This window comes from Agrobacterium sp. CFBP2214 (genome assembly GCF_030209895.1).
GTDB classification, from domain to species: domain Bacteria; phylum Pseudomonadota; class Alphaproteobacteria; order Rhizobiales; family Rhizobiaceae; genus Agrobacterium; species Agrobacterium radiobacter.
Window position 1 is genome coordinate 57,101 of sequence record NZ_JARVRC010000004.1, and the last position, 230,686, is coordinate 287,786.

At 60.2% G+C, this 230,686-nt stretch carries 206 protein-coding genes and 1 pseudogene (1 of these 207 only partly in view); 128 read left to right on the forward strand and 79 right to left on the reverse strand.

Translation table 11 applies throughout. The features are described from left to right. Positions 1–162: 162 nt before the first annotated feature. The 13 genes from QRN60_RS12840 to QRN60_RS12900 all read left to right on the forward strand — a co-directional run bounded on the left by QRN60_RS12840 (position 163) and on the right by QRN60_RS12900 (position 14,875). Entirely contained in the window at positions 163–1,041 is an 879-nt protein-coding gene (locus QRN60_RS12840; RefSeq protein WP_003504335.1) for a carbohydrate ABC transporter permease, read from the forward strand. Continuing rightward, the gene (locus QRN60_RS12845; protein WP_003504336.1) at positions 1,041–1,925 is read left to right on the forward strand and encodes a carbohydrate ABC transporter permease; all 885 of its coding nucleotides are present in this window, start codon (positions 1,041–1,043) and stop codon (positions 1,923–1,925) included. Before QRN60_RS12840 ends, QRN60_RS12845 begins: the two co-directional genes overlap by 1 nt. Positions 1,926–1,928: 3 nt before the next feature. After that, the gene (locus QRN60_RS12850) at positions 1,929–3,044 is read left to right on the forward strand and encodes an ABC transporter ATP-binding protein (RefSeq protein WP_284765578.1); all 1,116 of its coding nucleotides are present in this window, start codon (positions 1,929–1,931) and stop codon (positions 3,042–3,044) included. 17 nt (positions 3,045–3,061) lie between these two features. After that, the gene (locus tag QRN60_RS12855) at positions 3,062–4,567 is read left to right on the forward strand and encodes a GMC oxidoreductase (RefSeq protein ID WP_020813026.1); all 1,506 of its coding nucleotides are present in this window, start codon (positions 3,062–3,064) and stop codon (positions 4,565–4,567) included. 86 nt (positions 4,568–4,653) lie between these two features. Continuing rightward, positions 4,654–6,309: a GMC family oxidoreductase gene (locus tag QRN60_RS12860; protein ID WP_111834962.1), complete on the forward strand. Its 1,656-nt coding sequence runs from the start codon at positions 4,654–4,656 to the stop codon at positions 6,307–6,309. Between the two features lie 76 nt (positions 6,310–6,385). Beyond that, positions 6,386–8,485 carry an FAD-dependent oxidoreductase gene (locus QRN60_RS12865; RefSeq protein ID WP_020813024.1) on the forward strand — a complete coding sequence of 700 codons (2,100 nt, stop codon included), beginning with the start codon at positions 6,386–6,388 and terminating at the stop codon, positions 8,483–8,485. 384 nt (positions 8,486–8,869) lie between these two features. Continuing rightward, the gene (locus QRN60_RS12870) at positions 8,870–9,685 is read left to right on the forward strand and encodes a DUF2189 domain-containing protein (protein WP_111834961.1); all 816 of its coding nucleotides are present in this window, start codon (positions 8,870–8,872) and stop codon (positions 9,683–9,685) included. 101 nt (positions 9,686–9,786) lie between these two features. Then, positions 9,787–10,173, forward strand: a complete 387-nt coding sequence (locus tag QRN60_RS12875; RefSeq protein ID WP_020813022.1) for a c-type cytochrome — start codon at positions 9,787–9,789, stop codon at positions 10,171–10,173. A gap of 179 nt (positions 10,174–10,352) precedes the next feature. Next, a complete protein-coding gene (locus QRN60_RS12880) occupies positions 10,353–11,168 on the forward strand; it encodes a cytochrome c oxidase subunit II (protein ID WP_020813021.1) in 816 nt (271 codons plus the stop codon). A gap of 56 nt (positions 11,169–11,224) precedes the next feature. Then, entirely contained in the window at positions 11,225–13,003 is a 1,779-nt protein-coding gene (locus QRN60_RS12885; protein ID WP_111791298.1) for a cbb3-type cytochrome c oxidase subunit I, read from the forward strand. Further along, the gene (locus tag QRN60_RS12890) at positions 13,000–13,704 is read left to right on the forward strand and encodes a cytochrome c oxidase subunit 3 (RefSeq protein ID WP_020813019.1); all 705 of its coding nucleotides are present in this window, start codon (positions 13,000–13,002) and stop codon (positions 13,702–13,704) included. Before QRN60_RS12885 ends, QRN60_RS12890 begins: the two co-directional genes overlap by 4 nt. 110 nt (positions 13,705–13,814) lie before the next feature. Continuing rightward, entirely contained in the window at positions 13,815–14,537 is a 723-nt protein-coding gene (locus tag QRN60_RS12895; protein ID WP_020813018.1) for a heme-copper oxidase subunit III family protein, read from the forward strand. Between the two features lie 14 nt (positions 14,538–14,551). Then, entirely contained in the window at positions 14,552–14,875 is a 324-nt protein-coding gene (locus QRN60_RS12900; RefSeq protein WP_020813017.1) for a cytochrome C oxidase subunit IV family protein, read from the forward strand. 16 nt (positions 14,876–14,891) lie between these two features. On the opposite strand, the gene QRN60_RS12905 is transcribed toward QRN60_RS12900, so the two are convergent. Continuing rightward, positions 14,892–15,938, reverse strand: coding sequence for a GlxA family transcriptional regulator (locus tag QRN60_RS12905; protein ID WP_020813016.1), 1,047 nt, complete (start codon positions 15,936–15,938; stop codon positions 14,892–14,894). Between the two features lie 85 nt (positions 15,939–16,023). On the opposite strand from QRN60_RS12905, the gene QRN60_RS12910 reads away from it, so the two are divergent. The 6 genes from QRN60_RS12910 (at position 16,024) to purU (ending at position 23,458) form a co-directional block, all read left to right on the forward strand. Next, positions 16,024–17,277, forward strand: coding sequence for a sarcosine oxidase subunit beta family protein (locus QRN60_RS12910; protein WP_020813015.1), 1,254 nt, complete (start codon positions 16,024–16,026; stop codon positions 17,275–17,277). A 12-nt stretch (positions 17,278–17,289) separates the two neighbouring features. Next, positions 17,290–17,610 (forward strand): sarcosine oxidase subunit delta, encoded by a 321-nt coding sequence (locus QRN60_RS12915; protein WP_003504489.1) that lies wholly within the window; start codon positions 17,290–17,292, stop codon positions 17,608–17,610. Then, the gene (locus QRN60_RS12920; RefSeq protein ID WP_111834960.1) at positions 17,607–20,597 is read left to right on the forward strand and encodes a sarcosine oxidase subunit alpha; all 2,991 of its coding nucleotides are present in this window, start codon (positions 17,607–17,609) and stop codon (positions 20,595–20,597) included. Before QRN60_RS12915 ends, QRN60_RS12920 begins: the two co-directional genes overlap by 4 nt. A 13-nt stretch (positions 20,598–20,610) precedes the next feature. Continuing rightward, entirely contained in the window at positions 20,611–21,165 is a 555-nt protein-coding gene (locus QRN60_RS12925; RefSeq protein ID WP_162695596.1) for a sarcosine oxidase subunit gamma, read from the forward strand. 17 nt (positions 21,166–21,182) lie between these two features. Further along, complete coding sequence (glyA, locus tag QRN60_RS12930) at positions 21,183–22,451, forward strand: serine hydroxymethyltransferase (protein ID WP_111834958.1); 1,269 nt, start codon at positions 21,183–21,185, stop codon at positions 22,449–22,451. Positions 22,452–22,573: 122 nt separating this feature from the next. Further along, positions 22,574–23,458: a formyltetrahydrofolate deformylase gene (gene purU / locus QRN60_RS12935; RefSeq protein ID WP_003504493.1), complete on the forward strand. Its 885-nt coding sequence runs from the start codon at positions 22,574–22,576 to the stop codon at positions 23,456–23,458. Between the two features lie 37 nt (positions 23,459–23,495). Here purU and QRN60_RS12940 read toward each other — a convergent pair whose 3' ends face one another. Together QRN60_RS12940 and QRN60_RS12945 are read right to left on the reverse strand one after the other, a co-directional pair. Continuing rightward, the gene (locus tag QRN60_RS12940; protein ID WP_223565243.1) at positions 23,496–23,648 is read right to left on the reverse strand and encodes a hypothetical protein; all 153 of its coding nucleotides are present in this window, start codon (positions 23,646–23,648) and stop codon (positions 23,496–23,498) included. 427 nt (positions 23,649–24,075) lie between these two features. Continuing rightward, the gene (locus tag QRN60_RS12945; protein ID WP_020813010.1) at positions 24,076–25,302 is read right to left on the reverse strand and encodes an MFS transporter; all 1,227 of its coding nucleotides are present in this window, start codon (positions 25,300–25,302) and stop codon (positions 24,076–24,078) included. A gap of 121 nt (positions 25,303–25,423) precedes the next feature. Between QRN60_RS12945 and QRN60_RS12950 the strand changes: the two genes are divergently transcribed. The 14 genes from QRN60_RS12950 to QRN60_RS13015 all read left to right on the forward strand — a co-directional run bounded on the left by QRN60_RS12950 (position 25,424) and on the right by QRN60_RS13015 (position 40,866). Then, positions 25,424–26,017: a TetR/AcrR family transcriptional regulator gene (locus QRN60_RS12950; RefSeq protein ID WP_020813009.1), complete on the forward strand. Its 594-nt coding sequence runs from the start codon at positions 25,424–25,426 to the stop codon at positions 26,015–26,017. 290 nt (positions 26,018–26,307) lie between these two features. Further along, on the forward strand, positions 26,308–28,062 hold the full coding sequence (locus QRN60_RS12955; protein ID WP_111834957.1) for an alkaline phosphatase: 1,755 nt from the start codon (positions 26,308–26,310) through the stop codon (positions 28,060–28,062). A 115-nt stretch (positions 28,063–28,177) separates the two neighbouring features. After that, on the forward strand, positions 28,178–28,642 hold the full coding sequence (locus QRN60_RS12960) for a hypothetical protein (protein ID WP_003504497.1): 465 nt from the start codon (positions 28,178–28,180) through the stop codon (positions 28,640–28,642). Positions 28,643–28,646: 4 nt separating this feature from the next. Beyond that, complete coding sequence (locus tag QRN60_RS12965) at positions 28,647–29,336, forward strand: ABC transporter ATP-binding protein (RefSeq protein ID WP_020813007.1); 690 nt, start codon at positions 28,647–28,649, stop codon at positions 29,334–29,336. After that, a complete protein-coding gene (locus tag QRN60_RS12970) occupies positions 29,333–30,766 on the forward strand; it encodes an ABC transporter permease (protein ID WP_020813006.1) in 1,434 nt (477 codons plus the stop codon). The genes QRN60_RS12965 and QRN60_RS12970 overlap by 4 nt, the downstream gene beginning before the upstream one ends. Positions 30,767–31,033: 267 nt before the next feature. Then, on the forward strand, positions 31,034–31,492 hold the full coding sequence (locus QRN60_RS12975; RefSeq protein ID WP_020813005.1) for a DUF1801 domain-containing protein: 459 nt from the start codon (positions 31,034–31,036) through the stop codon (positions 31,490–31,492). A 260-nt stretch (positions 31,493–31,752) separates the two neighbouring features. Further along, positions 31,753–32,805, forward strand: a complete 1,053-nt coding sequence (locus QRN60_RS12980) for an NAD(P)-dependent alcohol dehydrogenase (RefSeq protein ID WP_111834956.1) — start codon at positions 31,753–31,755, stop codon at positions 32,803–32,805. 373 nt (positions 32,806–33,178) lie between these two features. After that, the gene (locus QRN60_RS12985) at positions 33,179–34,063 is read left to right on the forward strand and encodes an AraC family transcriptional regulator (RefSeq protein WP_003504503.1); all 885 of its coding nucleotides are present in this window, start codon (positions 33,179–33,181) and stop codon (positions 34,061–34,063) included. A gap of 97 nt (positions 34,064–34,160) precedes the next feature. Next, positions 34,161–35,072 carry an ABC transporter substrate-binding protein gene (locus QRN60_RS12990; RefSeq protein ID WP_020813002.1) on the forward strand — a complete coding sequence of 304 codons (912 nt, stop codon included), beginning with the start codon at positions 34,161–34,163 and terminating at the stop codon, positions 35,070–35,072. A gap of 69 nt (positions 35,073–35,141) precedes the next feature. Continuing rightward, entirely contained in the window at positions 35,142–36,644 is a 1,503-nt protein-coding gene (locus tag QRN60_RS12995; RefSeq protein WP_020813001.1) for a sugar ABC transporter ATP-binding protein, read from the forward strand. Further along, a complete protein-coding gene (locus QRN60_RS13000) occupies positions 36,634–37,611 on the forward strand; it encodes an ABC transporter permease (protein ID WP_020813000.1) in 978 nt (325 codons plus the stop codon). The genes QRN60_RS12995 and QRN60_RS13000 overlap by 11 nt, the downstream gene beginning before the upstream one ends. A 39-nt stretch (positions 37,612–37,650) precedes the next feature. Continuing rightward, positions 37,651–38,382 carry an SDR family oxidoreductase gene (locus QRN60_RS13005; RefSeq protein WP_003504511.1) on the forward strand — a complete coding sequence of 244 codons (732 nt, stop codon included), beginning with the start codon at positions 37,651–37,653 and terminating at the stop codon, positions 38,380–38,382. A 91-nt stretch (positions 38,383–38,473) separates the two neighbouring features. Beyond that, on the forward strand, positions 38,474–40,084 hold the full coding sequence (locus tag QRN60_RS13010; RefSeq protein ID WP_111834955.1) for an FGGY-family carbohydrate kinase: 1,611 nt from the start codon (positions 38,474–38,476) through the stop codon (positions 40,082–40,084). A 56-nt stretch (positions 40,085–40,140) separates the two neighbouring features. Then, a complete protein-coding gene (locus QRN60_RS13015) occupies positions 40,141–40,866 on the forward strand; it encodes an SDR family oxidoreductase (protein WP_003504515.1) in 726 nt (241 codons plus the stop codon). Between the two features lie 104 nt (positions 40,867–40,970). On the opposite strand, the gene proP is transcribed toward QRN60_RS13015, so the two are convergent. Both proP and QRN60_RS13025 read right to left on the reverse strand, forming a co-directional pair. Beyond that, complete coding sequence (proP, locus tag QRN60_RS13020) at positions 40,971–42,491, reverse strand: glycine betaine/L-proline transporter ProP (RefSeq protein WP_162695595.1); 1,521 nt, start codon at positions 42,489–42,491, stop codon at positions 40,971–40,973. 166 nt (positions 42,492–42,657) lie between these two features. Beyond that, positions 42,658–42,954, reverse strand: a complete 297-nt coding sequence (locus tag QRN60_RS13025; RefSeq protein ID WP_003504518.1) for a PRC-barrel domain-containing protein — start codon at positions 42,952–42,954, stop codon at positions 42,658–42,660. A gap of 276 nt (positions 42,955–43,230) precedes the next feature. Between QRN60_RS13025 and QRN60_RS13030 the strand changes: the two genes are divergently transcribed. After that, complete coding sequence (locus tag QRN60_RS13030) at positions 43,231–44,367, forward strand: polysaccharide biosynthesis/export family protein (RefSeq protein ID WP_111792887.1); 1,137 nt, start codon at positions 43,231–43,233, stop codon at positions 44,365–44,367. A 10-nt stretch (positions 44,368–44,377) separates the two neighbouring features. Here the strand turns inward: QRN60_RS13030 and QRN60_RS13035 are convergent, their stop codons facing one another. The 14 genes from QRN60_RS13035 to tssA form a co-directional block, all read right to left on the reverse strand. Beyond that, positions 44,378–45,274, reverse strand: coding sequence for a protein kinase domain-containing protein (locus tag QRN60_RS13035; protein ID WP_111792888.1), 897 nt, complete (start codon positions 45,272–45,274; stop codon positions 44,378–44,380). Further along, positions 45,261–46,661 carry a type VI secretion system-associated protein TagF gene (tagF, locus tag QRN60_RS13040; protein WP_111792889.1) on the reverse strand — a complete coding sequence of 467 codons (1,401 nt, stop codon included), beginning with the start codon at positions 46,659–46,661 and terminating at the stop codon, positions 45,261–45,263. The genes QRN60_RS13035 and tagF overlap by 14 nt, the downstream gene beginning before the upstream one ends. Positions 46,662–46,745: 84 nt before the next feature. Further along, positions 46,746–50,225, reverse strand: a complete 3,480-nt coding sequence (gene tssM, locus QRN60_RS13045; RefSeq protein ID WP_111792890.1) for a type VI secretion system membrane subunit TssM — start codon at positions 50,223–50,225, stop codon at positions 46,746–46,748. Beyond that, a complete protein-coding gene (gene tssL / locus QRN60_RS13050; protein ID WP_111792891.1) occupies positions 50,222–51,724 on the reverse strand; it encodes a type VI secretion system protein TssL, long form in 1,503 nt (500 codons plus the stop codon). Before tssL ends, tssM begins: the two co-directional genes overlap by 4 nt. Further along, positions 51,721–53,061 (reverse strand): type VI secretion system baseplate subunit TssK, encoded by a 1,341-nt coding sequence (gene tssK / locus QRN60_RS13055; RefSeq protein ID WP_020811182.1) that lies wholly within the window; start codon positions 53,059–53,061, stop codon positions 51,721–51,723. The genes tssL and tssK overlap by 4 nt, the downstream gene beginning before the upstream one ends. Further along, positions 53,051–54,256, reverse strand: coding sequence for a type VI secretion system-associated FHA domain protein (locus QRN60_RS13060; RefSeq protein ID WP_162690426.1), 1,206 nt, complete (start codon positions 54,254–54,256; stop codon positions 53,051–53,053). Before QRN60_RS13060 ends, tssK begins: the two co-directional genes overlap by 11 nt. A 4-nt stretch (positions 54,257–54,260) precedes the next feature. Further along, complete coding sequence (tssG, locus tag QRN60_RS13065) at positions 54,261–55,265, reverse strand: type VI secretion system baseplate subunit TssG (RefSeq protein WP_111792892.1); 1,005 nt, start codon at positions 55,263–55,265, stop codon at positions 54,261–54,263. Positions 55,266–55,274: 9 nt separating this feature from the next. Next, positions 55,275–57,056 carry a type VI secretion system baseplate subunit TssF gene (tssF, locus tag QRN60_RS13070; RefSeq protein WP_060724232.1) on the reverse strand — a complete coding sequence of 594 codons (1,782 nt, stop codon included), beginning with the start codon at positions 57,054–57,056 and terminating at the stop codon, positions 55,275–55,277. Next, complete coding sequence (tssE, locus tag QRN60_RS13075; RefSeq protein WP_003504539.1) at positions 57,049–57,558, reverse strand: type VI secretion system baseplate subunit TssE; 510 nt, start codon at positions 57,556–57,558, stop codon at positions 57,049–57,051. Before tssE ends, tssF begins: the two co-directional genes overlap by 8 nt. Further along, positions 57,551–58,375, reverse strand: a complete 825-nt coding sequence (locus QRN60_RS13080; RefSeq protein WP_111792893.1) for a type VI secretion system accessory protein TagJ — start codon at positions 58,373–58,375, stop codon at positions 57,551–57,553. Before QRN60_RS13080 ends, tssE begins: the two co-directional genes overlap by 8 nt. After that, complete coding sequence (gene tssC / locus QRN60_RS13085; RefSeq protein ID WP_112495083.1) at positions 58,372–59,766, reverse strand: type VI secretion system contractile sheath large subunit; 1,395 nt, start codon at positions 59,764–59,766, stop codon at positions 58,372–58,374. The genes QRN60_RS13080 and tssC (QRN60_RS13085) overlap by 4 nt, the downstream gene beginning before the upstream one ends. A gap of 56 nt (positions 59,767–59,822) precedes the next feature. After that, positions 59,823–61,304 carry a type VI secretion system contractile sheath large subunit gene (tssC, locus tag QRN60_RS13090; RefSeq protein WP_060726791.1) on the reverse strand — a complete coding sequence of 494 codons (1,482 nt, stop codon included), beginning with the start codon at positions 61,302–61,304 and terminating at the stop codon, positions 59,823–59,825. A 98-nt stretch (positions 61,305–61,402) separates the two neighbouring features. Next, on the reverse strand, positions 61,403–61,912 hold the full coding sequence (gene tssB, locus QRN60_RS13095; RefSeq protein ID WP_020010212.1) for a type VI secretion system contractile sheath small subunit: 510 nt from the start codon (positions 61,910–61,912) through the stop codon (positions 61,403–61,405). A 67-nt stretch (positions 61,913–61,979) separates the two neighbouring features. Next, entirely contained in the window at positions 61,980–63,032 is a 1,053-nt protein-coding gene (gene tssA / locus QRN60_RS13100) for a type VI secretion system protein TssA (protein ID WP_080864573.1), read from the reverse strand. Between the two features lie 220 nt (positions 63,033–63,252). Between tssA and tssH the strand changes: the two genes are divergently transcribed. The 8 genes from tssH (at position 63,253) to QRN60_RS13140 (ending at position 73,521) form a co-directional block, all read left to right on the forward strand. Then, a complete protein-coding gene (gene tssH, locus QRN60_RS13105; protein ID WP_111792894.1) occupies positions 63,253–65,907 on the forward strand; it encodes a type VI secretion system ATPase TssH in 2,655 nt (884 codons plus the stop codon). A gap of 57 nt (positions 65,908–65,964) precedes the next feature. After that, a complete protein-coding gene (locus QRN60_RS13110) occupies positions 65,965–66,441 on the forward strand; it encodes an Hcp family type VI secretion system effector (protein WP_003504561.1) in 477 nt (158 codons plus the stop codon). 109 nt (positions 66,442–66,550) lie between these two features. After that, the gene (locus tag QRN60_RS13115) at positions 66,551–66,940 is read left to right on the forward strand and encodes a Rap1a/Tai family immunity protein (RefSeq protein WP_003504562.1); all 390 of its coding nucleotides are present in this window, start codon (positions 66,551–66,553) and stop codon (positions 66,938–66,940) included. 11 nt (positions 66,941–66,951) lie between these two features. Further along, the gene (locus QRN60_RS13120) at positions 66,952–67,452 is read left to right on the forward strand and encodes a type VI secretion system amidase effector protein Tae4 (RefSeq protein ID WP_003504563.1); all 501 of its coding nucleotides are present in this window, start codon (positions 66,952–66,954) and stop codon (positions 67,450–67,452) included. Positions 67,453–67,465: 13 nt separating this feature from the next. Then, on the forward strand, positions 67,466–69,730 hold the full coding sequence (tssI, locus tag QRN60_RS13125; RefSeq protein ID WP_129565276.1) for a type VI secretion system tip protein TssI/VgrG: 2,265 nt from the start codon (positions 67,466–67,468) through the stop codon (positions 69,728–69,730). Positions 69,731–69,776: 46 nt separating this feature from the next. Next, positions 69,777–70,859, forward strand: a complete 1,083-nt coding sequence (locus tag QRN60_RS13130; protein ID WP_284765603.1) for a DUF2169 family type VI secretion system accessory protein — start codon at positions 69,777–69,779, stop codon at positions 70,857–70,859. Next, positions 70,856–72,424: a DUF4150 domain-containing protein gene (locus QRN60_RS13135; protein ID WP_077998785.1), complete on the forward strand. Its 1,569-nt coding sequence runs from the start codon at positions 70,856–70,858 to the stop codon at positions 72,422–72,424. Before QRN60_RS13130 ends, QRN60_RS13135 begins: the two co-directional genes overlap by 4 nt. Beyond that, a complete protein-coding gene (locus QRN60_RS13140; protein ID WP_060726676.1) occupies positions 72,421–73,521 on the forward strand; it encodes a hypothetical protein in 1,101 nt (366 codons plus the stop codon). The genes QRN60_RS13135 and QRN60_RS13140 overlap by 4 nt, the downstream gene beginning before the upstream one ends. 298 nt (positions 73,522–73,819) lie before the next feature. Here QRN60_RS13140 and QRN60_RS13145 read toward each other — a convergent pair whose 3' ends face one another. Further along, positions 73,820–75,805 (reverse strand): putative bifunctional diguanylate cyclase/phosphodiesterase, encoded by a 1,986-nt coding sequence (locus QRN60_RS13145; protein ID WP_111791771.1) that lies wholly within the window; start codon positions 75,803–75,805, stop codon positions 73,820–73,822. A gap of 342 nt (positions 75,806–76,147) precedes the next feature. Here QRN60_RS13145 and QRN60_RS13150 point away from each other — a divergent pair, with 342 nt between their 5' ends. From QRN60_RS13150 to QRN60_RS13160, 3 genes are all read left to right on the forward strand, one after another. Beyond that, positions 76,148–76,954, forward strand: a complete 807-nt coding sequence (locus tag QRN60_RS13150) for an inositol monophosphatase family protein (RefSeq protein WP_060726727.1) — start codon at positions 76,148–76,150, stop codon at positions 76,952–76,954. Positions 76,955–77,018: 64 nt separating this feature from the next. Next, positions 77,019–77,627 carry a dual specificity protein phosphatase family protein gene (locus tag QRN60_RS13155; RefSeq protein WP_129565250.1) on the forward strand — a complete coding sequence of 203 codons (609 nt, stop codon included), beginning with the start codon at positions 77,019–77,021 and terminating at the stop codon, positions 77,625–77,627. Then, on the forward strand, positions 77,621–79,306 hold the full coding sequence (locus QRN60_RS13160; RefSeq protein WP_111791769.1) for a metallophosphoesterase family protein: 1,686 nt from the start codon (positions 77,621–77,623) through the stop codon (positions 79,304–79,306). Before QRN60_RS13155 ends, QRN60_RS13160 begins: the two co-directional genes overlap by 7 nt. 32 nt (positions 79,307–79,338) lie before the next feature. Here QRN60_RS13160 and QRN60_RS13165 read toward each other — a convergent pair whose 3' ends face one another. The 3 genes from QRN60_RS13165 to QRN60_RS13175 form a co-directional block, all read right to left on the reverse strand. Beyond that, positions 79,339–80,325: a LacI family DNA-binding transcriptional regulator gene (locus QRN60_RS13165; protein ID WP_060726680.1), complete on the reverse strand. Its 987-nt coding sequence runs from the start codon at positions 80,323–80,325 to the stop codon at positions 79,339–79,341. A gap of 113 nt (positions 80,326–80,438) precedes the next feature. Further along, entirely contained in the window at positions 80,439–81,998 is a 1,560-nt protein-coding gene (locus tag QRN60_RS13170) for a TerC family protein (RefSeq protein WP_060726681.1), read from the reverse strand. Positions 81,999–82,375: 377 nt separating this feature from the next. Beyond that, positions 82,376–83,392 (reverse strand): DUF1402 family protein, encoded by a 1,017-nt coding sequence (locus QRN60_RS13175; RefSeq protein WP_111791314.1) that lies wholly within the window; start codon positions 83,390–83,392, stop codon positions 82,376–82,378. 248 nt (positions 83,393–83,640) lie between these two features. On the opposite strand from QRN60_RS13175, the gene QRN60_RS13180 reads away from it, so the two are divergent. After that, a complete protein-coding gene (locus tag QRN60_RS13180; protein WP_284765604.1) occupies positions 83,641–84,306 on the forward strand; it encodes a transglutaminase-like cysteine peptidase in 666 nt (221 codons plus the stop codon). A gap of 107 nt (positions 84,307–84,413) precedes the next feature. Here the strand turns inward: QRN60_RS13180 and QRN60_RS13185 are convergent, their stop codons facing one another. The 6 genes from QRN60_RS13185 to QRN60_RS13210 form a co-directional block, all read right to left on the reverse strand. Beyond that, positions 84,414–85,499: an ABC transporter ATP-binding protein gene (locus QRN60_RS13185; protein WP_060726684.1), complete on the reverse strand. Its 1,086-nt coding sequence runs from the start codon at positions 85,497–85,499 to the stop codon at positions 84,414–84,416. Further along, on the reverse strand, positions 85,496–86,323 hold the full coding sequence (locus QRN60_RS13190) for a carbohydrate ABC transporter permease (RefSeq protein WP_060726685.1): 828 nt from the start codon (positions 86,321–86,323) through the stop codon (positions 85,496–85,498). The genes QRN60_RS13185 and QRN60_RS13190 overlap by 4 nt, the downstream gene beginning before the upstream one ends. Continuing rightward, positions 86,320–87,222 (reverse strand): carbohydrate ABC transporter permease, encoded by a 903-nt coding sequence (locus tag QRN60_RS13195; RefSeq protein WP_060726686.1) that lies wholly within the window; start codon positions 87,220–87,222, stop codon positions 86,320–86,322. The genes QRN60_RS13190 and QRN60_RS13195 overlap by 4 nt, the downstream gene beginning before the upstream one ends. Positions 87,223–87,336: 114 nt before the next feature. Then, on the reverse strand, positions 87,337–88,569 hold the full coding sequence (locus QRN60_RS13200) for an ABC transporter substrate-binding protein (protein ID WP_060726687.1): 1,233 nt from the start codon (positions 88,567–88,569) through the stop codon (positions 87,337–87,339). 64 nt (positions 88,570–88,633) lie between these two features. Then, the gene (locus QRN60_RS13205) at positions 88,634–89,536 is read right to left on the reverse strand and encodes a sugar phosphate isomerase/epimerase family protein (protein WP_060726688.1); all 903 of its coding nucleotides are present in this window, start codon (positions 89,534–89,536) and stop codon (positions 88,634–88,636) included. A 12-nt stretch (positions 89,537–89,548) separates the two neighbouring features. After that, entirely contained in the window at positions 89,549–90,583 is a 1,035-nt protein-coding gene (locus tag QRN60_RS13210) for a Gfo/Idh/MocA family protein (RefSeq protein WP_060726689.1), read from the reverse strand. A 138-nt stretch (positions 90,584–90,721) separates the two neighbouring features. On the opposite strand from QRN60_RS13210, the gene QRN60_RS13215 reads away from it, so the two are divergent. Continuing rightward, a complete protein-coding gene (locus QRN60_RS13215; RefSeq protein ID WP_077998784.1) occupies positions 90,722–91,756 on the forward strand; it encodes a LacI family DNA-binding transcriptional regulator in 1,035 nt (344 codons plus the stop codon). A 17-nt stretch (positions 91,757–91,773) separates the two neighbouring features. Here QRN60_RS13215 and QRN60_RS13220 read toward each other — a convergent pair whose 3' ends face one another. Genes QRN60_RS13220 through QRN60_RS13235 form a run of 4 tightly spaced genes read right to left on the reverse strand, consistent with a single transcriptional unit; the run spans position 91,774 to position 95,409 of the window. Further along, positions 91,774–91,965, reverse strand: coding sequence for a hypothetical protein (locus QRN60_RS13220; protein ID WP_060726691.1), 192 nt, complete (start codon positions 91,963–91,965; stop codon positions 91,774–91,776). Between the two features lie 2 nt (positions 91,966–91,967). Continuing rightward, a complete protein-coding gene (locus QRN60_RS13225; RefSeq protein WP_060726692.1) occupies positions 91,968–93,632 on the reverse strand; it encodes a Zn-dependent hydrolase in 1,665 nt (554 codons plus the stop codon). Further along, positions 93,632–94,567, reverse strand: a complete 936-nt coding sequence (locus tag QRN60_RS13230) for a dihydroorotate dehydrogenase (RefSeq protein WP_112277340.1) — start codon at positions 94,565–94,567, stop codon at positions 93,632–93,634. Before QRN60_RS13230 ends, QRN60_RS13225 begins: the two co-directional genes overlap by 1 nt. Beyond that, positions 94,567–95,409 carry a dihydroorotate dehydrogenase electron transfer subunit gene (locus QRN60_RS13235; RefSeq protein WP_077998783.1) on the reverse strand — a complete coding sequence of 281 codons (843 nt, stop codon included), beginning with the start codon at positions 95,407–95,409 and terminating at the stop codon, positions 94,567–94,569. Before QRN60_RS13235 ends, QRN60_RS13230 begins: the two co-directional genes overlap by 1 nt. 481 nt (positions 95,410–95,890) lie before the next feature. On the opposite strand from QRN60_RS13235, the gene QRN60_RS13240 reads away from it, so the two are divergent. From QRN60_RS13240 to QRN60_RS13260, 5 genes are read left to right on the forward strand one after another with little or no spacing between them, the layout of a single operon-like run. Further along, a complete protein-coding gene (locus tag QRN60_RS13240; protein ID WP_060726694.1) occupies positions 95,891–96,682 on the forward strand; it encodes an ABC transporter ATP-binding protein in 792 nt (263 codons plus the stop codon). After that, positions 96,682–97,446 carry an ABC transporter permease gene (locus QRN60_RS13245; RefSeq protein ID WP_060726695.1) on the forward strand — a complete coding sequence of 255 codons (765 nt, stop codon included), beginning with the start codon at positions 96,682–96,684 and terminating at the stop codon, positions 97,444–97,446. Before QRN60_RS13240 ends, QRN60_RS13245 begins: the two co-directional genes overlap by 1 nt. After that, complete coding sequence (locus QRN60_RS13250) at positions 97,443–98,210, forward strand: nucleoside phosphorylase (RefSeq protein ID WP_112346895.1); 768 nt, start codon at positions 97,443–97,445, stop codon at positions 98,208–98,210. Before QRN60_RS13245 ends, QRN60_RS13250 begins: the two co-directional genes overlap by 4 nt. Positions 98,211–98,229: 19 nt before the next feature. Next, positions 98,230–99,234, forward strand: a complete 1,005-nt coding sequence (locus QRN60_RS13255) for an ABC transporter substrate-binding protein (protein WP_060726697.1) — start codon at positions 98,230–98,232, stop codon at positions 99,232–99,234. Between the two features lie 2 nt (positions 99,235–99,236). After that, positions 99,237–99,980 carry an ABC transporter permease gene (locus QRN60_RS13260; protein ID WP_060726698.1) on the forward strand — a complete coding sequence of 248 codons (744 nt, stop codon included), beginning with the start codon at positions 99,237–99,239 and terminating at the stop codon, positions 99,978–99,980. A gap of 383 nt (positions 99,981–100,363) precedes the next feature. Here the strand turns inward: QRN60_RS13260 and QRN60_RS13265 are convergent, their stop codons facing one another. Next, entirely contained in the window at positions 100,364–101,374 is a 1,011-nt protein-coding gene (locus QRN60_RS13265; protein WP_060726699.1) for a nucleotidyltransferase domain-containing protein, read from the reverse strand. A 272-nt stretch (positions 101,375–101,646) separates the two neighbouring features. On the opposite strand from QRN60_RS13265, the gene QRN60_RS13270 reads away from it, so the two are divergent. Beyond that, on the forward strand, positions 101,647–102,870 hold the full coding sequence (locus tag QRN60_RS13270) for an MFS transporter (protein WP_111791766.1): 1,224 nt from the start codon (positions 101,647–101,649) through the stop codon (positions 102,868–102,870). Continuing rightward, positions 102,863–103,549: a dTMP kinase gene (gene tmk / locus QRN60_RS13275; RefSeq protein WP_060726701.1), complete on the forward strand. Its 687-nt coding sequence runs from the start codon at positions 102,863–102,865 to the stop codon at positions 103,547–103,549. Before QRN60_RS13270 ends, tmk begins: the two co-directional genes overlap by 8 nt. 299 nt (positions 103,550–103,848) lie before the next feature. Here tmk and QRN60_RS13280 read toward each other — a convergent pair whose 3' ends face one another. Both QRN60_RS13280 and QRN60_RS13285 read right to left on the reverse strand, forming a co-directional pair. Beyond that, on the reverse strand, positions 103,849–105,135 hold the full coding sequence (locus QRN60_RS13280; protein ID WP_060726702.1) for an aminotransferase-like domain-containing protein: 1,287 nt from the start codon (positions 105,133–105,135) through the stop codon (positions 103,849–103,851). A gap of 14 nt (positions 105,136–105,149) precedes the next feature. Next, positions 105,150–106,316, reverse strand: a complete 1,167-nt coding sequence (locus QRN60_RS13285; protein WP_162690432.1) for an ATP-grasp domain-containing protein — start codon at positions 106,314–106,316, stop codon at positions 105,150–105,152. Between the two features lie 393 nt (positions 106,317–106,709). On the opposite strand from QRN60_RS13285, the gene pyrF (QRN60_RS13290) reads away from it, so the two are divergent. Genes pyrF (QRN60_RS13290) through pyrF (QRN60_RS13320) form a run of 7 tightly spaced genes read left to right on the forward strand, consistent with a single transcriptional unit; the run spans position 106,710 to position 112,408 of the window. Beyond that, positions 106,710–107,567, forward strand: a complete 858-nt coding sequence (gene pyrF, locus QRN60_RS13290; RefSeq protein WP_223565233.1) for an orotidine-5'-phosphate decarboxylase — start codon at positions 106,710–106,712, stop codon at positions 107,565–107,567. Further along, complete coding sequence (locus tag QRN60_RS13295) at positions 107,567–108,127, forward strand: NUDIX hydrolase (protein ID WP_060726704.1); 561 nt, start codon at positions 107,567–107,569, stop codon at positions 108,125–108,127. The genes pyrF (QRN60_RS13290) and QRN60_RS13295 overlap by 1 nt, the downstream gene beginning before the upstream one ends. 1 nt (position 108,128) lies before the next feature. Continuing rightward, on the forward strand, positions 108,129–109,355 hold the full coding sequence (locus tag QRN60_RS13300) for an aminotransferase class III-fold pyridoxal phosphate-dependent enzyme (protein WP_060726705.1): 1,227 nt from the start codon (positions 108,129–108,131) through the stop codon (positions 109,353–109,355). Positions 109,356–109,409: 54 nt separating this feature from the next. Continuing rightward, positions 109,410–110,345 (forward strand): radical SAM family protein, encoded by a 936-nt coding sequence (locus QRN60_RS13305; RefSeq protein ID WP_080864563.1) that lies wholly within the window; start codon positions 109,410–109,412, stop codon positions 110,343–110,345. Further along, the gene (locus tag QRN60_RS13310; protein ID WP_060726707.1) at positions 110,329–111,453 is read left to right on the forward strand and encodes an aminotransferase class V-fold PLP-dependent enzyme; all 1,125 of its coding nucleotides are present in this window, start codon (positions 110,329–110,331) and stop codon (positions 111,451–111,453) included. Before QRN60_RS13305 ends, QRN60_RS13310 begins: the two co-directional genes overlap by 17 nt. Next, on the forward strand, positions 111,450–111,758 hold the full coding sequence (locus tag QRN60_RS13315) for a hypothetical protein (RefSeq protein ID WP_129565252.1): 309 nt from the start codon (positions 111,450–111,452) through the stop codon (positions 111,756–111,758). Before QRN60_RS13310 ends, QRN60_RS13315 begins: the two co-directional genes overlap by 4 nt. Then, positions 111,755–112,408 (forward strand): orotidine-5'-phosphate decarboxylase, encoded by a 654-nt coding sequence (gene pyrF / locus QRN60_RS13320; protein ID WP_020010257.1) that lies wholly within the window; start codon positions 111,755–111,757, stop codon positions 112,406–112,408. The genes QRN60_RS13315 and pyrF (QRN60_RS13320) overlap by 4 nt, the downstream gene beginning before the upstream one ends. Before the next feature lie 199 nt (positions 112,409–112,607). Here the strand turns inward: pyrF (QRN60_RS13320) and QRN60_RS13325 are convergent, their stop codons facing one another. The 4 genes from QRN60_RS13325 to QRN60_RS13340 form a co-directional block, all read right to left on the reverse strand. Beyond that, the gene (locus tag QRN60_RS13325; protein ID WP_060726709.1) at positions 112,608–113,516 is read right to left on the reverse strand and encodes a helix-turn-helix domain-containing protein; all 909 of its coding nucleotides are present in this window, start codon (positions 113,514–113,516) and stop codon (positions 112,608–112,610) included. A gap of 352 nt (positions 113,517–113,868) precedes the next feature. Further along, positions 113,869–115,113: an MFS transporter gene (locus tag QRN60_RS13330; RefSeq protein ID WP_020010259.1), complete on the reverse strand. Its 1,245-nt coding sequence runs from the start codon at positions 115,111–115,113 to the stop codon at positions 113,869–113,871. Between the two features lie 344 nt (positions 115,114–115,457). Further along, complete coding sequence (locus QRN60_RS13335) at positions 115,458–116,027, reverse strand: pyridoxamine 5'-phosphate oxidase family protein (RefSeq protein WP_111791764.1); 570 nt, start codon at positions 116,025–116,027, stop codon at positions 115,458–115,460. A 35-nt stretch (positions 116,028–116,062) separates the two neighbouring features. Next, positions 116,063–117,034: an MBL fold metallo-hydrolase gene (locus QRN60_RS13340; RefSeq protein WP_060726711.1), complete on the reverse strand. Its 972-nt coding sequence runs from the start codon at positions 117,032–117,034 to the stop codon at positions 116,063–116,065. 125 nt (positions 117,035–117,159) lie between these two features. On the opposite strand from QRN60_RS13340, the gene QRN60_RS13345 reads away from it, so the two are divergent. Then, positions 117,160–118,056, forward strand: a complete 897-nt coding sequence (locus tag QRN60_RS13345; protein WP_060726712.1) for a LysR family transcriptional regulator — start codon at positions 117,160–117,162, stop codon at positions 118,054–118,056. Between the two features lie 68 nt (positions 118,057–118,124). Here QRN60_RS13345 and QRN60_RS13350 read toward each other — a convergent pair whose 3' ends face one another. The 5 genes and pseudogenes from QRN60_RS13350 to QRN60_RS13370 form a co-directional block, all read right to left on the reverse strand. Beyond that, a complete protein-coding gene (locus tag QRN60_RS13350) occupies positions 118,125–118,499 on the reverse strand; it encodes a VOC family protein (RefSeq protein WP_111791763.1) in 375 nt (124 codons plus the stop codon). A gap of 40 nt (positions 118,500–118,539) precedes the next feature. Next, positions 118,540–118,879, reverse strand: a pseudogene (locus tag QRN60_RS13355) (helix-turn-helix domain-containing protein); the annotation flags it as partial. 56 nt (positions 118,880–118,935) lie between these two features. After that, positions 118,936–119,247 carry a glucoamylase family protein gene (locus QRN60_RS26525; protein ID WP_306957511.1) on the reverse strand — a complete coding sequence of 104 codons (312 nt, stop codon included), beginning with the start codon at positions 119,245–119,247 and terminating at the stop codon, positions 118,936–118,938. After that, positions 119,165–119,647 (reverse strand): hypothetical protein, encoded by a 483-nt coding sequence (locus QRN60_RS13365; protein WP_236760280.1) that lies wholly within the window; start codon positions 119,645–119,647, stop codon positions 119,165–119,167. The genes QRN60_RS26525 and QRN60_RS13365 overlap by 83 nt, the downstream gene beginning before the upstream one ends. 146 nt (positions 119,648–119,793) lie before the next feature. Beyond that, on the reverse strand, positions 119,794–120,189 hold the full coding sequence (locus QRN60_RS13370; RefSeq protein ID WP_060726714.1) for a (R)-mandelonitrile lyase: 396 nt from the start codon (positions 120,187–120,189) through the stop codon (positions 119,794–119,796). A gap of 307 nt (positions 120,190–120,496) precedes the next feature. Here QRN60_RS13370 and QRN60_RS13375 point away from each other — a divergent pair, with 307 nt between their 5' ends. The 11 genes from QRN60_RS13375 to QRN60_RS13425 all read left to right on the forward strand — a co-directional run bounded on the left by QRN60_RS13375 (position 120,497) and on the right by QRN60_RS13425 (position 132,160). Further along, positions 120,497–121,519 carry a substrate-binding domain-containing protein gene (locus QRN60_RS13375; RefSeq protein ID WP_035212759.1) on the forward strand — a complete coding sequence of 341 codons (1,023 nt, stop codon included), beginning with the start codon at positions 120,497–120,499 and terminating at the stop codon, positions 121,517–121,519. A 103-nt stretch (positions 121,520–121,622) separates the two neighbouring features. Then, positions 121,623–123,116: a sugar ABC transporter ATP-binding protein gene (locus QRN60_RS13380; RefSeq protein WP_077998777.1), complete on the forward strand. Its 1,494-nt coding sequence runs from the start codon at positions 121,623–121,625 to the stop codon at positions 123,114–123,116. Continuing rightward, positions 123,113–124,057: an ABC transporter permease gene (locus QRN60_RS13385; RefSeq protein WP_077998776.1), complete on the forward strand. Its 945-nt coding sequence runs from the start codon at positions 123,113–123,115 to the stop codon at positions 124,055–124,057. Before QRN60_RS13380 ends, QRN60_RS13385 begins: the two co-directional genes overlap by 4 nt. A 1-nt stretch (position 124,058) precedes the next feature. Continuing rightward, positions 124,059–125,027, forward strand: a complete 969-nt coding sequence (locus tag QRN60_RS13390; RefSeq protein ID WP_003504616.1) for an ABC transporter permease — start codon at positions 124,059–124,061, stop codon at positions 125,025–125,027. A gap of 3 nt (positions 125,028–125,030) precedes the next feature. Next, the gene (locus tag QRN60_RS13395) at positions 125,031–126,053 is read left to right on the forward strand and encodes a LacI family DNA-binding transcriptional regulator (RefSeq protein ID WP_060726717.1); all 1,023 of its coding nucleotides are present in this window, start codon (positions 125,031–125,033) and stop codon (positions 126,051–126,053) included. Positions 126,054–126,091: 38 nt separating this feature from the next. Next, positions 126,092–127,141 carry a sugar phosphate isomerase/epimerase family protein gene (locus QRN60_RS13400; protein WP_060726718.1) on the forward strand — a complete coding sequence of 350 codons (1,050 nt, stop codon included), beginning with the start codon at positions 126,092–126,094 and terminating at the stop codon, positions 127,139–127,141. A gap of 11 nt (positions 127,142–127,152) precedes the next feature. After that, positions 127,153–128,322 (forward strand): Gfo/Idh/MocA family protein, encoded by a 1,170-nt coding sequence (locus tag QRN60_RS13405; RefSeq protein ID WP_060726719.1) that lies wholly within the window; start codon positions 127,153–127,155, stop codon positions 128,320–128,322. A 124-nt stretch (positions 128,323–128,446) separates the two neighbouring features. Beyond that, complete coding sequence (locus QRN60_RS13410) at positions 128,447–129,301, forward strand: sugar phosphate isomerase/epimerase family protein (RefSeq protein WP_060726720.1); 855 nt, start codon at positions 128,447–128,449, stop codon at positions 129,299–129,301. 148 nt (positions 129,302–129,449) lie between these two features. Next, positions 129,450–131,135, forward strand: a complete 1,686-nt coding sequence (locus QRN60_RS13415) for a GMC oxidoreductase (RefSeq protein WP_060726721.1) — start codon at positions 129,450–129,452, stop codon at positions 131,133–131,135. Beyond that, entirely contained in the window at positions 131,135–131,695 is a 561-nt protein-coding gene (locus tag QRN60_RS13420; RefSeq protein WP_031233468.1) for a gluconate 2-dehydrogenase subunit 3 family protein, read from the forward strand. Before QRN60_RS13415 ends, QRN60_RS13420 begins: the two co-directional genes overlap by 1 nt. 69 nt (positions 131,696–131,764) lie before the next feature. Further along, a complete protein-coding gene (locus QRN60_RS13425; RefSeq protein WP_031233466.1) occupies positions 131,765–132,160 on the forward strand; it encodes a c-type cytochrome in 396 nt (131 codons plus the stop codon). 70 nt (positions 132,161–132,230) lie between these two features. On the opposite strand, the gene QRN60_RS13430 is transcribed toward QRN60_RS13425, so the two are convergent. The 3 genes from QRN60_RS13430 to nirK all read right to left on the reverse strand — a co-directional run bounded on the left by QRN60_RS13430 (position 132,231) and on the right by nirK (position 135,253). Further along, a complete protein-coding gene (locus tag QRN60_RS13430; RefSeq protein WP_020809046.1) occupies positions 132,231–132,932 on the reverse strand; it encodes a Crp/Fnr family transcriptional regulator in 702 nt (233 codons plus the stop codon). A gap of 149 nt (positions 132,933–133,081) precedes the next feature. Further along, positions 133,082–133,999, reverse strand: a complete 918-nt coding sequence (locus tag QRN60_RS13435; protein ID WP_003504636.1) for an SUMF1/EgtB/PvdO family nonheme iron enzyme — start codon at positions 133,997–133,999, stop codon at positions 133,082–133,084. A gap of 111 nt (positions 134,000–134,110) precedes the next feature. Continuing rightward, positions 134,111–135,253 carry a copper-containing nitrite reductase gene (gene nirK, locus QRN60_RS13440; RefSeq protein ID WP_020809044.1) on the reverse strand — a complete coding sequence of 381 codons (1,143 nt, stop codon included), beginning with the start codon at positions 135,251–135,253 and terminating at the stop codon, positions 134,111–134,113. A gap of 236 nt (positions 135,254–135,489) precedes the next feature. Here nirK and QRN60_RS13445 point away from each other — a divergent pair, with 236 nt between their 5' ends. After that, a complete protein-coding gene (locus QRN60_RS13445) occupies positions 135,490–136,722 on the forward strand; it encodes an NnrS family protein (protein ID WP_020809043.1) in 1,233 nt (410 codons plus the stop codon). Positions 136,723–136,804: 82 nt separating this feature from the next. On the opposite strand, the gene QRN60_RS13450 is transcribed toward QRN60_RS13445, so the two are convergent. The 8 genes from QRN60_RS13450 to QRN60_RS13485 form a co-directional block, all read right to left on the reverse strand. Next, positions 136,805–137,338, reverse strand: coding sequence for a DUF2249 domain-containing protein (locus QRN60_RS13450; RefSeq protein ID WP_020809042.1), 534 nt, complete (start codon positions 137,336–137,338; stop codon positions 136,805–136,807). A gap of 78 nt (positions 137,339–137,416) precedes the next feature. After that, positions 137,417–137,722: a DUF2249 domain-containing protein gene (locus QRN60_RS13455; protein WP_020809041.1), complete on the reverse strand. Its 306-nt coding sequence runs from the start codon at positions 137,720–137,722 to the stop codon at positions 137,417–137,419. 146 nt (positions 137,723–137,868) lie between these two features. Continuing rightward, positions 137,869–139,767: a nitric oxide reductase activation protein NorD gene (locus QRN60_RS13460; RefSeq protein ID WP_020809040.1), complete on the reverse strand. Its 1,899-nt coding sequence runs from the start codon at positions 139,765–139,767 to the stop codon at positions 137,869–137,871. Between the two features lie 72 nt (positions 139,768–139,839). Then, positions 139,840–140,652: a CbbQ/NirQ/NorQ/GpvN family protein gene (locus QRN60_RS13465; RefSeq protein ID WP_031233464.1), complete on the reverse strand. Its 813-nt coding sequence runs from the start codon at positions 140,650–140,652 to the stop codon at positions 139,840–139,842. Positions 140,653–140,718: 66 nt separating this feature from the next. Next, entirely contained in the window at positions 140,719–142,065 is a 1,347-nt protein-coding gene (locus tag QRN60_RS13470) for a nitric-oxide reductase large subunit (RefSeq protein WP_003504648.1), read from the reverse strand. Between the two features lie 24 nt (positions 142,066–142,089). Further along, entirely contained in the window at positions 142,090–142,542 is a 453-nt protein-coding gene (locus tag QRN60_RS13475) for a c-type cytochrome (RefSeq protein ID WP_003504650.1), read from the reverse strand. Positions 142,543–142,720: 178 nt separating this feature from the next. Then, on the reverse strand, positions 142,721–143,011 hold the full coding sequence (locus QRN60_RS13480; protein ID WP_020809038.1) for a hypothetical protein: 291 nt from the start codon (positions 143,009–143,011) through the stop codon (positions 142,721–142,723). Positions 143,012–143,015: 4 nt separating this feature from the next. Next, complete coding sequence (locus QRN60_RS13485; protein WP_020809037.1) at positions 143,016–143,549, reverse strand: cytochrome c oxidase subunit 3; 534 nt, start codon at positions 143,547–143,549, stop codon at positions 143,016–143,018. A gap of 137 nt (positions 143,550–143,686) precedes the next feature. Between QRN60_RS13485 and QRN60_RS13490 the strand changes: the two genes are divergently transcribed. Next, a complete protein-coding gene (locus QRN60_RS13490) occupies positions 143,687–143,842 on the forward strand; it encodes a hypothetical protein (RefSeq protein WP_003504656.1) in 156 nt (51 codons plus the stop codon). A gap of 12 nt (positions 143,843–143,854) precedes the next feature. Beyond that, on the forward strand, positions 143,855–144,532 hold the full coding sequence (locus QRN60_RS13495; RefSeq protein WP_020809036.1) for an NnrU family protein: 678 nt from the start codon (positions 143,855–143,857) through the stop codon (positions 144,530–144,532). A 4-nt stretch (positions 144,533–144,536) separates the two neighbouring features. Here the strand turns inward: QRN60_RS13495 and QRN60_RS13500 are convergent, their stop codons facing one another. Genes QRN60_RS13500 through QRN60_RS13510 form a run of 3 tightly spaced genes read right to left on the reverse strand, consistent with a single transcriptional unit; the run spans position 144,537 to position 147,057 of the window. Next, on the reverse strand, positions 144,537–145,127 hold the full coding sequence (locus QRN60_RS13500) for a UbiX family flavin prenyltransferase (protein WP_031233462.1): 591 nt from the start codon (positions 145,125–145,127) through the stop codon (positions 144,537–144,539). Beyond that, positions 145,124–146,650, reverse strand: coding sequence for a UbiD family decarboxylase (locus QRN60_RS13505; protein ID WP_162729855.1), 1,527 nt, complete (start codon positions 146,648–146,650; stop codon positions 145,124–145,126). The genes QRN60_RS13500 and QRN60_RS13505 overlap by 4 nt, the downstream gene beginning before the upstream one ends. Positions 146,651–146,706: 56 nt before the next feature. Next, entirely contained in the window at positions 146,707–147,057 is a 351-nt protein-coding gene (locus QRN60_RS13510) for a DUF488 domain-containing protein (protein WP_111791762.1), read from the reverse strand. Between the two features lie 149 nt (positions 147,058–147,206). Between QRN60_RS13510 and ubiT the strand changes: the two genes are divergently transcribed. The 14 genes from ubiT (at position 147,207) to QRN60_RS13580 (ending at position 158,701) form a co-directional block, all read left to right on the forward strand. Then, positions 147,207–147,722 carry a ubiquinone anaerobic biosynthesis accessory factor UbiT gene (gene ubiT, locus QRN60_RS13515; RefSeq protein ID WP_020809032.1) on the forward strand — a complete coding sequence of 172 codons (516 nt, stop codon included), beginning with the start codon at positions 147,207–147,209 and terminating at the stop codon, positions 147,720–147,722. Beyond that, a complete protein-coding gene (gene ubiU / locus QRN60_RS13520) occupies positions 147,713–148,690 on the forward strand; it encodes a ubiquinone anaerobic biosynthesis protein UbiU (RefSeq protein WP_003504676.1) in 978 nt (325 codons plus the stop codon). The genes ubiT and ubiU overlap by 10 nt, the downstream gene beginning before the upstream one ends. Before the next feature lie 5 nt (positions 148,691–148,695). Further along, positions 148,696–149,634 carry a ubiquinone anaerobic biosynthesis protein UbiV gene (gene ubiV, locus QRN60_RS13525; RefSeq protein WP_080865053.1) on the forward strand — a complete coding sequence of 313 codons (939 nt, stop codon included), beginning with the start codon at positions 148,696–148,698 and terminating at the stop codon, positions 149,632–149,634. Further along, positions 149,631–150,014 (forward strand): hypothetical protein, encoded by a 384-nt coding sequence (locus QRN60_RS13530; RefSeq protein WP_020809030.1) that lies wholly within the window; start codon positions 149,631–149,633, stop codon positions 150,012–150,014. Before ubiV ends, QRN60_RS13530 begins: the two co-directional genes overlap by 4 nt. 139 nt (positions 150,015–150,153) lie before the next feature. Further along, positions 150,154–151,140, forward strand: coding sequence for an ABC transporter substrate-binding protein (locus tag QRN60_RS13535; protein WP_020809029.1), 987 nt, complete (start codon positions 150,154–150,156; stop codon positions 151,138–151,140). Between the two features lie 5 nt (positions 151,141–151,145). After that, positions 151,146–151,955, forward strand: a complete 810-nt coding sequence (locus QRN60_RS13540; protein ID WP_284765639.1) for an ABC transporter permease — start codon at positions 151,146–151,148, stop codon at positions 151,953–151,955. Then, positions 151,952–152,704, forward strand: coding sequence for an ATP-binding cassette domain-containing protein (locus QRN60_RS13545; protein WP_020809027.1), 753 nt, complete (start codon positions 151,952–151,954; stop codon positions 152,702–152,704). The genes QRN60_RS13540 and QRN60_RS13545 overlap by 4 nt, the downstream gene beginning before the upstream one ends. Beyond that, positions 152,701–153,888, forward strand: coding sequence for an NnrS family protein (locus tag QRN60_RS13550; RefSeq protein ID WP_020809026.1), 1,188 nt, complete (start codon positions 152,701–152,703; stop codon positions 153,886–153,888). Before QRN60_RS13545 ends, QRN60_RS13550 begins: the two co-directional genes overlap by 4 nt. A 201-nt stretch (positions 153,889–154,089) precedes the next feature. After that, positions 154,090–154,275, forward strand: a complete 186-nt coding sequence (napE, locus tag QRN60_RS13555; RefSeq protein WP_003504689.1) for a periplasmic nitrate reductase, NapE protein — start codon at positions 154,090–154,092, stop codon at positions 154,273–154,275. 7 nt (positions 154,276–154,282) lie between these two features. Next, complete coding sequence (locus QRN60_RS13560) at positions 154,283–154,783, forward strand: ferredoxin-type protein NapF (RefSeq protein ID WP_031233459.1); 501 nt, start codon at positions 154,283–154,285, stop codon at positions 154,781–154,783. Further along, positions 154,776–155,063, forward strand: coding sequence for a chaperone NapD (locus QRN60_RS13565; RefSeq protein ID WP_111793136.1), 288 nt, complete (start codon positions 154,776–154,778; stop codon positions 155,061–155,063). The genes QRN60_RS13560 and QRN60_RS13565 overlap by 8 nt, the downstream gene beginning before the upstream one ends. After that, positions 155,038–157,542 carry a periplasmic nitrate reductase subunit alpha gene (gene napA / locus QRN60_RS13570; protein ID WP_020809024.1) on the forward strand — a complete coding sequence of 835 codons (2,505 nt, stop codon included), beginning with the start codon at positions 155,038–155,040 and terminating at the stop codon, positions 157,540–157,542. Before QRN60_RS13565 ends, napA begins: the two co-directional genes overlap by 26 nt. After that, positions 157,512–158,003: a nitrate reductase cytochrome c-type subunit gene (locus QRN60_RS13575; RefSeq protein ID WP_077998774.1), complete on the forward strand. Its 492-nt coding sequence runs from the start codon at positions 157,512–157,514 to the stop codon at positions 158,001–158,003. Before napA ends, QRN60_RS13575 begins: the two co-directional genes overlap by 31 nt. 2 nt (positions 158,004–158,005) lie before the next feature. After that, complete coding sequence (locus QRN60_RS13580; RefSeq protein ID WP_284765673.1) at positions 158,006–158,701, forward strand: cytochrome c3 family protein; 696 nt, start codon at positions 158,006–158,008, stop codon at positions 158,699–158,701. A gap of 106 nt (positions 158,702–158,807) precedes the next feature. Here QRN60_RS13580 and QRN60_RS13585 read toward each other — a convergent pair whose 3' ends face one another. The 6 genes from QRN60_RS13585 to QRN60_RS13610 all read right to left on the reverse strand — a co-directional run bounded on the left by QRN60_RS13585 (position 158,808) and on the right by QRN60_RS13610 (position 166,143). Then, complete coding sequence (locus QRN60_RS13585; RefSeq protein ID WP_060726724.1) at positions 158,808–160,721, reverse strand: PhoX family protein; 1,914 nt, start codon at positions 160,719–160,721, stop codon at positions 158,808–158,810. Positions 160,722–160,850: 129 nt separating this feature from the next. Then, positions 160,851–161,564: a 4'-phosphopantetheinyl transferase family protein gene (locus QRN60_RS13590; protein WP_020809022.1), complete on the reverse strand. Its 714-nt coding sequence runs from the start codon at positions 161,562–161,564 to the stop codon at positions 160,851–160,853. A 30-nt stretch (positions 161,565–161,594) separates the two neighbouring features. Continuing rightward, positions 161,595–162,350: a 2,3-dihydro-2,3-dihydroxybenzoate dehydrogenase gene (dhbA, locus tag QRN60_RS13595; protein WP_020809021.1), complete on the reverse strand. Its 756-nt coding sequence runs from the start codon at positions 162,348–162,350 to the stop codon at positions 161,595–161,597. Between the two features lie 13 nt (positions 162,351–162,363). Further along, entirely contained in the window at positions 162,364–163,233 is an 870-nt protein-coding gene (locus QRN60_RS13600) for an isochorismatase (protein WP_020809020.1), read from the reverse strand. 90 nt (positions 163,234–163,323) lie between these two features. Continuing rightward, the gene (locus QRN60_RS13605) at positions 163,324–164,949 is read right to left on the reverse strand and encodes a (2,3-dihydroxybenzoyl)adenylate synthase (protein WP_113100876.1); all 1,626 of its coding nucleotides are present in this window, start codon (positions 164,947–164,949) and stop codon (positions 163,324–163,326) included. 18 nt (positions 164,950–164,967) lie between these two features. Continuing rightward, positions 164,968–166,143 (reverse strand): isochorismate synthase, encoded by a 1,176-nt coding sequence (locus QRN60_RS13610; RefSeq protein WP_020809018.1) that lies wholly within the window; start codon positions 166,141–166,143, stop codon positions 164,968–164,970. An 81-nt stretch (positions 166,144–166,224) separates the two neighbouring features. On the opposite strand from QRN60_RS13610, the gene QRN60_RS13615 reads away from it, so the two are divergent. Further along, positions 166,225–170,682, forward strand: a complete 4,458-nt coding sequence (locus QRN60_RS13615) for an amino acid adenylation domain-containing protein (protein ID WP_112998242.1) — start codon at positions 166,225–166,227, stop codon at positions 170,680–170,682. A gap of 61 nt (positions 170,683–170,743) precedes the next feature. Beyond that, the gene (locus tag QRN60_RS13620; RefSeq protein WP_112495136.1) at positions 170,744–172,090 is read left to right on the forward strand and encodes a condensation domain-containing protein; all 1,347 of its coding nucleotides are present in this window, start codon (positions 170,744–170,746) and stop codon (positions 172,088–172,090) included. Between the two features lie 301 nt (positions 172,091–172,391). Here QRN60_RS13620 and QRN60_RS13625 read toward each other — a convergent pair whose 3' ends face one another. From QRN60_RS13625 to QRN60_RS13655, 7 genes are all read right to left on the reverse strand, one after another. Further along, positions 172,392–175,220, reverse strand: coding sequence for a condensation domain-containing protein (locus QRN60_RS13625; RefSeq protein ID WP_111821091.1), 2,829 nt, complete (start codon positions 175,218–175,220; stop codon positions 172,392–172,394). A gap of 62 nt (positions 175,221–175,282) precedes the next feature. Then, the gene (locus QRN60_RS13630) at positions 175,283–175,561 is read right to left on the reverse strand and encodes a phosphopantetheine-binding protein (RefSeq protein ID WP_020809014.1); all 279 of its coding nucleotides are present in this window, start codon (positions 175,559–175,561) and stop codon (positions 175,283–175,285) included. After that, positions 175,554–176,393: a siderophore-interacting protein gene (locus QRN60_RS13635; RefSeq protein WP_020809013.1), complete on the reverse strand. Its 840-nt coding sequence runs from the start codon at positions 176,391–176,393 to the stop codon at positions 175,554–175,556. Before QRN60_RS13635 ends, QRN60_RS13630 begins: the two co-directional genes overlap by 8 nt. A gap of 222 nt (positions 176,394–176,615) precedes the next feature. Beyond that, on the reverse strand, positions 176,616–177,569 hold the full coding sequence (locus QRN60_RS13640) for an ABC transporter substrate-binding protein (RefSeq protein ID WP_020809012.1): 954 nt from the start codon (positions 177,567–177,569) through the stop codon (positions 176,616–176,618). A gap of 23 nt (positions 177,570–177,592) precedes the next feature. Further along, complete coding sequence (locus tag QRN60_RS13645; protein WP_020809011.1) at positions 177,593–178,657, reverse strand: FecCD family ABC transporter permease; 1,065 nt, start codon at positions 178,655–178,657, stop codon at positions 177,593–177,595. Continuing rightward, positions 178,654–179,667 carry a FecCD family ABC transporter permease gene (locus QRN60_RS13650; protein WP_020809010.1) on the reverse strand — a complete coding sequence of 338 codons (1,014 nt, stop codon included), beginning with the start codon at positions 179,665–179,667 and terminating at the stop codon, positions 178,654–178,656. The genes QRN60_RS13645 and QRN60_RS13650 overlap by 4 nt, the downstream gene beginning before the upstream one ends. Further along, entirely contained in the window at positions 179,664–180,464 is an 801-nt protein-coding gene (locus QRN60_RS13655) for an ABC transporter ATP-binding protein (RefSeq protein WP_020809009.1), read from the reverse strand. Before QRN60_RS13655 ends, QRN60_RS13650 begins: the two co-directional genes overlap by 4 nt. A gap of 214 nt (positions 180,465–180,678) precedes the next feature. On the opposite strand from QRN60_RS13655, the gene QRN60_RS13660 reads away from it, so the two are divergent. Further along, positions 180,679–181,980, forward strand: coding sequence for an NtaA/DmoA family FMN-dependent monooxygenase (locus tag QRN60_RS13660; RefSeq protein ID WP_113100873.1), 1,302 nt, complete (start codon positions 180,679–180,681; stop codon positions 181,978–181,980). 2 nt (positions 181,981–181,982) lie between these two features. On the opposite strand, the gene QRN60_RS13665 is transcribed toward QRN60_RS13660, so the two are convergent. Continuing rightward, positions 181,983–182,759 carry an IclR family transcriptional regulator gene (locus QRN60_RS13665; protein WP_020809007.1) on the reverse strand — a complete coding sequence of 259 codons (777 nt, stop codon included), beginning with the start codon at positions 182,757–182,759 and terminating at the stop codon, positions 181,983–181,985. Positions 182,760–183,054: 295 nt separating this feature from the next. On the opposite strand from QRN60_RS13665, the gene QRN60_RS13670 reads away from it, so the two are divergent. Beyond that, positions 183,055–185,121, forward strand: a complete 2,067-nt coding sequence (locus QRN60_RS13670) for a TonB-dependent receptor (protein WP_077998773.1) — start codon at positions 183,055–183,057, stop codon at positions 185,119–185,121. Between the two features lie 222 nt (positions 185,122–185,343). On the opposite strand, the gene QRN60_RS13675 is transcribed toward QRN60_RS13670, so the two are convergent. Further along, a complete protein-coding gene (locus tag QRN60_RS13675; protein ID WP_020809005.1) occupies positions 185,344–186,531 on the reverse strand; it encodes an acyl-CoA dehydrogenase in 1,188 nt (395 codons plus the stop codon). Positions 186,532–186,627: 96 nt separating this feature from the next. Here QRN60_RS13675 and QRN60_RS13680 point away from each other — a divergent pair, with 96 nt between their 5' ends. From QRN60_RS13680 to QRN60_RS13715, 8 genes are all read left to right on the forward strand, one after another. Then, positions 186,628–187,548 (forward strand): LysR family transcriptional regulator, encoded by a 921-nt coding sequence (locus QRN60_RS13680; protein WP_020809004.1) that lies wholly within the window; start codon positions 186,628–186,630, stop codon positions 187,546–187,548. Positions 187,549–187,683: 135 nt separating this feature from the next. Next, the gene (locus QRN60_RS13685; protein WP_080864557.1) at positions 187,684–188,745 is read left to right on the forward strand and encodes a LacI family DNA-binding transcriptional regulator; all 1,062 of its coding nucleotides are present in this window, start codon (positions 187,684–187,686) and stop codon (positions 188,743–188,745) included. After that, complete coding sequence (locus tag QRN60_RS13690) at positions 188,742–189,764, forward strand: ABC transporter substrate-binding protein (RefSeq protein ID WP_020809003.1); 1,023 nt, start codon at positions 188,742–188,744, stop codon at positions 189,762–189,764. Before QRN60_RS13685 ends, QRN60_RS13690 begins: the two co-directional genes overlap by 4 nt. Before the next feature lie 169 nt (positions 189,765–189,933). After that, positions 189,934–190,761, forward strand: a complete 828-nt coding sequence (locus QRN60_RS13695) for an ABC transporter permease (protein ID WP_003504739.1) — start codon at positions 189,934–189,936, stop codon at positions 190,759–190,761. Continuing rightward, a complete protein-coding gene (locus QRN60_RS13700; protein WP_003504740.1) occupies positions 190,758–191,537 on the forward strand; it encodes an ABC transporter permease in 780 nt (259 codons plus the stop codon). The genes QRN60_RS13695 and QRN60_RS13700 overlap by 4 nt, the downstream gene beginning before the upstream one ends. Continuing rightward, positions 191,530–192,555 carry an ABC transporter ATP-binding protein gene (locus QRN60_RS13705; protein ID WP_112495138.1) on the forward strand — a complete coding sequence of 342 codons (1,026 nt, stop codon included), beginning with the start codon at positions 191,530–191,532 and terminating at the stop codon, positions 192,553–192,555. Before QRN60_RS13700 ends, QRN60_RS13705 begins: the two co-directional genes overlap by 8 nt. 2 nt (positions 192,556–192,557) lie before the next feature. Then, positions 192,558–193,478, forward strand: coding sequence for a nucleoside hydrolase (locus QRN60_RS13710; protein ID WP_020810852.1), 921 nt, complete (start codon positions 192,558–192,560; stop codon positions 193,476–193,478). Continuing rightward, entirely contained in the window at positions 193,475–195,268 is a 1,794-nt protein-coding gene (locus QRN60_RS13715; protein ID WP_020810853.1) for an adenine deaminase, read from the forward strand. The genes QRN60_RS13710 and QRN60_RS13715 overlap by 4 nt, the downstream gene beginning before the upstream one ends. Positions 195,269–195,295: 27 nt before the next feature. Here QRN60_RS13715 and QRN60_RS13720 read toward each other — a convergent pair whose 3' ends face one another. Further along, entirely contained in the window at positions 195,296–196,219 is a 924-nt protein-coding gene (locus tag QRN60_RS13720; protein ID WP_003504744.1) for a LysR family transcriptional regulator, read from the reverse strand. A 92-nt stretch (positions 196,220–196,311) separates the two neighbouring features. Here QRN60_RS13720 and QRN60_RS13725 point away from each other — a divergent pair, with 92 nt between their 5' ends. Continuing rightward, a complete protein-coding gene (locus tag QRN60_RS13725) occupies positions 196,312–197,559 on the forward strand; it encodes an MFS transporter (protein WP_112495139.1) in 1,248 nt (415 codons plus the stop codon). 29 nt (positions 197,560–197,588) lie between these two features. Here the strand turns inward: QRN60_RS13725 and QRN60_RS13730 are convergent, their stop codons facing one another. Then, complete coding sequence (locus QRN60_RS13730; protein WP_031234007.1) at positions 197,589–198,761, reverse strand: M20 aminoacylase family protein; 1,173 nt, start codon at positions 198,759–198,761, stop codon at positions 197,589–197,591. A 210-nt stretch (positions 198,762–198,971) separates the two neighbouring features. On the opposite strand from QRN60_RS13730, the gene QRN60_RS13735 reads away from it, so the two are divergent. The 14 genes from QRN60_RS13735 (at position 198,972) to QRN60_RS13800 (ending at position 213,509) form a co-directional block, all read left to right on the forward strand. Then, positions 198,972–199,679 carry a phosphoribosyltransferase gene (locus QRN60_RS13735; RefSeq protein WP_112495140.1) on the forward strand — a complete coding sequence of 236 codons (708 nt, stop codon included), beginning with the start codon at positions 198,972–198,974 and terminating at the stop codon, positions 199,677–199,679. A 207-nt stretch (positions 199,680–199,886) separates the two neighbouring features. Continuing rightward, a complete protein-coding gene (locus QRN60_RS13740) occupies positions 199,887–200,942 on the forward strand; it encodes a dipeptidase (RefSeq protein WP_060726726.1) in 1,056 nt (351 codons plus the stop codon). A 50-nt stretch (positions 200,943–200,992) separates the two neighbouring features. After that, a complete protein-coding gene (locus QRN60_RS13745) occupies positions 200,993–202,633 on the forward strand; it encodes an ABC transporter substrate-binding protein (RefSeq protein WP_020813230.1) in 1,641 nt (546 codons plus the stop codon). Between the two features lie 18 nt (positions 202,634–202,651). Then, positions 202,652–203,719: an ABC transporter permease gene (locus tag QRN60_RS13750; RefSeq protein ID WP_003518099.1), complete on the forward strand. Its 1,068-nt coding sequence runs from the start codon at positions 202,652–202,654 to the stop codon at positions 203,717–203,719. Continuing rightward, complete coding sequence (locus tag QRN60_RS13755; RefSeq protein ID WP_003504757.1) at positions 203,716–204,648, forward strand: ABC transporter permease; 933 nt, start codon at positions 203,716–203,718, stop codon at positions 204,646–204,648. Before QRN60_RS13750 ends, QRN60_RS13755 begins: the two co-directional genes overlap by 4 nt. Next, the gene (locus QRN60_RS13760) at positions 204,645–205,481 is read left to right on the forward strand and encodes an ABC transporter ATP-binding protein (protein ID WP_003504759.1); all 837 of its coding nucleotides are present in this window, start codon (positions 204,645–204,647) and stop codon (positions 205,479–205,481) included. Before QRN60_RS13755 ends, QRN60_RS13760 begins: the two co-directional genes overlap by 4 nt. Then, positions 205,478–206,227, forward strand: coding sequence for an ABC transporter ATP-binding protein (locus QRN60_RS13765; protein ID WP_003504761.1), 750 nt, complete (start codon positions 205,478–205,480; stop codon positions 206,225–206,227). Before QRN60_RS13760 ends, QRN60_RS13765 begins: the two co-directional genes overlap by 4 nt. A gap of 161 nt (positions 206,228–206,388) precedes the next feature. Beyond that, positions 206,389–207,291, forward strand: a complete 903-nt coding sequence (locus tag QRN60_RS13770; protein ID WP_035212791.1) for a LysR family transcriptional regulator — start codon at positions 206,389–206,391, stop codon at positions 207,289–207,291. A gap of 183 nt (positions 207,292–207,474) precedes the next feature. After that, positions 207,475–209,010 carry an ABC transporter substrate-binding protein gene (locus QRN60_RS13775; protein ID WP_112495142.1) on the forward strand — a complete coding sequence of 512 codons (1,536 nt, stop codon included), beginning with the start codon at positions 207,475–207,477 and terminating at the stop codon, positions 209,008–209,010. Between the two features lie 194 nt (positions 209,011–209,204). Further along, positions 209,205–210,155, forward strand: a complete 951-nt coding sequence (locus QRN60_RS13780) for an ABC transporter permease (RefSeq protein WP_080864553.1) — start codon at positions 209,205–209,207, stop codon at positions 210,153–210,155. Then, the gene (locus QRN60_RS13785; protein WP_020813237.1) at positions 210,152–210,973 is read left to right on the forward strand and encodes an ABC transporter permease; all 822 of its coding nucleotides are present in this window, start codon (positions 210,152–210,154) and stop codon (positions 210,971–210,973) included. The genes QRN60_RS13780 and QRN60_RS13785 overlap by 4 nt, the downstream gene beginning before the upstream one ends. Positions 210,974–211,026: 53 nt before the next feature. After that, positions 211,027–212,424, forward strand: a complete 1,398-nt coding sequence (locus QRN60_RS13790; protein ID WP_080864552.1) for an amidase — start codon at positions 211,027–211,029, stop codon at positions 212,422–212,424. Between the two features lie 97 nt (positions 212,425–212,521). Beyond that, positions 212,522–213,088, forward strand: a complete 567-nt coding sequence (locus QRN60_RS13795) for a DJ-1/PfpI family protein (protein WP_162686199.1) — start codon at positions 212,522–212,524, stop codon at positions 213,086–213,088. A gap of 70 nt (positions 213,089–213,158) precedes the next feature. After that, positions 213,159–213,509 (forward strand): ribbon-helix-helix domain-containing protein, encoded by a 351-nt coding sequence (locus tag QRN60_RS13800; protein ID WP_003504781.1) that lies wholly within the window; start codon positions 213,159–213,161, stop codon positions 213,507–213,509. An 84-nt stretch (positions 213,510–213,593) separates the two neighbouring features. On the opposite strand, the gene QRN60_RS13805 is transcribed toward QRN60_RS13800, so the two are convergent. From QRN60_RS13805 to QRN60_RS13815, 3 genes are all read right to left on the reverse strand, one after another. Then, positions 213,594–214,514 (reverse strand): ABC transporter permease, encoded by a 921-nt coding sequence (locus QRN60_RS13805; RefSeq protein WP_060724435.1) that lies wholly within the window; start codon positions 214,512–214,514, stop codon positions 213,594–213,596. Beyond that, entirely contained in the window at positions 214,507–215,517 is a 1,011-nt protein-coding gene (locus tag QRN60_RS13810) for an ABC transporter permease (protein ID WP_003504786.1), read from the reverse strand. The genes QRN60_RS13805 and QRN60_RS13810 overlap by 8 nt, the downstream gene beginning before the upstream one ends. Before the next feature lie 76 nt (positions 215,518–215,593). Beyond that, the gene (locus tag QRN60_RS13815; protein WP_003504788.1) at positions 215,594–217,303 is read right to left on the reverse strand and encodes a peptide ABC transporter substrate-binding protein; all 1,710 of its coding nucleotides are present in this window, start codon (positions 217,301–217,303) and stop codon (positions 215,594–215,596) included. 305 nt (positions 217,304–217,608) lie between these two features. Here QRN60_RS13815 and QRN60_RS13820 point away from each other — a divergent pair, with 305 nt between their 5' ends. The 11 genes from QRN60_RS13820 to QRN60_RS13870 all read left to right on the forward strand — a co-directional run. Next, positions 217,609–218,772: a M20 aminoacylase family protein gene (locus QRN60_RS13820; RefSeq protein WP_020813243.1), complete on the forward strand. Its 1,164-nt coding sequence runs from the start codon at positions 217,609–217,611 to the stop codon at positions 218,770–218,772. Between the two features lie 48 nt (positions 218,773–218,820). After that, positions 218,821–220,671 carry an ABC transporter ATP-binding protein gene (locus QRN60_RS13825; RefSeq protein WP_020813244.1) on the forward strand — a complete coding sequence of 617 codons (1,851 nt, stop codon included), beginning with the start codon at positions 218,821–218,823 and terminating at the stop codon, positions 220,669–220,671. Positions 220,672–220,932: 261 nt separating this feature from the next. Then, positions 220,933–221,886 (forward strand): sugar-binding transcriptional regulator, encoded by a 954-nt coding sequence (locus QRN60_RS13830; protein WP_020813245.1) that lies wholly within the window; start codon positions 220,933–220,935, stop codon positions 221,884–221,886. A gap of 144 nt (positions 221,887–222,030) precedes the next feature. After that, positions 222,031–223,344, forward strand: coding sequence for an ABC transporter substrate-binding protein (locus QRN60_RS13835; protein ID WP_003518078.1), 1,314 nt, complete (start codon positions 222,031–222,033; stop codon positions 223,342–223,344). 172 nt (positions 223,345–223,516) lie between these two features. Beyond that, positions 223,517–224,389 carry a carbohydrate ABC transporter permease gene (locus QRN60_RS13840; protein WP_111791367.1) on the forward strand — a complete coding sequence of 291 codons (873 nt, stop codon included), beginning with the start codon at positions 223,517–223,519 and terminating at the stop codon, positions 224,387–224,389. A gap of 12 nt (positions 224,390–224,401) precedes the next feature. Then, the gene (locus tag QRN60_RS13845) at positions 224,402–225,226 is read left to right on the forward strand and encodes a carbohydrate ABC transporter permease (protein WP_111782392.1); all 825 of its coding nucleotides are present in this window, start codon (positions 224,402–224,404) and stop codon (positions 225,224–225,226) included. Positions 225,227–225,238: 12 nt separating this feature from the next. Then, positions 225,239–226,237 carry an ABC transporter ATP-binding protein gene (locus QRN60_RS13850; RefSeq protein WP_284765666.1) on the forward strand — a complete coding sequence of 333 codons (999 nt, stop codon included), beginning with the start codon at positions 225,239–225,241 and terminating at the stop codon, positions 226,235–226,237. After that, complete coding sequence (locus QRN60_RS13855; RefSeq protein ID WP_060724570.1) at positions 226,234–227,010, forward strand: L-iditol 2-dehydrogenase; 777 nt, start codon at positions 226,234–226,236, stop codon at positions 227,008–227,010. Before QRN60_RS13850 ends, QRN60_RS13855 begins: the two co-directional genes overlap by 4 nt. A gap of 61 nt (positions 227,011–227,071) precedes the next feature. Next, the gene (locus QRN60_RS13860; protein WP_107676908.1) at positions 227,072–228,556 is read left to right on the forward strand and encodes a mannitol dehydrogenase family protein; all 1,485 of its coding nucleotides are present in this window, start codon (positions 227,072–227,074) and stop codon (positions 228,554–228,556) included. A 7-nt stretch (positions 228,557–228,563) separates the two neighbouring features. Beyond that, positions 228,564–229,283, forward strand: a complete 720-nt coding sequence (locus QRN60_RS13865) for an HAD family hydrolase (RefSeq protein WP_111834942.1) — start codon at positions 228,564–228,566, stop codon at positions 229,281–229,283. 60 nt (positions 229,284–229,343) lie between these two features. Further along, positions 229,344–230,686, forward strand: the 5' portion of a protein-coding gene (locus QRN60_RS13870; RefSeq protein WP_162691907.1) for an FGGY-family carbohydrate kinase. It continues 232 nt past the right edge of the window; only the first 1,343 of its 1,575 coding nucleotides appear in the window; it begins with the start codon at positions 229,344–229,346; its stop codon lies off the right edge, out of view.

Genomic DNA, 230,686 nt, shown 5'->3' on the forward strand with positions numbered 1-230,686 from the left:
GGAAAAATGCGGTGGGGGCATCCCCCCACCGCACCAATGCTCGCATGAAATCGCAGTCGAACCGGTCCGGGCGCCTTGCAGGCAGCCTGTCGTCTTCGGCTACCCAACTGACGGAAACGGCAAGCATCGGGCGCTGTTTCAAGGATCAAGGATATCTGCGCGATGACTGGTCGTAGTCGACTTCAGGAGCTGTTACCGAAGCTTGTTCTGGCTCCAAGCTTCGTCGTCATTATCATTTTCGTATACGGCTTCATCGCCTATACGGGCTTCCTGTCGTTGACGGACAGTAAGATGCTGCCCTCCTACAATTTCGTCGGGCTTCTGAATTACCAGCGGCTCTGGGCGCTTCCACACTGGTGGCGGGCGATCAGCAACCTTGCGATCTTCGCGTCGCTTTACATCATCATCTGCTCGGTTCTCGGCCTGTTTCTGGCGATCCTACTGGACCAGAAAATCCGTGGCGAAGGTTTCCTGCGGCCGATCTATCTTTATCCCATGGCGCTGTCTTTCATCGTCACGGGCACGGCGTGGAAATGGTTTCTCGACCCCGGCATCGGTCTGCAGAACACCATGCATCTGTGGGGATGGGAAAGCTTCCAGTTTGCGTGGATCAAGGATCGCAACTACGCCATCTACTGCGTGGTGATCGCAGCGGTCTGGCAGTCCTCGGGCTTTGTCATGGCGATGTTTCTGGCCGGCCTTCGCGGTGTCGACAATGAAATCATCAAGGCGGCCCAGATCGACGGCGCTTCGACCGTCATGACCTACCGCCGCATCATTATTCCCCTGATGCGCCCGGTCTTCCTGTCCGCATTCGTCGTTCTCGCTCACCTCGCAATCAAAGCCTATGACCTTGTGGTCGCGTTGACCGGCGGCGGGCCGGGGCAGGCGACCGAGCTGCCGGCGACATTCATGTATTCCTACACATTCACGCGCAATTCCATGGGCATTGGCGCCTCCTCGGCGATCATCATGCTCATCATGATCTTCTCGATCATCGTGCCCTATCTCTATTCGGAAATTCGCGGAGGAAAACGCTGATGAGCGGCGCTCCAAACCAACAAAATGCAATCAGCCATGGCCATCTGACGCGCGGACTGATCTATCTGGCGCTGATATTCTTTGCCATCTACTACATGCTGCCGCTCTACGTAATGGTGGTCAATTCGCTGAAACCACTGGACGAAATCCGGCAGGGCGGCATGTTGAACCTGCCGCAGGTGTGGACCGTCGAGCCGTGGCTCTCCGCCTGGTCCACGGCGCAGATCGGCGTTCAGCCGACAGGTCTCAAGCCGTTCTTCATCAATTCGATCCTGATGGTCGTTCCGGCTGTAGCGATCTCCACCATCGTTGGCGCACTGAACGGTTACGTTCTAACCAAGTGGAGCTTTCGCGGTTCGAACGTCTTCTTCGGTCTGCTGCTGCTTTCATGCTTCATCCCGTTCCAGATCGTACTGATCCCCATGGCGCGCATCCTCGGCACGCTGGGTCTGGCCGGTTCGATCTGGGGCCTGATCATGGTGCACGTGATCTATGGCCTCGGCTTCACCACGCTTTATTTCCGCAACTACTATGAAGCCTTCCCGACGGAACTCGTTCGGGCGGCCCAGATCGACGGCGCGAGTTTCTTCCAGATTTTCCGCCGCATCCTGCTGCCGTCATCGGGACCGATCATCGTGGTCTCGGTCATCTGGCAGTTCACCAATATCTGGAACGACTTCCTGTTCGGCGCCTCGTTTTCGGGTGCGTCTTCGACCCCGATGACGGTGGCGCTCAACAATCTCGTGTCCTCGTCCACGGGGGTCAAGGAATACAACGTCCATTTCGCGGGCGCGATCCTCGCCGCCCTCCCAACCCTCATCGTTTACATCGTCTCCGGCCGCTATTTCGTACGGGGTCTCATGTCCGGCGCTGTGAAAGGATAAACCATGTCGTTTCTCGAAATCTCTCATCTGCGCAAGTCCTATGGCGCGCTGGAAATTCTAAAGGACATCAATATCGACATCGAGGAGGGCGGTTTTCTGGTGCTTGTCGGGCCTTCCGGCTGCGGCAAATCCACCCTGCTCAACACGATTGCCGGGCTGGAACCCATCACATCAGGCACGATCTCGATCAACGGGCGCAACGTAGCCGGCCTGCCGCCGTCGCAGCGCGATATCGCCATGGTGTTTCAGTCCTACGCGCTCTATCCCAACATGACCGTTGCCGGGAACATCGCTTTCGGTATGGAGATCCGCAAGGTTCCGAAGGAAGAGCGCGAAAAAGCGATCAGGCAGGTCGCCGATATTCTCCAGATCGGCCATCTCCTCGACCGTAAGCCGAGCCAATTGTCGGGCGGTCAACGGCAGCGCGTCGCCATGGGGCGTGCGCTGGTGCGCGATCCGCAGGTCTTTCTTTTCGATGAGCCGCTATCCAACCTCGACGCCAAGCTGCGCGTCGATATGCGCACCGAGATCAAGCGGCTTCACCAGCGCATGAAGACCACGATCGTCTATGTGACCCACGACCAGATCGAGGCGATGACGCTGGCGACGAAGATCGCGGTACTGAAGGACGGCGTTCTGCAACAATTCGGCTCGCCCGCCGAGATTTACAACAATCCGGCAAACATGTTCGTCGCCGATTTCATGGGCTCGCCCGCCATGAACCTTTTAACCGGCACCATCGAGCAGGATGCGTCCGGACTATCCGTTTCCCTTGCGAGACCCGATGGCGAGCCGATGCGTCTTCCCGTCGCGGCCGGCAAGGAGGCGCTGGCGTCCCATGCGGGCCGGCAGGTCATTTTCGGCATTCGACCCGAGGCTTTGACAGACCCGGAAGGGGCGGACCGGAACGCCAGAACGCTTGCCGAGGGAGAATGCCACATCGAGGTCGTGGAACCGGCCGGATCGGACACATTCGCCGTGACCAAGCTCGGCGGCAAGGAGGTCGTTGCCCGCCTGCGCGCCGATGCCCGCATTCACGCCGGCCAGAACGCCCGTCTTGCCTTCAATCTCGACAAGGCCGTGTTCTTCGATCCGACGAGCCAGGCGCGTATTGCCTGAGTATTTGGTGGATCGGCATGATGAACAGTCCAGACATTGTCATTATCGGCTCCGGTATCGGCGGCGCGACGATTGCCGCCGGGCTTGCGGCGACAGGCGCTGACATCCTGATCCTTGAAGCCGGCGATTATATCGCCGACAGCCCGATCAATCGCGACCAGCGCGCCATCTTTCAGAAGGGCCATTTTCGCCCCAAGGAGAGTTGGTACGAGGCCAATGGCGCTGCGTTTAATCCCGGCAATTATTACAACGTCGGCGGAAATTCGAAATTCTACGGCGCGGTGCTGTCCCGTTATCGCAAGGAGGACTTCAGCGAGATCAGGCACAGGGAAGGCGTGTCTCCCGCATGGCCGTTTCCTTACGAGGAGCTGGAGCCATGGTACAGCAAGGCGGAGGCGATGTATCAGGTTCGCGGCGAGCTGGGCGCGGACCCGACCGAACCTGAACATTCCGCAGCATATTCATTTTCCCCCGTTGCGGACGAGCCGCCGGTGGCGGATGTCCGGGCACGCCTGAAGGCGAAAGGCCTGCATCCCTTCTCCCTGCCGCTTGCCATCGATATCGAAAAATGGCTCTCGAAAGGCCGGACACCGTGGGATGCCCATCCAAATTCTCGCGATGGCAAGATGGATGCGGAGACTGCGGCGCTCCTAAAAGCTCTCGAATATCCGAACGTCAAAATCGAAACCTCCGCTAAGTTAACCAGACTTGAGGCGGGACAGAGCGGCAACATCGAGCGCGTCCATTATGAAAAGCACGGCGAGGCCCGCTCGGTTACGGCAAAACTGGTGATCCTGTCTGCGGGAGCCGTGCAGTCGGCCGTGCTGCTGCTCCGCTCGGCGGATGAACGATATCCGAAGGGTCTTGCGAATTCCTCCGATCAGGTCGGGCGAAACTTCATGAACCACAATTCGTCGGCTGTAATTGCCGTGTCGCCAAGCTTCCGCAACACGGCCGTCTATCAAAAGACATTCGGCTTCAATGACTTCTATCTGTCCGACGGTGAGGGCGGGCCGCCTCTTGGCAACGTCCAACTGCTCGGCAAGATTTCTCCGGCGATCTTGAAGGGGGCAATGCCCCGCGTGCCGGAATGGTTGCTCCGGCAACTGACCGGACACGCGATCGATTTCTACGCCATGAGCGAAGACATTCCTCATCCCGACAGCCGGATAATGGTTGACGGAAACCGCATCGTTCTCCACTGGCGGCGAACCAACTGGGACGCTCATCTGGCGCTGGTTGCGAAACTCAAAGGCATCCTCAAATCGGTCGGTTTCCCGATCGTCTTGTCGAAACCTTTCGATAAACGCACGCCGTCGCATCAGTGCGGCACGATCCGCATGGGCAACGACCCGGCGGCTGCACCGCTCGACCCCTTCTGCCGTTCCCATGACCACCGCAATCTTTTCGTTGTCGATGCCAGCTTTCTGCCGACGTCGGCAGCCGTCAATCCGGCGCTCACCATTGCGAGCCAGGCGCTGAGGGTTGCCCATCATATCTCGACGGAGGACCTCGCCCCATGAGGCTGACGACCCCGCATTTCATGGCCGCGATGCCGCTTTATGCCGATGGCGGCCATCAGATTACTCAAGTGTAACAGGATAGTTCGATGCGTTTCGACTATATTATCACCGGTGCCGGCCCCGCAGGATGTGTGCTTGCAAACCGTTTGAGCGAAGACCCCGATGTCAACGTCCTGCTGCTCGAAGCCGGTGGAGGGGACCGGAATCCGCTTTTCCACATGCCGGCCGGTTTTGCCAAAATGACCAAAGGCGTGGCGAGCTGGGGTTGGGAGACGGTGCCGCAAAAGCACATGAAGGGCAGGGTGTTGCGGTACACCCAGGCCAAGGTGCTGGGCGGCGGCTCATCGATCAATGCCCAGCTTTATACGCGCGGCAATGCGGCCGATTACGACACATGGGTCTCCGAGGATGGCTGTGAAGGCTGGAGCTATCGCGACATCCTGCCCTATTATAAACGCGCCGAAGACAATCAGCGTTTCGCCGACGACTATCATTCCTATGGCGGACCGCTTGGCGTCTCGATGCCGGTTTCGGCCCTGCCCATCTGCGATGCTTACATTCGAGCAGGCCAGGAACTCGGCATGCCCTATAATCACGATTTCAACGGCCGGCAGCAGGCCGGCGTCGGCTTCTATCAGCTCACGCAGCGCAACCGGCGCCGGTCGTCCGCATCACTCGCCTATCTCAACCCGATCCGGCATCGCAAGAACCTGACGATCAAACTCGGCGCACGCGTCTCCCGCATCGTTCTGGAAGGAAAACGCGCCATAGGGGTCGAGGTTGTCGGAAAATCCGGCTCGGAAATCATCCGCGCCGAACGGGAAGTCCTCGTCTCTTCCGGCGCGATCGGCTCCCCCAAGCTCCTGCAGCAATCGGGTATCGGCCCGGCGGACCATCTGAAATCCGTGGGCGTGAAGGTGCTGCATGACCTGCCCGGCGTCGGTTCGAACCTGCAGGATCATCTCGATCTTTTCGTGATTGCCGAATGCACCGGCGACCATACCTATGACGGCGTCGCCAAACTTCACCGGACGATATGGGCGGGGCTTGAATATATTCTGTTCCGCACCGGCCCGGTTGCCTCCTCGCTGTTTGAAACGGGCGGTTTCTGGTATGCGGACCCGGACGCGCGCTCGCCGGATATCCAGTTCCATCTGGGATTGGGGTCGGGTATCGAGGCGGGCGTGGAGCGGCTGAAAAACGCCGGGGTCACGCTGAATTCCGCCTATCTTCATCCCAGATCGCGCGGAACCGTGCGGCTGTCATCCTCCGATCCGGCCGCCGCGCCGTTGATCGATCCCAATTACTGGTCCGATCCCCATGACCGGAAGATGTCACTGGAAGGTCTCAAGATCGCCCGCGAGATATTCCAGCAGGCGGCGTTGAAGCCATACATCATGGCGGAACGTCTGCCCGGCCCCAAGGTCATGACGGATGATGAGCTTTTCGAATACGGCTGCGCGAATGCCAAGACCGATCACCATCCCGTCGGCACCTGCAAGATGGGCAACGGGCCGGAATCAGTCGTCGGCCTTGATCTCAAGGTACACGGTCTTGAAGGACTGCGCGTCTGCGATTCCTCCGTCATGCCGCGCGTTCCCTCGTGCAACACCAATGCGCCGACGATCATGGTCGGAGAGAAGGGCGCGGACCTGATAAGAGGACTTGCCCCCCTTGCACCGGCGATTTTCTCGCACGAACGCAATGAAACGCGTCCAAGGGCGCGCGCGCAGGTTCGATAGTCATTCCGCGATCAGGCGGTCTTGATGCGAACCCGAGACGAAGCCTGCAAGGCAATTTACGAGGAGTACAACGCTCATGGACGCGACCGTCCCGCAGCATATTCTTGACGCGCTCACGGATGTGAACATGCCGCGTTTGCCGAAAGCGCCCGGTCCCAAGGAGATGATCGTGCTCGGTGGCATCGATGTCCCGGTTCATCGCGCCGGCTGCGTCGTGGTCGGCTCCGGTGCCGCCGGGCTGCGGACTGCGGTGGAAATGAAGCGGCGCGGCGATGACGTCGTCATCCTCAGCCAGAGCGCGTGGGGTGGGACATCCGCCTGTTCCGGATCCGACAAACAAACGCTCCACACCGCGAACACGGCCGATCAGGGCGACAACTTCAAGGCAATGGCGCGCGCCATCCGCAGCGGCGGCGCCATGGATGAGGATACCGCCTATGTCGAGGCGGTGGGATCGGCGCGCATGATGGCCTCCCTGCAATTCCTCGGGCTGCCCCTGCCGCAGGACCCGCTGGGCGGGACGCTGCGATATCAGACCGACCACGACGAAGTCGGCCGGGCGACCAGTTGCGGCCCCCGCACATCGCGGCTGATGGTCAAGGTGCTTGCGGATGAAGCGATCCGTCTGGATATCCCGTTTCACAATCATACCACCGTCGTCAAAATACTGACCGAAGGTTTGAATGACGAAAGACGGGTCGTCGGCGTCCTCGCCATGCAGCCCCATGAGCGCAGCGATACCAACCCGTTCGGGATTGCTCTCTTCGTGTGTCCGGTGATTGTGCTTGCAGCCGGCGGACCGGGCGAGCTTTATCGCGACAGCGTTTATCCCAATGGCTGTTTTGGTTCTCTGGGGCTGGCGCTGGAGGCGGGGATAGACCTCGTCAACCTCACGGAAAGCCAGTTCGGTATAGGCACCCGACGGGAGGGATTTCCCTGGAACCTGTCGGGAACCTATGTTCAGGCCATCCCGCATATTTATTCGCTGGATGCCGGGGGCAAAGAGCATCATTTTCTGGCGGACTACTATCGCAATACGCAGGAAATGGCCTCCAACATTTTCCGAAAGGGCTATCAATGGCCCTTCCATTCGACCCGTATGCTCGATTTCGGTTCAAGTCTGGTCGACCTTGCGATCTTCCGCGAGTCGGCGGCCGGGCGGCGGGTCTTTATGGACTTCAATCGCAATCCGCTGGCGGTGCCCGGCGATCTTCCGTTCAGCCTTGACCGTCTCGACGCAGACGTCAGCAGCTACATCGAAAACGCCGGCGCGATGAAGGAACGGCCGATCGACCGGTTGAAGCATATGAACCCGCTCGCGATCGAACTCTACCGGCGCTACAAGATCGACATCGCCAGCGAGCCGCTGGAATTTGCGGTGAACAACCAGCACATGAACGGCGGCATCATGGTCGATACCTGGGGGCGGACCAACCTGACGGGCTGCTATTCTGTCGGCGAGGCCGCAGGTACGCATGGTGTGACACGTCCGGGTGGTGCGGCGCTGAATGCCGGGCAGGTATTCGGCACACGCGCGGCCGAACATATCGGCGCAAGTCGCCGCGCGAAATCCCCGTCATCGGCAAATATTGAGGCGGCGGCATTAGCGGGCATCAATGACCTTCTCGCCATTCTGAAGGAGGATAGTCGCCTGTCCGCCAAGAACATCCGCACCGAAATCCAGTCCCGCATGAGCGATAAGGCGGGGATGATATGCGATGCCGAAAGCGTTTCGCAGGCGCTTGCCGGGGCGCGTTCGCTCAATGCGACGATCCGCTCGAACGGGATTGCTTACGGACGGGCTGCCGAGGCGGTTCGCGCCGTTCAGTGGCAACAGATGGCGATTGCGTCCGAGGCCGTGCTCACGGCGTTGGATTACTTCATTCGCGATGGCGGCGGCAGCCGAGGCGCACGCGCGATCTGCGATGCTGACGGTGAACTGGTTCCGAACGTCAATGCGGGACCCTTGCATCAATTCCGCTTTCGCAGGGAGAAAGACGACCATCGAAGCGAGCAGATCGTCGTCAGGCTCGAAGGTGAGGATATGGCGACATCGACGCGTCCCAACCGCGTCTTCGATGAAAGCAAGAAATCCTTCTTTGAACGGGACTGGCCCGCCTGGCTCACCGGACGCATCTATGATCTCGGTGAAAGAGAAGGATGCGCCGAAGACTGAATTCGTTTTGAATTATGCTCGGACGGGCCCCATTCACGCCTTTGATACGGCCGATCAGCATTCTGTCCTCGCGCTCGCAAGCTAGGCGCCTTTCAAGAAAAAAAATGAAGAAGCGGATCAGCCTCTGCCGGTGGAGGTGTTTTCCTCCATGGCTGGCCAGCTTGCCGGTGCGAGGAGCCCCCCGGCGGGATTGTCTTCGGAGGACCGGCGTTGCCCCCGGTCGCGCTGACGACGAGCATCTAATTTCTCTAATTTAAAGAACAGGCGACAAAGGCGCCCGGATTTGATAAATTACAATTTAGCCGGTTGCGGTTTGACGCGCGGATAAAGTCTCCAGGCGTTTCCACGCCGCCAGCCGGATCATGGCGCAGGAGGAGAAGTGCTATGACGGCATTCCATGTCATGGCCGGTGCGACCGGTGAATTTACTCGCCCCGAAGTCCGCAAGATTGGTTTCGCGGATATTGTCGATGCATTGAAGTTGGGACTTGATGACTTCAAAGAGAAGCCGTCCCATTATGTCTTTCTCTGTCTTATGTATCCGATTGCGGGTGTTTTTCTGGTCATGTGGAGTTCCGGCGCCAATCTGCTGCCGCTGATTTATCCCTTGATGTCAGGTTTTGCGCTGATCGGTCCGATCGCCGCCATCGGTCTTTATGAAATCAGCCGACGACGTGAGCAGGGGTTGGATAGCTCCTGGCGTCATGCGCTGGAGGTTCGACACTCTCCGGCCCTGCCGTCGATTATCGCGGTCGCCGTCATGCTGTTCGTGCTTTTCGCCCTCTGGCTGATTGTGGCGCAGCACCTCTACACCACGACGTTCGATGCGGCCGGTCCGGCTTCACTCTCAACCTTTCTGTCAGACGTGCTGACCACCCCGGAGGGACTTTCCCTGATAATCTGGGGGAATCTTGCCGGTTTCGTTTTCGCGGTCATTGTGCTGGCGACAACGGTGGTGGCGTTCCCGCTGATGCTTGACCGGGATGTCGGCGCAGTCGCGGCGGTGGATGCGAGCATACGCGCCACGCTCGCCAATCCGGTTCCAGTTGCGCTTTGGGGGTTGATCGTCGCGGCGCTGCTCGTCGTCGGCACAATCCCGATTTTCGTCGGCCTTGCAGTCATCATGCCCATCCTCGGACATGCAACCTGGCACCTCTATCGGAAATTGATCGTCCCCGTTTATCCAAACCGTATGCCTTGAACCCATAACGGAAATCTAGCTGTCGATCATCCTTCCCGCTGTTGCGGCTCTCCTAAGGGAGCCGTTGCGGCCGGGATTGCGATGGAGCGCGTGAGGATGCCATGTCGTATCGTTTTCTTGCCATCTGTCTGCTTTTCGCCACGACCCTTCCGCTTGATGCGCACGCACAGGAGGGGGACCCTGCCGCCGGCGCCACCGTTTTCAAAAAATGCGGCATTTGTCATGTCGCCGAAACCGACCAGAACAAGGTCGGACCTTCACTGAACGGCCTGTTCGGCAGAGCCGCCGGCACCCATCCGAATTTCGCCTATTCGCAGGCGATGCAGGATGCGGGCAAGGCCGGGCTGGTATGGGACGAGACATCATTTCGCGATTATCTGCACGACCCCAAGGCGAAGGTGAAGGGCACAAAAATGGCCTTTGTCGGGGTGAAGGACGACACCGACATCACCAATCTCATCGCCTATCTGAAGCAATACTCCAAGTAGCGAAATGATGCGAGCTGAAGAGCTGTTTCTCGCCGGGGTGGATCGGCAGGATAGGGCCGAATGAGGGGCGAACTGCTGCTGTTGCCGCAATTGCTCGCCCGAACTGTTCATGAGATAATGCTAATACGTTTCGCGATAGGATTGTAGAAATAGTCGCGGCCGTGTCAGGGGAGGAGACGATGGCTGTCGTTGTGGTTCTCGTTCTGCTGGTGGTGGGATCGATCGTATTCCACCTGCTGAGCCCTTGGTGGTGGACGCCGATTGCCTCCAACTGGAGCTATATCGACAATACGATCATCATCACCTTCTGGATCACCGGTTTCGTTTTTTCGGCCATCGTGTTGTTCGTCGCCTATTGCGTGTTCCGTTTCAGGCATCGCACGGGAAACCGGGCGGCATACCAGCCTGAAAACAAGCGCCTGGAGGGGTGGCTTGCTGGAGGAACCGGGGTCGGGGTGGCTGCCATGCTCCTGCCGGGCCTCTTCGTGTGGAACCAGTTCGTGACCGTGCCTGATGGCGCCAGCGAGGTGGAAGTCGTCGGTCAGCAATGGCAATGGAGTTTCCGGCTGCCCGGCGCGGACGGCCGGCTCGGACGGGCCGACACGCGCGCCATTGCGCCGGACAATCCGCTCGGTTTGAACAGAAACGACCCCGCCGGAATGGACGATGTCATCGTTGAAGGCGGCGAGTTGCATTTACCCGCCGGCAGGCCGGTGAAGATGCTGCTGCGCGCGGTTGACGTGGTGCATGATTTCTACGTGCCGGAGTTCCGGGCCAAGATGGACATGATCCCCGGTTCGGTCACCTACTACTGGTTCACCCCGACGCGGACAGGAACCTTCGAGGTTCTCTGCGCGGAATTGTGCGGCGTCGGCCATCCGCAGATGCGCGGCACCGTCGTCGTCGATACCGAGGCTGACTATCAGGCCTGGCTACAGCAGCAACCGACTTTCTCGAAATCGCTCGCTTTGGCGGAAAAGTCGGCAGCCAGATGAGCGCCATGCGTCGTTGAACGGAAAAGCCGCGTCGGAGGAAACAGGGAGGACGGAAGATGGTCGAGATTGGATCCGGCGCGGGGCAGGTCATCCAGCCCGCTGAGGTCGAGGATGTCGAGCTTTATCACCCGAAAAGCTGGTGGACGAAATATGTCTTCAGCCAGGATGCCAAGATCATCGCCATTCAATATTTCCTGACCGCGACGGCAATCGGCATGGTGGCGCTGGTGCTATCCTGGTTGATGCGCCTGCAACTCGGCTTTCCCGGTTATTTCTCTTTCATCGACGCGGAACATTATTATCAGTTCATCACCATGCACGGCATGATCATGGTGATTTACCTGCTTACCGCGCTGTTTCTCGGCGGTTTCGGCAATTATCTGATCCCGCTGATGCTCGGCGCGCGCGACATGGTGTTTCCCTATGCGAACATGCTGAGCTACTGGCTCTACCTGCTCGCGGTCCTCGTGCTGGTCGCCGGTTTCTTCGCGCCTGGCGGGCCGACGGGCGCTGGCTGGACGCTCTATCCGCCGCAGGCGCTTTTATCGGGAACGCCGGGCGGGCGCGACTGGGGCATCATCCTGATGTTGTCCTCGCTGATCCTGTTCATCATCGGCTTTACCCTGGGCGGGCTGAATTACGTCGTCACGGTGCTACAAGGGCGCACGCGCGGCATGACGTTGATGCGCATGCCCCTGACGATATGGGGCATATTCACGGCAACCGCCATGGCGCTGCTCGCCTTCCCGGCGCTTCTCGTTGCCGCCGTCATGATGTTGTTCGACCGGCTGCTCGGCACGAGCTTCTTCATGCCCGCCATCGTCGAGATGGGCGAACAGCTGAAACAGGAGGGCGGCAGTCCCATCCTCTTCCAGCATCTGTTCTGGTTCTTCGGCCATCCGGAAGTCTATATCGTGGCACTTCCGGCCTTCGGCATCGTCTCGGATCTCATCAGCACCCATGCACGCAAGAACATCTTCGGTTACCGGATGATGGTCTGGGCGATCGTCATCATCGCGGCGCTGAGCTTCGTCGTCTGGGCGCATCATATGTATGTCAGCGGCATGAACCCGAATTTCGGCTTCTTTTTCGCGACCACGACGCTGATCATCGCCGTGCCGACGGCGATCAAGGTCTATAACTGGGTGCTGACGCTCTGGCGCGGCGATATCCATCTGAACTTGCCGATGCTGTTTGCGCTCGCCTTCATCGTCACATTCATCAATGGCGGATTGACCGGTCTTTTCCTCGGCAATGTCGTCGTAGACGTTCCGCTTTCGGATACGATGTTCGTCGTCGCGCATTTCCATATGGTGATGGGGGTCGCGCCGATCATGGTGATTTTCGGCGCGATCCACCATTGGTATCCCAAAGTCACGGGCCGCATGCTGAACGTGGCGATGGGGCATATCCACTTCTGGATCACCTTTCTCGGCGCTTACGCCATCTTCTTCCCGATGCATTATCTCGGCCTGATGGGCGTGCCGCGCCGTTATTACGAACTGGGCGAGGCCGCTTTCATTCCGCCCTCGGCACACACGCTGAACATGTTCATCTCCGTTGCAGCACTGGTTGTTGGCGCCGCACAACTGCTGTTCCTGTTCAATCTCGCCTGGAGCCTTCGCTGGGGCAAACAGGCGGGCGGCAATCCGTGGCGGGCGACGACACTGGAATGGCAAACGCCGCAGACCCCGCCCGTTCATGGAAACTGGGGCAAGGAGCTGCCGGTCGTCTATCGCTGGCCTTATGACTACAGCGTGCCCGGCGCGGATGAGGACTTCCTGCCGCAAAACCAGCCGGCTGCGGCCGGGCCGTCGGAGAGGGCCCTGTCATGATCGCCATTCTCATCTTCATGGCGGGTATTGCCGGCATCATCGCCTGGTGGATGGCGGGGCAGCGGCTCACTTCAAAGCCATGGCTGGAAGTGGGGGTGGCAGGCGATGCACCGCAGATGCAGGGATCGTCGGCGACAATAGCGAAACTTGGGCTCGGCATTTTTCTGGGTGTCGTGGGCGCGCTGTTCACGCTGCTCATCAGCGCCTATCTCGGCCGCATGGGCGGCGCGGACTGGTGGGGCATCCCCATTCCCGGGCTGTTATGGGCCAATACTGCGACGCTTGCCGCTAGTAGTCTGGCGCTGCAATGGGCGAAAACCGAAGCCGGCGCCGGTCGCCGCGACAGGCTGAATATGGCTCTCGCGGCAGCCTTTGCGACGGCCGTTCTCTTCGTTGCCGGGCAGTTTCTGGCGTGGTGGCAACTCACCTCCGCAGGCTATGTGCTGGCGGATAACCCATCGAACAGCTTCTTTTACATGATCACCGGGCTGCACGGCCTGCATATAGTGGGCGGGCTCTGTGTGCTTGGACGCACCGCAATCCGCGCCCGCAGCGAGCCCTTGTTGGCAAGGATGCTCCTGAGCGTGGAGCTGTGCGCCATCTACTGGCATTTCATGCTGGTGGTGTGGCTGATCCTTTTTGCGCTCTTCGCCGGCTGGGCGAATAGTTTTGTCGATCTATGCCGTCAATTGGTCAGCTAGAGCGGCGGGAGATGAACCGGAGCAGGTCCCGCCGCTCTAAGTTTTATCTAAGCATCAGATTTTCCGGACGCTACGTACTTTTACTGGAAATCCTCTAAGGAGTGTCGATCATGACCGCATCCATGGAAAGGCCAGCAAGCGATCCGCATCTGCGCCCCACGGGAATGCGCGGCGTTGCCGCCGATCTGTCATCGGACCAGCGGGCGTTCAAGAACGTCTCCTGGGGCAAGGCGATGATGTGGATCTTCATCCTCAGCGACATCTTCATTTTCGGCTGTTTCCTCCTGGCCTATATGGCCGCGCGCATGTCGACCACCGTCGCCTGGCCCAATCCGAGCGAGGTTTTTGCGCTGACGATTGGCGGCAAGGATATCCCGCTGATCCTGATTGCCATCATGACCTTCGTCCTCATCAGCAGCAGCGGCACGATGGCCATGGCCGTCAACTTCGGATACCGCCGTGACCGTCGCAAAACCGCGGCGCTGATGGTGGTAACGGCCCTCCTTGGCGCGACATTCGTCGGAATGCAGGCATTCGAATGGACGAAACTGATCGAGGAAGGCGTGCGTCCCTGGGAAAACCCATGGGGTGCGGCGCAATTCGGTTCGACGTTCTTCATGATCACGGGCTTTCACGGCACCCATGTCTCGATAGGCGTGCTGTTCCTCCTCATCATCGCGCGCAAGGTATGGCGGGGAGATTTCGATCAGGAAAGGCGGGGATTTTTCACCAGCCGCAAGGGGCACTACGAGGTCGTCGAGATCATGGGGCTTTATTGGCACTTCGTCGATCTGGTGTGGGTCTTCATCTTTGCATTCTTCTATCTGTGGTGAGTGAGGATGGCATCATGGCACAGGAACAATCACAGCAGCATCCGATAAGACTTTATATGGTGGCCTGGGGACTGCTTTTTGTTCTCAGCACGTTCTCCTATATGGTCGATTATCTCGGCATTCAGGGCTATCCCCGATGGTCTTTGATCATCGTATTCATGCTGCTGAAGGCGGGGCTGATCATCGCGATTTTCATGCATCTGGCCTGGGAACGGCTCGTCTTGATCTACGTCATCCTGCTCCCACCGGTCCTCGTGCTTGTCTTCGCCGCCCTGATGGTGTCGGAATCCAATTATACGGCTTTCACCCGGCTGACCTTTATGACTGCGGGTTCCTAGGCCGCGGCAACATATTTCAGGCTTGCGGAAGCAGCACGCCGACGGCGAATTCCTCGTCAGTCGCTGTGTGGCCGGCCTGCGTCTTGCGATATTCGCTGGGCGTGAAACCGCGCTCGGTTCGCAGCGTGCGAGAAAGATGCGGCGCGTCGCAGAAACCGGTGGCGAGCGCAATCTGGGTGATCGGGTCATGCGTGGTGCGCAGGAGGGAGAGCGCACGGTCCAGCCGAAGCTCGAGATAGACCTTGGACGGCGTCGCGTTCAGGTCGGTGAGGAAACGCCGTTCGAGGCTGCGGCGGCCAAGGCCAAGGTCGTTCGCCAGTTCCAGCACTGTTTTCGGAACCTCGATATTCTGCTGCATCCGCAGGATCGCTTTTTTGACCAGAGGATCATTGGCCTTTCGCGCGCTCTGCTGGCCGGGCTGGGGTTTTTCGCCGCTCAGCGCGCTGTCGATCATCATGATGTTGAGGCTTTTGATGGCGGCGGACTGGCCGACATGGCGCTCGACGAGGAAAGCCGCCAGATGGGCTGCGCCGTGACCACCGGAACAGGTCAGCCGGTCACGGTCGATGACGAAAATCTGGTCGGAGATCATCTGGACGGTATCGAAACGGTCGAGAAAATCCTGATGGTGGAACCAGCTCACGCAGCAGCGATAACCATCAAGCAGGCCCGCTTCATGCAGAATGAAGACACCGGTGCAGAGCCCGACGATGGGAATGCCCGCCGCCGCCCGGTCTTTCAGGAACCGCAGCGCTTCCTGCGGCAGGGCGCTGTGATCGCTGATCAAGCCGCCGACAACGACGATATAGTCGTAATGCCCGGCGTCCATCAGCCGTGTATCCGGCTGCACCTTCACGCCGCAGCTCGATTGCACGCTGCCCAGCGTTGCCGAGAGCACCGACCACTCACACAGGATAGGCCGGGAACGGTCCGCCTCGTCGGCGGCAAGACGCAGCACATCAACGAAATTCGCAAAGGCTGACAGCGTGAAGCGGTCGGCAAGCAGGAAGGCGACGCTGAGGCGTTTTCTGGCGCGGTGTGAGGTCATGACGCAAATATTCATGCAAACAGACGCGATTGTCCAGCCGGGGCGCGGCAAATGCTCATAGCGTTTACGACACGAGATTTTCCAACCATCGGGCCCGCTCATGACGCGTTTTAATGCTTTCAATCTTTTGCGGAATGCCCTGACCGGCCACAAGAACTGGGACGAGCAGTGGCCGGACAGCCAGCCGAAAGCCGAATATGACGTGGTCATCGTCGGCGCCGGCGGCCATGGTTTGGGTGCCGCCTATTATCTGGCCAGCCAGCACGGCATCACCAATGTCGCCGTCATCGACAAGGGTTGGCTCGGCGGCGGTAATACCGGCCGCAACACGACGATCATCCGCTCGAACTATCTCTATGACGAGAGCGCCCGTCTTTACGATCACGCCGTCGATCTGTGGGAGAACTTGAGCCAGGAGCTGAACTACAACGTCATGTATTCAAGGCGCGGCGTGCTGATGCTGGCGCATAATGTGCACGATGTGCAGAGCTTCAAGCGTCATATCCATTCCAACCGTTTGAACGGTGTGGACAATCGCTGGCTCACCCCGGAAGAATGCAAGGAATATTGCCCGCCGCTCAGCATTGTGCCGAATGCGCGTTATCCTGTCATGGGCGGTGCGCTTCAGGAACGTGCCGGCACTGCGCGCCACGACGCCGTCGCCTGGGGGTATGCGCGCGGCGCTGCCGCCCGTGGGGTCGATATCATCCAGAACTGCCCGGTCACCGCCATTCGTCGCAATGCCGATGGCTCCGTCGCTGGTGTCGAGACGGCGAGGGGCTTCATCAAGGCGAAGAAGGTCGCGGTTTCCGCCGCCGGCCACACCTCAGTTGTTATGGACACGGCCGGCGTGCGCCTGCCGCTCGAAAGCTATCCTTTGCAGGCGCTGGTGTCGGAGCCGATCAAGCCGATCTTCCCCTGCGTTGTCATGTCGAATGCGGTCCACGCCTATATCAGCCAGTCCGACAAGGGCGAGCTGGTTATCGGTTCGGGTACGGACCAATATACATCCTATTCGCAGCGCGGCGGCCTGCCGCTGATCGAGCATACGATTGCGGCCATCGTCGAAATCTTCCCGATCTTCAATCGCATGCGGATGCTGCGCAAATGGGGCGGTATCGTCGATGTGACGCCGGATCGCTCGGCCATTCTCGGCAAGACGCCGGTTGACGGGCTTTACGTCAATTGCGGCTGGGGTACGGGCGGTTTCAAGGCCACGCCGGGCGCTGCGCACACCTTCGCCTGGACCATTGCCAAAAACGAACCGCACCCGATCAACGCGCCGTTCACGCTGGAACGCTTCCGCACCGGCCGCCTGATCGACGAGGCCGCCGCCGCCGCGGTGGCGCATTGAGGAGCCGACCCCATGCTTTTGATCCGCTGCCCCTATTGCAATGAAACGCTGCCCGAAGCCGAATTCACCTATGCCGGGCAGGCCCATATTACCCGCGCCGCCGATCCTTCGTCGCAGACCGATGAGCAATGGGAAGAATTCCTGTTCATCCGCGAAAACGTGAAAGGCCCGCATTTCGAGCGCTGGCGGCATCTGCATGGTTGCGGCCGCTTCTTCAACGCCGTGCGTGACACGGTGAGCGACCGCTTCCTCACGACCTATCGTGCGGGTGAACCGCGTCCAGAACTTTCTTCCCTGACCCGTGCACCAGCCAGTTCCGAGGTGTCGAAATGAACTCCTATCGCGTTTCCGGCCGTGGCCGTGTGGATGCCACCCGCTCGGTCAGCTTTACCTTCGATGGCAGGACCTATCGCGGCGTGAAGGGCGATACGGTCGCCTCGGCACTTCTCGCCAATGGCGTGCATCTCATGGGCCGCTCGTTCAAATACCACCGCCCGCGCGGCCCGGTGGCGGCGGGTTCCGAAGAGCCGAATGCGCTGATCGGCACCCGCCGCAGCGCAGGACGTTTTGAGCCGAACACCCGCGCCACGGTGCAGGAAATCTGGAACGGGATGGAAACCACCTCCCAGAACAAATATCCGAGCCTGAAATTTGATATCGGCGCTGTCAACGACATGGCCTATATGCTGTTTTCAGCAGGTTTCTATTACAAGACCTTCATGTGGCCGAAGAGTTTCTGGAACAAGGTCTATGAGCCCTTCATTCGCGCGGCCGCGGGTCTCGGCGTTTCCCCCACCGAGGAAGACCCGGATATCTATGCCTCGCGCAACCTGCATTGCGATGTGCTGATCGTCGGCGCTGGTCCGGCTGGTCTGGCGGCGGCGCGTGCGGCGGCGGTCGATGGTCTCAAGGTCGTGCTGGTCGATGAAAATGCCGAAGCCGGCGGCACGCTGCTGTCGGAGCCGCAGGCGAAGATCGATGGCAAGCCCGTATGGAACTGGCTGGCGGATGAATTGACGGCACTGAAGGAGCGCGGCGTCAAGGTAATGACCCGCACGACGGCCATCGCCTATTACCACCAGAACATGATCGGCCTTTGCGAAAAGTTGACCGACCATTTAGAGGCCGTGCCGAAGGATACGCCGCGCGAACGCCTGTGGCGCGTTCGGGCGCGTCACGTCGTATTGGCGCAGGGTGCACTGGAAAAGCCGCTGGTTTTCCACGGCAACGACCGGCCGGGCGTGATGCTCGCGGGTGCCGCCCAGACCTATCTCAACCGCTATGGCGTCAAGGTCGGCAACCGGCCGGTGGTGGTGACGAGCCATGACAGCGCCTGGTATGCGGCGTTTGATCTTCACGGCGCGGGCGCACGCGTTCAGGCAATTGTCGATACCCGCGCCAAGGTGCGGGAAGAACTGGTGAACGAGGCGCGTGCGCTCGGCATTCCGGTCAAGCTGTCGCATACGGTCACGGCGACGTCGGGGCGGCTGCGCGTCAAGTCAGTCCGGGTCAATCCGGTTAGTGGCGCGTCGGTCGGTGCGGGACAGGAAATCGCCTGCGATGCGGTGCTGATGTCCGGCGGCTGGACGCCGTCGCTGCATCTCTTTTCCCATACGCAGGGCAAGATCGCCTGGGATGATGAGCGGACTACCTTCCTTCCTGCCGCCACCAACGAGGATTGCGTGATTGCCGGGGCCGGACGCGGGCTGTGGGGCATCGAAGCGGCGCTGAAGGACGGTGCTGAACGGGGTCGCGAAGTTGCAGCAGTGCTCGGCAAGGCCGCCAACCCTTCCGCTCTTGTGGTGGAACATGACCGCACCGGCAGCGGCGTCTCGCACACGGAACTGCCGAGCGACCGTGATGCCGGCAAGGCCAAGGCTTTCGTGGATTACCAGAACGATGTGACCGCCAAGGATCTGAGGCTCGCCGTGCGTGAGGGCATGCGTTCCATAGAGCACGTCAAGCGCTACACCACCAACGGCATGGCGACCGATCAGGGCAAGATGTCCAACATCAACGGCCTCAACATCGCGGCGGAAGCACTCGGCAAACGCCAGCCGCAGGTCGGCCTCACCACCTTCCGCCCGCCCTATACGCCGACGACCTTCGGAGCCTTCGCCGGTTATCACCGCGGCGCGCATTTCGAGGTAACGCGCAAGACGCAGATCGACGGGTGGGCTGAGGCGCATGGCGCGGTCTACGAGCCGGTCGGACAATGGCGTCGCGCCTGGTATTTCCCTAAACCGGGCGAAGACATGGATGCGGCTGTCGGCCGTGAATGCCGGGCGGTGCGCCAGAGTGTGGGCATTTTCGACGCCTCGACGCTCGGCAAGATCGAGGTTGTCGGGCCTGATGCGGTCGAGTTCATGAACCGCATGTATACCAATCCCTGGACGAAGCTCGCCGCCGGCCGTTGCCGTTATGGCCTGCTGCTCGGCGATGACGGCTTCATTCGCGACGATGGCGTCATCGGCCGCATGACCGAAGACCGTTTCCACGTCACCACCACGACAGGCGGCGCCGCCCGGGTGCTGAACATGATGGAGGATTACCTCCAGACGGAGTGGCCGGATCTCAATGTCTGGCTGACCTCGACGACCGAACAATGGTCCACCATTGCGCTGAACGGCCCGAACGCGGCAAAGCTGCTCGCGCCGCTGGTGGAAGGCGTCGAACTGACGGAAGAGGCCTTCCCGCATATGTCCTGCGTGGAGTGCACGGTGGCCGGCATGCCGGCGCGGCTGTTCCGCGTCAGCTTCACCGGCGAGATCGGCTTCGAGGTCAATGTCCCTGCACCGCTCGGCCGCAAGCTCTGGGAAATCCTGTGGGAGGCCGGCCAGCAATATGGCATCACGCCTTACGGCACCGAGACCATGCATGTGCTGCGTGCCGAAAAGGGTTACATCATCGTCGGTCAGGATACCGATGGTACCGTCACGCCCTATGACGCCGCGATGGGCTGGGCCGTGGGCAAGAACAAGCCGGATTTCGTCGGCAAGCGTGGCCTTGCCCGCCCCGATCTCGTCGCCAAGGATCGCCGTCATCTCGTCGGCCTTCTGACCGAAGACCGCTCGAAGCTGGAAGAGGGCGCGCAGATCGTCTTTGATCCGAAACAGCCGATCCCGATGAAAATGGTCGGCCACGTCACCTCGTCCTATCACTCGGATGCCGCCGGCCAGCCCATCGCGCTGGCTCTGGTGGAGGGTGGCCATGAGCGGATGGGCGAGACCGTCTACATCCCCATGCTGGACCGCACCATTGCCGCGAAAATCACCGGGATGGTCTTTGTCGATCCCGAAAATACCCGCCTGAAAATCTGACCCGGAGATGACAATGAACATGCGCGTTTCCTCCCTCGTTTCCGGCACTTTGGCCGAGAGCAAAGCGGCCCGGGTCAGCATCCTGCCGGTGCAGACGCAGCTGTCGCTACGCGCCCGGGGTGATCTCACCCCGCTCAGCGCCGCCCTTGGCCTTGCCTTGCCCGACCGGATCGGCACCCGCTCCGCCGCAGGCGAAATCGAGGCCGTGCGCCTCGGTCCCGACGAATGGACGATCCTTGCTCCGACAGGGGAAGCCGACAGGCTGATTGCGGCCTGCGGCGCTGTCTATGCCAGCCACCCACACAGCCTCGTCGATATTTCCGGCCGGGAAGTGACGCTCTCGATCGAGGGGCCACAGGCTGGCGAACTGCTGACGCTGGGCTGCGCCCGCGATATCGACACCATTGCTATTGGTGAGGCGCGCCGAACGATTTTCGACGGCGTGACCGTGGTGCTCTGGCGCGATGCGGAAAACCGTTTCCGCATGGATATCTGGAACAGCTTCGTGTCGCATCTTGGCCATTTGCTTGAAACCGGCTGCAAGGAACTTGCGGCTGATATCGCTTGATCTGGGAGGAAAAAACAATGCTCAACCGCCTGTCACATAATACCGTTTCGGACACGGTGATCGCTGACGCCATCGCCGAGGAACTCGACCGCCAGAAAACGCAGATCGAGCTCATCGCTTCGGAAAACATCGTTTCCGCCGATGTTCTGGCGGCTCAAGGCTCGGTGCTGACCAACAAATATGCCGAGGGCTATCCCGGCAAGCGTTATTACGGCGGCTGCGAATTTGTCGACAAGGTCGAACAGGTCGCCATCGACCGGTTGAAGCAGCTCTTCGGTGCAGAATTCGCCAATGTGCAGCCGCATTCCGGCGCGCAGGCCAATCAGGCGGTGTTTCTGGCGCTGCTGCAGCCGGGCGACCGGATCATGGGCATGTCACTTGCCCATGGCGGCCACCTGACCCACGGTTCGCCGGTGACGATGTCCGGCAAGTGGTTCGATGTCGTCTCCTATGAGGTCGATGCCGATACACATCTGATCGATATGGAGAAGGTGCGGGCGCGGGCGCTGGAGACCAAGCCGAAGCTGATCGTGGCGGGCGCATCGGCCTATCCGCGCCAGATCGATTTTGCCGGCTTCCGCAGAATAGCCGACGAAGTCGGCGCTTATCTGATGGTCGACATGGCCCATTATGCCGGTCTGATCGCCGGCGGCAAATATCCGAACCCGGTGCCGCACGCCCATGTCGTCACCTCCACCACCCACAAGACCCTGCGCGGCCCCCGCGGCGGCGTGATCCTTACCAATGACGCCGATCTGGCGAAGAAGCTGAACTCGGCCGTCTTCCCCGGCAATCAGGGCGGCCCCCTGATGCACGTCATCGCCGCCAAGGCCGTGGCTTTCGGCGAGGCCTTGCGTCCGGAATTTTCCGACTATGCCGGCCAGGTCATCGCCAATGCGCAGGCGCTGGCAAAGGTGCTGACGAAGGGTGGTCTGGGCATCGTCTCGGGTGGCACCGACAGCCACATGGTGCTGGTCGATCTGCGGCCGAAAGGCGTGACCGGCAAGGTTGCCGAAATCGCTCTGGCGCGGGCGGGGCTTACCTGCAACAAGAACGCCATTCCCAACGACCCGGAAAAGCCCTTCGTCACTTCGGGCGTCAGGCTTGGAAGCTCGGCGGGTACCACCCGCGGTTTCGGCGTGGCCGAATTCGAACAGATCGGCGCGCTGATCTTACGTGTCATCGACGCGCTGGCGGCGAATGCCGAAGGGGATGCCGCGGTCGAAGCCGAGGTGCGGGGAGAGGTTGCTGCACTTTGCGAGGCCTTCCCGATCTACGGTTCGTAAGCGGCCCTGCCGGGCTTCGATTAGTCTCAATCGCCGTCCTGACCACGGCCGGCGGTTGATAGGCAATCTGCGCGAAAGCGCGGGCGATCCGTCCGCGCGGCAAAGACCCAGGGGAGCAGGATTTGAGCACCTATATAATGACAGTCGCGTGCCCGGCGCGCAGCGGCATCGTCGCCGCCGTATCCGGTTATCTCGCCCGGTCCGGATGCAATATCAACGACAGTTCGCAATTCACCGACCAGGAGACTGGCCGCTTTTTCATGCGGTTGAGCTTCGTTTCCGAACAGGGATCGGGACGCGATGCGCTGCTCGACGGCTTTGGTCCCGTCGCGGCCGATTTCGATATGGACTATGATATTCATGACCTTTCGCGAAAGACGAAGGTCGTGATCATGGTCTCGCGCTTCGGTCATTGTCTCAACGATCTGCTGTATCGCTCCCGCATCGGCGCGCTGCCGGTCGAGATCGTCGCGGTGATTTCCAATCACCTCGATTACCAGAAGCAGGTGGTGAACGAGGATATTCCCTTTCACCACATTCGCGTCACGCCGGAAACGAAGCCCGAGGCGGAAGCCGCGATCCTGCAGGTGGTGCGGGATACCGGAGCGGAGCTTGTGGTGCTTGCGCGCTACATGCAGGTCCTGTCGGACCGGCTGTGTCAGGAAATGTCTGGCCGCATCATCAACATCCATCATTCTTTCCTGCCATCTTTCAAGGGCGCCAACCCTTATAAACAGGCCTATGAACGCGGGGTGAGGCTGATCGGCGCGACCGCCCATTACGTCACCGCCGATCTCGATGAAGGGCCGATCATCGAGCAGGATACGATCCGCGTAACCCATGCCCAAAGCGCGATGGACTATGTCAGCCTGGGTCGGGATGTGGAAAGCCAGGTTCTTGCGCGGGCCATCCACGCCCATATTCATCACCGGGTCTTCCTAAATGGAAACAGGACGGTTGTCTTTCCCGCGTCTCCCGGAGAACACGTGTCCGAGCGCATGGGTTGAATGCGGGGTCGCGCGGAGCCGTGATTTGTGTCCTTCGTCAGTGGTTCGTCGTCATGTCGTCCCGCCAGTAGCAGGCGTTGAGATAACGTTTTTTGGACAGGACGGATAATTTGTCCCGAAAGCCCTGCCATTGGGAGAATGCATTGGCGAGCCACAGGAAATAATCATTGGTGGAAGCGGCTGTCTCCATTGCCGCATCGCAAACGCATTCAACAAATTTTGCGGAAGACACGGCCGAGCGCGGCAGCCAGTATATTTTTATTCCCGAAGGTGCGGCGATGTCATATCGGCAATTCTCGGCCCGGAGGAAGATATGGCCCACGGCATTTTCGCGCAGGTTCTCGCAGATGCGGGCGGCAAGGCCGCTTCATCTCCGGCCAGCAGATAGTGTCGAACGATGCAGCAGTCGGTGCCGAATTCGAGAATATGCGAAGCGACGGCGTCGATAAGCAGGATCGCCCCGCAGGCATGATATCATCGGCCATCAATGTTGCCGGTATCATGCTTGCGGGGCGACAGCAAAGTAAAACAATCGCTGTACTATAGATTGGTCTGTGACCTTTCCTGCGCAAATATCAATTACCGCGATGAATGAGGCAGACTACGAGTAAAGGTTGTTATTCGGCGGGCTGCGCCACGGCCTCTATGCCGGATCTTTCGCGATCTCCGGAGAGGCTGCGCTGACCGAGCGTGATGATGGCAACGGTCGAAAGGCTTGCGGCGACTGACACCCAGAAACCGTTATCCGGGCCGAAATTATCGATGACCCAGCCGGAGAGAAATGCCCCGAGCGCCATGCCGATACCGATGCCGGTCATCACCCAGGTCACGCCTTCCGTCAGCATCGATTCAGGCACACGGCGCTCGATCAGGCCGAATGAGGTGATGAAGATCGGAGAGATTGCAACGCCGCTGAGGAAAACGGCAAAAGCCAGAAGGGCGACAGAAGTGCTGGCGACAAGCAGCGGCAGAGCGGTGAGTGCAAGCACGCTGACGGCGATCAGCAGTTGGCGTTGCAGCGGCATTTTGGGATTGAGCGCGCCGAGAATGAGGCCGACCACGAAGGACCCGATGGCATAGACGCCGATGACGAGGCTGGCGGCTTCCGGTTGGCCAAGTTCCTTGGTGATTGCGACGGCACTTACCTCGGCAGTGGCGAAAGTGGAGCCGACAAAGATCAGCGCAAGCGTGATGATCTGGACCGGACGCAGGGAGATGGCCGAACGCTGCCGGCGACCGCTTTCAACCGGGCGTACCTTGGGCTCGGTCGAACGTTGCAGAAGGAAAGCGAAGGTGCCGAGCGCCAGGAAGGTGGTGCTGATCATCATGCCCGCTTCCGGAAAGAGCGAGACTGCCAGGCCGACGGAAAGCGAGGCGCCTGAAATGTAGACGAGTTCGTCGGCGGCGGATTCAAAGGCGAATGCGGTGTTCAGTTCCGGCCGGTCGCGGAAGATTTCCGTCCAGCGGGCGCGCATCATGGCCGGAATGCTCGGCATGGCAGCGGCGAGGAAGGCGGAAAGGAACAGCGTCCAGGCCGGCCATTTCTGGTTTGTCGCGATAATCAGCGCCGCAAAGGCGATGACCGAGACGATGGTGGCGGGGATGAGGACCTTGCTCTGCCCCTTGCGATCCACCAGCCGGGAGATTTGTGGGGAGACGGCGGCATTGGTCAGCGCAAAGGTTGCGGAGACGGCGCCGGCCAGCCAATATTCGCCATGGGTTTGCGAAAGCATGGCGACGATGCCGATCGGGGCCATGGCAATGGGAAGGCGGGCGAAGAAACCGGCGGCGGAGAAGCCTTTTGCGCCTGGAGCCCGGAAAATTTCTCTGTATGGATTAGCCATCGGGATGCACCTTGTTCAGAGGGTGTTCACCACATACATACGTGGCGTATGTGAATGAGATAATTGCATACGGCGCGTATGTCAACTAATATACGCGTCGTATGTGGAAAATGGAGAAAAAATGCGCAAACCTCGCAGTGAAATGATTGCCGAGACGCGGACGAAGCTTCTGGCTGCCGGCCGCAAGGCCTTTGGCAGCATCGGTTATGCGGAAGCGTCGATGGATGACTTCACCGCCGAGGCCGGTCTCACCCGCGGCGCGCTCTATCACCATTTTGGCGACAAAAAAGGCCTGCTGTTGGCGGTGGTGGCCGAAATCGATGCGGAAATGACGAAGAGGCTCTGTGACATCTCCTCGAGGGCCGAGTCCCGGTGGGAAGGTTTTGTCGAGGAGAATCTCGGCTATGTGCGCATGGCTCTCGAACCGGAAATCCAGCGGATCATGTTTCGTGACGGGCCGGCGGTGCTCGGCGATCCGTCGCGCTGGCCAAATGCAAACGGCTGCATCTCGGCAGTCGCGCGAAGCCTCGATGCCCTGAAGGAAGAAGGCACCATCGGCGATATCGATGCGGAGGCATGCGCCCGCTTCATCAACGCGGCAAGCAGCGCCGCCGCTCAGTGGATCGCCAATTCCGACGACCCCGAAATGACCTCGAAACGGGCCGTGGGCAGCTTCCGGGCCTTTCTGGAGGGATTGCGGATCAGGAAAGACTGAACCGGGCTTTACACGGTTGCCCATGCGCGCCGGGCAGCCCGATCATTCGGCCCCGCAGCATCTCTGCATACGCCCGACAATTTCGTCGAGGCTCGATATCCGCTGGCCCCCTCGGAGAGAAACGCATCATAGAGGGTTGCCGCGCCGCGCGGCGACCGGAGGAGGACGGCGTGCTGAAACCGTCCCCCGCGAATTTCCCATGAGCCCGGATATGCTGCCTGCAAGTTATGCAACTGTCATATCGCGGGTCTAGGAGAAAGTGTGGTTTTCACACGTTTCGCGAGGGGAATATGCGCAAAATCGTTGCTGCTTTGGTCGCCACGACCTTTCTTGCCGGCGCCGTCCAGGCTGCCGAGGTTTATCCGCTTGATCGTGCTACGATCCTGACCGGTTCGCCGTTCGATTTCAAAGTCGAGTTCGCTTCCGTCGTAAAGCCGGAAGACGTCAAGATCACCGTCAACGGCCAGGATTACAAGGCCGCTCTCGGCAAGGATGCCGAGTTCGTCGCCGAAGAAAAGAACAAGGACAAGGTCCTTGGATCGGCCGTCATCCTGCGTGGGGTCACGCTCGCCAGCGCCGGTGACTACAAGGTCGAAGTTTCTGCCGGTTCCGAAACCAAGGCGATCACCTGGACCGTTTATGGCACGCCGGCCCAGGCAAAAGCCAAGAACGTCATCTTCCTGATCGCCGACGGCCTGTCCGTCGCTCACCGCACTGCTGCCCGCATCATGTCCAAGGGCATGACCGAGGGTAAGGCCAATGGCCGCCTCAACATGGATGATGTGCCGCCGGTCGCCTTCATCGGCACCTCCGCCACCGACGCCGTCGCCACCGACAGCGCCAACACCATGTCAGCCTACATGACCGGTCACAAGACCGCCGTGAACGCCATTGGCGTTTATGCCGACCGCACCCCGGCCGCGCTCGACGATCCGAAGGTCGAAACGATCGCGGAAGCCCTGCGCCGCCAGACCAAGAAGTCGATCGGCATCATCTCAACCGCCGAACTGCAGGACGCCACGCCGGCTGCCGTCGTTGCCCACACCCGCAAGCGCGGCGACAAGGCCGACATCAACGGCATGCTGTTCGACGTGAAGCCGGATGTCCTCCTCGGCGGCGGCTCCGCTTATTTCCTGCCGCAGGCGACGGCGGGTTCCAAGCGCAAGGATGACAAGGACTATATCGCTTTGTTCAAGGAAGCTGGCTACACGCTGGCGACCAGCAAGGCGGAACTCGCCACGGCCGCCGGCACCAACACCGGCAAGATCCTCGGCCTGTTCCACACCGGCAACATGGACACAGCGCTCGACCGCGAGTTCCTCAAGAAGGGCACCACGGCGAAGTTCCCGGATCAGCCGGGCCTCGTTGAAATGACCAAGGTTGCGCTCGGCGAACTGTCGAAGAACCCGGACGGCTTCTTCCTGATGGTCGAAGCTGCCAACGTCGACAAGATGTCCCATCCGCTTGACTGGGATCGCGCTGTCGTCGACACGATCGAATTCGACAAGGCCGTCGGTGTCGCCCGTGAATTCGCCGCGAAGAACCCCGATACGCTGATCGTCGTCACCGGCGACCATACGCATGGCGTTTCCATCATCGGCACCGTCGATGATGACAAGCCGGGTACCGAAATGCGCGAAAAGGTCGGCACCTATGCCGAGGCCGGCTTCCCGAACTATGAAGACAAGGACGGTGACGGTTATCCTGATAAGGTCGACGTTTCCCGTCGTCTGTTCCTGAACGCCAATAACGGTCCTGACCATTACGAGACCTTCCGTCCGAAGCTTGATGGCCCGTTCACACCGGCCGTCCAGAACGAAAAGAAGGAATATGTCGCCAACGAGCAGTACAAGGACGTTCCCGGTGCTGTGTTCGTACCCGGCATCATTCCGAAAAGCTCGGATAGCGGCGTCCACGCGGTGGATGATGTCGTTCTGCAGGCTGAAGGCCCCGGCGCCGAAGGCTTCCGTGGCTACATGGAACAGAGCGACGTCTACAAGGGTCTCGCCGAAGCTTTCGCACTTGGCGCCAAGCAGACCAACTAAGATATGAATGTTGTGAGGGCACGCCGCTATCGCGTGCCCTCACAATAGTTTCAGGTCTTTCATCGTCCATTCTGACGAGGGACGATGGCAGACCTTTTCAAGAAGGAGAATGGTCATGAGCAAGGCTGATCGGGCGCACTTCAACCGTCGTCAGACCCTGGGTCTCATTGCCGGTCTGCCGCTGCTGGCCGCCGGCACGCGCGCGCAGGCGAACAGCGACATCACCTTCGACGAACTCTATGGCAAGGTTAGCGTCCTCGGGCTGGAGTTTTCCGAAAAGGTCAAGCAGTTGAACGGCAAGGAGATCGCCATGCGTGGTTTCATGGCGCCGCCGCTGAAGGCCGAAGCGCAGTTTTTCGTGCTGACCGAAATCCCCATGTCGATCTGCCCCTTCTGCTCCACGGATGCAGATTGGCCGGACAACATCGTCGTCGTTTATCTCGGCGAAAAACAGACTTTTACCCAGCCGAGCCAGACAATCGAAGTGCGCGGCACGCTGGAAACGGGTTCCTGGACCGATCCGGATACCGGCTTTGTCAGCCTGCTGCGCATCCGCCAGGCAGAATACGCGACGGTTTGAGACCATGCTGTCCCTGAAGATAGATGATCTTGCCGTATCCTTTCCCGGTTTGTCAGCGCCGGTTCTCGTTCTCGACGGTCTGGAAATCGCTGCCGGTAGCCGCGTTGCGCTGACGGGTGGTTCCGGCTCGGGCAAAAGCACCCTCATCAACATCATCGCCGGCCTTGAGCGTGTTCAGGCCGGCCGCGTTGTCTGGGGGGAAGAGAACATTGCGGATTTGCCCGAGGGCCGTCGCGACCGCTGGCGGGCCGCCAATATCGGCCTCGTCATGCAGGAGTTTCATCTTTTTCCCGGCTTGTCCGCGCTGGATAATATCCTGCTGCCCGCCCGCCTGTCGCGTGCGGCAAATGCGGACCTCATGAAGCGCGCGGAATCCCTGTTTGCGACTGTCGGCCTCAAACGCCCGGGGCAGCACGTTGAGACCATGTCGCGCGGTGAAATGCAGCGTGTCGCTATCGCCCGTGCGCTGCTGCGCAGTCCCGGCGTTATCATTGCCGACGAACCGACCGCAAGCCTCGATCTCGAAAGCGGCGAGGCTGTCGGTGATCTCCTGCTTTCCGTTGCGGCCAGCACCGGCAGCACGCTTATCGTCGCCAGCCATGACCAGCATCTTATCGGCCGCCTCGACCGGCGTCTCACCCTCAGCGGCGGCCGTATCGTCGCCGATACCGAGCGGAAGGAGATTGCGGCATGATCGGTTTCATCCTTGCCGACCTGCGCCGTCTTTGGCTGGGTGGCATCGTCGTGGTTCTCCTGGTTGCGCTTGCCACCGCGCTTGGCGTTGCGGTCACGCTGCAGGAGCGTTCGCTGCGTCTCGGCAGCGCCCGTGCCGCCGATAAATTCGATCTCGTTATCGGCGCGGCCGGCAGCGAAACCCAGTTGATCCTTTCCTCCATTTTTCTGCAGGCCGCACCGCTGCCGCTTGTGGACGGCGCTGTTCTGACGAAGCTCGCCGCCGATCCGCGCGTTGCTTGGGCGGCACCTGTCGGGTTTGGCGATTCCTTTGCCGGATACCCGATAGTCGGCACGACGATGAGCCTCGTCAGCAACACGACATCAGGTTTTGCCGAGGGCAGGATGTTCGCGCTGGAAGGCGAAGCCATACTCGGGGCTGCCGTCGATCTGTCTCTCGCTGCTGAGATCAAGCCGATGCACGGCACCGCCGAGACCGGCGGCCACACCCATACCGAGATCGCCTATAAAGTCGTTGGCAAATTGCAGCCCACCGGCACGCCCTGGGATCGCGCCATTCTCGTGCCGATACAGGCCGTGTGGCACGTCCATGGTCTCGGTCATGATCATGGCCATGATGAAGGGCATGAGGATGGCCATGCGGGCGCGCATGATGAAGAACATCACCACGGGGACGGTCACGATCACGCCCATGAAGGCGAAGAACATCACGAAGATGGTGATACGCATGCCGAAGGCGAGGCGGATCATGCCGAAGCCGCTGTTCAGCTGGTGGTCTCGCAGCGACAAAAGCATGCTTTGGCCCTCGGCCCAGCCACTTCGGCGCATGTGGAGTCTGACCATCAAGGCGGCATCGATGCGGATGCGCCAATCGTGGAGACTTTCGGCGAGGGCACGCCCGGCCTGCCGGCCATTCTCGTCAAGCCCAAAACGATCGCCGACGCCTATCGCCTGCGGCAGGAATACCGGACCGGTAATACGCTTGGCGTTTTCCCGGGCGAAGTTCTGACGGGTCTCTATGCGACGCTCGGCGATGCCAAGATGGTGCTGAGCGCGGTTGCCGCCGGTTCGCAGGGGTTGGTGGCGGCGGCGCTGGTGCTGGTGACGGTGATCCATGTCGGGCAACGACGCAGGCAGATCGGCGCATTGCGGGCATTCGGCGCGCCGCGCGGCTCGGTATTCGCCATCGTCTGGCTGGAGCTTTTTTTACTGGTGGTGCTCGGTGTCGGCATCGGTTTTCTGGTCGGATTGGGCGCTGCCCATATCGGCGCACAACTCTTTACCGCAAAAAGCGGCGTCATCCTGCCGGTTGGCTTCACCCGCGAAGATTTGCGTCTTGCACTGTTCCTGCTGGGCTTTGCCGCGGTTCTTTCGGCGATACCGGCTTTGCTCGCCTATCGTCAGTCTCCAGCCGCCGCCCTCCGCGCCTAGGCCTCGGGCAGGGTGCCGCAGCCTGCGCTTTTTTTGGATTGATCGAATGGCGTGCAAGTCCGGGCGATTGGCACGGTCTAGTTCGTCAGCGTTTTGATAGCCACGCCGACACATCGACGCTTCGGCCTCAAATATGCTCTCCAAGGCGTAAAGCATGAGCACGCACATAAAATATAGTTTTTTTACTGTGGCCGCTTTTTATGGCAGGCTTGCATCGAGGCTTGGGAAAAAAAAGCAGGAGCCGCGTAATACCGGGAGGGAACCGAGATGGTCGAAAAGAAGCCGGGTAAATCTGCCGAAATCGCGCAAACCGAGCCGTACGCTGCTGCGCCGACACTTCTTTCGGGCGGCAATCCGCAGATTGCCAAGGGATATGGCGACGGCCCGGTGCAGGCCTATATTGCCGCCATGCCGGGTTGGAAAAGTCCGGTCGGAGCACGTATCGATGCGCTGATCGAAAGCCTCGTGCCCGGTGTGCGTAAGGCCGTGAAGTGGAATTCGCCCTTTTACGGCATGGAAGACGATGTCTGGTTTCTCAGCCTTCACTGTTTTACGAAATATATCAAAGTGACCTTTCTCAACGGCGTATCTTTACAACCCTTGCCACCCGGCACCTCCAAACATCCGAAGGTTCGTTACCTCGATATCCATGAGGGTGCGTTTGATGAAACGCAGTTTGCCGACTGGGTGCGGCAGGCGAGCGCCTTGCCCGGCGAAAAAATGTGAGCGATTTGGTTCGCCGGCTCGGCAGGCTTGGGAGCGGGTGAAGATCGCGGAATGCGGCGGCGAATCATGCCGTCTTTCCTCACCTTCAAAGGCCGCGCCGCACTGGGGATGATGAGAAATTGCAGGCTCCTCGATACAGTTTTTCCGTCGCGAAGAAAAACCGGCCGATCCGGCCGATTTCTGTTTACTTTTGCCGATGTTGCACGCCATCACGCTTGCTGAACTCGCTGCCAGGCGTATCGCAAACCACGGAGGATGAGATGAAGGCACTGGTGCTGGAAGAAAAAGGCAAGCTCTCGCTCAGGGATTTTGATATTCCCGGTGGAGCAGGATCCGGTGAACTCGGGCCGAAGGATGTGCTTATCCGCACCCATACGGTCGGCATCTGCGGCTCTGATGTCCATTATTATACCCATGGCAAGATCGGTCATTTCGTCGTCAATGCGCCCATGGTGCTCGGGCACGAAGCGTCTGGAACGGTGATCGAAACCGGTGCCGAGGTAACACACCTGAAGGCTGGTGATCGCGTCTGCATGGAGCCCGGCATTCCCGATCCGACATCGCGCGCCGCAAAGCTCGGCATCTATAATGTCGATCCGGCTGTCCGCTTCTGGGCGACGCCGCCGATCCATGGCTGCCTGACGCCTGAGGTCATTCATCCTGCCGCCTTCACCTACAAGCTGCCCGAAAACGTGTCCTTTGCCGAAGGCGCCATGGTCGAACCCTTCGCCATCGGCATGCAGGCGGCGCTGCGGGCGCGTATCCAGCCGGGCGATATCGCCGTGGTAACGGGTGCAGGTCCGATCGGCATGATGGTGGCGCTCGCAGCACTTGCCGGCGGTTGCGCGAAGGTCATCGTTGCCGATCTTGCCCAGCCGAAGCTCGATATCATCGGCTCCTATGATGGCATCGAAACCGTCAACATTCGCGAACGCAATCTCGCAGAGGCCGTTTCGGCTGCGACCGACGGCTGGGGTTGCGATGTCGTCTTCGAATGCTCGGGCGCCGCACCCGCCGTGCTTGGCATGGCGAAGCTGGCGCGGCCGGGCGGTGCGATCGTGCTGGTCGGCATGCCCGTCGATCCGGTTCCGGTCGATATTGTCGGCCTGCAGGCCAAGGAACTTCGGGTGGAGACGGTTTTCCGCTATGCCAACGTCTATGACCGCGCCGTGGCGCTCATCGCGTCCGGCAAGGTGGACCTGAAGCCGCTGATTTCCGCGACCATCCCCTTCGAAGATAGCATCGCCGGTTTCGACCGTGCGGTGGAAGCGCTGGAAACGGATGTGAAACTGCAGATCGTGATGCCGCAGTAACGAACGAAGCCAGCCGCTGATGATTGAGCGGCAGAGACGTTGCGGAAAAGTATGAGTGTAGCTTGCCGGCATCCGGCAGGCTACACGTCAAAATTTCAACGAAAATCGCTTCCGGTTGCGCGTTGTTTGAGCGCATCACGCCAAATTGAGCGGAAAAATCGGCCCCATCGCCGCGTTTATGGTCAGCCCTTTCGGGCGACTCTTCAATTTTCGACAAAAAAGAGTCAAAAAAGTATCGGTAATTTCTTCGGCGTGATGTGGATGTACCGCAGCCGCCCGCCATATGCTCCTCATCAACGCCTGGGACGAGCCATAAAGAGGAAATGGCTCCTGTCCGCAAATACGGCGGACGCGACTGATGGGAGGAACCATGATGCAGCCCGATCTGGAACTGGTGCACATCCGCAAGGGCGAATCCTTCGCCGCCTGGCGGCATGGCTATCCGTTCCGCACCGTGCGCTGGCATTATCATCCCGAATACGAAATCCACCTCGTCGTCGCCACATCGGGCACGTTTTATATCGGTGATTTCGTCGGCCGCTTCGGCCCCGGTCAGCTCATCATGACCGGTCCCAATCTCCCCCAGAACTGGATCAGCGAGATCGAGCCGGACGAAATCGTGCCGACACGTTCCCTCGTGATCCAGTTTCCGGAGAGCTTTATCGAGGATGCCTGCACTTCCATGTCGGAAATGGACGTGGTGCGCGGCCTCCTGGATCGCAGCCGCCGCGGCATTCTTTTCGATGATGAGACGAGCGACCGCGTCCGCCCGCTGATCCTCCGGTTGATCGAAGCGCAGGGACTGACGCGTCTGGCGCTTTTCTGGGAAATTCTCGATCTCCTGGTCAATGCCCCGACATCGGAGGTGCTGGCGAGCCTTAGCTACGAGTTGGATCTGACCGGCATCGGCGACAGCGGCATCAACCGTGCTCTGTCGCATCTGCGCCAGCATCTGACCGAGCAGGTTGAGGAAATCGATCTCGCCGACATGGTGGGTCAGAGCCCGAGCGCCTTTTCCCGCGCCTTCAAGCGCCACACGGGAACGACGCTGGTGCGGTATCGCAATCAGTTACGCATCGATCTTGCCTGCCAGATGCTCCTGGCGGATCAGGATGTGAAGGTGGCGGAGGTCTGCTACGATGTGGGCTTTTCCAACCTTTCGAATTTCAACCGGCATTTCCTGAAACTGAAGGGAATGTCGCCGTCGAGGTTCCGAACCATATTCGCAGCCCAGAAGGCAGCGGTCATGGCGGAGTAAACCAGCGACACATCGCCGATTTTTACCAATTCGGGCAGAGGGCTGTCCGGAACCGGGCACCTGTTGCCCCAACTTTCCAAACGGGAGGAAAAGTGAGATGAAAATGAAATCCAAGTTTCTGATGGCGACAGCCGCAATTGCAATGATGGCCGCTCCGGCGCTGGCGCAGGAAAAGCTGAAGATCGGCATGACCTTCCAGGAACTGAACAACCCCTATTTCGTATCGATGCAGGAAGCCCTGAAGGAAGCCGCCGCAAGCATTGGCGCAGATGTCGTCGTCACCGATGCCGGCCACGATGTGGCAAAGCAGATTTCCGATGTTGAAGACATGCTTCAGCAGAAGATCGACATCCTGCTCCTGAACCCGACCGATAGCGCCGGCATCGAAGCCGCCGTTCACGCTGCCAAGGCTGCCGGCGTGACTGTCGTCGCCGTCGACGCCAACGCCAATGGCCCGGTCGACACCTTCGTCGGCTCGAAGAACCGCGACGCGGGTTACCAGTCGTGCAAATATCTCGGTGAAGCCCTCGGTGGTAAGGGTGAGGTTGCTATCCTCGACGGCATTCCGGTCGTGCCGATCCTGCAGCGCGTCGAAGGTTGCAAGGCGGCTCTTGCAGAATTCGCAGACATCAAGCTGGTCGACACGCAGAACGGCCGTCAGGACCGCTCCGTTGCTCTCGGCGTCGTCGAAAACATGATTCAGTCGCGTCCGAACCTCGCCGGTATCTTCTCGGTCAACGATGGCGGTGCGATGGGTGCACTCGCTGCGATCCAGGGTTCCGGCAAGGACATCAAGCTGACCTCGGTAGACGGTGCGCCGGAAGCGGTGAAGGCAATTGCCGACGGTGGCCCTTTCATCGAAACCACCGCGCAGTTCCCGCGTGACCAGGTTCGTGTCGGTCTTGCCATGGCGCTCGCCCAGAAGTGGGGCGCACGCGTCGTGCCGAAGGAAGTGCCGATCGACGTCATGGTTGTTGACAGCAAAAACGCCGGCGAGTTCAGCTGGTAAGAACTCCTCCCAGGTCCCGTCCCCGCTTCGTGCGGGGGCGGGGCAGTCCCGACCATCGAGGAGGGTGAAATGCTGGAACTGAATGGAATAAGAAAAAGCTTTGGCAAGATCGAAGTCCTGCGTGGCGTCGACCTTCAGGCGCGCGCCGGTGAGGTGCATGCGCTTCTAGGCGAAAACGGCGCCGGCAAGTCGACTTTGATGAAGATCCTGTGCGGCATTCTGCAGCCCTCGGAGGGGACGATCCGCATCGACGGCAAGGATCGCCGCTTCGCCAATTATGATGAGGCGATTGCCGCCGGCGTCGGCATCGTGTTTCAGGAATTCAGCCTGATCCCCTATCTCAATGCCGTGGAAAACATGTTCCTCGCCCGCGAAATCCGCGGGCCGCTGCGCCTTCTCAACAAGGGCGCGATGCGCAAGCGCGCGGCCGAGATCATGAGCCGGCTGGCCGTGGATGTGCCGCTCGACGTGCCGGTGCATCGTCTTTCCGTTGCCCAGCAGCAATTTGTCGAAATCGCCAAGGCGCTGTCGCTGGATGCCCGCATCCTTGTTCTTGACGAGCCGACCGCGACGCTCACCCCGTCTGAGACCGAGCACCTGTTCAAGGTCATGCGCGAGTTGCGTCGTCAGGGTGTGGCGATCATCTTCATTTCGCACCACCTTGAGGAAATATTCGAGATCTGCGACCGCATCACCGTTCTGCGCGATGGCGAACTGATCGGCTCCTGCCTGACGTCGGAGGTCGATAATGACCGTCTCGTCGAGATGATGGTCGGCCGACGCATCGAAGCCAATTTCCCGCCGAAGCCGCAGCTCGATCCTTCCGCCGAAAGCGTGATTGAAGTGGAAGAGCTGCAATTGAAGAAGGGCGGCCCCGTCTCGCGCTTTGCGCTGCGCAAGGGTGAAATCCTCGGCTTTGCCGGGCTTGTCGGTTCAGGCCGCACCGAAACGGTGCTGGCCATGCTCGGCGCGCATTCCGCATCGCGCCGCAAGATCAAGGTCGATGGCGTGGACACGCGTTTTTCCGGCCCCGACGAAGCGTTGATGCGCGGCATCGGCCTCTTGCCGGAAAGCCGCAAGGAAGAGGGGCTGATCACCAGCTTCTCCATCCTGCAGAATATTTCGCTGAACAATTACCGCAAATACCGCAAGGCGCACTGGTTCCTCGATCTCAAAAAGGAACTGGAGCACACGACGAAGGCCATGGCGCAGGTGCAGGTGAAGGCGCAGGGGCCTTTTGCCCGCGTCGACACGCTGTCCGGCGGCAACCAGCAGAAGATCGTCATCGCGCGCTGGCTGAACCATGACATGCGCGTGTTGATCTTCGACGAGCCGACACGCGGCATCGATGTCGGCGCGAAGGCGGAAATCTATTCGCTCATGCGTGAATTCGCCGCCAAGGGCCATTCGATCATCATGATCTCCTCGGAGCTGCCGGAAGTGATCGGCATGTCCGACAGGGTCTGCGTCTTCCGTTCCGGCGGCATCGTCGCCACGGTCGAGGGCGAAGACATCAATTCAGAAACAATAATGACAAACGCCACCACCGGGAGAGTTGAACATGTCGCTTGATGCAAACACCGGCACAGCCGCGAAAACGGGCGGTTTCAGTCTCGGCGCCATGTTGCGTTCGCCACTTGCTCTGCCTCTGGCAGGTCTCATCGTCGTATCGATCCTGATGGGGCTTGCGAGCGACAATTTCTTCAGCGTCAACAACATCATGAACGTGCTGCGGCAGGTTTCCGTCGTCGGCATTCTCGCCGTGGGCATGACCTTCGTCATCCTCACCGGCGGCATCGACCTATCGGTCGGTGCGGTCATGGCGCTTGTCGGCACGCTGTCGGCCGGCCTGATGGTGAATACCGGCCTGTCGCCCGCGGTTGCTTTGCCAGCTGGCCTGTTCATCGGTCTCGGCATCGGCATCTTCAACGGGGCGCTTGTCGCCTGGGGCAAGATGCCCGCCATTATCGTGACGCTTGCCACCATGGGCATGGCGCGCGGTCTCGGCCTCATCTATTCCGGCGGTTACCCGGTCAGCGGTATTCCGAGCTGGATTTCCTGGTTCGGCGTCGGCCGTATCGGCGTCGTTCCGGTGCCTGTCGTGATCATGGTGGTTATTTATGCCATCGCCTGGGTGCTGTTGCAGCGCACGGCTTTCGGCCGTCATGTCTATGCACTTGGCGGAAACGAGCTGGCGGCCCGTCTTTCGGGCGTGAAGACCCAGCGCGTCAAGCTTGCGGTCTATGGCATCTCGGGCGTCACGGCAGCTTTTGCCGCGCTCATCCTCACCGGCCGCTTGATGAGCGGTCAGCCCAATGCCGGTGTCGGCTTCGAACTGGACGCCATTGCGGCGGTCGTTCTCGGCGGCACGGCGATTGCAGGCGGCAGGGGTCTCATTCTCGGCACGCTCATCGGCGCGGTGCTGCTCGGTATCCTTAATAACGGCCTCAATCTGATGGGCATCAACCCCTATCTGCAGGATGTCATCAAGGGCGGCATCATCCTACTGGCCATCTATATCGGGCGCGAGTGGCGCTGAGCCGGCCCGGAAACATCTTCATAAACGCAGGAGAACTAAATGTCTGAATCGCTGCAAGGCAAGATCGCGGTCATCACCGGCGCCGCATCCGGCATCGGGCTTGCCACCACGGAAGCCCTCTTGGAACAGGGCGCGACCGTGGTCATGGTCGACTGGAACGAGAAAGCCTTGAATGATCTGGTGGCCAAGCTTGGCGACCGCGCCATCCCGCAGGTCACGAACCTGCTCGATGCCGACAGCTGCAACGCCATGATCCCGGAAATACTTGCGAAGGTCGATCATATCGACATTCTCTATTGCAACGCAGGCACCTATATCGGCGGCGATCTCACGGAGACGACGCCCGAAGCCATCGACAAGATGCTGAACCTCAACGTCAACGCCGTCATGAAGAACGTTCATGCCGTCGTGCCGCATATGTCCGAGCGCAAGACCGGCGATATCATTGTCACCTGCTCCATCGCCGGCCATTTCCCGACCTATTGGGAGCCGGTCTATTCGGGCTCGAAATGGGCGATCACCAGCTTCGTGCAGGGCATGCGCCGCCAGATGATCCCGCACGGCGTGCGAGTCGCGCAGGTTTCTCCCGGCCCGGTCGTTTCCGCACTTCTGGCCGATTGGCCGGAGGAAAACCTCCGCAAGGCCAAGGAATCGGGCAGCCTGATCGATGCGAGCGAAGTGGCCGATGCCGTCATCTACATGCTGACGCGCAAGCGCACCGTCACCATCCGCGACATGCTGGTCTTGCCGACCAACTTCGACCGCGTTTAAAAACTTCTGGAGCGGCGGGAAAACCGGAAACGGCCCCCGCCGCTTAAAATCTGTTCAAGTACCGGATGATCCGCTCCGAGGAGTATCGTAAATGGCTTCCTATCTTGTTGGCGTCGATGTCGGGACCGGCTCGGCGCGGGCCGGTGTCTTTGATGTCGCGGGCAAGCTTCTCGCCACCGCCAAGCGCCCGATCACCATGCACCGCGAAGATGGGGGCATTGCCGAACAATCGAGTGGTGAGGTGTGGCAGGCCGTTTGCGAAAGTGTGCGGGAAAGCGTGTCACGCGCCGGTATCAATCCGGCTGAGGTTGCCGGCATCGGTTTCGACGCGACCTGTTCGCTTGTCGTGCGTGGTGCTGATGACGAGACTTTGCCGGTCGGCGCTACCGATCATCCCGAACGTGATATCATCGTCTGGATGGATCACCGCGCGGTCGAACAGGCGGAGCGCATCAATGCGGGCGAGCATGCCGTCCTGAAATATGTCGGCGGGCGTATTTCCCCGGAAATGCAGACGCCGAAGCTGCTGTGGCTCAGCGAAAACAGGCCGGAAATCTACGCCCGGGCCGAGCACTTCTTCGACCTGACGGATTTTCTGACATGGAAGGCTTCCGGCGCGCTTGATCGCTCCGCCTGCACGGTCACCTGCAAATGGACCTATCTCGCCCATGAGAACCGTTGGGATGCGGACTATTTCACCCGCATCGGGCTTGGTGATCTCGCGGAGCAGGGCTTCCGCCGCATCGGTGAAAGCGTCGTTCACCCCGGCACGGCGCTGGGCAAGGGTCTCACCGAAGACGCTGCAAAAGCCATGGGGCTGGTTGCAGGCACCGCCGTTGCCGCAGGCCTGATTGACGCCCATGCCGGCGGCGTTGGCACGGTGGCAGCGGGTGGCGACGCCTCGCGATGCCTCGGTTATGTCTTCGGCACTTCCTCCTGCACCATGACCACCACAGCCGAGCCCGCCTTTGTGCCTGGCGTCTGGGGTCCCTATTATTCCGCCATGGTTCCCGGCGCATGGCTCAATGAAGGCGGTCAGTCCGCCGCCGGCGCGGCCATCGATTACCTGGTGCAATTGCACCCGGCCTCTGCCGAGGCGAAGGCGCTTGCCGAGAAGGATGGCAAAGCCTTGCCGGTCTGGCTTGCCGACCGCGCCCTCGGCCTTGCCGCTTCCGTTTCCGCCGCAGCTGAGATCGCCGAGGATTTTCATGTGGTGCCGGAATTTCTCGGTAACCGCGCGCCCTTCGCCGATCCGCATGCCCGCGCGGTCATTGCCGGTTACGGCATGGAGACGGGCGTGGATTCTCTCGTCGCGCTTTATGTGGCGGGGCTTCTCGGCCTCGGTTATGGGCTTCGCCAGATTATCGAGACGCAGGCCCGCAACGGCGCGCCTGTGGAAACGATCAGCGTCAGCGGTGGGGCGGGTGCTCATCCGCTTGCCCGGCAATTGCTGGCGGATGCGACCGGCCTTCCGGTTGAACTGACCGAATGCGAGGAGCCGGTGCTGCTCGGTTCGGCTATGCTGGGTGCCGTTGCTGCGGGAACCTATCCCGACCTCATCGCCGCCATGCCAGCGATGTCGCGTATCGCCAGCTGCGCGACACCCGATCCTGATTTTCAAAAGGTTCATCAGGGGCGTTACGACGCGTTTCTTGCGCTGCAGAATGCGGCACGCGCCATTCGTTCCGCCAGCCATTCCTGAAACGCGTCACAAGCTTAGATCATCCGGCCGTATCGGCCGCAAATAACGAGGGTTCCATGCAGTTTTCCGGAAAATCCGTCATCATCACCGGCGCAGGAAAAGGTATCGGCCGCGCCTGTGCGCAGCTGATGGCCGCGCGCGGTGCGGAAGTGGTGGCGATCAGCCGCACGCAATCAGATCTCGACAGCCTGAAAAGCGAAATCGGCGGACGTTCGATCCGTGTCGATCTTGCCGATGTCGCCGCCACCCGCGCCGCCATGGCGGAAGCTGGCCCCTGCGATTTCCTGATCAACAGCGCCGGCATCAACGTGCTGGAAAGCGTGCTCGACATGAGCGATGCGGGTTATGAGGCCGTGCTGGGCATCAACCTGCGCGCGGCCCTCGTCACCTGCCAGGAATTTGCCCGCGCCCGCATCGCAAATGGCGGCGGTGGCGCCATCGTCAACATCACGTCTATCGCCGGCCATCGCGGTTTTCAGGATCACCTGTGTTATGCAGCGTCCAAGGCAGGGCTTGAAGGCGCAACACGCGTTCTCGCCAAGGAACTCGGCCCCCACGGTATCCGCGTCAACGCGGTTGCGCCGACCATCACGTTGACCGAACTCGCTGCCGAAGCCTGGAACGACCCCGCAAAGAGCCAGCCGATGATGGTTCGTCATCCGCTTAACCGTTTTGCCGAAGCGGAAGAGGTGGCGCAGAGCATCGCGCTGCTGCTCTCGGACGACAGCAAGATGATTTCCGGCGCCGTCTTGCCCGTCGATGGCGGTTTCCTCGCCGTTTGAGACAGGCAACGGCGGATATCAAGGCGCATTGCTGAAAACCATCAAACCTGATGCGCGGGGTGCAAGATGCACCGCCGCGCATTTTATTTTTTGACGCGCAGTTGTCAGTTCAGGTCCGGATGGCGGCCAACGAGTTCCTCGCGTTTCGCCTGCAGGGTTTTCTTCTGCTCCTCCAGCTTGACGAGTTCCTCGTCGATCTCCTCGACACTTTTTTCGATGTGGAGATATTGCTCGGCAAGAAGCGATTTTGCTTCCTTCCGGCTGGAGGCATTCGGCGTATCGCCATAGAGCGGCCGGTTGGCCGTTTCCTTCAGGAAGAAGGTCGTGACGATGCCGAAGACGGCTGCGACCATGAGGTAATAGGCGGGCATGTAGATGTTTTCGGTCACCTCCACCAGCCAGGCGGTTACCGTTGGTGTCAGCCCCGCGACGATGATCGAGATATTAAAGGCGATTGCCAAAGCGCTGTAGCGGATGCGGGCCGGGAAGAGGGCGGGTAAGGTGGAGGCCATGATGCCGATCAGGCAATTGAGTGCGACTGCGAGAATGAGCAGCCCGAAGAAGATCTGCACCACCTGACCGCTGGCAATGAAATGAAAGGCCGGCAGCGAGAAAAAAAGGATCGCCGTGCTGCCGACGGCGAGAAACGGCCTGCGGCCGATCCGGTCGCTCAGCAAGCCGATCGCCGGCTGGACGAACAGCATGCCGACCATGACAGCGATGATGATGAGAACGCCGTGATCCTCACTGTAATTCAGCGTTTTCGACAGATAGGTCGGCATGTAGGTCAGCAGCATGTAATAGGTCACGTTGGTGACGAGAACCATGCCGATGCAGATTGCCAGGGATCGGGTATGCTCTCTGGCGATTTCCGCGATCGGCACCATCGGCCGCTCCTTGAGCGACTGGCGGTCCTCTTCTTCAGCGCGCTGCAGCCGTTCGGTGAAAGCCGGGGTCTCTTCCGCGGCGTGGCGGAGATAAAGGCCGATGAGCCCGAGCGGTGCGGCAAGGAAGAAGGGTATGCGCCAGCCCCAATCTAGGAACTTTCCTTCCCCCATGGCGCTACTGAGCAGCACGACGAAGCCCGCGCCAAGCACGAAGCCGGCAATTGAGCCGAAATCGAGCCAGCTGCCGAGGAAGCCGCGTTTGCGGTCCGGCGCATATTCCGCCACGAAGATCGCCGCGCCGGTATATTCGCCGCCTACGGAAAAGCCCTGTGCGAGCTTGCAGAGCAGCAGGAGGACGGGCGCCCAGATGCCTATCGTCGCATATCCCGGAATGAGGCCGATGCAGAAGGTGCTGGCCGCCATAATGATGATGGTGAGCGAAAGGACTTTCTGGCGTCCGAACTTGTCACCCATCGCGCCGAAAAAAATGCCACCGAGAGGACGAATGAGAAACGGCACCGAAAATGTCGCCAGTGCCGCCACGGTCTGAACGGCGGGAGCCGCCTCGGGAAAGAAGACCTTGCCGACGGCGTAAGCGACAAAACCGTAAACGCCGAAATCAAACCACTCCATGGCGTTGCCAAGGGCTGCGGCCGTTACGGCCTTTTTGACCTTTTCGTCATCGATGACGGTCACGTCGTCAATGCTCAGCGGGCTGGCCTGAACCTGATTGTGCAATTGTTATCCCCTTGAATGCCTTGCGATCAATTATCGCGCGCCATGAAAATGCCTGACATGCGCAAGCGTTCCATTTGCCGACCGAAGGGGAGTGTTGCGGGGAGCGGCCCATATAAACGAACGCCCGGCACATGGCCGGGCGCTTCTGAAGTCTGCTGGGACAGGCTTAGTGACGATGTTCGGGCATGTCCTTCAGCTGGTCCTTGGTCCACGAGGTAACGGCATGGACGTCGCCATCCTCGTCGCGCATGAAATCAAGGTCGCTGATCGGCACTGCAACGGGCTTTGCGCCAATGCCGAGAAAACCGCCGACATCGATGATGGCTGTCGTGTTGGCGCCGACACCGTGCACATGGTCAACTTTACCGACCTTGTGATCATCCGCGCCATAAACGGTGGCGCCTTCCAGAACGGATGGCGTGAGTTCGGTTTCAGCCAGACGGACGTGATTGCTGTGGTCCATTGTTCTTCCTCCTGTCTTGGGTTTGCACAAAACAAACTCCCGCACCGCAAAACCGTTCCATCCAAAATCCCCCATGCTGGCGAGCGCGGGACCGCTGCCTATTTCTCATCGGTACATTGTTGGGGTTTGCTTTTGGGCGCTTCCGAAAAGGTTGCGGAATGGTCACACCTTTTCTTTGGAAGACAAGTTTTCGCTAAATTGCAACCGCTAAAGTTGTTGCGATGATGTGTCGGGATGTTATCTCTGCGTCAGGTTGAATCATCGAGGGGATGAGGGATGAAAAAGTTGGGTGCGGTTTTGCTGGTGGCGCTTTTGAGCGCATGTGCAAAGCCATCTGACGGACCGACCGCAGGCAATATCCGATCTGCGACTTTCCCACGAACCAACGAAAAAATCCCCGTCATCGAACTGGCGAATGCACCGGCGGCCACGGTTTCCGCCGGAAGCCTGCAGGGCGCCTCCGGGCCTGGCCTTACCGCGCTTCGCAACACCGGTTACAACGCCCAGAGATTGCGGCGCGGCGACGTGATCGACATCACCGTGCTGGATACGGGAGAAGACGGACTTTTCTCCCCGACGCAAAGCAAGACGCTCAATCTTGGCCGCTTTACAGTGGACCAGAGCGGATCGGTGAATATTCCCTTCGTCGGCAAACAGCGGGTGGTGGATTCGACGCCTGAGGGGCTGCAATCGCAGGTCGTCGCCGGGCTCAAGGGATCGGCCGTGAACCCGCAGGCCGTCGTCACCGTCGTTGACAAGCCGACGAGCGCCGTCATGCTCAGCGGTGCGGTGAAGAACCCCGGCAAAATAACGCTCACCGCCCGGCAGGAGCGGGTGCTCGATGCCCTCAATCAGGCCGGCGGCCCGACTGTCGCGCCGGGCGCTGCGACGGTCACCGTTGTTCGCGGCTCGCACAGGGCCAGCGCGCCGCTTGATCGCGTCATGCGGGAAGACCGCCAGAATATCCGACTTTCGCCGGATGACCAGATCATGATCGATGGCGATGCGGCGAGTTACACGGCGCTCGGCGCCTTCAAGAGCGCCGGCGAATTCCAGTTCGAAGCCGGAAAACTCACCCTGGCGCAGGCTGTCGGCCGCGCCGGCGGGTTGCTGGATGACCGTGCGGACGCGCGCAATGTCTATGTCTTCCGCAACGAGATTATTCAGGTGCCGTCTGCAACGGCACCGGGCGCGAAAGGCCCGGTCGCGACAGCCACGACCATGCGGCCGGTAATCTATCACGTCAATATGCGCGACGCTTCCAGCATTGCCCTCATGCAGCTTTTCCAGATGCAGAAGGGTGATGTGCTTTATGCCAGCAACGCGCCGCTGGTGGATTCGGCCAAGCTCCTGACCGTGTTCCAGAAGAGCGTGCCGACGGCGGCAGCACCGCTTCCCGGCAGCGGCAACTGACGATTGGGCGCTACAGAAGCTGCAGCGCTTCCATCGCGGATTGCGGACGCAAAGCGGGATTGTCATGGCAACAGGCGTCCGCAAAATCCGCCAAGCTTTGCGTGACCTGCTTCCCGTCTGCCCCGGCGAGCCGCCGGGCAAGCCGTCCCACTGAAAATATATCCTGATCCGGCTTTGCCGCTGCGTCCCGCATCCGTTCCGGCGCCGCAAATTCGCGCGAGGCGGCGAAGCTCATGCCTCGTTCCGCATGTCTTTGGCCGATCTCCAGCGTAATACCGAAATCGCCAAGCCTACCTGTTTCGAAATCGCCGTCCTCCAGAAAAATATTGGCTGGCGTGACATCGCAGTGGATATAACCCCGTGCATGCATGGCGCTTAGCCCTTCCAGCAGGCGGCGAAGGATTGTGACCGTATGCGATGCGGTAACCGGCCGCAGCGATGCCAATGACCGCGGCAGCCATGGTTGCAACAGACCCGGCCGGCCATCGGGCAGTCTCAGCAGCGCCGATGTTTCCACCAGGCACGGATGGCGCAGTGTCAGTCCGACCTGTGCCTCCTCCCGCAATCTTTGCAGTAGCGCCGCGTCGTTTCTCAACGCTGGTGGCACGGTCTTCAGCGCATGAAGGGTGCCGAGATCGCGGTGCCGCACTTGCAGCAGCAGCGTGTTTTCGCTTTCGTAGGCAATCCGTTCAAGGGAAAAACTGTCGGCAATCCAGTCGGGTTTTGCCTCGGAAAAATGCGAGACTTTCCGATCCAGCGCGTTCCTGATCTGGTCGATCAGATCCTTCCGGTCTTCGGCCGACCTCTCCTCAGTGCCATCGTGGCGGATGCTTTCCCACAGATCGGAAAAGCGCTCGGCGACCTGCGGATAGGCAGGCCCATCGCCCGGTTGTTTACCCTTGCTCAAGCCGGTTTCCAATCACGATGGCGCTGACATTCTCGCGTGCGTCTTCGATCAGCGCTTCCTGGATCAGGGCGCTGGCGCAGTCCTTGATCGGGGTGTTGCCGACAATCTCGGCAATGGCGCGCTCCTTCAGGATTTGCACCAGCGGATAGCTGCACAGGAGCAGCCTGTCCTGCGAACTCCACTCTTCCCCGACGATATCCGGCCGGAATTGCTGGGAAAGGCCGACACATTGCGCGAGCTGCTTTTTCATGCCGACAACGACGTGATCGCGCGAAAGCTGGTGCATGGTTCCGTTTTTCAGGAGATAGGCACGCGCGTCGCCAGACCACAACACGCTCAGCCTGCGGCCGAAAATGGAGGCTATGATAACGCTCGCCATCGGCCTGCCGTCGGCGCCCATGGCCTGTCGGGACAGAAGCAGGCTGTTGACCGTGCCGAGCTTCCCCCTGATCTGCTGCGCCATCACTTCGGGATTTTCGGCGTCCGGCGTCTCGGCAAGAATATTCGTGACCAGACGCGCCGCTTCCACGGCGCTGTGCGTGTCCCCCTGTCCATCCGCTATGGCGAAGAGGGCAGGCGTCTGGGAAACGAAGAGCGAATCCGCATTCAGGGAGAGCCGTGTTCCCGGGTGCGTGGCATAGCTGTAGATAACCGGCGTGGGCTGTTCGGCTGAGGGCGCGGGCGAAATAGTGGGTGGGGTTTTCTGTCTCGCACTCTCCGGCGCCTGCGCAGGTGCTGAACCTTCCTCATCGCCCTTGCCTGCCATGTCGCTGAAGAGGCGCAGGAAATCGGAAGCTTTGGGTTTGCCGTCAAATTTGAGGCCGCGTGCACGGCGGTTGACGGGATCGATGCGCCACCAGAGGCTCGTCGGTACACGGTTACGCACCATGTCCGGTGCATCATCCTCTTCCCGTGGCTTCGGCGGGCGCAGTTTTTTGACGGAGGCGTTGAACCGGGACATGTCGAAATCACCCGTCATGGATGTTTCGGCCAGCGCCTCGGCGGCCATGAACCAGGTGTCGTCGAGATAGAGCGTTCTTGGATGTTTCCGGAAGTTATTGAGCTGGGCAACGATGGCAAGCGGATATTTTCGCCCCACCCGGTCTGCACTGGGCACCAGCACGCCGGCATAGGCGGAGTTTCCCCATATGCCGCTTTCGATGATGAAACGTATGGGAGGCGATGACGCGAATATTTCGGACCATCGGCCCGCGAACGTGTCCGCGCAGGCGTGCAGGCCGGATCTCATCCAGTCATCAAACGTCCCGATCAACTCTCGTTCAAGCCCGTCGGAGATGAAGTCGCCATGGCTGGGTACCTTGCCGAAGAAACCGATACGGTCGCTTTCCGCTGCGGTTTCCGCGGGCCTCGATGCCTGATTGGCCATTAGTTGTTATTGACCGTGGTGCTTTTCGTCGTTGCTTTCATCATAGATCCCCTCCGGTAAAAAAAACGCTGCGCCGCCCCGCCGCTAAAACTGCGCGGGGCAGGCAAAGCCGGCGATGGCGTCCAGCCTGAATGGGTTGAGAACCGAGCCGAACTGAATATCGAATTCGGCAGCCTGAGCACCATTCTCAAATCGCACCCGCAGCAGATCACCCGACTGGTTTTCGATGTCGGCGCCGTCAAACAGCCGGAATGGCGACCAGTCGCCGTTTTCGGTCTTCGCCTGCTGCCAGCCGCCCGGCTGGAAAGCGATGCGCGACAGGCTGGCCGTGTTTTCGCGCGACGGCCAGGTAATCGATTTCGCCTGAATGGGGCCGTGATAATAAACGACCCGCTCACCCTCGATTTCCAGCATGACGGCACTGGAGGCATTGGTGAGCGAAACGGGTTTGACATTGATCGACACCGCCGGCGTCTCGCTGCCATTCGGGAAGAAGGCGCGCGAAATCTTGTCGGCATTTTCGAACTGGGCAATGGCGCTGCTGGGAATGCCTGCGGCGCCGAAGGTGCCTTTCCAGCTCCAGGGGTTGGTTGTCCTGTCGACAAACGGCTCCAGTCGCTGTTTGAAGAAGCTCTGGAAAACACCCGTTGGCCCGAAGAGACGGGTGAAATCCGCGATGGCGACATCGCGGGAGGATGACCTGTCAAAAGGATAACGGCCCGTCACGATGGAAGAGCACAGGGATGCCGCATCGGCTGCCCAGAGTTCGGCAATGCGGCTGCGTGCGGATTTGACCGCAAGCGAACCGACATCCGCCGCCACGCCCGCCACCCACACATCCAGCGGCGCCGGCAAATCGCGGGCCTGCTGCAACAGATCCTGATTTGCTTTGGTAAGCTGGCTATCCACGTCGAACACCTTGGCGACTTCGTCGGAGGTGGTTGCCGAGCGGGCAAGCTGCTCGTTCAGCATCTTGAAATGCGCGAGCAACTGTTCCGATGGCGAACCCCCGGCCTTGCCGCCATTGGCCTGCTCGCCTGCTGCGGCCGCGCCTTTCGCCGCCAGCATGTCCCGCAGTCTCGCATAGGGATCGGCCGCGTTCACCGTGGCGGCCAGAACGGCTGCGGTTGCGTCGCCTTCCGCGGTGGAGGCGAGGGTGGCCGGGTTTGCTCCGGGACGTAGATCGGTCGCATCCGCGATCGATCTGGCAGCTTCCACCACGATATTGCGCTCATTGGCAAGTGCGCGGGTCGTTTCCACCGCGTCGCCAAGGGTCTGGGACGATTTGACCCGAAGGTCGGCCAGCGTATCGGCCCATTTTTTCTCGAAACGGTCGAAATAGATTTGCAGTGCAGCCTGCGCCACCTGCTCGACCGTTGCGCCACGGAGTGCATCATCGGAACCGCGCACCCACCCTTCGGAAAGTGCGATGCGCGCCGCATGGGCCACCTGTGGAATGACGACGCTGCGATATCCTTCCGCCGTGAAAAGACCTTCGATGCCTTCCGCCATCGGCACCTTGCTGCGGCGCTCGAAGGCACGCTCGCCAAGCGGGCCGAAAGCCGTGGCGGGTGTCCATTCCATCAGTTCCCGCGCCTGCGGAAGACCGGCGAGAATATCATAGGCACGCGTGCCGACAGCCTGGTCGCGGATGGTTTCGCGGGCGGTGGCGATGAGCCGCGCATCGAGCTCGATCGGGGCGAGTACGCCATTCGCCAGCGCTTTCGCGTGCTGGTCGAGCGCTTCTCTCGCCGCCGCTCGTCCGTCGCCGGGGTAGAGGGATGCGAACATCTGATGCGTCTGCACGGTCAGGAAATCGGGGTCCAGCGCACCCATGCCGCCGAGCATTCCATAGAGCTTCAGTGAATTGAAGGTGCGCGTGACATCCTTTTCGTCCTTCAGCTGCTTCTGCAGCTGCACGATCATGCGTGGCAGGAGCAGGGCGTTGAGCGCGCGCTGATAGGCGTCGCGCTGCCGTCCGGCGATCTTGTCTTCCTGATCGAGGCCGAAGCTGACGTTCCACACTCTCTCGCGGGCAAAGCCGGAATTGACATCGCGCAGATTGTCGAGCGCCGGAAGGATGCGGAGAAAATCGGCGTCGGAAACATCGCGCACGGGAATGCCCTGAACGAGCTGTTCATAAGCGCCAAGTTTGCGATCGGCTTCCGCCAGCGCCTGCGTATTGGCGAAATAGGTGAAAATCCAGCCGGTGAAGACAATGGCGACTGCAATGGCGGATACGCCATAGGCGATGCGCCGCACCAGCAATTGCCGTCCGGAAAGGCGCTTGTCGCGCATCACCAGTGCGGCTTCTGGGAAGATGACGTCCTTGAACAGCCGCGACAGGAAATAGCTTCGGCGGGCTCTGGACGCTGCGGGCGATCTTTCCGTTTCCGGCTGCGTTCCCGAAGCGAGATAAACGCCACGCAAAAGTGGGGCTTCGATGAGGGGAGAACTTGCGCAAAGTTCGCTCAGCGCCTCATGGAGCCGGTCTTTCAGCCGCGCGAGTTCGGCGGGAAAGCGGAAGATGCGCCCGCGCGTTTCGGCATTCTGCTCCTGCTGCAGGCGCTCGATCAGCATCGCATCGACGCGCTGTTGCAGCAGTTCGAATTCTTCCGTCAGGCGTTGCGGCAGGTTCTCGGCGGAGTAGCTCTCATCCAGCTTGAAGGTGGTGCCCCATACCTGCTGGCGATCGGTCTTGTTGAAACCGTCGAAGAATTCCACGAAACCATGCAGCAGATCGGCCTTGGTAAGGACGATGTAGACCGGAACGCGGGCGTGAAGATATTCATCCAGTTCCGAAAGCCGCCGGCGAATGGAGCGCAGTTCCTGCCTTTGCTCCTCGGGGTCGCGGGTCAGAAGATCGGGGATCGACAATGTCACCAGCGCGCCATTGATCGGCTGCGAGCGGCGATAACGTCTCAGAAGGCCGAGGAATCCTTCCCAGCCAGCCTTCGATGAGCCATCAAGGTCGTCCTGCGTGGTGTAACGGCCGGCGGTGTCGATCAATATCGCCTCGTCGGCGAACCACCAGTTGCAGTTACGCGTGCCGCCGATGCCCTTTACCGCGTTTTCGCCAAGCGCATCGCCAAGCGGAAATTGCAGGCCGGAATTGGTGAGCGCTGTCGTCTTGCCGGAGCCCGGTGCGCCGAAGATCACGTACCAGGGCAGGTCGTAAATATAACCGAAGCGCTTTTTCGTGACCCGCCGCAGCAGCGCCAGCGCTTCCTTGAGGCGCGTCTGGATTTCGCCGACTTCGGCCTGGCGGTTGGCCAGGGCTTCGCGCTCGATACTGTCGACAAGTTCCTTGTCCTGCTTGCGACCGCGATAAAAGGTGACGACGATATAGACCAGCCATATCGCCAGAATGATGCCGATGGCGATGAGCCGGGCCTGTGTCGTTCCCAAAGGCTTGAAATCGCCCAGCGCGACCAGATAGCCGTAAAACCAGATGACGATACAGAGCGCGACCGCCCATAACAGCGACAGGAAACGGCGGCCGATGAGAGCCGCATAGCTCTCGACATAGGATCGGATCGTATAAAAATAGCTCAATGGATTCATGGCTGGGCCTCTTGCGGCTGCTGTCCCGAACTGTTCTGGATGGTCGGCGAGAGAATGCCGGCGTCGCTCAGTTTTTCATCGGGATTGGTCAGGACCATGATTTCCGTTCTGCGGTTTATCTGGCGGCCTTCCTCCGTCTTGTTGTCGGCGATGGGGTCGCTGTCGGCCCGGCCTTCGGTCAGGATCGCTTCCGGGCCGGTGAATTGGGAAAGAATGTCCCCGACCGCCTTGGCGCGCGCTTCGGAAAGGTGCCAGTTCGATGGAAACTCCACCGTCTTGATCGGCACGGTGTCGGTATAACCGATGACAACGGCGCGGAATTTCTCAGCCGCAAGCGCGCCGCCGATGCGCTGGATGAGGTCGCGGAACTGCGGGCTGACATCGGCGCTGCCGGTGGAGAACAGGCCCGAATTGTTGATGCGGACGCGCAGCCGACCGTTCACATCCGCAAGCGTGACAAGCTTCTTTTCGACTTCCGGCTGAAGGAAGGCCATCAGCTTTTCAAGCCGGGATGGTTGCCGCGGCTCCGTCTTCGGCGGTTCCACGACCTTGGGCGTTTCGACCTGCGCCGGCGGTTGTGGCGGCGGGCTTGCGATCAGCACGCTCGGTGTTTCGTTCGGCGGCAGATGGGCGAGCCTCTCGAAGGTGACATCGGAGGCGTTGTTGAGCGACAGCGTGAAGAAGAGATAACCAAGCGCAAAGGCAAGCGCCATCAGGGACAGCAAGGTCCACAACGCTGCCATCGTGCGCAATGGCGTATGCCGTGCATCGACGCCTTTCCAGTGTGGCGAAAGCTCCCGCTCGAAAGTGCCGTATTGGCCGATCAGCGTCTTGTAGAGGCTGTCGCGGATGCGCGAGAGCTCCAGCGTACCCTTTGGCGAAACGCGGGTGCGTCCTTCGAAAGCCAGCGACAGGCACAGATAGATCAGCAGCAGCAGATCCTTGTTGGCGCCGGGCGACTGGTGGAAATGGTCGAGAATGTCGAAAACCCGGTCGCCGCCGGTGACATCATTGTGGAAGGTGGAGACGAGGCCGGAGCGCGCCCAGCCTGCCCGCACGCCCCAGGGCTTGCTCAGAACGACATCATCCACCGTGGCGCAGACGACATAATGCGCCGCCCTTGCCCGCTCGGGGCTGATGCGGGCGGAAGCGAGGTCGCGCTCGTAGCGGGTGATCGCTTCAACGCAGGCGCGGCGAAGCTGGTCGGAATCCGGCTCGGCATCGCTGAAGCGCAGGAGATGCGCGAGGTTGAGAAGGGGGGCGGCCGATTGCACGAGCGTCGGCACATCGCCGCCGCCGAAATGAAAACCGGAGAGCAGCTGATCGACCGGCATGGCGGCAGCGCTTCCCTTGGGTCGCCCGGCCGGCTCGTCGGCCTCGACAATGTCTTCCAGGATCGCCGCCATGTTGCGAGCGTTCTGGTTGCGTCGGCGGCTTTCTTCGGTGATTTCGACCACCGTCGGCAAATCCTGCCAGGAGGAGGGCTTTTCCTTGCTCATTCGCGTAACGCCCACATTTCCATCTCAAGCCCGGGAAACTCGCCTGCCAGATGCAGGGCGATAGCGCCTGATGTATCAAGCTGCTTCCAGAGTGGTGATTGCGTGTCGATCTCGAAATAGACAGTGCCGGATCGATAGGGCAATTGCCGCGGCAGAACCGGCAGGGAGCGCACGGGAATGCCCGGCAGCGCCACGTTGACCAGTTCGGAAATCCGCTCCACCGGCCCAACCTTGATCTGAGCCGGCAGACGGCGGCGAATGTCCTCGGCGGCTATGTCCGCGCGCACGGCAAGCACGAAACCGGCATCGCGCAGAAGCGTGCGGTCGTGGATGGTGCCGACGCGGACGCCGTGGCGGCGTTCCACCAGTTCGATTGCCACAGCCGCCTGTTCCAGAACCGCTGACAACGATGTGCGCAGATCATCAAAAACCGCACCGAAGGTGGCCTTCAAATCTTCGTGCCGATAGGGCGGGAAATCCGTCGCCCGTTTTTTGTCCGTGGTGAAGGTGGCGAGTTCGCCGGCAAGCTGGATGCAGTCTTCGTAAAAGCGGATGGGGTGAAAACGCGTGGCGTTGGCGCAGCGGTGCGCCAGCAGCGGATCGGCGCGGTTGAGGATCTGCAGCAGGAAATAATCGCCCACTTCCGCGGTTCCCCGGATCGTCGGGTCGCCGATGCGTTCGGCAATCGCCTGCGCACGGTGGCGCACGATCCCGAGAAGTTCCGTCAGCAATTCGTTGAGGCGGGGTGCCGCCGCGCAGCTGAGGCTCGGAGGAATGAAATCCGGGTCCAGAATGACCGCGCGGTCGGAGCGGACCTCGATGACCCGTGCCAGCCCGATGAGATCATAACCGGAAAGATCGTCGCCGGTCTTGAGGAATTTCAGGCTAAGACGGCCGACATCGATGGGGGCCACGAAATCCGTCTCGATATTGGTGTCGGAGACCTCATAGCTGGAAGCGGTGAAGCGCACATTATTCGCATCTTTGCGGCCGCTGGCGGACATGTCCGCCTTGCCCGGCTGCCGGGCCGGCAGGGCGAGATAGATGAAGGCGTTCTTCACGCTTTCGTCGAGATCGAGTGGCGGCGGCAAGTCGGAATCTTCAGGCGCTTCGAAGGGCGTTCCATCGGGAAGGACGCCACGCAGGTTCGACAGGGCGAATTGCCCTATCGACAATGCGCTGCGGTCCACGCCGATTTCGGCGATGCCCCAGGGGTAAGGCGAGAGGTTGCGCGTGGTGTTGCGCACAAGGCGTTCGGTCCAGCGGTCGGATTGCTGAAAATGCTGGACGCGAAGAAACATGCCCTCGCTCCAGGCAACACGGTTCTCATGTCTCATTGTGGTTGTTTACCCCCTTTGCATCGGCCGCAATCGCGTCAGGTTCCGGTGTAGGCGCGGTCTCACCGCGCGCTGCCCGCTGCAGGAACTGTCTGATCGGTAATGGACGGCCGTTTTCCTCAAATTGCTTTTTGTACGTGGACCAGTAATCGGTCTTCATGATCAGGCCCTGCCAGTCCCTGCGGCCGATTTTCGCCCGGAGATCGTTGCCGGCATCGACGGAGGTTTCGAAAAGCCTTGGCTCGAGCTTTTGCGTGCAGTTATGGATCAAGGTTTCAAGAGAGGCGGCGAGACGCCGCTGCTGGCGGATGAGCATTTCCACCCGCTCGGTCAGGGAGGCTGACGAACCGTGGCCGGCGCGCTCGCTTTCAATGTCGAGAATGGCCAGACAATCGGCGCTTTCCCGCTCCAGCGCGGTCAGAAGATCGCCGATCTCCTGGGCGGTCGAAACATCAGCAGTTGATGCTTTCTCCAGGGTCAGCTCTTCGCTTGCCTCCGGAAAAACACTGTCAAAATCTTCGCTACTTACGGCCGAAACCGGGCGTGAGATCATGACCGGCGTGTTCAGTGCGTCGGTATGTTCGTGCTCGCTGCTCGCAACCGGCTCCTCGTCCCAGTTGTCAGGCAGAACGGTGCCGATTCCGCGCGCCGAGGGCGGCTCGCTCCAGCCTATCTCGACATTTCGCGAAATGGATTTTGCCTTCCGGTTCGCGCCCTCGCGCCATGTTTCGGACCAGTCATCGGGCGAAGCGGTGTTGCCCATCACACCGCCGGCCGAACGGCCGTTCGGGGCGATGTCGGCAAGGATCGCCGAAATGGTCAGCGGCTCGTCACTCATACGCAGGGATGCGTCGGGATCGGAAAAATCCAGCTCGGCATCACCGCTGATGGCAACCTGAAAAATCTGCCCGCCAATATTGATTTGCGAACCGTCCCGGAGACGCGCGCTTTCACCTTCGAGCAGCAGGCGGCCATCGACCAGCGTGCCGTTCGCGCTCTGGTCAAGGATCGTAAAACCTTCACCATCGCGGCTGAGCGTGCAGTGCTGCTTGGAAACGCGCCGCTCATTGTCGTCGATCTGCCAGTCGCAATCGCCAGATCGGCCGATGACGCGGCGGCCGCGCTCAAAGCTCCATGGATTGGCTCTTGCGGCTCCGATATTTTGTGTGCCCCTGAGTGCAAGCTTCATATCCATGCCCTCACGCGGAAATCGCCGAGCCTTCCGGCTCGGTCACCACAGCATCGGCGCTGTCTTTTTGGGCGGGCGCCACACGAGCCCAGCTGTTCCAGCCGAGACGGGCGGGAGCATCGGACTGGCCGAGGCGGCAAAAGGGAATGTCCTCCTTTTTCAGGATCACCTGCACATCGAAATGCAATGCGCTTCCAACGAACAGGCGCGTCAGCGAAAATATCTCCGCAAGCCGCTTCGATCCGGGCGTCAGGGCCAGATAATCCGCATAGGCGACAGGACCGATCACGACCCGGAAACCGCCGCTCATATCTTCGACAGCGCTTCCCGCCGTCGCGTTCTGTCCGAGCCTCAGTCCGGATGCCTGCCCGAGCTGGCTTTGTTCATGAAGCGGCAAAGCCACCCACCGCCGGCGAAACTGTTCGACATTGACCGGAAGTCCCGTGAATTCGCAAAGCATTGATGTCAGGGCGGAAACGTTGCGATTGCGGCCGGCCAAAAGGCCGCTGAAACGCAGGAGCGCATCTTCGCTCACGCCTGCCTTCTCGACCAGACCTGCAGTGCGAAAACCGGTGAGCGCGAGCAGGGTTTTATGGAAACCATTCTCCCGCTGCTCGACCGACCAGCGCAGGCCCCTTGCGAGGCGGTATTTTTCCGTCGCGGATACGAATAATTCGCTGAACCTTGCCGCGAACAGATTGAAGAAGCTTGCCAGCGCGCCGGAGCGATTGCGTTCCTCCCGCTGCAGCAATTCGCCATAGGCCGGCGGCAGCGAACCGAGCGGCCCGACGATGGGCGCGAAAGCGGATTTCAGTTCGGCCTGGCCGCGTTTGTGGTTGAAACCGCTGATCGCCAGCGGGGTCGGTTGTGTTCCGCCATGGGCACCGATGACGATCCCGTCATCCGCGGAAACGAGTTGGGCGACGCGAAACGCAGTGGCGGGCTCAAAACGGCCGGGATCGTCGCTGAGAAGCGCCGCCTGCCGGTCTTTCATGGTTGGCGTTTGCTGTTCCATCCCGGTCTCCTAGAGCAGCGGCCGGTCGGCCGCACGGGCAGGCCAGCGGGCAATCGGTTTGGAGTGGCCGCGCATCGTCGCCGTCAGCCGCGTGAAACTGTTGATCGAGGTGTAGAGCCCGAAGAAATGGTTGAGGACATTGGCGAAAACAAATGCGGCGGGTCGCGCGATCAGCGCGGGGTCGAACTCCACGGTGATGTCCGTTCCCGGCACCATGGCCGAGCCGATCCGGGCATGGGAATTCTGCGCCTCGACATTGCTGATCGCCTCCACGAGCTGCCGGGTTTCCGGGCTGTCCCTGAAGGAATAAAGCGACAGAATGTCCTTCAGCGGTGCGCCGCCGCTGTCGGTGAGGGACAGATGGTTGAGGAGGAGATGCGAGATCAGCCGCCATTCACGCGCCGAACGCTCGTTGACACGGATCGCCGCTGTCGGCGGCATCAGCGCATGGATGGATTTTACAGCCTCGTTGCCGGTCGAAAGCTGCAGGAAGGGGTGTCCCCCGCCAAAGGGGAGCTGGCTTGGCAGCTCGCGATTGATGCACAGCGTGTCGATGCTCGCTACCATGTCGAGCGGTCCCAGCGGTCCGCGCTTCTGATCCACGAAGGCGATGTCCGTATCGGAAGAACCATCGTCATCGAACCGGCGCTGTATCTGCCAGAACACGTTGGCGCCGTTATTGCGCTGTGTGCGGCCGAAGAACGGGGAGGTCTTTTCGGTCTGCCCGGAGCGGCTGGTCAGCTGGACGTTTTCGACGGCGTAGATTTCGCGGGTCCGCTGCCGCCGTGCATCCGGCAGCAGGCGGTATTCCGTGCGCGTGCCATCGAGGCTGAGCGGTTCGCAGCTTTGTTTGAACAGGTTGATAACCGGCGAGGCGTTCAGCACAAAATCCCGGACCGACACCATGCGCTCAAGCTGCGTGTCCGCCGCATCCAGATAGATGTAAAGCTCGCAATCGCCGCCGCTCCATTTCTGCAGTCCGTCGATATCGAGAAAGAGAAACTTCTGCGGCAGCGCGAAGAATTCGGTGAGAAGCCGGTAGCCGTCAAAACTGTTGGCGGGATAGGGCAACATCGCCTGATCGCGCGTATAGCCGGATGGCCTGAGATTGCCGGCGGGCAGGAAAACGGCTTCCTTGTCCTCGGCGTGACGGGCAAGCGCCATGCCCACGCAATGATTGGTCAAAAGCTCGTAAAGCGCCGTGGCCTGCTGCCAGGCGGCGGACAGGAAAATCTGAAGCTTTGTCAGTCCCATTTCCGGGAAAGTGCCGCCGCGCGGCGCCGTGCTGCGCAGCGAAAGCCGCAGGCAGCTGGCGGCGCCGGCGAAGGAGGCCGAAAACGGCGCGTCGATCGGCTGGCCGGACAAGGTTGCGGCTGCGATTTGCAGCGGCGCGATCTCCACCGCCTGCGTGGTGCGAAAACGGCAGCTTTCACCGCCGACGGGTTCGGCGAGGATTTCACTGTGCCTTGGGAGCGTCTGCACGGTTGCGAGCGCCGTGCTCGGGGTGAACTGCACCACGCTCATGGACGGGATGGGCGCAAGATAGTGCGGATAGAGCGTTTCCAGCAGGCTGTCCGACAGTTCGGGAAATTCGTCGTCCAGTTTCTGGCGCACACGGGCGGCGGAGTAGGCGAAGCTCTGGATCAGCCGCTCGACATGCGGATCGTCGGCGACATCTCCCGTCATGCGCAGCCTGCCGGCGATTTTCGGGAACGCCGCCGCGAAACGCGATGCGCGTTTTCTCAGGGCAAAAAGTTCGTCATTGTATTTTTCGAGAAAGCCGTCAGCCATTCGTCGCCTCCACCAGGAAACGCTGCGTGGACGGATCGATCCGGGATTCGAAGCTGATCGGCGGCATACCTTCCTGAAGGCGGAAACTTGCCTGTATGCGCATGCGAAGCGCCCGGTCGCCATCCGTGCGGTTTTTCAGGATTGTCACATGCACGTCGGCAAGGCGGGTTTCGAACAGGGAAATCCGCCGTTCGATGCTGCGCGCGAGCCGCGCCTTGGAGGCATCCGTCACCAGATTGGCCGAGAGAATACCGTCCACGCCGTAGCTCACCAGCGCATCGGACAGTTCCTTCAGCGCCGCCGGCGGGCCGGCGGGGTTACGGCGGGTATTGAGCAATGCCTCGAGATCGCGGCGGATCACCTCACGCATTTCGCGCGCCTGATCCTTCAGGCTGACGAGCGCGTCCGTTTCGGCATCCGGCGCGTCATCGAGCAGCCGGTCCAGAACGGAGCGTGACAGCGTTCTCTGTCGTGCGCGATATTGCTCGAGCGGATCAACCACGGGCGATCTGCCTTTCATCGTCGGATGCGGCGGAAAGAGAACCGATCTCGTGGAACGGCACGACATCGTCGCCAATCAGCAGGCAGCGCTGGCCTTGCCCGGTCGCCAGCGGCTGGTCCTCTTCGCTCCAGCGCGTTTCCCGGCCAAGGAGAAGGCCGACATCGTCCTTTGCGCCGTGATAGATGGCCGGAAGCAGCACGGATGCGACCGCGCCGTCGCGCAACGTCAGTTCGGCCCCGCGGAAAGCGAGGTCACGCGGGCGGCTCATGGGGTCGATGGTGAGGCTTTCGATGCGGCCATAATCGATCCACAGATAGCGGCCGCCATTGGTCAGCACTTCCAGCGCGTGCGGAATCCGGTCGTCCAGATCGCGGATATCGCCGGCGTTCTTGTCATTATGGCCGATCGCCACATTGCCACGTTTTTCGTCGAGTTCAGCCAGCGCGGTTCCGGCAGCATCCGCGTCACCGCTGCGTGCGGCGATATTCGCCCGGATGGCCAGCTGATCGAGTTCTGACGGACCGCCGGGGAAATCCGGCACCGCGCCGGTTTCGAACCATGCATTGCGTGCGGCCATAGCGCGCAGCTGGTGGCGGAAGAGGGAAAAACCAACGCTTTCCTGCGGCGAGAATGTTGCGGCCAGATTGCATTGCGCATCGGCCTTCTCATAGTCGCCGGCGAGGACCAGCAGGTCGATGTAGAAATGGCGACCATCCTTGTCGGTGGGCCTGGTTTTGACGTGTTCGCGCGCAAGCCCGATCGCCTCTTGCAGCCGGTCATCATCGAGAAGGCGGGAAATGTCGTCGCGCAGCGTCATGCGGATATCCTTTGCGGCTCGGCCGAAGATCGGGATGCGGCCGCCGGCGGCATCATGGTTTCGGCAATGAGGTGGAAGCTCGTGGAGACGTCATCGAGCTGGAAATGCGGCTGAAGGCGCACGGTGCAGGAGAATGTTCCGGGCTTGCCGGGAACCTCGAAGACGTTGATCCCGGCAGAGCGCAGCGGGTAGCGCGTGCGCAGCGTCGCTTCCGCATCGTCATTGCCGAGCGTGTAGGAGGAAAGCCAGCTTTCCAGCTTGCGTTCTATCGTCGAGGCATCGCTCAGCTGGCCGATATCGTCGCGCATGATGACCTTGAGGTAATGCGAGAACCGGGAGGCGCACAGCACATATTGCAGCATGGCCGCGAGGCGGGCGTTCTGTCTTGCCGCTTCGCTGGAATAGTGGCCGGGCGCATGCAGGGACTGGTTGGCGTTGAAGATCGCCATGCCGGAGAGATAGGTGGTGGAGACGGGCACGATGCCGAGATCGGAAAATTGCTGTTCCTGCCCGGTCGTCAGCTGTACCTCGACGGGCGGCTGCGCGGAAAGGCCGTTGCTCTCGATGCCGAGATCGAGCGGCGGCAATTGCCGGGAAGAAAGCATGCCGCCATCCACGGCGTCCTGCGTTACACCGCGCAAATCCGCAAACCAGCCGGAATCGACGAAATTGCGCACCACCACCGTGGCAAAAGCGAAGGCGGCGTTGCCCCAAAGCAGGGTCTCGCCGCTTTCCGCCACATGCTCGCGAAACGGAAATCCGTCATCGCGTCCGCGCGCATAGGGCCTGTAGGGCGAGCGCAGCAAAACCCGCGGCGCGACAAGGCCGACAAAGCGGGAATCGTCACGTGCACGAAGCGCGTTCCAGCGCAGTCTCGATTTCTCCTGTTTCAGCCAGGAAAAATCGTGGACCCGGCTGAGCTCCGAGAAGTCCTGCAGGCCGACGGCCGAAGGCGAGGCCGCCGCCACGAAGGGGCAGAAGGCGGCCGCAGCCACCATGCCGATCTGCGACAGCGTCGTGATGGAATCGGCACCCTCGAGATCGTCAGGGGAAAATTCGTAGTCGCCGATCAAAAGACCGACCGGTTCGCCACCCGGCATGCCGAATTCGCGGTTATAGACAACTTCGAAAAGATGGCTCTGGTCGAAATCGGTGGCGCGTTCCGTGTTGCGGGCAAGGTCGCGCCAACTGGCATTCAGCAGCTTCACCTTGACGTCAGTGCCGCGGCCAGCCTCGCGCACGACCATGGCAAGCCCACGCCATCTCGCTTCCATCGCCTGAAAATCAGGGTGATGGAGAATGGCGTTCACCTGGCCGGTCAGCGCATCGTCGATGAGGGCGATGAGCTGGTCGGCAAAAATACGGGCGTCCGGAAAGGACTGATGCGCCATGAGCGGGCTCCGGGTGAAGAACGGGGCCGGGGTGGCCGGACCACCCCGGTCCGGGTTCAGTTCTTGGACGGAATACGGGCAACCATGCGTAGCGACGTCGTCAGTTCTTCCATCTGCAACCAGGGCCGCATCCATGCGACCGCATTATAGGCGCCGGGTTTGCCCGGCACTTCCTGCACGGTCACCTTGGCATCGCGCAGCGGATATTTCGCCCGGCTTTCCTCGCCCGCTTCGTCATTGGCGTTGACGTAGTTGGCAATCCAGCGATTGAGCCAGACTTCGCAATCCGACGCTTCCATGAAAGAGCCGATCTTGTCGCGTCCCATCACTTTGAGATAATGCGCAAAACGCGACGTGGCCATGATGTAGGGCAGGCGGGCCGAAACGGCGGCGTTGGCCGTTGCTTCCGGCTTGTCGTAAAGCTTCGGCTTATGCGCGGTCTGGGCACCGAAGAACACCGCATAATCCGTGTTCTTGTAGTGGCAGAGCGGCAGGAAACCGAGCTTGCCGAGTTCGGCGTCGCGGCGGTCGGTAATGCCCACTTCCGTCGGGCATTTGAGGTCGAGATCGCCGTCATCGCTGGAGAAGACGTGCATGGGCAGATTTTCCACCCGGCCGCCATTTTCCGCGCCACGGATCGCCGTGCACCAGCCGCTTTTCGCAAAAGCGTCGGTCAGCTTGGTGCCCATGACATAGGCGGCGTTCATCCAGCAATATTCGTCATGCTGCAGGTCGCCATTCACCGCACCCTTGGTTTCGTCATAGGCGAAATCATCGATTGGGTTGGTTTTGGGGCCATAGGGCATGCGCGCCAGCACACGCGGCAAAGCGAGTGTCACGAAACGGGAATCGTCGCTCTCGCGGAAGCTGCGCCACTTGGCATATTCCACCGTATCGAAGATTTTCTCCAAATCGCGCGGACGGGCGAGATCGCGGTAATCCTCGAAGCCGAACATATGCGGGCTTGCCGCCGAGATGAACGGTGCGAAAGCCGCCGCCGCAATCGACGAGACGCCCTGCAGCAGCTGCACGTCATCGAAGGAGTTGTCGAATTCATAGTCGCCGATGATCGCGCCGAGCGGCTCGCCGCCGGGGGTGCCGAATTCGTCTTCGTAGATCGCCTTGAAGAGGCGCGACTGATCGAATTCCACGGCCTTTTCCAGATCGCGCGCGAGTTCCCGCTTGCCGGAATTCATGACGCGGATCTTGAGGTTGACGCTCGTCTCGGAATTCTTGACGAGATAGTTGAGCCCGCGCCAGGTGCCTTCGAGCTTCGCGAATTCCGGCGCCTGCATGATGGCGGCAAGCTGTTCGGAAATCGTCCGGTCCAATTCGGCAATGGCGTGGTTGAGGGTGACGGTGAGGTTGCGGTCGTATTTGACCGTTCCCTTCAGCGCCTGGTCGGTCAGCGTGCGCAGAAGATTTTGCGCGCGGTCCGGTTCGGTCTGGCGGGTTGCGGCAACCACCTTGGACAGCAGTCCATGATCTTCGGCGGTCGTTGCCTGTGCTTCATTTTTCAGCAGGCTTTCAGCGCTCATGTTTCAGTCCTTCCACATGCGGCTTTGAAAAATGCCGCTTGAACAGTTGAAGCCCCGCAATGGGGGCCGTTCGGGGAGGTTTTCCTCCGCACAGGCGATTATTTGCTCGCGCCGTTCTTTTCCTTGAGTTCGGAAACCAGCGTTGCGAGATCGGTCTTGTTCTGCAGAATATCTTCCAGCATGCGTTCCAGATCTTCAGAACGGTCAGCCTTGGAAAGCAGGTCGCGAAGCTCGTTGCGGGCGTCCAGAAGCGCCTTCAGGGCAGGAACCTGCTGCACGACGGCACCGGGTTCGAAATCGTCCATGCTTTCGAATTTCAGGTTGACCTGCATGTCCGTTCCGTCTTTCTGCAGCGTGTTGGCAACGGAAATGTTGAGGCCGGGGGTCATGCGGCGCATCACCTCATCGAAATTGTCGCGGTCGATCTGAACGAACTTGCGCTCGCCGAACGGCTTCAGCGGCTGGGTGGGATTGCCGGAGAAATCACCCAGCACGCCGACGACGAAGGGCAGTTCCTTGACCACCATCGCGCCTTCGGTTTCGACTTCGTATTTGATGTGAACGCGGGGCTTGCGAACCCGCTCCAGCTTTTCATGTACACTTGCCATTTCAACCTCCTTGATGCCCCTTGGCATGGCTGACTGTTAGGGGACGGCGTCTCCCGTCCCTTGCCCGTTATTTTCCGTTTTCTCCGCCGGGCTTGATCCCGGCGGCCGTCAGAACTGCGTTTCGGGCCTGCGTTTCGGGCAGAAGCTCTGCCAGCAGTTCCGAAAAATCCATGCGCCCCCTGCGAACCAGCGTTTCGATGGAGAGCGAGATCGGCGAGTGCGGCTCGGTCCGGCGAAAGTAACGCGCAACCGAAAGAAGAGTTTCAAAGGCCTCGTCGCGTGAAGATATGCCTTCCGGCGAGGCTGCGGATATCCGCACCGCCGGTTGCCCGCCCTCGTCAGTGTCCGCAACAGCGGTCGCCGCCTGCTCAACCGGGGCCGGCTCCTTTTCGCGCCCGCCCAGCGTGCGGATGGCGGCGGCGGCTTCGATGAGCGTGTTACGGATATTGGAACTGGGTGGCGCGAACTGGCCGCAGCGTTCGGAAAGAACCGCCATGATGGCGTCGAAGCTGGAGAGACAGGCGTTGACCTCGGCCAGATGGGAAGACATGGCGGCAACGCCCGCTTCTGATGCCAGCCGATACAGTTCTTCGCGCCGTTTGCTCTCGGTTGGCCGCTGCGCCAGCTGGAAATCCCAGAGGCTGTGCTCGCCAAATTTCCCTCCGGGGATCAGCGGTGCAAGCCGGAGCGGCTGAACAAGTGTTCCTTCAGTGCCGATGCCGTTCAATCCCGCAAAAGGTGCAAATTTTTCCTCATCATTATCGTCGCTGATCGAGCGCAATGAGTCCCAGTGGTTGTAAAAAAGATCATTACAAAGCTCATAGATTTCGCGCAGTCCAGGAAAGCCGCGCAACCGCAGGCTTGCTTCGGAAAGCCACGCCAATATTTCTATGTCCTTGCTTTCGGAATATATAATCTGCAATCCAAGATTGCTGACACTGTCCCAGCTACTGGAGATCTTTAAGTTATCCTGAGGGGAGGTGGCGCGCTCTTCTGTGCGTGCCTGGTTTCTTTCATCCTTAATTCTATAGTATAGTTCGCGCGTTCTTGAATCATTGCGGATATTATCTCCGCAATTCCCTAAAAGTTCTACATCTGTTTTAACATGCTTCGTATCCAAAGGTAGTCTATCCCCAGAAAATAGTAATGGATTTTTTGTAGTTACTTCCCTTACGTGAGGCTATTGATCAGACAGACTTATTCAAAATGTGTCTAAATTGTGGCGTCTAGTGTCTAATCTAACCCGATAAAAAATAAACTTCGGGGTGGACAACCCGGTTTCATCATCATAGTTATTCCACGTCACGTTGTGGAATGAACCCGGGCAGGAGGCTCATTGCATGTCGCATATCGATCTCAATCGCCTCGTTGAAGCGCTTGAGCCTGACCTGCGCGTCACCCTTGAAGCTGCGGCTTCTGTCGCGGTGCGTATGGGGCACAGGTACGTGGATATCCCGCATTGGCTGCTGGCGGTTGTAGATGCCGGCATCTATGCGAAAACATTCGAGGAATTAAAAATTCCACTTCCGGTGTTGCGGGCAGAAATCGGCCGCAGCCTGGAAGAGGCCGTGATTGGCGACGGCGAGGCCTTGTCGCTCTCCCAGAACATTCTGACGGCGGGCCGCGAGGCATGGGTTCTTGCTTCGCTGGAGGCCGGACGCGACCGCGTGACGCTCTGCGACCTGCTTCTGGCGATGGACGAGGAAACCTCGCTCCGCTCTTTCGTCCGCTCCGCTTTTCCGTCGCTGAAGACGATGGATCGCGCGGCTCTCGAGCGCCTTCGCAGTTACGTTGAAGAGACCGCCGGGAACGGCGTTCCTTCCACGACGGCGGGTACAGCGCCAGCCGCCGGCCAGAACGATTTTCTTCGCCTTTACACCCAGGACATGACCGCCGATGCCCGGAACGGTAAGGTCGATCCGGTGATTGGGCGCGACGATGAACTGCGCCAACTCGTTGATATTCTTACACGTCGTCGTCAGAACAATCCCATTCTCGTGGGCGAGGCCGGTGTCGGTAAAACGGCGGTTGCGGAAGCGCTGGCGCTGGAGATCGCTTCCGGGAACGTGCCGGAAAAATTGCGCAACGTCCGCCTGCTGAACCTCGATATTTCGCTGCTGCAGGCCGGCGCCGGTGTGAAGGGTGAGTTCGAGCGCCGTCTTCATGGTGTGATCGATGCCGTAAAGCGCTCGGCCGAACCGGTTATCCTGTTCATCGACGAGGCGCACGGCCTTGTCGGCGCAGGTGGTGCGGCTGGCCAGGGCGATGCGGCCAATATTCTCAAGCCAGCTTTGGCGCGGGGTGAAGTGCGCACCGTCGCGGCGACGACCTGGAGCGAATACAAGAAATATTTCGAAAAGGATGCGGCGCTGACGCGTCGTTTCCAGCCCGTGCATGTGCGCGAGCCTGATGAGACAACCGCGATACGCATGTTGCGCGGTGTCGCCGACAGCTTCGTCAGCCATCACAACGTTGTCGTTCGTGACGAGGCGATCGTGGCGGCGGTGCAATTATCCGCGCGTTACATGCCGGCGCGGCAATTGCCGGACAAGGCCGTCAGCCTTCTCGATACGGCCGCGGCTGCCGTTTCGCTGGCGCGGCAGACCCTGCCGGAACGGCTGCGCGCGATGGAAAGTGAGCGGCGTCTTCTGTCCGATGAGTTGAACTGGCTTCTGCGTGAACCGCAGGACGAAGAGATTGAGGGCCGTATCCAATCGATACGCGACGAAGTCGAAAAGCTCGAGAGAGGGATTGACGATCTGCGCAGCCGTTACGATGCGGAAATGGCTGAACTCAGCGAAGAACAGTCGGTTGAAACCGGTGCATCGAATGTGTCGCCCCTGCGGCGTGCGGCTGAGACCAGGCCGGCAAATGCTGAAAGACTTGTGCCGACGGTGGTTGATCGTGAAGCGATTGCGTCCGTCGTATCGCGGTGGACGGGAATTCCGCTCGGTAAACTTCTGGCCGACCAGATCGAAAGCGCCCGCACTCTGGATGCGCGCATGCGCCAGCGGGTCGTGGGGCAAGATGCCGCAATCGGCCGGATTGCCGATGCCATGCGAACCGCGCGCGCCGGATTGTCCGATCCTCGCCGCCCGCCGGCCGTGTTCTTTCTCGTCGGCATGTCGGGAACGGGCAAGACCGAGACGGCGCTGTCGCTGGCCGATCTGCTCTATGGCGGCAACAGCCATCTGACGACGATCAACATGTCGGAGTTCAAGGAGGAGCACAAGGTTTCGCTGCTTCTCGGCTCGCCGCCGGGCTATGTCGGTTTCGGTGAAGGCGGGGTGTTGACGGAAGCGGTGCGCCGCCGGCCGTTCGGCGTTCTCCTGCTCGACGAGATCGACAAGGCCCATCCCGGCGTTCAGGATATTTTCTACCAGGTGTTCGACAAGGGTGTGCTTCGCGATGGCGAAGGCCGCGATGTCGATTTCAAGAACACCACGATCTTCATGACGGCCAATACCGGATCGGAACTGCTGACCGCACTTTCGGCCGATCCGGATACGATGCCGGAAGGCGAGGCGCTGGAAGCGCTGCTGATGCCGGAGCTGACCAAACAGTTCAAGCCCGCTTTCCTCGGGCGCACGATCATCCTGCCGTTCATGCCGCTCGGTGCGGAAGAGCTTGCAAGGATCGTGGACATGCAGATCGGCAAGATCAGGGAGCGTGTTCTGGCAACATATGGCGCCGACCTGACCCTGTCCGATGCCGCGCGCGACGCGTTGGTGGCGCGCGCCGGTGCAAGTGAAATTGGCGCACGCGCCATCGAAATCATGATCGGCAAGGATCTCCTGCCGCCTCTTTCCAGCTTCTTCCTTGAGAAGGTGATCGCGGGAGAACGGGTGGGCAAGATCGTTGTCGATTTTGATGAAAATCGGTTCGGTATTCGTGCCGAAGTGGCTGGGGAGCCAGATGAATTCGCCGCAACCGAAGAGGGTGGGGTGGATAAAGTTGCCGCGTCGGAAGGGGCTACCCGACGCATGCGGCATTAAACGAAGGGTAACGCGGCCTCGAAGCAAGAGGTCATTTCAGCTACAGGAGCTTACAGCATGCCAATTTATCTGCAGATTGACGGTATCCAGGGCGACGCCACGCATGAGGAGCACCGCAAGTGGATGGACATCGAAGCCATTCACTGGAACGTGGCACGCAACATGAACACATCTGCTGGTTCTGCTGCAAACCGCGAAGCATCCGAACCGACTATTTCGGAAGTCATTCTGACCAAGGTCAGCGATTCTTCTTCCACCAAGCTTTTCCAGGAAGCCTGCGCCGGCCGCACTGGCAAGCTCGCAACCATCCATCTGGTGACCACGGGCAATCCGGGCAACACCTATATCGAGTACCTGCTGACGAACACACTCATCGCCAGCTACTCGGTGGATTCCAGCGGTGATCGTCCGGTGGAAACCATCAAGCTCAACTTCACCAAGATGGAAGTGAAGTACACGCCGTTCGACGACAACAACTCGCCGCAGTCTCCGATGATCGCCTCTTACGATCTGGCGACGACGAAGGCCGCTTGATAGCGACGCGACCCGGTGCCGGCCTCGGCCGGCACCGGAACGTTTTCATTGCAGTTTTGCAGCTCACGTCGTGATGTTTCTCATCCACGTTGGACGAGGCGGGTTAATCATGCGCTCCCTATATGCGTTTTTTGCTTCCGTGCCGGTTGTTCTGGCTCTGTCCGGTCTTTCACCGGCCGGTGCCGAGGAACGGACATGGATATTCTCCGGTACCGAACTCAAGCAGGCCATCGAGGGCAAACTTGCCCCTGAGGTGTCTGATCCGGAAATGCGGCGGCTGGTTTCCGTTGCAAAATCGAGCGCCTATATCGCCGGTGTGGCCGATCTGACAAGCGGATCGGACTGGTGTGGTGCGGGCGCCGTGGCGCCCCATGAACTCACCGACCGGATCTACACCTATCTCGGCGATCTTCCTGCGGAAAAACTGGATGAACAGGCAGCCACTCTCGTGCGGGAGGCGCTCAAGGTCTCCTTTCCCTGTGAGCAGAAAAGTAACTAGTGGGACGAACCATGCGTGTTAACTTTGACACTCTCTATAAGAACTATCCGAGCAGCGACCCGTCGCACCCGAACTATATCAGCCAGCGTGATCTGTTCACGGAAATCGGCTGGGATGATTTCATCGGCAATCCGAACTATCACAATACCTGCGCCATTCGCGTCAGCATCGCTTTCGTGAAGTCGGGCATCAACATCGTGCCTGCCTCGCACCGCATCCAGAAAGGCCCCTATGCCGGAAAGGGCATAGAGGTGAACATGCGCCGCCTCGCCAACCTGATGAAGCGGACGAGCTATCTCGGCGAGCCCGAGCCTTTCACGCCCGCGACGGCGCGTAACGGCATCGGCGCGCGCAATGGCGTCGTGGCGTTCAACAATATCCCCGGCTACACCGGCGGCGGTCATATCGATCTTGTGCGGGGCGGCTCGGAAGCCACCCAATGCGCATCTGCCTGCTACTACAATTCGGAAACGATCTGGTTCTGGCCCCTGCAGTCCAGCCGCGGGTCCTGATTAGGAGTGTCCCATGACCGACCAGCCTTCGTTTTCCGATTTCGTCCAGGCGAGCCGCGTTCTCAGGGTGAAGTCTCCGTTGGGCGAAGATCAGCTTCTGCCAGAGCGCCTGACGGTCGAGGAAGGCGTGTCGCAGCTCTTCGACATCCGCCTGACCGTGCGAGCCAAGAAAGAAGCGGTCAAGCCCGAGGAACTGATCGGTCGGCTGGTCGATATCTCGGTCGAGATCAGCCAGGGCGAGGGGGATGGCGGCGGTGTTCGCCGCCCGTTCAACGGCCTGGTGACGGAGCTGCATGAAGGCCCGCCGATCACACGCGGTTTGCGCTCTTACGCCATGACCCTCCGCCCGCAAATGTGGCTTCTGTCGCGCCGCTCGGATTGCCGTATCTGGATGGACAGGACGGCGGTCGAGGTCGTCGAGACGCTGTTTTCCGAACACGGCATTCCCGCACCCGATACGTCGGGCATCATTTCTCCGCCACCCGCACAGCACTACAGCGTCCAGTTTAACGAGACGGACCTCGACTATCTTTTGCGCCGCTTTGAAGAGGACGGCCTGTTCTACTGGTTCAGCCATGAGGATGGTTCCCACAAGCTGCATGTGGCCGATAGCGCCAGTGGCTGGCTTGGGCCGTCGCCGGCCGCCCAGGGGGAGGGGACGGTGCGTCTGGCGCAGGGTTCGTCGGATCGCAACCACATCAACGACTGGGCACGGCGTTTCTCCTATGTCCCGGGCCAGCGCGCGGGTGCGGACTGGAATTTCGAGACGCCGGGCATGGTGCCGGGTACGATGACGCCGTCGCTGGTGCAGATGCCGGATGCGACGAAGCGCGAGCTTTACGAATATCCGGCCCGCATCAGGACGGTGGAAGAGGCCGAGCGGGCGCAGAAACTGCGCACCCAGGCGATCGAGGCCGACCACGACCGGGTATTCGGTTCGTCGACCACGCGCATTCTGGAGGCCGGTCGCCGTTTCACGCCTTTCGAGGTTGCCCATCCAGAGCATGCTTACGAAGAACATGTGATCATCAGGGCAAGCCACAGCATCGTTGATCTCTCTTATGAGACAAACAGTAACGAGCCGGAATATCGCAATCACTTTGAGGCAATTCCGGCCCGTGTGCCGCTGACGCCGCACCGGTCAACAAAACGCCCGCGCATCGAAGGCACGCAGGTGGCGATCGTCGCCGGCCCTGAAGGCGAAGAAATCCATCCTGACCAGTATGGCCGTATCAAGCTGTGGTTCCCGTGGGATCGCAAGGCGAAGAAGGATGGCACGGATACGTGCTGGGTGCGGGTCAGTCAGGCATGGGGCGGCGGTACATGGGGTGCGCAGGTTATCCCGCGCATCGGCATGGAAGTGATGGTCGCTTTTGTCGATGGCGATCCGGACAAGCCGCTGGTCATTGGCGTGGTCAACAATCCGGCCAATTCCGTGCCTTACGACCTGCCGGCCAACAAGACGCGCATGGTGCTGCGTTCCAACAGCCACAAGGGCGACGGTTTCAACGAAATCACCTTTGAGGATGAGGCCGGCAAGGAGAACCAGTTCTTCCACGCCCAGAAGGACCAGACGACGCGGGTATTGAATGACCGGACCAAGCGCATCGACCGCCACGAGGTCGCCTCGGTTGGCGGCAACCGCGCGGTGGAAGTTTCCGGCAACCAGAAACACGAGATCGGAGGCTCGGTAAACACCGTCGTCGGCGGCACGGGGCCGATGGCGATGATGGCCATGGCCGGCGTACAGGCGCTCTCCGGGCAGACGGCCGGGTTGCTTTCGCAAGCCGCCCGGATCGCCGGCGGCGGCGGCCCGGGTCTCGCGGCCTTCGCTACCACGCTTGCCTCATCGGCGCTAGGTTTCCTCGGTGCGGGCGGTCTTTCCGCACGCGAAGGTGTTGTCTCCGGTCCAAGTCCGCGTGCGGACGCCGGTACGGCGCTTGCCGGTTCCGGCTCGGGCGTCGGTTCCGATGCTTCGGGATTGTTTCCGCTGCCGGGCATCATGAACACGATCGTCAGCACATTCAAATCCGACAGCGTCGGGGTGGCGCGGGCTGAGCAGATCGGGGTCAGCAAGGTTACGAATGTCGGCCAGACGTCGCTGGAAAGCGTCGGAAAGTTCAAGAAGATTGCAGTCGGTGAAGAGTTCGTCATCGAATGCGGCGATTCCAAATTCATCATGAAGGCGAATGGCGAGGTCATCATTCTTGGCAAGACCTTCAACTTCGTGGCGACGGATCATTTTCAGCTTCGCGGCAAGCCGATCGATCTGAACTGACGGAGGCCGGGTCTTGGAACTTCAGAACCGCCTGCCGTTTCCCGCCATGGCTTTCCGTCAGTTCGATGCCGAAGGAGGGCTCGATTGTATCGTCTCCGTGCGTGCAACATTCATGCATGCCCAGGGCGGTTCTCTGGATATCGCAGCCGAGCAGGAAAGTTTTCAATGGGAGGACGCCTATGAGGGCGATCCGCACCAGACCGTCCTCCTGCGCCAAAGCGATCTTACCCCGGACAAGCCCGGGACGGATATAACCTTTCTCGGGAATGCGTGGTCTGCGAGCGGCGAGCCGGAGAAATCCTGGCGTGCCTCCATCCGCGTTGGCGGAATTTTCAAGCAAATCGAGGTTTTCGGCAGACGCTTCTGGCAGCCTGTCGTTAAGGAGAAATGGGCAGGTTTTTCCGCCAGGGAAGCCAAACGTGTCATAGCGGATTGGAAACTGAGCGATCCTGAACCGGCTAGAAGCGTGGCCATATGCTGGCGCAACGCTTATGGCGGCGCGATCCCTGGCGCAGGTGACGCGGGGACGGAAACACCGATTGACGTGGAGCGCCGAAACCCGCTTGGGTGCGGCATCGTCAATCTTGAGATGCCTGCCGACGCCGGGCCTGTTCCAGCTCCGCAGATCGCTGCCGTCGGTGAGCATTCCGATTGGCGGAGCACGCCGGAACCGCAGGGATTTGGGCTCGTTTCGCCTTGGTGGCAGTTCCGTCAGCAATATTCCGGAACCTATGATGATGGTTGGCGGGAGGAGAGGCACCCCCTCTTGCCGCGTGATTTTGATCCACGCTTCTGGCAGGCGGCCCATCCTGATCTCATCGCGACGCCTCACCTCAAGGGTGACGAGAACTACGAGCTGGTTAACCTGAGTTCTGAGCATCCGGTCGCGAAAGGCTCGTTGCCTGGCCTTACCCTCGGTGTCCATTGCTCTCGCGAAGATCGCGATGAATGGCATGTGCTGAAGCTTGATGGTGTGCAATTCGACTGGCGCAATGACGGACGGGTGCTTCTGACCTGGCGCATCAGGTTTCCTCTTCCCGATGCCGGTGAAACAAAACTTACCCTGACGCGCGTTCGTCTGAAGTCGCCCGAAACCGAAGCGGCTTTAACCGAGAGGGAGACAGCATGAGCATCCCCCGCGACAATTATATCGGAGAGCCCCAATATCCCGGCACATGGACGACGGGGACACCGCGTGAGGGACTGCGTGACATCGATGAGGCGCGTATCGTCTCTTTGGCACCTGATGTATGCCTGACACCGGTTGGCTCGTCGGTGGTGCCTATTCCCTATCCGGTCGTGGATTTTTGCGGCCATGATAAAAACTATACGCCGTCTGTTCGGTTCACCGGCAAAAAGGCAATGGTGATGCGTTCGTGTACGACACATGTGCACGGCGACGCGCCCGGTAACCGTAAGGGGGTAAAATCCGGCACGGTGGAAAGCATCTGCGAACCCATCGGGCACGCTGATCAGGTGCTTGCTGAAGGCTCGCATGTCATTCGCCACCTCGATCGTTTTTATATGAACAGCAGGAATACCCAGGGTGAGGCGATCTTCGTCCGCAGCACGCAGACCTATGATCCTCCCAAGGATGATGATCCGGTGCGGGGGTCGCTTAGATGGCAGGACGGGTCGGACGAAGGCCGGGTTATGAGCGATGCGTCGCCCGAGCCGTTTAAAGCGGGTGAGAAATACGCTTATGCGGGATCGGCTGCCGCAGCGACGACTGGGGCAGCTCAAAACTCTGCGCAAGCACTTCGCGGAGGAATGCCGGCGACAAGGCCGACTGTCCCCCAGACTGTTCCTCGTGGTCCGGGAAGGGTGATAACCCCGGGACCCGCCCGAGCGCCTCAGTGGTATCGTACCCCGCCTCACAGGGTTGTGAGCGATCTTGCAAAAGTTGGCCGTCTCGCGAGGGTGGGCATTTGGGCCCGCCGCCTAAATGTCATCGGGATATTATCAAGCGTCCTTATCCCCGATAATGGTGCAAATCTGTCTGACGTCGTCCCACGGGACGATCAGGAGCGGCGGATCAAAGAAATGTTCGACGAGGGTGTCGACGCCGGACATGACAGCTGGGAGATGCGGGATTGGGCGATGGAGGAGCTCCGTCGACATCGGCAGCGAGTGCGTGAGGAACCAGAAAGCCGGCCACAGGCATTACCCCAGAGCGAAACCGTACGTGTCTCCGATCGGGACGAATACCGCAAGAAGTGTCAGGTCGACCGTTACGCCAAGATGAAGAGCGTCTGCGGTCAGTACGGCATGCAGGCTCACCATATAGTTCCGGACTGGACGCTTCGTTATGGCGCGAGAGAGGATGCCGATAAGCGCATTCCGAATATGCCCAGCCTTAATGATGGTATGGCTATATGTGTTATTGGGAATGCCCGGGTAGAGCAAACCGAGCACTGGGGTGGTCATCTGGCGGACAAGGCGATCGAAAATGCGGGTAGAAATTCAACGCCACCTTTTACGGCACCCTTACATAAAGTAGTTCAGGCGTCAGCCCAGGCTATGATAAGCGTGAGGCCCGATTGTGCAAAAGAGATTATGGCAGCCCTGACGACCCAATATGCTGGAAAAAATCCGTTCCAGCTTTTACGAGCTAAACAATATCCTCCCCTTCCTGAAGAAACCATATCGGCTTTGAAGTCTGGAGCTGTTGAAGGAGCGACCAGAAAACCATGAAAACCAAGCTGCCTATCGATTTCACGAGAGCATATGCGAGGTCGGGCAAAACGCTCGCCGTTGTCGCAACGAGAGACAATGCTGAACCTTTCGATCCTGATGGCCGATTTTATCGGTATGATCGTGACGACGTGCCGCCGCAGGACTGGACGTATTCCGACTTCGGTTTCCATATTCAAAGCATGACTGTGTATCATAGCGCTGAGCACGCTACGCCAGATGGTTATTTCGTTTTGCTGTCGTCGGAGGGTGACGTTTATCACACCTACTGGAAGGAGAATTTTCAAGAGAAAATTCAGGGAGCCGGTAGTTGGAGTGACGATTCGAAAGGCTACGGGCGTCTCACTCGCATCCGCGAGATCGGGCAACACCTATATGCCTGCGGAGAGGGGGGGCAAATCTATGTTCGCAAGGGGAACAATGATTGGCGTCTCCTGACCGATAAATTGTTGCTGAACCCAAATGCGCAGGAGGAAGCAAAGCCTGAAAAAGAGCCGGAATTTCTTTCTCCGGAATGGCAGGAATGGGTCACTCGGTCGGCCCTCAATCCAGCCTCCCGCGATATACTGTTCTTTGACATAAACGGTTTGTCGGAAGAAGCCATCTATCTTTGCGGGGAGGAGGGGCCTGGTACCAAACCGGTCCTTTGTTTCTGGGATGGTCATGAGTTGCACGAACTGAAAATTCCAATTCCGGTGGCCGCTTTGACCGGAATTTACATCGAGAATCCTGACAGTGTCTGGGTATGTGGGAGAGAAGGTGTTCTCATACACGGAAGTCACACACGGGGATTTTCGCCTGTCGCATTACGGCAGCAGCATAATCTCTTTCACATGATCACTCCGTATCGGGAAAAACTCGTCATGGCGGCGAGCGTTCGTCCCGGCGGTCTTTATGAGTATGATCCCAAGACAGGACGTTTTGGCAGATTTGATCCTCCTCTTCCGCGCTTGAGCAATCGTGATGATAACGAATCTATCGACAATGGTCCGTTTTTTGCGCAGGTGATCGAAAACGTGCTTTGGGTCGTCGCATCGAAAGATGTTTTCCGCTTCGATGGTGCGGCTTGGGAGCGGATAGAACACCCAGATCTCTGAGTTGCGAGCTTCCGAAGGCTTCGAATGTTATTGATGCGGCTGGGTCTGCCTGAGGCCTTCTAAAATCGCAGCAATGTGGACCGGGAGGGAAATGGCATGAGCCTCCCCCCGACAACTACAGCGGCGAACCACAATGCCGAGACACATGGGCCGCCACCGGGACGCTGCAATACGGCTGCATGTCCTTGATGAGGCACGTATCATCTCTTTGGCGCTTGATGTATCCCTGACCCAGGTTGGCTCATCGGTGATGTCTATTCCGGCGCTGGGGAAGTTTTACTTGGGAGCGCATCGGAGCTTACCACCAAGCCTTGTTTGGATTTTTGAGAGCTATGGATTTGGTGCGATGTTTGGGACTCGCCTGGCCCGAAAGAAACGCACCGACATCCTCTTCCCGAAGCGGCGGCGCATAGATGTAGCCCTGCACCAGCGTGGCGCCGAGGCCTTCGAGTGCGGTTAGCTCGGCTGGTGTTTCCACCCCTTCCACCACGCATTCCAGTCCCATGTCGCGACTGAGGGTGAGGAGGGATTTCACGATTTTGTAGCTGGCCGGTTTTTCGTGCAGGTCCGTGACGAAGCTGCGGTCGATCTTGATCTTGGTCAGCGGCAATGCATGCAGTCGCGTCAGGCTGGAATAGCCGGTGCCGAAATCGTCCAGCGATATGCCGCAGCCGAGGCGGCGCAGCATTTCGACCGATTGCCTCACCTGTTCGAAATCATGGGCAAAAGCCGTCTCGGTAATTTCAAGGTCCAGCCGTCGTGCATCGAAGCTGCTGTTTTCGATGATGCCGAGCAGGGAAAGCACGCCCTCATGGGAATTGAGGTCCTGGGCCGAAAGGTTGAACGACAGGCGCAGGGAGGGTTCCCATGTGGCGGCGGAGGCGAGCGCCATTTTGAGAAGCGGCCGCGTCAGCGAACCGACGATGCCGGCCCGTTCCGCGATGGGGAAGAACTGGCAAGGCGGCACATGCCCGAGAACCGGGCTATGCCAGCGCGCCAGCGCTTCAAACCCTGCCGTCCTTCCGTCGCGTATATCGACGATCGGCTGGAACACGACCGAAAGCTCGTTTTCCATATCCCGCTGTTTGAGCAGGTGCTCGACGCGGGCTTCAATATTGATCTGCTTTTCGTGCTCCGCATCGAACAGAACGGCATCGCCACGCCGGGTTTTCTTGGCATGGTAGAGGGCATAGTCAGCCCTGTCGAAAAGCTGCTCGAGCGTGGAGGCGAGGTGTGGAAAGACCGCTATTCCCATGGATGCGGAAACATGCACCGTTCCCTCAGGCATATGGTAAGGCGCCCTCAGCTGCTCGGAGATCGCATTGGCATTTGCCACGAGTTGCGCATCATCAGGTATGATAGGCGCGACAATGGCAAATTCGTCGCCGCCCAGTCGAAACGCCTTGCTGGCCTTCAGATTGGCGGTGAGGCGCTTGCTGACATTGATCAACAGCCTGTCTCCCACGGAGTGTCCATAAAGGTCGTTGACCGGCTTGAACCCGTCCAGATCGATGACGCCCAGCGCCAGCCGGGTTCCGTTGGTCCTCGCCTTTTCGAGCTCGGCTTCAAGGTGGGCGAAGAAGGCGCGGCGGTTGGGCAGTTCCGTCAGGCTGTCAATATTGGCAAGCAGCAGGTTTTCATTGCTGAGCGCTTCCGTGCGCTGCTGTGAAATGACCATGCGCTCAAAATTGCGGTAGTTGGTCAGCAGGATGGACATCATGCCGGTGCAGACCAGCAGCACGTTGATGGCGATGGCGACAAATGTCGGTTGCCGCGACGCCAGAAAGAAGGCGATGAAGGCGCCATTGACGATGACCGTCACCATGAAAGCGGCCGAGCGAACATACATCAGACAGAAAATGCAGGAAATGACGGTAATCGCCATATAGAAGGCGACGTGGGATCGCGTATAGGCATCCCCATAGGGCACCAGCAAAAAAGACCAGAGCGTGAATGCCATGGCGATGCCGGCAGCCAGACGATTGGTACGCTGAAGGGCTGCATGTGCCACCTTGGGTGCGGGATCTATACCACGCGTCCTCCACCAGAAGGTGACTCTCAGCGTGCAGCCGAGGGTGAAGAGACCGGGAATTCCAATGGTGAGCCAGAGCGGCGCCACCTGCATATGCGTTACGGCAAGCGCCCATGTACTTGAGAGCAGAATGAAATACATCATCGGCATCTGTCGGGTGAAAGCACGGTACTGCGCTTTCAGCAGATCAGGATTGTCGGACCGAACGGACACGAAGTCCTGCAATTTTTGTGTGGCGGTCAGTAATTTCATTTATGGCTCTTCAAGTACAGAGCGGCATTTGTAACTTAATTCCCGTTACATCGTTGGAAATGCACAGGGTTAACCGACATAAAACTGTATCAACCGCAAGATGCAGGCGCTGCATTTCGCAACATTTCATTATTTTCGTTATTAAGCGTTTCCTGGATTGGTATGTCCGATGGGTGAGAAAACCCTTCGCTTCTTGCCATGCGCCGTGGAAAATCTATTGATCTGGTAGAATGAGGCTTCTCTCCCTCGATATTCATGAGTTCCCTTTTAGATTCTCTTGAAAAGCTTGAGCGCGCGTGCATTATGAACGCGTGTTCAAAATTCGAGGAATGGTTCTTGCACATGGATTTAATCCACTATCCCGACACCTTGGCGGCGCGAGCCGAACTGTGCCGCAGCGTTATCCTGTCCGCCGGGGAGCTGGTGCTGAAAGGTTTTGAGGGCGAGGCCACGCGCAGTTTTTCGATGAAGGGGCCGCAGGATTTTCTGACGGTGACGGATGCGGCTTCCGAAGCGCATATTCGCGGCGCGATCTCGGCTGCTTTCCCGGATGACAGTTTTTTCGGCGAAGAAGGCGGCGGCGAGATCGGAGAGCGCGTCTGGGTGGTGGATCCTATTGACGGCACCGCCAATTTTGCCCGTGGCATTCCGCATTTCTGCATCTCTATCGCATATGTCGAAAACGGACGGACAGAAATCGGAGCGATCTATAACCCCGCCCTCGGCGAGCTTTATCTCGCCCGCCGCGGCGAAGGTGCGACACGTAACGGGGAGCCGATCCGGACGGCGGAAACGGAGCGTTTCGATGCGGCTTCGATCGAGATGGGCTGGTCCACCCGGGTCGCGAACGCCACCTATCTCGATGTGGTCACGAAGCTGCTCGATATGGGCGCGAATGTCCGCCGCGCCGGCTCCGGTGCTCTGGCGCTCGCCTATGTGGCCGATGGCCGTTCCGACGGCTATCTCGAATTGCATATGAATTCATGGGATTGTCTTGCGGGCCTGCTACTCGTCAGCGAAGCTGGCGGCGACGTGTGCCCATTTCTGGAAATCGGCAGCTTGCGGGATGGCGGGCCGGTGCTGGCCGCAGCCGCCGGTGTTGCCAAAGGCGTCAGCCAGGCGTCGAACATAGTCCTTGCCGCGCGGTAGCTGCGGCGGGATGATTTATGACGGAGACCCTTTAAAGGGGGCTCCGTGCATGTGGAGGAATGAAATGGATGGACCCGTTTATGCCCGGCCAGCAATCAGCCTGATTGCGGAAGGGCTGGGCCCGCACAATGCTGCGCTTTACATTGGCGGCAGCGATGGTGCGGGTGATCTCGGGCTCCTGCGCCGGCATGGCATCACCATCGTCGTCAATTGCGCCGTCAATCTGGATATCAATCTCGTGCAGGCCACGGCAGAAGAGGGCGACAGGCGCGCGGTAGGTTATGGCGACATTCGTTATTACAAGCTCGGCCTTATTGATGGCGAGGGTAGCCCCGACACCATGATGCTGGGCGCCTATTACATTCTCGACGGCGCGCTTCGCCAGACCATGCCGAAGCGGGAAACCTATCCCTTTGCCGATAGCGGCAATGTGCTCGTCAATTGCCGCGGCGGCCGCAGCCGCTCCGTTTCGCTGGTGGCGCTTTTCCTGCACAAGCAGCGGCCGGATCTCTATCCCACCCTCGACGATGCACTGGCCGTGATCCGCACGAGACGGGAATTGCGGCCGGATGAATGGTTCGAGACACCGAAACCGATGCTTTATGCCGCCGCTCGCCGTGCTTCCGAATGGATCGACATGGTCGAGGGCAGAAAGACTGCTCACTCATGCTGACACGCACGCTTCCCTCGGTTGCCGTCATCGCCGACGTGCATTTTCATGACACGGCAGCCGATTTCGGGTTTCCCGGCATCGAGATTGATGGCCAGCGCATCACCATGCGCAGTTGGTCCGATACACGCGAATCCACCCGGGTTTTCAACGAAAGCACCGATGCGCTGCATGCGGCGCTCGAAGACGTGCGCCAGCGCGGCATTCGCCATGTGGTGCTGCTTGGCGATTATACCGATGACGGCCAGCGGGAAACGACGGAGACGCTGAAGGGCATTCTGCAGCGCCACAGCCATGCCCACGGCACTGCCTTTTACGCACTGCCCGGAAATCACGATATTTTCGGCCCGCTTGGCCGGCACCACACCAAGGAATTTCTGACGGAGAATGGCAGGTGCCTTTCCGTTTCAAGCGATGTACGGCGGGCCGGCGAGCGCGTCATTATCAGCGATCGCATGTATTGCGAGGGTTATCCGGCGGGTCTTGGCCCGATGGCGGCCTTCGGTTATTTCCGTCAGCCGGATTATCTGCATTGGGAAACCCCCTTCGGTCTTTCCGATGCGGCGGAAGACCGGATGTACGAGGTGCGCTCACCCGATGGTCGCAATGTCTATCGCCTGATGGATGCTTCCTATCTGGTCGAGCCCGAGCCGGGCCTGTGGCTCCTGATGATCGACGCCAATATTTTCGAACCACTCGATGGTGAGTTTGAAAGGGGTGAGGACGCGGCTTTTACGGACAGCACCTCCGGCGGCTGGAACGCGCTTTTGCGCTGCAAGCCTTTCATCATTGACTGGATCGCCGATGTGCGCCGCAGGGCGCAGGCGCTCGGCAAGACATTGCTTGGCTTTTCCCACTATCCGGCGCTCGATCCTTTCGATGGCGCAAGCGGTGCGGAAAGCGCCCTGTTCGGAAAAACCAATGTCGTGCGCCGCACGCCGCGCAGGGCGGTGGAGGATGCGCTGCGGCAGGCCGGGCTTGCCGTCCATTTCAGCGGGCACCTGCACGTGGAAGGCGTGACCCGTCGCGGGGAAGGCGAAAACTCGCTCACCAATATCGCCGTGCCGTCGCTCGTCGCCTTTCCGCCCGCCTTCAAGGTCGTCCACCCGTCGCGGCAGGAAATCCTTGTCGAGACGGTGGAGATGGCTGCCCTGCCGGTCAATGGCCGCATTTGCAGCGGTTACGCGCAGGAAACAGCACTGGCGGGTGAGGAAGACGACCGGGCTTTCGCGGCGGGCAATTACGGTGATTTTCTGCTGGGTCACAACAGGGCGCTGATCAGGCATCGCTATTTCGCCAAGGAATGGCCGGCCGCTGTCGTCAGGGCAATCGCCGACAAAAGCGTTCGGGACGTTCTCGACCTACTTGAAGGCGAAGACCGATCCTCGCCTGATGATGCTATCCTGTCCTCAGACCTGCCGATGTTCGAGCTGATTGCCGATTGGTATTGCCTACGCCAGGGCGCAGGTCTTTCGCTGCCGCATATCGCGCCGCAACGGCTTTCCCTTTATCGAACGCTGGCGGAACGCTTTGGTCGTAAGCCGGATCATCACGATGGCTCGGTGGAGAGCTTTCTCGAAATCTTCTTCGGAGCACTCGGCCTGTTTCTTGAGCGTGCCGAAGGCAGCCCGCGCGATCTGGAGCTTCGGCTTGCGCCGCACCATGAACGCGTTGCGGTTTGAACTGAAGAGTTTTGCCCGGAAGGAGATTTGGTCTAGCGCGCGGTGATGCGCTCGACCATGGAAACGGGCACGACCTGAAGCCGGGTTTCCGGCTCATCGCTATCGAGCGCGGTCAAGACCTTCTCGGTCAGCGCGTCGAAGGACTGGGCAATGGTTGTCAGCTGGTAGCTTTTCCAGCCGGCCTGCGGAATGTCGTCGAAACCGACAATCGAGATATCTTCCGGCACCCGGCGGCCCATTTCCAGCCGGGCGGCATCCATGAAACCAAGTGCCAGCAGATCGGTCACGCAGAAGGCGCCGTCTATTGTCTTGTCCGTGAGCAACTCGCGGCCGGCCTGATAACCGCTGTCATAGCTCGTCGGCCCGCCGGACCATGGCACGACCTCGACGCCTTCGATGCTCATGCGCTGGGTGAAGGCGCCGGCACGGCGCAACTGTGCCGGCGTCTGGCTGCCGCTGGAAATGACCGCGACCTTTTTGCATTTCGCTTCGACAAGCCGCATGGCGGCAAGATCGGCGCCGCGGGAATCGTCGCTCAGCACCATGTTCGTGTCGGTGCGATCAAGACGCTGATTGATGAGGATGAGGCGCACGCCGTTGGCGATGCATTCATCGACAATCGACGCCGGCGGTTCACCGGAGAGAACGACGATGGCCTGGGCGCGAAACTCGAAGAGACGCTCGATCAGCGGCGCAATGTCCTTGCGGGCATCCGCCGCATTCAGCAACAGGCATTGCAGCCCACGGCGCAGAAGCCCGATGCTGAGCAGATCGAGCTGCTTTGAAATGAAGGGAGAACTGAGATTGGCGCCGACGACACCGATGAGATTGGAGCGGTCATTGTTGAGACCCTGCGCCAGACGGTTGACGCGGTAGCCGAGTTCCTGTGCGGCTTTGAGCACCTTGCGCCGCACGGCCTTCGATACGCTGCCGCCGGGTGTGAAGGTGCGCGAGACGGCGGAACGCGAGACCCCGGCCTTTTTCGCCACCTCTTCGGCTGTCACGAACCCTCTCGCCATTCAACTCCCCCGTTGCGAACCATGGTCTGATATCACAGGCTATATGGCGTCGCCTATTCCATTCGAAACATTTGGACGGGAGGCGCTCCTGCCGGCCGCCTCCCGCGCCCGGATCATCCATCGGAGAGGGTGGTGTTCCACGCCCGGATCTTTTCGATGTTTCTGTCGGAGCACGAGACGATCTCGAACTCGAACCCGTCGCCCGCAATATGTTCGCCGACTTCGGGAAGGCGATTGAGACGCCAGAGGATGTAGCCCGCGATTGTGGAGTAGCGGTCGGCCTCGTCCACCAGATTGATATCCAGGAGATAGGATACCCTTCTGACGTCCACAGCGCCATCCAGCAGCCAGGAACCATCCTCCGCCCGTTCGGAAATCTGCGCTTCCTCGCCCTCATCCGGAAACTCGCCCGCAATCGCCTCGAGAATATCCGTCGGCGTTGCTATGCCCTGCAACGTGCCATATTCATCGATGATGACGGCCATCTGCAGGGGCGATTTTCGCAGCTGTTCCATGACCTGCAGCGCCGTGGCGCTTTCATGCACCACGAGGGGCTCACGCAGCGAGCGCTCAAGGTTCAGTTTTCCGTCGTGCAGAAGATCACGCAGCAGATCCCTTGTCGCGGCGACGCCGAGGAATGAATCCAGCTTGCCCTGCGCCAGCATCAATCGGGAATGGTCGAGTTCCAGCAGGCGGTGTCTCAGCGTGTCGTGGTCGGCGTCGACATCGAGCCAGTCGATCTCCGTTCGTGGCGTCATGATTGAGACGACGGGACGCTCGGCCAGCGTGAGCACCCCGCGGATCATGTCCTTTTCCTCGGATTTGAACAGATCGCTTTGCGCTGCCTGCGCGGCGATGACGTCGGCAGTCTCACCGAGGGATGGTTGTTCGCCAACCCGGCCGCCCAGAAGCCGCAGAATGGCGTCGGAGGTGCGCTCACGCATATCGCCGGCGGTGATGCGCTTTTCACGGTTGCGCCTGCCAAGCTGGTTCGCCGCCTCGATAAGCACGGAAAAGCCGATGGCGGCGTAAAGATAACCCTTGGGCAGATGGAAGCCGAAACCCTCGACAATCAGGCTGAAGCCGATCATCAGGAGAAAACCGAGGCAGAGAATGACCACGGTCGGATGTTTCGACACGAAAGCCATCAGCGGCCTGGATGCTGCCATCATCACGGCCATGGCCACGCAGACAGCGGTAATCATCACCCAGAGATTATTGACCATGCCGACAGCGGTGATGACGCTGTCAAGCGAGAACACGGCATCGAGCACGACGATCTGCACGATGACCTGCCAGAAGACCGCATGCACTACCTTGCCCTGTTTCGGCTTCTGATCACCTTCCAGCCGTTCGTGCAGCTCCATGGTTCCCTTGGCGAGCAGGAAGGCGCCGCCGAGAATGAGGATGAGATCGCGCCCCGAGAAGGAAAAATCGGCGACGGTGAAAAGCGGCCGTGTCAGCGTGACGATCCAGGAGATGGAAAACAGCAGCAGGAGGCGCATGATGAGCGCCAGCGACAGGCCGACGATCCGGGCCCTGTGGCGCTGGTGCGGCGGCAGCTTGTCGGCAAGGATCGCGATGAAAACGAGATTGTCGATGCCGAGGACGACTTCGAGAACGATAAGGGTGACGAGGCCGATCCAGATGTTCGGATCTGCGAGGAATTCCATGTTCAGGAGCCTTTATGGGAATGGGTGCAAACGCGCAAAGCCCCGGATTGCACATCCGAGGCTGGAAGTCGTCGCGTTGATGAAAACAAGAAGATCCGAGGCTGGCTTCGCGTTACGCGAGCCAGCCTCGTTCGGTGTCGACTACCGTCTGTACTGTCGCCTTCGTCAGGCATCGGGTTGATTTATCCCACTATCAGTAAATTCTTGTGCCGGTCGACCTAACAAATTTTCGGCCGCTGGAAAAGCGATTTTCGGTTTTTTGATGCCATGACGATGCGTTTGAGCAATCTTTGCGCGCAAATAAGCGGTTATTTCCCGAGAAATACGCGCGATGCGCAATCTGGGCGGTTGCCTGATTGTTTGACGATAAAAAGCCGTTATTGCTTTTTCCCGCCGATATCAGAGGTCGTCCGCTGGTCGATGGCCTTGCCGTCGAGAATGCTTTTCAGGACGTCGAGGCGCTCGTTGATCAGCCATCCATAATAGTTTTCGACCGGCAGCAGTTTTTTTGCCCCTGCATCCACGGCAGCCCGCAGACGTTCGGCGCGACGCCTTGGCTGGCCGACATTGTAAAGCGTGGCAGTGATGCCGGGATTGCCGGAAATGTCGAAGCCTTTTTCCCTGTAGGCATCGATGGAATCCCTGAGGATGGCGGCGATGTAGATGATGCTGCGGTCGGGATCCATAACGTCACGGTAGATATCTTTCGGCCTGTCCGCCGACAGTTTCGGCAGGCCGCTCGTCCTGTTGACGAGATCGGTCACCTGCAGGGCCGTCAACGGGCTGATCTGGCCAAGGCCGAAGGTCTGCCCGGCATAAAAGGGCTGGAAGAAAGCGCGCTGGAAGGAGATGGCCTCATAGCTCACACCATCCACCACCTTGCCGCGGAAACTCTCGTCCCAGACGGTATCACGGCAACTCCATTGTTCCGACGTGGTGGCAAGCGTTTCACAGGGCCGGAATTCCGGCCGCTGCAGAAATGTCTTCAGGGAAACACCGTCATAGCTGAACTTTATATCGAGTTCGGCGTAGGAAATGGCCTTGATGTAGTAGGTCTGCAGGCGATCCACGGCCGAGACGTTGAACGTATGTTCCCCGACGATGGCGCCGACGATATGGATGGGGTCAATCCCGTAGGCCGCTGCGGCCTTCTTGATCTTGCCGAGAAGGGCGGGCTCGCTGTTTAAAAGATCGACCGTCTTCCGAAACTTTTCGTCGTAGGTCGTGTACGAGGCCCTGGTGCGGATCGCCGAGGCTCTGGGGATTTCCGGCTGCTCGGCGGAGCTGTTCCCGGGGGGAACGACGGTCACCTGCTGCGCCAGCGCATAGGAAGGAAGGGAGGCCAGCGCCAGGATGACGGCGGCTGCGCGGGAAGTCTTCGCAAACAGGCTCATGCAGCGTTCTCTGTAACGTGGATTGTTATCGCGGCGAGGGCTCCTTCATAGGCAGGCTGGCCATAGCTGACAAGTTCGCATCGCTCACTTTACCGTTGGGGGCCGTTTGATGCGCGTTCTGATCGATGTCATTTGCGCGCTCGTCTCCAGCACGATCGAGACCGAAATTCCCGGTTCGTTAAAAATCGAGCTTTTTGTTTCATGTGAACGCAAATCGCCGCCGATAGGTCTGTCGTCAGGAGACGACCATGACCCTTCCCATCAAATTGCTGCAAGCCTGTTGCATTCTGATTGCGACCTGCCTGGCTGCGCCGGTTCAGGCGTCTCCTTTCATGCAGACTGGCAAGATCACGTCGCAGCCTGTCGGCCACTATGACTTCTGCCAGCGGCATTCGGTTGAATGTCAGCCGGTGACGGCCACGCCGCCCCTCACCCTCACCCCCGATGCCTGGGCAACGATTGTTTCGGTGAACAATGCCGTTAACGTCGAGATCGACCAGCGCACCGACATGGAGGTTTGGAGTTATGAGGATTATTGGGAATATCCCTACAAGGGTGCGGGCGACTGCGAAGACCTTGCGCTGGAGAAGCGCAGGCGCCTGATGCAGTCCGGTTTTGCTGTTTCAAATCTCCTGATAACAGTGGTGCGGGACGAACGGGGAGAGGGCCACGCCATCCTGACAGTCAGAACCGATCGGGGAGATTTCATTCTCGACAATATGAAGGCGAAGGTTTTGCGCTGGGACGAAACGGCCTATACCTATCTGAAACGCCAATCCACCGATCATGCCGGTCGCTGGGTGGATATAGAAGGGCCCGCTGCGCCGGCAATCGCCTCCCGCGAGGCTGGTCGGGCTACCGCCACCTCCGCGACAGCGCGCCGTAGCTTGTTCGATATCTTCAAATCGCGCTGAAACCACTCACAGCAAGAGCAGGACCGGGTAAGAACAGGTTTGGCGCCCCCGGCAAGGACAGCGGGCCGTCATGCGGCCCGCGAGCATAGCCCTTCTACGGATATGGATTATTGTCTCGCAAGGCCAATGCCCGTTGCCTCGTCGAAGAGGTGCATATCGGCCGGGTTGATATCGAGGCCAATGATCTCGCCAGCCTTGACTGCGCTGCGTCCCTGTACCGCGATGACCAGTTCGGTGGATGTTCCTGTTGTGAGGAAGGTGGCCGAACCGGTTGTTTCCACGGCTGAAACCGGCAATGCCAATGCCGCCCCCTCTGCCGCTGCCGGCCGGATATGTTCCGGCCGGATGCCGACGATCACATGTTTGCCGGGCGGCAGGGTGGCTGGCGCCCTTATGGATTGCTGCGGCTCACCTTCGCCGAACTGCAGTAGAAGCGAAGCGCCGTCCGGACTGACTGTCGCCGGAATGAAATTCATGGCCGGTGAGCCGATGAAACCCGCAACGAAACGATTGACCGGGCGGTCGTAAAGTTCCAGCGGCGTGCCCTGCTGTTCGATGACGCCGTCACGCATGACGACGACATGATCAGCCATGGTCATTGCCTCGATCTGGTCGTGGGTGACGTAGACTGAAGTTGCATGCAGGCGGTCGTGAAGGGCGCGGATTTCCTTGCGCATATGGACGCGCAGGGCCGCATCGAGGTTGGAGAGCGGCTCATCGAACAGGAAGGCCTGCGGATTGCGGATGATCGCCCGGCTCATGGCCACACGCTGGCGCTGGCCGCCGGAGAGTTCGCGGGGATAACGCTTCATCAGCTTGGAGAGTCCGGTCGTGGCCGCAACCTCTTCCGCCGCCCTGCGGGCCTCGGCCTTGGCCACGCCACGCATGCGTAGCGAATAGGTGAGGTTTTCTTCGACAGTCATATGCGGGTAGAGCGCATAGGACTGAAACACCATGGCCACATCGCGCTTGCGTGGCGGCACGCCGTTCATGAGGGTGCCGGCAATACGCATGTCGCCGGCCGATATGGTCTCCAGGCCCGCGAGTGAGCGCAGAAGGGTAGACTTGCCGCAGCCGGATGGGCCGACAAGTGCCACGAAGGTGCCCTTCTTGATGGAAAGGTTGATGTTCTTCAGCGCATGGAAGGCGCCGTAATATTTGTTGACGCCTGATAGTTCGATCTGAAGGGTCATTTGAGCGCTCCCGAGGTCAGGCCGGATACGATGCGGCGCTGCAAGAGAATGAAGAGGGCGAGAATGGGCGTCACATACATGGTCGCATAGGCCATGATGTTGTTCCATTCGCTGGTGTTGGGGCCCATGAAGGAGTTGAGGCCGACGCTGGCGGGCTGCAATTCGGCCGCCTGGATGATGGATTTCGAATAGACGAATTCGCCGAAGGCCTGCATGAAGATGAGGATGGCGCTGACGAGGATACCGTTCCTGGCAAGCGGCAGCACGATGTTGAAGAAGGCCCCGACCCGGGAATTGCCATCCACCAGCGCCGCCTCTTCCAGCTCCTGCGGCACGGCCATGAAGGTGGCGCGCACCAGGACGACAAAGAAGGGCATGCTTTTTGCCGCAATGGCGAGGATGACCGATAGCCGCGGATAATCCAGCAATCCGAATTGCGAGAAACCGACGAAGATTGGCGTGATCATCAGCGATGCCGGCAGAACCTGCAGCATGAGGATGAGGAACAGGCCGATATCCACCCAGACATTGCGATACCGCGCCAGAACATAGGCGCAGCCGACGCCGAGAACGGTGATCAGCAGCACTGCGCTGGAAGCGATCAGCACCGAATTCCACAGGTAGCGCCCCATGTTGCGGCTGTTCCAGACATAGGCATAGGTTTGCCATTGCGGATCGCTGGGCCAGAAGGAGGGCGGATTGGCGAACATTTCCGAGCCGCTTTTGAGCGAGGTCAGATACATCCAGTAAAGCGGGAAGAGGTAGATGATGGCGAGAATGATGGCGATTACCAGCATCAGCCGATCGCGGTTGGTGATGCTCATCCGCGCACCTCATGCCGTGTGGAGCGCACATAAACGATGGAGGCCAGCATGACGAAAACGATCATGATGACGGATATCGTCGCACCCTTGCCGAAATCATATTGCCGGAAGGACAGGTCCCAGGCCCAATATTGCGCCACGTTGGAACTGTTGTTCGGTCCGCCATCGGTAATGGCGGCGAAAAGATCGAATTGCTGCAGCGTGAAGATCAGGCCGAGCGAGACGATCGCGCCGATGGTGGAGCGCATCATTGGCAGGGTGATGGTGTAGAAGCGCTGCCAGGCATTGGCTCCATCCAGTTCCGCGGCTTCGTAGAGGTCGCCGGGAATGGAGGCGAGGCCGACTGACAGCAGGATCATGTTGAAGGAGGTGCCGAGCCAGATATTGGCGATGACGACGGCCCAGAGCGAAAAATTCGCATCCGAGCGCCAGAAGATATTGCCCGATACCAGGCCGCTTTCCCGCAGGAAGAAATTCAAGACGCCGAAATCGCCCGAGAGAATCCAGTTCCAGATGGCGCCGACGACGAGGCCGGGCATGACCCAGGAGACGAGGAACAGGCCGCGCAGCCAGGTGGCGCCGGGAAAATTGACCCAGAAGAACAGCGCCAGGCCAAAGCCGATCGCGAACTGCCCGGCAATCGAGGCCACGACGAAGGTGACCGTGTTGAAAAGGATCGGCAATGTTTCCGGCTGCCGGAACAGGTCGACATAGTTCTTGAAGCCGACGAAGGGGCGCACGAAGGTGCCCAGACTGAACATGTCGACTTCCTGAAAGCTCATGACAATATTGTAGATGAGCGGCAGCCCGGCCATGACGAACAGGAAGCCCAAAGGAAAGGCGACAAGGACGATGTCGAAACCGCGACCGTCACTGACGCTGGAAAACAGTTTTTTCATGAAACATCCTCAAAAGCTCCAGTCGGGGCCGCCGCCGCTTGTCGCGACAGGCAGCCCCACCGGGAGGAACCCTTGGGTGGAGGCCGGGGAAACCGGCCCGCCCGCCCAGATAGATCAGCCTTCGACCAGCTTTATCTTTTCAGCGGCCTGATCAAGCGCAGCCTTCGGCGTCATCTGACCCGACAGGGCGCCCTGAATGGCGTCCTGTATCGCCTTGGAAATCTTCGGCCATTCGGGTGAGGGGCCACGCGGCTGCGCATATTTCAGCTGTTCCACGAAGGTTTTTAGCGCTTCATCCTTCAACGCATTGCCGGTTGGCGGAACCGGAATATCCGAACGCGCCGGCAATTGGCCGAAGTTTTTGAACATATCCTTGTCCTTCGAGGCGAAGAATTCGATTGCCTTGAAGGCCTCTTCCGGATGTTTGGTCTTGGAGAAGATCGCCCAGTTATAGTCGCCCATGGCCGAAGATCGGGGCGCATCGGGTGTGGGCACCGGCAGCAGGGCCACGCCCCAGTCGAACTTGGCGTCCTTCAGCATGCGGTCGATTTCCCATGGGCCAGAAATGACCATGGCGGCATTGCCGGCGTTGAAGGTGGCGGTGGAATCCCACTGGCTGCGCGTCAGTGTATCGGGAGATGCCAGCTTTTCGTCCAGCATCAGCTTCCATGTTTCGAGCGCTTTGACGGCGCCCTCGGTATTGATGTTCTTGTACGTCGCGCCCGCCATCTGCGCCCAGGGCAGGAACTGGAAGGTGCCTTCCTCATTCGCCTTGGCGCTGAAACTGATGCCATAGACGTTCTTTGCGGGATTGGTCAGCTTGCGGGCCGCGCCCACCAGCTCATCCCAGGTCTGCGGCGGTTTTGCCGCGTCGAGCCCTGCGGCCTTGAACAGGTCCTTGTTATAATAAAGCGCAATCGTATTCGTCGCCTTCGGCACGCCGAAATATTTGCCGTCCCACATCACCGATTTCAGCGGCCCCGGAAAATAATTCTCCGTCTTGATGACTTCAGAGTTGGCGATCATGTCGGTCACATCGAGAAAGGCCCCGCGTGCGGCGAACATGGCGTGGTTGGGGTTGTCGATGGCGATGATGTCGGGCGCATTGCCGGTCGAATAAGCGCGCATGGATTCGCTCACCACATCATCGAACTGCAATTGCCGGTATTCGATCTTGATGCCGTTATTGAGCGCATTGAACTCTTTGATAAGGTTCGGCGCCGGCTGGATATCTCGATCCAGCGACCAGAGGGTCAACGTCACATCCTCGGCCTGCGCGGTGATTGCGCCGGCTGATACGCTCGCCAGCAAAATTGCGCCGGCCATCATGCATTTCGCGATACCCATAATCTCCTCCTCTTGGTTATCGTCTCTCTGCAATTTTCGGAAACCTTCTCCCAAAAGGTTGCCGTTATGTCGGGTCGACGACGAAATCGCCGCCGCGGCATTTTTTCAGATAGTTCAGGCCATGCACCTGGCCCGTCATTTCCAGCGCATCGCGATAGACCGGATCATGCCAGCCTTCGATGTCGATGGAGCCGGACCAGCCGGCGAGGCGCAGTTCGGAAACAATGTCCGTCCAGTTGCTGTCGCCGAAGCCCGGCGTGCGCATGAAGACGAATTTTTCCTTGCCGAAAATGCCGTGCTCGCGAATGACGTCCCAGCGGATTGTCGCGTCCTTGCCGTGTACGTGGAAAATCTTGTCCGCCCATTTTCGGATTTGCGGCAGCGGGTCGATCAGATAGACCATCTGATGGCAGGGTTCCCATTCGATGCCGATATGGTCATCCGGCGTTTCGTTGAACATCAGTTCCCAGGCATCAGGGTTGTGCGCGATGTTCCAGTCGCCGGTCTGCCAGTTGCCATCCATGGCGCAGTTTTCAAAGGCGATCTTCACGCCCTTGTCGGCGGCGCGTTTTGCAAGCTCGCTCCAGATTTCCTTATATCGGGGAAGGCTTTCCGGCAGCGGTTTGCCGCGAAGCCGGCCGGTGAAACCCGCAACGCAGGTCGCGCCGAAATGGTGGGCATTGTCGATGCAGTCTTTCCAGCCCTGCAATGTCTCAAGGTCGATCTCGGTTTCTTCCAGCGGATTGCCGAACATGCCGAGCGTGCTGATGGTGATGTCGCGCTCGCCGATCGCGTCAAGGCAGCGCTTGCCGAGCTCGGCAAGGTCCTGACCGTTGGTGGTCTGCCAGAAGAACGGCTCGAAGCTTTCAAAGCCGAGATCGGCGATCTGGCCGATACGTTCGGCCGCCTGGCCCTTGGTGGCGCTGACCATGGTGCCGATGCGGATGGATGTTGCCGGATTGCTCACGTCTTTCAGTCCTTATGCTGCAATTGAAACACGCTGGCCGAGGCGGGCGCTTTCAATCGCGCCGATCACCATGGCAAGGCTGTTGATGTTGTCGAAGGAGGCTGTCTCCGGCATCTGGCCGGTGCGGATGGATTCGAGGAACGAGAGAATGACGCTGGCATGGCCGCGCGTGTCCTTCTCGGAAACGGCTTCGGAAACGTTTACGGTCTTAAAGCCACGCAGAAGCCCCTGTTCGTCGCCGGCCACCGAGGCGGAGAAATTGTCTTCCCCGTCCCACAGGATCATGCCCTTGGAGCCGATCAGCCGCCAGCGCGCTTCCCAGCTGGTCCGCTCGCCTTCGGCGCACCACGAGCCGCGATAGGTGAAGACGACATCGTTGGAAAACTCGAAAATGGCGTTGGCGCTTGCCCCATGGGCATACCAGGAACCGGCCGGGTTCTTCTCCACGCAAAAGACGGAGAGGGGTTTTTCATTGGCGACGAAACGGGCTGCATCGAAGGTGTGGATCGCCATGTCGAGAAGCAGGACGTTCTTCATTTCCTCGCGGAAGCCGCCAAAATGCGGCCCAAGGAAGAAATCGCAATGGATGGCCGTCAGATCGCCGATAACGCCGTCTTCCAGCGCGCGGCGCAGCCGCCGGATACCGGCCACAAACCGCCGGTTTTGCACCACAGCATGAATTTTGCCTGATTTCTTCGCCAGTTCCACCAGCGTTGCGGCTTCCTCCATCGAGGCGGCAAGCGGCTTTTCGCTGAGCACATGGCACCCGGCCTCTAGACCGGCCTCAACCACGGCGAAACGCGCCTGCGGGATGACGATATCAAAAAGGATGTCGGCCTTGGTTTCAGCGAGAACCCTGCGGAGATCCGTGCCGATGACCGCGTCGGTGAGGGCGAATTCTTCGGCCAGCGCGCGGGCCGTGTTCTCGTTCAGATCCACCAGACCGGCGATCTTGATCGCACTGGCGATTTCCGGCGTTGATTGAATGGCGCGCAACCAGCCTTTGGCCATGGCTCCGCACCCGCATAAAACGGCACTAAAAGTCATCTCATCTCCCCGGGCTCTTGGCAAACTCCTCTTTGCGCAGAGCGTCGTAAACGTTTACGAGACTATGCCAATGATGTTAGATATGTCAAGACCGTTAAGGGGCGCGTCGATTGCGCGCCGGGCCTGGGAGGGGAGTGCATGAAAGGAATTCGTCAGCTTGCCGATTATCTCGAGATATCGATAGGCACTGTTTCCCGTGCCCTGAACGGCAAGCCGGATGTGAACGAAGAGACGCGGCGGCGTGTTCTCGAAGCGGCGGAAAAGCTGGGTTATGTCGCCAACCAGTCCGGCCGCAGCCTGCGGCAGGGAACCACCAATGTCATCGGCCTGATGACCGGCAGCGACGCGCAGACTGTTGAAAACTCCGACAACTTCTTTCTGGGTGTGACGGATGGTCTGCAAAGCGTGTTTTCCGAGCATAATCTCGATCTCATCGTTCTCCCTTGCCCGGGGGACGAGGATCCGGATGAATATTTGAAGCGCATGGTGGCGCGCCGCATGGTGGATGCGATGATCATTTCCGCGACCCGGCGGACCGACAAGCGTGTGGATTTCCTGAAGCAGACCCGCCTGCCTTTCGTATCGCTCGGACGGACCGCTTCCAGCGACAGTCACGCCTGGATCGACCTCGATTTCGAAGGGGTCGCGAAAAGCGCCGTGGACCGTCTCGCCGCTGCCGGGCATCGCTCGATCGCGGTTGCCGTGCCCGACAGCGACATCAATCTCGGTTACATTTTTCTGGAGGGATACAGGCGCGCGTTGGAAGGCAATGGCATCGCCTATGATTCCTCTCTGGTCATCCGGGCGAAATCGAGCGAGCAGGGGGGGTATCACGCCGCCAGCGAATGGCTGCAGATGCGGCCCCGGCCAACGGCGATCGTGCTGATTTACGAGCTGATGGCGGTCGGTCTTTATCGCCGGCTGGCGGAAGCGGGCCTGAAACCGGGGGGCGATCTTGCCGTCATCGGCTTTCGCGATGGCCCGCGCGGCCAGTTTCTGGAGCCTCGCCTCACCAGTTTCCGCATGTCCCTGCATGATCTCGGCGTGACGGTCGCCCAGACGCTATTATCGACCATGCCGGCCTACGCGCCCTTTTATCCCGGTCAGGCCCGCCATTGCGTATGGCCCATGCTTCTGGTGGCCGGCGAGAGCGATCCCGCCCCCGCCGCATAGGCCGCTGCGCAGGGGCGTTAAAGCTTGTAGCCGCCAATGCTGGCGACGCCGAAAGGATTGAATTTATACTGGTCTTCCTTATATCTTTCGTCGTCGGCGAGGGTGGCGCTATGGCCCTTCACGGCTGCTTCAACGCCTTCACGCGCCATTTGCTCGGCGACATCATCCATCAACGCGGCGATCTTTAAGGCGCAATAGCGAGGTGGCATTTTTAAAGCTGCTGGCCTTGCTCCCCAGCAATAAAATGTATTGCCATCATTGATATGGCCTTCAGCTTCTGGTCTGCGTCCGAGCCCCCAAATGCCAGGTCAAGCGTGTCTACGGCATTCTGGAAGCGGTCCAGTTCGCGGTCAAAAACATCCGCCTGCGTGGCCTCGCCATAATGCAGATCGGCAAACTCCTGGGCTGCCACCGCAAGAATGAAATAGCCAGCAGCCCGCTCGGGATCCGCCAGCGCGGCCTTCCGGGCCACGGTTGCGGCGCTGTGATAAGCCCGAGAGCCGTTACCTTTTTCCCGGATGATATCGGTAATCATTTTAAACATGGGTTTCTTCGCCTTTTCTTTTTCCCGAGGGGAGGGCTCCCTCGAAGGTAATGCAACCGGGTTGACCAGAAACTGATAGAGGATGTCCGTCGCGACGTCGAAGTCCTCCATTGTCATCGCTTCTTGCGGATTATGAGATCCGTTGCGATTGCGGATAAAGATCATACCGGATGGAATTCCCGCTTCCGAGAACACCGCCGCATCATGGCCGCCGCCTGATGCAAGCAGGCAAACGGGTGAACCTGTCGCCCTCGTGGCCTCCTCCAGATGAGCGATGAGTTTCTCATCGCAGATCGCCGGGCTCGTCCATAAAGCTTCACCGGTGTCGAAACGAACCGCGCGCTCGCGCTCGATACGAGCGATCTGGGCAAGAACAAACGAATGCATGCTGTTAAGCATCCCGCTATCCTGGCTGCGAATATCCAGACTGAACTCTATAAAATCGGGGATCCGGGTCAATGCATGTTTCTGTTGATCTGTCGAAACCATGCCACTGGTTATGACGAGATCACGGCCGGCGGCGACAAATTCATGCCAGGCGGCATCAAGAACGTTGAGGAGTTCCGCCATGGCGAGCACCGCGTCATGTCTATAGGCGAGGGGAACCGCCCCGGAATGACCCGCCTCGCCATAACAGGCGATTTTTCTGTAACGAAAATTACCGCGTATACCCGACACGATCCCGGTCGGCAGATTGCGCTCTACCAAAACAGGACCCTGCTCGATGTGGACCTCGAGATAGGCGCTCACACGTTTCGCGTCGATAATCGGTCTGCCGGCGCGGATCGGCTCCATGTCGATGCCTGCGGCTTCCATATGGTTGGAAAGCGTCCGTCCGTCACCTCGATGTCTTGCGGCAAGTTCCTCCGGTGAAAGTACGCCAAGAAGAGCTTTGGACCCCACGTAGCAGGGACCAAACCATGCGCTTTCCTCGCCGCGCATGGCAATGACCTTTACCGGCTGGGAGAAGCTGTTGCCCTCTCGCCTGGCACGAACCAGGCACATGATACCTGACAGAACCCCGGCCAGTCCGTCGAAATTCCCTCCGCGAGGAACGCTGTCGACATGTGAACCACATAATATAAAGCGATCGGCCGTCTGATGTTCGGGTAGCGAGAATACGACGTTGCGACCTTGATCCCACACAGCGGCCAGCCCTTCAGCACGGGCAAAATCCATCAGGAACTGCAGCGTACCAGTTTCGACATCGGAGAACGCGGGTCGACTGACGCCTTCGAGATCAGCGGATTGTTTGGCGACCTGCCTGAACAGATGGACGGCTGTGCTGGACAGGTCGTTGATTTCGTCCGTGTTCGCAAGGCTTGCAGACATCAGGGATACTCCGCAAGAGCGATTGTTTCTCTGGCAAGTTTTGCAGTGCCGATTAATGCATCCACACTGGCGAGGCCGCGGGCAATGAGCGCAGTTTCGAGCTCACGGACAAGACGCGGCATGGTATTGGGGCTGATGAAAGTGGCGGTGCCCACCTGCACGGCACGTGCGCCGGCCATCAGATATTCGATGACGTCATCAACCGTAGAGATGCCCCCGCAACCGATTACAGGGATGGAAACCGCGTTAGCGCATTGATACGTCATGCGCAGCGTGATTGGTTTTATGGCCGGGCCGGACAGGCCGCCCATAACATTCCCAAGCCGGATCTCGCCGGTGCGGCTGTCAATGGCCATGGCTAGCATGGTATTGGCCGCGACGAGTGCGTTGGCACCTGCCGCTTCGGCCGCCTGCGCCACCTCCACCACTTCACCTGTATTGGGCGACAGCTTTGCCCAGAGAGGCAGATCCGTTGCGTCACGGATTTTCCGAATCACGTTTTCGGTCGAACCGGGACGCATGGCGAAGGCCTTGCCGTGATCTTCAATATTGGGACAGGAAATATTGACCTCGATCGCGTCAACACCTGGAATGCTGATCTCCTCGGAGAACCGGGCAAAATCGTCGGCCGTTCCCGCGGATATGCTGACGACAAGAGGCGCCTCATACTGCGTGTAGAAAGGAATTGTGTTCCTGACAAACCACTCCGCGCCCTTGCTTGGTATCCCGATCGAGTTCAGCATTGCACCACGGATCTCACAGACACGCGGCACAGGGTTGCCTGAACGCCTTTCTCGGGTGATGGTCTTGGTCACATGCGCACCAATGCAGTCAAGGTCGAAAACATCCGCCAATTCTTCGGAGAATGTACCGGACGCCGGCATGATCGGGTTCTTTAGCGACAGAGTTCCGATCCGCGTGGAAAGATCCGTCATCACAGCACCTCATCGAGGTCAAAGACAGGACCTTCACGGCAGACCCTGAGATTGACTGCCTCTGCCGAGCGCTTGAAGGGTCGTACACAGGCCTGGCACATGCCAATGCCGCACGCCATGTGCTGCTCCAGTGCAACCTGACCCCCAATAGCATGCCTGGTAGCGATGTCCTGCACCATGCGCATCAGGCGGGCCGACCCGCAGGTGAAGAGAGAATCGACCTGGTGGCTTTCGACCAGCTTATCGATTAGCGGTGTCAGGCTCTCCACGCCTGAATTGCTTTCCAGATCGGTAACGGTGATGACTTCCGCGCCATAAGCGCGAAAAAGATCTGTAGACATAAGAAGCTCGGGAGAGCGCGCGCTGCAAATCGCGGTCAGTCGCCGCCCCGTGTACGCACATTCCCTGGCAAGCGGCGCAAGGGTCGCCAGCCCTACACCCCGCGCTAGAAGAAGAGGCCGTTGCCATTCAGCCTTTAATTCGAAACCCTGGCCAATTGGGCCGACGATATCGAGCGTGTCGCCTGCCTTTAGTTCAGACAGCGCACGGGTGCCGGCACCAGCCACCTTATAGAGGAAGGCAAGCTCTCCTTCTTCCAGGTCATACGAGTAGATGCTCATCGGTCGACGGAAAAATGGCTGGAATCGATCCGTCTGAGGGCAAAGAATGTGAAAGAACTGGCCCGGCCGGCAATCGAGGACTGAATCCGGGGCCGAGAGCACCACCAGGCGGTACTGGCCGTTTACCGGCTCGTGTCGTTTTATGATCGTCTCGACCTCATGAATGGATCGACGGGGTGGAAGAGGAGCAGAAGCTGGAAAAGCACAAAGACTGGCTGACATGTCGTGAATCCGGGGAAAAAAGGGCTATCCTCCAGGGGCCAAGTCCGCTGTTGAGGCAAGCATAGACGGAGAGGAAAGTACGCAGACGGAAAACACCGTCATCGTGCGACCAAAACCCAGATCAGCGTCGGGCGATAAGGCAACAAAGTGTCATGTGCACTCCTGCGTTCAAAAACAAAACATGTCCCTCAACGCATAAAAAGTCAACAAGATTCTCAAAATTGAGATTTATCGCATTAATAATCAGGCTGCGGCGGGTTTACCGGCGACTTCGGTACAAATCTGTCGAGCGGGGACGCGCTGTGAGCCGCCGACGCCGGAATTACTTCGGTCAAAAACACGTTATTGGTATAAGTCTCATCTTTGAGAACTTGGCTTGCTTTGTGAAACTTTTTGTGAAACCTTTCTATTCACGCGACTAAAACTGACAGACAGGGAAGGCAGTCGGGCGACGCCGGTTTCTTGTTCGGGATACGGAGAAATGAGGGTGACGCAATCCGGGCCGATGATCGATATCGCAGGCATCCATAAGACGTTTGTCGCTGACCACGGGACGGTGACTGCGCTGGAGCCGTTAACCATTGACGTCAGGCCAGGCGAATTCATCGCGATCGTTGGGCCTTCAGGCTGCGGGAAATCGACGCTCCTCCGCCTGATTTCCGGTCTTGACCACCCAAGCGGCGGCACTATAAGGCTCGACACTGCCGGCCATAAGCGTCCGGTAGGTTTCGTTTTTCAGGAGCCGGTTCTTCTTCCCTGGAAAACGACCCTCGAAAACGTCCGGTTTCCCCTCGACACCGCCGGGGTTTCTCGCGCTGCGGCGGACAGGATTGCACTCGATTTGATCAAAATGGTAGGCCTTTTCGGCTTCGAGGGCGCTTTGCCGCGCGAACTGTCAGGTGGAATGCGCCAGCGCGCGGCAATCGCCCGTTCGTTATCGGATGATCCACCGATCCTGTTGATGGACGAGCCGTTCTCCGCGGTCGATCTACTGACACGAGACACGCTGAACGACGAACTGCTGCGGATCTGGCAGGCCACCGGAAAAACGATCCTGCTGGTTACCCACAGCGTCGAAGAAGCCGTCTATCTCGCTGACCGGGTCATGGTGATGACCGCGCGCCCGGGCAAACTGAAATCTATCCATGAGGTCAATCTCGCGCGACCACGCGGCGAAGAAACCAAACTCGACCCCGCCTACCACTCACTCGTCGCCCGGCTTCGCCGCGATTTACGTACGCCTGGCGAAACCCGTGACGGGAAGCCGCAATAATGGCGAGGCACTTCAGCGCCTGTATCGACTATATCCTGTCACTGGCAGCGCTGCTTGCACTCTGGTGGCTTGCTACTGGTCCGATGGCAATGCCTGCCTATCTTCTGCCCTCTCCGGCGCGCACCTGGGGTGCACTGGTCGCCATTGCGAGCAACGGTGATCTCTGGCTGCATCTCGGCTTCACCATCCAGAACATCGTGCTCGGGCTCTTCCTGGGCCTGATCGCCGGCATCGCTCTGGCCTACGCGATGACGCGTTTTCCGACACTCTCGGTCTGGCTGGACGGCCCGCTCGTTATCCTTCAGACAGCACCTAAAATTGCGCTCGCGCCCCTCTTCATCGTGTGGTTCGGCTTTGGGGTTCTGTCCAAAATCATCCTTGTCTTCTCGCTTGTGTTCTTCCCGGTCTTTATTGGTGCCCTGTCAGGGTTCCGAACGCTCGATCCAAAAATGAGGGACCTAGCGACACTTCTGGGTCTCGGCAAAATCCAGCGATTTGTGCAGATCGAATTTCCGTCGGCACTGCCGGAGATCTTCGTCGGCCTGAAGATCGGCGCGGTCCAGGCGCTGGTTGGTGCGGTGCTGGCCGAGTGGATGTCGGGAAAGCTCGGACTTGGATACCTGATGACCTATGCCGCCGCTACCTACAAGACGCCGCTGCTCTTTGCTGCCGTTCTGCTGACCGTCGCACTCGGTCTTGTGATGCATGTCGTCTTGTCCTCGCTGGAAAACCGGCTTCTCTCGTGGAAGGGGACGAGGAAATGACAAGCGCCGCCTTTCCCTGGAACAACGGCAGGCCGCCGCATCTGCCCTGCGGGCCTGGCGACATTGCAGAAAATGTTCTAACGCCTGGCGATCCGGACCGTGTCCATTTGCTCGCCGACATGATGGAGGACGTGACCGATTTCGGTCGCAAGCGGGAGTTTGCAGTCATAACCGGCACCTACGAGGGCCGGAGACTGACCATATGCTCCACCGGCATTGGCGGTCCCTCGACTGAAATCGCCCTGGTGGAACTTGCCATGCTCGGCGCCAGGAAGGTAGTGCGCATCGGGGGCATGTCGGCGCTGGCGGCGCAATATGCGCCCGGCTCTTTCGTCGCAGTAAACCAGGCTGTAGGCGATACCGGCTCTGCGTGCACCTACCGCATGGCTGGCGGCAAGGCCAAGGCGTCCTCGCGTATCGTCACCGGCCTGGTCGATGCGGCCTCCGAACTTGGCATCACCTGTCGCACCGGCATGGTCGCGTCGACCGACAGCTATTATCTGGGCCAGGACCGCCGCTACCGGCCTGTCGACGACGGTCGGGACGTGTGTGGAAATTTCGTCGGCCACTTCCAGGCTCTGGGTGCGATTGGCGTCGAAATGGAAAGCGAGATCCTTTTGACAGTCGGAAATGCAATCGGACTTGAAACCGGTTGCCTCCTCGGAATTCACGGAAATCGCGACACAGATGAATGGCTCGACGATTACGAGCCCACCCAGCGAAATCTTCTGCGCATTGCGGGACGCGCTTTCTCCAGACCGTAAACAACCGAGGGGTCAAACGATGTTCAAAATTTCCAGCGCGGCCGCGGCCGGTCTTATTGCTGTTTCAATTTCGCCACTTGTTGCCATGACGGCGAGCGCTGCAGACAAGGTGATACTTCAGATCGACGGTGCTGCCGCACCGTTTTACGCCCCCCTTTACGCAGGCGTGGAGAAAGGGATTTTCGAAAAAAACGGAATCAAGGTTGAATTCATTTACGCCGCTGCGGCTGACATTCTCACCAACATTGCTGCCGGGAATGTCGATTTTGGCTTTCCGAATGGTGATGCGGTCGTTGCCGCTGTGGCTAACGGTCTACCGGTCAAGGTGATCCACACCACATATCAGCGCGGCATCGGCGCGCTGTTGGCGAAGGAAGAGAGCGGAATCAGATCTTACGCGGACCTGAAAGGCAAGAGGGTCGCCGTCACCAGCCTTGCCAGCCCGAACTACCTCCAGCTTCAGGTTGGTTTGCAACGCGCCAGCCTGACACTTGACGACGTTTCCGTCGAAGTCGTGGCGACAGGAGCGATCGTCCAGTCGCTGCAGGCTGATCAGGTCGATGCCATAGTCTTTTCCGAACTGCGAAAATACAATCTGGAAGCCGAAAGTACCAAGGTCACCATGATTCTGTCCAACGACTTCCTGCCCTCCTTTGGCAATGTGGTTGTTACCAGCGACAGCAAACTTTCGGAAAACGCCGATCTTGCCAGGCGCTTCACCACTGCAATCACCCAGTCGTACCAATGGGTAATAGACGGCCACGTGTCTGAGGCACTTGATATCGCGCTTGAAAAATACGCGCCAACCTGGCCCAGGGATCAAAAGCCCATGTTGACCACGGCTTTTGAACAGACATTCGTGCCCTCCGTCTGGCAGAGCACCCTTACCAGGAAAATGGGTCTTGGCGCGGCCGACATGGCGGGCTGGCAGAAGAATGCCGACATCCTGGCGCAATACAAGGTGATCGACACTCCTCCCAAGGCCGCCGATTTCGTTATCGACCCCTATTCGATCGGCCAATAAGGATGCTTCTGCGTGGCGTGGCGGGTCTGACCGCAACCTTCTTTCTGTGGACGGCAATCATCTATCTCTTCGACGTGCCGGCGTTTCTTTTGCCGGGGCCCGTCGAAGTATTCCACAGGTTCGGTTTCCTGTACAAAAACGCCAGCCTCGGCCGGCATATGTGGGTGACGCTGTCTGAAATTGTCGCGGGGTTCATGCTCGGCACGCTTGCCGGCGTCTTCGCCGGCGCAGTCTTTGTCCGGCTGCCCCGGGTCGAACGTTTTGCCACGCCGCTCGTTCTGCTCCTGCAGACAGCTCCAAAGATTGCAATCGCCCCGCTTTTGCTTTTGTGGCTGGGTATCGGGCCGGCTCCGAAGATCGTTCTGATCGCGATCGTCACGTTCTTTCCGGTCATGTCCGGCATGATGACCGGCCTGCGCTATGGGGAAAGCAGCTTCCGTGATCTCGCAACGGTGCTCAGGTTAAGCCCATGGCAGCGGTTCCGCCACATTGAATTGCCAACTGCATTACCGTCGGTCCTCGCAGGCATGGCAGTCGCCACAACGCTTGCCATAACGGCAGCTGTCATCGGCGAACTGATGGGCGCAAATGAAGGGATCGGCTATCTTCTGTCGTCGGGTCAGGAAAACAGTGACACATCCGTTGTCATCGGCATGGTCATGCTTCTGTCACTGATCGGCTGGGCCTTTTATGAGGCTGTCGAATTGATGAGACGCCGCCTGGTTGGCAGGTTCCAGTCATCCTGAAGCACACGGTGTTCTGCCGTCTTCCTTCGCGGATTCTGACTGCCGGGATATACGAAGGGTCGGCGAAACGATAACCACCGACGATGTGCACCCATGCGTGGGCGGGTGAACTGATAGCGGACAAGACCAGCCGGCTCCAATCACCAGACACGGTCCGTTGCTGCGGACTCTCACATCCGCGTTTGTCCCGCCATTTGCAAGTTCAGTCAGAAGCCGCCTGAAACAGCAGTCTGGCGCCGTGGTCCGGTCGACTGCGACGCTGGCGTCCGATGGTGATGACATTTTTATGGACCGTTGGTGCTGATCGCATACCGATGCAGCATCCGGCGTGCCGGCTTGTGGCTATAACGCCTTTTCCCCGATCGTCGCGTTTCTGTTGCCAGTCATACGTTCTGGACGAGGAATTCCCGCACCGAACGCGTGCCGGTGTTGAAAAGCAGCCGCCGGAATTCGAACTCCAGGACCGTTTGCGGGTCGTGGAAAGGTTCTCGCATGAATTCCTCCTGCGTCAGGCGCAGAGCTTCTTCAGCCGAGTAGAAAATATCGCCGCTGGCGTTTAGGAGCGCTGTATTCGCCTCATAGATTTTGGTCATCAATTCACAGGCTGCAAGCACTGCTGCCTTCCTGTCGGATATTGCACTGCCTGCGGAGCCGTACCAGGCGATAACTTCCTGACCCAGGGGACGCAACGGTTCCGGCAGGCGCTTGAGGTTTTGCATGACCCATTTGGGCTTGGCGTTGGTGCTCCCGGCGAGATGGCAAAGTCCGGCCGCCTGATCCATCAAAAACATGGTACAGACGAGGAAGCTGGTATCGAAGTCGCCGGAACCCCATGTCCCCATCAAATCCTTGAATTCGGGATAGCCACCGGTCCGATTACGGTATTGGACGAAGGAGAGTTTTTCCCAGAAGTCTGTCGGAAACAGTTGCACAAATTCGCTGTTGCCCGTGACCGTGATGCCGACCTGCATCTTGTGCAGCGCATCTTCGGACGAAAGGGGAAGCTTTTTGCGCAAGGTCTTTGTTCCCCGACGCGCCAGCTGGTAAAGCGCCAGAACATCATCCTTCATCGCCTCGACCTCGGCTCGGGTATAATATTCGACGTCAAAAGCCACGCCATCTTCACGAATGTAGTCGACGAAAGTGCGCAATCCGCCGTTCTGCTCAATGAAGAAACTGTGATCGCCAGTGTGCCTGACCGGCGGAAGCTCGTCGCATATGACGTAGACGTCGATATCAGAGTGCTTGTTCCCGATACCCTCCACCAGCGTCCCCGACAAAACGACGATATCGCCCTCAGCTGGTCGGCAGCGGGCCAGTATTTCATCGCGATCAATCCGCAGGTGGCCGTTTAAAAACGAGAATGTCGATGGCGTGGCCGGCATAAGATTCATTTGACACCTGCTAGGGCTACGATTGCGAATAACGTATCATTATTTATACTTTTCTCATTGTCAATCATCCGCCACAACCGTGGGATGGGCGCGCAAGAGGTTCAAAGTAACGTCGGAACATGCCGTAAAATGCAATATTGCAGCAATTTTCCGTCAAAACGCCGTATCTTCGACGTATCGAGGGAAGCCGCGGCGCGAGGCTGCCGAAGTTTCAAAATATATATTGCGTGATCAATCTCCATAATATATCAATTTTGAGACTTTTCCAGAATATGAGGAGGCGCGCGCCTTTGATTTCCCGATATTTTACGGCGATAACGCTTGCTGGCGTCACCCGAGGCCTCTGGGTGATTACCCTCGGATGGTCATCGGCACTGATCGGGGGATCGGTAGCTCTCGTGGGCATAGCTTTTCTGGTTGGTCATCTCATGAACGTAATCCTGGCACCAAGTGTCGGAGCCTTGATCGACCGGCGCAGCAGAAAACGGTTGGCGATATTCGGACAGACGTTGTTCGGATGTGCGATGGCAACGCCCTGGTTTGCACATTTGCTCGGTTACGCGCCGTCCTATGGGATGCTTCTTCTCATCGCCGCCTGCATTGCCGCAGCGGCGCTTGTCCAGGGCGGAGCCCTCGACGCTATTCAGAAGTCCATCGTCGACAAGGGCGACATTAAGCGTACAAATGCAATTGCCAACGGTCTGCGGCAGGGATCGATGATTGCAGGGGCGGGCCTTGGAGGGGTCGTTCTGATGTGGCTGCCGATCCATGCGGGTTTCATCGTCGGTTCCGCTCTATGCGCTCTCGTCGTAGTCTGCCTGCTCGGCCTGCCGGACGCAAATCCACCGGTCAGTGCGCGGAAAAGCTATGTAGCGCAGATGGGGGAAGGCTATCGGTTCTTCCTGCGCAAGCCGGAACTTGGCCGGCTGGCTCTTCTGATTGGCTTAAGCACTTCTGTCGGTCAGTTGTCGAATGTTATGCTCCCGCTTCTGGTGCAAAACGAACTTGACGGCGGCAGCGAGCTATATGGGCTGATTGATGCACTTTGGTCAGTCGGCGGCATCGCCGCCGCGGCCTGCGTCGCGCGTTTGTTGAGACGGTCCGGCCTGGGTGGCTTCGAGTATCTTTCCATCGTCGCCCTGGGGCTTTTCACCGCCACCGTATCGTTTTCACTGAACTCCATGTCGGTCGCGGGTCTGTATCTTCTGATGGGCTTTGCATTCTCGTTCTCGAAGATCCTGTGCGACGGGCGAATGATCGAGCTGGCTGACATGGAAACGATCGGCAGGGTTCGCACATATACCCAGGCGGTCACCAGCGCCTTTGGACTGATAGTATTTTCAATGCCGGCGCTGACGGGGGTGGAAAGCGTACGAACCCATTATGTCTTCTGGGGCCTGGGTGTCGTCGTAATTGCAGCAGCAATTTATCTCACCACCAATTTTGCCGGCGCAGCCGTCGGGCAAGCAACCACGGAAAGAGACGCGCATGACTAAAACTCATTCCTTCACCTGGGCGCAAACACGCTGGCCTGGAAGGTTAATCGCAGTCGAGGGCTTCGACGGCGCAGGCAAAACGACACAGATCGAACTTCTGCACAGACGGCTCGCTGAACTCGGCCATAATGTCGTCCTGACCCGACAGCCATCGGACTGGTATCGCCAGAGCGAACTTGTCCAGCAGTTCCTGAACAGTGGCGGCACGCCGGAAACCGTCCGCGCACTCGCATTGTTTGCGGCAGCAGACAGGGTGCGGCACTGCAGCAACGTCATAATACCTGCACTTGCGCGTGGCCAGACAGTCATCAGCGACCGCTATGTATTCTCTTCTGTCGCCTTTTTTCGGAGCAGGGGGATCGACCCGGAGTTCATCCGGACGATCAATCAGGGGATTCCCCGGCCAGACTGTGCGATCTATCTCGACGTCAAAGCAGAGATTGTCAGGGAACGGCTGCTGGCGCGCGATGGCGACAAGCTGAAGCACGAAGAAAATTCAATCGAGACCATCAACCGCGTTATGGATAACTTCAGGAGCCTGGCACCCGAGCTGAACATCGTGGCGGCCCAAGCGGAAAGGGAAGAGGTGTTCCGTGAGATATGGCAGCTGGTTGCGCCCGCTTCAGACGTGACGACAAGACGCCCCGCGCCTGCCGGCGCCACCGGTTTGCGCATTTGAAGCACTTCCCGGAAAACGCCTCTCGCTCCCAACGTTCGTCATACACAACCGCGGCGTCCTGCCCGCATTTTCTGTAGACAAACGTACCTGAGACGCAGCGACCCCGTCTGGAGGAGCGGCCTGAAAGTCGAGAGGCATGATATCCATGCCTTCGCGCGCCTGGTCTCCCGCCCTGGCGGCATGGTTCTCCCGCCGCCCTCGTGCGGGACAGTACGCTTCCCAACCGTCAGAAATCACGGCAAGCGCCAGACTGCACTGCAACGCCCCGCATACAGCACACAAGGCTTGAAAAATCTCTCTCAGAGACCGGGAACCGGTACCATTTCCGGCGGCGCGACTGAACGGAGATCCGCCATTTCATCGATGATCAGGCGGCTCAGTCGCTTGATGCCTTCCCGCGCGCGCTCCGGTGGGCAGGAGGTGAAGCAGAGGCGAAGCGTATTCCGGCCCGAACCATCGGGGTGGAAGGGGCGACCAGGAACAAAAGCGACGCCTTCGAGAGCAATAGCCTTGGCAAGCAGAGCATTGGCGTCGAGACCGTCCGGCAGCGTCAGCCAGACGAACATCCCGCCCTCCGGTTTCTGCCAGCAGACCTTGTCGGGCATGTATTGCTCGAGCGCACTGATCAGATTGTCGCGTCTCTGCCGATAGGCCTGCCGCGAGGCAAGCACACGCTCGTCAAACATTTCAGCTGCAACGCGGTGCATTACCATCTGGTTGATCGTTGAACTGTTGAGGTCGCTGGACTGCTTCAGCAACACCAGCTTCTGGATGAGGGGGGTTGCAGCACATATCCAGCCGATCCGCATGCCGGGAGTCATTGTCTTGGAGAAACTGCCGCAATAGACAACAAGAGAGTTTTCGATCGAGCCACATTCCTCGATATCGAGCTGCATGATTGAAGGAAGCGTGCTTCCTTCGTATCGTAACGCGCTGTAGGCCGCGTCCTCGACCAGGGGGATGTCATTATCGCGTGCAAGGGCAAGCAGCCGACGCCGCGCGCATGTTCCCATCGTTTCACCCGTCGGGTTCGAGAAGTCCGGATTGGCATAGATGAGCTTCAATGGACTGGCGTCGTCGGTGTCTGGGCTCGGGCGCCCTGCAGCTTTCCCTTTCGCGTCGAAAAAGCGGTAGTCGGGTTCATAAGCGTCGAAGATTTGCAGCGCACCGAGGTAGCTCGGCTTTGAGATCGCAACAGAGCTGCCTTTTTCGAGAAAGAGACGAGAAAGAAATTCGATGGCCTGCTGCGCTCCCGACGTAATCAGGATGTTGTCTGAACTGCAGATGACGCCCTGTCGGTGCATGAAACCGGCGATCCAGCGTCGTAGCGGCAGATAGCCTTCACTGGCGCAGTATTGCAGGGAGACCTGCGGGCAATCCCGAAGGTATTTCTGATAGCCGTCAAGAAACTGCGGAGAGGCAAAAAGATCAGCGTCAGGAAATCCACCCGCGAAGGAAATGATATCGGGATTTCCCAGCAAAGCAAACAGATCCCGAATTTCCGATGCATGCATGTTCCTGGCTCGGTCCGCGAACCGCTTTTCCCAGGTTTGTGTTTGAGGGGATATCGATTTTTCGTTCGTCATAAATTTCTCCCGGTTCAGGATGCGCTGGCCACGGGTACTGCGGTCACGTGACGGACAATTTCATGAATGACGTCCTCGCAAGACGACGGTTTCCGCACGATCCCGCAAAACGGCGAATGGATTTCGCTATAGGAAGGAACGTCCGGTCTGGTGGGTTGCGCGTTGATCAGGCACCGGACGAACTGGTCGTCAAAGGTCTGCCTGACCGAGCCGCAATCGAGGTTCGCGCCATAAGGAAAGAGGAACCACCCGAACATGTCTTGGGCGCCCCGGCCGAGGACAACGTTTGCAGTTTCGCCAATCGCGCAACGCAAATCCGCGTGGTGGAGATTGACTCCGGTCTTTAACTCGAAGGCTTCGGCGATATAGGCGCCGCCGATGCGCCCTGCGAATTCCAGAAAATGTGGTTGACCATTGCCGTCAACAATCATTTCGAGATGAAACCCGCCGTCGGAATAGTTGAGCAGGCGGGAAAGCTCCGTTACAGCCGTGCTCGCCCATTCGGGATTTTCGATTTGCGTTGAGCCGAGGGCTGAGCCAGCCGCATAGGAAAAACACGTATTGACGTATTTCGACGCTTGCAGGATGTCCAGCTTTCCCCCCTGCAAAAGCCCGTCAAGATGAAGGATGTCGCCGGGGATATATTCTTCGACGAGCCAGTCTGTCTCACGAAGGGTTTCGACGCGGGCATCAAGTTCATTTCGTGAACCGATCCAGATACCGTTGCTGGCTGCATCCAGTCGCGGCTTGAGCACCAGTGTCTGATGGAGCGGTATCCGGCCACTCGCGCGCTTGTATTGTGCAAGCGACCAGAATGCGGGCTGCCTGACGGTTGATCCACGGACTGACATTCGCATTGTCAGTTTGTCGCGGATCGGGAGCACCTTTGCGACCGTGTCGCCGGGAATATTGAACCGTTCACGGATTTGGGCGGCGAGAATGAGGTCACGCTCACCGCGTGCAACCAGGCAGTCGCAATTCGCGCATGCCTCTTCTATCAGCGCCGGTAGCGCATCCGGATCAAGGTCGGACAGTTTGGCGGTGATGATCCGTGCTCGCGCAGGCGACACCCCGTCGAGGAACTGACCGATATAGGTCACCTCATGCATATCGTGGTCGATTACCTGATTGTACCGGACGCGCTCCGGATCAACCCGGTTGAGTATTACAATTCTTGCCAATGCCCGCTCCTGTTCTTTGCTCAAACACCGATGCGAATGTTTTCGGACGCCTGCTTCCAAAGGGCTGCTCTTCGATCTCCCTGATCCACGGGGCGGAATGGCGAAAGAGCCGCACTTCCTCCGCAGCCGTCGCTCGATGGCGAACTTGATCGTGATGTTTTTTGACATTAGTACATTTATTGAGACAAGCAAGATGCTAAATATAGCGTTGACGGCGCCAAAAATGCCGTCAGGCGGAAAATAAAACTTTCAATAATATCTATATTTAACATTTACTTAGATATAAAGCCCGCAAGCACCATTCGGTGTTCGGATTTAAAAACAACAATTTTGGCTTGAGTTTTTTATGAACATAATCTCATTATTAAGACGAAATGACGAAAAAGGGTATTCATGTCATCCGCCAACTTTTCCTCGCGCTTTATGCGAACCGCTCAAAAGGTGTCACCACTCTGCGTCGGGTTCGACCCGTCAACCACGGTTCTTCAATCGTGGGGGCTTGCGCCCGATGCACAGGGAGCGGCACAGCTCTGTCGCGTGCTTCTTGACGCCCTTGACGGGCTGGCCGGCATCGTTAAGCCGCAAGTGGCTTTCTTTGAATCCTTTGGGCCCGAAGGCATGCAATTGCTTGCTCGTTTCATAAGCGAGGCGAAGTCGCGGGACCTGCTGGTTATCGCTGATGCAAAGCGCGGCGATATTGGTTCGAGCATGGAAGCTTATGCGAGCGCATGGCTTGGGCCCGAAAGCGCCTTCGGTGCCGACGCAGTCACCGCCAGTCCTTATCTGGGACCCTCGGCGCTATCGCCCCTGTTTCGGCGAGCGGCTTCGACGGAGACGGCGGTATTTGTGGTGGTCCGCTCGTCCAATCCAGAGGGCGCATCCGTTCAATCCGCCATGACGCAGGGGCGCAGCGTCGCTCTTGATGTCGCAACATCCATCACGGCCTGGAACGACGCCCTGGAAAATGAGGGCGATATCGGGCCGGTTGGCGCAGTCGTCGGCGCTACGGGCGGAGCCGAAAGCGCAACACTTCTGGATGCGATGCCCCGATCCCTCTTCCTTTCTCCGGGTATCGGCGCACAGGGGGCAACGATGCAGGACGCGCATAAAATGTTCGGGTCAAGTGCATCGCGTGTAATCCCAACAGTCTCCCGGTCAATCCTTTCGGCAGGACCTGACAGAGACCGGCTTCGCGAGACAATCGCGGGCTTTGCCCGTTCAGCTCGCTTGCTGCAAGAGCAGGGGCGCTGATGCCTACACTTTTATCCTTCCCGGAACCCACGGATATTGCTGAACTCTTTGTGGCCCGCTCACGGCTGGGCATCGATATCAATACAACCAATTTTGCCGTTGAAGGACTTGTTCTGAACGATGAAGGGCAAGTGGTTCTCATCAAGAGGGGACCGATGTGCCGCGACAATATTGGCCTCCTTGAGGGGATTGGGGGGCAATGCCACGACTCAGAGCGATTTCGGGACGCATTGCACCGGGAAATTGCAGAAGAAGTCGGAACAGCGGCCATAATTGAAATCGAGCGGTTTTCTCACATGCGCCTCCAGCATGAACGGGAAGGAGCGTCGGGAGCATCTGCGAAGTGGATTGTCGTGTCTTATATCTGCCGCTGGCGCTCCGGTCCCCTGACCGTTACCGAACCGGCAAAAAATAGTGGCTTCCATCTGGTTGATCCGCACGCATTCAGCGCCGCGGATCTCGCACCTTCCGCAAGATTCTCGCTGAACATTTACCGCGCGTCCGCCAGGCAAGTTTCGCCTGATGACGCGACAAGAGATTTACTCACATTGAGGGAGTGACATGGTAAGGCTTGCAACATCGGGTGTTTGTCAATTTTTTCTGTCAAACGGGGAGGAAATCCTCTTCAGGGAGGGCAGCGGTGCGCTCGTTACAGATACCAAGGGCCGCAATTATTACGACTTCATCCTGGGTTTTGGGCCGGTTGTGCTGGGTCATGCGCGGCCTGATTTCACAAGTATTTTCCGGCAGAAAGCGGCTGGCGCAATACACTTCCCGGGTTATGCCGGACAACACGTCGATTTTCTCGAAGCCTTTCTGCCTGAGGCCTATCAAAATCACAGCGTCGGCTACTTCAAGCACTCCTCTGACGCCATGACTGCAGCCGCTCGGCTGGCGTGCAAGAAAACCGGCCGTAAAGGTCTGATCCGATGCGGCTATATAGGCTGGCACGACGCACAGATCGGCAACAGTCCACGATGGCACGAGCGGCTTTCATCGCCGCACCGCAGTGAAATCCGCCCCAATTCTTTCACTCGCGGGATGAGCGAGAGCGAACCCGTGGTCAACTGGATTGATCTGCGGATTGACAGCCTGAGACAGATTCTTGACGATGCGCCCGATACCTATGCCGCGTTGTTATTTGACGCCTATCAGTTGTCATTGATGTCGCCGGCGGATCTCTCCGAAGCGATTGCACTCTGCCGCGATCGTGGTGTTCAGGTCGTGGCGGATGAAACAAAAACCGCAGGACGGGTCTCACCTATGGGAGCGCTCGCCGCAGTCGGTCTTGACGCGGACTACGTCGTGCTTGGCAAGGCAATCGGAAACGGCGCCCCGGTCTCTTTGCTTGTCGGCCCGCCATCCATGTCCAGTGATTACCTCGAGGCGAAGATAAGCGGAACCTATTGCAAGGAGCTTTTGGGCGTTTTCGCCGCCTCGGCGACGCATCAGCTCATGGAAGAGCTGCATGGATATTCGATGTTTGGAGAAATTTCCGAGCGCTTCGTCAATGTATTCACCAACGCTGCAGCAAACGTCGGCCTTGGAGACCAGATCTATGTCGAGCTGATACTCGGGGGATCGCTGTTTGAATTACGCTTCAGCGAAGACATAGAAAACAATCTCGGTCTGCGGGCGAAGATACCCCGCATCTTTGCCGATCACGGCATATTGCTCCTTCAGGGGCACCCATCCTTCTTCTGTCTTTCCCACGCGGAGATTGACTGGTCCGACCTGTCCGCACGCATCGAGCGGGCTCTGAGGGCATCTTTGCCATTATTCGCCTGATCCAAGAACCGCTTGCAGACCGCTAGTCGGTCATCTGCCTCGTAGGAGTTGCGAATGCCTTTTCCAGACCACATCCATTTTCTCAATCAGGGCGATGAGCCGGGCGACCGGGTGTTCATCAATATCACGACGCGGGGCTGCGGTAGCGGTTGTTCCTATTGCTATATCATCTCCCCGGCGGGACCCCAGGTGTTCGTCGATGATGCCGCACTTTCCAACAGCGCCGAAGCCTTGCTTCAGTCCCCCTATTTCCGGCCGGGTCGCAACGGCACGATTGTCTCGCTCTGCCCGGATTCCGAACCCTTCAAGGACGAACGATCGACAGAGAAGGTTCTCTGTGTGCTGCGCGCAGTGCTCTCGCTTGGCAATCCGGTGCAGATTCCGACGAAGGAAAAGGTTCCGGAGGCTGCGCTGGAGGTGATCAGCACCCATGCCTACCCTAATCAGGTCGTGCTCTTCACCTCTTTCTCGTCACTCGCCAAGGCCGGCAAAATCGAGCCACGGGCTGCCCCTGTCGCCGATCGAATTCGTAATTTCGCCTTGGCGCGCAAGCACGGTGTGTTCGTCTGCATGTATCTGAAGCCATTCCTGCCTGCCACGCTGAAGGACCTGGATCATGTCCTCCAGGTTCTGGAAGCGGAACGACCCGATGCGATCTGTGTCGGGATGCTCTACACAACGACGCAGCAGCAGGATTCGGCCTATACTCATCCTGTGCATGCCAGTCTCACTGCGCGCCCGCTGGATGACGATTTCAATACCTTCGTCGCCGCCGTAAAGGCACAGGGCCTCGTGCCGCTTTTCCATTCATCCGTGTGCGTCACCGCTTGGGCGCTGGATCGCATCCCTATGCCGCACATATGGAAGGAATATCCGGCGCTGTGCGTCAACTGCCGCAACTGTGAGCGTGATCTACAGGACCGTTTTTCACAGTCAGCTGTTCCCTCCTTCACCTCTCCGCAGCCGGTGTATCATGTCAGTCTACCTTAACAATGCCACCACAGGATATCCAAAGGCCATCTCTGCGGTAGAGGCCTATTCCGCGGCGCTGCAATCGATACCATCGGATGTGCGTCACAGCGCTGAGCCGCAAATCGAACTGGTGCGGGGGCGCATAGCCTCGCTGCTGGGCGTGGACCACACGCATCTCTTCTTCCTTTCGGATGCGACGCTGGCGCTTAATGCCGTAATCCGGGGATATGTCGGTCTGGGAGACCATTGCGTCACCGACAACCGGTCGCACAACGCGGTTCTGAGAACACTCAACGGAATACCGGGCGTCAGTTGGCAGGTTGCTCGGGTTCATGATCTTCACGAGGAACCCGACTTTTCCTTCCTCGACGTCATTGACGAGCCAAAACTGGTTTGCCTGACCCACACCAGTAACGTCACCGGTTCTGTTTATGATGTGACGACGCTCATCAGGCGCATCCGCTCGCGATTTCCGAAAGCGGCTGTGCTCGTGGATGCGTCACAATCGGTCGGCTTTTGCCCCATTGACGATCTGGATGACGCTGACTTCATCGTATTTCCGGCTCACAAGCATCTGCATTCAATGCCTGGTGCGGCCGTGCTTGTAGCGCGCCGCAGGCTTGTTCCGTTTATTCTTGGCGGTACCGGCAGCAATTCAGCTGAACTCGCGCTCGGCGATACTGGCGGGAATTTCGTCGAGGTTGGCACACCGAATTTACCGGCGATACTTGCACTGGGCGCCGCACTTGAAGAGCAGAATGACGGTGCTCACGACATTCGCCGTCGGATCGAAAACCTCACCGAGATGCTCTGGAGCGGACTTCAGTCGGTTCCCGGCATCCAGCCTCTCGGGCGGCGACCCTATCAGAAGCGTTCAGGCGTTGTCGCCTGCAAGCTGCCGGGCTCACCGGAAGCTGACTGGATTCCCTTTCTGCGCAGCCAGGACATAATCGCTAGGGGAGGGCTTCACTGCGCCCCGACAATTCACGAAGAACTAGGTCTGGGAAACGTCGGCACCCTCCGCTTCAGCATCAGCCGGTTCACTCGTGAAGACGAGATCCGTAGCGCTGTAGAGGCTGTGCAGATATTTGCGGACTTTGTCGCAGAGGAGACGGGTCGGCCATGACGCTATATCGATCCGATCGCCTTGTAATCGAAGAACCACGCCCCTGCGCAGAGGAGCCCGACCGTGTCCACCTGGTAGGCCATCTAAGGTCGACGACACTCGACGAGATCGCCACGCTGCTGCTTGAGCACCGCTGGCGAACCTTGCGACTGAGGCAGCCCGCCGCACTGGTGGCGCACGGCCCGGACGGAGAATTGCTCACGCTGAACGCGGAATGCGAATTCTCGCTCTCGCGGCTGATCGACGCGCAATCCGGCCTTGCATTTTTTCACGATCTGATCACGAGAATGGAGTTGCAACAATGAGCAAGTTTCTGGGAGAAAAACGCACCGGTCTTATATTCGCGGCGGATTTGCCCTCTTTCGATGAGAATGCCCGGGTACTCGATGTCATCAGTGAATATGTCGATGTTATCAAGGTCTGTAACCCTCTGGTAATGCGGGAGGGCGCTGCAACGATCCGCAAACTGGCAGACCGTTACGGGAAGCCTGTCTTTGCTGACCTCAAGGTCGCCGACGTTCCGCATACGAGTGCCCAGATCGTGAAAATCGTGGCGGACAACGGCGGTTCAGCCGTAATGGTGCACGGCTTTGTCGGTCCCGACGGGATTTCGGAATGCATGGAGGCCGCCGGCGATAACGTGGGCATCATTGTCCAGTTGGAACTGACGAATCCGGGTGGGAAATTATTTACCGCTCCAATTGCCAACGACATGGCCCGGCTTGCAGCTGACATGGGGGTCTACGGCACCCAGGCACCTGGCAACAGACCCAACAGGATCGCAGAAATCAGAGACATTATTGGTCCCGACCCGGTCATCGTTTGCTGCGGCGTCGGAGCCCAGGGCGGCAAGCACAACGAGGTTATGCAAGCCGGGGGCACCTATTCCATCGTCGGGCGCGCGATCTATAACGCCGAGGATCCCGTCCAGGCGGTCACGGCTGTGCTGAACTGACCCTGGAGGCCGTCTCCATTTGGGGACGGCTTCTCCCGTTAACTGCGCGCTCCGGCAGTTACCGGATCTGTCCACAGACCATCAGCCGCCGGAGAACTACAGTGGCTGATGTCAGTCAAAATGGCTGATGCAAACTACTCCGCGACAGTAAGCCGCGCGGGACGCGGCGTCGTCGAAAGACCGGAGGTTCCACTCGACCCTACCGGTCGTCGTCCACACCGTATTTGGCTATCAGATTATCAATGAAGTCCGCCGCTTCGGTCGCCTTCAGCGCCTGCTCCCACATTTGACGTGAAATGTCCTCATGCAGTCGCACGCCGTCCTGGGAGGTGGTTATCAGACCGACCCCGACGCGAATATTTGGCTGCTCTCCCAAACGGAACGGACTGATAGCCAACACCGAGTGATCGGCCTGACGAAAAATCTGGAAGCTGGTAGAGGGGACGGATTGCGGAAGAATCCCCAGTTGCACCCCCAGGGGCTGCTTTCGAAACAGGCTGCTGATGTGGCGCACTTCCCGGCATGCCATGACACGGCGGCGCCTCTGAACTTCTTCCGGCAAATCCTGGCGACCAATCAGGCCATGGAGAAGGAAACGCTCAAGATCTGAGGAGGCGATCAGGCTAACGAGCAAAGGCCGGCGCAATCGGTAGTTTTTCTTTCGTCCCTTCAACGTATCGATCAACCGGCGGATTGCGTCTTTGGTCGCGTCATCCATGGGAGCTGTATCGAGGAAGACCTCCTGAAGCATCTCATCGTAGACTTCGGAGGTCAGCAGATAAGAGATCGGGCCAAAAAAACCAATGATCTGCTCGCTCTTCTCCTCGAGCTGACGCATGCGCTCAAAGAAGGAGCCGGCGGTGTCAATATATTCGATGTCAACGCCAAGGAGGCTCTGGATAGAAACGCCCAACACCTTGGTGATGCTGACGAGCAGCTCTATCTTGAGAATCTCCCCTTTCTCCGCGCGATAAAGGGCGGCACGGGAAATGCCGAGACGTTTCGCCATTTCCTCCGGCGAAAGACCGTGACCGATACGATAGGCCTGCAATCGCGCACCAATCTCGTCGATCCGAATTACATCATCATATGCAGTTTCGTCAGTCATCCTGATGCCGCCGCCAACTTTCAAAGACTAATACATGAGCGATACCGTTCGCATACCGGAAGGATCGGGGCAACATGCCACAATGCCTGCATGGTATTTATACAAATCTAAACTTCTAGACCCCCCCCGATAAAATACCGCCAAGCAATCGCTCGATGGGACGACCGTTGAACCTTGCAGTGACGGGCAGGCGGAAATTATGCTGCGAAAAATCAATGCATCTTCCTGTTGCGCCGAAAACGCCGCATGGGCGGCATCATTTCAACATTTCGCTCCGCTTGCCAGTCGGGTTCACCCTGCCGCGTTCTGCGGCAGGGTGTCGAATTTGCAGCCGTTGATGCTCGCTCAATCGTCAGGAAAGCTCACGTCCGCGCCGTTCCGGGATCAGGAGCCACATGGCGACCATGTCGAGAATATACAACGTCGCCAACAGCGCGATCGCCAGTTCAAATCCGTAGAACGAAGCAATAGTGCCAACCACGACGGGACCAAATCCACCGACACCGCGTCCGACATTAAAGAGGACATTTTGTGCGGTAGCGCGGGCCGCGGTCGGAAAAAGCTCGCTGATAAGGGCGCCGTAACCGCCAAGCATTCCGTTGACGAAGAATCCCATAACTGCACCTGCCACCAGCAATTCGTATGGGTCGGTCAGTTGCGAGTAGATCACGACCATAACAGCGGCCATGAACATGTACCCGAAGAAGGCAGGACGACGACCGATCCGGTCTGCAATGTGACCAAACATAAAAATGCCCAGTGCCATCCCCGCAATCGTCACGGTCGTCCAGATCGCCGATTGTGTCAGTGCAAAGCCAAACCGGGTAGCAAGATAATTCGGGAGCCAGATCATCACGCCGTAATAGCCGAAATTCTGAACCGAGCAGAGAATAGCCATCCCGATACTGAGTTTTGTGGTGTCCCAGTCTTTTACAAGAAGTCGCAGCGAGGATTTGGTAGATTTTCCGGCTTTGTTTGCGACAAAAACCTCGGGCTCGTGCAAGGAGTTTCGAATGAAGTAGGCAACGACAGCCGGGAAAATCCCGATCGCGAACATCCCCCGCCACCCGATCACAGGCAAGAGCATTGGCGTCACAATCGCCGCTGCCAGGACACCAAGTTGCCACCCCAGACCGACATAGGATGACGCTCTGGCGCGTTTGTTTGCCGGCCAGGCCTCGGCCACCAAGGCCATCCCGATGCCGAACTCACCGCCAAGGCCGAGGCCGGCCATCGTCCGGTAGAAAAGAAGGTCCCAATAGCCCTGTGCAAGGGCGCAAAGTCCAGTGAAGACGGCAAAAAGTACGATGGTCCAGGTCAGAACTTTGACACGGCCCAGTCTGTCGGAGAGCATGCCAAACAGAACGCCCCCGATGACGGCGCCAATGAGCGTCGCGGTAACGAGCGATGCCGCCTGACCCGGGCTCAGGGAGAGGTCGCTCGAAATTGCTTTCAACATAAACCCGAGGATCAGCAGATCGAACCCGTCCATCGCATAACCGATAGCGGCGCCCAGCATCGCCTTCTTGGCCTTTCCATCCACTTCACTCGGACTCGATGAAGTCACTTCCTCACGATACGCAGTGTCAATGGTCATTTTGTTCCCCTTTTTGACCTGACGACGAAAAGAAGAATAGACCACATCAATGTCTCAATCGTCAATATTTATCTCAGTATTTAGACAGTCGCTTGAAAACGTCTTGGGCGAGACGCGCATGACCAATATTCAATGTCGCACGAGGCAACAAATGCGCCCTCGAATGTCCGGGGAACGGTAGAGAATTCCCGTTCGTAACAAAGGCTGCAGCATGAACTCCGGAAAACCAATGAGTCCAATCCTGACCAGATCGTCCTACATGCACGCGGGGATGGACGAAGCGGGTTATGTCCCGTCCCCGTCGGCTCGACAAAGTTCCCGAAGCCCTGAAAACGGGGCGTTGGTCAGTCCATGCGCCAACGTTCCAGCTCGGCAAGTGTGAAGCGCGGCGTTATATGCTGGGGGCAGTTCCAGTCGAATGCCTCCACGGCGATGAGGACAAGACGTTCCACCCGGGCAGGATAGTCTGGCATGGTCAACCTCTTTGCCAGCAATGGATTATCTGCTGCGTCGATGATCCGCATACGGGCGAAAATCTTCAGGCGGCGCTGATGCGCGTAATCCATCAGAAACAGCGAGACGCGATCGTTCACCTGCACATTGCCTGTCGTGATATATTGCCGGTTACCGCGAAAGTCGGCAAAGCCGAGCAGTGTCGGGTCGAGTGTGGTGAGGAAGCCGGCCGGCCCGCCCCGGTACTGGACGTAAGGCCAGCCCGTTTCTGAAACACTGGCGAGATAAAAACCGTCGCGTTCCCGAATGAAGGCTGCTTCTGCGGGGCCGAGGCGCTGGCTTCCGGGCGTCTCATCGGCGCCGCCGCGCGCGGCAATGCGCGCCCATCGCTCGGCACTTCCATAGTGATCCTGTGCGGCCGCCACGGAGGACGTTGTTGCAATATCAAGATATTTTCTCATTTTCCATCTGCCTCTCCAGGCGGCCGAAACCGGCCTCAGTCTTGCAAAGCCCAATCCGCAACCTGCCAACGGATTTGTCCACGGTCGGCAACGACATGGCCTAACCCCGGAAACGGCATGTGCGTGGCGGCAATCAGTGCGCCTTCCGACGCGGCGCGAGGGAAAAAGCGATCACGCATTGCCTTGGCGGCTGCCTGGTCCTGCTCGAACAGAAAGAACACGTCGGTCGCTCCTGGATGTACGACCGGGAAGATCATGTCTGAGACCATGATAAGGCTCTTTCCCTCATCTTCCACCCGAACGCCGATATGGCCGGGCGTGTGGCCGGTCAGGTCGACAATCGTTACGCCGGGTACAATTTCACGCTCTCCATCGATCGCCTGAAGTCTGGGGTAGAGGCGCACCACTTCTTCCGCCATCTGGAAGCTCGTCTGGAGGAATTCGGGTGCGCCGCTGCGCTTGGCGGGGTCGGTCCAATGCCTGACGTCGCGCCGATCGATATAGACCTCCGCATTCGGGTAATTGTTCTTGCCGCCGGCGATCAGGCCGCCCATGTGGTCCTGATGCATGTGCGTCACGATGACCGCATCGATCTGATCAAGCTGCAGACCAAGCCTGGCGAGGGCTTGCGGCAGATTGCCGGTTTGCCCGATGGAGCCCGCTGCGCCTGCATCAATCAGGATGCGACGTTGGCCATCGTCGACAAGATACTGGTTGAACAGAAACCGCACGCCGCTTGGCCTGGCGGTGAACTGGGCGACTGCCTGCCGTTCCACCTCGGCCGGGTCACGGCCGGGAAAAAAGGTGTAGGGCATATCTGCATGGCCGTCCGTCAGCGCGGTCACCGTAAAGCGGCCGACGCGGATCTGCGCCAGCGGCGTTACGCTGGCCAGCGTCGTAACCGGTTCCGGTGTTGCGGCAAGGGCCTGCGCGCCATGGATCAGTCCGCCCCCGAGGAGGCCAAAAGGAAGAGCGCTGGCAAAGGCACGACGCGAAAGATTGGGCATGACGTCTTTCTCCTTATTCTGGCAATGAGGGAAGGCCCCTCGACATCATGAAAACTAGGATATCCAAAACCGATACGGTATCCTACGATTCCGGGAGATTCCCTCTCATTTTACGGAAGGATAGAATGGATCGGTTCGAAGCGATGTCAGTCCTGCTCGCGGTGGTCGACGCCGGCAGCCTCTCGGCGGGGGCACGGCGTTTGCAGGCCCCGCTCGCCACCGTCAGCCGCAAGGTCGCCGACCTCGAAAAGCACCTTGGCGCCCGTCTGATGCTGCGGACGCGCCGCGGCCTGACCTTGACGGATGAAGGACGAAATTACGTCGCCGCGTCACGGCGTATTTTGGAGGAACTGGAGGCGGCAGAGCGGCAGGCCAGCGGCGACTACGGCGCGCTGCGCGGAGGGCTGCATGTAACCGCGCCAATTACTTTCGGCGAGCGTCACGTTTTGCCACTTGCACTGGAATTCCTCAAGGAGCAACCCGAAATCGATATGCGGCTGACGCTGACGGACCGCCAGATAAGTCTGTCGGATGAACATGTTGATGTCGCCCTTCGCATTGGACATCTCACCGATAGCGCGCTGATCGTAACACGTGTTGGCGCAGTCCGCCGGGTCGTGTGCGCCAGCCCTGACTATCTCACCCGGCGGGGCGTTCCGCTTGACCCCGACGACCTCGTCCGGCACGACGGTATAAGCTTTCAGGGCTTCGCGACCGCGCCTGAAGTGCGTTACCGCCGCGACGGGGTGACCTTCAATGTCGAACCCCGCCCAAGGCTTGCGGTCAACACGACAGAGGCCGCAATTCAGGCGGCCGTATCGGGTATCGGCATCATCCGCGTGCTCTCCTACCAGATTGCAGACCAGTTACGTTCTGGCGCCCTGCAGGAAGTACTTGTGGAATTTGCGCCGGAACCGCTACCCGTGAATGTCGTCTACGGACCAGCCGATCCATTGCCAACGAAGGTTCGATGCTTCCTGGATTGGATTACGCCCCGCTTGCGCGATCGACTGGCCCATTAAATTCCCATCAGGACCCACCACCGATTGACTCTATTTCATGAAACCAACCGTGTACGGGGCTGTCTGCCTCATTTCGTCTGAGGCGTCCTTGCAGTCAGTTTATTTCCGTCGGGGTCGCGAAGATATGCAACGAACACCCCGTTCGGACGTGCCGTGGGCGGGCTCTCGATTGCCGTTCCGCCGTGTGCGACACCTGCGGCATGCCACGCCAGGACATGGTCGGGGGTCGTGGCCGCGATACCGATTGTTCCACCGTTGGCAGCGGTCGCCGGTTTGCCGTCAATGGGTGTCGTGATCATCAGTCGTCCTCCTTCATGGGCGTAGATCAGTCGGCCTCTGGCGTCCATCTCGCCAGGCTTGCCGCCCAGAGCGACGAAGGTGGCATTGTAGAAATCTCTCGCGCGCTCCAGGTCGTTGCTGCCGATCATGACGTGGGTGAACATGCTCTATCTCCTCTGGACTGCCCGTCCGTTTTCGTGACTTTTAGCGGTCGAAGTTTCTTAGATATCTTGATGTTGACGTTCCGAGAGCCTTCTTGAACATGGTAATGAACGCCGACACCGATTCATATCCGAGGTCGCCCGAAACGTCCTTTACTGTCGCCCCTGCTGCCAAGGCTTCGGATTGCGACGATTAATTGCAACTGTTGGCGCCAACGGCCAAAGGTAAGGCCGGTCTCCCGCTGAAAGAGACGTGCGAGCGAATTCTTGCTCATTGCCACTCGCGTTGCCCACTGCGCCATCGTACTGCGATCGGACGGATTATTCACCAGTTCCGACGCAATCTGTATAAGCCGCGATTCATCCGTCAGCGGCAGATGAAGAAATCGCTGCAATAGGCATCACCCAGACCGCGCGGATCGAGAGTGCAGAACGAAAACTACGACAGGAAGAGCGGACCTCCAAAAGGCTCGGCATGCGGCAACCTGACACCGAGATAAGTCTCGCCGTTCCTGATTTCGCCCTTGCGCGCCCAAACGGAGTGGTAAGATGCCGTGTCTATCGCGTGTGTGGCTGATTCCGCCGCAAGCACATAACACACCAGTGCCTCGTTCCTTCGCCCAGCCGAACCGGGGGCTCCAATGCTAGAAAAGGGGCCCAGGCTTTCCCTACGTAAACCAGTCCCACACCACCGCCTCCACGATGTCGTTAACGGACCGGCGCAGATCGATTTCGCCTGATGATTGCTCACCAAAGAACTCGCGGGCGCAGATCAGCGCCTGAACCAGAAGCGCAGTCTCGACGAGATCGCCGCCGTCGTCGAACTTTGCAAATGGGATTGTCTTGCCGCCAGACGTATGGACAAAATGCGGAAAGGCACCGTGAAATAGTTTCACCGCGCCGAGAGATCGCAGCATGCGGTTTGCCCGGTCGACCGCCGCCTGCCTTGTGATCCAGGAACGGTAAACGCCGACGATCAGTGTAAGAAATCCGAAGCCAACACCCGATATGGACGTGATGTCGTGGATCGGCCGACCCTCCGATCCCATGCTGTCCCTCGGAAGGCCGCTCTCAGGATGGCTGCCGGACCAGAAATAATCGAAGGTACTGTGATGCAGGCCATCAAGTTGAGCAGGAAATTCGTCCGTCACTTCCAACCTCGGATGATCCGCAGCAAAACCAGAAGCAGACCCGCAAACAGGCTTATCCGGCTCGCAGGCGCAGCGGATTGGCTGCGGATGCCGGCGCTCCCGCACGCTGCTACGGGCCGTTCATCCGCCAGATCTGCGGAGCAGCGTCATGCGCCGTATTGCTCATCCGTCACATGCTCCATCCAGCCTACCGCCTTGCCGTCCTTGACCTCCTGAAGCGCAATATGGGTCATCGCCACATCAGGTGCGGCGCCGTGCCAGTGTCGTTCACCCGGTTCAAACCAGACGATATCACCGGGGCGAATCTCCTCCACCGGCCCGCCCTCACGCTGCGCGCGGCCAAGGCCGGATACTACGATCAGGGTCTGGCCGAGGGGATGGGTGTGCCAGGCGGTGCGGGCGCCGGGTTCGAAAGTCACCTGAGCACCCTGCACCCGTTCGGCATCGAAGGGGTTAAAGAGCGGATCGATACGGACCGAACCGGTGAACCAGGCATCCGGGCCTTTACCGGACGCTCGTGTTCCCGCGCGCAGTATTTCCATGGTTGTTCTCCTGACTGGTCTCGAGCGGCGATTTGATGTGGGAATTCCCCGCTTGTCCACAGCCGAGTGAAAATCTGCCCGATCGGAAACGGTTATATGCCTCTCGAAAACCCGATGACACGACCGTTCTCGCGTGGTTATCCCGCTCTTCCATATGGGTTTTCGAACGCTTCCAACCGTCATTTTCCTTCTTTCTGCACGCCGCAACAAAAATCATTCTCGGGATTGACTCAGTTATGAAACCGGTTACATTCACCGATGTAAACGGTTTCATCAGTTGAAAACCGAGCTTGGAGGAGCAAATTTCATGTTTAGACATTTGATGGCTGCCGCCGCTTTGGTGCTGGCGGCCGGCACGTCCGCGCACGCCCAGGAGCAGAGCTTCAAGATCGGTCTTTCCAATTCCTTCGTCGGCAGCGAATGGCGCACGCAGATGATCGAAGAGGCTCAGGCTGCCGCAAAAGCGTGGGGCGAAAAGGGCGTCAAGGTCGAAGTCGTCGTTCAGAGCGGCAATGTCGATGTGCAGGGGCAGATCGGTCACATCCGCAACTTCATGAACCAGGGCGTTGATGCGATCCTCATCAATCCCGGCAGCCCGACGGCCTTCGACCCGATCTTTGCGCAGGCCAAGGCGCGCAACATTCTCGTCATCGCCACCGATGCGGAAGTGTCTTCCAAGGATGCGATCTATGTCGGCATCGACCAGAAGGCATGGGCGGCCCAGTCCGCACAATGGCTTGCTGATGCGTTGAAGGGCAAGGGAAGTGTCGTCGCCATCAACGGCATCGCCGGCAACCCCGCCAACGAAGCCCGCGTCGCCGGTTACCGCGAAGTGTTCAAGAAATACCCTGACATCAAGGTGCTGAACGAAGCCAATGCGAGCTGGGATCAGGCGCAGGGCCAGCAGGCCATGCAGAACCTGCTTGCAACCTATCCCGATATTAGCGGCGTCTGGGTTCAGGACGGCATGGCAGACGGCGCATGGCGCGCCATCGAAGCCGCCGGCAAGACCAAGGACATTGCCGCAACCGGTGAGATCCGCAAGGACTTCATGACCCGTTGGGAAAAGGAAAAGTTCAATTCCGGCGCTTCGGTCAATCCTCCCGGCGTCATGGCCAGCGCGCTCAACGTTGCTGTCCTGAAGCTGCAGGGCAAGGAATTCAAGGACGGCATTTTTGGCGGCACCTATGGCAACGCCATCTACATTCCGATCCCCTTCGTCAGCAACGACAATCTTGCCGACAACATCAAGACTGCAGAAGGCAAACCCGGCTACTGGTCCGTTACGGCAACCGTGACGCCGGAACAGGCGGGCGAGTTCTTCAAGTAATATCCGTCTCGGGCCGGCGGCGAACGCCGGCCCGAACCAGAAATTCGAGCGCGGACCGGGCCTTGGCCATCCGCCTGCGACAGACACAATTCGGGGACATGCGATGGCGAACGCTTTGGAAGCGGCCGGCATAACGAAGAATTTTGGCGCCGTGCGTGCGCTTTCGGACGGCAGGCTGACCGTGGGCCGCGGTGAAATTCACGCGCTCCTGGGCGCCAATGGCTGCGGCAAGAGCACGCTCTGCAAGATCGTTGCGGGCGCGGTCGCGCCGACCAGCGGCACCATCAGGTTCAACGGTGAGGACGTGCGCTTCAAAAGCCCGCGGGACGCCGAAAATGCCGGTGTCGCGCTGTTTTATCAGGAACTGAGCCTCATTCCGCAGCTTTCCGTCGCTGATAATATTTTCCTAGGGCGTGAGCCGAAACGCGGCGTCTTTGTCGACAGCAAGGCGCTGAAGGCCGAAGCGGGCAGACTGATCGCGCTGTTTGAAGGCGTGGCTGGCGAAGGGCTGGAGCCGGATGCGATCGTCGGCACGCTGCCGCCGGATCAGCGCCAGCTAGTCGAAATCCTCAAGGTATTCGCCCAGAATGCCAGCCTGATGATCATGGACGAGGCGACGGCGGCGCTCGATGGCCGCCAGTCGCAGCGCTTTTTTGAGATACTTCGGGCCAAGAAGGCCGACGGCGTCTCCACCATCATGATTTCCCACCGTCTCGATGAGGTCTTTGCCGTCTGCGACCGCATCACCGTGATGCGCAATGGCGCGACGATTTCCGAACTGGATACGGCCACCACCAGCCGCGAGGCCGTCGTGCACGATATGGTCGGCGATGTCCGCGCAGCACCGGCTCGCCAGCAGGGGCGTGCCGCCGCAGTCCCCAGCCTCAAGGTAACGGATGTTGCGGGCGAGGGCGTGCGTGGCGTCAGTCTTGAAGCCTATCCGGGCGAAATCGTCGGTCTGGCCGGTCTGCAGGGGCAGGGACAATCGGCCTTGCTGAAGGGCTTGTTTGGCGCCAGCCCGTTTGCAACGGGGCAAATCCGGTTCGAGGGCAGTGACATCACCATCGGCAAGCCTTCTCAGGCCGTTCATAGTGGTTTTGCCTATGTCTCGGGTGACCGCGGGCGTGACGCGTCGCTTCAGGGCCGGTCGATCTTTGAAAATCTCGTCGCGGCCCTCATGGTGCGCGAAAAGATGCGGCTGGTCCGGCCCGCGACGCTGAAGCCGCGCGTGCAGAAGGTCGCGGATGACATGAAGACGAAGTTCGCCGGCCTGGATATGCCGATCGGCACGCTGTCCGGCGGCAACCAGCAGAAGATCTTCATTTCCCGCTGGCTTGCCACCGCACCAAAACTGCTGCTGCTCGATGATCCGACCAAGGGCATCGATCTCGGCGCGAAGGCCGATCTCTTCGCGCTGATGCGGCAGCAGGCCGATGCCGGCGCGACCATTCTTCTCTATTCCTCGGAAGATGCGGAAATCCTCGAATATGCCGACCGCATTCTCGTCTTCAATGGCGGGCGCATCTCCGCGGAACTGACCGGAGCCGACATGACATCCGTAAACATGACCCGCGCCGCTTATGGAGACGCCGCATGAGCTCTTCCGGTTTTCTGCGCAGGCAACCCTGGATCATCACCCTCGTGGTTCTGGCCGTTCTCGTTGCCGTCAACACGTTTCTGCAGCCGTCTTTCGTTCAGCCCTCCGTGCTGCAGTCGAACCTGACCACATTTCTGCCCCTGATCCTGGTGGCCATCGGCCAGACCTATGTCATTCTGGCGGGAGATATCGATTTGTCGGTCGGCAGCATCGTGGCGCTCGCCAATGTCGTCACCGTCAGTGTCATCGCGGCGCTGGGTGGTACGACGGGCGCCGTCTTTGCCGGCATGGCGGCGGGTGCGGCTGTCGGGCTGCTCTGTGGACTGGTCAATGGCCTCTTCATCTCCGGCCTGCGTTTCCAGCCGATTGTCACGACTTTTGCGACAGGCATCATCTTCGCCGGGACGGCGATCTGGGTGCTGCCGCAGGCGGGTCTTCCGGTGCCGGAAGCCTTTTGGCAGACCTATTCCGGCAGCTTCATCGGCGTGCCCTTCGTGCTGTGGGTGCTCGTGGCCGGCATCGCCTTCACGCTGATCGTATCGCGCATTCCGTTTAACACGCATCTCCTGGCGGTCGGCGGCAATCGCACCGGAGCCTTCCAGACGGGCCTGCGCCTCTCCGGCATCCGCATTGGCGCCTACATGATCTCCGGGCTGTTTTCGGCGCTGGCAGCGCTCTGCCTCACCGGCGAGACGGCCTCGGGCGATCCGCTTCTGGGCGCAAGTCTCGCGCTCTCTTCCATCTCGGCGGTGGTCTTGGGCGGCACCGCACTTTCCGGCGGCTTCGGCAGTTCGACCGGGTCGATTGCCGGCGCGCTGGTGCTCGGCATGATCGGTAATGTGATTTTCTTTGCGGGCTTGCCCTTTGAGTACCAGACACTGGTGCAGGGGTTGATCGTGCTGACGGCTCTTGCCGGCGGTGTTCTGGTGACGAGGCGTTGATATGACCAATCCCGGCTTGCAACTCAAAACCCTTCTCACCGATCCTCTGACCATTGCCATTGGCGCGTCCGCCTTCCTTTTGCTGGTCGGGGAATTGCTCTCGCCCGGTTTTGCACAGGGCTCGCAGATCGTGCGGTTGCTGACGATCGCCGCCATTCTCGGCATCGTCGCGGCGGGGCAGAACCTCGTCATCCTCGGCGGACGCGAAGGCATCGATCTTTCCGTTGGTGCGATGATCTCGCTCGGCGCGGTCCTTGCCGGCAACATGATGAACGGCCAGAATGCCGGCATTCCGCTTGCCATTCTCGTTGCGGGCGGCATTCCTTTCCTGATCGGCCTCATCAACGGCCTCGGCATCACCTTCGTGCGTATTCCGCCGCTGGTGATGACGCTCGGCATGACGGCGGTCATTCAGGGCGGTCTGGTGGTTTATTCGCAGGGCGTTCCATCAGGTGCGGCGGCACCGCTGCTGGCGGGCTTCATCAACCGCCCGCTCGTCTTCGGCATTCCCGGCGTGCTCTTCGTCTGGCTGGGCATCGCCGCGATCATGCTGTTCGTGCTGCGCCGCACGGCCTTCGGTTTCGCCATCTATGCCATCGGCTCGAATGAGAGAGCGGCGACGCTCACCGGATTGCCCGTCTCCCTGATCCGCACGCTACTTTATGGCCTTTCCGGCCTGTTTGCCGGGCTGACCGGGGTCTGCGTCATCGGTTACACAGGCACGTCCTTCATCTCCGTCGGTGACCAATATGTGCTTCCGTCGATCATCGCTGTTGTCATCGGAGGCACCTCGCTTGCGGGCGGTGCGGGCGGATATGTCGGAACCATGGCCGGGGCAGTTGCGCTCACCATTCTGCAAAGCGTACTGATAACGCTCAACCTCGATGTATGGGCACGGCAGATCATATTCGGTGTCACGTTGCTAGCGCTGATGCTGCTTTATGGCCGCCAAAAGCAGTTGCGTGTGTGACAGATGAGCAAAGACCAAGGTTCGAATATCAGGGAAGTTGCAGCTCTCGCGGGCGTTTCGATCGCGACCGTATCGCGGGCGCTGCAGCAACCCGACAAGGTTCGCCCGGAAACCCGGAAGAAGGTTTTCGACGCCGTCCGGCAGGCGAACTTCGTTCCCAATGCGCAGGCGGCGAGCTTCCGGCGTCAATCCAACAACACCGTCATCCTTCTCGTTCGCGATATCGGTAACCCGTTTTATCTCGAAATCTACAAGGGCGTTGAGGAAGCGGCCGGCGAAGCGGGTTTCAAGGTGCTGATGGGTGACGCCCGCAACGACGAGCACCGTGTGGCGACCCATATCGACATGGTGCGGCAGAAACATGCCGACGGCCTGATCCTGATGACTGGCCAGTTCCCGTCCGAGCTTCTCGATCAGGGCGATGCGCTGCCGCCCATCGTCATCGCGTCGGAAACGGTGCCCGGCCTCGCGCTGCCGACCGTCAAGGTCGATAACCGCGCCGCCTCCATCAACGCCATGCGCCACCTCATAGAGGCCGGACACAAAAGGATAGTGCATCTGGCCGGTCCCGTGCCGGAAAGTCTGGCGCAGGAACGTTTCGACGGTTACCGTGATGCACTTGCCGAGGCCGATATTGCTTATGCCGACGAACTTGTTGTGACGGGCGATTACAGCATCGAGGCCGGCCGTCAGGCTATTGCAGGTCTTCTTGAAAATGGCATTGCCTTCACCGCGATCTTTGCATCGAGCGACCAGATGGCGATCGGCGCGATCAGCGAGTTGCGGGGCAGGGACCTGTCGGTTCCGTCCGATGTCTCCGTCATCGGCTTCGACGACATCATCTTCGCCAATGCCTTCGAACCGCCGCTGACGACGGTGCGCCAGCCCCGGCAGGAGATGGGCCGTAAGGCCATGGCGCTGATGGTGGACCGGCTGAACGGCAAACGCACGGCCGAAACCATCGTGCTGGATACGGAACTGGTGGTGCGCGGCTCGGTCGCGCCCTGCCACCCGCCGCACCGGTAGCGGCCAGTCGGAATTGTGAATGCAAGGAGTGTAAGGACATGAAGACGATCAGAGGCCCGGCGATTTTCCTCGCGCAATTTGTCGGGGATAAAGCTCCCTTCGACACGCTCGACAATCTCGGCCAATGGGCGGCTTCCCTCGGTTACAAGGGCATTCAGGTGCCGACCGATCCCAAGCTCTTCGATCTCGAGAAAGCCGCCGCCTCCAAGGGCTATTGCGACGATATCAAGGGCCGTCTGGCCGAGATTGGCGTCGAAATCACGGAGCTTTCGACCCATATTCAGGGTCAGCTTGTGGCCGTTCACCCGGCCTATGATGAAATGTTCGACGGTTTTGCACCGGCCGAACTGCGCGGCAAACCGCAGGCGCGGCGGGAATGGGCGGTCAACCAGCTGAAGTGTGCGGCGAAGGCGTCGCAGCATCTTGGCCTCAAAAGCCATGCGACTTTCTCCGGTGCGCTCGCATGGCCGTTCGTTTATCCGTGGCCGCAGCGTCCGGCTGGTCTTGTCGAAATGGCCTTTGCTGAACTCGGCAAGCGCTGGACACCCATTCTCGATGCTTTCGAGGAGAATGGTGTCGATCTCTGCTATGAACTGCATCCGGGTGAGGATCTGCACGACGGCGTCACCTTCGAGCGTTTTCTTGACGCCACCGGCAATCATGCACGCGCCAACATCCTCTACGATCCCTCGCATTTCGTGCTGCAGGCAATGGATTATCTCGATTTCATCGACATCTATCACGAGCGTATCCGCGCCTTTCACGTCAAGGATGCCGAGTTCAATCCGACGGGCCGCTCGGGCGTCTATGGCGGTTATCAGAGCTGGGTCGACCGGCCGGGGCGTTTCCGTTCGCTGGGCGACGGGCACGTGGATTTCGGCGCAGTCTTTTCCAAGCTCACCCAATATGACTTCGACGGCTGGGCGGTGCTGGAATGGGAATGCGCGCTGAAGCACCCGGAAGACGGCGCGCGTGAGGGCGTAGCCTTCATTGAAAACCACATCATCCGCGTGACCGAGCGGGCTTTCGACGATTTCGCCAAAAGCGGCGTCGATGATGCCGCCAATCGCCGCCTTCTCGGACTTTGAAAGGGATAGCCATGTCCTCCGTTACAAAAAAATTCGATGGCCGCCGCATCCGTCTCGGAATGGTCGGCGGCGGTCAGGGCGCTTTCATCGGCGCAGTGCACCGCATCGCCGCCCGGCTGGATGACCGTTACGAACTCGTGGCCGGCGCACTTTCCTCCGATGCGACGCGTGCTGCCGCTTCGGCAACGCTGCTCGGCATCGCGCCGGAGCGCTCCTATGCCTCGTTCGAGGAGATGGCGGCGGTTGAGGCCGGTCGTGAAGACGGAATCGAGGCGGTCGCCATCGTGACCCCCAACCACCTTCATTTCGCCCCGTCCAAGGCCTTTCTCGAGGCCGGGATCCACGTCATCTGCGACAAGCCGGTGACCGCGACACTGGAGGAGGCGAAGGAACTGGCCAAAATCGTCGGGGCATCCGACAGGCTGTTCATTCTGACGCATAATTACACCGGCTATGCCATGCTGCGGCAGATGCGGGAGATGATTGCCAGTGGCGATATCGGCAAGCTGCGTCACGTCCAGGCCGAATATGCGCAGGACTGGCTGACCGAAGCGGTTGAAAAGACCGGGGCGAAGGGCGCGGAATGGCGCACGGACCCCAGCCGCTCCGGCGCGGGCGGGGCAATCGGCGATATCGGCACGCACGCTTTCAACGCTGCCGCCTTCGTCACGGGCGAAATCCCCAGCAGCCTTTATGCGGATCTGACCTCCTTCGTGCCGGGCCGGCAGCTGGATGACAGCGCCAATATTCTCTTGCGTTATGAAAGCGGCGCCAAGGGCATGCTCTGGGCAAGCCAGATCGCGGTCGGTAATGAAAACGCCCTGTCGCTCCGGGTCTATGGCAATAAAGGCGGGCTTGAATGGCACCACCGGGTGCCGGATGAGCTGTGGTTCACGCCTTATGGGGAGCCGAAGCGGCTGATCACCCGCAACGGTGCGGGCGCGGGAGCTGCCGCCAACCGCGTCAGCCGCGTGCCGTCAGGGCACCCGGAAGGATATCTCGAGGGTTTTGCGACGATCTACCGCGAAGCCGCAGATGCAATCATCGCCAAAAGGGAGGGAAAAACAGCCGCCGGGGAGGTGATTTACCCCGGCATGGAGGACGGCCTTGCGGGTCTCGCATTCATCGATGCCGCCGTTCGCTCCAGCCAGACCTCGACCTGGGTCAAAATCGACATCTAGGTCGCAGCCTATCGGAGGAGACGACGCAGGGCACCGGAGGCTGTGCCCGGCACCTGCCCGGTCAAGGAGACAGGGAAGGGTGGGCGTGTCGTCACATTGATCAAACGGAAAGGGAGTTACGCGTTTGAAAACGTTCAAGTCAAAACTTGCAGGCATGGCATTCGTCGTCGGACTGGCGGCCGGTTTCGCAAATCCGGTTTTTGCCGATGACAGCAAGACGCTGCCGATCGCCGCGCAGATGTATACCCTGCGCAATTCCGGAACGCTGGAAGAGCAGCTTGCCATCCTCAACCGCGCAGGCGTTTCCGCCGTGGAAACGGTGGACATGCAGAAGGTCAGCGCCAGCGAACTGAACACGCTTCTCGAAAAGCACAAGATCAAGGTCATTTCTTCGCACGTGCCGATCGACAAGCTGCGCGGCAATCTCGACGAGGTCATCACGGAGCAGAAGGCCGTCGGCAATCCGGTCGTGACCGTGCCTTTCCTGAAGCCGGAAGACCGTCCGAAGGACGCCGCAGGCTGGACCGCCTTGGGCAAGGAGCTCGGCGGATATGCGGACAAACTGTCTGCGGCAGGCCTCTCCATGGCCTACCACAATCACGACTTTGAAATGGTCAAGTTCGACGGCAAGACGGCGCTTGAACTGCTGCTCGATGCGGCAGGCCCGAAACTGCAGGCCGAAGTCGACGTCGCCTGGGTGGCGCGCAGCGGCAATGATCCGGCAGAGTTCCTCGGCACATTGAAGGGCAAGGTTTTTGCCATCCATGCCAAGGACAATGCGCCTGCGGGAACGGCGGAAAACGAGCGCGGCTTCGCCACACTCGGCACCGGCACTCTCGACTGGAAGACGATCCTGCCGGCGGCAAAACAGGCCGGCGCAAAATGGTTCATCCTTGAGCACGACCTTCCGCTCGATGCCGAAGCCGTCGTGACCAAGGGCAATGCGTTCCTGAGCGAACGCCTGCCGACCATTCAGTAAACACTGCCAGTAAAACCAGAACCGCTCCCCGGCGGCCGGTTCGCCGGGGCGCATGAGGTTCGACAGACACATAACCAGTTTCCGCCGCGTCGCGACGGGAAGCGTTTTGTCCTGTCGTTTTTTCCAAGCTCACATCGGAGGAGTTATCATGGCAAACAATCATTATGATGCGATTGTTGTCGGCTCGGGCATCAGTGGAGGCTGGGCCGCAAAGGAACTCACGCAAAAGGGCCTGAAGGTCCTGATGCTGGAGCGCGGCCGCAACATCGAGCACATCACCGACTATCAGAATGCCGACAAGGAAGCTTGGGATTACCCCCATCGCAACCGCGCCACGCAGGAAATGAAGGCGAAATATCCCGTTCTCAGCCGCGATTATCTGCTGGAAGAGGCAACGCTCGGCATGTGGGCCGATGAGCAGGAAACGCCCTATGTCGAGGAAAAGCGGTTCGACTGGTTCCGCGGTTATCATGTCGGCGGCCGCTCGCTGCTCTGGGGCCGTCAGACCTATCGCTGGTCGCAGACCGATTTCGAGGCCAATGCGAAAGAAGGCATCGCCGTCGACTGGCCGATCCGTTATGAAGACGTCTCCCCCTGGTATGATTATGTCGAGCGCTTCGCCGGCATTTCCGGCAGCCGCGAGGGGCTGGACATTCTCCCTGACGGCGAATTCCTGCCGCCCATTCCGCTCAATTTCGTGGAGCAGGATGTGGCCAGCCGGCTGAAGAAGGCGTTCAAGGGCACGCGCCACCTCATCAATTCGCGCTGCGCCAACATTACCCAGGAACTTCCCGATCAGGAGCGCACGCGCTGTCAGTTCCGCAACAAGTGCCGGCTGGGCTGTCCCTTCGGCGGCTATTTCAGCACGCAGGCATCCACCCTGCCTGCGGCGGTCGCCACCGGCAATCTCACTTTGCGGCCTTTCTCCATCGTCAAGGAAATCCTCTACGACAAGGACAGGAAGAAGGCGCGCGGCGTCGAGATCATCGATGCAGAAACCAACCTGACCTATGAATACACCGCCGACATCATTTTCCTGAACGCCTCGACGCTGAACTCGACCTGGGTGCTGATGAATTCGGCCACCGATGTCTGGGAAGGCGGGCTTGGCAGCAGCTCAGGCGAACTCGGCCACAACGTGATGGACCACCATTTCCGCATGGGCGCGACAGGCCAGGTGGAAGGTTTCGAGGACTTCTACTTCAAGGGCCGCCGTCCCGCGGGTTTCTACATTCCGCGTTTCCGCAATACCGGCGACGACAAGCGCAAATATCTGCGTGGTTTCGGGTATCAGGGCTCGGCCAGCCGTTCGCGCTGGGAACGGGAAATCGCCGAGCTCAATATCGGAGCCGATTACAAGGAAGCGCTGACCGAGCCGGGCGGCTGGACCATCGGCATGACCGCTTTCGGCGAAATGCTGCCCTACCATGAGAACCGCGTGAAGCTCGATCATGAGAAGAAGGACAAATGGGGCCTTCCGGTCCTCTCCATGAATGTCGAGATGAAGCAGAACGAACTCGACATGCGCGAAGACATGGTCAATGACGCCGTCGAGATGTTCGAGGCGGTCGGCATCAAGAACGTCAAACCCTCCAGGGGCAGCTATGCACCCGGCATGGGCATTCACGAAATGGGAACGGCCCGCATGGGGCGCGACCCGAAAACCTCCGTCCTCAACGGCAACAACCAGGTCTGGGATGCACAGAACGTCTTCGTGACTGATGGTGCCTGCATGACCTCGGCTTCCTGCGTCAACCCGTCTTTGACCTACATGGCGCTGACGGCGCGTGCCGCCGAATTTGCCGTTTCCGAACGCAAGAAGGGGAACCTATGATGAACAGACGCGAACTGCTGAAACTGATAGCCATTGCCACCGGCCTTCCGCTGATCGGCGCGGATGTCCTGACGGCCGCGGAAAATGCTGCCAAGCCTGCCGGCGCTGGCCATGTCTTTACACCGGAGGAAATCCGCTTTCTGGACGAAGTGGCGGAGACCATCATTCCCCGCACTTCCACGCCCGGTGCGAAGGATGCCGAAGTGGGTGCATTCATGGCCGTCTATGCAGCCGATTGCTACACCGACGAGCAGCGGGCGCTCTTCCTTTCGGCAATTTCGGACATCGAGAAGCGCAGCCAGACCGAACACAAGAAGGCCTTTCTGGAGCTGACGGCGGGAGAGCGACAGGCGCTGCTTTCGGCGCTGGACAAGCAGGCCAAGGCTGAACAGACACCGGCGAAACCGCACGCCTTCACGCTGGTCAAGCAACTGACGCTGCTCGGCTTCTTCACCTCGAAGATCGGGGCCACGGAAGTTCTCGTCTACGACGAGATTCCCGGTGGTTTCGAAGACCGCATTTCCTACAAGAGGGGCACGCCTGCCTGGGGCACGACCTGAAGAGAGAGCTGTTGGCCCGTCCGCATTTGCGGGCGGGCCGCATTCATACGGCAAGACAAGGATGACATGATGCGCAAGACACTCATCATCGCGGCGGCTATGCTGACCGCAAGCACCGTTCCCGCTCTTTCGGAGGGCGATGTTGCCAAGGGGGAGGCGGTCTTCAAGCGCTGTTCCGCCTGTCACGCCATAGGCGGGGGCGCGAAAAACAGGGTCGGCCCACAGCTTAACGGCATCATTGGCCGTGCGGCGGGCGGCGTGCCTGACTATACTTATTCGAGTGCGATGAAAAAAGCGGGCGAGGACGGTCTCGTCTGGACGCCGGAGGAATTGCGGGATTTCCTGAGCGCGCCAAAAAAGAAAATACCCGGAAACAAGATGGCGCTGGCCGGCATCAGCAAGCCGGAAGATCTGGACAATCTCATCGCCTATATTGAAAGCGCGGCCTCAAAGCCGGTTGAGTGAGAGCCGGGGGCTACCCGGTCGAGGCCCGCCCTTGGCGAAGGCCAAGCACATGGAGGCAGGCGCCTCCACTCTACACCTGGCTGGCTTCGCCTTCCGCCAGCTGGGCAAGGCCCGGCAGATTGCAGACCAGAAGCTTCTGCCGCCCGCCCTGCACCAGCCCCTTGGTCTCCCAGCTGCTGAGAATGCGCGAAACGGTGTGCAGCGTCGTGCCGGTCATTTCGGCGATATCCTGACGCGAAATCGGGAAGTCGATGCGGATGCCGTCCAGCTCCTTGCGGCCCGCCTGCTGCGAAAGGCGCAGCACGGCATGGGCCACCCGGCGCTCCACTTCCTGCGTCGACATTTCGCGGATGCGCGTATGGGCTTCCTCGAGACGCTGGCCGATTGTCTGCATGGCTGAGACGGCAAGATGCGGGTTCTGCTCGACGAATTGCGGCCAGAGATCGGTTTGCCAGGACAGGATCACGCTTTCGGCAGCCGTCGTTGCGGTACCGGGATAATCGGCCCGCTGCAGCGCCCTTGCGAAACCGAAGAGATCGCCGGGATGCACCACGCGCACGATGATCTGCTGACCGTCATGGGTCACCTGCGTTACCTTCAGGCGGCCGTGGATGAGCAGGAAGAAATGCGTGGCCGGCCGGCCCTGCTCGAAAATGGCTTCGCCCGCCGGCACTAGCCGGGATGTGGCGTGGGTCAGCAGTCCGTCCAGCTCATCGTCGGCCATCTTGGCAAACAAGGCCAGCGACCGGATGACGCTTCGGTCAATCTTCACTTGCACCCTCTCCGGTGGTCGGCCGCCGCCACGGTTCCCGCAATGGGCAATCGGGTATCGGCCTTTTCTGTATCTTCACAATACAGCACTATCACCGGTGGAAGAAGATCAAATGATATAAATCAACTAATTGTTTTAATTGACGATTATCAAGAAATGAGAGCGGCTGCGCGAAGCTTTTCGAGAAGCGGTGCATACCAGCGCGTATCCTTCACGAGCCGGAAACCGAGATTATCAGGCGGCACGCCGACCGCGCAGCCGCCGCTTTTCGGGTTTTTGACGAAGGCGCTCATCGCCGCACGGTGTTTTCCCGAAGCGACGGGAATACCGCAGGAGGCGACGGTATCCAGCATTTCGCCATCCTTGCCAAGCGTCACACGCCGGCTGCAGCTCGAGGTCCATTCCCAGACATTGCCGCCGAAATCGGCAAGGCCATATTCGTTTTCGCCGAAGCTGCCATAGGATTGCGGAACGGGATTGCCCGAGGCCTTGCGGCTGGTCTGCCGCTCATAATCCGCCAGCCAGCGCAAGGCCGGGTTTTCACTATCGGCAGCTACGCCAAGCGTCTCGTCCGGAAAAAGCGAGCCGGCGGCAAAGGCCAGTTCAGTATCACTCGGCAGGCGCCAGGTGGTGCCCGTCCGCTCGCTCAGCCATGCGGCATAGGCATGGGCATCATCCTGGCTGATGCCGGTTGCCGGTATCTCGCCGCCGACCGCAGCGGCAAAGCCGGGTTCCGGCTGCTGGCAGCCGCCTTCGGCGACGCAGCGCGCATAATCCGCGCTCGACACCTGATATTTCATGATCGTCAGATTTTGCCGCATCGTTACGTCGACCATCGGCCCATCGACGGCATAACCATTGCGGAAATATTCGCCTTCCGCCCGGTAGGTGAAACTGCCAGCAGGCACGGTAACGACCTGCGGCGGCGCCATGGCTGCGCGCGGATCAGTGCCGCTGCGGATGATCCCCGACTGGAAACCGATCGCCGTTGCCAGCAGCGTGGCAAGCGAGAGCGGCAAAAGGAGCGAGACGGCATTTGGAAAATGGCTGTTGCCGGGAATGCCCATGGGAACCTGCCTGCGTTTTGGGAACGCCAAAGTTCGGGCCTGCCTTCAGGCCGTAGAGAGCAGAAAGGAAGCGCGCCGCACTCTGTTGGCGGCGGCGCGCTTCCGGGCGCGTTAGATGCTCGACGGAGCGAGCACCGCTTGCATCAGGCTATTGTTCCACTCACCCGTCACCTTGAAGTGGGCCGCCGCGCCCAGCTCGAAGGCTTCAATGAGGTTGTGGTTGACATAGGCATAGATGCCGGGCTGCTCGAAGGTATAGAAGGCCGCGCCCGCCGTGCCGCCGGGGATGAACCAGGTTTCCTGGTCGAGATCCGGCGGGTTGCGGAATTTGCCCGTCGCCCAGACATAATCGCCATGGCCGCCGATGAGGTGCGGGCGGGTATCGCGGTTCGCCTGCGAATGCACGATCAGCACCTTTTCGCCCACGGCGGCCTGAAGGGCGTGTTCCCCCGTCAGGGCGCCGACTGCGCCGTTAAAGACGATGTGGCTTGGCGTCAGCTTGCGCATGACTTCCAGCGTATCGGCCATGGCGTCGCCGGCGCTTTCATATTTCTTGAAACTGCCGTTCTCGTCGCGGGGGATGTAGAAGTCCTGTTCGCCGACATAATAGACCTTGTCATAAACAAGCTCCTTGCCGTGGCCGTCCGTCAGGCCCTCGCGCGGCAGCACCATGATCGCGCCATTCATGCCCGAGGTAACGTGCCACGGCACCATGCCGGGAGGTGCGCAGTGATAGACGAAGACGCCGGCCTTGGTGGCCTTGAACCGCAGGATCGCCTTTTCACCGGGGTTGACGATGGTGAGCCCGCCGCCGCCGAGCGCGCCGGTGGCCGAGTGGAAATCGATATTGTGCTGCAGCTCATTGGTATCGGGGTTGATGAGGGTCAGTTCGACATAGTCGTCCTGATGCACCACCATCAAGGGGCCGGGAACCGAGCCGTTGAACGTCATGGCGTGGACCTCGGTGCCCTTGTCGTCGAGGACCATTTTCTGTTCCTTGATCGTCAAGGTGAACTCGACGATCTTCGGTCCGCCTTCGGCTTTCTGCGTATGGGCGTGCACGAAGGGCGGCTTGACGAGATCAACCTTTACGCGAGGAAGCGCTGCAATCTCCGCGCTCGTCAATGGCTTGGCTGCGGCCTTCTTTTCCTCTGCCGCGCTCGCCGCCGATGGTATGACCATGGGGGCTACAGCCCCTGCAAATGCTGCGCCTGCGAGAATATTACGCCGTGTGATGTGGAAGGTTTCCGTCATCATATTTCTCCTGTCCCTCTTAGGGCAGAGCATGTTTCGCTCTGTCACAGCATTTGTAGCGGAGGGGCGGAAATACAATTTGAGATGGAGCAAACTGCGCGTCGGGCCACCTGCGACATTTTGGCAGGCGGTTACGGCTTCATGCGGAGGCGTCACACCTCCTCTTTGCCTGTTCGCAAAGAAGCGAGACGGGCTTGCGTCTAGACATATGTCAAGACCAAACGAGGAGCATTATAATGAGTGGTAGCCAAACCGTTCTCACCGAAGGGCGCAGCCGGCCAAAGGGCGGCATTCCAAGGGGGCTGGCACGCACCGGCCCGGTTATCTTTTCTTACGGCTTCCGGCCATTTTTCCTCGGCGGCGCCATCTGGGCCATCGTGGCGATGGTGTTGTGGATCGCAGCCCTTTCCGGCCTTGTCGACATCGGCGGAGATTACGGTGCGCCGAACTGGCATGCCCATGAGATGCTGTTTGGTTTCGCTTCGGCGGTGCTGGCCGGCTTTCTACTGACGGCTGTGCCGAACTGGACGGGGCGGCTGCCGGTGTCGGGCAAACCGCTGGTCTGGCTGTTTGCGCTCTGGTGCGCGGGCCGGATTTTCCTGCTCGTGCCGGACACGGTGGGCGTGGTCACCGCCGCAGCCGTTGACGGACTTTTCCTGCCGGCACTTCTCACGATCTGCGCGCGCGAGGTCATTGCCGGGCGCAAGTGGAAGGACCTCAAAGTGCTGGGCGGGCTATTGGCGCTTTCCGTCGCCAATATCATTTTCCATGTGGCGGCGATCGAAGGCGACCTGAGCCAGATGGCGACCCGCCTTGCCGTTTCGGCCTACACCGTGCTCGTCATTATCGTCGGCGGCCGGATCGTGCCGAGTTTTACCCGCAACTGGCTGAACCGTTTCGGCCGCACGGATTTCCCCGTGCCCTATAATGGCTTCGACACCGCCGCCATCCTCACCGGCATCGCGGCGCTGGCCGTCTGGACGGTAGAGCCCGAGAGCATGGTGGCCGTGCCCACGGCACTTCTGGCAGCTTTCATGCACGCCGTGCGTCTCATCCGCTGGCGCGGCTGGACAACCTGGCCTGAGCAGGTGCTAGTAGTGCTGCATGTGGCCTATGCCTTCATCCCCGCCGGTTTCATCGCCATTGCGCTGGCGGCTCTCGATGTCATGGACACGCGGTCCGTCCTGCACATCTTCACTGTCGGCGTCATCGGCTGCATGATGCTTGCGGTCATGACGAGAGCAAGCCTTGGCCACACCGGACGCAAGCTTGCGGCCAGCAGGGTCACTATTGCCGCTTATGTGGCGCTGATCACCTGCGCGCTGCTGAGACCTACAGCCGAGTTCTTCCCCGGCGCCATGATGCATCTTTACGCCTGCTCGGCGCTTCTCTGGATCGTGGGTTTCGGTCTCTTCTGCGTTGAATACGGGCCGATACTGATGCGTGAGCGCAAACCGCTGAAAGCGTAGTCGGGTTCGTTGCTAAACCGCCAAAACGAAACGCCCCGGAAGCAATTTCCGGGGCGTTTCGCTATCGAGGATACCCGATGGTTTAATGTGCACCGGCCCCGGCGCGGATGAAGATGCGAAACGCCGTGCGCGCCTCGTCGAAATTACCGGCCCATTGATGGCCCCGGGCCAGAAGCTCCGGGTAGAGGAAGGTCGGTTCCTGCGGCATCAGCACGAAGATCACGGCACCCGGGGGAAGACGGTCAAGTGCGGCAAGCGTACGGCTCGTCTGACCCTCGGTCGCCTCGTCGCTGAGATCGAGATAGGTGACCGGGTCGGGCCATATCTGCGGCTCCTCTGCGTTGCCCGCAAGCGCCGGTGAAACGGAAATCTGCTCGGCTTCACTGGATTGCGGCGTAAACAGCACTTCCCAGTCGCCGCCGCCGATTTCCCGGACCTGATGGTTAAAACCGCGCTCGGCCATCACCTTGAACAGCGGAACGGGCCGGAAGGTGGCCAATAATCGCAGCGCCTCACCCGGCGCAAGCCCGGCCACGGCTTCCATGATTGCCGGAAAGGGCTCGCCGCCGCTCTGCAAAAGCGGCCGGACATCGAGTTCCCTGATCATTTCCGTCATTGCTTCACCTCGTTAGTCGGCTGGCGGCGGCACGAGCCGTCCGCCAGAGGTCTTTTCACCATGCCGCAGGCGCTGGGGTCAATGCTCGGATCCGCAGCAGCATTCGCAACCGGACATATCGTCCTCGGAGCCTTCGGCCTGTTCTTCCAGCCGGCTGATATCGAGACGCCAGACTTCCGGACCCTGTTCGAGATATTCCCAGCCGAATTCACCGGGGAAATTGGTGGCAAGCTGGTAAAGCAGCGGACGGGGATCGTGATCGCTGGTGATCTGCAGCGATTGCCCTTGAGCCAATGCGCTAAGCGCGCCGAAAATGCGCGGATGGCGTTCGCGGTGCGGAATGATGCGCACATCGATATTGGTTGCAGTTTGGGCTTCGGACATAGGCTGGCTCCACGGCCGCGGATGAAACTATGTCCGGCGGTGCGGCCGGCCGGCGGACTGGAAAAACCTATCCGCCGTGCGGTTGGGAGACATTGTCGCCGCGCAAATAAACCTGAGATTCGTCAGGTCTGTTTGCGCGACACGCTTCAGCCGGCAAGGCTGCGATAGATTGCCGGCAGCGCCGATGGCAGCTTCGCTATCCTGCTGACGATGGCATAACCGTTCTGGCCGAACATGGCCGGAATATAGGATTGCGCCTTGCTGTCGACAGTCACCCCGAAGACGCTGACGCCCGAGCGCCTTGCCTCGGAAACGGCGCGGCGGCTGTCCTCGATGGCGAAGCGACCTTCATAATGATCGACATCATTCGGCTTGCCATCCGTCAGCAACAGAAGCAGCTTGCGGCGCTCCGGTCTTTCATGCAGCTTGGCGCTGGCGTGGCGGATGGCGGGACCGATGCGGGTGTAGAAGCCGGGCTTCAGCGCCGCGATGCGACGCTCGATAGTGTGGCCCATCGGTTCATCGAAATCCTTCACTGTCTCCACTCGCACCCAGGAGCGGCGGCGTGAGGTGAAGGTCAGGATCGAGTGACTGTCGCCGCAGGCGGAAAGCCCGTGGGCAAGCACCAGCAGCGCTTCCTTTTCCACGTCCAGCACTCGGCGATTGTCGAACCAGGCGTCGGTCGACAGCGATACGTCGACGAGGATCGTCACGGCAAGATCATGCGCCTGCGGGCGGCTTGCCATATGAATGCGGTCGCTGCCCTGTCCGCCGGCGGCGATGTCGCTTCTGGCGCGCACCACCGCGTCAAGATCGAGATCGTTGCCGTCAAGCTGGGCTCGCAGCATCTCGTGACGTGGCCTCAGCACCTCGAACTGCCGCCTGACCCGGCGGATAAGGCTCTTGGTGTCCGGGTCGGGTTCCGACGCCGTCTCGGCACCCTTCGCAGGGGAGGCGATGACCCGGCAATGGTCGGCGAGGTAGGTGCCACTGCGATAATCCCATTCGGGATAGGTCAGTTCCGCCGTCAGCGGCGTATGATCCAGCGCTTCGGGCGGCAGGTCGAGATCGAAGCGGAAGCGGGCGGAAGGCCGTCCCTTTCTTTCTCCCAGCGTCATGTCGTCCAACTCGTCGGCCGCACTGCCGTCGGCATCGTCGCTGTCGTCACCGGGACGGTCGACATTGACCATCTCGGCCATGGCAAGGATTTTTTCGAAACGGTTGAGGATGAAGGGGCTTCGCTCGGTCTGCCGGTTCTCCGCCTTTTCACGCACGGCGATATGGCGGGCCGCTTCCGCCCCCTGCGGCGCGGCGCTCGCCGCCGGCTGGTCTTCGCCCTGCCGCGCCTCGGAGGTTTCGCGCAGCAGCGTGTCCGGCCAGAGCGGAACCGGCAGGATGGGCAGGTAGCGCGGCGGCGCCTTGGCCGGGAAGCCGGCGGGTGGTGTGTGGCCCTCGATCCCCGCCGCTTCCGCCAGCATGGAGAGCACCCGTTGTTCCACCTGCTGCTCGGCCTGCGGCAGCGGCCGCTTCTGGCGCACCGCGAGCAGGGCAGCGCAAAGCCGGCGATAACGGGTCTTCATTCCGGGGAAGGCATGGATGACGGCTTCCGCCAGTTCTGCGGCGCGGTCGAGCCGGACAAGATCGTTGCGCAGCGGGTCGGCGGCCACGACCGGTTGAATCGGCATCAGCGCCATGGCGGCAGCGAGCCAGAGATAAAGATCGCGGTTGAGGCGGCGGTCGGGAAACAGATCGAGCACCGGCGGCAGCATCAGCGTGGCATGATCACGGCCGGGCTGGGCCAATTTTTCTTCGCCAAGGCCCATGCGTTGGCGAAGCCTCAGCCGGTGCGTGGAGGTGCGGGCGCGGGCCGGGGCGATCTGCACCGCATGTTCACCGCCAAAACCGCGGAAACAGATGGCCAGCACGGCCTGCATATCCTCCAGCTTCACGGCATGATCCGGAAAGCGCAGCCATGTGCCGGTTTCGCCGATCAGCCTGTGCCAGGCGCGGCCGACGGTTTCTTCCAGTTCCAGAAAGTCCAGCATGGTTTATCCTCATGGCATCGAGCCGGAATGCGCGGGCCTCGCCGCGCATTCCGAGATGGATATAAATGCGCCCTATCGGATGATCGCATCCGCGACTTCATGCAGCGCGGCCTTTACGTCAGGCTCGTCGGTCAGCGGCTCGATCATCGCCGCGCGCACGGCCTGGCGGGCGGGAAGGCCGGTATCGATGAGGCTGGCGCAATAAACGAGCAGGCGGGTGGAGACGCCCTCTTCCAGATCGTGGCCTTTCAAGCCGCGCAGCCGGTGGGCGAGATCGACGAGCGGCTCGACATCGCGCGCATCCAGCCCGCTTTCATGCGAAACGACGGCAATCTCCTGCTCCTTCGGCAGGAAATCGAATTCGATGGCGACGAAACGCTGGCGGGTGCTGGGCTTCAGGCTTTTCAGAAGGTTCTGGTAGCCGGGATTGTAGGACACGACGAGCATGAAGCCGGAGGGCGCTTCCAGAACCTCGCCGGTGCGCTCCAGCGGCAGGATGCGGCGGTCGTCGGTAAGCGGATGCAGCACTACGGCCACATCCTTGCGCGCCTCGACGATCTCGTCGAGGTAACATATGCCGCCCTGGCGCACCGAGCGTGTCAGCGGGCCGTCCATCCACACGGTTTCACCGCCTTTCAGCAGGTAACGGCCGGTCAGGTCGGCGGCGGCAAGGTCGTCGTGGCATGAAACTGTCGAAAGCGGCAGGCCGAGTTTCGCCGCCATATGGCTGACGAAACGGGTTTTGCCGCAGCCTGTCGGGCCTTTCAGCAGAAGCGGTAATTGCCGCACCCAGGCGCTTTCGAACAGCACGCATTCATTGCCGAGCGGCGTGTAGAAGGGGGCATCCGGCAGGGGCGGCGGTGTCGGGCGGAAGAGGGTATTCATGGTCATCTCCATGTTTGATGGTAAGGAACCGGCTCTCCGGGGGAAAAGGAGAGCCGGTCCGTTTTCTCATTCGGCGGGCTGCACGAGGCGGGCAACGTCACCCTGTTTTTCTTTGCCCGGGACCAGGATTGCCCAGATGAACATGGCCGCCGAAATGAGAACCGCGAAACCCGAGCCGAGGCGGATCCAGTAGAAGATCGCCAGATGGTCCTGCACATCCATGAAGCTTTCGCCCATGACGCGCTGTAGCTGGATCTGCACCACGCCGGCAAAGGTCAGCGCGAAGGTCATCACCGACATGGCCGTGCACATCACCCAGAAGCTCGTCATCGAAAGCCACTGATTGTAAGGCGCGCGCTTTCGCATTTCCGGCACGGCATAGGCCATCATGGCGAGGTTCAGCATCACATAGGCGCCGAAGAAGGCGAGGTGTCCGTGGGCTGCGGTGAGCTGCGTGCCGTGGCTATAGTAATTCACCGACGACAGCGTATGCAGGAAGCCCCAGACGCCGGCACCGAAGAAGGCCATGACCGAGCAGCCGATCGACCAGAGCAGTGCCGCGCGGTTCTCATGCTTGCGGCCGGCCTTCCAGGTCATGACGAAGGTGAAGATGACCATGGTGAAGAAGGGGGCCACTTCGAGCGTCGAGAAGAGCGAGCCGATCCACTGCCAGTAACCCGGCGCGCCGATCCAGTAATAGTGGTGTCCGGTGCCGAGAATGCCCGAGAAGAGGGCAAGGCCGACGATGACATAGAGCCATTTTTCCACCACTTCGCGGTCGATGCCGTTGAGCTTGATCATCAGGAAGGCGAGGATCGAGGCCATGATCAGTTCCCACACGCCTTCCACCCACAGATGGATGACGTACCACCAGTACATCTTGTCGAGCGCCAGGTTCATGGGGTTGTAGAAGGCGAAGAGGAAGAAGATAGCCAGACCCCAGAGACCGAAGAGCAGGATGTTGATAACAGTGGTCTTGCGGCCCTTCAGCGCCGTCATGGTGATGTTGAACAGGAACATCAGGACGACGAGGACGATGCCGACCTTGATGGCGAAGGGCTGCTCGAGGAATTCGCGGCCTTCGTGGATGCGGAACATATATCCGACCACCGCAACGGCTGCGGCCACCAGAAAGATCCAGAACTGCGCGATGGCGAGTTTCGGGCTGTAAAGCTCCGTTTCCGTCTCTTCCGGCAGCAGGTAGAAGGTCGAGCCCATGAAGCCCATCAGCAGCCACACCACAAGGGCGTTGGTGTGGATCATGCGCACGATATTGAAGGGCAGAAGCTCTGAAAGCGTGTTGGGCAGTACGTAGATCGTGGCGGCGACGACGCCGAACAGGATCTGCGCCACGAACAGCCCGATTGCGCCGTAAAAATACAGCATGGCGACTTTTTGTGTCTGGTATTTCATCTCGTCATCTCCTTGCCGTCCACCTCAACCCGCCTCGTTCGGCGGCCAGTTCTGCGTCTTGATCCGGCTCGTCCATTCGAGGAAGTCGACGAGATCATCGAGCTCCTGTTCGGTGAGATTGAACTGCGGCATCTGGCGTCGGCCCTCGATGCCGGTCGGCTGGGCGGCCATCCAGCCCTTGATGGAATCGCGCGCCGCTTGCTTGTCTTCCACGCCGCCATAGCGCTTCCAGACGTTGCCGAGTTCAGGCGCGAAATAGGCGCCTTCGCCGAGCAGCGTGTGACAGTTGATGCAGGAATTTTTCTCCCACACGTGTTTGCCGCGTGCGACGCTTTCCGTCAGCGTGCTTTCATCCGTCGAGGTGGTGCGCATGTAATAATGGCTATGGGCGGTCAGCCCGACGAATATGACAAAGAAGAAGATGGAGCCGCCGTAAAAGACGTTTCGCGCTCCTGTTTTGGTCAGGCGTTCTGCCATGCCAATGGTCCTTTCCATCCGGAAGACCGCTTATGCGGACTGGCTTGATCGAACCCTCATGCCGGGATTTGCCAGCTGGCTGGCGGAATGCGGTGGGGCCTGAACCCTTTCTAGCCGTTGGCCGCGGGCGTTCTTTGCCTTTTGGCAAACAATGGGAGAGGTGGTGCCGCCGGGCTTTTCAGAGTGACAAAATGCCCTGGAGAAACGCCCGCAAAAGCGCGGCGGCGGCGAAGATGGCGGGCCATGCCAGAAGGGCGGCGCGCAGCGGGCCGCGCTCTTTCCGAAAGCCCAGAAAGTCGTCGATGACGCGTCTGGATTTCAAGAGCGCGAAAAGCAGCATCAGGCAGGCGGCTGCGACCGGCGGCAGAAACGCCGCCTTCCACGATATGACGACGGCCGTGCCGGCGAGAACGAGAATGGCGAGTGCTGCGAAGCTTCTTGCAAGCTGGCGGGAGGTGCGATGGATCATGATGTCAAACCAGATAAACGACGGGAAAGATGACGATCCAGACCAGATCGATGACATGCCACAGCGTCGTCACCAGCGTGATGTTCTCGTTTTTCGGCCAGCAGGCCACGATGAACAGCAGGATTGCGACGAAGATGACATGCAGCAGATGGAAGCCGGTGAGCAGGAAATAAAGCTCAAAGAATGCGCCATAGGCGGGATCGGAGGCGAAGGCGATTTCGGTGGAATATTCATAGAGCTTCACACCAACGAAAGCGAAGCCCAGCAGGCCGGCAAGGACAAGCGCCCGCCTTTTGCCCGGCAGCGCGGTGTAGCGGCTGGCCGCAACGGCCGCCTGCCAGCCGCTTGCCAGCAATATCAGCGTATTGAGACCGGCAAGCTGCGGCTGCAGATGCTGGCGTGCGGCGGCAAATCCCTCGGGATTGAGAGCGAAGGCGATGATGAACGCCCCGATCAGCGCGCCGAAGGCGGCAAGTTCGCTCCAGACCAGAATCCACAGGAGCAGATTTCCGCTTTCCTCTTCCGTATTGATCGCCATGGCCTTGTCCGTAATTGTAAAACAGCAAGCCACGCTTAGGCGTCCTCAAACCCCGCTTCTTTGCGGTCGGTCAAAGAAGGGAGCGCGCAAAGCCCTATTGTCCTGACAAAGCGCAACTCTGGAAAATGGAGCTTCCCATGAACGACGCACAGGTCGGGCTGATTGTCGCAACCCCTGTTATCATTGGCTTTGCGGTACTGTTGTACCGTATGGGAGTATTACAGCGCATGGGCGCGGTTTCCGCCGTTCTTGCCTCCGTGGCGATTGCGTCGGTGCTGTTCCTGAACCAATGAGAAGGCAGTCGGATGCTTGAACTTGTCGCCGCTCTTTCGCTTTTCGTGGCGCTGCATTCCATTCCCGCCGTGCCGGCCGTGCGCGGCCGGCTGATTGCGGCCATCGGCGGGCCCGCTTATTTCGGCGCTTATTCGGTCGTCTCGCTTCTGACGCTGGCCTGGGTTTTTTACGCCGCGCTGTCCGTCGATTACATTCCGCTCTGGGATGTCGCGCCCTGGCAGGCGCACGTCACGTTTCTCGCTGCTCCGACTGGTCTGTTTTTCGTGCTGGCAGGCCTCTTCAGCGTCAATCCGCTCTCCATTTCCGTGCGGCAGGGGCAGGAGCCGGGGGCAATCGTGCGCATCACGCGGCACCCGGTGCTTGTCGGTTTTCTGTTCTGGTCGCTTGGCCATGTCGTGCCGAATGGCGACCTGCGCTCGGTCATCCTGTTCGGCGGTTTTGCGTTGTTTTCGTTCGGTGGAATGGCCATGACCGAAAAACGCGCCCGGAAAAGACTGGGCGACGCGTGGGGCGCGACGGCTGCCGGCAGCGCAACGGTTCCCTTCGCAGCAATCCTCTCCGGCAAAACGCGCCTCGCCGTGGACGGGCCGATGCTGCTTGCTGCGGCGCTGACGGCGTTGACGATCTGGTGGCTGCTGGCAGGTGGCCATGCTGCGCTCTTCGGCGCGGACCCTATGGCCTATCTCTGATCGCTCAGGGCGCTTTCACAACATGTGGCTGCCATATAGTAGCCTGCGGCGCGGAAGCGATACCGAGCTGATCAATGGCGCGAGCGGCCATCTGGTCGACAATATCGGCGATGCTTTGCGGTCTGTTGTAAAAGGCCGGAACCGGCGGCATGACGGTGGCGCCCGCTTCCGTCACAGCGCACATGTTGCGCAGATGGATGAGATGCAGCGGCGTCTCGCGTGTCATCAGGATCAGCTTCCGGCGCTCCTTCAGATGCACATCGGCGGCGCGGGTGAGAAGATTGTCCGAAAACCCGGTTGCAATGGCCGCAAGTGTGCGCATGGAGCAGGGTGCAACGATCATGCCGGCTGTCGGGAAAGAGCCGCTGGCAATTGCCGCGCCGATGTCATCGACGGCGTGATTGACACTGGCGAGCGACAACATCCGCCCCATGGCTTGCGCACCTTCCTCATGCAGCACGGTGCGTCTGGCCGATTGCGACAGGACAAGATGGATTTCGACGCTTTTCATCCCGGCGAGGCGTTCAACGATGCGCAGGGCTATGCCGGCACCCGATGCGCCACTGACGCCCACCACCACACGACACGGGGTCATGGCCGTTCTCCAAGGCCGAGATCACGCCACATCACATCGACTTTCGCGATCACGTCAGGTGTCATTGATAGCACGCGGCCCCATTCACGCTCCGTCTCCGGCGGCAGCTTGCGGGTGGCATCCAGCCCCATCTTGCCGCCGAGCCCGGCTTTCGGCGAGGCGAAGTCGAGATAATCAATCGGCGTGTCGTCGATGATCGTTGTATCGCGCGAGGCGTCGAAACGGGTGGAGAGCGCCCAGACCACATCCGCCCAGTTGCGCACATCAATATCGGGATCGACCAGAATGATGAGTTTTACATAGCTGAACTGCGGCAGCATCGACCAAAGGCCCATCATCACCCGTTTTGCCTGCCCCGGATATCGTTTGTCGATCGAAGCGACCATCACGCGATAGGAACAGGCCTCCGGCGGCATCCACAGATCAACGATTTCCGCAAATTGTCTTTTGACGAGCGGCAGGAAAATCTCGAGCATGGCTTCGCCGAGAACCGAGGGTTCATCCGGCGGCCGGCCGGTATAGGTGGAAAGATAGATCGGATTGCGGCGCATGGTGATTGCCGATAGCGTCATGACCGGAAAGGCTTCGACGGAATTATAATAGCCGGTATGGTCGCCGTAAGGGCCTTCCAGCGCCGTTTCCTTTACTGAGACGGTGCCTTCCAGCACGATCTCGGCATTGGCGGGCACCGGCATCGGCACGGTCAAGGCTCTGGCGATGCGGCTTTTCATGCCGCGCAGCAGGCCGGAAAAGCCAAGCTCGCTGATATGTTCGGGAAGCGGCATGACGGCGGCGAGAATGGTGGCGGGATCAATGCCGATGGCGATGGTGATGGGCATATCCAGCCCGCGCGCCTGCCACAGCCGGTGGTGATGTGCCCCGCCACGATGAGCCAGCCAGCGCATGATCACCCTGTCCGGCCCAAGCGTCTGCATGCGGTAGATGCCGACATTGATATCGTCGGGATCATCAGGCGAACGGGTGATGACCAGCGGCCAGGTGATGAGCGGGGCCGGTTCGCCCGGCCAGCACCATTGCACCGGCAGGTGGGCAAGGTCGACTGCATCTCCCGTCAGCACCCTTTCCTGCACCGGCGCGCGGGAGACGTTGCGTGGCCGCATGGAAAGTGCTGCCCGGAGCAAAGGCAGCTTGCTCCAGGCCTCTGCCATGGTTTTCGGCGGCCGCGGCTCGCGCAATTCTGCCAGCTTCGCGCCAAGCGTGGGCAGGCCGCCCGTTTCCAGCCCGAGCCCCCATTCGATGCGTTGACGCGTGCCGAACAGATTGGCAAGCAGCGGCATCTCCCGCACCTTGCCCTCGTGGTCGACGGGTTGCTCGAACAGCAGCGCCGGCCCGCCCTCGGCGAGCACGCGGTGGTGGATTTCGGTGATCTCGTGCACCAGCGAGACCGGCTGGCGGATTCGCCGCAGCTGCCCACGCTCTTCCAGCAGCCGGACGAAACCGCGCAGATCGGCAGCGCGGGCGGGTTTCTCTTCTGTCTTTGTGTCTGTCGGTTCGTCTCTCATGCCGCTTGTTTGCCGGTGGCAGTGGGGCATGTCCTTGCGCTGCCGCAAATGCGGGTTCAGTGCGAACGAAGATAGTCGGCGAGAACGAGGGCGTGGTTGTGTTCGGTATCGTGGGCGGCATAAAGCAGTGTGACCCGGCCTTTCGCCATCAGCTCCTTCATCTGGGCCACGGCATCGGGGTTGGCCGCCAGTTCCTCATGATAGTGCCGGGTGAATTCGGCAAAGCGCGATGGCATATGGGAGAAGTTCTTTCGCAATTCGTTGCTGGGCGCGATCGCCTTCAGCCATAGCGACAGTTTTGCATCTTCCTTACGCATGCCGCGCGGCCAGAGCCGGTCCACCAGAACGCGCGTGCCGTCATCGTCGCTGGCGGGTTCGTAAACCCGTTTGACCCTTATATCGGACATGGGCGACCTCCTTCGCTTGGCAAGTCCGTGATCTATAGCGCTTTTCACGGTTTCACGCCGGAAAATTACCCTGTCTTTGCGTTCGCTCAAACCGCCATCCGTGCGCCACGGTTAGGTTGCCGCCCGCAACAGAGCCGACAGGACCCTTCATGAGACCTTTTCCCGCCGCCATCGCCACCCCCTTGAATTTTCTGCCGATTGCCGTGGTGCAGCGAGCGACGGCGGCGATGCTGGCGCAGATCATGAAGCGGCATCCGAATATGTTCGTCCGGCTCGGCGAACATCGCAACAAGCGCTACGCTTTTCTGCCTGTCGATCTCCCCTTCGCCTTCATGGTCGAACCCGCAAGTCCTGCCATCACCGTCAGCCGAAAGGGCCGCCTGCCCAAGACGGACGCGGCGGTCGAGGGACCGCTTTTCATGCTGCTTGCGCTGATGGAGGGGCGGCAGGATGCCGATGCGCTGTTCTTTTCGCGTGATCTGAGCGTCACCGGCGACATGGAGGCGATGCTGGCGCTGCGCAATGCGCTTGATGACAGCGGTATCGATCTGCCGCGTGACCTCGGTGCATTTGCCGGGCCTTTCGCGCCCGTGGTAACGCGTGTCGCGAACCGTCTGCGCGGCCACGTTCTGTCCGAAACGCGGGGAGAGCAGGCATGGAACTGATCTGTCCTGCGGGAACGCCCGCCGCCTTTCGTGAGGCCGTGGATGCCGGGGCGGACGCCGTCTATTGCGGCTTTCGTGATGAAACCAACGCCCGCAATTTTCCCGGCCTCAATTTTTCCCGCGAAGAGCTGGCCGACGCCATCACTTACGCGAAGAAACGCGGTGTCCAGACCTTTGTGGCGCTCAACACCTTCATGCGCGCCGGTAATGAGGATATCTGGTATCGCGGCGCGGCCGATGCCGTGAAGGCGGGGGCTGACGCGCTTATCCTCGCCGATTTCGGCCTGATGGCGCATGTGGCGGAAAACCATCCGCAGCAGCGCATCCACGTCTCGGTACAGGCCTCCGCCTCCAATGCCGATGCGGTCAATTTTCTCGTCGATGCCTTCGGCGCGAAACGGGTGGTGCTGCCGCGCACCCTGACGATTTCCGACATCGCCCGGCTGGCGCGGCAAATCCGCTGCGAAATCGAAATCTTCGTGTTCGGCGGTCTCTGCGTCATGGCAGAAGGGCGGTGCTCGCTGTCCTCCTATGCCACAGGCAAATCACCCAACATGAACGGCGTCTGCTCGCCGGCAAGCCATGTGCATTACCGGCAGGATGGGCAGGAGCTGGTGTCGGAACTCGGTGATTACACCATCAACCGCTTTCCGGCGGGGGAGGCGGCGGGTTACCCGACGCTGTGCAAGGGCCGTTTCGAGATTGCCGATGACAAGTCCTATGCCTTCGAGGATCCGGTATCGCTTGACGTGATGGACCAGATCGATGCGCTGCGCGAGGCGGGGGTCAGCGCGCTGAAGATCGAGGGTCGCCAGCGCGGCAAGGCCTATGTGGCGGAAGTGGTTTCCACCCTGCACCGGGCGCTTTCCGCCGGTGCCGAAGAGCGCGGCAGGCTGCTCTCACGCCTGCGGCTCTTAAGTGAAGGCCAGCGCACCACCGTTGGCGCTTATGAGAAACGCTGGAGATGAAGGCGATGGTAAAACCCGCAAAGGCCACTCTGGCGCTCGGCCCGGTCCTTTATCTCTGGCAGGGCGAGAAATGGCGAGATTTCTATTTCCGCATCGCCGATGAGGCGCCCGTCAGCCATGTCTATCTCGGCGAGACCGTCTGTTCCAAACGGTTTCATTTCACCGAGCCGCATCTGGCAGAGGTGATCGAGCGGCTGGAGAACGCCGGAAAACAGGTGGTCCTCTCGACGCTTTCACTGGTGACGCTGGAACGGGAAAGCCGCCAGCTGCGCGGCCTGATCGCCGATAGTCCCTATCCCGTCGAGGCGAATGACCTTTCCGCCCTTGGCATGCTGCATGGCGCGCCGCACGTCGTCGGGCCGATGGTGAATGTCTATAATGCCGCGACCGCGCGGCTGCTCTCCTCGCGCGGGGCAAGCGCCATCTGCCTGCCGCCGGAACTGCCGATGATCTCGGTGGAGCGCATCGTGGCGGAGACGCCTGATGTGGACTTCGAAATCTTCGCCTTCGGCCGCCTGCCGCTCGCCATTTCGGCGCGCTGCGCCCATGCCCGCGCCAGGGGCAATATCAAGGATAATTGCCAGTTCGTCTGCGGCGACGATCCGGATGGATTGCCGGTCCGCACGCTTGACCGGCAATCATTTCTGGCGCTGAACGGAGTGCAGACAGTGTCGCACACCTGCCAGTCGCTGCTTGGCGAATTGCAGGATCTGGCCGCTGCCGGCATCGCCCGCTTCCGCCTCTCGCCGCAGGATTGCGACATGGTGGCGGTGGCGCAGATCCATGACGACGTTCTGACCGGCAGGCGGGGTGCGGAAGATGGTCTTGCCCGTCTCAGCCAAATCTATCCGGACGTGCCTTTTTCCAATGGTTTTCACCACGGGCAGGAAGGGGCGGCCTGGATCGCCCGCGCCCGCAACACGGCGCATGGGGTGAATGCATGACGACGAACGGAAAAAACGCGCAACCACAGTCTGCGGCAGCGCCGGGCGGGGCGGATATCGCGGCGGCGATCCATCTCGTGCGTAACGTGGTTTTGCAAAGCGCGCTCGATTGCGACTGCCGTGACAAGGTGCACGAGGCGCTGCGCGAGCTTGAGGATTTCGAGCGCCAGCGCAATGTCGTCAAGCTCCTTGCCGCCGCCCGCGAGGAGCGGCGCAAGATCGGGCTTCTAGCCGATATGCTGTCGGATTTTGCCGAGGACGATACGGTCGATGAAGGCGTCGTCGAAACGGCGAGCCTGATGTTTCTCGATATCGCCGCCGCCGCGCAGGAGGGTTCGCGCATTCTGCGAGAGGCCCGGTCTCTTAAAACATGCAAATAGCCCCTTGCTTCCGGTGCTGTTTGATCCTGCGCAAAGAGCACCCGCTTGCAAAATGTCATTTCCGGGTTGGTGACGCTCCGGGCCGCAAGGCTGGTTGTGCGGCATCGGGGCGCTTCCGGCGCGAACAAGGATCAGGACCATGGCCCATCATCTCACCCGTCGTCAGGCTCTTTCGGCCCTTTCCGGTTTCACGGTGGCGACGCTTGCCGCACCGCATATTCTGAAAGCCGAGACACCGCTCACCTTTTACGGGCCTCCCGCCGCGCCGTCCGCCGTGCTGGCCCATGCCGTAAAAGGCGGGTTCCTGAAGGACGTTGCGCCTGAAGCCGTCTTCAAGGCCTGGAAAACGCCGGATGAAATGCGCGCGGCCGTTGCCTCCGGCTCCATGGGGGCGGTGGTGATGCCGAGTTATGGCGCCGCCAATCTCCATAATCGCGGCCTCGGCCTCGGGCTGCTCAACGTGCTGACCACGGGTCTGCTCTATATCGTTTCGAAAGACGAGACGCTGAACTCCCTGAAAAGCCTTTCCGGCAAGACGCTCGCTTTGCCGTTCAAGAATGATATGCCCGATTTCGTGCTGCATCGCCTTGTTGCCGAAAACGGCTTGAAGTCCGGCGACATCAAGCTGGAATATGCCGCCTCGCCGCCGGAAGCTGTGCAATTGCTGCTGACGGGCAGGGTGGATGCGGCGCTGCTCAGCGAACCGGCCGCAACCGCTGTGCTGATCAAGGCGAAGTCGTTTTTCATGACCGTCCACCGCACCATCGATATCCAGCAGGAATGGGCGAAGGTGGCCGGCAAGGCCGAAATCCCGCAGGCCGGTCTCGCCTTGACGTCGCAGGTTCAGCAAAAGCTCGGCAAGTCCGGCATAGAGGCTCTACAGGCCGCCATGGAGGCGGCGCTCGCCAGCGCCATCGCCGACCCGAAGACGGCGGCCGATGCCGTCGCCGAAGCCCTGGGCTTTCCGCCTGACATCATCGCTGCCTCCTTCCCGACTAGCCATCTATGTGCGCTGAAGGCGAGTGCTGCGCGTACCGATCTTGAGGCGTTTTACGATGAACTCGCTAAGGCCGGCCCCGCGATCATCGGCGGTCGGCGGCCGGATGACGGTTTTTATCTGGTGTAGCAGGCATGAACCGCATTCTCGAAAGTCTTGGCTGGATGGGCCGCTATCTCTGGGCGGGCTGGGCGGGGCTTTCGGGTATTTTCTGCTTTCTCGCCGCCTGGCAGGCCGGGCATGAAATTTATGGCTCCTTCATCCTGCCTTCGCCGGGTGAGACCTTCGCGGCTATCGGAGTGCTTGCGGCGAGGCCGGATTTCTTCGCGATCCTGTCGCAGAGCGCGGTCAGGGCCCTGACCGGTTTCACCATTGCGGCGGGCATCGGCACCGTCGCCGGCGTGATGGCGGGTTACTCCTTCGCGGCCATGCGGCTGATGAAGCCTGTTGTCACCGTCCTGCTCGGCGTTCCGCCCATAGGCTGGATCGTGCTGGCGCTGATCTGGTTCGGTTCCTCCGGCGGCACTGCCGTCATGACCGTTGTCATCGCATCGGCTCCCGTTTCCTTTGCCGGTGCATTGGAAGGTGTCGCCAAGCGGGATCGTCAGCTGGAGGTGATGGCGCAGGCCTTCGGTGCTCCATGGTTTTACCGGTTGCGCACCGTCACCATGCCGCATGTGCTTTCCTATCTCTTTCCCGCCTGGACCACGACGGCCGGCAGTGCGTGGAAAGTCACTGTCATGGCCGAGCTTCTGTCGAATTCCGGCGGCATTGGCGGCGAACTGGCCACCGCACGCGCGCTGTTCGATATCGCGCAGGTCAGCGCCTGGCTCACCATCACCGTCGCGCTGGCGCTGCTCACCGATTACGGCCTGCTGCATCTGCTGCGCGAAGCGCTGGAACGCTGGCGCGCCGCCGGGCTGCCATGGCGTGTCAAACGATGAGCGATCATTCCAACCTGCGTTTTGAACATGTCGGCCACGCCTTTTTAGGTCGCAGCCTGTTCGAGAATTTCGACCTGAGCATAGCGCTGGGGGAAACCGTGGCGCTGCTTGGCCCTTCCGGCAGCGGCAAGACGACGATCCTGCAGATCGCGGCTGGCATCATCGATCCCGTTCGCGGCCGCGTGCATCGTCGATATCGCCGGCAGGGTCTGGTCTTTCAGGAACCGCGGCTGCTGCCATGGATGACGCTGATCGACAATATAGCCTACGGCCTTGCGGCCACCGGCATGCCGAAACGGGAACGCCGTGAAAGGGCTGGGTGTTTTGCGCTCGAAGTTGGGCTGGAAGAAGCGGATTTCGGCAAATATCCGGTCGAGCTTTCCGGCGGCATGCGCCAGCGCGCCGGTGTGGCGCGGGCGCTGGCGGTGGAGCCGGACATGCTGTTTCTGGACGAACCTTTCAGCGCCGTCGATGTCGGCCTGCGACGCCATTTGCAGGAGCTTCTGGTGGGTACCGCCCGCAGGCGCGGTTTCTCCACCCTTCTTGTCACCCATGATCTTCATGAAGCGCTGATGGTGGCCGACAGGCTGATCGTGCTTTCAGGCATGGACGGCCGCGTGGTTGCCGCTCACAAGCCTTCCGGCTCGCCGGGCGGGCGCATGGCGCGGGCGGTGTTCGATGAAGCGGAACGCCTGGCCGAGAGCCCGGCCTTTGCCGAACTGTTTTCGGCGAGGGAGCGGGTCAGATGAGGCCGCCGCCGATCCTTTCCGAAGCCCTGCGGCTGTTTTTTCCTCTGGCCGCCATGCATGGCGCGGTCTGGCCGTTTTTGTGGGTGGTTATCGGCGGTTATGGCCTGCCTTTCGCCGATGCCGTGCCTGCCTCGCAATGGCACGCCCATGAGATGATTTTTGGCACCTATGGCATGGCGCTTGCGGGTTTCCTCGGGTCGGCGGCGCCGGAATGGACGGATACGAAACCGGCGCAGGGGAGAGCGCTGGTCCATCTTGCCTGCCTCTGGCTGCCGGGCCGCATCATCGGTGTCTTGGGGGCTGATGCGTGGAGCCTGCTGGCCGGCTTTTTTGATATGGCTTTTCTGCTGGCGCTCTCTGCCCTCATCGGCAGGGCAATGCTGGCGCGGCGCACGGTGAAGCACCTGACATTTCTCATCTGGCTTCTTCTTTTCGCGGCGACGGAAGCGGGTGTGCGTTATGGCTGGTGGGCCGGCGATCTCGCATTCGCATCCCGCTGCCTGGAAGTGGCGCTGTGCATCTTCATCGTGCTGTTTTCGCTCTCGGCAGCCCGCATCAATGTGGTCGTCATCAATCTGGCGCTCGATCCAAGCGGAGAGACCACGCCTTACCGGCCGCATCCCGGCCGCCAGCACATGGCGGGCGCCATGGTGACGATTTATATGGCGGCGAGGCTCGCCTTTCCGCAAAGCGATGTCTGCGCCTGGCTAGCGCTTGCGGCCGGTGCGGCGTTTTTCGACCGGCTGGCCGAATGGTTCATCGGGCGTGCGGTCTTCAGGACCGAGGTGCTGCTGCTCGGCCTTGGCAACGCCTTTGCCGGCGCGGGATTTCTGGCGCTCGGGGCGACACGGCTCGGTTTTTCCGTCACGCCCGCCGCAGGGCTGCATCTCCTGTCTGTCGGGGCGCTTGGATGCGCTGTCATGGCGGTTTTCATCATCGCCGGGCTTCGGCACACGGGCCGCAATCTGGCGTCTCTGCCTTGGCAGGCCCATGCGGCGGCGGCCCTGATGGTGGCGGCCGGGCTGATCCGCATCCTGTCTGAGTTCGATTTCGCCGCGATCCTGTCACCCTATCATCATGGTCTCAGTGCAATGCTCTGGGCGGCGAGTTTCGGCATCTGGCTGCAGGGTTTTCTGCCCTTCATGCGCGCGCCGGGAATGGACGATACGGGAGCCTGCGGATGAGAGCGAGATTCCCGCAGCAGGCGCATTCAACCGTTTTTACGTCGACTGTTTATTTTTTCAGCAAAAGCACAATGCGAAATCAGTGACTTAGGTGAGTCGTCTTGATGAATGTTAGTTTTGATAAATAATCAATAAAATCAAGTGGTTGAATATTTCCGTCTTTTAGCCGATGATGACTCGAAACGAATAGGAAACGCGAATATGCCTAAAATAGTCGCGCCTCAACACACAGATGAAAAGCCTGGCCGGACGAGGGAACTTGTGACCTTCGCCGTTCTGGCCTTTGGAATTTGGCCCGTTCTGGCGGTCGGATTTGTCGGGGCTTATGGCTTTATCGTCTGGATGTTCCAGATCATTTACGGCCCTCCGGGGCCGCCCGGTCATTGAGGGCGCCATGATGATGGAAGCCTCCCTCAGCCGGCGCGATTTGCTGCGCGGCGGGCAAAAACATAGACCACGCATCTGTCCCCCCGGGGTCGCGTTGAGCGACCTCACCGCTTGTAGCGGTTGCGCAAAATGTGTCGAAGCCTGTCCCACCGGCATCATTGCCATGGTGGGCGGTTTGCCTTCGGTGGATTTTTCCGTCGGGGAATGCACCTTTTGCGGCAAATGCGCCGAAGCCTGTCCGGAACCGGTGTTTGCCGTCCCTGCTGCCCAACGCTTCGATCATGTCATGGCGATCGGTAAAGGCTGTCTCGCCTTCGGCAATATTGATTGCCAGGCCTGCCGCGATGCCTGCCCGACCGAGGCCATCCGGTTTCGCCCGCGCCGCGGCGGTCCCTTCGTGCCTGAACTTATCGAACAAGCCTGCACCGGCTGCGGGGCCTGCGTGTCCGTCTGCCCGGCCGGTGTGATCGAGATCAAGGAAACAGCCACGGAGATGCAATATGCTTGAAAATACAGGGCGGTATCATGTTTCAAGCGCCGTGGTGGCGGTGATGCCGCAGATGCGCGACGCCGTGCTCGCAACGCTTTTAACGCTCGATAATGTCGAGGTTCATGGCGAGGGCAACGGCAAGATCGTCATCGTCATCGATGGCACGAGCACCGGCATGCTGGGCGATACGCTCACTTATATTTCGACACTCGACGGTGTGATTGCCGCCAACATGGTTTTCGAACACGTCGATACAGAGGAGACAGGCGGCGATGAGCAGCGAACTGACGCGGCGTGATCTATTGAAGGCGCATGCCGCCGGCATTGCGGCGGCAACGGCGGGCATTGCGCTTCCGGCGGCCGCACAGCCGGTGCCGGGCGGCGTTTCCGCCTTGCAGATCAAATGGTCGAAGGCGCCCTGTCGTTTCTGCGGCACGGGCTGCGGCGTCATGGTCGGCGTCAAGGAAGGCAAGGTCGTCGCCACCCATGGCGACATGCAGGCGGAGGTCAATCGTGGCCTCAACTGCATCAAGGGCTATTTCCTGTCCAAGATCATGTATGGCAAGGACCGCCTGCAGACCCCGTTGCTGCGCAAGAAGAACGGCGTCTACGCCAAGGATGGCGAGTTCGAGCCGGTAAGCTGGGACGAGGCCTTCGACGTGATGGCCGCGCAGTGCAAGCGGGTGCTGAAGGAAAAGGGACCGACGGCGGTGGGCATGTTCGGTTCCGGCCAGTGGACGATCTTCGAGGGTTATGCCGCGACCAAGCTGATGCGCGCCGGCTTCCGCTCCAACAATCTCGATCCCAATGCCCGTCACTGCATGGCGTCTGCTGCCTATGCCTTCATGCGCACCTTCGGCATGGATGAGCCGATGGGCTGTTACGACGATTTCGAACATGCCGATGCCTTTGTGCTCTGGGGTTCGAACATGGCGGAAATGCACCCCATTTTGTGGACGCGTATCGCCGACCGGCGCCTGGGGTTCGACCATGTGAAGGTGGCGGTGCTTTCGACCTTCACCCATCGCAGCATGGACCTTGCCGATATCCCGATGGTCTTCAAGCCGGGTACGGATCTCGTCATCCTCAATTATATCGCCAACCACATTATCAAGACCGGACGCGTCAACGAGGATTTCGTGAAGAACCACACGAAATTCGTGCGCGGCGTCACCGATATCGGTTACGGCCTGCGGCCGGACAACCCGGTGGAGGTGAATGCCGCCAATTCCGCTGATCCGACCAAGACGGAAGCGATCGATTTCGAGACCTTCAAGGAGTTCGTCTCCGAATACACGCTGGAAAAAACCGCCGCCATGACCGGCGTGGAAGCCGGTTTTCTGGAAGAACTGGCCGAGCTTTATGCCGACCCGAAACGCAAGGTCATGTCGCTCTGGACCATGGGGTTCAACCAGCATGTTCGCGGCGTCTGGGCCAACCAGATGGTCTATAACATTCATCTGCTGACGGGAAAGATTTCCGAGCCGGGCAACAGCCCGTTCTCGCTCACCGGCCAGCCCTCGGCCTGCGGCACGGCGCGTGAGGTCGGAACCTTCGCCCATCGCCTGCCGGCCGACATGACGGTGACCAACCCCGAACACCGCAAACATGCGGAAGAAATCTGGCGCATCCCGCACGGCATTATCCCGGAAAAGCCGGGTTATCACGCCGTGCAGCAGGACCGCATGCTGCACGACGGCAAGCTGAATTTTTACTGGGTGCAGGTCAATAACAACGTACAGGCAGGTCCCAACACCAAGAACGAGACCTATCAGGGCTATCGAAATCCCGAAAACTTCATCGTGGTCTCGGATGCCTATCCGACCATCACGGCCATGAGCGCCGACCTCATTCTGCCCGCCGCCATGTGGGTGGAAAAGGAAGGGGCCTATGGCAATGCCGAGCGGCGCACCCATGTCTGGCACCAGCTGGTCGAGGCCTCGGGTGAGGCGCGTTCCGATCTCTGGCAGCTGGTGGAATTTTCCAAGCGCTTCACCACCGATGAAGTGTGGCCGGCGGAGATACTCGACGCCAATCCCGCCTATCGCGGCAAGACGCTTTATGAGGTTCTCTTCAAGGACAGCGATGTCGGCAAGTTCCCGCTGAGCGAGATCAACGCGGATTACCAGAACCAGGAATCCAAGGATTTCGGTTTCTATCTGCAGAAGGGCCTCTTCGAGGAATATGCCGCCTTCGGGCGCGGCCACGGCCATGATCTTGCGCCTTACGATGCCTATCACGAGGTGCGCGGCATGCGCTGGCCTGTGGTGGACGGCAAGGAAACGCTGTGGCGTTACCGCGAGGGTTACGACCCCTATGTCAAACCCGGCGAGGGCGTGAAATTCTACGGCAACAAGGACGGCAAGGCGGTCATCATCGCCGTGCCCTATGAGCCGCCGGCCGAATCCCCCGACGACGAATTCGATACCTGGCTGGTGACGGGCCGCGTGCTGGAGCACTGGCATTCCGGTTCCATGACCATGCGCGTGCCGGAACTCTACAAGGCTTTCCCCGGCGCCCGCTGTTTCATGAATGCCGATGATGCGCGCAAGCGCGGGCTCAATCAGGGAGCGGAAATCCGCATCGTCTCGCGCCGCGGCGAAATCCGCTCCCGCGTGGAAACGCGCGGACGCAACCGCATGCCGCCCGGTGTCATCTTCGTTCCCTGGTTCGATGCCAGCCAGCTCATCAACAAGGTGACGCTCGACGCAACCGATCCCATCTCCAAGCAGACGGATTTCAAGAAATGCGCAGTCAAGATAGAGCCAGTCGCATGATCAGGAAACACGGATGGATGGTCGCCACGCTTCTGGTGGTCGCGGTGGCGACGGGTGCCGCTGCGCAGATGGTGCCGGAATTGTCCGGCCCGCGCGGTGACGCCATGCGCACCGAGCCCGCCAAACCTCTGCCGAAATGGGTGATCGACGACTTCAGGCGCATGCGCGCCTATCCGGAACAGCCGCCGGTCATTCCCCATTCCATCGACGGCTACCAGCTTTCGGTCAATGCCAACCGTTGCCTGTCCTGTCATAAGCGCGAATTCACGCAGGATTCCGGCGCGCCGATGATCAGCGTGACGCATTACATGACGCGCGAAGGCCAGATGCTGGCGGATGTTTCGCCGCGCCGTTATTTCTGCACAGCCTGCCATGTGCCGCAGGCTGATACGCGACCGCTCGTGCCCAACACGTTTCAGGACATGAGCGAAATGGGCGTCAAACCGGCGGGTAGCGAATGATGATCGCCCGAGTGAAAAAACTTCTCGCCTGGCTCTGGGCTATTCTGACGACGCCGGCCGGTACGCTCAGCCTTGCCTTCCTGACGCTTGGCGGCTTCGTCGGCGGGGTGATATTCTGGGGCGCCTTCAACACCGCGCTTGAGATGACCAACAAGGAAGCCTTCTGCATTTCCTGTCATGAGATGCGCGCGAATGTTTATGAGGAACTGACGCGGACGGTGCATTTCTCCAACCGTTCCGGCGTGCGCGCCTCCTGTCCGGATTGCCATGTGCCGCATGAATGGACGGACAAGATCGCCCGCAAGATGCAGGCCTCCAAGGAGGTCTGGGGCAAGATTTTCGGCACCATCGATACGCGCAAGAAGTTCCTCGACAAGCGGCTGGAGCTTGCCCAGCACGAATGGTCGCGCCTGAAGGCCAATGACAGCCTGGAATGCCGCAACTGCCATTCTTCCGCCGCCATGGATTTTACCAAACAGACGCAGCGCGCCGCCGATATCCATTCCAGATATCTGCTGACGGGCAAGGCCACCTGCATCGATTGCCACAAGGGCATCGCCCATGAATTGCCGAATATGGAAGGCATCGACCCCGGCTGGAAAATGCCGCCGGCACTAGACGACCAACCGGGCCCGACGGCCTCTGCTGTGGACGACCTGAGGCGCGCGATGACGGATGTGCATCGGAACGTTTTCTGATCTGTCTGGCAAAACAAAACGCCGTGCAGCCTTCCGGATGCACGGCGTTTCCATTTATTAAACCGGACCGGGGGTTAGCCGCGGCCGGGTTTGCTTCAGCCATGCGTCAGCCGATCTTCACATTGTCGTCGCGCTTGATGGCGATGAGGGCCGAGCGTGGCAGCTTGCCTTCCCCATCCGGGAAGGGGGCGTCGGGGTGCTGGATGCCGACGAAGTGGGTGCGCTTGTCGCCGGACCAGGTCTGGCCGGTGACTTCGGAACCCTTCGGGGCAGTCAGGAAGCGCTCGATGCGGCCGGTGGCCGGGTCGCCCGCCAGCATCTGGTTGTTGCCCTGGCCGGCGAAGTTGCCTTCATTGCTATCCTCGCCGTCGGTCTGGATCCAGAGCAGACCAGTGCTATCGAACATCATGCCGTCAGGCGAGTTGAACATGTTGCCTTCGTTGATGTTCGAAGAACCCGCATAGGCGTCCTTGTGGACGGTGGGGTTGCCGGCCATGCAGAACAGGTCCCACTTGAACTTGCCGTCCGCATGGTCGTCATTTTCCGGATACCAGCGCACGATCTGGCCGTATTCGTTCTTCTCGCGCGGGTTGGCGGCATTGGTCGCCATGGCATCGCCGCCGGCATTGGCGCGCAGCTTGCCGTCCTTCATTTCGCCGCGGCGGCTGTTGTTGGTCAGCGCGCAATAGGCTTCGATGGCGACCGGGTTGATGGCGACCCATTCCGGGCGGTCCATCGTCGTTGCACCGACCTTGGAAGCGGCCTGTCGGGTGAAGACGCAGATTTCGTCGATCTTCATGCCCGTGGTTTCAGGGGTCAGGGCCAGCCACTCGCCGGCGCCGTCATCGGAGAACTTGGCGACGTAAAGCGTGCCTTCGTCAAGCAGCTTGGAGGTGTCGCCGCCCGGCACGTAGATGCCGTTGGAGACGAATTTATAGAGGAATTCGCCACGCTCGTCGTCACCCATGTAAACAACGACACGGCCGTCACGGGCAATCACCACGGCGGCGTTTTCATGCTTGATGCGGCCAAGCGCGGTGCGCTTGATCGGGGTGGACTTGGCGTCCGAAGGATCGATCTCGACCACATAACCGGCGCGGCGCGGTTCGTTGGGGTTCTTGGCGACGTCGAAACGCTCGTCAAACTTCTCATAGGCATAACGCGTCTCGGCCACGATGCCATAACGCTTGTAATCATCAGGCAGCTTGAAGGTGGCGTCGGTGGTGCCGAAATAGCCGTTGAAGTTCTCTTCGCAGGTGAGGTAGGTGCCCCACGGTGTGCGGCCGGCGCCGCAATTGTTGAAGGTCCCGAGACAGTCGATACCATCAGGGTCGGCGGCGGTCTTGACGAGATCGGAGCCTGCAGCCGGGCCGGAAAGCTTCATTGGTGTGTTGTGGTGGATACGGCGGTTGAAGGGGCTGTCGAGAACGATCTTCCAGCCGTCCTTGTCTTCCGCAACTTCCATGACGGTGACGCCCTGCATGTTCTGCAGGATCTTCACATCGTCGGCCGTCTTCGGGTTGCCTTTTTCAGCGTGCGGCAGGTTGGTTTCCGGGTTCACATATTCGTGGTTGACGGCGATCAGCTGATGGCTGCCGACCACGAAAAGTTCCATACCGTCGGTGTTTTCGCCGAAGACCTTGTCGGAATTTTCAACGCTGACGCCCTTGGCGGGGTCGAGATCGGGAACGTTGGAGAACAGCGGCTGGCCCCATTTCGCCAGCGGCTTCCAGTTATAGCCTTCCGGGACATGGATGGTGTGGTCGGTTGCGGCGGCAACCGGCTTGAACGGGAAACGGCCGGCGGCGGCTTCCTGCGCCTCCGCCGAAGTGCTGCTCAACAGGTTGCCGAGCGTGCCCATGGCGGCCGCGGCCGAACCGAAGGCCAGCACGCCGCCGAGAAAGCCGCGGCGGGAAATCGCGGTTTCAACCACGCGGTCGAAATCGGTTTCGGCCGGCGGCGGGTTCTGCAGTTCGTCCCACTCGTCCCAGGACAATTTGCTCGTATCGATGTCGGTCATAGTCTGTCTCCACCGTTCAATGTTTGGAATCATTCCAACAGGCTGCGTACCTTCCGAGTGTTTCACTCGGATGACGGGAAGACGGGTTTAAAATATGATCTTCTCAGTTATGAATCTACTATTTTTCCCTCAATGCGGGAGAAGGATGCGAGTGAGCAGCAGGCCTTCGAAGCGGCAGAAGCGGAAGGGAACCTCCGTTCCGCGGCGCCAGTCTTCGCCGAGGTCGGCCGTCAGGCGCAATGATGCGGAGCCGTTTGCGTCAAAGCCGGATAATTCGGCCGCCTCGAAAAAGAACAGCCGTTTCACTGTCGGATAAAGCGCCTTGAACAGGCTTTCCTTGGCCGAAAAAATCAACCCGGTCATGAAGGGATCGATATCGTTGCCGAGGTTGTGGCGCTCATTCGCGGTCAAGGCCTGCGGGGCGATATCGCGGGCCTCCTCTTCGGTCAGCAGCCTTTCGATATCGATGCCGATGCCGCGAAATCGCTGGGAAGAGCCGGCGAGCGCAATCGCCCGCCCATGGCTGTGGGAAATCGCACCGATGATGCCCTCGGGCCAGATCGGGGCGCGATCCTCACCCATACCGGGAAAGACGGCGTAGCCGGTGAGGCGGCGCGTGGCTTCCGCCGCGCATCTGCGGCCGGCGATGAATTCCGCCTTGCGTCTCTGCGCGGCGTTTAAAAGCTGCGGCGGCAAGGGAGGGACATCGCCGCCGCCGCCTTCTTCGGCGCTGTAACGAAGGGTGAGGCAATGGCAATCGCCGCTGTCGTCCGGCCAAGGCCAGATGGCCTCCGGTGGATCGCCGGAGACGGCTTCGCGATGAAACGCCGTTGCGACGGCCATATTCTTCACCTTCAATCCAACGGCGCGAATTTAAGCCGCAAGCGTGGCGCCGCCATCAACCACGATCTGCTGCATCGTCACATGCCCGGCCTGATCGGAGGCGAGAAACAGCACCGTATCGGCGATATCATCAGGCCTTGCGATCTTGCCGAGCGGAATGCCGAGCTTGAACTGCTCGGGCAGGCCGGCGACCAGCCGTTCCTTGCCGGCGGGATCGCTCAACATGCCGGCAAGCATCGGCGTATCGGTGGAGCCCGGTGAAACGACGTTGCAGCGCACGCCATAGGGTGCAAGCTCAAGGGCGGCGCAATGGCTGAGGCTGACCAGCGCCGCCTTGGAGGCGCAATAGGCCATCATGCCGATGCGCGGCACGACGGCGGCATTGGAGCCGACATTGACGATCGCACCGCGCCGCTGCCGTTTGAAGATGCTGCTCCATTGCCGCAGCATATAAAACGGTCCCGCTGCATTGACGTCCATGCAGGCTTTCCAGTCCGCAGGCGTCAGGCTTTCGCTGTCGCCGAGCCGCAAGATGCCGGCGGCGTTGACCAGGATATCGAGCCCGCCCCATTCGCTTTCGATTGCCTTGCAGGCCTTCTCCACCGCCCTCGCGTCGGTGATGTCGAGTGCGATCTGGCGGAAGGGCGCTTCCGTCGTTCTTGCCAGAAGGTCGAGGCCGATGACCTCGGCCCCTTCCTCGATGAAACGTTCGGCGATGCGGCGGCCGATGCCCTGGGCCGTGCCCGTCACCAGCACACGCCGCCCGGTAAATCTCTGTTGCGTCATCTTTTTCGTCCGCTCAGGCTGCGAGCCGCTTTTCTTCGATCAGCGCCCACCAGGCGGAAAGTGTGGGTACACGCGCAAGCTCGTCAAAACCGACGGTGACACCGCGTTCCTTCAGCTCGCCGGCAAGCTTCATCACCTGCAGCGAATCCAGCCCGTAGAAGATCAGGTTCTCGTCGGGGTCGATATCGCTTTCATCCTCCACCATTTGCAGGACGCGGGCTTTCAGCCATTCGCTGATATCGGTGGCTTCTCCCGCGCCGACAAGGCTTGCGGTGTCGATCACCACGCCGCAGCGTGTCGCCACATATTGCAGCGCCATGCGGTGTTCGGCTTCCGAGAAATCGGCAACGCCGTCACCGATCATGAAGGGCTGAATATCCTTCATGAAGGCTTCCACCGCCGTCATCATGCAGCCGATATGGGCGTAAACGCCACCGACGATGATCTGGTCGCGGCCCCAGCCCTTCATGCGCTCAGTAAGGTCGGAACGCTGGAAGGCGCTGTAGCGCCATTTGGTCAGCACCACGTCGTCAGGCGTCGGGGCGAGCTTATCCACGACCTTCTGCAGTTCGGGGTCGACGACGGTGAGGCCCGGTCCCCACATATCATTGAGGAGCGCACGGTCGCCAGGCGGCTGGTCATGCGGCTGGGCGGTATAGATAACAGGTACGCCGTTCTGAACCGCCCAAGCCTTCACCTTTGCGAGATTGTCGATGAGGGTGGTCATCAGCTTGCCTTCGGCCTCATAAAACCGCAGGAAATAACGCTGCATGTCGTGGATGAGGAGTACGGCGCGTTTCGCATCGGGCTGCCATTTTGTCTTGTTGGCCGGAAAGCTTGCGGCGACCGGCATCGGATAGTCGGAAATGCTGGGGATTGTCATGATGACCTCGGTGGTTTGCTGCGCCAGGGGCGCTTAATCTCGGGTTTCGGGACGCTCTTTTTGAGCGTCCCCCTTTGTTTGTGCCGCGTGTCAGGCGCTGATGGCGGCGGGTGTCACAAGCAGGTCGCGCAGACGTTTCTTGTCGATCTTGCCAACGGCGGTGAGCGGCATGGCCTCGATGAAACGGACGCGATCCGGCAACTTGTAATCGGCGACGCCGAGACCGGCGAGATGCTGGCGGATGGCCGGCGCCTTGAGCGCGGGATTGCGTGAAACGACGAAGACGCAGCTTTTCTCACCTAGAAGCTCGTCGTGCATCGCCACGAGTGCTGCATGGGTGACGTCCGGATGCCGCAGGATAAGGTTTTCGACCTCCTCCGAAGCGACCTTTTCGCCACCGCGATTGATCTGGTCCTTCACCCGGCCGACGACCCGGAGATAACCTTCGGGCGTGCGCTGCACGACATCGCCGGAATAATAGAACCCATCCCTGTCGAAGACCCGGGCGCTATGTTCGGGCGCGCGGTAATAGCCCCGGAACGTATAGGGGCCACGGGTCGCCAGCATGCCGGCTTCGCCCTCGGGCACGTCGTTGCCGTCCTCGTCGACGATGCGGATCTCGTCATCCGGGCTGATCGGCCTCCCTTGCGTGGTGAAAACGATATGGTCGGGATCACCGGCGCGGGTGTAGTTCACCAGCCCTTCCGCCATGCCGAATACCTGCTGCAGGTCGCAGCCCAGCACTTCTGGCACCTGGCGGGCCAGGGCTTCGGCAAAGCTTGCGCCGCCGACCTGCAGGAGCTTGAGGGATTTCAGCCGTTCACGATGGGCGGGTGCAGCCTGCAGCCACAGCGCCACGGCCGGCGGCACCAGCGGCACCATGTCGATCTCGTGTTTTTCGATGAGATCGAAGCAGGCAAGCGGCTCCGGATTGGCGGCCATGACCACGGTGCCGCCGGCGTGGAAAACGCCGAGCGCGCCGGGCGAGCTCATCGGGTAATTATGCGCCACCGGAATGGCGCAAAGGAAACGGGTCTCAGGCGAGAGTTCGCAAATCTCCGCGCTGGCCCGGGCGCTGTAATCATAGTCGTTGTGCGTCCTCGGGATCAGTTTCGGGGTTCCGGTGCTGCCGCCGGAAAGCTGGAACAACGCCACCTCGTCTGACGCCGAAGGGGCGTAGGCGGGCGGGTTTTCGGCGGAATTGGCAAGCATCCGCTCAAGGCTGCGCTGCGGATCCGCTTCGCCGAGCAGCAGGGTCACCGCAAGCTTCGGGGAGACTGCTTTCAGCGTCTCCACAAATGCGTCATCGGCGAAAAGCTCGTGGCTGCGCGAGGCAATCACCAGCTTCGGTGCAATCTGCTCCGCATAGGAGGTCATTTCCAGCCGGCGATGGCTGAAAAGTGCGTTGACGGGGGCTGCGCCGATTTTCATCAGCGCGAAAAAGACGAGATAAAACTCGGCGATGTTAGGCAATTGCACTAGCGCAGTGTCACCTTTGCCAACGCCCGCGACGGAGAGATGTCCGGCAAGATTGGAGGATTGCCGGTCGAGATCGGCATAGCTGAAGCGGCGGTCGCCGCAGATCAGCGCCGTCGCATCCGGCCGGCGCTCCACCTGTTCGGTGAGGATGCCGCTCAGCGGCCGGTCGGTCCAGTAGCCGCGTTCGCGGTATCGGCGAACGAAATCCTCGGGCCAGCGTTCAAATTCGATTGTCATGGTTCGTTCCTGGGAAAATTAGGCAGAAAGACCGCAGGCGTTCAGCATGGTCTTGAGTTTGGTCTGCACCTCGGCCCATTCGGATTCGGGCTCCGAGGCCTCCACGATGCCGGCGCCGGCGAAGAGCCGCACTGTTTCCCGCTGCACGGTGCCGCAACGGATGGTCACCACCCATTCGCCATTGCCTTCAGAATCCGTCCAGCCGACCATGCCGGTGAAGAGCCCGCGCTCGAAAGGCTCGACGAAGCGGATGAGGCGATGGGCGCGCTCGGTGGGGAAGCCGCAGACGGCCGGTGTGGGGTGCAGCAGGCAAGCAAGCTGCAGCGCATTGGTCTCGGGATCGGCAAGGCGGCCTTCGATACGCGTTGAAAGATGCCAGAGTGCAGCGGTGTTGATGAGGGAGGGTTTTTCAGGAACATCGAGTTCGACGCAGACCGGTGAAAGCAGCGAGCGGATATCCTCGATCACCAGGCTGTGCTCGTAATGGTCCTTTTCGGATGCCGAGAGCCGATCCGCATTGGCTTTGTCCGCCGCCGGATCAACCATGCGTTTTGCGGATCCCGCCAGCGGGTTCGAGATGATTTTCTCGCCCTGCTTGCGGATCAGGAGTTCCGGGCTGACGCCGATCAGGTCGCCGCCATCGGGAAGCGGAATGCGGAACTGGTAACCTTCGCGGTTCTGCTTGGCGAGGCTCGCCAGCAATCTTTCGACATCCACCTCGGAGGCGAAAGTCAGTTCGCGCATGACCGAAAGCACCGCCTTGCGGACTTCGGAATGACGGAAATTGACGATGGCATGCTCGACGGCACGCTTGAAACCGGTCTCGTCCGGCAGGCTGTTCTGACCGATAAGCGCCGGCATGGCCGAATCGGCGACGATCGGCGCGGCATCCCTTGAATTCCATTCATGGTTGTATGGAATATACAGGCATGAAGGTTCACTGACATCGAAGGGGATTGCGCCGATGGCGATGGGGTTCTGCTCGCCGTCCCGGCGCGCACGCTCGAAGGCGCCGGCCAGTGCCTGCTGCAGCGGGCTCGATATGTCTTCGCCGCCACGGGCGGGAATCGCGATCCTTTCGCGAATGCCCCTGGCGCGTAATTGCCCGCTGCCGGAAGTAAACAGAAATTCTCTATTAAATTCAGTAATTTCGTCGGATTCGACGTCATTCGTCCTGAGTGCTCCCGTTTTCATGGGATGCCTCCTGTGCGAGTGGTTGACGATGGCTTATACTTGAGTATGCTAATCATGTTTTGTCAACCGGTTCAAACTCACATGCTAAATTTAACCCCGATGCAGGTGGCCTATTGGGTCGGCCGCGAGGCGGATGGAATACTCGGGAAAGTTACGCCCCATCTTTACCTCGAATTCGAGGGGCAGGCGGTGGATGCGGAAAAACTGGCCGTTGCCGTCGAAAGTCTCTGCCGGCGTCATCCCATGCTGAGCCTCCGTATCGACGCGGAAGGGCGTCAGTCCGTCGATCCTGTCGGCCGGCCGCTCCGCCTTGATGTGGAGGACATGACCGCGCTTGATTCGGAGGCGCTTGCGCGCCGTCTTGAGACGAAACGCGAGAAGTGGAGCCATCGCGGGGCTGATCTTCGTGCTGCCGCACCGGCGGCGATTTCGCTCAGCCTGTTGCCGGAAGGGCGTTGCCGTCTGCATGTGGACACCGATATGCTGGCCATCGATCCGGCCAGCGTGCGGATCGTGATGGAAGACCTTGCCCGCTTCTACGAGACGGCGGCAGGCGTAGACAAAACACAGACGTTCGAATCAGTCCCCCCGTCGTTTTTCGACTGGGCGGAACGGCTTGCGTCCGATCCTGACTTGAGGGGCCGGCGCGAAAGGGACCGTTTATGGTGGCGGCAACGGCTTGCCGATGTTCCGGACGCTCCGCCGCTGCCGTTTCTGCCCGATGACCCCTCGCGCGCCGTTCACACGGACCGGCTCGCCACGCTGCTTTCAGCGGCTGAGCGCGGCAGTCTGGAGCGGACGGCGCGGCGCTGCTCCGTGACGCCATCGACCCTTCTGCTCGGCGTTTTCGCGGTGGCTCTGTCGCAGGCGGCGGGGGCGGAGAAATTCCGGCTTTCCGTGCCGGGTTTCTGGCGCGCGCCGTTGGTGGAAGGGGTCGATGAGATCGTCGGCGAATTTTCCAAAGTGCTCGTGCTCGGCGTGGAAATCAGGCCTGAAGAAAGCGTCGAGGCGCTGCTCGGCCGGCTGTTCGATGAAATGAACGGCCTTCTCGCGCACCAGTCCTATCCGGGCGTCAGCGTCATGCGCGATCTTTCCCGCCAGCGCGGTGATTTGCAGACCTCGCCGGTAGTCTTTACCGCCGGAGTCGATCTTCCGGGCGGAGAGCTGTTTTCGGAACGCGTCGGGCGGTTGTTCGGCCCGATGGTCCACACCGTCTCGCAGGGGCCGGGCGTCGCGCTGGATGCGCAGGTGGCGGCTGTGGATGGCGGCCTGCTGATCAACTGGGACGTGCGGCTCGATGCGCTGCCGGAGAGCTGGCTGCGCGCTTTGTTCGAAACCTACGTCGCTCTTCTCCGCCGGCTCGCGGAAAGCCCCGATCTTACTTCTGCAAGGGTGAAGCGATTGGTCGCACGGCAGCCGGAAGCGGCAGCCGAGGCAAAAGGAAAACCCATGGAACGTCCACTCTCACCCCTGCAACAGGCCTATCTGCTCGGGCGCGGCACCCATCTGCCGCTCAGCGGTGTGGCGATGCAGGAGTTCCGCGAATATCGCGGCAATATCGACCCGGAACTGTTGCAGTCGCGCCTTGCCGCAATGGTCGGGAGACATGAAAGCCTGCGTACCCGCATCGATGAGCGGCGTCTGGTGCAGATCGTCTCCGACGAGCCGAAGATCAATCTCGATCGTGTCGATCTTTCGGCCCTGTCTGTTCCGGAAGCCGAGGCAAGGATCGAGGCGGCGCAACGGGATTTTTCCCATGCACATTTCGATCTCGCAGCCTCGCCATGGCAGGTCACGATCTTCCATATGCCGGATACCGGGACGGCGGGGCATAAAGTTGTCGTCTTCCTGCGTTTCGACGCGCTTATCCTTGATGGGCGGGCCATTGCCAGCCTTGCGGCGGAACTCTTCGATGGCGTCCTGCCGCCAGAAACCGCCGCCACGATCGGAACGCCGAAGGAGGACATCGCGGCGGCCCGCGCCGGGGACGCTGCCTATTGGGCGGACAAGCTGAAAGATGCCGAGGTGCCCTCGCAACTGCCGTGGAAAGCACCGCTCGAAACCATTCCCGCATCGCGTTACAGCCGCCAGAGCCTGCTCGTCGAAAAGCAGCGCTTCATCGCCTTTTCGCGGATCGGCGCGAAAGAGCGGCTGTTCAAGAATTCGGCGCTGACGGCGGTGATCCTCGATGTGCTCTCACTCTGGCTCAATGAGGGCGCTCTTGTCGTCGGCATTCCCGTTGCGCCGCAGGTGGAAGGGGCCTTCGCCAACCGCTCGAGCTTCATCGCCGTCCAATGGGATGCAGCCAAGGGCAGCTTTGCGGAGCGGGCGGCAGGCCTGCAGACGGATGTGCTTGATGGGCTGAACCATCTGGCTTTTTCGGGCATCGATCTCAATCGCGTGCTTCTGAATGCCAATCCGGGCGGGCTTGCTTTGCCCGTCGTGATTACCAACGGCCTTACCTGGCCGACGCTCTCACCCGAATCGGAGATGCGATGGGTGGGTGGGCTTACGCAGACGCCGCAGGTGGCGATGGATTTCCGCTTTTCGCAGAATCCGCAGGGCGATCTTGTCCTCGATATAGACTATGCGGAGCAGGCGATCGATGCGGCGATGGTGGCGGATATTCTCGCAGCCATCGAGCGTGCGATTGCCGGGATCGCGGATAGCGGCGCTTTCTCCTTCAATAGACGCGATATTGTCGACCTGTCCCATTACAGGCTGAATGGTGACGAGCGCAGCTTCGTCTGCCCGCCATTTCTGGAGCGGATTGCCGGCCATCTTTTCGAGGGTGACCCAGCACGCACGGCACTTGTCAGCGGCAAACGGCGCATCGCTTATGGCGAACTCGGTCAGATGGTGGCAGGGGCGATGGCGGGCCTCAAGGCGCGCGGCATCGGCCGGGGCGATGTCGTGGCCGTATGCCTGCCGCGCAGTCCCGAACATACGGCCATCACGCTCGCCGCAGCATTTATGGGAGCGGTCTGGGCGCCGGTCGATGCCGGCTCGCCGGAAGATCGCCTGCGCTACCTGCTGACCAATTGCCGCCCGGCCGTCATCGTCGCCCGCAGCGTCCCGCAAGGTTTCGACGCTGTCGATCCGGCGGAGCTTCTGTCCGTGCCCGCACCGGCTGGTGCGCCAGTTACCATGGCTGACGTAGCAGCACTCTCCGGAAGCGAGGAGCCTGCCTATTATCTCTACACGTCGGGCACGACAGGCAAACCGAAATGCGTCGTGCTTTCCAACCGCGCCACGGCCAATGTCATCGGCAGCACGCTTGCGGAATGGGCGGTGACGGAGGGTGACGTGTTCATGTCAGTCACCCCGCTGCATCACGACATGTCCGTCTTCGATGTTTTCGGCGCGCTTGTCGCCGGGGCGACGCTGGTGCTGCCGGAACCCGGCGAGGAAAAGGATGCGGTGCGCTGGAATGAGTTGGTGGCTGAACATGGCGTCACGCTCTGGTGCTCGGTGCCGGCCATCCTCGAAATGCTTCTCTCCTGCCGCCGTGGTGACCAGCTCTCTTCGCTCCGGCTCGTGGCGCAGGGCGGCGATTACATCAAGCCCGTGATTATCGAAGAGCTTCGCAGGCTGAAGTCCGATCTGCGGCTGATATCGCTCGGCGGGCCGACGGAAACGACGATCTGGAGCATCTGGCACGAGATCGTTGCGGAAGATATCGCGGCCGTGCCCTATGGCCACCCGCTGCCCGCCAATCGATATTTCGTCCTTAACGATCAGGGCGAGCATTGCCCGGCCGGTGTCGTTGGCCGCATCCACACGGCGGGCGTGAATGTGGCGATCGGCTATCTCGAAGATGGCGCGATTACCCAGACGGATTTCGTGACGGTCAACGATCCCGAGGGAAAGCCGGTGCGCGCCTTCCGCACCGGAGACCGTGGCCGCTACCGGCCGGATGGCAAGATCATGTTTGCAAGCCGCGTCAATGGCTACGTCAAGGTGCGCGGCGTGCGCGTTTCGCTGCCGGATGTGGAAAACGAGCTGATCCGCCATCCTTCCATCCAGCGCGTTCTGGTGGTGGATTACGGTGTCGAGCAAAAGGGCGAGGCGGCCATCGGTGTGCTCTACGTCGTTTCGTCCGGCCTCGAGCTCTCCACCGCCGATCTGCGCAATTTTGCCCGGGGCCATCTGCCGGAATCGCATGTGCCCGGCCGGTTTCTCAAGGTCGACGATCTGCCGCTCTCGGCCAATGGCAAGCCGGATCGCCGTCGCGCCCGCGAATTGCTGACCGGCGCGACGGGTGGTGTGGAACCGGCAAAAATCTCCGCCCCTGTGGCTCCCGCCGCCGATCAGGGCGACCGCCGGGTGCTGGATATCTATCTTGGCGTGCTGGGTAAAAAACCGGCGAATGTGGATGCGAACAGCGACCTGCTGGCGCTCGGTCTTTTGCCTTCGCATCTGAAGATCGTTTCGGCTGAAATCCGCACTGCCTTCGGCGTGGAACTGACGCCGCAGCAGCTTCTGCGGTGCCGCAATGCCAGACAGGTGACCTCGCTTTTGGCCGCCCGGGCGGCGTGAACCCAAATCATTTCGGGCGGGATTTCGCGCCCGATAACAGGAATTGTTCAAGGAAAAACAGATGGCGCATATCGATCCTGCCGGCGACTGGCTTCCACTGACGCAGCCGCAACTCGATTTCTGGGAGGAGTTTTCCTTCCATCCCGACGAGCCGGTTTCCACCGTCGCCCATTACATCGATCTTTCCGGTGCGGTGAACGAAAGCGCGCTCCTTCAGGCAATTACACGCACCGTGCGCGAGTCCGAAGTCCTGTCGATCCGTTTTCGTATCGGCGACGATGGCGAGACACCGCAGCAATGCTGCGATCCAAGCCATGCCCCGGTGGTGGAACTAATCGACCTGCGCACCAGTCCCGCTCCCCTGGAAGAGGCGCTGCGGCGCATGAACGCGGATGTGGAAGCAAGGCTCGATCTCAGAACCGACAGGCTCTCTGCGCAGCTGCTCTATCGCATCGCGGATGACCGCTATCTCTGGTACATCCGCGCCCATCATATCGTCGTGGATGGTTATGGCCTGACGCTGGTCGAGCAGCGCTGCGGACAGCTTTACGGGCACTATTGCGGCAAGGGCGAAGCGGGTCCGGATTTCCACCCCTTCGGTGATTTCCTTGCCGAAGAGGATGCCTATAAGCAAAGCCAGCGTTTCGAGAAGGACCGTGATTTCTGGGCGGCCTATCTCGCCGCACCCGCCGATCTGCCGGTGCTGGACAAGGATTGCGAGGACTATGGCGGCGGCGGCCTGCATGCCGATGCGGCCTTGCCGCAGGGGTTCAGCACGCGGTTGCAGCAGGTGGCGGGTGCAATGGAGATCGGCTGGCCGGATCTTCTGGTGCTGCTCTCAGGCCTTTATCTCCACCGTGTCCTGCCGCGTCCGGATCGCAATGTGCTGACCTTGTGGCTGCCTTTCATGAGCCGCTGGGGCAGCGTCGGCGCGCATATGCCGGCGATGCTTGTCAATATCCTCCCCTTCCATCTCACCATCGAGTCGGGCGAAAGCCTCGGTGCATTTCTGAGGCGCAACGCCACCAATCTGCGCAAGCAGCGTCTGCATGGCCGCTACCGCATCGAGCAGATCGCCGCCGATCGGGAAATCCCTAAGGGCCGGCGCTTCTTCTTCTCGCCGCTCATCAATGTCCTTCCCTTCAGCGCACCGGTCTTTGCCGGGCTCGTCGTTATCAGGCACATTCTTGCCAATGGTCCCGGCGACGGGTTCAATCTTACCTTCCGCGGCGAAGATGACGGCAGCGAACTGAACCTGCATATCGATGCGGATTCGGCGCTGACGCAAGAGGAGGATTTCGCCCGCTACCGTGAGGAACTGCCATTGTTCCTCGATGCCATGCTGCGCGAGGAGGCGCTGACGCTTGCGGCGGCGGAGGCGTCCACGGCATTCCGTCTGGCGGTCTGAGGGGGGACTGTGGGCGGATGCCAGGCCGGCTTCGGGGTGTGAGGCTGGACATGCGTTATCGATAATGACGAAAAATCCGTGTTCCGTCATGCCGGACTAGATCCGGCATCCAGCCACGGCGCGTCTGCGCCGTGAAAGGACTTTTTGGCGATCAGGACTTGATCGCACTGGACCCCGGACCACGCCCGGGGTAACGGCGTGCGGATGCAGGGTGCGCGCCAATACATTCTCAGCAGCACTCATAGGTAAAAATAACCCGGCTCCGCCAGGCGAAGCCGGATTTTCCTTGCCCAAGTCCGGTTCAGGCGAGTGTCGTCAGCACGCGGCTCGAAGCGCCGGCTTCGGCAAAACGGCTGAAGACACCGCTGGTGGTGTTGCGCAGCCGCTCGACATCGTCAGGGCCGTAACGATCGGAGCGATAGCTCATCAGCACGCGAATGGAGCGCTCGCCGCCTATCGTCTCTTCCATCACCTCGAATTGCAGTCCCAGCATGGATTCGTGCTTGTCAGGGTCGATCTGGCGGAACTCCACCGGCTTGCCATCCGGCCCGGCGAGGGTGCCGTTCAGCTTGTTCTTGGCGTGGATCTGGATGAAGACCTCGAACAGATGATCACGGCCCGGCGTCATGCCCAGCGCTTCCTCGACGAGATCGATCGGGATTTCGCTGTGTTCCAGCGAACCGTTGATGGTGTTCTTCACCGAAGAAATCAGTTCGCCGATGGTCATGGTCTCGCCGAAACGCACACGATGGGCGACGACAGTGGTGAAATAACCGATCGTATCGAAATAACCGCTGTCCGTGCGGCCCGAAGCCGAGGTGCCGACCACAAGATCGCTCAACCCGCCGAGATGGCGCAGCGATGCGGCAATTGCGGCATAGACCACGTTGAACAGCGAGGCGCTGTTCTGCCTGGCAATGGCGTAAAGCCCGTCGCTGACATGTTTTTCCAGCTTGAACTCGATCCAGCCGCCTGCCGGGGCTTCATCCTGCGACGCCTCGTGCGGCGTGCCATCCTGTCCGTTGAGGGTAAGGCCTTTCGGCGCATCCCGCAGCATGTCCGTCCAGTAGGCAAGATGGCCGGCATTCACACCTGACGCGACCTGTTTTCTCGCAAATTCATGGAAGGGCGCCGGCCTGGTCGCAAAGACCGGGGCCTTGCCCGCAGCCCTTGCCCTGTAGGCCTCGGTCAGCTCGTCCATCATCAGGTTCACCGACCATTCGTCCAGCACGATGTGATGGAAGAGGAAGGAAAGCACCTGGCGGCCGGTCTGCGCATCCCGCAGGAAGCGTAGGCGCATCGGCAGTTCACGCGCAAGATCGAATCGCCAGCCGGCCTCCGCGTGCCGGTCGACACCTTGGCTTTCCTCGCTGGTCCAGAACCATTTGTAACCGGGCAGATCATGCATCGGCACGATCTTCTGCAGAACCGTATCGTTTTCGACGTAGAAATGGGTCCGCAGGCCGGGATGGCGCTCGATGATATCGAGGAAGGCACATTCGAAGGCATTCTCATCCACGGGATCGCGGAAATCGAGCGCGAAGGGAATGTTGAAGATTTCGCCGAAACCGAAGGCGGCATAGGCCTTCCAGAGCGACATCTGCGCCAGCGAGAGCGGCGCAGTCAGAGAGCCGTTCGCCGTAGCCTCGGCCTGCGCAGGTGCGGCGGTTTCAAGCCGGGTCGCCTGTTTTGCGAGCGAGGCGGCGGTCGGGTAGCTGAAGAGATCGTTGAAGCGCAGCTCGATGCCGTGATTGGCGAGAAGACGCCCGATGATACGGGTGGCGATCAGCGAATGGCCGCCGAAATCGAAGAAATCGTCATCCGGTCCCATGTCGGGCGAGACGAGCGCTTCACGGAATTCGGTAAGGATTGTCGCGGCGGTGTCGTCGTTCTGACCGGAAGCGGCGGGCGAAAGGGCTGCCTGTTCCGATGCTGCCGCGGCGTTTTGAGGGACGATGCCGGAAAAATCCGCGCCGCCTTCAAGATGGCTGACGAAGCGCTCCAGCAGGAAGGCCGTCGCATGTGGCGATGTCTCCTTGCCACCCGTCAGTTCTAGGCGGATATCGCCAGTTGAGGTCGGACCGGTAGCAAGGGTCAGGCCGAGACCGGATTGCAGGGAGGGCAGGGGCAGGTGCTCAAACTGGAGGCCATGCTCCGATATGGCCTGAACGGGTGTCGCAAGCGCCTGCAGCGTGAAGGTGGCCGTTCCACCTTCATTGTCGTTTCGCTGTTCCAGCCCCGCCAGCACGGCCTTTTCAGCCTGTTCGGGCGATTGGCCGCGGGAGATCGCTACCCGTGCTGCGGCTTCAGCTGAAATCGGCATGGCAACGCCGGGCTGCAGGCGCAGGGTTACGGTCTCTGGACCACCGTTTTTTGTGAGGAAAAGGGCGAAACGCGAGCCGGCGCGGGCGAGAAGCGCATTCCCCGCCGTGGAACTGTTGAGGCCGAGCAGGGGTGCGGGAAGATCGACACCGTGGCTGTGGCTCGCCGGCCTGTCGATCCCGTTTTGCCGCAGCGCCACGACGGTCGAGCCGGAGGCCGGCCGTTGCAGCCAGCTGAGCGGAAGTGGGTCGACGCTGCCGTTTTCGACCGCGCGCGGCGAAAGCGGCTTTGGCGTCTCACCGGCATAGGCCGCCGTGATACCTTCCAGCAGGATCTGTGGCGAGAGGACTTCGCGGAGCAAGCCGTGGACCAGAAATGCCAGCAGGATTTCTCCTTCGCTCAAAAGCACGACGGCCTGAAACGGCGGGTCGGTTTCGGCATCGAAGGGTCTTGCCTGGAGGGCGTGCAGCAAGGTGAGGGCCTCGTCTGCCGAGGGAACATGCAGCAATTGCACGATGGATGCGGACGGGGCTTCGATGCTCTTGGCAAGAGTGCCGTCCTCGCCGAAGGCAAAGCGCGCACGCAGCTCGGGCCAGACCTCGCAAACCGTCTTCAGCGCCGAGGTCAGGCGCAGCAGATCGCATTCTTCACCGATGCGATAGGCGAGAAGCTGCCGGAAGACCTGATCAGGATCCTGAAACTGCTCGAACCAGACCCGTTCTTCGTATTGGCTCGGCGGGGCTGCGTTTCCCTTGTCGAAGGTTTCTTCGATGCGACGTGCGAGCACACGTGTATTGTCTGCTGCCATGGTCCTCTCCTTGGAAATATTCGGCGGCCGCCCTGGGAAAGCGGCTGATCTTTCTCGCGGGATCAATGTCCCGCGCGCGACCGTTCGATGAGCGCCTGCCAGGCGGCAAGCGTGGGCTGCCGGGCCAGATCGTCATAATCGAGCCGCGTCCCGGCAAGCTGTGAAAGCGGCGGCATCAGGCGCATGAGGGCAAGCGAATGAAGCCCGCGGCCGAACAGGTTGTCCCCCGGTTCGATATCGCGCACCTCATCATCCAGAACCCTGGCGAGAAGGGCCTTGAGTTCCGTCATCATCGTTTTCGCTTCCAGCATGGCACCCGCCGCGATTACCGGTTCATTCATCGAAATGATCGTGAACGCCGCTGGCGCCGCGACGCCAGTAACCGGAAGCGCGAGTCCATTTGGGGTTGGCGCCGAACTCCTCGACCAGAAGGGCGCGAACCTCCTTTGCGGTCCTCGATTCGCAGGCGACCCAGCTGAAGAAGTCGCCCTTCGGCAGCTCCAGCTTGCGCAGCGCGCCCGCCAATGCATCGTGATCGGTTCCGTTTTCCGTCTTTTGCGTTACCCAGACAATCGAGGCGTCCGCCTTCGTCGTAAGTTCCAGCCGATCCGCATCCGTCTCGACCTCGATCAGCGCCACGACACGGGTACCCTCGGGCATTTCCTCCAGCCGCCGCGCCAGCGCGGGAAGGCCGGTATCGTCGGTAATCAGCAGATGCCAGTCATAGGTGAAGGGAACGGTGAAGGAGCCGCGTGGACCGGCGATCCATGCCTTGTCACCCACCTTTGCGGCTTTCGCCCAGTTGCTGGCGGGGCCGTCATGATGGGTGGCGAAATCGATGGCGAGTTCGCCTTTTTCGGCATCGAAGCTGCGCGGCGTGTAGTCGCGCGCCAGCGGGCGCGGCGCGCCTTCCGGGAATTCAATGCCGTTCGGGCCGATCACCGGCAGGCTCGGTTCGGTTTCGCCGGGCTGGGGGAAGAACATCTTGACGTGGTCGTCAAAACCGAGGCTCGCAAAGCCCTCCAGTTCCGGTCCGGTCAGGACGATGCGGACCATGGACCGGCTGAGCTTTTCGACGCGCGCGACATTGAGCGCGCGCAGCGCGACGGCGTGGCGATGGCGTTTGGGAGTGCGATCCGGTGTTGCGGAACCTATCGTTTCTGGCATGCTCATGCTGTTGTCTTTCCTGGGATATTGCCGATGGGGTCGGCGGTGTCGCAGTCCCGGATCGGCGGGCCGGACAATCGCGCGTCGGGATTTTTCCGGCACGCGATCCGGCGTCGTTGCGTCAAGATGCGCGAACCATAACAGGCGGTTTCCGCTGTCGCAATATAACTTTCTTCAAAAACTCAAGTTTATATCGCTGCGGATTCAAACTGCATTGCCGCCGACTGATCAGCGGCGACCGGCCCAGCTTTCGACCTCGTCCAACGTGTGCAAGGCGCTCGGAATGGAAGGCGTCGTGACCCTGGTGGAATCGAGGAAGACGATCCTTTTCTCGCGCGCCGGTTTTACGAAACGCTCCCAGCCGGGAATGATCTTTTCAAGTGCAGCGCGCGTTCCTGCCTCGCCGCGGACGGGGCTGGTATAGCTGTTCATCACGACAAGCAGATCGGGATTGAGCTTGCCGAAGGCATCGGCGCTGAGCGGCATCACCAGGGTCGAGCCCATTCCGCCCGAAGAGGCGGCGCTGTCGATTTTCAGCCGGGCATATCCCAGATCCTCCAGCGCCTGCACCGCGCCGGACATGTCGCCCACCGCATTGATCTGGTCGGTCAGCAGGATCGCCAGATAGGTCTTGCCTTTCGCCTCTTCGCCCAGCGCCTTTTTGACCGCGGCAAGCCTGGTGTCATAGGTCTTATGGCGCTCGGCGTAGACGTCGCTTCGCCCGACCAGAGCGGCAAGATCCTCCTCCACGCTGAAGCCATAGGCTTTGCCGGCGCTTGCCTTTTGCAGATAGACGGGTGCGACGGTGGAAAGCTGCGCGGCCTTGCCACTGTCCATTTCGGTGGCAACGATCAGGTCCGGTTGCAGCGCCCGCAGCTTTTCAAGGTCGATCTGGCCGACGGCGCCGAAACCTTTCGGTTTTGCGTGGCCTTCACCCAGAACCGTATCGATGAAATCGACGGCGGTTGCGAATTTGCCGTCGCTGTTGCGGCCATAGGCGCCGACCACATTGGCGCCGAGATCCATCAGCGGCACTCCCAAGAGCGGCTCGTGCATGACGACGATGCGTCGCGGCTTTTCCGGAACGGAGACGCTGCGGCCGGCGGCATCGGTTACACTGCGCTCGGCGGCGAGGCTTGTTCCGGCGGCCAGAATGGCGGCGATGAGGATGGCAATTCGCATGGCATTCCCTTTATTCGATATCTTCAGTGGCTGTTGGTTCTGCGCAGCGCCTGCAGGCGCAGCGTGAGGATGAAAAGCGGCACGCCGATCAGCGTCAGCGCAAGGCCGATCGGCATCGGCGTATCGGCCACCAGCCCGCGCGACAGCGTATCGGCGGTTACCACCAGAATACCGCCGGTGAGACCCGAGAGGAAAAGTCTGGCGCGGCCGACTGCCGGCGAAACGAAGGTGGCGAGATGTGGGGCGATGACGCCGAGAAAAGTCAAAGGACCGACAGCCGTGACGGAAGCGGCGCTGAGGATCACCGCAAAAACAATGACGAGCGGGCGCGAATGCCTGACCGTTTCGCCAAGCGCCATGGCCATTTCATTGCCGAGATCGAAAACGGCGAGCGCCCGGCCGATGAGAAAAATACCCAAAAGACTTGCACCGAAGAGGGGCGCGAAAACGAGGATGGTCGGCCAGCTTGCCTGAAACAGCGAACCCGCCATCCAGTCCGCCAGGGCCAGCGAGGTTTCGGCCGGCGTATAGAGCAGAAGCACCGATGAGACGGAGGAAAGCGCTGATTCGATTGCGATCCCCATCAGCAATATGGCTAGACCGCTCGAGCGTTCGCGCCCGACGAGCGCGATGAGAAGAAAGGCCACGGCAAGACCGCCGCCGATAGCCGCAAGCGCCACCAGGGTCTTGGCGGCGGCCGGCACCAGCACCAGAAGCAGCATGATGGTGGTCATTGACCCCTGGCTCAGTCCGAAGAGCCCGGGATCGGCCAGCGGATTGCGGGCGACGGATTGCAGCATCGCGCCTGCCAGCGCCACGCTCCAGCCGGCCATGAAACCGAGCAGGATGCGCGGCAGCCGCACCGTCCACAGCGCATAGGCCTGATCGTCGCTGAGATGCCCGCCGGCGAGGCCGCGGAGTAGATCGATGAGGCCGGTTTCGGTATTGCCGAGGCTGGCGGACAGGGCGGCGAGCACCAGCACCAGCGCAATCAAGACAAGGCCGGCTTTCAGATTGCCGATGCCGATCTGCAGGCCGCTTGGCAGCCGCAGCACCGCTTTGCCGTCGGTGGCGAAATGCCGCTTCATGAAAGCCCCCTTGCCGAGGGCGAAAGATAGAAGCGTTTGACGATGACGATGAAAACGAGGCCTCCAAGCAGGTCCATGAACAGCCCGGTATTGACCACATAGGGCGCAAACAGGGTTTGCGCGCCAAGATCGGCCAGCACGCAGAGGCCTGCCCCGACAAGGGCGGACGCCGGCAAGGCGAGCGTGAAATTCACACCCACCAGCGGCCTGATCATATGCGGCACGATGAGGCCGACGAAACCGATCGGGCCGCAGATCGCCACCGCCGAGCCTGAGGCCAGCATGGTGGCAAAAAGCGCGATCCGGGAAATGCGCGTGACATTCACACCGGCGGAAGCGGCCTTTTCCGCGCCCAGCAGAACAAGCGTCAGCGGCCGGGCGACCGCCCACAATATCACCAGCGCAATGGCGCCGATCCACCAGAAATCGAACAGGCGCTCGGCATAGACGTGGTTGATATTGCCACCCACCCAGCTCAGGAATTCGGCGCGCCGCGTGGGGTTGGAGAGAAGCAGGGCATTCGTCACGCCGATCAGCAGCATCGAAACCAGCGCGCCGGAAAGGATGAGCGACAGGCCGCGCGGATCGTTTGATCGTCCGGCGAGGCGCGCGACGAAAAAGCAGGCGGCAAAGCCGAAACCGGCGCCCGCGAGCGCCACAAGCCCCTGCACCTCGGGAGAGAAATCGAACACCAGTGCGCCGGCGATCACAAAAAGCGTCGCCCCGGCATTCAGCCCCAGCGTGGAGGGCGAGGCGAGGGGATTGCGGACAAGCCCCTGCAGCACGCAGCCGCTGACGGCGGTGGTGGCGCCCACATAAATCGCAATCAGCGACCGCGGGATTTGCTGATAGAGAAGCACCGACTGCTGATAGGTATCGGCCTCGCCACGCCAGAGCGTCGCCGCGATTTCGGCAAGCGGCATCTCGGCAGCCATCACCACCAGATTGAAGATGAGGATGGCGGCCAGCAGCAGCGCGGCGGCAAAAATCAGCGTTATTTTAGAGGTCATGCCGGAATGGCCTGTTCCTGCCGCTCCAGCCGGGGCACGCAGATGAGCCGTCCCTGACGGGAGAAGATATCGGCTTCGAGATCGAAGACCTCGGCGACATTGGCTGATGTGACCGTACTCGTCACCGGCCCGGACGCCAGAACCCGCCCGGCCTTCAGCATGATGACATCATCGGCGAAAGTGGCGGCGAGGTTGAGATCGTGCAGCACGACGATAACCGTCTTGCCGTGCCTGTCGCTCAGTTCGCGCACGAGGCCGAGAACGGCATATTGGTACTTCATGTCGAGATGGTTGACCGGCTCGTCCATCAGGATCACGTCCGTGTCCTGCGCCAGCACCATGGCGATGAAGGCGCGCTGGCGCTGGCCGCCGGACAGCGTGTTGACCTGTGCTTTCGCCTTGTCTTCCAGCCCGACGGTCTTCAGCGCCTCGGCAAAAAGCGCCCGGTCGCGTTCGGTCGGGCCGCCTGCAAGACCGTAACGGGCGTAACCGGCAAGCTCGATCAGCTCGCCAAGCGTCATATAGTCAGGGCAATGGCATTCCTGCGGCAGATAGGCGATGCGGCGGGCGAGGTCCCGGCGTCCGATCTCGCCGATCAAACGCTCGCCCAGGCTTATCCTGCCTGATGACAAAGGCAGGAAACCCATGATGGTCTTCAACAGCGTCGACTTGCCGCAGCCATTGGGGCCGACCAGCGCGGTAACGCGACCGGCTCGGAAGCGGGCGGACAGTCCTCTCAAGACGGGAACATGGCCATAACTGGCGTGAAGGTCCGTGGCGTCAAGCACCGGATACAACTCCTGTTATTCATGCGGCCATGCGTCGAGACGCCGCACGGCCGTTATAACTATTTGAATTTAAACATCGAACTAGCAGAAAACGTGTTTCTTTCCGGCAAGGGCGATGGTGTGGTCTTGAAGCGACACTAAACTATAGTAAAACTCTCCACAAATCGAAATTTGCCGATTCAGGGCGTGAATTTCTTACCGGTTATTTCAGTCGAGGTGCATCATGTCAGTCGCGACCAAGCTTCATGTCGGCATGTCGCTGGCCCCAACCTGGCTCAGCGGCGAGGCGTGGCGGCGTGCCGACAGCGGTATAAACGGGGTGTTTTCCAGCGATTATTTCGTCGATCTGGCGCAGCGTGCGGAGGCCGCGCATGTGGATTTCGTGTTTAGGCCGGATACGCTTTTCCTGCGCACCGAGGGGCTGGAAACCGGCGGCGGATTTGCCAGCATGGACCCAACCATGCTTCTTTCCGCCATCGCCCGGGAAACCAGCCATGTCGGCCTGTTATCCACCGTATCGACCACGTTTCTGCCGCCCTATGTGGTCGCCCGCCAGATACAGTCGCTGAACTGGCTGAGCAGCGGCAGGGCGGGGTGGAACATCGTTACGGCGCTGGAGGGGCACGAAAATTTCGGCCTGAGAGAGATGCCTTCACCGCAGGAGCGCTATGAGCGCGCCGCCGAATTCACGCAGGTCGTACAGCAGCTCTGGGCGAGTTTTCCAAACGAAGCTCTTAAACTCGACAGGGAAAGCGGGCGGTTCGCCGATTCCTCGCTGGTGCATCCGGTCGCGCATGAGGGCAGGCATTTCAGTGTCAAAGGCCCGCTCAACCTGCCGGCCCATGCCAGCCGTATTCCGCTGGTGCAGGCGGGCGCTTCGCCCGAAGGCCGTGATTTCGCCTCGTCGGTGGCGGACGCCGTCTTTGCCTCAACGCCGGATATGCAGGCTGCCATCGAGCTCCGGGCGGATTTGCGGCGGCGTGCTGAGGGCCATGGCCGCAACCCCGACGGTGTGAAGCTGATGCCGGGCCTCAGCCTTTATCTGGCGGATAGCGGCAAGGAGGCGCTGGAGCTCTTTGCGGAAACCCATGCCCGCGCCAACCGCGGCCGCGCCGTTGCCTCCATCCGCGATATGACCGGCCTCGATCTTTCGGACTGGCAATTGCAGCGGGTCGTGACTGCATCTGACCTGCCGCCGCCACCGGAGACACCGAGAAGCCGTACCCACGCAAATCTGCTGCGCCGGCTGATCGAACGGGAGACGCTGAGCGTCGCCGATTTGCTGCGACGGCCAGAGGTGATGGGTTCCGGCCATTGGCAGATCATCGGCACGGTTGACGATGCTTTCGAGACCATCCGCGAATGGGCGGCGGCCGGCGCCTGTGACGGTTTTGTCGCGGTGCCCGGCGGTTCGGTGGCATCCATGCGGCTGGTGCTGGAGCGGTTGCTGCCGAAACTCGCCGATGCCGGGCTGTTCCGCACGGCCTATTCCGGCTGCACCTTCGCGGAACATCTGGCCGAATAGGCTTATGCGCCGCCGGATTCGGCCGTCGCCTGTCTGGCCGCCTCGATCAGTCGGGAAAAATGCTGTTCGGCCTCGGCGTTGGCCACGAAGGATACGGTGGTGACGACGCAACAGAGTTCGCCCTGGGCGTCAAAGACCGGCGCGGCCTTGCCCGTCAGGGCGGAGAACAGATGTTCATTGAGTTCCGCACCACCCACCTCGCGAATGGTTTCCAGAACTCTGGCATCCGGGCGGGAGCCACGAAAGGCCGCCGGTTGCAGCTTGCGCACCGCGGCTATCCTCTCCGGCGGCAGGTAAGACTGGAAGACCAGCCCGCAGGCGCTGTTATCCAGCGGCAGAACATCGCCGAGCGCCACGGTGCTGATGGAAAAACTGGCGCTTCTTGCCCATCGCACCACGGTCGGGCCGCGTTCGGTCCAGATCGCCACGCCGCAACTGGCGCCGATTTGGGCGGCGAGCGCTTTCATCTGGCGACCGGCGGTTTCGACCGGATTGATTCGCCGGAGCGCACTGATGCCGATCCCCAGCGCCGCCGGTCCAAGATCGTAACTGCCGCTTGCGGGGTCCTGCGTCACCAGTCCCTCCCGCACCAGGCTCTGCATATAACGATGGGCGGTGGAACGGCCGGTGCCGGCGCGTTTGGCCAGTTCGCTAAGCGCAAGCGCCGTATCCGATCTGGCGAGAAGGTTGAGAAAACGCGCCGCGATCGATACGGATTGAATAAGCGCCGAGCGCTTTTCGCCCTCGTTTTCGGGCGCTTCGTCCGCTTCGTCATCCATGGCGTTCAAGCTTGTTCCCCCGTGTATCGAGAAATGCCTAACGCATCCGGGTGAAAATCGGAATCGATTTCTGCGGACTTTTCAGTGGCTTTCATTCGCAACGCCGTGATTGCCGACGAGGCGCTGATTAAACTTTGTTGTAAATATGGCACATCCCGTTACGGAAGCCTTTTTGTCCGCAATACAGAACGCATTCTCTATTGCGAAACGGATAACGCTTCCGTTACTTGAATATGACTTTAATACTCATGTTTTTTAGGGGTGTGTGATGGGGTTTAGCTCTAGCGGTCGTTTGATGAGCGGGGTCAGCGCTCTGACGCTGGCGACGATGTTTGTGACGCCGGTTCTCGGTCAGGATCAGCAGGCTGAGGCGGCGGGCACGACCGTGTTGAAACCGATCGTCGTGACCGGTGAAAAAGTGGCGCGCGACATGAAGAACACGGCTTCGTCCGTTTCGGTCAAAACCGCCGAGGAAATCAGGAAGGAAAAGACCGGCGACCCGACCGTGTCGGAAGCGATCAAGGATATCCCGAACATCGTTTATACCGATAATGTCAGCGCTCCCATCATCCGCGGACAGGATACACAGGGACCGAATACCGGCTCCATCGCCTTCTTCACCGGCACGGTGCCGCGCGCCACGATCAATGTCGACGGCCATTATCTCGGTTATAACGAGTTCATCTATGGCGCGAGCTCCATCTGGGATGTCGACAGCATCGAGGTCTTCCGCGGCCCGCAGACCACCTCGCAGGGCGCCAACGCCATCGCCGGCGCGATCCTCGTCAACACCAAGGACCCGACCTTTACGCCTGAGGCTTCCTATCAGGCCGAAATAGGCAATTATCACCAGAAGCGGGCGTCATTTGCCTTTTCCGGACCGTTGATCGAGGATGAGCTGGCGGCGCGCATGGCGATCGATTATTCCGGCCGCGATACCTTCATCGATTATATCAATTCCGCATTTGCCCATGACGGCACCGATCAGGATTTCAAGGAATTCAACGGCCGCTTCAAGCTGCTGTGGGAGCCGTCGGAAATCCCCGGCCTTTCGACGAAGCTGACCTATTCCTATAATGCTTCGAACCGGCCGAGCCAGGAGGCGGCGTCGCGTCCCTTCGAGGATCTCAACCACATCACCACCACGATGCCGAATTTCAGGCAGTACACCAATACCGGCATTCTCGATATCAATTACGATTTCGAGAACGGCGTGAAACTGTTCAACCAGACGCAGTTTTCCGCCTCCACCGCCAAACGCCGGGTTGGTATTGCAAATAACGGCGATGCGGATGTCGATCTCAAGAACACCTCGCACGAAACGCGCGTCACCTTTGGCGATCAAGAGGATGTGCTGAGCGGTGTCGCGGGCATTTATTACGCGCATACGAAAGCCGACGAGGTGCTTTATCTGCGCGGAACATCGCGCTTCAACGACACCAAAGATAATCTCGGCCTCTTCAGCGAGTTGAGCTATCGCCTGACCGACCAGTGGACCCTGACGGGCGGCCTGCGCTACCAGCAGGACCAGATCCAGCGCGCCGGTTACCGGACGCTGAGCGCCACCAGCAGAAGCTCGGTCAATTATGACGAAACCTTCTCGGAAATCCTGCCCAAGGCGTCGCTGGCCTATGCCATCAACGACGACTGGACAGTCGGCGGCCTCGTCAGCCGTGGTTATAACCCCGGCGGCGTCGCATTCGACCTGACCACCAGCAAATGGCGGAGCTTCGACAAGGAAACAATCTGGAACTACGAGCTCTTCACCCGCGCCAGCCTGCTGGACGATACGCTGACGGTGAACGGCAACCTGTTCTACATGGACATGAAGAACGCCCAGTTTAACGTGCCGGTCGTCGTCTCCACGGGTATCAGCGAATCCTACACCGTCAATGCCGAAGAGGCTCATGCTTACGGTCTGGAAATCGGGGCTGATTACCGGGTTCTCGACAATCTGACGCTGAAGGCCAGCGCCGGTCTGCTGAAGACGAAAATCGACGAGATTTCCAGCAACGCCGCCTATGTCGGCAAGGAATTCGCCAAGTCGCCGGGTTACAGCTTCACCATCGGCGCAAGCTGGGATGTGACGGACAAGTTCACCGTTTCAGGCCAGGTGCGCCATCTCGACGGTTATTATTCCGACACGGACAACAAGGCCGTTTATGCGATCGATCCCTATACGATCGCGGATGTGCGGGCGAGCTACAAGTTCCAGGACGAGCTTGAGTTCTACGCCTACGTCAAGAACGTCTTCGATGAGCGCGCCCCGACGCTGATGAAGGAAAACCGCGGCATTGGCGGCATCGAGGCCAGCATGACCGAACCGCGCATGTTCGGCATCGGCGTGCGCGGCACGTTCTGAGCCGTCACCTGAGTTGAAAAGCAAAAGGCCTTCGAAGCGATCTTCGAAGGCCTTTTTTTGATGCAGAATCCTTCACACTCGCCGTCATCCTCGGGCTTGTCCCGAGGATCCAACCACGTAGCGTTAGATCAATCGGTTGCAGATGCTCGGGACAGGCCCGAGCATGACGAAGGAGAGGTTTCAGGCCTCTGTAAAACCTAACTCCTCGACGCCGAGAAAGCCTCAGAAAAACGCCTGAATGCCCGTCTGCGCCCGGCCGAGGATAAGCGCGTGGACGTCGTGCGTGCCCTCATAGGTATTGACCGTTTCGAGGTTCTGGGCGTGGCGCATCACATGGTATTCGATCTGGATGCCGTTACCGCCATGCATGTCGCGGGCCTGGCGGGCGATATCCAGCGCCTTGCCGCAATTGTTGCGCTTGATGATGGAGATCATTTCCGGCGCCATTTTATGCTCGTCCATCAGCCGGCCGACGCGCAAGGAAGCCTGAAGGCCGAGAGCGATCTCGGTCTGCATGTCGGCGAGCTTCTTCTGGTAAAGCTGCATGCCGGCCAGCGGCTTGCCGAACTGCTTGCGGTCGAGACCATATTGCAGGGCGCGGAACCAGCAATCTTCGGCAGCACCCATCACACCCCAGGAAATGCCGTAACGGGCGCGGTTGAGGCAGCCGAACGGGCCTTTCAGGCCTGAAACATTGGGCAACAGCGCGTCTTCGCCCACTTCCACACCATCCATGACGATTTCGCCAGTAATGGAGGCGCGCAGCGAAAGCTTGCCGCCGATCTTCGGGGCGGAAAGACCCTTCATGCCCTTTTCCAGCACGAAGCCCCTGATCTGGTTGTCATGGGCTTCCGATTTCGCCCAGACGACGAAGACATCGGCGATCGGCGCGTTGGAAATCCACATCTTCGAACCGCGCAGGCGATAGCCGCCGGCGATCTTTTCAGCACGGGTCTTCATGCCGCCGGGATCGGAGCCGGCATCCGGCTCGGTCAGGCCGAAACAGCCGATCAATTCGCCGGAAACGAGGCCGGGCAGGTATTTCTTCTTCTGCTCGTCCGAGCCATAAGCGAAGATCGGGTGGATGACGAGCGAGGACTGCACGCTCATCATCGAGCGGTAACCGCTGTCGATCCGCTCCACCTCGCGGGCGACGAGGCCATAGGCGACGTAGCTCGCATTGGCCGCGCCATATTCTTCCGGAAGCGTAATGCCGAGAAGGCCGGTCCGGCCCATCAGGCGGAACAGTTCCGGTTCGGTGGTCTCAGAAAGATAGGCCTCGGAGACACGCGGCAAAAGTTCCGACTTGCCGAAGGCGGCGGCGGCGTCGCGGATCATCCGCTCGTCATCGGTCAGTTGGTCTTCGAGCAGAAAAGGGTCCTGCCAATTGAATGCTGCGTGTTCGCTCACTTTATGCCTCCGGATTTGCTGGCCGGATTATTCGTATCGAAGCCCGCCCGCACAAGCCATGTTTACTCATTTTTGCATTACATATAGTAATGGCTCATGACGTCTCTCAGCCGCAAACTCCTGCCGTCCACCAGTGCGCTTGCCGCCTTTGATTCCGTTGCCCGGCTCGGCAGCTTTTCCGCTGCCGCGGAGGAGCTCGCCCTCACGCAAGGGGCGATCAGCCGGCAGGTTATGTCACTGGAAGAACAGCTTGGCGTGCGCCTGTTCGAACGCGGCGCGCGCGGCGTGGCGTTGACGACCGAGGGGCGCGCTTATGCGAAATCGATTGCCTCCGCCCTCGGCGAGATACGGTCTGCATCGCTGCAGATCATGACCAAAACGCATGGCAATACGCTGAACCTTGCCATGCTGCCCACCTTCGGCACCCGCTGGCTTTTGCCGCGTATCCCGGATTTCGTCGCAAACCACCCCGAAATCACCATCAATTTCGCCACCCGCATCGGGCAATTCGATTTCGAGCGCGAGCAGCTGGATATGGCGATCCATATCGGCCAGGCGGACTGGCCGGGGGCGGAAAGCACCTTTCTGATGCATGAAATGGTTGCGCCGGTGTGCAGCCCGCAATTCCTCAGCGCTCATCCCGTCGAAAAGGGAGAGGACATCGCCGCCCTGCCGTTGCTGCACATGGCCTCGCGGCCGGGAGCGTGGGGCCATTGGTTCGAAAGCCTCGGCCTGTCGCTTGCCTTGCCGCAAGGCATGCGCTTCGAGCAGTTTTCCAGCGTGGCGCAGGCCTGTATAGCCGGCCTCGGCGTGGCGCTGATGCCGCTTTTCCTGATCGATAACGAGCTGAAATCGAAGCAACTGGTAAAAGCCTTCGATCATCAGGCCAAAAGTCCAAGCTCCTATTATGCGGTAGCGCCGCTCTCGCGCGCCAATCACGTTCCGGTCGTGCTGTTTCGCGACTGGCTGGTGCGGCAGGTTGAGGCCTATCGTGCGGCGAGCATGACAGCCTCATAAAAATAATCGCACTTTTTTTCGGGCATTTAGACTTTATGCCCAGGTTTTCGCCGTGTTTTGCCGTCTTGCGGACTCGACAGGAGAGCTTAGCTGGACTATCGTGATTAAACGTTTAATCAGCCCCTTCGGACCATCATGGCGTCTTCACGGCCTGCCACCAATCTGAGCGCGATAGCAGCGGCACTCGGCGTGTCGGTGGCAACCGTGTCCAATGCGCTCTCCGGCAAGGGTCGTGTTTCGCCTGAACTGGTGGAGCGCATCCGCAAGACCGCAAGCGAACTTGGTTATGTGCCGAGTTCGGCGGGCAGGGCGCTGCGCACCGGCAAAAGCGGTGTTCTCGGGCTGGTTCTGCCCGATATCGCCAATCCTCTCTTCCCGCAGATCGCGCAGGCCATCGAAAAGGCGGCCGTTAATGCCGGTTACGGCGTGCTGATTGCCGACTCGCGCGGTGAGATCGCCATGCAGACGGATGCCATCAACCGGCTGATCGAGCGTGGGGTGGACGGCATGGTCATCGTTCCTCGCCGTGGCACGCGCATCGCCGATGTCGATTGCCCTGTCGCGGTGATCGACAGCCCCTCGACGCCTGGCAACACGGTCGCCGCCGACCATTGGGATGGCGGCCGGCAGGTTGGCGAATATCTGGCGGGTCTTGGCCATCGCAAGGTGGCGCTGGTGGGCAAGAACCGGGATTCCAATGTGCAGAACGACCGCCTCGGCGGTATCCGCGACGGTCTCGGCAAGGCCTGCATGACACAGACGCTCTGGATAGACGGCATCGAAAAGACCGGCGGCGCGGGCTGCCGGCTCGGGCTTGCCGAAAAAGTTGCCGAGGGTTTTACCGCCTTTGCCGCCGTTTCCGACCTGCATGCGTTGCGCGCGCTCACCGAATTGCAGCGCGAGGGCATCGATGTGCCGGAGGAGGCCAGTGTCACCGGCTTCGACGATCTCATTTTTTCGGCCGTGGTCACCCCGCCTTTGACGACGATGCGGATGGATATGGGCCGTATCGCCGATCTTGCCGTCGGGGCGTTGCTGCGGGCGATTGACGGTGCCGGCGAAGGCGGCGTCGCCGTCGATGTCACCGCGGATATAACGAAAGTACCGATGGCGCTGATCATGCGCGGCTCCACCGGCGAAAAAAAGCATGATGCGATTGAAGCCAAAAACACGACAGCAGGAGAACTCACACCATGAAAAAAATCATTCTTGCATCGGGCACCGCCCTGATGCTGACGATGGGCGCCGCGCAGGCGCAGGACAAGACGCTGACGATCTCGGTCTACGCCTTCGCGCAGGACGAATTCAAGGAATTGGTCTATACGCCGTTCGAGAAGCAATGCGGCTGCAAGCTGGTCGTCGAGACCGGCAACAGTGTCGAGCGGCTGGCCAAGATGGAGGCCAACAAGGCCAATCCGGTGGTCGATCTCGCCATCGTCTCCATGGCGGATGCGCTCTCCGCCACCCGCAAGGACCTGATCCAGAAGATCGATGCCGCCAAGGTGCCGAATATCGGCAAGCTCTATGACATCGCCAAGGATCCGAATGGCGACGGCATGAGCGTCGGCGTCAATTTCTACGCCACGTCAATCGTTTACCGCACAGACAAGATGAAGATCGATAGCTGGGCCGATCTTTTGAAGGACGGTATCGTTGACCACGTCGCTTTCCCGAATGTCACTACCAATCAGGGCCCGCCGGCGCTTTACATGCTGGGCAAGGCCATCGGCAAGGATACGCCTGATCTCTCCGGCGCTATCGAAGCCGTGGGCGAAAAGAAGGACGATCTCGTCACGTTCTACGTGAAATCGTCGCAGCTGGTGCAGCTCATGCAGCAGGAAGAAATCTGGGCCGCCCCCATCGGCCGCTTCTCCTGGGCGCCCTTTACCAAGCTCGATCTGCCGCTTGCCTGGGCAACCCCCAAGGAAGGCCAGACCGGCGGCATGAACGTGCTCGTGGTGCCGAAGGGCACGAAGAACGAAGATCTGGCGCTGCAGTTCATGGATTTCTGGCTCTCGACCGACGTTCAGAAGGCGCTGGCCGAAAAGCTCGTGGACAGCCCGACCAACAAGGAAGTCAAGGTGTCCGACGAGGTGGCGAACAACATCACCTATGGCGACGAAACCGCAAAAAGCCTGCAGCTCATTCCTTCCGCCGTGACGCTCGACAACCGTGACAAGTGGCTGTCGGAGTGGAACGCCAAGGTCGGCCAGTAAGTCCTTATCAAGGTTTGGAATGGGGCATTTAAAACGTCCGAAAGGGCGGCTCCATTCCCGGAAAAGCGGTTTGGTCGTCCCCTGACCGCTTTTCCACCTCTCAATTCCGCAAGCTGGCCATGACCGCTTGCAGTAACAATCGGCCGCGGGCCGTTCGGGGAATAAAGCGATGTTTCAGAACCGGGCCGAAGCGCTGGCGCTTGCATTGCCCGCCGCTATTTTCGCGGCGGCGGTCTTTCTTGTGCCGGTCTTCATGCTCCTGTCGGAAGGCTTTCACACCACTGACGGCTGGACATTGTCCGCTTACGCCGATTTCTTCTCCGATCCGCTGAACAGGGCGGTTTTCCTGCGCACCCTGAAGCTTGGCGCGCTCGTCACCATTGTATCTGCGGTGGTGGGTTATGCGGCGGCTTTCGCCATCGTCAATCTGTCGCAGGGCGCGAAAGGACATGTCGTCAATCTGGTCGTCTTGCCGCTGATGATCTCGCCGGTTGCCCGCACCTATGCCTGGATCGTCATTCTCGGCAGAACCGGCATCGTCAATCAGGCGCTTCAGGCGGTAGGACTGAGCGATGCGCCGATCCGTATACTGTTTTCCGAAACGGCTGTTTTCATCGGCCTTCTGCAATTGTTCCTGCCATTGATGATCATTTCCCTCATCAGTGCGCTGGAGAATATGCCCAAGGATACGATCGCAGCCGCCCGCGTTCTCGGCGCAAACTGGCTGCAGGTGTTCTGGAAGGTCATCCTGCCGCTCACCAAGGAGGGGCTTGTTGTCGGCGGCACGCTGGTCTTCACCGGTTCGCTCACGGCCTATATCACGCCGGCCATTCTCGGCGGCTCCAAGGTGCTGATGCTGGAAACCCTGCTCTATCAGCAGGTGACGGTCTCCAACAATTTCGTCGCCGCCAGCGTCATCGCCTTCATCCTGATCGTCATGAGCTTTGCCGCCAATATCCTGCTGAAGCGCATCGCCACCGCAAGGAACAAGAAATGACCCGGCAGCTCTTCATTCCGCTCACGCTCCTGCTCGTTGTCGGCTTTCTGATCGGGCCGTTCCTCATCATCGTTGCGGCCTCGTTTTCGGCCGGCGACACGCTCGCCTTTCCGCCGCAGGGCTTTTCACTGAAATGGATCGCGAAGGTCTTCACCGTCGAAAGTTTCCGTGAAAGCTTCGCGATGTCGATGTTCCTCGCCATTGGCGGCACATTCACGGCGCTCGTCCTCGGTATTCCCGCTTCCTACGCCATGTCGCGCTACAAGCTGCCCTTTGCGGAAACCGTGCGCACGATCGTTTCGGCGCCGATCATCGTGCCGGGTATCATCGTCGGTCTGGCGCTGCTGCGCTATTTCGTCGTTCCCTTCGGCATCGGCATCACGCTTGCCCTGTTTCTCGCGCACACGGCGCTCATCCTGCCCTATGCGGTACGGGTGGTTTCGGCCAGCCTCAACAATCTGCGTTCGGATATCGAGGAGGCGGCGGTGCTGCTCGGCTCGTCGCGGTTTGGCGCATTTTTCCGTGTGGTGCTGCCCAATATTCGCGGCGGCATCCTGTCGGCCTTCATCCTCGGTTTCGTGACGAGTTTCAATCAGGTGCCCGTGTCGCTGTTCCTGTCGGGTCCGGGCGTGCGCACGCTGCCCATCGACATGCTGGGCTACATGGAAATCGTCTTCGATCCGTCTGTCGCTGCACTCTCATCGCTGCTCGCCTTCCTTTCCATCGGCATCGTCTTCCTGGCCGAACGTTTTCTGGGGTTCTCCCGTTATGTCTGACGCAAATTACCTTTCGCTCCAAAAAGTCTCGCTCGCCTACGGCAACAGCATCGCCGTCAAGGATCTCGACCTCGATATCCGCAAGGGTGAACTTCTCGCGCTGCTCGGTCCTTCCGGCTGTGGCAAGACCACCACGATGCGCGCCATTGCCGGGCTGATGCCGGTGGCGGGCGGGCGCATCGATCTCGACGGCGCCGATATCACCCGCGTCGCCGCCAACAAGCGCGCCGTCGGGCTGGTGTTTCAGTCCTATGCGCTGTTTCCTCACCTGACGGTTTACGAAAACATCGCATTCGGCCTGAAACTCAAGGGCATGAACGGCAAGGCGCTTGATGACAAGGTCGCCTCCGGTCTGAAGTCCGTGGGATTGTCGAACTTCGCATCGCGCAAGCCGGCCGAGCTTTCCGGCGGCCAGCAGCAGCGCGTGGCGCTGGCGCGCTCCATGGTCATGGAGCCGAAGGTGCTGCTGCTCGATGAGCCGCTCTCCAACCTTGATGCGCGCCTCAGGCTTGAAATGCGCACCGAATTGCAGCGCGTGCAGAAGGAAACCGGTGTGACGATGATCTTCGTCACCCATGACCAGATCGAGGCGCTCGCACTGGCCGACCGTATTGTCGTCATGAAGGGCGGCAAGATTGAGCAGATCGGTACACCGGAAGAGATCTATAATGCGCCGGTTTCCGCCTTCGTGGCGGATTTCGTCGGCTTTGAAAACATCTTCGCGCTGGAAGGCGGCGCGTTGAAAACCGAAAACGGCACAACACCGCTTACCGGACCAGTCCCTTCAGCATCTGGACTGGCCTGGCGGCCGCGCATGGTCACCCTTGGTTCAGGTCCTTTCCAGGGAACCGTGCGCGGCACATCCTTTGCCGGAAATACCCGTGAGTACCTGCTGGATACGCTGCTTGGTCCCATCAAGGCGGAGACCGATGCTGCGCTGACCGCCCATACGATCGGTGATACGCTCGCCTTCGACCTTCCGGTCGAAAAGGCGGCAAGCCTCAAGGTGTTTGGCTGATCATGGGTGTGTGGATCGATACCGATATGGGCTTTGACGATATCGCCGCCATCATGGTGGTGCAATCGGCAGGCCTTGCCATAGACGGCATTTCGCTGGTCTTCGGCAATGCGACGCTGGATGTTGTCTGCAGCAACGCCGCAGGCGCGGTCGCCGCCTTCGGCTGGTCCATGCCCCTCCATCAGGGCCGTGCCAAACCCGTCCTTGGCGCGCTCGAAACCGCACAATGCATTCTGGGTAACAGCGGCATTCCGACCGTCGGCCGTAGCCTGCCGGATGCGCCCGCTCTGCCGCAAAGCGACGCTTTCACTGCGCTGTGCGGCTGGCTTGAGGGGGCAGGCGAAAAGCGCATCCTCGCGCTCGGCCCGCTTACCAATATCGCCGCCCTTTGCCTTGCCCGGCCCGATCTTGCCGCGAAAATTTCCGATCTGACCTGGATGGGTGGCGGCGTGACGAGCGGCAACCACACCGCATCTGCCGAATTCAACGCCTTTGCCGATCCGGAAGCGCTGGCCATCGTGCTTTCTCACGGCCTGCCGCTGCGCATGGTCGATCTGGACGCCTGCCGCAAGGTCACCGCCTCGCCAGCCGATGTGCTGCCGATCCGAAATGCTGGCGGCAAAAACGCCGGCCTGATTGCCGACCTGCTGGAAGGTTTCATCGGCATCGCCACGAGACGCGGCAGACCGGCCATGGCGCTTTACGATCCCGTTGCCGCTGTCGGCTTCACCTCCGAGCTGCTTGGCTGGCGCTATACGCGGATCGATGTCGAGCTTCACGCGGCGCTAACGCGCGGGCGAACGGTGGTTGAGCCGCGCGCCGACAAGGTTGCCGCCTTCAACGCGCATTTCGCCGACACCGTGAATGCCGAAGCGGCAAAGGCTGCGGTTCTCGAGGCGTTGCGCCGCGAGGCTGCCCGATGAGTGCACAATCCCCGATACGCGAGCCGGTCGATCTCAACGACGATGCGCTGCGCGCCCGCGCGGTTGCCGCTGCGCGCGGCGATGCGGCTTTCGATGTTCTCATTACCGGCGGAACGCTGGTGGATGTGGTGACGGGGGAGCTTCGCGCCGCTGATATCGGCATTGTCGGTCCGCTAATTGCCAGCGTTCACGAACCGGCAAGCCGCAGCGATGCTGCGCAGCTCGTCGACGCGTTGGGCGCCTTTGTCTCGCCCGGCCTGATCGACACGCATATGCACATCGAAAGCTCGATGATAACGCCCGCTGCCTATGCGGCAGCCGTGGTTGCCCGCGGCGTCACCACTATCGTCTGGGACCCGCATGAATTCGGCAATGTCCATGGTGTCGAAGGGGTGCGCTGGGCGGCGAAATCCATCGAAAACCTGCCGCTGCGCGCCATTCTGCTTGCACCCTCTTCAGTGCCATCAGCACCGGGGCTGGAGCGCGGCGGCGCTGATTTCGATGCCGGAATTCTCGCTGATATCCTGTCATGGCCGCAGATTGGCGGGGTTGCGGAAATCATGAACATGCGCGGCGTCATCGACCGCGATCCGCGCATGAGCGGCATCGTACAGGCCGGTCTCGTCTCGGAAAAGCTGATCTGTGGCCATGCGCGCGGCCTGAAGGACGCCGATCTCAACGCCTTCATGGTGGCCGGTGTTTCTTCCGATCACGAGCTGGTCTCGGCTGAAGACCTGATGGCGAAGCTTCGGGCGGGGTTGACCATCGAGCTGCGCGGCTCGCACGATCATCTGCTGCCGGAATTTGTGGAGGCGCTGAATGCGCTCGGCCACCTGCCGCAGACGCTGACGCTCTGCACTGACGATGTTTTCCCGGACGATCTGTTGCGGGGCGGCGGGCTGGATGATGTGGTGCGCCGCCTTGTCCGTTATGGCCTGAAACCGGAATGGGCGCTGCGCGCCGCAACACTGAATGCTGCGCAAAGGCTTGGCCGTGCCGATCTCGGCCTCATCGCCGCCGGTCGCCGCGCCGATATCGTCGTCTTCGAGGATTTGAGTGGTTTTTCAACCCGTCATGTCTTGGCCGGTGGCAGGGCGGTTGCGGAAGCCGGGCATATGCTCGTCGACATTCCAGCCTGCGATGCGACGGCGCTCGAAGGCTCGATGAAGCTGCCGCTGCGCGCAGCCCATGATTTCAGGGTTGCCTGCGAGGGCGCAAGGGTGCGCCTTGCCACCATCGACCGCCCACGCTTCACGCAATGGGGCGAGGCGGAAGCCGAGGTGAAGGATGGTTTTGTCGTTCCCCCCGAAGGCGCCACGATGATTTCCGTCACCCACCGCCACGGCAAGGCCGAGCCAATTACCAGGACCGGCTTCCTTACCGGCTGGGGACGCTGGAACGGCGCCTTCGCCACCACCGTCTCGCATGACAGCCACAACCTCACTGTCGTCGGCGGTAATGCCGAAGACATGGCGCTGGCCGCCAATGCGGTGATTGCGACAGGCGGCGGCATGGCTGTCGCCTCTGAGGGTAAGGTGACCGCGCTTCTACCCCTGGCGCTCTCCGGCCTCGTTTCCGATGCGCCGCTTGAAGACGTAGCACAGGCTTTCGAGGAATTGCGCGCCGCTGTCGGCAAGGTGGTCGAATGGCAACCGCCCTATCTCGTTTTCAAGGCCTGTTTCGGTGCCACGCTCGCCTGCAATATCGGTCCTCACCAGACGGATATGGGCATTGCCGATGTGCTTACGGGACGGGTGATGGAAAGCCCGGTGCTTGCGGTTCTCGAATAGCGGCGGTTCGCATCTGCGGGCTGCGATTTATTCCACCTTGGGCCCGTCAGGCGTCTGTGTTTCACGCGCGGCAATGCGCGCTGCCATCACGAAATTCTTCACCACGGGCGATGTCGTTCCGCGCCGATAGGCGAGCGATATGGAAAGCTGTGGCGGCGGACCGCTGGAGGGCAGCAGGACGATGTTGTGCATTTTGACTTGTGCGACGGATTCCGGAACGAGGGAAACCCCGAGTTCGGCCGCGACCAGCGACAATATCGAGACGATTTGCGGTGCAGCCGGCCCGAGACGCGGCGTGAATCCAGCCTCCTCGCAGGCTTTTATCGATGCATCGTGAAGGCTGGTGCCGATGCTGCGTGGCGTCAGAATGAAAGGGTCGTCGCGCAGTTCCATCAGGTCTATGGCGGTTCCGCGCCGCGCGAGTGGATGGGATGCCGGCAGGGCGACCAGAAGCGGTTCGTCAGTGAGCACTTCCTCGAGCAACGTATCAGGGTCGGATTGTGAGGGGCGCAGCAGCGCCACGTCCAGCCGATCTTCAAGTAGGGCCGGCGTCAGTGCGAGAGCAGCTGCCTCCATCACCTGAAGTTCTACGTCAGGGTATTTGCGTCTGTAAGTGCGGATGCAGGCCGGAACCAGAGGGTTGAGCGCCGCCGTGCCGGTAACGCCTATTCTCAGGATACCGGTTTCACCGGCCGCCGCCCTGCGTGCAAGCCGGATACCTTCGCTCACCTGATGCGGAATATGGGTCACCGCGATGCGAAACGCATGACCCGCCGGCGTTAGTTCCGCGCCATGCGCGAGACGCCGGAATAGCCGCACGCCGATTTCCTGTTCCAGAACCTTTATCTGCTGGCTGAGCGGCGGCTGCGCGATTCCCAGATGTTCTGCCGCCCGCGTAAAACTGCCTTCATTGGCGATGGCCAGAAAATAGCGGATGTGCCTGAGTTCCATGATATTAGATCCAGATATGACAGGAACGCATTCCATATATTAGAATGAAAGACGGAGCTGCGCTATAGCTGGGAGCGAAAAGGACAAACCCGATGCGCCAGCTCAAAAAACAGGATTTCGCCCCGCCGATCGTCATGACGGAGGAGCCGCCGGATGTGCTCTGGATCCGGCAGGGAAGCCGCCAGTTTCGCCGGGCGAGTTGGGCGCTCTTTCTGGCCGGCTTCGCCAGCTTTTCGCTGATTTATTGCGTGCAGCCGCTGCTGCCGGAATTTCCGGCGGAATTCGGCATAAACCCCGCAACCGCATCGCTCGCCCTGTCGCTGACGACGGGAACGCTGGCCTTCGCCATTCTTCTCAGCGGTGCTTTTGCCCAGCTCTTCACCCGCCGAAATCTGATGTTCGTTTCGATGATGCTGGCCGCTATCGCCAATATCATTGCAGCAAGCACGGAAGGTTGGGCATGGCTGCTTGCCGCCCGCGCGCTGGAAGGGTTCGTGCTCGGCGGCGTTCCCGCCGTCGCCATGGCTTATCTTGCCGAGGAGATCGAACCTTCCAGTCTCGGCAAGGCGATGGGGCTTTATGTCGGCGGCACGGCCTTCGGCTCCATGGCCGGGCGTGTCGGCATGGGGCTGGTGTCCGCCTATACGTCCTGGCAGGTCGCAATGTATGCGCTGGGGGCGGTCTGCATCCTTGCGGCCATCGGCTTCCTGCTGCTTCTTCCGCCCTCGCGGAATTTCCGGCCGCAGCACATGCCGCTGAAAAATCATCTGAGAATATGGGCGCAACATCTTGGAAATCCTGAACTTCGGCGGTTCTATTTCCTTGGCGCGATGCTGACGAGCGTGTTCACCACCGTTTTCAACTATTGCGCCTTTCGCCTCGTCGCGCCGCCTTACGAATTGGGCCGCACCGCCGTCAGCATGATCTTCCTGACCTTTGCCCTGGGTATCGTCGCTTCCTCCTATGGCGGTGCTCTGGTCGACCGGTTCAGCCGGCGGATCATGCTGGTGGTTGCCTTTTCCACCATCCTTGCCGGTATCCTGCTGACCTTCGCCTCAAGCATCATCCTCATCGTGGCGGGGATTGCGGCGATAACCGTCGGATTTTTCATTGGGCATTCGGCTGCCAGCAGTGGTGTGGGTGCCAATGCGGGAGGCGCCAAAAGCCATGCTTCCGCGCTTTATCTGCTGTTTTATTATTGCGGAGCGAGCATCACCGGTTGGATCGGTGGCTGGTTCTGGATCCATGCCGGCTGGCCCGGCATCATGGCGATCACCGCCGGCTGCGCGCTTGCCGGAATTTTCGCCAGCCTTGCCGGTCCGAGCGCGCTGCGCGTCTGAGCGGCCATCGCCGATGCATCCGGCCGTTTTTACTCCGCCGCCAGTTCCTGCTCCACCAGTGTTGCCCAGAAAGCGACGCCGGGAACGATTGCCGCGTCGTTGAAGTCGTAGGAGGTGTTGTGGTGCAGCGCGCCATCCACCGCGGGGCCGTTGCCGAGCCAGACGTAGCAGCCGGGGGCCTCGCCCGCGAAAAAGGCGAAGTCGTCGCCGGCGGTCGAGGGCGGGAAGGCGGTGCGGGATTTGTTGCCGAAGACGGTCTTGGCGGCTCGGAGCGCCCGTTTCGTCGCATCGGCATCGTTGATGACGGGCGGAATGCGGCGGATGAATTCATAGCTTGCCTCGATGCCGAACATCGCCGCCGTACCCTTGGCGAGCCTGCCGATTTCCGTTTCAAGCTGGCTGCGCACCTCAGGCGCGTAGGCGCGTGCGGTGCCGCCGATTTCGACGAGATCGGGAATGACGTTGAGCGCCTTGGGGTCACCCGCCTGCACCGAGCAGGCGCTGACGACGGCAGGTTGCAGCGGATCGACGACGCGGCCGACGATGGTTTGCAGCGAAGCGAGGAAGGTGCCCGCCGCCGTTACCGGATCGCGGCCGAGATGCGGCTTGGCGCCATGGGTGCCGATGCCCTTGAAGGTGACGCGCCAGCTGTCGGACGAGGCCAGCTGTGGGCCTTCCACCACGGCCATCTCGTCGAGCCCAAGCCCCGGCATATTGTGCAGGCCATAGACCGCATCGCATGGGAACAGCGTGAAAAGCCCGTCCTCCACCATTTTCTTCGCGCCGCCTCGGCCTTCTTCGGCCGGCTGGAAGATGAAATGCACGGTGCCTGAGAAGTCGCGGGTCTTTGCGAGGTAACGCGCGGCGCCAAGCAGCATGGCGGTGTGGCCGTCATGTCCGCAGGCATGCATCTTGCCGGGAAATTTCGATTTATAGGGCCGGTCGGGCACCTCAGGCATGGCAAGCGCATCCATATCGGCGCGCAGGCCAATGCTGCGGGTGCCATTACCCACCTGCAGCGTGCCGACCACACCGGTGCCGCCAAGACCGCGATGTACCTTCAGCCCGGCGCGCTCGAGAAGATCGGCGACGATGGCGCTGGTTCTCTCCTCTTCGAAACCCAGTTCCGGATGCGCGTGCAGATCATGACGAAGCTCCGTCAGGAATGGCAGATCCTCGCCGATGCGATCCAGCAGTCTCATGGGAAGCTTGTCCTTGAATATGGGAAAAACCCGCGTCATAGGTGGGTTTGTCCGAATGCCTGTTGCTTTGTTTCCGTTCTAGCGGAAAAAGCCAATGAAATGAACCCGCCGCGTATTCGCGGTTGTTGAAATGCCTGATGCGCCGAACGGGATCGGCGCGGCCGAAAACCGCGTCCGCCTTGCGCGATCCCGATCCTGAAAGGAAAACCGATGCCGCCATCCGCATCGCCCGCCGCCCATTCTCCCGCCGCGCCGCATGAGTTCTGGCAGGATATTCTTCCGCCGGCCACCTTCGGTACGGCGGGTCCGCATTCCAGCTTTTTTCCGGCGGAACTGGATGATGGAAGGCAGATCTGCCTGCCCGTCCGGCCGCTTGCGGATGGGGAGCACGCGCTGGCATCGCTCATCGTCAATCAGGCGTCGTTCGCGGTGCTGGAGGCGCTGGCCGCCGATCTCGCCGCCAAGCTCGCGCCCTTCAATCCGGATGTCGTTATCGGCCTGCCGACGCTGGGCTTGACGCTCGCCGCCGCCGTTGCCCGGCATCTCGGCCATTCCCGTTACGTGCCGCTCGGCACCTCGCGCAAATTCTGGTATCTGGAGGAACTGTCGGTGCCGATGTCCTCCATCACCACCCGGCAGGAAAAACGGCTCTATATCGATCCCCGCATGCTGCCGCTCATCGAAAACAGGCGGGTGGCGCTGGTGGATGATGTGATCTCCAGCGGCAGCTCCATCGTATCAGGTCTTGCGCTTCTCGCCGCCTCCGGCATCCGGCCCGCTGTCATCGGTGCGGCCATGCTGCAATCGGATCGCTGGCGGGAAAAAATCGCCGCTTTCGGGCCGGAATGGCCGGAGCGGGTGAGGGGCGTTTTCGCCACGCCGCTGCTCACCAAAGCGGAAGACGGCTGGCGCGTCTGACGAAGCGCAAATTCCGGCAAAAGGCAAGTGGTGATAATTTCACCGCTGCCTAATTTGTGTCTTGCGAAGCTCGAAGAGATCGTCCTAAGATCACTTCCGACAGACAATAGCGGTCGGCGAACAATGCGCCGGTTTGCTTTCGCGCGGTGTCATCCCGGCGTCTGCCCGCCCCCGTTTTGTTCTTTCCGATGACTGGAATTTCTTCCCATGCATGCAGTGTTCGACGGTCATAATGATGTGCTGCTTCGGTTGTGGCGCAACAGCAAGGCCGGTGCCGATCCGGTGGCCGAATTTAAAAGCGGCACACGTGAGGGTCATATCGATGGCCCCCGGGCAAGGGCAGGCGGCCTCGGCGGCGGCATCTGCGCCATCTATATTCCTTCCGGCGACCTTATTCTGCAGGAACCGGATGAAAGCGGCCACTACAACACGCCGCTCGCCGCTCCGCTGGAGCGGCTGCCTTCGCTGGATATCGCCATGGAGAAGGCGGCGATTGCGCTGAGGCTCGATCGTGCCGGCGCCTGGCGGCTGTGCCGCTCCACGGCCGATATTCGCAAGGCCTTTGCCGAGGATATTTTCGCCGCGGTGCTGCATATGGAAGGCTGCGAGGCGATCGGCGCCGATCTCGACGCGCTGGAGGTGTTTTACGCCGCCGGCCTGCGGTCGCTCGGCCCGGTCTGGAGCCGGCACAATATTTTCGGCCACGGCGTTCCTTTCTCTTACCCCATGTCGCCAGATACGGCGCCCGGCCTCACCGATGCCGGTTTTGCGCTGGTGAAGGAGTGCAACCGGCTCGGCATTCTCATCGATCTCGCGCATATCACCGAAAAGGGCTTCTGGGATGTGGCCAAGACCACCAACCAGCCTTTGATCGCCAGCCATTCCAATGCGCATGCGCTCACCCCCGTCGCCCGCAATCTCACCGACAGGCAGATGGATGCCATCAAGGAAAGCCGTGGTCTGGTGGGTCTCAACTATGCCGTGACCATGCTCAGGGCAGATGCGCGCGACATTGCCGATACGCCGCTTTCCGACATGGTGCGCCATATCGACTACATGGTGGAGCGCATGGGCATCGATTGCGTGGCGCTGGGATCGGATTTCGACGGTGCGACGGTACCCGTTGGCGTTGCCGATGCCAGCGGCAACCACAATCTGGTTGCGGCGCTGAAATCGGCGGGCTACGGTGATGGAGAACTTGCTAAAATATGCCGGGAAAACTGGCTGCGCGTCCTATCCCAGGCCTGGCACGAGCCGGCCTGAAGGCAAATAAAAGCGAACTAAATCAATCTCATAACAAAAGGGGAGATCCTATGATCAAATCGCTCAACAAGTCCATGCGTATCCTCAGCACCAGCGCTGCTCTGTCGCTGATGATGCTGTCTGCGCCGCACGCTTTTGCCGCCACGCCGGCCGATACGCTGGTTGAAGGTTTCGCCATCGACGACATCATCACGCTCGATCCGGGTGAGGCTTTCGAACTCTCCGCCGCCGAAGTCACCGGCAACACCTATAGCAAGCTGGTTTCCATCGATCTCAACGACACGTCCAAGGTTATCGGCGATCTCGCCGAAAGCTGGACGACCTCCGAGGACGGCCTGACCTATACGTTCAAGCTGAAATCCGGCCTGAAATTCGCCTCCGGCAATCCGGTCACCGCTGACGACGTCGCCTTCTCCTTTGAACGCGCCGTGAAGCTCGACAAGTCGCCCGCATTCCTGCTGACGCAGTTCGGCCTCAAGAGCGATAACGTCACCGAAAAGGCGAAGGCTGCGGATGCGAACACCTTCGTGCTGACGGTCGACAAACCCTATGCGCCGAGCTTCGTGCTGAACGTGCTGACCGCGACCGTCGCTTCGGTGGTCGACAAGAAGCTCATCACCGAAAAGGCGAAGTCGGTAACGCCGAGCGCCGATTACAAATACGACACGGATTTCGGCAACGAGTTCCTGAAGACGGGTTATGCGGGTTCCGGCCCCTACAAGATCCTCGGCTGGAAGGCCAACGAAGCGGTCATTCTGGAAGCCAACCCGAATTATTACGGTGAGAAGCCGAAGCTGAAGCGTGTGGTCTATCGCCACATGAAGGAAAGCTCCGGCCAGCGTCTGGCGCTTGAAAATGGCGATATCGATGTTGCCCGCAACCTTGAGCCCGGTGACATGGAAGCCGTTTCCAAGAAGGAAGGCCTCGCCGTCACGTCTGCGCCCAAGGGCACCGTCTATTACTTCAGCCTCAACCAGAAGAACGAGAACCTGAAGAAGCCCGAGGTCATCGAAGCCTTCAAATATCTCGTCGATTATGACGCGATCGGTGAGACGATCATCAAGGGCATCGGCGAAGTTCACCAGACCTTCCTGCCGAAGGGCCAGCTCGGCGCGCTTGATGAGAACCCCTACAAGCTCGACGTCGCCAAGGCGAAAGAGCTTCTCGCCAAGGCCGGCCTGAAGGACGGCTTCACCGTGACCATGGATGTGCGCAACACGCAGCCGGTAACCGGCATTGCCGAAAGCGTACAGCAGACGCTGGCGCAGGCTGGCATCAAGCTCGAAATCATCCCGGGCGACGGCAAGCAGACGCTGACCAAATACCGCGCCCGCACCCATGATATCTATATCGGCCAGTGGGGTTCGGACTATTTCGACCCGAACTCGAATGCGGAAACCTTCACCATCAACTACGACAATTCCGATGAGGGCAAGAACAAGACGCTCGCCTGGCGCAATGCCTGGGACGTTCCTGATCTGACCAAGGAAACCCAGTCGGCGCTTTTGGAGAAGGATAGCGCCAAGCGCGCCGCCATCTATGAAAACCTGCAGAAGGAAGTTCTGGCGAAGGGTCCCTTCGTCATCATCTTCCAGCAGACCGAAGTGGCCGGTTACTCGAACAAGCTCAAGGGCCTGAAGCTCGGACCGAGCTTCGACACCAACTACGTCTATACGATCTCCAAGGAATGATCCGGAAGGATCGGTCTCTTGAGCATCGTTGAAGCAAACAGCCGGGCGAGGCAGGGCAAACGCCGTGCCAACGCCCGCGCGAAGGCCATTCTCGGCTTCGCCGTCACCGTCATCACCACCTTTCTGGGGCTGATGGCGGTCACATTTTTCATTGGCCGCGTTGTGCCGATCGATCCCGCACTGGCGATTGTCGGCGACCGCGCTCCTGCGCATGTGGTCGAGCGCGTGCGTGAGCAGCTCGGCCTCAACCTGCCGCTCTGGCAGCAGTTCTTCATCTATCTGAAGCAGGCGCTGTCGGGTGATTTCGGCATCTCAGTCCTCACCACCAACCCGGTGATGGAGGATATCAAGCGGGTTTTCCCGGCAACCATAGAGCTTGCCACGCTTGGCACCATCATCGGCGCCGTTTTTGGCATTCCGCTCGGCGTGCTTGCCGCGGTCAAGCGCGGCAGCTTTGCCGACCAGGTCGTGCGCGTCATCGGCCTTATCGGCTATTCCGTGCCGATTTTCTGGCTTGGCCTCCTGGCGCTGCTGGTGTTTTACGCCAGGTTGCAATGGGTCGCCTATCCCGGCCGGATGGATATCGTCTACGAATTCACCTTTACGCCGGTCACGGGTTTCTTCCTGATCGACGCGATCTGGCAACGGCAATGGGACGTATTGTGGGATCTGTTCCGCCACATCATCCTGCCCGCCTCGCTGCTCGGCTATTTTTCGCTGGCCTATATCAGCCGCATGACGCGTTCGTTCATGCTGAATGAGCTCGCCCAGGAATATATCGTTGCGGCGCGCGCCAAGGGGCTTTCGGAAACGCGCATCATCTGGTTTCACGCTCTGCGCAACGCCGCCGTGCCGCTGGTGACCGTGATTGCGCTATCTTACGCCGGTCTGCTGGAAGGTTCGGTGCTGACCGAAACCATCTTCGCGTGGCCGGGGCTCGGCCTCTACATCACCAATTCCCTGCAGAATGCGGATATGAATGCCGTTCTTGGCGGCACGATCGTGATCGGCGCCATCTTCGTCGGCATCAATCTCTTCTCCGATCTGCTTTACCGGACGCTCGACCCAAGGACGCGCAGCCGATGACGATTTCGACCGATACACTCAAACCCTACAGCCGCGAATGGCTGCTCTCCGACCGGCCTGCCTCGCGCAAGCAGGCGCGTCTTGGCCGTGCTTATGTCATCTGGCGGCGGTTTTCGGAAAACCGGCTGGCGTTGCTCGGCCTCGGCATCATTGTTGCGCTGCTGTTCGTCGCGCTGTTTGCCAATGTGCTGGCGCCGCATAATCCGGTGCAGGGCGATCTGCGCAATGCCCGGCTTCTGCCGCCCGGTACGGCGGGATACTTGCTCGGCACCGACGATCAGGGGCGCGATATTCTCTCGCGCCTCATCCACGGTTCGCGGCTGACCCTGTTCGTGGTGCTGCTGGTGGCCATCATCGCGGCGCCCATCGGGCTCATCGTCGGCACCGTCTCGGGTTATGCCGGCGGCTGGGTGGATGCCGTTCTGATGCGCATCACCGATATCTTTCTGGCCTTTCCGAAGCTGGTTCTGGCGCTGGCGCTGGTGGCCGCACTGGGGCCGGGCATTGAAAACGCGGTGCTCGCCATCGCGGTGACGTCATGGCCGCCCTATGCGCGTATCGCGCGCGCTGAAACCATGACCTTCCGCAATTCCGATTTCATCGCGGCGGTGAAGCTCATGGGGGCCTCGCCCTTCCGCATCGTCCTGAAACACGTCATGCCGCTTTGCATGTCGTCGCTCATCGTGCGCGTCACGCTCGATATGGCGGGCATCATCCTCACCGCCGCAGGTCTCGGCTTCCTAGGCCTTGGCGCGCAGCCGCCGTTGCCGGAATGGGGCGCGATGATCGCTTCGGGGCGTCGTTTCATCCTCGACCAATGGTGGGTTGCGGCCATGCCCGGCGTGGCGATCCTCATCGTCAGCCTCGGTTTCAACCTGCTGGGCGATGGGTTGCGCGATGCGCTTGATCCCAAGGAGGCGGGCCAATGAGTGCGCCGCTTCTGACCGTTCAGAATCTTCGCGTTTCTTTCCCCACCCGCACCGGGCTGGTGGAGGCGGTGCGCGGTGTGTCCTTCACGCTTGGGCGCGAACGCCTCGGCATCGTCGGCGAATCCGGCTCCGGCAAGTCGCAGACGGGCCGCGCCATCATGGGGCTGACGCCGAAAAGCGCGCGCATCGAGGCCGATGCGCTCCGTTTCGGCGATATCGACCTGCTCAAGGCGTCCGCAAAGGAGCGGCGGATCATGCGCGGCAAGCGCATGGCCATGATCCTGCAGGACCCGAAATATTCGCTGAACCCGGTCATGACCATCGGCCGTCAGATCATGGAAACCTTGCGCACCCATGAAAAGATCGGCGGCAGCGAGGCGCGCCAGCGCACGCTTGCCATGCTCGAAGCGGTGCAGATCCGCGATCCCGAGCGCGTCTTCGATCTCTATCCGCATGAGGTCTCCGGCGGCATGGGCCAGCGCGTCATGATTGCCATGATGCTGGTCTGCGGCCCGGAACTGTTGATCGCCGACGAACCCACCTCGGCGCTCGACGTCACGGTGCAACTGGAAGTACTCGACATTCTCGACAAGCTGGTGCGCGACCGCGGCATGGGGCTGATCTTCGTCAGTCATGATCTGAGGCTCGTCTCCTCCTTCTGTGACCGCGTTCTCGTCATGTATGCGGGCAAGGTGGTGGAAGAGCTTTCTTCCGCCAATCTGAAGGAAGCGAAACACCCCTATACGCAGGGGCTTTTGAACTGCCTGCCGGAAATTGGCGGCCACCGGCATCCGCTGCCGGTTCTGGAACGCAAGCCGGAGTGGCGCGCATGAGCACAGTTCTTTCTATCAGAGACATGGTGGTCGATTTCGACGGTTACATCGCGCTCGACAGCGTCAGCATCGATGTGGCCGAGGGTGAATCCTTCGGCATCGTCGGCGAGTCCGGTTCCGGCAAGTCGACCCTGCTGCGCGCCATTGCCGGCCTCAACCATTTCGACGAAGGTTCGTTGATGGTGGCGGGGCGCTCCTATTCCAGCAAGCACCGCGACAAGAGCTTCTACAGCGACGTGCAGATGGTGTTTCAGGACCCTTATGGCTCCCTTCACCCGCGCCAGACGGTGGATGCGCTGCTGCTTGAACCGCTGGTCATCCACGGTCTCGACAATCGCGAGCAGCGTATTGCCCGCGCATTGGATGAAGTCGGCCTCGGTTCAGGCTTCCGTTTCCGGTATTCGCACCAGCTTTCCGGCGGCCAGCGGCAGCGCATTGCCATTGCCCGTGCGCTGATCGTCGAGCCTAAAATCCTGCTGCTGGATGAGCCGACTTCGGCGCTCGATGCCTCCATTCAGGCGGAAATCCTCAACCTTCTGGAACAGGCCCGCAAGGATCGTAACCTTACCTTCGTCATGGTCAGCCACGATCTCGGCGTCATCAGCCATATGTGCGATCGCCTGGCGGTGATGAAGAGCGGCAAGGTGGTGGAAATGCTGGAGGCGGAAGCGCTGGAAAGCCGGGAATTCAGCGCGGATTATACCCGCCAGCTGTTGGTGGCGAGCGAGGGTTTCAAGCGCGTTTGATTGGCGAGACGGTGCGCCCGTTCCTTCTCCCCACCTGGGAGAAGAAACAGGCGGCGCGCGTTCGTTCCACAGGTGATCTTCCCGGGCGAAGTATTCTCTCATCGCGCTGCGATGATATGGTGAACCGCCACACCGGCATTTCCGCAACAGGTACCCACCCCATGCAATTGCGCGCCTTGATGTATTTCGACGAACTCGTCCGCACAAATTCCATGCGCGCCGCTGCGGAAAACCTGAATGTCGCGCCGACGGCGGTGAGCCGGCAGATTGAAAACCTCGAATATTATTTCGGTTCGCCGCTTGTGGAGCGCTCCAGCCGGGGCGTGAAGCTGACGGCAGCGGGGGAGCTGCTCGCCGCCCGCGCCGGCAAGACGCTGCGCGAACTCGACCATGTGCACCAGCTGATAGACGATCTCAAAGGCCTGCAGCGCGGCCGGGTCACGGTCTATGCCAATGGCGCCACGGTGGCGAACCTTCTGGCGCCGGTGCTGGCGCAGTTCAGCCTGAAATATCCAAAACTGCGTTTCGAGGTGCATATTACCAGCGCCCGGCAGGCGATGGAGGCGCTGGGTGCGGCGGAAGCGGACCTTGTCGTCAGCCTGTTTGCGCCAAAACTATCAGGCGTCAAGGTGCGTTCGCGCACCCGCATCAGTTATGATGTCATCTTCCCCGCTGGCCACGCGCTCGCCGCCCAGCCGGAAGTCTCGCTGAAGGAACTGGCGGGCCTGCCGCTTGCGCTGCCGGACAAGAGTTTTGCTGCGCGTCAGGCCTTCGATACGCTGTTTGCCGATGCGGGCATCGAACTTGACCCTGTCTTCATCACCAGCTCGCTGGAAATGCTGAAGGAACTGGTGCTGGGCCACGCCGCCGCCACGCTGTTGCCGGCGCTTTCGGTGGCGCGTGAAATTCGCAGTGGCCAGATGGTCGCCGTTCCGCTCTCCGGCAAGAAGGGCATCCACACCCAGATCGATCTCTGTGTTGCTCCCGACCGGCAATTGTCCTTCGCCGCCTCCAAGCTTGCCGATTTCATCGAGCGCTTCATGCGCGAGGCGACGGCGGGATAAGCGAGACGGTTTGGCCTTTCCGCCCGGAAGGTTGATTTCCATCCGCATTTCCGTGTAGCCATTTCAGCTACACGGAGCACACAAAAATCGAGATTGTGTGTGCGCCTGCAACATGACACTCTTTTTGCAACGGGTGGTCTTTGGAAGGGCAAAAATGCCCCGGCCGCCAGACAGGGGACAATGATGCCACGCATTTATCTTTCGCAGGCGGCAACGCTTTCGCGCCGCGCCGCGCTGAGCCTCGCACTGGGCACGGCGCTTTGGCTGCCGCTTTCGATAACGGCGGCGGATGCCGCGCCGAAAACCGCGCTGACGCTTGGCATGGCCGTCGAGCCCGCCGGGCTCGATCCGACCATTGCCGCCCCCGTCGCCATCGGCCAGGTCACCTGGCAGAATATCTTCGAAGGTCTGGTGACGATCGACCGCGAAGGCAAGGTTAGGCCGCAGCTTGCCGAAAGCTGGGAAATTTCCCCTGATGGCAAGACCTATACATTCAAGCTGCGCAAGGGCGTCACCTTCCATGACGGCGAGGCCTTCGATTCCTCCGTTGCGAAATTTTCGCTGGATCGGGCGCGCGGCGAAAGCTCGGTCAATCCGCAGAAGCGCTTCTTCGCCGCCATCGACAGTATCGAGACCCCGGATGCCGCAACGCTGGTGCTGAAGCTGAAGCAGCCGGCCGGCAGCCTTCTCTATTGGCTCGGCTGGCCGGCATCCGTGATGGTGGCGCCGAAAAGCGCTGAGAATAACCGCACCACGCCCGTCGGCACCGGCCCGTTCAAATTCGTGAACTGGGCCAAGGGCGACAGGGTCGAGCTGCAGAAGAACGACGGCTATTGGGACAAGGCCGTGGCGGTCAAGCTGGACAAGGCGACCTTCCGTTTCGTCTCCGACCCGCAGGCGCAGGCGGCGGCGCTGAAGTCAGGCGATATCGATGCCTTTCCGGAATTCGGCGCGCCGGAGCTGATGACCTCCTTTGAGGGCAACAAACGCCTTGGCACCTTCGTCGGCAATACCGAACTGAAGGTCGTGGCCGGCATGAACAACGCCCGCAAGCCCTTTGATGACAAGCGCGTGCGCCAGGCGCTGATGATGGCGGTGGATCGCGGCACCGTCATCGAAGGCGCATGGTCCGGCTTCGGCACGGCCATCGGCAGCCATTACACCCCGAATGACCGCGGTTACATCGATACGACAGGAGTGCACCCCTACGATGTCGACAAGGCGAGGGCGCTGCTTGCCGAAGCGGGTTATCCTGACGGGTTCAGCTTCACCATCAAGGCGCCGCAGATGGCCTATGCCCAGCGGACCTCGCAAATCCTGCAGGCGATGTTTGCCGAAATCGGCGTGACGATGACCATCGAGACGACCGAATTTCCGGCGAAATGGGTGGCGGATGTCTTGAAGGGCGCGGATTACGACATGACCATCGTTGCCCATGCGGAGCCGATGGATATCGATATCTATGCGCGCGATCCCTATTATTTCAATTACAGGAACCCGGCCTTCAACGAGGTCGTCGGCAACGTTGAAAAGACGGCGGATGCGGCCCAGCAGGAAGCGCTTTACGGCGACGCCCAGAAAATCCTCGCAGAAGATGTGCCGGCACTTTACCTTTTCGTCATGCCGAAGCTCGGCGTGTGGGACAAGAAGGTGAAGGGGCTTTGGGAAAACGAACCCATTCCCTCGAATGTGCTGACGGATGTGCATTGGGAAGAGTGACGTTTGTCGATACCGGTTTCTTCCGTCATGCCGGACTTGATCCGGCATCCAGCCAGCCCAAGTCCTTCGGCTGAAAGGGCTCTCTCCGCCGCGCAGACGCGCGCCGGCTGGATTCCGGCTCGGGGCCGGAATGACGGGAGAGAGGTGACTGGACGCTCGACCGCAGGTGAAACAAAGCAAGGAGAAGATGCCAGATGTTAGCCGTCCTCATCCGGCGTCTCGTCAGCCTCGTCATCACGCTGTTTGCCGTTTCCCTCATCATCTATGTCGTCATGGGCCTGCTGCCGGGCGATCCCGCGGCGATCATGCTTGGAACCTCGGCGAGCCCTGATACGCTCGCCGCGCTGCAGAAGCAGATGGGTCTCGATCAGCCGCTGCCGCTGCGTTATCTCCACTGGCTTGCGGGCGTATTCCGGGGTGATTTCGGGCAATCCTATACCTATGGCGTGCCGGTGGCGGGGCTGATCCTCGAGCGGCTGGCCGTCACCCTGCCGCTTGCGCTGCTGGCAGTCTGCCTGTCTGTCGCCATCGCCATTCCACTCGGCGTGGCGGCGGCGCGGAACCGTAACGGGGCGCTGGATTTTGTGGCCGGGCTGTTTTCCCATGTGGGCATCGCCGTGCCCGGTTTCTGGGTCGGGCTGCTGCTCATCATCGTCTTTTCCACCACGCTCGGCTGGATGCCGGCGGGCGGATTTCCCGGCTGGACGCCGAGTTTTTCAGCGGGTCTTATGGCGCTCATCCTTCCGGCGGTCGCGCTGGCGCTGTCGCAGGCCGGCGTTCTCACCCGCGTCTGCCGCTCCGCCGTGCTTGAGGTGATGAACGAGGATTTCGTGCGCACCGCCCGCGCCAAGGGTTTGAGCGAGCGGGTGGCACTGTGGCGGCACGCGGTGCCGAACGCGATGATCCCTGTTGTCACCATGATCGGCCTGCAATTCACCTTCCTTATCGCAGGCGCGGTGCTTGTCGAGAATGTCTTCAATCTTCCGGGCCTCGGGCGGCTTGCCTATCAGGCGCTGACCCAGCGCGATATCGTCGTCATGCAATCCGTCGTGCTGTTCTTTTCGGCGCTCGTGATCATCATGAATTTCGTGGTCGATATCGCCTATCTCCTCATCGACCCCAGACTGCGGGCAGGTGCGCGATGATGCGATTGATCCGCCGCCGCCCTGCCTTTGCCGTCGGCATCGCCGTTACGATCTTTCTGGTCGCAGTCGCCCTGCTGTCGCTGGTCTGGACACCGGTGTCCCCCACAAAGATGCAGATCGTCCAGAAGCTGAAATCGCCATTCGTCTATGGCGGCCTCGGTACGGATCATTTCGGCCGCGACGTGTTGTCCATGCTGATGGCGGGTGCGTGGAACTCGCTGTCCACCTCCATCGCTGCCGTCGCCATCGGCGCATCTATCGGCACGGCCATCGGCGTTGCGGTTGCGGCGCTGCGCGGTTTCACCGAAACCGTGGTCATGCGCGTCTGCGATATCATCTTTGCGGTGCCGCCGATCCTGTCGGCTATGATGCTCGGCGCCTTCATCGGCACGGGGCGCTTTACCGCCATCATCGCCATCGCCACCTTCATGGTGCCTGTCTTCGCCCGGCTGACGCTGGGGGCGGCGCTGCAGATATGGTCGCGGGAATATGTCACCGCCGCTACAAGCATCGGCCAGAACCGCGCCCGGATCACGCTTTTCCATATCGTGCCGAATATTTCCAACCAGATCATCGTGCAGGTGACGATCCAGCTCGGCCTTGCGATATTGACGGAAGCAGGCCTTTCCTTCCTCGGTCTCGGCATGCCGCCGCCCGCCGCCACCTGGGGGCGAATGCTCGCGGACGCCCAGACCTATCTTGGCGTGGCGCCCTGGCTTGCCATCATGCCCGGCCTTGCGATTGCACTTGCCGTCTTTGGTCTCAACCTTCTCGGCGACGGCCTGCGCGACCTGCTGGACCCGCGCGATACAAGCTGACCGCTCTGGAAAGCTGTCGCCCATATTTCCTGTTTTTCTGACGAGACGATGCCATGACCGATCTCATAGACCTCAACACGCTCGAAATCCTGTCGCTTTACCGGGGTAAGAGGCTTTCGCCATCGGAATATTGGCAGGCGGTGGAGGCGCGTATCGATGCATTCGAGCCGGTCGTGAACGCGCTTTACGCCTATGATCCGGAGGATGCACGCCGGCAGGCGCTGGCCTCGACGGAGCGCTGGCAAAAGGGTGAAACGCTCGGGCCCCTTGATGGAATTCCCGTCTCGCTCAAGGAATTGATCGCCACGAAAGGCCATCCCGTTCCGCTTGGCACCAAAGCGGTAGAACTGGTGCCTGCGGTTGAAGATGCGCCGGTGGCGGCCCGCTGCCGCGAGGATGGCGCGATCCTTTACGCCAAGACGACCTGCCCGGATTACGGCATGCTCTCCTCAGGCCTTTCCAGTTTTCACAAGCTCAGCCGCAATCCTTGGGACCCGACACAGAACCCCGGCGGCTCCAGCGCCGGTGCGGCCTCGGCCGGGGCCGCTGGTTATGGCACGCTGCATATCGGCACGGATATTGGCGGCTCGGTGCGGCTGCCGGCGGGGTGGACGGGATTGTTCGGTTTCAAGCCGAGCCAGGGCCGCATCCCGGTCGATCCCTATTATACCGGCCGCTGCGCCGGGCCGATGACCCGCACCGTTATCGATACGGCCTATGCGATGGCCACGCTTTCACGGCCCGACTGGCGCGACGGCACATCGCTGCCGCCGAATGACATCGACTGGATGGACCTCGATATCGACGTGAAGGGCCTGAAGATCGGCCTGATGCTGGATGCCGGCTGCGGCCTGCCGTTGGAGGATGAGGTGCGCGACGCCGTGCTTTCCGCCGCGAAACTGTTCGAGGCGGCGGGCGCCATTGTCATCCCTGTCGAGCCGGTGCTGACGCGGGAGATGCTGGATGGGCTGGACGACTTCTGGCGCGCGAAATTCTGGGGCGACATGGCGGCGCTGAGCGCAGACCGCCGCGCCGCGATCCTTCCATATATTCATGAATGGGCACAGAAGGGGGCGGATATTTCCGGCGCACGCGCCGTTTTCGGTTTCAACCAGACCATGGAAATGCGTAAGCTTTGCGGCCGGTTGATGCAGTCCGTTGATGCGGTGATTTCACCCGTCAATCCCATCGTGTCCTATCCGGCCGACTGGGCCTCGCCCACCAATGATCCCGCACGGCCCTTCGAACATATCGCCTTCACCGTGCCGTGGAACATGTCGGAACAGCCCGCATCCTCGATCAATTGCGGTTTTTCGAAATCGGGTATGCCCATCGGCTTGCAGATCGTCGGCCCGCGTTACGAGGATCTGTTCGTGCTGAAGCTTTCCAGAGCCTTTGAGACCTGGGGCGGCGGTGTGCGTCGCTGGCCGGAGCCGCCGCGGGGCCGGTGATGCCGCCTTTATCGGCCTTGTAGTATAGCCATAATACCCGTGCTTCGGCCCACACTGCTAGAGTGCCCAAAGGCATTCGAAAACGGGAGGAGCAAACATGCCGAAGAAGATTTTGATGATCGCCGGCGATTTCGCCGAGGATTACGAGACCATGGTGCCGTTCCAGACGTTGCTCGCTGTCGGCCACACGGTCCATGCCGTCTGCCCCGGCAAGAAAGCGGGCCAGACCATCGCTACGGCCATCCATGATTTCGAGGGCGACCAGACCTATTCGGAAAAACGCGGCCATAATTTCGCGCTCAACGCCACCTTCGCCGATATCAAGGTTGCGGATTATGATGCGCTGGTCATTCCGGGCGGCCGTGCGCCGGAATATCTGCGCCTTAATGCCGATGTGCTGGCGGCGGTGAAACATTTTTTCGAGGCTGACAAGCCGGTGGCGGCCGTCTGCCACGGTGCGCAACTGCTCGCGGCTGCTGGTGTTTTGAAGGGCCGCACCTGCTCGGCCTATCCGGCCTGCCGTCCCGAGGTCGAGCTTGCCGGCGGCACCTATGCCGATATCGCCATCGATGCGGCGGTTACCGATGGCAAGCTGGTGACCGCCCCTGCATGGCCGGCACATCCGGCATGGCTTTCGCAATTCATGGCGGTGCTCGGCAAATAAGACCTGCGAAAGGGGGCTTTTTTCGGCCCCGTTTTCCGCCTATCTTTCAGACGTGGTGAGGGAGGAAACCATGTGCAAGCTTTTCATCAAGGCAGACCCGGCGCTTTGGGAAAGCCATACGCGGTCGCTCAGGATCGATGGCATGGTCACCAGCGTCCGGCTCGAGAATTTCTTCTGGACGACGCTGGACGAGATCGCGCGGCGGGATGGCATGAACAGCGTGCAGCTTATCGCCAAGCTCTATAATGAATCGATCGATGCCGGGCATGATCTCGGAAATTTCACCTCGTTCCTGCGGGTCTGCTGCGGGCGTTATCTTGCGCTTCAGCTTTCCGGCGATATTCCCGCGCGCAGCGATATTCCGATTGCCGCGCTGGATGCCGACAGCATCCTTGATGCGGAAAAGGTGAATTATCACTAGTCGGCAGCCTTACTCGACGTCATCCTCGGGCTTGACCCGAGGATGACGGTGGAGAGGTTGTTGTGACGCAGAGAACGCGTCTCCTCAACTCTTCAGCGCCCGTGGGTCGAGCGCATCGCGCACGGCATCACCAATGTAATTGACGCTCAGAACCGTCAGCGAGATAGCCAGTCCCGGCCACAGCACACGCGAGGGCGTCAGCTGCAGGAAGTTGGCGCCATCGAACAGCAGCCGTCCCCAAGTGGGGAAGTCGGACGGGAAACCGAGGCCGAGGAAGGACAGCGCCGATTCCGTGATGATGGCCGAGGCGATGCCGAGCGTGGCCGAGACCATGATCGAACTCAGCACATTCGGCAGGATATGGCGCAGGATGATGCGATACTCACGCATGCCGCTCGATTTCGCCGCCATGATGAATTCCTGGCTTTTGATCGTCAGCACATCGCCGCGCACAATGCGCGCGGTATGCATCCAGCTGGTGATCCCGATCACGAAGACAATCAGGATGAAGATGCCGGTTTCCGGCCCGAAGGCGGCGCGCAGCGTATCGCGAAACAGCATCAGGATGACGAGCAGCAGCGGCAAAAGCGGCAGCGCCAGAAACAGGTCCGTCAACCGCATCAGCGGCCCGTCCAGATTCCGGAAATAACCTGAAAGCACACCCACCAGCGTGCCGAGAAACAGGGCCAAAAGCATGGCAGTGATGCCGACGGCAAGCGAGATGCGCCCACCGGCCAGAACCTGCGCCAGCATGTCCTTGCCGAGATTATCGGTGCCGAAGGGATGCGCCAGCGACGGCCACTGGTTACGTGCCTTCACGTTTATGGCGTTGGGCGCAACGGTGTGGATATAGGGGCCGACATAGACCGCAAGCAGGATGAAGATGAAGACAAAAAGCCCGGCCACCCCGCCCTTGTGGACGCGGAACTGTTTCCAGATATCGGCAAGGGCGGATTGTGTTGGGGTGGCCGCAACCGTCGGCGCTGCAATGGTGGCGTCAGTCATAGCGGATCCTCGGGTCGAGAATGCCGTAAAGCACGTCGGCAATCAGGTTGAAGAGCACGATAAGCACCGCAAAAATGAAGGTCAGCGTCTGCACCAGCGGAATATCCGCGCCCTGAACGGCGGTTATCAGCAATTGGCCAAGCCCGTTCACGCGGAATATCTGCTCGGTGATGATGGCGCCGGAAAAGATCGTCGGCACGCCGAGTGCAATCACCGTCACGACCGGGATCAGGCTGTTGCGCAGCACGTGGACGAGCAGAACGGATTTTTCCTTCACGCCCTTGGCGCGGGCGGTGCGCACATAGTCCTGATGCAGATTGTCGAGCATTGAGGCGCGCACGAAGCGGCTGATCTGCGAGACATTGTAGAGGGTCAATACCAGCACCGGCAGGAACATCTGTTTGATCTGCGCCACAAAGCTTCCCCAGTCCGTCACCTGCAGATTGGTGTCATAGACGGAAGGGAACCATTGCAGGTAAGAGCTGAAGATGACGACCAGCAGCACGCCGGTGAAGAAGGTCGGCACCGAATAACCGACCATCGAGACGAAAGTGCCGATCTGGTCGAAGATCGAATATTGCTTGTAGGCGGAAATGACGCCGATCGGGATCGCCAGAAGCGCGCCGAAAAGATAGGCAAGGCCCACTACCCAAAGCGTCTGCGGCATGCGCTGGATGACAAGATCGACCACCGGGCTGCGCGTTGCCCAGGAGAGCACGCGCATGCGGCTGCCATCGCCGATCTGCCAGCCGGTCAGCTTTTCGAAGAGGTTCAGCGGCTCGTTGATGAAGAATTGCTGCAGCCACATCAGGTAACGGATGAAGAAAGGCTGGTCGAGGCCGAGGGAGGCGCGGATCTGCTCGCGCACTTCGGGCGGAATGGTCAGCGGCAGGTCGCCGGTCGGATCGTTCGGCGCGAGATCGAGCAGGGCGAAGATGACGAAGCTGATGACGAGCAACGTCGGTACGGCAAAGGCAAGCCGCCGGAGCGTAAAGGTAAACATCGGAAAGTCTCCAGACCGTCAGGGTCTCGCAAAACGAGCGCGGCCGCCCTTTCAGGGGCGACCGCGCATTTGCGTGTTACTTTTTGCGGGACCAGTCCGCGACGTTCCAGAGTTCCGAATCCCAGGCATTCATGCGAACGCCTTCGAGTGTCAGCGAATGCGAGGAGACGTTGCCACGGTGGATCAGCGGAATATGTGCGCCTTCTTCCGTCAGCATGTCGTTCAGCTGTTTTGCGATTTCCCCACGCTTGGCGAAATCGGTCGTCTTGGAAAGGACGCCCACCAGCTTGTCGAATTCCGGGTTGCAATAACGCGGAATATTCTGACCCTGCCAGCCGTTTGCGGGGGCGGGGATCTTGTCGCACAGCCATTCCGCCAGGTATTTTTCCGGGTCGGTGCCGTCGAAATTGTTGGTGTACATTTCAACGTCGGCATAAAATTTCTGGAAGGTATCCGGGCTTGCCGGATCGCCGCCGAAGAACACCGAGGCGCTGACATTGCGCAGTTCGGACGCAACGCCGATCTGCGACCACATGTCCTTCACCAGTTCCTGCGCTGCCTGGCGAACGGAGTTGGTGGAGGTCTGGTAGAGGAAGGAAAGCTTCACGCCGTTTTTGGCGCGGATGCCATCGGCGCCCTTCACCCAGCCCGCATCATCAAGCAGCTTATTTGCGCCTTCCAAATCCTGCTTCAGGCACCAGCTGTCGTTTTTCGTCGAAGCGACAGCCGCCGGGGCCGGCACGATGTTGCAGGTCGGCTTGCCCGCCTCGCCATACCCCGTCTCATCGATAATGTCGCGATCGATGGCGAGCGAGAGCGCACGGCGCACGGCCGGGTCGGAAAGGGCCGGATGGGGACCGCCCTCCTTGGTGGAGCGCTTGTCACCCAGCGCAGGATCGGCATTGTACCAGTTGAGATTGATACGCTCGACCTGCGTGCCGAAGGCGGTTTCCAGCTTGCCCTTGCCGGCGGCCACCATGGTCGCCAGAATTTCCGGCTCCACCTGCATGTTCCAGGCGTAGTCGAATTCACCCGTTTCAAGCACGGCACGCGCAGCGGATGCCGCGTCACCGCCGCCCTTCAGGGTCGCCGTGGCGAAAGCGGGCTTGGCCGGATCACGATAATTGGGGTTGGCGACATAGCTGATGACGTCGTTCGGCTTGAACTCCTTGACCACAAAGGGGCCGGTGCCGATGGGGCCGAAATTGGCGGATGTGCAGCCGGGAGCCGCGGCGCCGACGCATTTTTCGAACTGCTTCTTCTGGATGACGGGCGATTGTGCGCCGACAAATGCCGAGTAGGGGTAGGGCTTGGGTTCAGTGAAGCTGATCTTGACGGTATGGGCGTCGATAGCCTCAACGTTTTTCACGCCTTCATATTGTGCCGCCTGCGCGCAGCCGCCGTCGGGTGCGGTGCAATATTTCCACGTGAAGATGACGTCGTCAGCGGTAAGCGGCGTGCCGTCGGACCATTTGACGTCACTTTTCAGCTTCCACGTCATGCTGAGCAGATCCTTCGCGACGCCGCCATTGTCGACCGTCGGGATCTCGCTCACCAGCATCGGCACCAGCTCGCCCTTTTCGTCGTAGCGGGCCAGAGGCTCAATCACCATGGACGAGCTGTAGATCTCTTTGGTGCCGCCGGAAAGATAAGGGTTGAGTGTCGATACAGCCTGCCAGAACAGGATTTTCAGTTCACCGTCACTGCCGCGTTCGGCATGGGCGGCAGATCCTGCCAAGGCCATCGCCGCCACCGTGCTGGCAAAGAGAATGCTGCGCTTCTTCATTATGTTTTCCCCTTTTTTGGATTTTATCTATTTGAATGTTTGACGCTTTTCCTGTCGTCATGCGCAAGGTATTTTATTGTAAGTATTTGACTTTGCTGAATAATATCCATTCGTTCCAGATGATGCTATTGTCAGTGTTTTTGAAAAGCAAGCCCCAAAGTCTTATTGATGAACAAAATTTGAGCCATTCGCCTTCCGGCCTATTTTTCGCTCATTCAGCAAATTTCACACTTGCAAAAGGAGAAATTCCAAACGCAATATGTTTTCCGACAACCCGGCGGGGAACAAAAAAGGGAATAAAGAGAATGCCGATATTGAACCGTGTGGCTGAAATGCAGGAAGACGTTGCCGGCTGGAGACGCCATCTGCATGAGCACCCGGAACTGCTCTATGATGTCTTCGAAACATCGAAATTCGTGGCCGAAAAACTGAAGTCCTTCGGCTGCGATATCGTCGAGACCGGCATCGGCAAGACCGGCGTGGTCGGCATCATCAAGGGGCGGCACGGGGATGGTCCGACCATCGGTTTCCGCTCCGACATGGACGCGCTGCCGATTCTTGAGACCAGCGGCAAGCCCTGGGCCTCGAAGACGCCCGGCAAGGCCCATTCCTGCGGCCATGACGGGCACACGGCCATGCTTCTGGGGGCGGCGCAGTATCTGGCCGAGACCCGCAATTTCAAAGGCTCCGTCGCGGTCATCTTCCAGCCGGCGGAAGAGGGCGGGGCAGGCGCGCTCGCCATGCTGAACGACGGCATGATGGAGAAATTCGGCATTTCGCAGGTCTATGGCATGCATAACGAGCCAGGCATTCCGGTCGGCCAATTCGCCATCCGCAAGGGTTCCACCATGGCGGCGGCGGATAGTTTCGAGATTGTCATCACCGGCAAGGGCAGCCACGCGGCCGCGCCGCATCTTTCCATCGATCCGGTGCTGACCTCGGCGCATATCATCATCGCGCTGCAATCCATCGTCTCGCGCGAGACGGACCCGTTGAAATCGCTGGTCGTCACCGTCGCCACCACCCATGGCGGCACGGCGGTCAATGTCATTCCGGGTTCGGTGACGCTGACCGGCACGGTGAGGACCCTGCTGCCGGAAACCCGCGATTTTGCCGAAAAGCGGCTGAAGGAAGTGGCCACCGCCACGGCAATGGCGCATGGCGCCAGCGTGGAGGTGAAATACCATCGCGGATATCCCGTCACCTTCAACCACAGTGACGAAACCGAATTCGCGACCGGTGTGGCGATGGGCGTGGCCGGTGCGAACGCCGTCAACACCAATCCCAACCCGCATATGGGTGCGGAAGATTTTTCCTACATGCTGGAAGCCCGCCCCGGCGCCTTCATCTTCATCGGCAACGGCGATACCGCCGGGCTGCACAACGCCGCTTACGATTTCAACGACGAAGCCCTGCCTTACGGCATCAGCTACTGGGTTTCGATGGCCGAAACCGCACTTGCTGCATAAGACACCCGGCGGCCTTCATGGCCGCCTTCTGCTTTTCAGGAGATCGGAATGCTTTTGGCGGCGACATCAATGGAACAGACCGGCGGTTCGGTAAGCCCGGTTCTTTCGGTTCAGAATCTCACCACCTCCTTCCGCGTCGATGACGGCTGGAAATCCGTGGTGCGCAATATGAGTTTCGAGATTGCACCGCGCGAAACGGTGGCGATCGTCGGCGAAAGCGGCTCGGGCAAGAGCGTGACGTCGCTGTCGATCATGCGGCTTCTCGATAAAAAGACGAGTCGCATCGAGGGCAAGGTCATGCTCGGCGGCCGCGACCTGCTGGCGCTGCCGGAAGAGGAGATGCGCAAGGTTCGCGGCAAGGACATCTCTATGATCTTCCAGGAGCCGATGACGAGCCTCAACCCGATCTTCCCGATCGGCAAGCAGATCGCCGAAGCACTCACCGTACATCAGGATATTTCCTCCTCCGCTGCAAAAGCCGAAGTTATCCGCCTGCTCGAAAAGGTCCGCATTCCCAATGCGAAGAACCGGTTCGACGATTATCCGCACCAGTTTTCCGGCGGCATGCGCCAGCGCGTTATGATCGCCATGGCACTTGCCTCGAAACCAAAGCTCCTGATTGCAGACGAGCCGACGACGGCGCTCGACGTGACCATTCAGGGCCAGATTCTCGACCTTATCAAGCAATTGCAGGAAGAGGAGGGCATGTCGGTCCTGTTCATCACCCATGATATGGGCGTGGTGGCGGAAGTGGCTGACCGCACCATCGTCATGTTCCGCGGCGACGTGGTGGAAACCGGCACGACGGACGATATCTTCCATCGCGGAAACCATCCCTATACGCGCGCCCTGCTTTCGGCGGTGCCGAAGCTCGGTTCGATGAAAGAGCGGGTGCTGCCCGCCCGCTTTCCGATCATCGATATCAAGACCGGAGAAAGCCAACCGGTCGAAGAGGTCAGGAACACGGTTTCCGGTGGTCGCACGCCCATTCTTTCGGTCCGGGACCTGACGACCCGCTTCGATATCCGCTCCGGTCTTCTTGGTCGCAAGTCCGGTGCCGTGCATGCGGTGGAGAAGGTCTCCTTCGATCTGGCTGAGGGCGAGACACTATCGCTGGTCGGTGAATCCGGCTGCGGCAAGTCCACCACGGGGCGGTCGATCACCCGGCTGATCGAACCGACCTCCGGTAACGTGACTCTCGACGGTTACGAGGTGATGAAACTCGACAAGACGACGTTGCGCACCATGCGCCGCAGCGTGCAGATGATCTTTCAGGACCCCTTCGCCAGTCTCGATCCGCGCATGAGCATCGGCACGGCGATCATGGAGCCCTTCATCGAACACCGGCTTGGACCGAAGGCGCAGGCGCGTGAAAAGGCGGCGGACCTGATGGAGAAGGTTGGCCTCAGCCCGGATATGATGCGGCGCTTCCCGCATGAGTTTTCCGGCGGCCAGCGCCAGCGCATCGCCATTGCCCGTTCGCTGATGCTTGACCCCAAGGTCATCGTTGCCGATGAAGCGGTGTCGGCGCTTGATGTCTCCATCAAGGCGCAGGTCTGTAACCTGCTGCTCGATCTGCAACAGAGCCTCAACCTCGCCTTCCTGTTCATTTCCCACGATATGGCTGTGGTGGAGCGTGTCAGTCATCGTGTCGCGGTGATGTATCTCGGCGAGATCGTCGAAATCGGCCCACGCGCCGCCGTCTTCGATAATCCGCAGCACCCCTATACGAAAAAGCTCATGTCCGCCGTTCCGGTGCCGGATCCGGCCCGGCGCCAGATCAGGCGCAACATGGCAACGGACGAGATCAAAAGCCCGATCCGTCCTGTGAACTATGTTCCGCCGCAACGCCATTACCGCGAGGTTTCGGCAGGGCATCTGGTGCAGGAAGCGGCTTGATATAGAGGAAACTGCGCAGGGATAGGTGCCTCTGTGTTCACGACGTCATCCTCGGTCTTGTGCCGAGGATCTGCCAATGTCTCGTAAATCGGTGCATTGCAGATGCTCGGGACAGGCCCGAGCATGACGGAGGAAATGTTTTGCATCTTCTTTAGAGGTGCCCGGTGCCGCCAAACGCTTCGCTCAGTCGCTGCGCCGTTTGACAGGCGGCCTGAAAAAATGCCAGCAAATGCTCGAGCATAATTCTTAGAGGGCGGCGGCATGGCCAGACGGAACGACGCACATGGACGGCTTGATGATGCGGCGCGTGCTGGCTGGCTTTATTATGTCGCGGGCCGCACGCAGGACGAGATCGCCGCTGCCATGGGCATATCCCGGCAATCGGCGCAGCGGCTGGTATCGCTGGCCGTCGCCGAGCGGTTGATCAAGGTCCGGCTCGATCATCCCATCGCCGCCTGTCTCGAAAAGGCGGAGCGGCTGAAGCAGAAATTCGACCTTAGATATATCGAGGTGGTGCCGAGCGATCCCGCTGGCGTTTCCTCCACGGTCGGCATTGCCGAGGCCGGTGCGGCGGAAATCGAGCGCTGGCTGAAAAATGCCGATCCCATCGTGCTTGCCATCGGCACCGGCCGTACGCTGAAGGCGGCTGTGGACCAGTTGCCGCCGATGGAATGTCCGCAGCACCGCATCGTGTCACTGACAGGCAATATCGGCCCGGATGGCTCGGCTGCCTATTACAACGTCATCTTCAGCATGGCCGATGCCATCAAGGCGCGGCATTTTCCCATGCCGCTGCCAGTCCTGTGCTCCTCGGCGGAAGAACGTGAATTGCTGCATGACCAGTCCATGGTGCGCTCGACGCTGGCGCTGGGTTCTGCGGCCAATGTCACCTTCGTCGGTGTCGGCGAACTCGGTGAAAACGCACCGCTCTGCGTTGATGGTTTCCTCGGTGTCGACGAGATGAAGGCCCTGATGGCAAGCGGTGCGGTCGGCGAGATCTGTGGCTGGATGTATGATGCCAATGGCCACATTCTCGACCATTCCGTCAACGAGCGCGTCGCCTCCGTTCCCATCCCATCACGAGAGACCTGCACGGTCATCGGAATGGCGCAGGGCACGCGCAAAAATGCCTCGATTCTGGCGGCGTTGAGGGGTGGTCTGTTGAACGGCCTCATTACCGACGAAGTGACAAGCGAATATTTGCTCACTCACTGAGCAAAAATTAATTCATTAAAATCAAAGACTTGATTTTCCCATGTGCGCCGCAGCACAGGATGTCGCTTGACATTTTTGCTCTGCGGGTGAGTAAATGCCCTAGAGCAAAGCGAATGCTCATCATTTTTCTTCTGGGAGGAAGATATGACATTGAAGACCATTTTGCTGGGCGCATGCTCGGCACTCGCCTTTTCGACCCTTGCCTCCGCCGAAACGCTGACCATCGCCACCGTTAATAACGGCGATATGATCCGCATGCAGGGGCTGACCTCCGACTTCACCACCAAGAACCCCGACATCAAGGTGGAATGGGTCACGCTTGAAGAAAACGTCCTGCGCGAGCGCGTGACGACCGATATCGCCACCAATGGCGGTCAGTACGACATCATGACCATCGGCAACTATGAAGTGCCGATCTGGGCCAAGCAGGGCTGGCTGCTGCCGCTCGAAAAGCTTGGCGACAAATACGACGTGGATGATATTCTGCCGGCGATCCGTGGTGGTCTTTCCAGCGAAGGCAAGCTTTATGCGGCGCCGTTCTACGGCGAATCCGCCATGATCATGTATCGCAAGGACCTGTTTGAAAAAGCCGGCCTGAAGATGCCTGAAAACCCGACCTGGGAATTCATCGGTGACGCTGCCCGCAAGATTACCGATCGCAAGGCGGATATCAACGGCATGTGCCTGCGCGGCAAAGCTGGCTGGGGCGAGAACATGGCCTTCATCAGTGCGCTCACCAACTCCTTTGGCGGCCGCTGGTTCGATGAGAACTGGAAACCGCAGTTCGATCAGCCGGAATGGAAGAGTGCTCTTCAGTTCTACGTCGATCTGATGAAGGATGCCGGTCCGTCGGGTGCTTCCTCCAACGGCTTCAACGAAAACCTGACGCTGTTCCAGCAGGGCAAATGCGGCATGTGGATCGACGCCACGGTGGCTGCTTCCTTCGTTTCAAACCCGAAGGATTCGACCGTTGCCGACAAGGTCGGTTATGCGCTCTTCCCGACGCATGGCGAACTGAAGAACCACGGCAACTGGTTGTGGTCATGGAACCTTGCTATCCCGAAGAGCTCGCAGAAGGCGGATGCCGCCGAGAAGTTCATCTCCTGGGCAACCAGCAAGGAATATACCCAACTCGTCGCTGCCAAGGAAGGCTGGGCAAACGTGCCTCCGGGTACCCGCACCTCGCTTTACAAAAATGCTGACTATGAAAAAGCAGCCGCCTTCGCCAAGCCGACGCTTGCTGCGATGGATGCCGCCGACATCACCAAGCCGACCGTAAAGCCCGTGCCTTACACCGGCGGTCAGTTCGTGGCGATCCCTGAGTTCCAGGCGCTCGGCACCACGGTCGGTCAGCTGTTCTCGGCGGTCGTTGCCGGCCAGTCCAGTGTCGACGATGCGCTTGCCAGCGCCCAGTCGACAGCGACGCGTGAAATGACCCGCGCCGGTTACATCAAGTAATCCTCCTGAAGATCGCTGTCCGGCGCCAATGCCGGGCAGCGAACCTTGGGGGCGCAAGCCGCGAGCTGCGCGGTGGCCTTTAAGCCTTTCAAATCAAAACTGGAATGAGCCGGTTCTTCCGGATATGCCGGGGGCATTTCGTGATGCCCGAGCCCATGGGGAGGTTAGTGCAATGGCAACACGGAACACGAGCGGTCTGGCGCGGGTTATGCTTGCGCCTTCGGTGCTGCTTTTGCTGGTGTGGATGATCGTGCCCCTGGCGATGACGCTGTGGTTTTCGTTCCAGAACTACAATCTGCTCAACCCTGCCAATGTCAGCTTTGCGGGCCTGTTCAATTACCAGTATTTCTACACCGACCCGGCCTTCTTCCAGTCGATCTGGAACACGCTGCTGATCGTCGGCGGCGTACTTCTGATCACCGTCATCGGCGGCATCGCCATTGCGCTCCTGCTCGACAATGACATCTTCGGTCAGGGTATCGTGCGTATCATGATCATCTCGCCGTTCTTCGTCATGCCGCCGGTGGCCGCACTGGTGTGGAAGAACATGATCATGCATCCCGGTTACGGCGTGCTCGCCGATCTGTCCCGCTTCTTCGGCCTGCAGCCGGTCGACTGGTTCGCGCAGTTTCCGCTGCTCTCCATCATCATCATCGTTGCCTGGCAATGGCTGCCCTTTGCAACGCTGATCCTGCTCACCGCCCTGCAGTCGCTCGATGGCGAACAGAAGGAAGCGGCCGAGATGGATGGCGCCAACTTCATCAACCGTTTCGTCTATCTGACGCTGCCGCATCTGTCGCGCGCCATTACCGTCGTCATCCTCATCCAGACGATCTTCCTGCTCGGCGTCTACGCGGAAATCCTCGTCACCACCAATGGCGGCCCCGGTTATGCCTCGACCAACCTTGCCTTCCTCATCTATCGCACGGCGCTTCTGGGTTACGACGTCGGCGGCGCATCGGCCGGTGGCATCATCGCCGTCGTGCTCGCCAATATCGTCGCCATCTTCCTGATGCGCGCCGTCGGCAAGAACCTCGACCGTTAAGGAGAAGCGATCATGGCCCGCAAGACAACCACACGTGCGAAGATCGGCTTTTCCATCGCGGCATGGGCCGTGGCGCTCCTGCTGTTCTTCCCGATCCTCTATGCCTTCCTCACCTCGATCAAGACCGAGCCGGAGGCGATCGCAGGCTTCAGCCTCATTCCCTCGGGCACGCTCGAAAACTACATCACCGTGCAGACCCAGCGCGATTACTTCAAGCCGTTCATGAACTCGGTGGTGCTGTCGCTCGGCTCGACGATCATTGCGCTGATCATCGCCATTCCCGCCGCCTGGGCCATGGCGTTCTCGCCGACCAAACGCACCAAGGACATTCTGATGTGGATGCTCTCCACCAAGATGATGCCGGCCGTCGCCGTGCTGGTGCCGATCTACCTGATCTTCCGCAATGCCGGCCTGCTCGATACCCGCATTGGCCTCACCGTCATGCTCACCTTCATCAACCTGCCGATCGTGGTGTGGATGCTTTACACCTACTTCCGCGAAATCCCCGGCGAGATCCTTGAAGCAGCCCGCATGGATGGCGCATCGCTGTGGAACGAGATCGTGCATGTGCTCACACCAATGGCGGTTCCGGGCATCGCCTCGACGCTGCTCCTGAACGTCATCCTCGCCTGGAACGAATCCTTCTGGACCATCCGGCTGACGACCACCAATGCGGCACCGCTGACGGCCTTCATCGCCTCCTTCTCCTCACCGCAGGGGCTGTTCTGGGCAAAACTGTCGGCCGCCTCGATGATGGCGATCGCCCCCATTCTCGTCATCGGCTGGTTCTCGCAGAAACAACTCGTGCGTGGCCTCACCTTTGGCGCCGTGAAATAAGGAACGACAATAATGGGCAGCATTTCCCTTCAGAACGTGTCCAAGCTCTTCGGCGAGGCAAAAGTCATCCCGTCGATCGATCTCGATATCCATGACGGCGAGTTCGTCGTCTTCGTCGGCCCGTCCGGCTGCGGCAAGTCAACGCTGCTGCGCCTGATCGCCGGGCTGGAAGACGTCTCCGGCGGCAGAATAGTCATCGACGGCAACGACGCCACCGAAAAGGCCCCGGCCGAGCGCGGCCTTGCCATGGTGTTCCAGTCCTATGCGCTCTATCCGCATATGAGCGTGCGCAACAACATCGCCTTCCCGCTGAAGATGGCCAAGCTCGACAAGGCCGTCATCGATAAAAAGGTCGACGATGCCGCCCGCATCCTCAACCTCACCGATTATCTCGAACGCCGGCCCTCGCAACTGTCCGGCGGCCAGCGCCAGCGCGTCGCCATCGGCCGCGCCATCGTGCGCGAACCGAAAGCGTTTCTGTTCGACGAGCCGCTCTCCAACCTCGATGCGGCGCTGCGCGGCACCATGCGGCTGGAAATCTCCGAGCTGCACAACACGTTGAAGACGACGATGATCTACGTCACCCACGATCAGGTGGAAGCCATGACCATGGCCGACAAGATCGTGGTCCTCAACCGCGGCAATATCGAGCAGGTCGGCTCGCCCATGGAGCTTTACCGCTCGCCCGCCAACCTCTTCGTCGCCGGCTTCATCGGCTCGCCGCGCATGAACCTGGTGACCGGCGATTACGCCCGGCAAAAGGGTGCGACCACCGCCGGCGTGCGACCCGAGCACCTGACGCTGTCGAAAGAAACCGGGCTGTGGCAGGGCAAGGTCACGGTCGCCGAACATCTCGGCTCCGACACCTTCCTCCACCTCGACGTCCCCGGCATCGGCCCCATCACCGCCAGAACCGACGGTGAATTCGAATGCAAACACGGCGATACCGTCTTCATCACGCCGGATGACACAAAGATCCACAGGTTCGATGAAAAGGGCATCGCGATATGACGGGAAGACTGGAAGGCAAATCCGCGCTGATAACAGGTTCGGCGCGTGGCATTGGCCGCGCCTTTGCGGAGGCCTACATACGCGAGGGCGCAACCGTCGCTATTGCCGATATCGATTTCGAACGCGCCAGCAAGACCGCCCGTGAAATCGGCGAGAACGCCTATGCCGTCGAACTCGACGTGACCAAGCAGCACTCCATCGACACGGCCATCCGCACGGTGGAGGGCCAGACCGGTGGCCTCGATATCCTCATCAACAATGCCGCGCTCTTCGATCTCGCACCGATTGTCGAGATCAAACGCGATAGCTACGAAAGACTGTTTTCAATCAACGTATCAGGCACGCTGTTCATGATGCAGGCCGCCGCAAAAACAATGATTGCTCGGGGAAAAGGCGGCAGGATCATCAATATGGCAAGCCAGGCGGGCCGGCGTGGCGAGGGACTGGTGGCGATCTATTGCGCCACCAAAGCCGCCGTCATCAGCCTCACCCAATCGGCCGGGCTCGATCTCATCAAGCACGGCATCAACGTCAATGCGATCGCGCCCGGCGTGGTCGATGGCGAGCACTGGGACGGCGTGGATGCGCTGTTTGCGAAATATGAAAACCGCCCGGCCGGTGAAAAGAAGCGGCTGGTCGGAGAGGCCGTGCCCTTCGGCCGCATGGGCCGTGCCGAAGACCTGACCGGCATGGCGATCTTCCTTGCCTCCGATGAGGCCGAATACATCGTCGCCCAGACCTATAATGTCGATGGCGGCAACTGGATGAGCTGAGTATCGGGCGCTTGCCGCCCGGCCTTGGCACGAACAACGTTTCCCCTTCGAGGATCGTGACATGACATGCAAACTCTCCCTCGCAACGCTTGACGAAGCCAGAAAAACGGCGGCGGTTCCGGCCTATTCCCGGACCGATCTTTCAGCCGGCATCGTGCATTTCGGCGTTGGCAATTTCCACCGCGCGCATCAGGCGGTTTATCTGGATGACCTCTTCAACACGGGTGCGGACCATGACTTCGCCATCATCGGTGCGGGTGTTTTGCCCTCCGATGCGGTGATGCGTGAGAAACTTGCCGCGCAGGATTTCCTGACCACTGTTGTGGAGCAGGACAATAACCGCACCGGTGCGCGTGTTACCGGGCCGATGATCGACATTCTGCAAGTTGGCGATACGCAGCGCATCATCGATACGCTCGCCGATCCGAAAATCCGCATCGTTTCGATGACGATTACCGAAGGCGGTTATTTCATCGACGCTTCCGGTTCCTTCAATCCGCAGCACCCGGCAATTGCCGAAGACGGGCACAACCCGGCGACGCCGAAAACCGTGTTCGGCTTCATCGTCGCCGGGCTGAAGGCGCGGCGCGACAGGGGGCTTCAACCCTTTACCGTCATGTCCTGCGACAACATTCCCCATAATGGCAAGGTCACCAAAAACGCGGTGGTCGGGCTCGCGGCTCTCTCCGATCCTGCTTTCGCCAACTGGATCGGCGAAAACGTCGCTTTCCCCAATTCCATGGTCGACCGCATCACGCCCGCCACCGGCGAACGCGAACGCAATATTGCCCGTGACGATTTCGGCATCGACGACAACTGGCCGGTCTTCTGCGAGGAGTTCAAGCAATGGGTGATGGAGGATAATTTCCCTGCCGGTCGCCCGGCGCTCGAAAAGGCTGGCGTGCAGTTCGTCAAGGATGTCGCGCCTTACGAGCACATGAAAATCCGCATCCTCAACGGCGGCCATGCGGCAATCGCTTATCCGGCCGCGCTGCTCGACATTCATTTCGTGCATGAGGCGATGGAGCATCCGCTGATCCGGGCATTTCTGGCAAAGCTGGAAAAGGAAGAGATCATCCCGGTCATTCCGCCGGTTCCCGACACGAATCTCGCCGACTATTTCGGCCTGATCGAGCGGCGTTTCCTCAACCCGAAGATCGGCGACACCATTCCGCGTCTGGCGCAGGACGGATCCAACCGTCAGCCGAAATTCATCCTGCCATCCACCGCCGACCGTCTGGCGCGCAGCGAGGATATCATAGGCCTTTCGCTGGTTTCGGCTCTGTGGTGCCGTTATTTCTACGGCACCACCGACAGCGGCAAGCAAATCACCTTCAACGATGCCAGCGCCGAGCGTCTGCAGGCGGCGGCCATCAAGGCCAAGGATGATCCGATGGCCTTCCTCGCACTCGACGATATTTTCGGGGAGGTTGCCGAATCGGAGCTTTTCCGTAAACGCTTTGCCCATGCATTGAAGACGTTGTGGCGCGAAGGCACGGCGAAGACCTTGCAGCTTTATCTGGATGACAAGCTGGCTGAAAAGTGACCACGAGATGGAAGACGAGACCGCGCCCCTTTTGATTTTCGATTGCGACGGCGTTCTCGTCGACAGCGAGCCGGTCTCCATCTCCGTCCTTCTCGACATGCTCTCCCATCTCGGCGTGACGATGGGAGAGGAAGAGGCCTATGAGCGCTTTCTCGGCCGCAGCGTCGCCAGCATGACGGCGACGCTGTTTGAGGACTACGGCGTCGAGACGGACATCGATTTTCTTGATCATATGCGCGCGACGCTGTTCGAACGTTTCCGCACTGAGCTTCGGCCGATTGATGGTATTGGCGAAACACTGGACAGGCTGTTGCCGCTTCGGCGTTGCGTCGCTTCCTCAAGCCAGCCGGAGCGCATCCGTTATTCGCTGGGACTGTCCGGCCTGATCGACAAATTCGAACCGCATGTCTTCAGCGCCACCATGGTGAAGAACGGCAAGCCGGCGCCTGATCTTTTCCTGCATGCGGCGCGCGAAATGGGCGCTGATCCGCGTCACTGCATCGTGATCGAGGACAGCCCGGCGGGCATTGCTGCCGCAAAGGCCGCCGGCATGGGCGTTTTTGCTTTTACCGGCGGTTCGCATGCCCGCTTTCCCGCATTCCGCGAAAAGATCGCCGGGCTTGGGGCGGATGCCGTGTTTGACGCGATGCCGGATTTGGTCCAACTTGTCGGCAATTATGTGGGGAAGGGCGGTTTTGACAGGCGGGCGGAACGCGATGCAGGCTGAGCGGGACTCTGCCTGCTGCCGTCCGGAGGTCGTTGCGCAAGGGATGGAATTGCAGTCTTGATGCGTCAAAATCTCGTCGCTGTCGATGTCGGCACCGCCAGCGCCCGGGCCGGCATTTTCGATCCGGCCGGCCGGCTGCTTGCCCGCTCCACCCATCCCATCCTGATGCAAAGGCCGCAGGAAAACCACGCCGAACACGATTCCACCGATATATGGAACGCCGTCTGCATCGTGGTGAAGGCAGCGCTTGCCGAGGCAGGTGTTTCGCCGCAAAGCATCGCCGCCATCGGTTTTGACGCCACCTGCTCGCTCGTTATCCGTGATGGGCGGGGTGAGCCCGTTTCGGTTTCCGTTGCCGGTGAAGACCGGTTCGACACCATCGTCTGGCTCGATCACCGGGCGATAGGTGAGGCCGACCGGCTGACGGCATCCGGCCACCGGGTGCTGGATTTCGCCGGCAACAGCGTCTCGCCGGAAATGCAGATACCGAAGCTGATGTGGCTGAAACAGCATATGCCGGCCAGCTGGTCGCGCATGTCCTTCGCCTTCGATCTGGCGGATTTCCTGACATGGAAGGCGACCGGCTCAGCGCAGCGTTCAAATTGCACGCAGACGGCGAAGTGGAATTTCCTGGCACAGGAAAATCCCGGCTGGCAGGCGGATTATCTTGAACTGGCGGGCCTTGCCGACCTGAAGGAGCGGGCAGGCCTTCCCGAAACCACCGTGATGCCGGGGGAAAGCATCGGCCCGCTTTCGCCCGAAGCTGCCGCCGAGCTCGGTCTCGATACCGGCTGTGAGGTGGCGGCGGGCATGATCGACGCCTATGCCGGCGCGCTTGGCGCGCTTGGCGGCTGCCTGTCTGCAGATGTCGGCCGGCATGTGGCCCTGATCGCCGGGACTTCGAGCTGCCTTGTCGCCATGTCGGAGCGGCAGATGCCCGGCCACAGCCTCTGGGGGCCCTATTGGCAGGCGATCCTGCCCGGGCACTGGCTGGTGGAAGGCGGGCAATCAGCCACCGGTGCGCTGCTCGACCATATCGTGCGCATGCATGCGGCAGGCGGTGAGCCGGATACGGCGCTGCATGCGCGCATCGTTGCGCGGGTAACGGAGTTGCGCGCGCTTGAGGGTGAGGCCTTCGCCGAGCGGCTGCATGTGCTGCCGGATTTCCACGGCAACCGCTCGCCGCTTGCCGATCCACATGCCGTCGGCGTTATCAGCGGGCTGACTTTGGATACGTCTTTCGACAGTCTCTGCCGTCTTTACTGGCGCACCGCCGTGGCCATTGCGCTTGGCGCCCGCCATGTGCTCGATGCGATGGAGCGTTTCGGTTATGCGGTGGAAAGCCTGCATGTCACCGGCGGACATGTGAAGAACCCGCTGCTGATGGAGCTTTATGCCGATGT

Excerpts from the sequence above, each read along its gene's own strand:
- QRN60_RS13380 (WP_077998777.1), top strand. The coding sequence starts at position 121,623 with ATGGCGAACGCTTTGGAAGCGGCCGGCATAACGAAGAATTTTGGCGCC.
- QRN60_RS13230 (WP_112277340.1), bottom strand. The coding sequence starts at position 94,567 with ATGACGGATCTTTCCACGCGGATCGGAACTCTGTCGCTAAAGAACCCG.
- QRN60_RS13175 (WP_111791314.1), bottom strand. The coding sequence starts at position 83,392 with ATGAGCCTGTTTGCGAAGACTTCCCGCGCAGCCGCCGTCATCCTGGCG.
- QRN60_RS13730 (WP_031234007.1), bottom strand. The coding sequence starts at position 198,761 with ATGAGACTGCTGGATCGCATCGGCGAGGATCTGCCATTCCTGACGGAG.
- QRN60_RS13370 (WP_060726714.1), bottom strand. The coding sequence starts at position 120,189 with ATGGAAATACTGCGCGCGGGAACACGAGCGTCCGGTAAAGGCCCGGAT.
- QRN60_RS13620 (WP_112495136.1), top strand. The coding sequence starts at position 170,744 with ATGGCGCATATCGATCCTGCCGGCGACTGGCTTCCACTGACGCAGCCG.
- QRN60_RS13255 (WP_060726697.1), top strand. The coding sequence starts at position 98,230 with ATGTTCAAAATTTCCAGCGCGGCCGCGGCCGGTCTTATTGCTGTTTCA.
- QRN60_RS13350 (WP_111791763.1), bottom strand. The coding sequence starts at position 118,499 with ATGTTCACCCACGTCATGATCGGCAGCAACGACCTGGAGCGCGCGAGA.
- QRN60_RS13700 (WP_003504740.1), top strand. The coding sequence starts at position 190,758 with ATGACCCGGCAGCTCTTCATTCCGCTCACGCTCCTGCTCGTTGTCGGC.
- QRN60_RS13540 (WP_284765639.1), top strand. The coding sequence starts at position 151,146 with ATGAACCGCATTCTCGAAAGTCTTGGCTGGATGGGCCGCTATCTCTGG.
- QRN60_RS13715 (WP_020810853.1), top strand. The coding sequence starts at position 193,475 with ATGAGTGCACAATCCCCGATACGCGAGCCGGTCGATCTCAACGACGAT.
- QRN60_RS13820 (WP_020813243.1), top strand. The coding sequence starts at position 217,609 with ATGCCGATATTGAACCGTGTGGCTGAAATGCAGGAAGACGTTGCCGGC.
- QRN60_RS13485 (WP_020809037.1), bottom strand. The coding sequence starts at position 143,549 with ATGGCGATCAATACGGAAGAGGAAAGCGGAAATCTGCTCCTGTGGATT.
- QRN60_RS13445 (WP_020809043.1), top strand. The coding sequence starts at position 135,490 with ATGAGTGGTAGCCAAACCGTTCTCACCGAAGGGCGCAGCCGGCCAAAG.
- QRN60_RS13745 (WP_020813230.1), top strand. The coding sequence starts at position 200,993 with ATGATCAAATCGCTCAACAAGTCCATGCGTATCCTCAGCACCAGCGCT.
- QRN60_RS13645 (WP_020809011.1), bottom strand. The coding sequence starts at position 178,657 with ATGAAGCGGCATTTCGCCACCGACGGCAAAGCGGTGCTGCGGCTGCCA.
- tagF (WP_111792889.1), bottom strand. The coding sequence starts at position 46,661 with ATGGCCAATCAGGCATCGAGGCCCGCGGAAACCGCAGCGGAAAGCGAC.
- QRN60_RS13830 (WP_020813245.1), top strand. The coding sequence starts at position 220,933 with ATGGCCAGACGGAACGACGCACATGGACGGCTTGATGATGCGGCGCGT.
- tssF (WP_060724232.1), bottom strand. The coding sequence starts at position 57,056 with ATGGCTGACGGCTTTCTCGAAAAATACAATGACGAACTTTTTGCCCTG.
- QRN60_RS13795 (WP_162686199.1), top strand. The coding sequence starts at position 212,522 with ATGCCGAAGAAGATTTTGATGATCGCCGGCGATTTCGCCGAGGATTAC.
- QRN60_RS13710 (WP_020810852.1), top strand. The coding sequence starts at position 192,558 with ATGGGTGTGTGGATCGATACCGATATGGGCTTTGACGATATCGCCGCC.
- QRN60_RS13240 (WP_060726694.1), top strand. The coding sequence starts at position 95,891 with ATGAGGGTGACGCAATCCGGGCCGATGATCGATATCGCAGGCATCCAT.
- QRN60_RS13735 (WP_112495140.1), top strand. The coding sequence starts at position 198,972 with ATGCCGCCATCCGCATCGCCCGCCGCCCATTCTCCCGCCGCGCCGCAT.
- QRN60_RS13510 (WP_111791762.1), bottom strand. The coding sequence starts at position 147,057 with ATGTCCGATATAAGGGTCAAACGGGTTTACGAACCCGCCAGCGACGAT.
- QRN60_RS13775 (WP_112495142.1), top strand. The coding sequence starts at position 207,475 with ATGCCACGCATTTATCTTTCGCAGGCGGCAACGCTTTCGCGCCGCGCC.
- pyrF (WP_223565233.1), top strand. The coding sequence starts at position 106,710 with ATGTCATCCGCCAACTTTTCCTCGCGCTTTATGCGAACCGCTCAAAAG.
- QRN60_RS13780 (WP_080864553.1), top strand. The coding sequence starts at position 209,205 with ATGTTAGCCGTCCTCATCCGGCGTCTCGTCAGCCTCGTCATCACGCTG.
- QRN60_RS13605 (WP_113100876.1), bottom strand. The coding sequence starts at position 164,949 with ATGACAATCGAATTTGAACGCTGGCCCGAGGATTTCGTTCGCCGATAC.
- QRN60_RS13235 (WP_077998783.1), bottom strand. The coding sequence starts at position 95,409 with ATGTCAGCCAGTCTTTGTGCTTTTCCAGCTTCTGCTCCTCTTCCACCC.
- QRN60_RS13740 (WP_060726726.1), top strand. The coding sequence starts at position 199,887 with ATGCATGCAGTGTTCGACGGTCATAATGATGTGCTGCTTCGGTTGTGG.
- QRN60_RS12955 (WP_111834957.1), top strand. The coding sequence starts at position 26,308 with ATGCGCAAAATCGTTGCTGCTTTGGTCGCCACGACCTTTCTTGCCGGC.
- QRN60_RS13135 (WP_077998785.1), top strand. The coding sequence starts at position 70,856 with ATGAGCATCCCCCGCGACAATTATATCGGAGAGCCCCAATATCCCGGC.
- QRN60_RS13185 (WP_060726684.1), bottom strand. The coding sequence starts at position 85,499 with ATGACCCTTCAGATCGAACTATCAGGCGTCAACAAATATTACGGCGCC.
- QRN60_RS13575 (WP_077998774.1), top strand. The coding sequence starts at position 157,512 with ATGCGCAGTCAAGATAGAGCCAGTCGCATGATCAGGAAACACGGATGG.
- QRN60_RS12995 (WP_020813001.1), top strand. The coding sequence starts at position 35,142 with ATGCTGGAACTGAATGGAATAAGAAAAAGCTTTGGCAAGATCGAAGTC.
- QRN60_RS12860 (WP_111834962.1), top strand. The coding sequence starts at position 4,654 with ATGCGTTTCGACTATATTATCACCGGTGCCGGCCCCGCAGGATGTGTG.
- QRN60_RS13435 (WP_003504636.1), bottom strand. The coding sequence starts at position 133,999 with ATGGGCATTCCCGGCAACAGCCATTTTCCAAATGCCGTCTCGCTCCTT.
- QRN60_RS13145 (WP_111791771.1), bottom strand. The coding sequence starts at position 75,805 with ATGAAATTACTGACCGCCACACAAAAATTGCAGGACTTCGTGTCCGTT.
- QRN60_RS13810 (WP_003504786.1), bottom strand. The coding sequence starts at position 215,517 with ATGTTTACCTTTACGCTCCGGCGGCTTGCCTTTGCCGTACCGACGTTG.
- QRN60_RS12865 (WP_020813024.1), top strand. The coding sequence starts at position 6,386 with ATGGACGCGACCGTCCCGCAGCATATTCTTGACGCGCTCACGGATGTG.
- QRN60_RS13140 (WP_060726676.1), top strand. The coding sequence starts at position 72,421 with ATGAAAACCAAGCTGCCTATCGATTTCACGAGAGCATATGCGAGGTCG.
- QRN60_RS12895 (WP_020813018.1), top strand. The coding sequence starts at position 13,815 with ATGACCGCATCCATGGAAAGGCCAGCAAGCGATCCGCATCTGCGCCCC.
- QRN60_RS13615 (WP_112998242.1), top strand. The coding sequence starts at position 166,225 with ATGCTAAATTTAACCCCGATGCAGGTGGCCTATTGGGTCGGCCGCGAG.
- QRN60_RS13210 (WP_060726689.1), bottom strand. The coding sequence starts at position 90,583 with ATGACTTTTAGTGCCGTTTTATGCGGGTGCGGAGCCATGGCCAAAGGC.
- QRN60_RS12855 (WP_020813026.1), top strand. The coding sequence starts at position 3,062 with ATGATGAACAGTCCAGACATTGTCATTATCGGCTCCGGTATCGGCGGC.
- QRN60_RS13250 (WP_112346895.1), top strand. The coding sequence starts at position 97,443 with ATGACAAGCGCCGCCTTTCCCTGGAACAACGGCAGGCCGCCGCATCTG.
- QRN60_RS12890 (WP_020813019.1), top strand. The coding sequence starts at position 13,000 with ATGATCGCCATTCTCATCTTCATGGCGGGTATTGCCGGCATCATCGCC.
- QRN60_RS13760 (WP_003504759.1), top strand. The coding sequence starts at position 204,645 with ATGAGTGCGCCGCTTCTGACCGTTCAGAATCTTCGCGTTTCTTTCCCC.
- tmk (WP_060726701.1), top strand. The coding sequence starts at position 102,863 with ATGACTAAAACTCATTCCTTCACCTGGGCGCAAACACGCTGGCCTGGA.
- QRN60_RS12880 (WP_020813021.1), top strand. The coding sequence starts at position 10,353 with ATGGCTGTCGTTGTGGTTCTCGTTCTGCTGGTGGTGGGATCGATCGTA.
- QRN60_RS13865 (WP_111834942.1), top strand. The coding sequence starts at position 228,564 with ATGGAAGACGAGACCGCGCCCCTTTTGATTTTCGATTGCGACGGCGTT.
- QRN60_RS13680 (WP_020809004.1), top strand. The coding sequence starts at position 186,628 with ATGACGTCTCTCAGCCGCAAACTCCTGCCGTCCACCAGTGCGCTTGCC.
- QRN60_RS13425 (WP_031233466.1), top strand. The coding sequence starts at position 131,765 with ATGCGCAAGACACTCATCATCGCGGCGGCTATGCTGACCGCAAGCACC.
- tssM (WP_111792890.1), bottom strand. The coding sequence starts at position 50,225 with ATGAATCCATTGAGCTATTTTTATACGATCCGATCCTATGTCGAGAGC.
- QRN60_RS13505 (WP_162729855.1), bottom strand. The coding sequence starts at position 146,650 with ATGAGAGACGAACCGACAGACACAAAGACAGAAGAGAAACCCGCCCGC.
- QRN60_RS13535 (WP_020809029.1), top strand. The coding sequence starts at position 150,154 with ATGGCCCATCATCTCACCCGTCGTCAGGCTCTTTCGGCCCTTTCCGGT.
- QRN60_RS13845 (WP_111782392.1), top strand. The coding sequence starts at position 224,402 with ATGGCCCGCAAGACAACCACACGTGCGAAGATCGGCTTTTCCATCGCG.
- QRN60_RS13400 (WP_060726718.1), top strand. The coding sequence starts at position 126,092 with ATGAAGACGATCAGAGGCCCGGCGATTTTCCTCGCGCAATTTGTCGGG.
- QRN60_RS13155 (WP_129565250.1), top strand. The coding sequence starts at position 77,019 with ATGGATGGACCCGTTTATGCCCGGCCAGCAATCAGCCTGATTGCGGAA.
- QRN60_RS12975 (WP_020813005.1), top strand. The coding sequence starts at position 31,034 with ATGGTCGAAAAGAAGCCGGGTAAATCTGCCGAAATCGCGCAAACCGAG.
- QRN60_RS13610 (WP_020809018.1), bottom strand. The coding sequence starts at position 166,143 with ATGAAAACGGGAGCACTCAGGACGAATGACGTCGAATCCGACGAAATT.
- QRN60_RS13480 (WP_020809038.1), bottom strand. The coding sequence starts at position 143,011 with ATGATCCATCGCACCTCCCGCCAGCTTGCAAGAAGCTTCGCAGCACTC.
- QRN60_RS13340 (WP_060726711.1), bottom strand. The coding sequence starts at position 117,034 with ATGCCCAATCTTTCGCGTCGTGCCTTTGCCAGCGCTCTTCCTTTTGGC.
- tssC (WP_060726791.1), bottom strand. The coding sequence starts at position 61,304 with ATGAGCGCTGAAAGCCTGCTGAAAAATGAAGCACAGGCAACGACCGCC.
- QRN60_RS13395 (WP_060726717.1), top strand. The coding sequence starts at position 125,031 with ATGAGCAAAGACCAAGGTTCGAATATCAGGGAAGTTGCAGCTCTCGCG.
- QRN60_RS12915 (WP_003504489.1), top strand. The coding sequence starts at position 17,290 with ATGCTTTTGATCCGCTGCCCCTATTGCAATGAAACGCTGCCCGAAGCC.
- QRN60_RS13770 (WP_035212791.1), top strand. The coding sequence starts at position 206,389 with ATGCAATTGCGCGCCTTGATGTATTTCGACGAACTCGTCCGCACAAAT.
- QRN60_RS13325 (WP_060726709.1), bottom strand. The coding sequence starts at position 113,516 with ATGACTGACGAAACTGCATATGATGATGTAATTCGGATCGACGAGATT.
- QRN60_RS13705 (WP_112495138.1), top strand. The coding sequence starts at position 191,530 with ATGTCTGACGCAAATTACCTTTCGCTCCAAAAAGTCTCGCTCGCCTAC.
- QRN60_RS12965 (WP_020813007.1), top strand. The coding sequence starts at position 28,647 with ATGCTGTCCCTGAAGATAGATGATCTTGCCGTATCCTTTCCCGGTTTG.
- QRN60_RS13110 (WP_003504561.1), top strand. The coding sequence starts at position 65,965 with ATGCCAATTTATCTGCAGATTGACGGTATCCAGGGCGACGCCACGCAT.
- QRN60_RS13755 (WP_003504757.1), top strand. The coding sequence starts at position 203,716 with ATGACGATTTCGACCGATACACTCAAACCCTACAGCCGCGAATGGCTG.
- napE (WP_003504689.1), top strand. The coding sequence starts at position 154,090 with ATGCCTAAAATAGTCGCGCCTCAACACACAGATGAAAAGCCTGGCCGG.
- QRN60_RS12980 (WP_111834956.1), top strand. The coding sequence starts at position 31,753 with ATGAAGGCACTGGTGCTGGAAGAAAAAGGCAAGCTCTCGCTCAGGGAT.
- QRN60_RS13450 (WP_020809042.1), bottom strand. The coding sequence starts at position 137,338 with ATGACGGAAATGATCAGGGAACTCGATGTCCGGCCGCTTTTGCAGAGC.
- QRN60_RS13330 (WP_020010259.1), bottom strand. The coding sequence starts at position 115,113 with ATGACCATTGACACTGCGTATCGTGAGGAAGTGACTTCATCGAGTCCG.
- QRN60_RS13120 (WP_003504563.1), top strand. The coding sequence starts at position 66,952 with ATGCGTGTTAACTTTGACACTCTCTATAAGAACTATCCGAGCAGCGAC.
- tssB (WP_020010212.1), bottom strand. The coding sequence starts at position 61,912 with ATGGCAAGTGTACATGAAAAGCTGGAGCGGGTTCGCAAGCCCCGCGTT.
- QRN60_RS13195 (WP_060726686.1), bottom strand. The coding sequence starts at position 87,222 with ATGAAAAAACTGTTTTCCAGCGTCAGTGACGGTCGCGGTTTCGACATC.
- QRN60_RS13080 (WP_111792893.1), bottom strand. The coding sequence starts at position 58,375 with ATGACGCTGCGCGACGACATTTCCCGCCTTCTCGATGATGACCGGCTG.
- QRN60_RS13855 (WP_060724570.1), top strand. The coding sequence starts at position 226,234 with ATGACGGGAAGACTGGAAGGCAAATCCGCGCTGATAACAGGTTCGGCG.
- QRN60_RS13860 (WP_107676908.1), top strand. The coding sequence starts at position 227,072 with ATGACATGCAAACTCTCCCTCGCAACGCTTGACGAAGCCAGAAAAACG.
- QRN60_RS13015 (WP_003504515.1), top strand. The coding sequence starts at position 40,141 with ATGCAGTTTTCCGGAAAATCCGTCATCATCACCGGCGCAGGAAAAGGT.
- QRN60_RS12900 (WP_020813017.1), top strand. The coding sequence starts at position 14,552 with ATGGCACAGGAACAATCACAGCAGCATCCGATAAGACTTTATATGGTG.
- ubiV (WP_080865053.1), top strand. The coding sequence starts at position 148,696 with ATGGTAAAACCCGCAAAGGCCACTCTGGCGCTCGGCCCGGTCCTTTAT.
- QRN60_RS13260 (WP_060726698.1), top strand. The coding sequence starts at position 99,237 with ATGCTTCTGCGTGGCGTGGCGGGTCTGACCGCAACCTTCTTTCTGTGG.
- dhbA (WP_020809021.1), bottom strand. The coding sequence starts at position 162,350 with ATGACGCAACAGAGATTTACCGGGCGGCGTGTGCTGGTGACGGGCACG.
- QRN60_RS13590 (WP_020809022.1), bottom strand. The coding sequence starts at position 161,564 with ATGGCCGTCGCAACGGCGTTTCATCGCGAAGCCGTCTCCGGCGATCCA.
- QRN60_RS13005 (WP_003504511.1), top strand. The coding sequence starts at position 37,651 with ATGTCTGAATCGCTGCAAGGCAAGATCGCGGTCATCACCGGCGCCGCA.
- pyrF (WP_020010257.1), top strand. The coding sequence starts at position 111,755 with ATGAGCAAGTTTCTGGGAGAAAAACGCACCGGTCTTATATTCGCGGCG.
- QRN60_RS13560 (WP_031233459.1), top strand. The coding sequence starts at position 154,283 with ATGATGATGGAAGCCTCCCTCAGCCGGCGCGATTTGCTGCGCGGCGGG.
- QRN60_RS13220 (WP_060726691.1), bottom strand. The coding sequence starts at position 91,965 with ATGCCACCTCGCTATTGCGCCTTAAAGATCGCCGCGTTGATGGATGAT.
- QRN60_RS12990 (WP_020813002.1), top strand. The coding sequence starts at position 34,161 with ATGAAAATGAAATCCAAGTTTCTGATGGCGACAGCCGCAATTGCAATG.
- QRN60_RS13335 (WP_111791764.1), bottom strand. The coding sequence starts at position 116,027 with ATGAGAAAATATCTTGATATTGCAACAACGTCCTCCGTGGCGGCCGCA.
- nirK (WP_020809044.1), bottom strand. The coding sequence starts at position 135,253 with ATGACGGAAACCTTCCACATCACACGGCGTAATATTCTCGCAGGCGCA.
- QRN60_RS13850 (WP_284765666.1), top strand. The coding sequence starts at position 225,239 with ATGGGCAGCATTTCCCTTCAGAACGTGTCCAAGCTCTTCGGCGAGGCA.
- QRN60_RS13545 (WP_020809027.1), top strand. The coding sequence starts at position 151,952 with ATGAGCGATCATTCCAACCTGCGTTTTGAACATGTCGGCCACGCCTTT.
- QRN60_RS13630 (WP_020809014.1), bottom strand. The coding sequence starts at position 175,561 with ATGAATGAACCGGTAATCGCGGCGGGTGCCATGCTGGAAGCGAAAACG.
- QRN60_RS13790 (WP_080864552.1), top strand. The coding sequence starts at position 211,027 with ATGACCGATCTCATAGACCTCAACACGCTCGAAATCCTGTCGCTTTAC.
- tssG (WP_111792892.1), bottom strand. The coding sequence starts at position 55,265 with ATGGAACAGCAAACGCCAACCATGAAAGACCGGCAGGCGGCGCTTCTC.
- QRN60_RS13415 (WP_060726721.1), top strand. The coding sequence starts at position 129,450 with ATGGCAAACAATCATTATGATGCGATTGTTGTCGGCTCGGGCATCAGT.
- QRN60_RS13475 (WP_003504650.1), bottom strand. The coding sequence starts at position 142,542 with ATGGCAGAACGCCTGACCAAAACAGGAGCGCGAAACGTCTTTTACGGC.
- QRN60_RS12970 (WP_020813006.1), top strand. The coding sequence starts at position 29,333 with ATGATCGGTTTCATCCTTGCCGACCTGCGCCGTCTTTGGCTGGGTGGC.
- QRN60_RS13495 (WP_020809036.1), top strand. The coding sequence starts at position 143,855 with ATGCTTGAACTTGTCGCCGCTCTTTCGCTTTTCGTGGCGCTGCATTCC.
- QRN60_RS13585 (WP_060726724.1), bottom strand. The coding sequence starts at position 160,721 with ATGACCGACATCGATACGAGCAAATTGTCCTGGGACGAGTGGGACGAA.
- QRN60_RS13650 (WP_020809010.1), bottom strand. The coding sequence starts at position 179,667 with ATGACCTCTAAAATAACGCTGATTTTTGCCGCCGCGCTGCTGCTGGCC.
- QRN60_RS13245 (WP_060726695.1), top strand. The coding sequence starts at position 96,682 with ATGGCGAGGCACTTCAGCGCCTGTATCGACTATATCCTGTCACTGGCA.
- QRN60_RS12945 (WP_020813010.1), bottom strand. The coding sequence starts at position 25,302 with ATGGCTAATCCATACAGAGAAATTTTCCGGGCTCCAGGCGCAAAAGGC.
- tssC (WP_112495083.1), bottom strand. The coding sequence starts at position 59,766 with ATGGCGCATCAGTCCTTTCCGGACGCCCGTATTTTTGCCGACCAGCTC.
- QRN60_RS12840 (WP_003504335.1), top strand. The coding sequence starts at position 163 with ATGACTGGTCGTAGTCGACTTCAGGAGCTGTTACCGAAGCTTGTTCTG.
- QRN60_RS13665 (WP_020809007.1), bottom strand. The coding sequence starts at position 182,759 with ATGGATGACGAAGCGGACGAAGCGCCCGAAAACGAGGGCGAAAAGCGC.
- QRN60_RS13720 (WP_003504744.1), bottom strand. The coding sequence starts at position 196,219 with ATGGAACTCAGGCACATCCGCTATTTTCTGGCCATCGCCAATGAAGGC.
- QRN60_RS13180 (WP_284765604.1), top strand. The coding sequence starts at position 83,641 with ATGACCCTTCCCATCAAATTGCTGCAAGCCTGTTGCATTCTGATTGCG.
- QRN60_RS13530 (WP_020809030.1), top strand. The coding sequence starts at position 149,631 with ATGACGACGAACGGAAAAAACGCGCAACCACAGTCTGCGGCAGCGCCG.
- QRN60_RS13405 (WP_060726719.1), top strand. The coding sequence starts at position 127,153 with ATGTCCTCCGTTACAAAAAAATTCGATGGCCGCCGCATCCGTCTCGGA.
- tssH (WP_111792894.1), top strand. The coding sequence starts at position 63,253 with ATGTCGCATATCGATCTCAATCGCCTCGTTGAAGCGCTTGAGCCTGAC.
- ubiT (WP_020809032.1), top strand. The coding sequence starts at position 147,207 with ATGAGACCTTTTCCCGCCGCCATCGCCACCCCCTTGAATTTTCTGCCG.
- tssL (WP_111792891.1), bottom strand. The coding sequence starts at position 51,724 with ATGAGCAAGGAAAAGCCCTCCTCCTGGCAGGATTTGCCGACGGTGGTC.
- QRN60_RS13490 (WP_003504656.1), top strand. The coding sequence starts at position 143,687 with ATGAACGACGCACAGGTCGGGCTGATTGTCGCAACCCCTGTTATCATT.
- QRN60_RS12905 (WP_020813016.1), bottom strand. The coding sequence starts at position 15,938 with ATGAATATTTGCGTCATGACCTCACACCGCGCCAGAAAACGCCTCAGC.
- QRN60_RS13670 (WP_077998773.1), top strand. The coding sequence starts at position 183,055 with ATGAGCGGGGTCAGCGCTCTGACGCTGGCGACGATGTTTGTGACGCCG.
- QRN60_RS13385 (WP_077998776.1), top strand. The coding sequence starts at position 123,113 with ATGAGCTCTTCCGGTTTTCTGCGCAGGCAACCCTGGATCATCACCCTC.
- QRN60_RS12950 (WP_020813009.1), top strand. The coding sequence starts at position 25,424 with ATGCGCAAACCTCGCAGTGAAATGATTGCCGAGACGCGGACGAAGCTT.
- QRN60_RS13460 (WP_020809040.1), bottom strand. The coding sequence starts at position 139,767 with ATGCTGGACTTTCTGGAACTGGAAGAAACCGTCGGCCGCGCCTGGCAC.
- QRN60_RS13375 (WP_035212759.1), top strand. The coding sequence starts at position 120,497 with ATGTTTAGACATTTGATGGCTGCCGCCGCTTTGGTGCTGGCGGCCGGC.
- tssI (WP_129565276.1), top strand. The coding sequence starts at position 67,466 with ATGACCGACCAGCCTTCGTTTTCCGATTTCGTCCAGGCGAGCCGCGTT.
- QRN60_RS12885 (WP_111791298.1), top strand. The coding sequence starts at position 11,225 with ATGGTCGAGATTGGATCCGGCGCGGGGCAGGTCATCCAGCCCGCTGAG.
- QRN60_RS13565 (WP_111793136.1), top strand. The coding sequence starts at position 154,776 with ATGCTTGAAAATACAGGGCGGTATCATGTTTCAAGCGCCGTGGTGGCG.
- QRN60_RS13500 (WP_031233462.1), bottom strand. The coding sequence starts at position 145,127 with ATGACCCCGTGTCGTGTGGTGGTGGGCGTCAGTGGCGCATCGGGTGCC.
- QRN60_RS13835 (WP_003518078.1), top strand. The coding sequence starts at position 222,031 with ATGACATTGAAGACCATTTTGCTGGGCGCATGCTCGGCACTCGCCTTT.
- QRN60_RS13190 (WP_060726685.1), bottom strand. The coding sequence starts at position 86,323 with ATGAGCATCACCAACCGCGATCGGCTGATGCTGGTAATCGCCATCATT.
- QRN60_RS13840 (WP_111791367.1), top strand. The coding sequence starts at position 223,517 with ATGGCAACACGGAACACGAGCGGTCTGGCGCGGGTTATGCTTGCGCCT.
- QRN60_RS13300 (WP_060726705.1), top strand. The coding sequence starts at position 108,129 with ATGGTAAGGCTTGCAACATCGGGTGTTTGTCAATTTTTTCTGTCAAAC.
- QRN60_RS13030 (WP_111792887.1), top strand. The coding sequence starts at position 43,231 with ATGAAAAAGTTGGGTGCGGTTTTGCTGGTGGCGCTTTTGAGCGCATGT.
- QRN60_RS13635 (WP_020809013.1), bottom strand. The coding sequence starts at position 176,393 with ATGAGCATGCCAGAAACGATAGGTTCCGCAACACCGGATCGCACTCCC.
- QRN60_RS13600 (WP_020809020.1), bottom strand. The coding sequence starts at position 163,233 with ATGACAATCCCCAGCATTTCCGACTATCCGATGCCGGTCGCCGCAAGC.
- QRN60_RS12870 (WP_111834961.1), top strand. The coding sequence starts at position 8,870 with ATGACGGCATTCCATGTCATGGCCGGTGCGACCGGTGAATTTACTCGC.
- QRN60_RS13225 (WP_060726692.1), bottom strand. The coding sequence starts at position 93,632 with ATGTCTGCAAGCCTTGCGAACACGGACGAAATCAACGACCTGTCCAGC.
- QRN60_RS13025 (WP_003504518.1), bottom strand. The coding sequence starts at position 42,954 with ATGGACCACAGCAATCACGTCCGTCTGGCTGAAACCGAACTCACGCCA.
- QRN60_RS13390 (WP_003504616.1), top strand. The coding sequence starts at position 124,059 with ATGACCAATCCCGGCTTGCAACTCAAAACCCTTCTCACCGATCCTCTG.
- QRN60_RS12850 (WP_284765578.1), top strand. The coding sequence starts at position 1,929 with ATGTCGTTTCTCGAAATCTCTCATCTGCGCAAGTCCTATGGCGCGCTG.
- QRN60_RS13800 (WP_003504781.1), top strand. The coding sequence starts at position 213,159 with ATGTGCAAGCTTTTCATCAAGGCAGACCCGGCGCTTTGGGAAAGCCAT.
- QRN60_RS13215 (WP_077998784.1), top strand. The coding sequence starts at position 90,722 with ATGAAAGGAATTCGTCAGCTTGCCGATTATCTCGAGATATCGATAGGC.
- QRN60_RS12960 (WP_003504497.1), top strand. The coding sequence starts at position 28,178 with ATGAGCAAGGCTGATCGGGCGCACTTCAACCGTCGTCAGACCCTGGGT.
- QRN60_RS13160 (WP_111791769.1), top strand. The coding sequence starts at position 77,621 with ATGCTGACACGCACGCTTCCCTCGGTTGCCGTCATCGCCGACGTGCAT.
- QRN60_RS13785 (WP_020813237.1), top strand. The coding sequence starts at position 210,152 with ATGATGCGATTGATCCGCCGCCGCCCTGCCTTTGCCGTCGGCATCGCC.
- QRN60_RS13315 (WP_129565252.1), top strand. The coding sequence starts at position 111,450 with ATGACGCTATATCGATCCGATCGCCTTGTAATCGAAGAACCACGCCCC.
- QRN60_RS13765 (WP_003504761.1), top strand. The coding sequence starts at position 205,478 with ATGAGCACAGTTCTTTCTATCAGAGACATGGTGGTCGATTTCGACGGT.
- QRN60_RS13200 (WP_060726687.1), bottom strand. The coding sequence starts at position 88,569 with ATGGGTATCGCGAAATGCATGATGGCCGGCGCAATTTTGCTGGCGAGC.
- QRN60_RS13625 (WP_111821091.1), bottom strand. The coding sequence starts at position 175,220 with ATGGCAGCAGACAATACACGTGTGCTCGCACGTCGCATCGAAGAAACC.
- QRN60_RS13825 (WP_020813244.1), top strand. The coding sequence starts at position 218,821 with ATGCTTTTGGCGGCGACATCAATGGAACAGACCGGCGGTTCGGTAAGC.
- QRN60_RS13660 (WP_113100873.1), top strand. The coding sequence starts at position 180,679 with ATGTCAGTCGCGACCAAGCTTCATGTCGGCATGTCGCTGGCCCCAACC.
- QRN60_RS13455 (WP_020809041.1), bottom strand. The coding sequence starts at position 137,722 with ATGTCCGAAGCCCAAACTGCAACCAATATCGATGTGCGCATCATTCCG.
- QRN60_RS12925 (WP_162695596.1), top strand. The coding sequence starts at position 20,611 with ATGAACATGCGCGTTTCCTCCCTCGTTTCCGGCACTTTGGCCGAGAGC.
- QRN60_RS13695 (WP_003504739.1), top strand. The coding sequence starts at position 189,934 with ATGTTTCAGAACCGGGCCGAAGCGCTGGCGCTTGCATTGCCCGCCGCT.
- QRN60_RS12985 (WP_003504503.1), top strand. The coding sequence starts at position 33,179 with ATGCAGCCCGATCTGGAACTGGTGCACATCCGCAAGGGCGAATCCTTC.
- QRN60_RS13115 (WP_003504562.1), top strand. The coding sequence starts at position 66,551 with ATGCGCTCCCTATATGCGTTTTTTGCTTCCGTGCCGGTTGTTCTGGCT.
- QRN60_RS13465 (WP_031233464.1), bottom strand. The coding sequence starts at position 140,652 with ATGAATACCCTCTTCCGCCCGACACCGCCGCCCCTGCCGGATGCCCCC.
- QRN60_RS13550 (WP_020809026.1), top strand. The coding sequence starts at position 152,701 with ATGAGGCCGCCGCCGATCCTTTCCGAAGCCCTGCGGCTGTTTTTTCCT.
- QRN60_RS13000 (WP_020813000.1), top strand. The coding sequence starts at position 36,634 with ATGTCGCTTGATGCAAACACCGGCACAGCCGCGAAAACGGGCGGTTTC.
- QRN60_RS13060 (WP_162690426.1), bottom strand. The coding sequence starts at position 54,256 with ATGGATATGAAGCTTGCACTCAGGGGCACACAAAATATCGGAGCCGCA.
- ubiU (WP_003504676.1), top strand. The coding sequence starts at position 147,713 with ATGGAACTGATCTGTCCTGCGGGAACGCCCGCCGCCTTTCGTGAGGCC.
- QRN60_RS13150 (WP_060726727.1), top strand. The coding sequence starts at position 76,148 with ATGGATTTAATCCACTATCCCGACACCTTGGCGGCGCGAGCCGAACTG.
- QRN60_RS13165 (WP_060726680.1), bottom strand. The coding sequence starts at position 80,325 with ATGGCGAGAGGGTTCGTGACAGCCGAAGAGGTGGCGAAAAAGGCCGGG.
- QRN60_RS12875 (WP_020813022.1), top strand. The coding sequence starts at position 9,787 with ATGTCGTATCGTTTTCTTGCCATCTGTCTGCTTTTCGCCACGACCCTT.
- napA (WP_020809024.1), top strand. The coding sequence starts at position 155,038 with ATGAGCAGCGAACTGACGCGGCGTGATCTATTGAAGGCGCATGCCGCC.
- QRN60_RS13805 (WP_060724435.1), bottom strand. The coding sequence starts at position 214,514 with ATGACTGACGCCACCATTGCAGCGCCGACGGTTGCGGCCACCCCAACA.
- QRN60_RS13420 (WP_031233468.1), top strand. The coding sequence starts at position 131,135 with ATGAACAGACGCGAACTGCTGAAACTGATAGCCATTGCCACCGGCCTT.
- QRN60_RS13265 (WP_060726699.1), bottom strand. The coding sequence starts at position 101,374 with ATGAATCTTATGCCGGCCACGCCATCGACATTCTCGTTTTTAAACGGC.
- QRN60_RS13305 (WP_080864563.1), top strand. The coding sequence starts at position 109,410 with ATGCCTTTTCCAGACCACATCCATTTTCTCAATCAGGGCGATGAGCCG.
- QRN60_RS13640 (WP_020809012.1), bottom strand. The coding sequence starts at position 177,569 with ATGCGAATTGCCATCCTCATCGCCGCCATTCTGGCCGCCGGAACAAGC.
- QRN60_RS13280 (WP_060726702.1), bottom strand. The coding sequence starts at position 105,135 with ATGACGAACGAAAAATCGATATCCCCTCAAACACAAACCTGGGAAAAG.
- QRN60_RS13470 (WP_003504648.1), bottom strand. The coding sequence starts at position 142,065 with ATGAAATACCAGACACAAAAAGTCGCCATGCTGTATTTTTACGGCGCA.
- QRN60_RS13310 (WP_060726707.1), top strand. The coding sequence starts at position 110,329 with ATGTCAGTCTACCTTAACAATGCCACCACAGGATATCCAAAGGCCATC.
- QRN60_RS12910 (WP_020813015.1), top strand. The coding sequence starts at position 16,024 with ATGACGCGTTTTAATGCTTTCAATCTTTTGCGGAATGCCCTGACCGGC.
- QRN60_RS13345 (WP_060726712.1), top strand. The coding sequence starts at position 117,160 with ATGGATCGGTTCGAAGCGATGTCAGTCCTGCTCGCGGTGGTCGACGCC.
- glyA (WP_111834958.1), top strand. The coding sequence starts at position 21,183 with ATGCTCAACCGCCTGTCACATAATACCGTTTCGGACACGGTGATCGCT.
- QRN60_RS13690 (WP_020809003.1), top strand. The coding sequence starts at position 188,742 with ATGAAAAAAATCATTCTTGCATCGGGCACCGCCCTGATGCTGACGATG.
- QRN60_RS13685 (WP_080864557.1), top strand. The coding sequence starts at position 187,684 with ATGGCGTCTTCACGGCCTGCCACCAATCTGAGCGCGATAGCAGCGGCA.
- QRN60_RS13270 (WP_111791766.1), top strand. The coding sequence starts at position 101,647 with ATGAGGAGGCGCGCGCCTTTGATTTCCCGATATTTTACGGCGATAACG.
- tssK (WP_020811182.1), bottom strand. The coding sequence starts at position 53,061 with ATGAGACATGAGAACCGTGTTGCCTGGAGCGAGGGCATGTTTCTTCGC.
- QRN60_RS12940 (WP_223565243.1), bottom strand. The coding sequence starts at position 23,648 with ATGGAGACAGCCGCTTCCACCAATGATTATTTCCTGTGGCTCGCCAAT.
- QRN60_RS12845 (WP_003504336.1), top strand. The coding sequence starts at position 1,041 with ATGAGCGGCGCTCCAAACCAACAAAATGCAATCAGCCATGGCCATCTG.
- QRN60_RS13295 (WP_060726704.1), top strand. The coding sequence starts at position 107,567 with ATGCCTACACTTTTATCCTTCCCGGAACCCACGGATATTGCTGAACTC.
- QRN60_RS12920 (WP_111834960.1), top strand. The coding sequence starts at position 17,607 with ATGAACTCCTATCGCGTTTCCGGCCGTGGCCGTGTGGATGCCACCCGC.
- QRN60_RS13725 (WP_112495139.1), top strand. The coding sequence starts at position 196,312 with ATGCGCCAGCTCAAAAAACAGGATTTCGCCCCGCCGATCGTCATGACG.
- QRN60_RS13130 (WP_284765603.1), top strand. The coding sequence starts at position 69,777 with ATGGCTTTCCGTCAGTTCGATGCCGAAGGAGGGCTCGATTGTATCGTC.
- QRN60_RS13815 (WP_003504788.1), bottom strand. The coding sequence starts at position 217,303 with ATGAAGAAGCGCAGCATTCTCTTTGCCAGCACGGTGGCGGCGATGGCC.
- QRN60_RS13010 (WP_111834955.1), top strand. The coding sequence starts at position 38,474 with ATGGCTTCCTATCTTGTTGGCGTCGATGTCGGGACCGGCTCGGCGCGG.
- QRN60_RS13170 (WP_060726681.1), bottom strand. The coding sequence starts at position 81,998 with ATGGAATTCCTCGCAGATCCGAACATCTGGATCGGCCTCGTCACCCTT.